This window comes from Streptosporangium sp. NPDC000509, assembly GCF_042898365.1.
Lineage (GTDB): Bacteria > Actinomycetota > Actinomycetes > Streptosporangiales > Streptosporangiaceae > Streptosporangium.
Genome location: NZ_JBIAYX010000004.1, coordinates 229,165 through 459,850, shown reverse-complemented (window position 1 = coordinate 459,850; position 230,686 = coordinate 229,165). Strand labels below are relative to the sequence as shown.

The 230,686-nt window shown below is 70.1% G+C and carries 187 protein-coding genes, 1 other RNA gene, 1 pseudogene and 1 riboswitch (2 of these 190 running past the window's edge); of the genes and pseudogenes, 89 read left to right on the top strand and 100 right to left on the bottom strand.

Features of this window, described 5'->3' with window-relative positions:
* On the bottom strand, positions 1-736 hold the 5' end (the start) of the coding sequence (locus tag ACFY3D_RS10690) for a BTAD domain-containing putative transcriptional regulator (protein ID WP_389977502.1). The gene continues 1,469 nt to the left of window position 1, outside the view; the window shows 736 of its 2,205 coding nt (coding positions 1-736); the start codon lies at positions 734-736; the stop codon falls past the left edge of the window.
* Positions 737-1,425: 689 nt separating this feature from the next.
* Between ACFY3D_RS10690 and ACFY3D_RS10685 the strand changes: the two genes are divergently transcribed.
* From ACFY3D_RS10685 to ACFY3D_RS10665, 5 genes are all read left to right on the top strand, one after another.
* On the top strand, positions 1,426-2,700 hold the full coding sequence (locus ACFY3D_RS10685) for a beta-ketoacyl-[acyl-carrier-protein] synthase family protein (protein ID WP_389977500.1): 1,275 nt from the start codon (positions 1,426-1,428) through the stop codon (positions 2,698-2,700).
* Positions 2,701-2,764: 64 nt separating this feature from the next.
* Positions 2,765-3,019 carry an acyl carrier protein gene (locus tag ACFY3D_RS10680; RefSeq protein WP_350949577.1) on the top strand — a complete coding sequence of 85 codons (255 nt, stop codon included), beginning with the start codon at positions 2,765-2,767 and terminating at the stop codon, positions 3,017-3,019.
* Entirely contained in the window at positions 3,016-4,287 is a 1,272-nt protein-coding gene (locus tag ACFY3D_RS10675) for a long-chain fatty acid--CoA ligase (protein ID WP_389977497.1), read from the top strand. The genes ACFY3D_RS10680 and ACFY3D_RS10675 overlap by 4 nt, the downstream gene beginning before the upstream one ends.
* Positions 4,284-5,792 carry an aromatic amino acid ammonia-lyase gene (locus tag ACFY3D_RS10670; protein WP_350949575.1) on the top strand — a complete coding sequence of 503 codons (1,509 nt, stop codon included), beginning with the start codon at positions 4,284-4,286 and terminating at the stop codon, positions 5,790-5,792. Before ACFY3D_RS10675 ends, ACFY3D_RS10670 begins: the two co-directional genes overlap by 4 nt.
* A gap of 162 nt (positions 5,793-5,954) precedes the next feature.
* Positions 5,955-7,721 (top strand): FAD-binding oxidoreductase, encoded by a 1,767-nt coding sequence (locus tag ACFY3D_RS10665; protein WP_389977494.1) that lies wholly within the window; start codon positions 5,955-5,957, stop codon positions 7,719-7,721.
* Positions 7,722-7,774: 53 nt separating this feature from the next.
* On the opposite strand, the gene ACFY3D_RS10660 is transcribed toward ACFY3D_RS10665, so the two are convergent.
* Positions 7,775-8,182 (bottom strand): nitroreductase/quinone reductase family protein, encoded by a 408-nt coding sequence (locus ACFY3D_RS10660; RefSeq protein WP_350949593.1) that lies wholly within the window; start codon positions 8,180-8,182, stop codon positions 7,775-7,777.
* Positions 8,183-8,410: 228 nt separating this feature from the next.
* On the bottom strand, positions 8,411-9,484 hold the full coding sequence (locus tag ACFY3D_RS10655; RefSeq protein WP_389977491.1) for a hypothetical protein: 1,074 nt from the start codon (positions 9,482-9,484) through the stop codon (positions 8,411-8,413).
* Between the two features lie 141 nt (positions 9,485-9,625).
* On the opposite strand from ACFY3D_RS10655, the gene ACFY3D_RS10650 reads away from it, so the two are divergent.
* Complete coding sequence (locus ACFY3D_RS10650) at positions 9,626-11,725, top strand: M6 family metalloprotease domain-containing protein (protein WP_389977488.1); 2,100 nt, start codon at positions 9,626-9,628, stop codon at positions 11,723-11,725.
* A 140-nt stretch (positions 11,726-11,865) separates the two neighbouring features.
* Here ACFY3D_RS10650 and ACFY3D_RS10645 read toward each other — a convergent pair whose 3' ends face one another.
* Positions 11,866-12,738 (bottom strand): hypothetical protein, encoded by an 873-nt coding sequence (locus ACFY3D_RS10645; RefSeq protein ID WP_389977486.1) that lies wholly within the window; start codon positions 12,736-12,738, stop codon positions 11,866-11,868.
* Between the two features lie 163 nt (positions 12,739-12,901).
* Between ACFY3D_RS10645 and ACFY3D_RS10640 the strand changes: the two genes are divergently transcribed.
* Positions 12,902-13,702 carry a tyrosine-protein phosphatase gene (locus ACFY3D_RS10640; RefSeq protein WP_389977483.1) on the top strand — a complete coding sequence of 267 codons (801 nt, stop codon included), beginning with the start codon at positions 12,902-12,904 and terminating at the stop codon, positions 13,700-13,702.
* A gap of 3 nt (positions 13,703-13,705) precedes the next feature.
* Here the strand turns inward: ACFY3D_RS10640 and ACFY3D_RS10635 are convergent, their stop codons facing one another.
* Complete coding sequence (locus ACFY3D_RS10635; RefSeq protein ID WP_389977480.1) at positions 13,706-14,773, bottom strand: Gfo/Idh/MocA family oxidoreductase; 1,068 nt, start codon at positions 14,771-14,773, stop codon at positions 13,706-13,708.
* Positions 14,774-14,842: 69 nt separating this feature from the next.
* The gene (locus ACFY3D_RS10630) at positions 14,843-15,751 is read right to left on the bottom strand and encodes a proteasome assembly chaperone family protein (RefSeq protein WP_389977477.1); all 909 of its coding nucleotides are present in this window, start codon (positions 15,749-15,751) and stop codon (positions 14,843-14,845) included.
* Positions 15,752-16,081: 330 nt separating this feature from the next.
* Between ACFY3D_RS10630 and ACFY3D_RS10625 the strand changes: the two genes are divergently transcribed.
* A complete protein-coding gene (locus tag ACFY3D_RS10625; protein ID WP_350949567.1) occupies positions 16,082-17,077 on the top strand; it encodes a 4-epi-cubebol synthase in 996 nt (331 codons plus the stop codon).
* A gap of 1 nt (position 17,078) precedes the next feature.
* Here the strand turns inward: ACFY3D_RS10625 and ACFY3D_RS10620 are convergent, their stop codons facing one another.
* The gene (locus ACFY3D_RS10620; RefSeq protein WP_389774324.1) at positions 17,079-19,193 is read right to left on the bottom strand and encodes an ATP-binding protein; all 2,115 of its coding nucleotides are present in this window, start codon (positions 19,191-19,193) and stop codon (positions 17,079-17,081) included.
* A gap of 160 nt (positions 19,194-19,353) precedes the next feature.
* On the opposite strand from ACFY3D_RS10620, the gene ACFY3D_RS10615 reads away from it, so the two are divergent.
* Positions 19,354-19,518, top strand: coding sequence for a hypothetical protein (locus ACFY3D_RS10615; protein ID WP_350949594.1), 165 nt, complete (start codon positions 19,354-19,356; stop codon positions 19,516-19,518).
* 100 nt (positions 19,519-19,618) lie between these two features.
* Here the strand turns inward: ACFY3D_RS10615 and ACFY3D_RS10610 are convergent, their stop codons facing one another.
* Together ACFY3D_RS10610 and ACFY3D_RS10605 are read right to left on the bottom strand one after the other, a co-directional pair.
* Positions 19,619-20,557, bottom strand: a complete 939-nt coding sequence (locus ACFY3D_RS10610; RefSeq protein ID WP_350949565.1) for an ABC transporter permease subunit — start codon at positions 20,555-20,557, stop codon at positions 19,619-19,621.
* Positions 20,554-23,253, bottom strand: a complete 2,700-nt coding sequence (locus ACFY3D_RS10605; RefSeq protein ID WP_389977473.1) for an alpha/beta fold hydrolase — start codon at positions 23,251-23,253, stop codon at positions 20,554-20,556. Before ACFY3D_RS10605 ends, ACFY3D_RS10610 begins: the two co-directional genes overlap by 4 nt.
* Positions 23,254-23,499: 246 nt before the next feature.
* On the opposite strand from ACFY3D_RS10605, the gene ACFY3D_RS10600 reads away from it, so the two are divergent.
* Positions 23,500-24,621 carry a hypothetical protein gene (locus tag ACFY3D_RS10600; protein WP_389977470.1) on the top strand — a complete coding sequence of 374 codons (1,122 nt, stop codon included), beginning with the start codon at positions 23,500-23,502 and terminating at the stop codon, positions 24,619-24,621.
* Here ACFY3D_RS10600 and ACFY3D_RS10595 read toward each other — a convergent pair.
* Together ACFY3D_RS10595 and ACFY3D_RS10590 are read right to left on the bottom strand one after the other, a co-directional pair.
* Positions 24,579-25,610 carry a CopD family protein gene (locus ACFY3D_RS10595; RefSeq protein WP_350949562.1) on the bottom strand — a complete coding sequence of 344 codons (1,032 nt, stop codon included), beginning with the start codon at positions 25,608-25,610 and terminating at the stop codon, positions 24,579-24,581. The genes ACFY3D_RS10600 and ACFY3D_RS10595 overlap by 43 nt on opposite strands.
* On the bottom strand, positions 25,607-26,203 hold the full coding sequence (locus tag ACFY3D_RS10590; RefSeq protein WP_350949561.1) for a copper resistance CopC family protein: 597 nt from the start codon (positions 26,201-26,203) through the stop codon (positions 25,607-25,609). The genes ACFY3D_RS10595 and ACFY3D_RS10590 overlap by 4 nt, the downstream gene beginning before the upstream one ends.
* Before the next feature lie 1,064 nt (positions 26,204-27,267).
* On the opposite strand from ACFY3D_RS10590, the gene ACFY3D_RS10585 reads away from it, so the two are divergent.
* The 6 genes from ACFY3D_RS10585 to ACFY3D_RS10560 all read left to right on the top strand — a co-directional run bounded on the left by ACFY3D_RS10585 (position 27,268) and on the right by ACFY3D_RS10560 (position 37,977).
* A complete protein-coding gene (locus ACFY3D_RS10585) occupies positions 27,268-28,788 on the top strand; it encodes a condensation domain-containing protein (protein WP_389977466.1) in 1,521 nt (506 codons plus the stop codon).
* Complete coding sequence (locus ACFY3D_RS10580; protein WP_389977463.1) at positions 28,775-30,214, top strand: condensation domain-containing protein; 1,440 nt, start codon at positions 28,775-28,777, stop codon at positions 30,212-30,214. Before ACFY3D_RS10585 ends, ACFY3D_RS10580 begins: the two co-directional genes overlap by 14 nt.
* Entirely contained in the window at positions 30,208-32,238 is a 2,031-nt protein-coding gene (locus ACFY3D_RS10575; RefSeq protein WP_389977460.1) for a non-ribosomal peptide synthetase, read from the top strand. The genes ACFY3D_RS10580 and ACFY3D_RS10575 overlap by 7 nt, the downstream gene beginning before the upstream one ends.
* The gene (locus ACFY3D_RS10570; protein WP_389977457.1) at positions 32,235-35,435 is read left to right on the top strand and encodes an amino acid adenylation domain-containing protein; all 3,201 of its coding nucleotides are present in this window, start codon (positions 32,235-32,237) and stop codon (positions 35,433-35,435) included. Before ACFY3D_RS10575 ends, ACFY3D_RS10570 begins: the two co-directional genes overlap by 4 nt.
* Before the next feature lie 134 nt (positions 35,436-35,569).
* Entirely contained in the window at positions 35,570-36,841 is a 1,272-nt protein-coding gene (locus tag ACFY3D_RS10565; RefSeq protein ID WP_389977454.1) for an MFS transporter, read from the top strand.
* 206 nt (positions 36,842-37,047) lie between these two features.
* Positions 37,048-37,977 carry a DMT family transporter gene (locus tag ACFY3D_RS10560; RefSeq protein ID WP_389977452.1) on the top strand — a complete coding sequence of 310 codons (930 nt, stop codon included), beginning with the start codon at positions 37,048-37,050 and terminating at the stop codon, positions 37,975-37,977.
* Here the strand turns inward: ACFY3D_RS10560 and ACFY3D_RS10555 are convergent.
* From ACFY3D_RS10555 to ACFY3D_RS10545, 3 genes are all read right to left on the bottom strand, one after another.
* Positions 37,922-38,524 (bottom strand): TetR/AcrR family transcriptional regulator, encoded by a 603-nt coding sequence (locus ACFY3D_RS10555; protein WP_350949553.1) that lies wholly within the window; start codon positions 38,522-38,524, stop codon positions 37,922-37,924. The two genes, ACFY3D_RS10560 and ACFY3D_RS10555, sit on opposite strands and share 56 nt — an antisense overlap.
* Before the next feature lie 193 nt (positions 38,525-38,717).
* Positions 38,718-39,749, bottom strand: coding sequence for a dipeptidase (locus ACFY3D_RS10550; protein ID WP_389977449.1), 1,032 nt, complete (start codon positions 39,747-39,749; stop codon positions 38,718-38,720).
* A 209-nt stretch (positions 39,750-39,958) separates the two neighbouring features.
* Positions 39,959-41,398, bottom strand: a complete 1,440-nt coding sequence (locus tag ACFY3D_RS10545; protein WP_389977446.1) for a flavin-containing monooxygenase — start codon at positions 41,396-41,398, stop codon at positions 39,959-39,961.
* A gap of 354 nt (positions 41,399-41,752) precedes the next feature.
* Between ACFY3D_RS10545 and ACFY3D_RS10540 the strand changes: the two genes are divergently transcribed.
* The 4 genes from ACFY3D_RS10540 to rnpB all read left to right on the top strand — a co-directional run bounded on the left by ACFY3D_RS10540 (position 41,753) and on the right by rnpB (position 45,447).
* Positions 41,753-42,589 carry a Nif3-like dinuclear metal center hexameric protein gene (locus ACFY3D_RS10540; protein ID WP_389977443.1) on the top strand — a complete coding sequence of 279 codons (837 nt, stop codon included), beginning with the start codon at positions 41,753-41,755 and terminating at the stop codon, positions 42,587-42,589.
* Positions 42,586-43,326 (top strand): C4-type zinc ribbon domain-containing protein, encoded by a 741-nt coding sequence (locus tag ACFY3D_RS10535; RefSeq protein ID WP_350949549.1) that lies wholly within the window; start codon positions 42,586-42,588, stop codon positions 43,324-43,326. The genes ACFY3D_RS10540 and ACFY3D_RS10535 overlap by 4 nt, the downstream gene beginning before the upstream one ends.
* 5 nt (positions 43,327-43,331) lie before the next feature.
* Complete coding sequence (locus ACFY3D_RS10530) at positions 43,332-44,684, top strand: bifunctional RNase H/acid phosphatase (protein ID WP_389977567.1); 1,353 nt, start codon at positions 43,332-43,334, stop codon at positions 44,682-44,684.
* A 368-nt stretch (positions 44,685-45,052) separates the two neighbouring features.
* Positions 45,053-45,447, top strand: an RNA gene (gene rnpB, locus ACFY3D_RS10525) — RNase P RNA component class A.
* Between the two features lie 196 nt (positions 45,448-45,643).
* Here the strand turns inward: rnpB and ACFY3D_RS10520 are convergent.
* From ACFY3D_RS10520 to ACFY3D_RS10505, 4 genes are all read right to left on the bottom strand, one after another.
* On the bottom strand, positions 45,644-46,675 hold the full coding sequence (locus tag ACFY3D_RS10520) for a tyrosine-type recombinase/integrase (RefSeq protein WP_389977440.1): 1,032 nt from the start codon (positions 46,673-46,675) through the stop codon (positions 45,644-45,646).
* On the bottom strand, positions 46,672-46,848 hold the full coding sequence (locus ACFY3D_RS10515) for a helix-turn-helix transcriptional regulator (RefSeq protein ID WP_389977437.1): 177 nt from the start codon (positions 46,846-46,848) through the stop codon (positions 46,672-46,674). Before ACFY3D_RS10515 ends, ACFY3D_RS10520 begins: the two co-directional genes overlap by 4 nt.
* Positions 46,835-48,184 (bottom strand): replication initiator, encoded by a 1,350-nt coding sequence (locus ACFY3D_RS10510; protein WP_389977564.1) that lies wholly within the window; start codon positions 48,182-48,184, stop codon positions 46,835-46,837. The genes ACFY3D_RS10515 and ACFY3D_RS10510 overlap by 14 nt, the downstream gene beginning before the upstream one ends.
* A gap of 268 nt (positions 48,185-48,452) precedes the next feature.
* Positions 48,453-48,773, bottom strand: coding sequence for a hypothetical protein (locus tag ACFY3D_RS10505; RefSeq protein ID WP_389977434.1), 321 nt, complete (start codon positions 48,771-48,773; stop codon positions 48,453-48,455).
* Between the two features lie 240 nt (positions 48,774-49,013).
* On the opposite strand from ACFY3D_RS10505, the gene ACFY3D_RS10500 reads away from it, so the two are divergent.
* Both ACFY3D_RS10500 and ACFY3D_RS10495 read left to right on the top strand, forming a co-directional pair.
* Positions 49,014-50,552, top strand: a complete 1,539-nt coding sequence (locus ACFY3D_RS10500; protein ID WP_389977431.1) for an ISL3 family transposase — start codon at positions 49,014-49,016, stop codon at positions 50,550-50,552.
* Between the two features lie 389 nt (positions 50,553-50,941).
* A complete protein-coding gene (locus ACFY3D_RS10495) occupies positions 50,942-51,103 on the top strand; it encodes a hypothetical protein (protein ID WP_389977428.1) in 162 nt (53 codons plus the stop codon).
* A 111-nt stretch (positions 51,104-51,214) separates the two neighbouring features.
* On the opposite strand, the pseudogene ACFY3D_RS10490 reads toward ACFY3D_RS10495, so the two are convergent.
* Positions 51,215-52,058, bottom strand: a pseudogene (locus ACFY3D_RS10490) (IS5 family transposase).
* 211 nt (positions 52,059-52,269) lie between these two features.
* Between ACFY3D_RS10490 and ACFY3D_RS10485 the strand changes: the two are divergent.
* Positions 52,270-53,057 (top strand): IS5 family transposase gene (locus tag ACFY3D_RS10485; protein WP_389977561.1). Its coding sequence is split into 2 segments (ribosomal slippage): positions 52,270-52,603 and positions 52,603-53,057, totalling 789 coding nucleotides; the frame shifts between segments, so codons are not numbered across the junction.
* Positions 53,058-53,620: 563 nt separating this feature from the next.
* Here ACFY3D_RS10485 and ACFY3D_RS10480 read toward each other — a convergent pair.
* The 6 genes from ACFY3D_RS10480 to ACFY3D_RS10455 all read right to left on the bottom strand — a co-directional run bounded on the left by ACFY3D_RS10480 (position 53,621) and on the right by ACFY3D_RS10455 (position 61,193).
* The gene (locus tag ACFY3D_RS10480) at positions 53,621-54,229 is read right to left on the bottom strand and encodes a hypothetical protein (protein ID WP_389977425.1); all 609 of its coding nucleotides are present in this window, start codon (positions 54,227-54,229) and stop codon (positions 53,621-53,623) included.
* Positions 54,226-55,278, bottom strand: coding sequence for a PASTA domain-containing protein (locus tag ACFY3D_RS10475; RefSeq protein ID WP_389977423.1), 1,053 nt, complete (start codon positions 55,276-55,278; stop codon positions 54,226-54,228). The genes ACFY3D_RS10480 and ACFY3D_RS10475 overlap by 4 nt, the downstream gene beginning before the upstream one ends.
* Before the next feature lie 207 nt (positions 55,279-55,485).
* A complete protein-coding gene (locus ACFY3D_RS10470) occupies positions 55,486-56,589 on the bottom strand; it encodes a hypothetical protein (RefSeq protein ID WP_389977420.1) in 1,104 nt (367 codons plus the stop codon).
* Entirely contained in the window at positions 56,586-58,463 is a 1,878-nt protein-coding gene (locus tag ACFY3D_RS10465; protein WP_389977417.1) for a protein phosphatase 2C domain-containing protein, read from the bottom strand. Before ACFY3D_RS10465 ends, ACFY3D_RS10470 begins: the two co-directional genes overlap by 4 nt.
* Positions 58,463-59,128, bottom strand: a complete 666-nt coding sequence (locus ACFY3D_RS10460; protein ID WP_389977414.1) for a VWA domain-containing protein — start codon at positions 59,126-59,128, stop codon at positions 58,463-58,465. Before ACFY3D_RS10460 ends, ACFY3D_RS10465 begins: the two co-directional genes overlap by 1 nt.
* A 1,066-nt stretch (positions 59,129-60,194) precedes the next feature.
* Complete coding sequence (locus ACFY3D_RS10455; protein WP_362900421.1) at positions 60,195-61,193, bottom strand: SDR family NAD(P)-dependent oxidoreductase; 999 nt, start codon at positions 61,191-61,193, stop codon at positions 60,195-60,197.
* A gap of 82 nt (positions 61,194-61,275) precedes the next feature.
* Here ACFY3D_RS10455 and ACFY3D_RS10450 point away from each other — a divergent pair, with 82 nt between their 5' ends.
* Positions 61,276-61,878: a TetR/AcrR family transcriptional regulator gene (locus ACFY3D_RS10450; protein ID WP_389977411.1), complete on the top strand. Its 603-nt coding sequence runs from the start codon at positions 61,276-61,278 to the stop codon at positions 61,876-61,878.
* A gap of 189 nt (positions 61,879-62,067) precedes the next feature.
* Here the strand turns inward: ACFY3D_RS10450 and ACFY3D_RS10445 are convergent, their stop codons facing one another.
* The gene (locus ACFY3D_RS10445; RefSeq protein ID WP_389977408.1) at positions 62,068-63,675 is read right to left on the bottom strand and encodes an alpha/beta fold hydrolase; all 1,608 of its coding nucleotides are present in this window, start codon (positions 63,673-63,675) and stop codon (positions 62,068-62,070) included.
* A 68-nt stretch (positions 63,676-63,743) separates the two neighbouring features.
* On the bottom strand, positions 63,744-65,120 hold the full coding sequence (locus ACFY3D_RS10440) for a hypothetical protein (protein ID WP_389977405.1): 1,377 nt from the start codon (positions 65,118-65,120) through the stop codon (positions 63,744-63,746).
* A gap of 497 nt (positions 65,121-65,617) precedes the next feature.
* Between ACFY3D_RS10440 and ACFY3D_RS10435 the strand changes: the two genes are divergently transcribed.
* The 6 genes from ACFY3D_RS10435 (at position 65,618) to ACFY3D_RS10410 (ending at position 72,912) form a co-directional block, all read left to right on the top strand.
* Positions 65,618-66,169 carry a hypothetical protein gene (locus ACFY3D_RS10435; protein ID WP_389977402.1) on the top strand — a complete coding sequence of 184 codons (552 nt, stop codon included), beginning with the start codon at positions 65,618-65,620 and terminating at the stop codon, positions 66,167-66,169.
* Between the two features lie 240 nt (positions 66,170-66,409).
* Positions 66,410-67,177 (top strand): DeoR/GlpR family DNA-binding transcription regulator, encoded by a 768-nt coding sequence (locus tag ACFY3D_RS10430; RefSeq protein WP_362900411.1) that lies wholly within the window; start codon positions 66,410-66,412, stop codon positions 67,175-67,177.
* 182 nt (positions 67,178-67,359) lie between these two features.
* Positions 67,360-68,829 (top strand): amino acid permease, encoded by a 1,470-nt coding sequence (locus ACFY3D_RS10425; RefSeq protein WP_389977399.1) that lies wholly within the window; start codon positions 67,360-67,362, stop codon positions 68,827-68,829.
* Positions 68,826-70,259 carry an FGGY family carbohydrate kinase gene (locus ACFY3D_RS10420; protein ID WP_389977396.1) on the top strand — a complete coding sequence of 478 codons (1,434 nt, stop codon included), beginning with the start codon at positions 68,826-68,828 and terminating at the stop codon, positions 70,257-70,259. Before ACFY3D_RS10425 ends, ACFY3D_RS10420 begins: the two co-directional genes overlap by 4 nt.
* Positions 70,256-71,629, top strand: coding sequence for an NAD(P)/FAD-dependent oxidoreductase (locus tag ACFY3D_RS10415; protein WP_389977394.1), 1,374 nt, complete (start codon positions 70,256-70,258; stop codon positions 71,627-71,629). Before ACFY3D_RS10420 ends, ACFY3D_RS10415 begins: the two co-directional genes overlap by 4 nt.
* A complete protein-coding gene (locus ACFY3D_RS10410; protein ID WP_389977391.1) occupies positions 71,626-72,912 on the top strand; it encodes an NAD(P)/FAD-dependent oxidoreductase in 1,287 nt (428 codons plus the stop codon). Before ACFY3D_RS10415 ends, ACFY3D_RS10410 begins: the two co-directional genes overlap by 4 nt.
* 72 nt (positions 72,913-72,984) lie before the next feature.
* On the opposite strand, the gene ACFY3D_RS10405 is transcribed toward ACFY3D_RS10410, so the two are convergent.
* Complete coding sequence (locus tag ACFY3D_RS10405) at positions 72,985-73,656, bottom strand: class I SAM-dependent methyltransferase (RefSeq protein WP_389977387.1); 672 nt, start codon at positions 73,654-73,656, stop codon at positions 72,985-72,987.
* Between the two features lie 109 nt (positions 73,657-73,765).
* Between ACFY3D_RS10405 and ACFY3D_RS10400 the strand changes: the two genes are divergently transcribed.
* Together ACFY3D_RS10400 and ACFY3D_RS10395 are read left to right on the top strand one after the other, a co-directional pair.
* Positions 73,766-74,557: a TSUP family transporter gene (locus ACFY3D_RS10400; protein ID WP_389977383.1), complete on the top strand. Its 792-nt coding sequence runs from the start codon at positions 73,766-73,768 to the stop codon at positions 74,555-74,557.
* 223 nt (positions 74,558-74,780) lie between these two features.
* A complete protein-coding gene (locus ACFY3D_RS10395; protein WP_389977380.1) occupies positions 74,781-75,239 on the top strand; it encodes a hypothetical protein in 459 nt (152 codons plus the stop codon).
* A gap of 126 nt (positions 75,240-75,365) precedes the next feature.
* On the opposite strand, the gene ACFY3D_RS10390 is transcribed toward ACFY3D_RS10395, so the two are convergent.
* A complete protein-coding gene (locus ACFY3D_RS10390) occupies positions 75,366-76,244 on the bottom strand; it encodes a hypothetical protein (RefSeq protein WP_389977377.1) in 879 nt (292 codons plus the stop codon).
* A 167-nt stretch (positions 76,245-76,411) separates the two neighbouring features.
* Between ACFY3D_RS10390 and ACFY3D_RS10385 the strand changes: the two genes are divergently transcribed.
* A complete protein-coding gene (locus tag ACFY3D_RS10385; RefSeq protein ID WP_389977374.1) occupies positions 76,412-77,323 on the top strand; it encodes an aminoglycoside phosphotransferase family protein in 912 nt (303 codons plus the stop codon).
* A gap of 302 nt (positions 77,324-77,625) precedes the next feature.
* Here the strand turns inward: ACFY3D_RS10385 and ACFY3D_RS10380 are convergent, their stop codons facing one another.
* The 6 genes from ACFY3D_RS10380 to ACFY3D_RS10355 form a co-directional block, all read right to left on the bottom strand.
* A complete protein-coding gene (locus ACFY3D_RS10380; RefSeq protein ID WP_362922929.1) occupies positions 77,626-79,293 on the bottom strand; it encodes a lectin in 1,668 nt (555 codons plus the stop codon).
* Positions 79,294-79,384: 91 nt separating this feature from the next.
* Entirely contained in the window at positions 79,385-81,220 is a 1,836-nt protein-coding gene (locus ACFY3D_RS10375) for a family 43 glycosylhydrolase (protein ID WP_389977371.1), read from the bottom strand.
* 219 nt (positions 81,221-81,439) lie between these two features.
* Positions 81,440-82,891, bottom strand: coding sequence for a non-reducing end alpha-L-arabinofuranosidase family hydrolase (locus ACFY3D_RS10370; protein WP_389977558.1), 1,452 nt, complete (start codon positions 82,889-82,891; stop codon positions 81,440-81,442).
* An 80-nt stretch (positions 82,892-82,971) separates the two neighbouring features.
* Complete coding sequence (locus tag ACFY3D_RS10365) at positions 82,972-85,068, bottom strand: family 43 glycosylhydrolase (RefSeq protein ID WP_389977368.1); 2,097 nt, start codon at positions 85,066-85,068, stop codon at positions 82,972-82,974.
* A 41-nt stretch (positions 85,069-85,109) separates the two neighbouring features.
* Entirely contained in the window at positions 85,110-86,495 is a 1,386-nt protein-coding gene (locus ACFY3D_RS10360; protein ID WP_389977365.1) for a glycoside hydrolase family 43 protein, read from the bottom strand.
* A gap of 237 nt (positions 86,496-86,732) precedes the next feature.
* Complete coding sequence (locus ACFY3D_RS10355) at positions 86,733-88,139, bottom strand: endo-1,4-beta-xylanase (protein ID WP_389977362.1); 1,407 nt, start codon at positions 88,137-88,139, stop codon at positions 86,733-86,735.
* Positions 88,140-89,684: 1,545 nt separating this feature from the next.
* Here ACFY3D_RS10355 and ACFY3D_RS10350 point away from each other — a divergent pair.
* Positions 89,685-91,691: a glycosyl hydrolase family 28-related protein gene (locus ACFY3D_RS10350; RefSeq protein ID WP_389977359.1), complete on the top strand. Its 2,007-nt coding sequence runs from the start codon at positions 89,685-89,687 to the stop codon at positions 91,689-91,691.
* A 210-nt stretch (positions 91,692-91,901) separates the two neighbouring features.
* On the opposite strand, the gene ACFY3D_RS10345 is transcribed toward ACFY3D_RS10350, so the two are convergent.
* The 3 genes from ACFY3D_RS10345 to fxlM form a co-directional block, all read right to left on the bottom strand.
* Positions 91,902-92,660 carry an ABC transporter permease gene (locus tag ACFY3D_RS10345; RefSeq protein WP_362900339.1) on the bottom strand — a complete coding sequence of 253 codons (759 nt, stop codon included), beginning with the start codon at positions 92,658-92,660 and terminating at the stop codon, positions 91,902-91,904.
* A gap of 164 nt (positions 92,661-92,824) precedes the next feature.
* Positions 92,825-93,817: an ATP-binding cassette domain-containing protein gene (locus ACFY3D_RS10340; protein ID WP_389977356.1), complete on the bottom strand. Its 993-nt coding sequence runs from the start codon at positions 93,815-93,817 to the stop codon at positions 92,825-92,827.
* Positions 93,818-94,231: 414 nt separating this feature from the next.
* Positions 94,232-95,404, bottom strand: a complete 1,173-nt coding sequence (gene fxlM / locus ACFY3D_RS10335; protein ID WP_389977353.1) for a methyltransferase, FxLD system — start codon at positions 95,402-95,404, stop codon at positions 94,232-94,234.
* 211 nt (positions 95,405-95,615) lie between these two features.
* Between fxlM and ACFY3D_RS10330 the strand changes: the two genes are divergently transcribed.
* Positions 95,616-96,071, top strand: coding sequence for a hypothetical protein (locus ACFY3D_RS10330; protein WP_389977350.1), 456 nt, complete (start codon positions 95,616-95,618; stop codon positions 96,069-96,071).
* A 154-nt stretch (positions 96,072-96,225) separates the two neighbouring features.
* Here ACFY3D_RS10330 and ACFY3D_RS10325 read toward each other — a convergent pair whose 3' ends face one another.
* The 9 genes from ACFY3D_RS10325 to ACFY3D_RS10285 all read right to left on the bottom strand — a co-directional run bounded on the left by ACFY3D_RS10325 (position 96,226) and on the right by ACFY3D_RS10285 (position 107,971).
* Positions 96,226-96,672 carry a VOC family protein gene (locus ACFY3D_RS10325; protein ID WP_389977347.1) on the bottom strand — a complete coding sequence of 149 codons (447 nt, stop codon included), beginning with the start codon at positions 96,670-96,672 and terminating at the stop codon, positions 96,226-96,228.
* Positions 96,663-97,655, bottom strand: coding sequence for an NAD-dependent epimerase/dehydratase family protein (locus tag ACFY3D_RS10320; RefSeq protein ID WP_389977344.1), 993 nt, complete (start codon positions 97,653-97,655; stop codon positions 96,663-96,665). The genes ACFY3D_RS10325 and ACFY3D_RS10320 overlap by 10 nt, the downstream gene beginning before the upstream one ends.
* 67 nt (positions 97,656-97,722) lie before the next feature.
* On the bottom strand, positions 97,723-99,972 hold the full coding sequence (locus ACFY3D_RS10315) for a SulP family inorganic anion transporter (protein ID WP_389977341.1): 2,250 nt from the start codon (positions 99,970-99,972) through the stop codon (positions 97,723-97,725).
* A gap of 72 nt (positions 99,973-100,044) precedes the next feature.
* Complete coding sequence (locus ACFY3D_RS10310; protein ID WP_389977338.1) at positions 100,045-101,658, bottom strand: hypothetical protein; 1,614 nt, start codon at positions 101,656-101,658, stop codon at positions 100,045-100,047.
* Between the two features lie 183 nt (positions 101,659-101,841).
* Complete coding sequence (locus ACFY3D_RS10305; RefSeq protein WP_389977336.1) at positions 101,842-102,396, bottom strand: YbhB/YbcL family Raf kinase inhibitor-like protein; 555 nt, start codon at positions 102,394-102,396, stop codon at positions 101,842-101,844.
* Between the two features lie 210 nt (positions 102,397-102,606).
* A complete protein-coding gene (locus ACFY3D_RS10300) occupies positions 102,607-102,840 on the bottom strand; it encodes a hypothetical protein (RefSeq protein WP_362900328.1) in 234 nt (77 codons plus the stop codon).
* A gap of 1 nt (position 102,841) precedes the next feature.
* Positions 102,842-106,096, bottom strand: coding sequence for a DEAD/DEAH box helicase (locus tag ACFY3D_RS10295; protein ID WP_389977333.1), 3,255 nt, complete (start codon positions 106,094-106,096; stop codon positions 102,842-102,844).
* A gap of 85 nt (positions 106,097-106,181) precedes the next feature.
* Entirely contained in the window at positions 106,182-106,988 is an 807-nt protein-coding gene (locus ACFY3D_RS10290) for an ABC transporter permease (RefSeq protein ID WP_389977330.1), read from the bottom strand.
* Positions 106,985-107,971, bottom strand: a complete 987-nt coding sequence (locus ACFY3D_RS10285) for an ATP-binding cassette domain-containing protein (RefSeq protein WP_389977327.1) — start codon at positions 107,969-107,971, stop codon at positions 106,985-106,987. The genes ACFY3D_RS10290 and ACFY3D_RS10285 overlap by 4 nt, the downstream gene beginning before the upstream one ends.
* A 178-nt stretch (positions 107,972-108,149) precedes the next feature.
* Between ACFY3D_RS10285 and ACFY3D_RS10280 the strand changes: the two genes are divergently transcribed.
* Together ACFY3D_RS10280 and ACFY3D_RS10275 are read left to right on the top strand one after the other, a co-directional pair.
* A complete protein-coding gene (locus ACFY3D_RS10280; RefSeq protein WP_350946633.1) occupies positions 108,150-108,749 on the top strand; it encodes a PH domain-containing protein in 600 nt (199 codons plus the stop codon).
* 365 nt (positions 108,750-109,114) lie between these two features.
* Positions 109,115-110,803 carry a PH domain-containing protein gene (locus ACFY3D_RS10275; RefSeq protein ID WP_389977323.1) on the top strand — a complete coding sequence of 563 codons (1,689 nt, stop codon included), beginning with the start codon at positions 109,115-109,117 and terminating at the stop codon, positions 110,801-110,803.
* Between the two features lie 251 nt (positions 110,804-111,054).
* On the opposite strand, the gene sepH is transcribed toward ACFY3D_RS10275, so the two are convergent.
* The 3 genes from sepH to ACFY3D_RS10260 all read right to left on the bottom strand — a co-directional run bounded on the left by sepH (position 111,055) and on the right by ACFY3D_RS10260 (position 116,174).
* Positions 111,055-112,938 carry a septation protein SepH gene (gene sepH, locus ACFY3D_RS10270; RefSeq protein ID WP_389977321.1) on the bottom strand — a complete coding sequence of 628 codons (1,884 nt, stop codon included), beginning with the start codon at positions 112,936-112,938 and terminating at the stop codon, positions 111,055-111,057.
* Between the two features lie 593 nt (positions 112,939-113,531).
* Positions 113,532-114,845: a D-arabinono-1,4-lactone oxidase gene (locus ACFY3D_RS10265; protein ID WP_389977318.1), complete on the bottom strand. Its 1,314-nt coding sequence runs from the start codon at positions 114,843-114,845 to the stop codon at positions 113,532-113,534.
* A gap of 132 nt (positions 114,846-114,977) precedes the next feature.
* Positions 114,978-116,174 carry an MFS transporter gene (locus tag ACFY3D_RS10260; RefSeq protein WP_389977315.1) on the bottom strand — a complete coding sequence of 399 codons (1,197 nt, stop codon included), beginning with the start codon at positions 116,172-116,174 and terminating at the stop codon, positions 114,978-114,980.
* 126 nt (positions 116,175-116,300) lie between these two features.
* On the opposite strand from ACFY3D_RS10260, the gene ACFY3D_RS10255 reads away from it, so the two are divergent.
* Positions 116,301-117,623 carry a lytic murein transglycosylase gene (locus tag ACFY3D_RS10255; protein WP_389977312.1) on the top strand — a complete coding sequence of 441 codons (1,323 nt, stop codon included), beginning with the start codon at positions 116,301-116,303 and terminating at the stop codon, positions 117,621-117,623.
* 137 nt (positions 117,624-117,760) lie between these two features.
* Here ACFY3D_RS10255 and ACFY3D_RS10250 read toward each other — a convergent pair whose 3' ends face one another.
* Positions 117,761-118,723, bottom strand: coding sequence for a ferrochelatase (locus tag ACFY3D_RS10250; RefSeq protein ID WP_389977309.1), 963 nt, complete (start codon positions 118,721-118,723; stop codon positions 117,761-117,763).
* 81 nt (positions 118,724-118,804) lie between these two features.
* Here ACFY3D_RS10250 and ACFY3D_RS10245 point away from each other — a divergent pair, with 81 nt between their 5' ends.
* Both ACFY3D_RS10245 and ACFY3D_RS10240 read left to right on the top strand, forming a co-directional pair.
* Positions 118,805-120,838 (top strand): S9 family peptidase, encoded by a 2,034-nt coding sequence (locus ACFY3D_RS10245; RefSeq protein ID WP_389977306.1) that lies wholly within the window; start codon positions 118,805-118,807, stop codon positions 120,836-120,838.
* Between the two features lie 170 nt (positions 120,839-121,008).
* Positions 121,009-121,827, top strand: a complete 819-nt coding sequence (locus tag ACFY3D_RS10240) for an inositol monophosphatase family protein (RefSeq protein WP_389977303.1) — start codon at positions 121,009-121,011, stop codon at positions 121,825-121,827.
* 89 nt (positions 121,828-121,916) lie between these two features.
* Here ACFY3D_RS10240 and ACFY3D_RS10235 read toward each other — a convergent pair whose 3' ends face one another.
* Positions 121,917-122,099, bottom strand: coding sequence for a hypothetical protein (locus ACFY3D_RS10235; RefSeq protein ID WP_350946858.1), 183 nt, complete (start codon positions 122,097-122,099; stop codon positions 121,917-121,919).
* A gap of 207 nt (positions 122,100-122,306) precedes the next feature.
* On the opposite strand from ACFY3D_RS10235, the gene ACFY3D_RS10230 reads away from it, so the two are divergent.
* The 5 genes from ACFY3D_RS10230 to ACFY3D_RS10210 all read left to right on the top strand — a co-directional run bounded on the left by ACFY3D_RS10230 (position 122,307) and on the right by ACFY3D_RS10210 (position 127,423).
* Positions 122,307-122,960 (top strand): response regulator transcription factor, encoded by a 654-nt coding sequence (locus ACFY3D_RS10230; RefSeq protein ID WP_389977300.1) that lies wholly within the window; start codon positions 122,307-122,309, stop codon positions 122,958-122,960.
* An 80-nt stretch (positions 122,961-123,040) separates the two neighbouring features.
* On the top strand, positions 123,041-124,357 hold the full coding sequence (locus ACFY3D_RS10225) for a sensor histidine kinase (RefSeq protein ID WP_389977555.1): 1,317 nt from the start codon (positions 123,041-123,043) through the stop codon (positions 124,355-124,357).
* A gap of 272 nt (positions 124,358-124,629) precedes the next feature.
* Positions 124,630-124,929 carry a DUF4193 domain-containing protein gene (locus ACFY3D_RS10220; protein ID WP_030914836.1) on the top strand — a complete coding sequence of 100 codons (300 nt, stop codon included), beginning with the start codon at positions 124,630-124,632 and terminating at the stop codon, positions 124,927-124,929.
* Positions 124,930-125,010: 81 nt separating this feature from the next.
* On the top strand, positions 125,011-125,946 hold the full coding sequence (locus ACFY3D_RS10215) for a hypothetical protein (protein WP_389977297.1): 936 nt from the start codon (positions 125,011-125,013) through the stop codon (positions 125,944-125,946).
* Between the two features lie 55 nt (positions 125,947-126,001).
* A complete protein-coding gene (locus tag ACFY3D_RS10210; protein WP_389977294.1) occupies positions 126,002-127,423 on the top strand; it encodes a trehalose-6-phosphate synthase in 1,422 nt (473 codons plus the stop codon).
* Positions 127,424-127,558: 135 nt separating this feature from the next.
* Here the strand turns inward: ACFY3D_RS10210 and ACFY3D_RS10205 are convergent, their stop codons facing one another.
* Complete coding sequence (locus tag ACFY3D_RS10205; RefSeq protein WP_362508873.1) at positions 127,559-127,855, bottom strand: DUF4235 domain-containing protein; 297 nt, start codon at positions 127,853-127,855, stop codon at positions 127,559-127,561.
* Positions 127,856-127,938: 83 nt separating this feature from the next.
* Here ACFY3D_RS10205 and valS point away from each other — a divergent pair, with 83 nt between their 5' ends.
* From valS to ACFY3D_RS10170, 7 genes are all read left to right on the top strand, one after another.
* Complete coding sequence (gene valS, locus ACFY3D_RS10200) at positions 127,939-130,521, top strand: valine--tRNA ligase (protein WP_389977290.1); 2,583 nt, start codon at positions 127,939-127,941, stop codon at positions 130,519-130,521.
* A 539-nt stretch (positions 130,522-131,060) separates the two neighbouring features.
* Positions 131,061-132,326, top strand: a complete 1,266-nt coding sequence (locus ACFY3D_RS10195; RefSeq protein WP_389977287.1) for an AI-2E family transporter — start codon at positions 131,061-131,063, stop codon at positions 132,324-132,326.
* An 11-nt stretch (positions 132,327-132,337) separates the two neighbouring features.
* Positions 132,338-132,892, top strand: a complete 555-nt coding sequence (locus tag ACFY3D_RS10190; protein ID WP_389977284.1) for a PaaI family thioesterase — start codon at positions 132,338-132,340, stop codon at positions 132,890-132,892.
* On the top strand, positions 132,889-133,332 hold the full coding sequence (dut, locus tag ACFY3D_RS10185; RefSeq protein ID WP_350946650.1) for a dUTP diphosphatase: 444 nt from the start codon (positions 132,889-132,891) through the stop codon (positions 133,330-133,332). The genes ACFY3D_RS10190 and dut overlap by 4 nt, the downstream gene beginning before the upstream one ends.
* 120 nt (positions 133,333-133,452) lie before the next feature.
* On the top strand, positions 133,453-134,136 hold the full coding sequence (locus tag ACFY3D_RS10180) for a DUF3710 domain-containing protein (protein ID WP_389977281.1): 684 nt from the start codon (positions 133,453-133,455) through the stop codon (positions 134,134-134,136).
* A 49-nt stretch (positions 134,137-134,185) separates the two neighbouring features.
* Positions 134,186-134,578, top strand: coding sequence for an OB-fold nucleic acid binding domain-containing protein (locus ACFY3D_RS10175; RefSeq protein WP_350946652.1), 393 nt, complete (start codon positions 134,186-134,188; stop codon positions 134,576-134,578).
* Between the two features lie 33 nt (positions 134,579-134,611).
* Complete coding sequence (locus tag ACFY3D_RS10170; protein WP_389977552.1) at positions 134,612-135,274, top strand: DUF3159 domain-containing protein; 663 nt, start codon at positions 134,612-134,614, stop codon at positions 135,272-135,274.
* A gap of 159 nt (positions 135,275-135,433) precedes the next feature.
* Here ACFY3D_RS10170 and ACFY3D_RS10165 read toward each other — a convergent pair whose 3' ends face one another.
* Positions 135,434-136,105 carry a TrkA family potassium uptake protein gene (locus tag ACFY3D_RS10165; protein ID WP_350946653.1) on the bottom strand — a complete coding sequence of 224 codons (672 nt, stop codon included), beginning with the start codon at positions 136,103-136,105 and terminating at the stop codon, positions 135,434-135,436.
* The gene (locus ACFY3D_RS10160) at positions 136,105-136,770 is read right to left on the bottom strand and encodes a potassium channel family protein (RefSeq protein WP_389977278.1); all 666 of its coding nucleotides are present in this window, start codon (positions 136,768-136,770) and stop codon (positions 136,105-136,107) included. Before ACFY3D_RS10160 ends, ACFY3D_RS10165 begins: the two co-directional genes overlap by 1 nt.
* Positions 136,771-136,886: 116 nt before the next feature.
* Between ACFY3D_RS10160 and ACFY3D_RS10155 the strand changes: the two genes are divergently transcribed.
* Both ACFY3D_RS10155 and ACFY3D_RS10150 read left to right on the top strand, forming a co-directional pair.
* Positions 136,887-138,929: an APC family permease gene (locus ACFY3D_RS10155; protein ID WP_389977275.1), complete on the top strand. Its 2,043-nt coding sequence runs from the start codon at positions 136,887-136,889 to the stop codon at positions 138,927-138,929.
* 67 nt (positions 138,930-138,996) lie between these two features.
* Positions 138,997-140,244, top strand: coding sequence for a class I SAM-dependent RNA methyltransferase (locus ACFY3D_RS10150; RefSeq protein ID WP_389977272.1), 1,248 nt, complete (start codon positions 138,997-138,999; stop codon positions 140,242-140,244).
* 378 nt (positions 140,245-140,622) lie between these two features.
* Here ACFY3D_RS10150 and ACFY3D_RS10145 read toward each other — a convergent pair whose 3' ends face one another.
* The 3 genes from ACFY3D_RS10145 to ACFY3D_RS10135 form a co-directional block, all read right to left on the bottom strand.
* A complete protein-coding gene (locus ACFY3D_RS10145) occupies positions 140,623-143,832 on the bottom strand; it encodes an FG-GAP-like repeat-containing protein (protein ID WP_389977269.1) in 3,210 nt (1,069 codons plus the stop codon).
* Between the two features lie 792 nt (positions 143,833-144,624).
* A complete protein-coding gene (locus ACFY3D_RS10140; RefSeq protein WP_389977266.1) occupies positions 144,625-145,287 on the bottom strand; it encodes a response regulator in 663 nt (220 codons plus the stop codon).
* Position 145,288: 1 nt separating this feature from the next.
* Complete coding sequence (locus ACFY3D_RS10135) at positions 145,289-146,524, bottom strand: sensor histidine kinase (RefSeq protein ID WP_389977263.1); 1,236 nt, start codon at positions 146,522-146,524, stop codon at positions 145,289-145,291.
* Between the two features lie 160 nt (positions 146,525-146,684).
* Between ACFY3D_RS10135 and ACFY3D_RS10130 the strand changes: the two genes are divergently transcribed.
* The 3 genes from ACFY3D_RS10130 to ACFY3D_RS10120 all read left to right on the top strand — a co-directional run bounded on the left by ACFY3D_RS10130 (position 146,685) and on the right by ACFY3D_RS10120 (position 149,801).
* A complete protein-coding gene (locus ACFY3D_RS10130; RefSeq protein WP_389977261.1) occupies positions 146,685-146,927 on the top strand; it encodes a hypothetical protein in 243 nt (80 codons plus the stop codon).
* A 282-nt stretch (positions 146,928-147,209) separates the two neighbouring features.
* Complete coding sequence (locus ACFY3D_RS10125) at positions 147,210-148,247, top strand: TerC family protein (protein ID WP_389977258.1); 1,038 nt, start codon at positions 147,210-147,212, stop codon at positions 148,245-148,247.
* A 204-nt stretch (positions 148,248-148,451) separates the two neighbouring features.
* Complete coding sequence (locus tag ACFY3D_RS10120) at positions 148,452-149,801, top strand: sensor histidine kinase (RefSeq protein WP_389977549.1); 1,350 nt, start codon at positions 148,452-148,454, stop codon at positions 149,799-149,801.
* A gap of 145 nt (positions 149,802-149,946) precedes the next feature.
* On the opposite strand, the gene ACFY3D_RS10115 is transcribed toward ACFY3D_RS10120, so the two are convergent.
* The 3 genes from ACFY3D_RS10115 to ACFY3D_RS10105 all read right to left on the bottom strand — a co-directional run bounded on the left by ACFY3D_RS10115 (position 149,947) and on the right by ACFY3D_RS10105 (position 152,134).
* Positions 149,947-150,171, bottom strand: a complete 225-nt coding sequence (locus ACFY3D_RS10115) for a hypothetical protein (protein WP_389977255.1) — start codon at positions 150,169-150,171, stop codon at positions 149,947-149,949.
* Between the two features lie 38 nt (positions 150,172-150,209).
* Positions 150,210-151,007, bottom strand: coding sequence for a Clp protease N-terminal domain-containing protein (locus ACFY3D_RS10110; RefSeq protein WP_389977252.1), 798 nt, complete (start codon positions 151,005-151,007; stop codon positions 150,210-150,212).
* 65 nt (positions 151,008-151,072) lie between these two features.
* Positions 151,073-152,134: a hypothetical protein gene (locus tag ACFY3D_RS10105; RefSeq protein WP_389977249.1), complete on the bottom strand. Its 1,062-nt coding sequence runs from the start codon at positions 152,132-152,134 to the stop codon at positions 151,073-151,075.
* Between the two features lie 149 nt (positions 152,135-152,283).
* Between ACFY3D_RS10105 and ACFY3D_RS10100 the strand changes: the two genes are divergently transcribed.
* The 4 genes from ACFY3D_RS10100 (at position 152,284) to mug (ending at position 158,462) form a co-directional block, all read left to right on the top strand.
* Positions 152,284-153,207 (top strand): LLM class F420-dependent oxidoreductase, encoded by a 924-nt coding sequence (locus tag ACFY3D_RS10100; protein ID WP_389977246.1) that lies wholly within the window; start codon positions 152,284-152,286, stop codon positions 153,205-153,207.
* Between the two features lie 230 nt (positions 153,208-153,437).
* Positions 153,438-155,171 carry a 3' terminal RNA ribose 2'-O-methyltransferase Hen1 gene (locus tag ACFY3D_RS10095; protein WP_389977243.1) on the top strand — a complete coding sequence of 578 codons (1,734 nt, stop codon included), beginning with the start codon at positions 153,438-153,440 and terminating at the stop codon, positions 155,169-155,171.
* Positions 155,164-157,662: a polynucleotide kinase-phosphatase gene (locus ACFY3D_RS10090; protein ID WP_389977240.1), complete on the top strand. Its 2,499-nt coding sequence runs from the start codon at positions 155,164-155,166 to the stop codon at positions 157,660-157,662. Before ACFY3D_RS10095 ends, ACFY3D_RS10090 begins: the two co-directional genes overlap by 8 nt.
* A gap of 305 nt (positions 157,663-157,967) precedes the next feature.
* Positions 157,968-158,462: a G/U mismatch-specific DNA glycosylase gene (gene mug / locus ACFY3D_RS10085; protein ID WP_350946852.1), complete on the top strand. Its 495-nt coding sequence runs from the start codon at positions 157,968-157,970 to the stop codon at positions 158,460-158,462.
* Positions 158,463-158,636: 174 nt separating this feature from the next.
* On the opposite strand, the gene ACFY3D_RS10080 is transcribed toward mug, so the two are convergent.
* The gene (locus tag ACFY3D_RS10080; RefSeq protein WP_389977237.1) at positions 158,637-159,221 is read right to left on the bottom strand and encodes a DUF1707 domain-containing protein; all 585 of its coding nucleotides are present in this window, start codon (positions 159,219-159,221) and stop codon (positions 158,637-158,639) included.
* Between the two features lie 7 nt (positions 159,222-159,228).
* Positions 159,229-160,011: a PadR family transcriptional regulator gene (locus ACFY3D_RS10075; protein WP_362900264.1), complete on the bottom strand. Its 783-nt coding sequence runs from the start codon at positions 160,009-160,011 to the stop codon at positions 159,229-159,231.
* 691 nt (positions 160,012-160,702) lie between these two features.
* Here ACFY3D_RS10075 and ACFY3D_RS10070 point away from each other — a divergent pair.
* Positions 160,703-161,428: a metal-dependent hydrolase gene (locus ACFY3D_RS10070; protein WP_362900262.1), complete on the top strand. Its 726-nt coding sequence runs from the start codon at positions 160,703-160,705 to the stop codon at positions 161,426-161,428.
* A gap of 189 nt (positions 161,429-161,617) precedes the next feature.
* Positions 161,618-164,413: an aconitate hydratase AcnA gene (gene acnA, locus ACFY3D_RS10065; RefSeq protein WP_389977234.1), complete on the top strand. Its 2,796-nt coding sequence runs from the start codon at positions 161,618-161,620 to the stop codon at positions 164,411-164,413.
* A gap of 129 nt (positions 164,414-164,542) precedes the next feature.
* On the opposite strand, the gene ACFY3D_RS10060 is transcribed toward acnA, so the two are convergent.
* The 3 genes from ACFY3D_RS10060 to ACFY3D_RS10050 are packed head-to-tail and all read right to left on the bottom strand — an operon-like array spanning position 164,543 to position 167,609.
* Positions 164,543-166,333, bottom strand: a complete 1,791-nt coding sequence (locus ACFY3D_RS10060) for an FtsX-like permease family protein (RefSeq protein WP_389977231.1) — start codon at positions 166,331-166,333, stop codon at positions 164,543-164,545.
* A 5-nt stretch (positions 166,334-166,338) separates the two neighbouring features.
* Positions 166,339-167,079, bottom strand: a complete 741-nt coding sequence (locus ACFY3D_RS10055) for an ABC transporter ATP-binding protein (protein ID WP_389977228.1) — start codon at positions 167,077-167,079, stop codon at positions 166,339-166,341.
* Positions 167,076-167,609, bottom strand: coding sequence for a PadR family transcriptional regulator (locus ACFY3D_RS10050; RefSeq protein ID WP_389977225.1), 534 nt, complete (start codon positions 167,607-167,609; stop codon positions 167,076-167,078). The genes ACFY3D_RS10055 and ACFY3D_RS10050 overlap by 4 nt, the downstream gene beginning before the upstream one ends.
* Before the next feature lie 507 nt (positions 167,610-168,116).
* Between ACFY3D_RS10050 and ACFY3D_RS10045 the strand changes: the two genes are divergently transcribed.
* The 4 genes from ACFY3D_RS10045 to ACFY3D_RS10030 all read left to right on the top strand — a co-directional run bounded on the left by ACFY3D_RS10045 (position 168,117) and on the right by ACFY3D_RS10030 (position 172,687).
* Positions 168,117-169,226 carry a substrate-binding domain-containing protein gene (locus ACFY3D_RS10045; protein ID WP_362508801.1) on the top strand — a complete coding sequence of 370 codons (1,110 nt, stop codon included), beginning with the start codon at positions 168,117-168,119 and terminating at the stop codon, positions 169,224-169,226.
* Between the two features lie 208 nt (positions 169,227-169,434).
* Positions 169,435-170,199, top strand: a complete 765-nt coding sequence (locus tag ACFY3D_RS10040) for an ATP-binding cassette domain-containing protein (RefSeq protein WP_350946676.1) — start codon at positions 169,435-169,437, stop codon at positions 170,197-170,199.
* Positions 170,196-171,443: an ABC transporter permease gene (locus tag ACFY3D_RS10035; RefSeq protein WP_362900252.1), complete on the top strand. Its 1,248-nt coding sequence runs from the start codon at positions 170,196-170,198 to the stop codon at positions 171,441-171,443. Before ACFY3D_RS10040 ends, ACFY3D_RS10035 begins: the two co-directional genes overlap by 4 nt.
* A 35-nt stretch (positions 171,444-171,478) precedes the next feature.
* Entirely contained in the window at positions 171,479-172,687 is a 1,209-nt protein-coding gene (locus ACFY3D_RS10030) for an ROK family transcriptional regulator (RefSeq protein WP_362900250.1), read from the top strand.
* Positions 172,688-172,753: 66 nt separating this feature from the next.
* Here ACFY3D_RS10030 and ACFY3D_RS10025 read toward each other — a convergent pair whose 3' ends face one another.
* A complete protein-coding gene (locus ACFY3D_RS10025; RefSeq protein ID WP_389977221.1) occupies positions 172,754-174,790 on the bottom strand; it encodes a glycoside hydrolase family 44 protein in 2,037 nt (678 codons plus the stop codon).
* A 532-nt stretch (positions 174,791-175,322) separates the two neighbouring features.
* Between ACFY3D_RS10025 and ACFY3D_RS10020 the strand changes: the two genes are divergently transcribed.
* Positions 175,323-175,970 carry a class I SAM-dependent methyltransferase gene (locus tag ACFY3D_RS10020; RefSeq protein WP_389977218.1) on the top strand — a complete coding sequence of 216 codons (648 nt, stop codon included), beginning with the start codon at positions 175,323-175,325 and terminating at the stop codon, positions 175,968-175,970.
* A gap of 94 nt (positions 175,971-176,064) precedes the next feature.
* Here the strand turns inward: ACFY3D_RS10020 and ACFY3D_RS10015 are convergent, their stop codons facing one another.
* The 3 genes from ACFY3D_RS10015 to ACFY3D_RS10005 all read right to left on the bottom strand — a co-directional run bounded on the left by ACFY3D_RS10015 (position 176,065) and on the right by ACFY3D_RS10005 (position 178,581).
* Positions 176,065-176,538 carry a hypothetical protein gene (locus ACFY3D_RS10015; protein WP_389977215.1) on the bottom strand — a complete coding sequence of 158 codons (474 nt, stop codon included), beginning with the start codon at positions 176,536-176,538 and terminating at the stop codon, positions 176,065-176,067.
* A gap of 285 nt (positions 176,539-176,823) precedes the next feature.
* Positions 176,824-177,606 carry a neutral zinc metallopeptidase gene (locus tag ACFY3D_RS10010; RefSeq protein WP_350946682.1) on the bottom strand — a complete coding sequence of 261 codons (783 nt, stop codon included), beginning with the start codon at positions 177,604-177,606 and terminating at the stop codon, positions 176,824-176,826.
* A 147-nt stretch (positions 177,607-177,753) separates the two neighbouring features.
* Positions 177,754-178,581, bottom strand: coding sequence for a neutral zinc metallopeptidase (locus tag ACFY3D_RS10005; protein WP_389977212.1), 828 nt, complete (start codon positions 178,579-178,581; stop codon positions 177,754-177,756).
* 185 nt (positions 178,582-178,766) lie between these two features.
* On the opposite strand from ACFY3D_RS10005, the gene dxs reads away from it, so the two are divergent.
* Complete coding sequence (gene dxs, locus ACFY3D_RS10000) at positions 178,767-180,686, top strand: 1-deoxy-D-xylulose-5-phosphate synthase (protein ID WP_389977210.1); 1,920 nt, start codon at positions 178,767-178,769, stop codon at positions 180,684-180,686.
* A gap of 67 nt (positions 180,687-180,753) precedes the next feature.
* Here the strand turns inward: dxs and ACFY3D_RS09995 are convergent, their stop codons facing one another.
* Positions 180,754-181,428 (bottom strand): DedA family protein, encoded by a 675-nt coding sequence (locus ACFY3D_RS09995; protein ID WP_389977207.1) that lies wholly within the window; start codon positions 181,426-181,428, stop codon positions 180,754-180,756.
* A 151-nt stretch (positions 181,429-181,579) separates the two neighbouring features.
* Here ACFY3D_RS09995 and ACFY3D_RS09990 point away from each other — a divergent pair, with 151 nt between their 5' ends.
* Positions 181,580-183,040, top strand: a complete 1,461-nt coding sequence (locus ACFY3D_RS09990; protein WP_389977204.1) for an amino acid permease — start codon at positions 181,580-181,582, stop codon at positions 183,038-183,040.
* A gap of 52 nt (positions 183,041-183,092) precedes the next feature.
* Here the strand turns inward: ACFY3D_RS09990 and ACFY3D_RS09985 are convergent, their stop codons facing one another.
* Together ACFY3D_RS09985 and ACFY3D_RS09980 are read right to left on the bottom strand one after the other, a co-directional pair.
* On the bottom strand, positions 183,093-185,189 hold the full coding sequence (locus tag ACFY3D_RS09985) for a 3-hydroxyacyl-CoA dehydrogenase NAD-binding domain-containing protein (RefSeq protein ID WP_389977201.1): 2,097 nt from the start codon (positions 185,187-185,189) through the stop codon (positions 183,093-183,095).
* Positions 185,186-186,385 carry a thiolase family protein gene (locus tag ACFY3D_RS09980; protein ID WP_389977197.1) on the bottom strand — a complete coding sequence of 400 codons (1,200 nt, stop codon included), beginning with the start codon at positions 186,383-186,385 and terminating at the stop codon, positions 185,186-185,188. The genes ACFY3D_RS09985 and ACFY3D_RS09980 overlap by 4 nt, the downstream gene beginning before the upstream one ends.
* A gap of 201 nt (positions 186,386-186,586) precedes the next feature.
* Here ACFY3D_RS09980 and ACFY3D_RS09975 point away from each other — a divergent pair, with 201 nt between their 5' ends.
* Positions 186,587-187,579 carry a LacI family DNA-binding transcriptional regulator gene (locus ACFY3D_RS09975; RefSeq protein ID WP_389977194.1) on the top strand — a complete coding sequence of 331 codons (993 nt, stop codon included), beginning with the start codon at positions 186,587-186,589 and terminating at the stop codon, positions 187,577-187,579.
* A 185-nt stretch (positions 187,580-187,764) separates the two neighbouring features.
* Here the strand turns inward: ACFY3D_RS09975 and ACFY3D_RS09970 are convergent, their stop codons facing one another.
* The 4 genes from ACFY3D_RS09970 to ACFY3D_RS09955 all read right to left on the bottom strand — a co-directional run bounded on the left by ACFY3D_RS09970 (position 187,765) and on the right by ACFY3D_RS09955 (position 191,761).
* Positions 187,765-188,511, bottom strand: a complete 747-nt coding sequence (locus ACFY3D_RS09970) for a hypothetical protein (RefSeq protein ID WP_389977191.1) — start codon at positions 188,509-188,511, stop codon at positions 187,765-187,767.
* Between the two features lie 126 nt (positions 188,512-188,637).
* The gene (locus ACFY3D_RS09965) at positions 188,638-189,483 is read right to left on the bottom strand and encodes a sugar phosphate isomerase/epimerase (protein WP_350946691.1); all 846 of its coding nucleotides are present in this window, start codon (positions 189,481-189,483) and stop codon (positions 188,638-188,640) included.
* Positions 189,480-190,619: a dihydrodipicolinate synthase family protein gene (locus tag ACFY3D_RS09960; RefSeq protein ID WP_389977188.1), complete on the bottom strand. Its 1,140-nt coding sequence runs from the start codon at positions 190,617-190,619 to the stop codon at positions 189,480-189,482. Before ACFY3D_RS09960 ends, ACFY3D_RS09965 begins: the two co-directional genes overlap by 4 nt.
* The gene (locus ACFY3D_RS09955; protein ID WP_362900224.1) at positions 190,619-191,761 is read right to left on the bottom strand and encodes a Gfo/Idh/MocA family oxidoreductase; all 1,143 of its coding nucleotides are present in this window, start codon (positions 191,759-191,761) and stop codon (positions 190,619-190,621) included. Before ACFY3D_RS09955 ends, ACFY3D_RS09960 begins: the two co-directional genes overlap by 1 nt.
* Before the next feature lie 472 nt (positions 191,762-192,233).
* Between ACFY3D_RS09955 and ACFY3D_RS09950 the strand changes: the two genes are divergently transcribed.
* Both ACFY3D_RS09950 and ACFY3D_RS09945 read left to right on the top strand, forming a co-directional pair.
* Entirely contained in the window at positions 192,234-192,878 is a 645-nt protein-coding gene (locus ACFY3D_RS09950) for an HNH endonuclease family protein (protein ID WP_389977185.1), read from the top strand.
* A 402-nt stretch (positions 192,879-193,280) separates the two neighbouring features.
* On the top strand, positions 193,281-193,754 hold the full coding sequence (locus ACFY3D_RS09945) for an ATP-binding protein (RefSeq protein ID WP_389977182.1): 474 nt from the start codon (positions 193,281-193,283) through the stop codon (positions 193,752-193,754).
* Between the two features lie 107 nt (positions 193,755-193,861).
* On the opposite strand, the gene ACFY3D_RS09940 is transcribed toward ACFY3D_RS09945, so the two are convergent.
* Positions 193,862-195,088 carry an HRDC domain-containing protein gene (locus tag ACFY3D_RS09940; RefSeq protein WP_389977179.1) on the bottom strand — a complete coding sequence of 409 codons (1,227 nt, stop codon included), beginning with the start codon at positions 195,086-195,088 and terminating at the stop codon, positions 193,862-193,864.
* Positions 195,085-195,681 carry a DUF3000 domain-containing protein gene (locus tag ACFY3D_RS09935; RefSeq protein ID WP_389977176.1) on the bottom strand — a complete coding sequence of 199 codons (597 nt, stop codon included), beginning with the start codon at positions 195,679-195,681 and terminating at the stop codon, positions 195,085-195,087. The genes ACFY3D_RS09940 and ACFY3D_RS09935 overlap by 4 nt, the downstream gene beginning before the upstream one ends.
* A gap of 699 nt (positions 195,682-196,380) precedes the next feature.
* Between ACFY3D_RS09935 and hemE the strand changes: the two genes are divergently transcribed.
* Positions 196,381-197,418: a uroporphyrinogen decarboxylase gene (hemE, locus tag ACFY3D_RS09930; protein ID WP_389977173.1), complete on the top strand. Its 1,038-nt coding sequence runs from the start codon at positions 196,381-196,383 to the stop codon at positions 197,416-197,418.
* Positions 197,419-197,551: 133 nt separating this feature from the next.
* On the opposite strand, the gene ACFY3D_RS09925 is transcribed toward hemE, so the two are convergent.
* The gene (locus ACFY3D_RS09925) at positions 197,552-198,610 is read right to left on the bottom strand and encodes a DUF4349 domain-containing protein (protein WP_389977170.1); all 1,059 of its coding nucleotides are present in this window, start codon (positions 198,608-198,610) and stop codon (positions 197,552-197,554) included.
* Positions 198,611-198,764: 154 nt separating this feature from the next.
* On the opposite strand from ACFY3D_RS09925, the gene hemG reads away from it, so the two are divergent.
* From hemG to ACFY3D_RS09910, 3 genes are all read left to right on the top strand, one after another.
* On the top strand, positions 198,765-200,207 hold the full coding sequence (gene hemG, locus ACFY3D_RS09920; protein WP_389977167.1) for a protoporphyrinogen oxidase: 1,443 nt from the start codon (positions 198,765-198,767) through the stop codon (positions 200,205-200,207).
* Between the two features lie 2 nt (positions 200,208-200,209).
* Positions 200,210-200,911: a hydrogen peroxide-dependent heme synthase gene (gene hemQ / locus ACFY3D_RS09915; RefSeq protein ID WP_350946701.1), complete on the top strand. Its 702-nt coding sequence runs from the start codon at positions 200,210-200,212 to the stop codon at positions 200,909-200,911.
* 315 nt (positions 200,912-201,226) lie between these two features.
* Positions 201,227-201,799, top strand: coding sequence for a hypothetical protein (locus ACFY3D_RS09910; RefSeq protein ID WP_389977163.1), 573 nt, complete (start codon positions 201,227-201,229; stop codon positions 201,797-201,799).
* Here ACFY3D_RS09910 and ACFY3D_RS09905 read toward each other — a convergent pair.
* Entirely contained in the window at positions 201,781-201,915 is a 135-nt protein-coding gene (locus ACFY3D_RS09905; RefSeq protein ID WP_350946703.1) for a hypothetical protein, read from the bottom strand. The two genes, ACFY3D_RS09910 and ACFY3D_RS09905, sit on opposite strands and share 19 nt — an antisense overlap.
* Positions 201,916-202,090: 175 nt before the next feature.
* Complete coding sequence (gene msrB / locus ACFY3D_RS09900; RefSeq protein WP_350946704.1) at positions 202,091-202,492, bottom strand: peptide-methionine (R)-S-oxide reductase MsrB; 402 nt, start codon at positions 202,490-202,492, stop codon at positions 202,091-202,093.
* Positions 202,493-203,011: 519 nt separating this feature from the next.
* Here msrB and ACFY3D_RS09895 point away from each other — a divergent pair.
* Together ACFY3D_RS09895 and ACFY3D_RS09890 are read left to right on the top strand one after the other, a co-directional pair.
* Positions 203,012-203,500 carry an NUDIX domain-containing protein gene (locus ACFY3D_RS09895; RefSeq protein ID WP_389977160.1) on the top strand — a complete coding sequence of 163 codons (489 nt, stop codon included), beginning with the start codon at positions 203,012-203,014 and terminating at the stop codon, positions 203,498-203,500.
* A gap of 153 nt (positions 203,501-203,653) precedes the next feature.
* Positions 203,654-204,106 carry a YbaB/EbfC family nucleoid-associated protein gene (locus tag ACFY3D_RS09890; protein ID WP_350946706.1) on the top strand — a complete coding sequence of 151 codons (453 nt, stop codon included), beginning with the start codon at positions 203,654-203,656 and terminating at the stop codon, positions 204,104-204,106.
* A gap of 166 nt (positions 204,107-204,272) precedes the next feature.
* On the opposite strand, the gene ACFY3D_RS09885 is transcribed toward ACFY3D_RS09890, so the two are convergent.
* From ACFY3D_RS09885 to ACFY3D_RS09870, 4 genes are all read right to left on the bottom strand, one after another.
* Positions 204,273-205,082: a hypothetical protein gene (locus tag ACFY3D_RS09885; RefSeq protein WP_389977157.1), complete on the bottom strand. Its 810-nt coding sequence runs from the start codon at positions 205,080-205,082 to the stop codon at positions 204,273-204,275.
* 16 nt (positions 205,083-205,098) lie between these two features.
* On the bottom strand, positions 205,099-205,488 hold the full coding sequence (locus ACFY3D_RS09880; protein ID WP_350946708.1) for a hypothetical protein: 390 nt from the start codon (positions 205,486-205,488) through the stop codon (positions 205,099-205,101).
* Between the two features lie 214 nt (positions 205,489-205,702).
* Entirely contained in the window at positions 205,703-206,071 is a 369-nt protein-coding gene (locus ACFY3D_RS09875; protein WP_362900199.1) for a hypothetical protein, read from the bottom strand.
* Between the two features lie 178 nt (positions 206,072-206,249).
* Positions 206,250-206,990: a pyrimidine reductase family protein gene (locus ACFY3D_RS09870; protein WP_389977154.1), complete on the bottom strand. Its 741-nt coding sequence runs from the start codon at positions 206,988-206,990 to the stop codon at positions 206,250-206,252.
* Between the two features lie 127 nt (positions 206,991-207,117).
* Here ACFY3D_RS09870 and ACFY3D_RS09865 point away from each other — a divergent pair, with 127 nt between their 5' ends.
* Complete coding sequence (locus ACFY3D_RS09865) at positions 207,118-207,522, top strand: hypothetical protein (RefSeq protein ID WP_389977152.1); 405 nt, start codon at positions 207,118-207,120, stop codon at positions 207,520-207,522.
* Between the two features lie 106 nt (positions 207,523-207,628).
* On the opposite strand, the gene glgX is transcribed toward ACFY3D_RS09865, so the two are convergent.
* From glgX to ACFY3D_RS09845, 4 genes are all read right to left on the bottom strand, one after another.
* Positions 207,629-209,749, bottom strand: a complete 2,121-nt coding sequence (glgX, locus tag ACFY3D_RS09860) for a glycogen debranching protein GlgX (protein ID WP_389977149.1) — start codon at positions 209,747-209,749, stop codon at positions 207,629-207,631.
* A 339-nt stretch (positions 209,750-210,088) separates the two neighbouring features.
* The gene (locus ACFY3D_RS09855) at positions 210,089-210,517 is read right to left on the bottom strand and encodes an OsmC family protein (protein ID WP_329083919.1); all 429 of its coding nucleotides are present in this window, start codon (positions 210,515-210,517) and stop codon (positions 210,089-210,091) included.
* Between the two features lie 106 nt (positions 210,518-210,623).
* Positions 210,624-212,243 carry an isovaleryl-CoA dehydrogenase gene (locus tag ACFY3D_RS09850; RefSeq protein ID WP_389977146.1) on the bottom strand — a complete coding sequence of 540 codons (1,620 nt, stop codon included), beginning with the start codon at positions 212,241-212,243 and terminating at the stop codon, positions 210,624-210,626.
* A 281-nt stretch (positions 212,244-212,524) separates the two neighbouring features.
* Positions 212,525-213,982 (bottom strand): ankyrin repeat domain-containing protein, encoded by a 1,458-nt coding sequence (locus tag ACFY3D_RS09845; RefSeq protein WP_389977143.1) that lies wholly within the window; start codon positions 213,980-213,982, stop codon positions 212,525-212,527.
* A 164-nt stretch (positions 213,983-214,146) separates the two neighbouring features.
* On the opposite strand from ACFY3D_RS09845, the gene ACFY3D_RS09840 reads away from it, so the two are divergent.
* The 3 genes from ACFY3D_RS09840 (at position 214,147) to ACFY3D_RS09830 (ending at position 216,260) form a co-directional block, all read left to right on the top strand.
* On the top strand, positions 214,147-214,887 hold the full coding sequence (locus ACFY3D_RS09840; protein ID WP_389977140.1) for a DUF1707 domain-containing protein: 741 nt from the start codon (positions 214,147-214,149) through the stop codon (positions 214,885-214,887).
* A 109-nt stretch (positions 214,888-214,996) separates the two neighbouring features.
* Positions 214,997-215,494: a SigE family RNA polymerase sigma factor gene (locus ACFY3D_RS09835; RefSeq protein WP_389977136.1), complete on the top strand. Its 498-nt coding sequence runs from the start codon at positions 214,997-214,999 to the stop codon at positions 215,492-215,494.
* Position 215,495: 1 nt separating this feature from the next.
* Entirely contained in the window at positions 215,496-216,260 is a 765-nt protein-coding gene (locus ACFY3D_RS09830) for a hypothetical protein (protein ID WP_389977133.1), read from the top strand.
* Between the two features lie 28 nt (positions 216,261-216,288).
* On the opposite strand, the gene ACFY3D_RS09825 is transcribed toward ACFY3D_RS09830, so the two are convergent.
* The 6 genes from ACFY3D_RS09825 to ACFY3D_RS09800 all read right to left on the bottom strand — a co-directional run bounded on the left by ACFY3D_RS09825 (position 216,289) and on the right by ACFY3D_RS09800 (position 220,052).
* The gene (locus tag ACFY3D_RS09825; RefSeq protein ID WP_389977130.1) at positions 216,289-217,050 is read right to left on the bottom strand and encodes a sirohydrochlorin chelatase; all 762 of its coding nucleotides are present in this window, start codon (positions 217,048-217,050) and stop codon (positions 216,289-216,291) included.
* On the bottom strand, positions 217,047-217,775 hold the full coding sequence (locus ACFY3D_RS09820) for a phosphoadenylyl-sulfate reductase (protein ID WP_350946719.1): 729 nt from the start codon (positions 217,773-217,775) through the stop codon (positions 217,047-217,049). The genes ACFY3D_RS09825 and ACFY3D_RS09820 overlap by 4 nt, the downstream gene beginning before the upstream one ends.
* Entirely contained in the window at positions 217,772-217,948 is a 177-nt protein-coding gene (locus ACFY3D_RS09815) for a hypothetical protein (RefSeq protein ID WP_362900185.1), read from the bottom strand. Before ACFY3D_RS09815 ends, ACFY3D_RS09820 begins: the two co-directional genes overlap by 4 nt.
* A complete protein-coding gene (locus ACFY3D_RS09810) occupies positions 217,945-218,088 on the bottom strand; it encodes a hypothetical protein (RefSeq protein WP_012893136.1) in 144 nt (47 codons plus the stop codon). The genes ACFY3D_RS09815 and ACFY3D_RS09810 overlap by 4 nt, the downstream gene beginning before the upstream one ends.
* A gap of 49 nt (positions 218,089-218,137) precedes the next feature.
* Positions 218,138-219,820, bottom strand: coding sequence for a nitrite/sulfite reductase (locus ACFY3D_RS09805; protein WP_350946721.1), 1,683 nt, complete (start codon positions 219,818-219,820; stop codon positions 218,138-218,140).
* Between the two features lie 148 nt (positions 219,821-219,968).
* A complete protein-coding gene (locus tag ACFY3D_RS09800) occupies positions 219,969-220,052 on the bottom strand; it encodes a putative leader peptide (RefSeq protein WP_350917820.1) in 84 nt (27 codons plus the stop codon).
* Between the two features lie 486 nt (positions 220,053-220,538).
* On the opposite strand from ACFY3D_RS09800, the gene ACFY3D_RS09795 reads away from it, so the two are divergent.
* The 4 genes from ACFY3D_RS09795 (at position 220,539) to rsgA (ending at position 224,905) form a co-directional block, all read left to right on the top strand.
* Positions 220,539-220,937, top strand: a complete 399-nt coding sequence (locus ACFY3D_RS09795; protein ID WP_350946724.1) for a YccF domain-containing protein — start codon at positions 220,539-220,541, stop codon at positions 220,935-220,937.
* Positions 220,938-221,030: 93 nt separating this feature from the next.
* On the top strand, positions 221,031-222,041 hold the full coding sequence (locus tag ACFY3D_RS09790) for a YihY/virulence factor BrkB family protein (protein ID WP_389977127.1): 1,011 nt from the start codon (positions 221,031-221,033) through the stop codon (positions 222,039-222,041).
* 13 nt (positions 222,042-222,054) lie between these two features.
* Positions 222,055-222,133: riboswitch (ZMP/ZTP riboswitch) on the top strand.
* Between the two features lie 32 nt (positions 222,134-222,165).
* Entirely contained in the window at positions 222,166-223,422 is a 1,257-nt protein-coding gene (glyA, locus tag ACFY3D_RS09785) for a serine hydroxymethyltransferase (protein WP_389977124.1), read from the top strand.
* Between the two features lie 364 nt (positions 223,423-223,786).
* Positions 223,787-224,905: a ribosome small subunit-dependent GTPase A gene (gene rsgA, locus ACFY3D_RS09780; RefSeq protein WP_389977121.1), complete on the top strand. Its 1,119-nt coding sequence runs from the start codon at positions 223,787-223,789 to the stop codon at positions 224,903-224,905.
* Between the two features lie 182 nt (positions 224,906-225,087).
* Here rsgA and ACFY3D_RS09775 read toward each other — a convergent pair whose 3' ends face one another.
* The 4 genes from ACFY3D_RS09775 to ACFY3D_RS09760 all read right to left on the bottom strand — a co-directional run bounded on the left by ACFY3D_RS09775 (position 225,088) and on the right by ACFY3D_RS09760 (position 228,758).
* On the bottom strand, positions 225,088-225,402 hold the full coding sequence (locus ACFY3D_RS09775) for a WhiB family transcriptional regulator (RefSeq protein WP_012893126.1): 315 nt from the start codon (positions 225,400-225,402) through the stop codon (positions 225,088-225,090).
* A gap of 105 nt (positions 225,403-225,507) precedes the next feature.
* Positions 225,508-226,464 (bottom strand): sucrase ferredoxin, encoded by a 957-nt coding sequence (locus ACFY3D_RS09770; protein WP_389977118.1) that lies wholly within the window; start codon positions 226,462-226,464, stop codon positions 225,508-225,510.
* Positions 226,465-226,590: 126 nt separating this feature from the next.
* On the bottom strand, positions 226,591-228,123 hold the full coding sequence (locus ACFY3D_RS09765) for a glycerol-3-phosphate dehydrogenase/oxidase (protein WP_389977115.1): 1,533 nt from the start codon (positions 228,121-228,123) through the stop codon (positions 226,591-226,593).
* On the bottom strand, positions 228,120-228,758 hold the full coding sequence (locus tag ACFY3D_RS09760; RefSeq protein WP_389977112.1) for a TetR/AcrR family transcriptional regulator: 639 nt from the start codon (positions 228,756-228,758) through the stop codon (positions 228,120-228,122). The genes ACFY3D_RS09765 and ACFY3D_RS09760 overlap by 4 nt, the downstream gene beginning before the upstream one ends.
* A 46-nt stretch (positions 228,759-228,804) precedes the next feature.
* Between ACFY3D_RS09760 and ACFY3D_RS09755 the strand changes: the two genes are divergently transcribed.
* Positions 228,805-230,379 (top strand): FAD-binding oxidoreductase, encoded by a 1,575-nt coding sequence (locus ACFY3D_RS09755; RefSeq protein WP_389977545.1) that lies wholly within the window; start codon positions 228,805-228,807, stop codon positions 230,377-230,379.
* Positions 230,380-230,623: 244 nt separating this feature from the next.
* Positions 230,624-230,686, top strand: the 5' end (the start) of a protein-coding gene (locus ACFY3D_RS09750; RefSeq protein ID WP_389977109.1) for a metallophosphoesterase family protein. 1,446 nt of this gene lie beyond the right edge of the window; the window shows 63 of its 1,509 coding nt (coding positions 1-63); the start codon lies at positions 230,624-230,626; its stop codon lies beyond the right edge, outside the window.

Below are 230,686 nucleotides of genomic sequence, written 5' to 3'. Positions count from 1 at the left end.
GGCACCTGCGCAGGTCCTCGCCGGGCTCGATGCCCAGCTCCCTGATGAGCAGGCGCCGCACGCTGTGGAACTGCTTCAGCGCGTCCGCCCGGCGCCCGCAGCGGTAGTGGGCCACCATGAGCAGGTGGTGGAGCCGCTCCCGCATGGGATGGGTCCTGACGAGGCTGGAGAGGTCACTGATGATCTCGGTGGCGCGGTCGGCCTCCAGCAGGAGCTGCGCGCGGTCCTCGATGGCGGTGACGCGCAGCTCGTCCAGGCGGATCCGCTCGGTGTCGGCGAGAGGGCCGACCGCGCCGCCGAACGCCGGCCCGCGCCACAGGGCGAGCGCCGCCTCCAGCCTCTTCACCGCCTCGGGCCAGGGGCCGGATCGTTGAAGCTCTCGTACGTCCTCCAGGTGCTTCTCGAAGACCTGGACGTCTATCTTGCGCGCGTCGAGCTGGAGCAGGTAGCCGTTGGCGTCGGCGACCAGGAGTCCGGAGGGCGCCCTTCGTGGCCTTTTCGGCTCAAAAGTACGTCGAAGGCGAGCTACGTAGGTATAAATGCTGCTTTCGACAGTTGTGGGAGGATTTGGGCCCCATACCGCATTGATTAACTCCTGTCGGCTGAGAGTGGTTCCGGGGCGCGTGGCCAGTGCCGCGAACAGCGCTCGCTGGGTCGGAGACCCCAGGTCAAGTTCGTGATCGCCCCGTGTTGCACGCACCGGCCCGAGCAGGTGCACCTGTACCAGGTCGTTCAACAACGCTCTCCCAGTCTCAGCCCGCCTAGAGACGCGATGAAAGGCCCTCCTGAGTGTGCGCTCAGGATCAAACGGTTGGACCTACGCATATAGCCATATCTGTGGAAACGAAGGGTCGGCAAGGGCGGTTCCTCGGGTGACACTATTGTTACCTGCGTCACAGGAGTTTCTGGACGAACTCAGGTCAATCCCGTAAGCAGGTGTCTCGCTGGCGGGACATCGTGTCATGCCAGGCGAAGGACCGCGGGACGGGCGCGCCGCCCGGGAGCGATCTCGCTCATCCCGGGGTCGCGGGACGGGTGTGGACGAGGAGTGTCCGGGGACGGCCGCGCGGCCGGGGCGCCGGGCGCGAAAGGGCGGCCGAGGGAGCACGGGGGAACCAGCGAGAAGGCGTCGAGAGGACGCCGAGAGTGCGGGCCGAGGGGCGTCGAGGGTGCGGGCCGAGAACGTGCGGGAAGCGGCGGAAATCAGCCGGGAAAACAAGACGGGAAGTGGCCGGGAAACCGCCGGCGGCCCCGCCCTCACCGGCGGGTAAAATCCGGCCGGGTCTTGTGAGACGGCACCTCCGTGTAATAGGAGTTTTTTCACCGCTCGCACCTGAAAAGCGTATCCGAGGCGGTGACGAATCCACTGGTCTCGGTTACCGTCGAGCCCGGCATCGGATTCCCGAACTTCCCGGTGAGGCGCTGGTGGTCATCGACGACATTCGTTCTCCGCGAGGTGCGCCGCTCAAGAGGGTGGTCGTCACCGGTTACGGAGTCATTTCCCCGTTCGGGGTGGGCTGGGAAACCGCGTGGTCGAATCTGATCCAGGGCGGAAGCGGTATTCGCGAGCTTTCTGGAATTGACACCTCGGGGCTCCCGGTGGGCATCGGCGGCCAGGTCCTGGACTTCGACCCCGGGGTGTGGCTCCCGGCCTCGCTGGTGCGCCGCACCACGAGACCGGCGCACCTTGCCCTGGTCGCCGCCACCCTCGCGCTGAGGGACGCCAAGCTCGACGTCGACGCCGGGCTCGCGCCGAGGCTCGGGGTGACGGTGGGCACGGCCTGCGGCGCGAGCGCCGCCGTCGTGGACGCCGGCGCCGCGTTCGCCGAGCGCGGGTTCATGGCGCTGAGCCCGTACACCTTCACCTCCACGGGCGTCGTCACGGTCGCCTCCGAGGTGGCCCTGCACGTCGGCGCGCAGGGGCCCGCCGCCTGCACGGCGACCGCCTGCGCGACCGGGGCGACCTGCGTCGGCGAGGCGATGCGGCTGATCCGGCTCGGTGAGGCGGACGTCGTCCTGGCGGGGGGCGCCGACGACACCATCACCCCCTTCGACATCGCCGCCGCGGCCAGGGCGAGGGCGCTGTCGCGCCGCTCCGGAGACCCGCGCGCCGCCAGCAGGCCGTTCGACGCCGGTCGCGACGGGTTCGTGATGAGCGCGGGCGCCGGGATCCTGGTGCTGGAGAGCGAAGAACACGCCCTCGCGCGCCAGGCCCGCGTGTACGGGGAGGTGGCGGGATACGCGGCCACCACGGACGCCCACAACCTGACCAGCCCGCATCCGGAGGGGGTGGCCGTCGAGAGGGCGGTGCGTCTCGCGCTCCGGGACGCGGGCGTCACCCCCGCCGAGGTCGGCTACGTCAACGCGCACGGCACCGGGACCCGGATGAACGACACCGCCGAGATCAAGGTGATCCGCCGGGTGTTCGCCGAGCGGGCCACGTCCGTGCCGGTGAGTTCGACGAAGAGCATGACGGGTCACATGCTGGGGGCGGCCGGCGCCGTCGAGGCGATGATCGCGATGGAGGCCGTACGCACCGGGATCGTCCCGCCCACCGTCAACTGCGACGACCCGGAGGACCCGGAGATGAACTTCGTCGCGCACCGGGCCCAGGAGCACGCGGCCGACGTGGCCGTCAGCAACTCCTTCGGATTCGGCGGCCACAACGCGGTTCTGGTCCTGCGCCGCTGGCGGGACTGATCACTCTGACCGGCGTGAAAAGTCGGAAAAGCCGTCCGGTGGGACCGTGAAGGGATTTCAGAAAATGTCTACCAAGCAGCAGGAAATGCTTTCGAATTTGGCCGACATCGTGGAGAGGGTCGCGGGCGTGCCCGCGGAGCGGGTATTGCCCGACAAGTCGTTCACCGACGACCTCGCACTCGATTCCCTGGCCGTCGTCGAGGTCGCCTTCTCCATGCAGGAGCAGACCGGGGTGGAGATTCCGGAAGAGGACCTGGCGCGCATAAGGACGGTCCAGGACTTTCTTGACTTCGTCGAACTCTCCGCGGGGTCGAATTGACCGCGCAACGAGTTCCCGAACACGGCGGCGTCGTGTCCGCCGACGCCGTGCCCGATGTCGTGCCCGATGTCGCGCCCCATGACGTTCCCCGTGACGTGACCTACGAAGAGCTGACCCCCGCCGAGTTGCTCGGCTCCGGCTTCGCGGCGCCGCGGATCAACGAGAGTCCCTGGCTGGTCCGCTGGGACCTGCTCGGCGACGGCCCCGATGTCGAGAGGTTCGTCCTGGAGGCCCTCGCGGAGACCGTGGACCTGGAGACCTCGGGCAGCACAGGGCCGAGCCGGTGCTGGCGGCGGACCCGCGAGCAGATGTGGTCGGAGGCGGGACTGCTGGCCGGCCTGATCGAGCGTGACCGCCCGAGCGCCCTGCTCTCCTTCGCGCCGCCCAGGCACGTGTACGGCGCGCTCGCGAGCGTGCTCGTACCGGCCAGGTTGCGCCTGCCCGCGTGGTACCGCCCGCAGTACTTCGGCGCGATGCCTCCCCCCGCGTCCCGGCGCTGGGCCGTGGTGGCCGTTCCCTGGACCTTCTCCATCCTGCGCAGGCAGGTGGCCTGGGTGCGGGGGACGGAGCACCTGAGCGTGCTGCACAGCACGGCGACGCTTCCCGCGACGGCGGAGTCCGTCGTCAAGGAGGCGGGGACGAGGCGGATGCGCATCGTGGAGGTCTTCGGCTCGACGGAGGCGGGCGGGATCGCCGCGCGGACCTGGACCCCGGACGGGCCGCCGTGGGAACTCTTCGACGACGTCGCGTTCGCCGTCCCCGGCGACCCCGCCGACGGTCCGGCCGGCCTCCCGCCCGAAGGACGGCCCGGCGACCCGTACGAGGAGGAGGCGCCGCTGGTGGTCCGGAGCCCCCGGCTGGCCTTCCGGCCGGGCGAGGCGCCCACGGACGTCTGGCGGACCGACGACTACGTGCGGCGGCTCGACGAGCGCAGGTTCCGCTTCGACGGCAGGCGCGACCGGCTCGTGAAGATCAACGGCCGCAGGATCGACCTCGACAGGCTGGAGGAGTCGGTGAGATCGGTGCTCCACTGCGCGGATCTGGCCTTTCTCCCGGTGGAGGACGCCTTCAGCGGCGAGAACTTCGACCTGCTCGTGGTGCAGCAGGACGGCACACCGCTGTCCGTCACGGAGGTGCGCGCGGCGGTGGGGCGGTTCGACGCCCGGCCGCGCCAGGTGCGCCTGGTCGATCGGATCGACCGCTCCGACACGGGCAAGCTCCGGCGACTACAGCGACCTTCCCTTTCCGACGCGGGAGCAGACACGTGACAGCATTGATCGACGGACGTTCCACCGAGAGCCTGGCCTCGATCGTCAGGAGCGCGCACTGGGACGCCCGGGTGGAGCCGTGCGAACACGAGGACGCCCACCGCATGCGGGCCAGCGTCGACCTGCTCGCCGAACGGCTCTCCGGCTCGGACTCCGTCTACGGGGTCACCCACGGGTTCGGCCCCCTGGTGGCGTTCTCCGCCGCCGACTCCCCCATGGAGCAGGGCGCGGGCCTCATCGCCCACCTGGGCTCGGCCCAGGGCAGGCCGCTGGACCCCGAGGTGTGCCGTCTGATCGTCTGGCTCCGCCTCAGCAGCATGCGCAAGGGCCACTCGGCCGTCTCGCCCGACTTCTGGCAGTCCCTGGCCGACCTGTGGAACGCGGGCTTCACTCCGTCGATCCCGCGTGACGGCACGGTGAGCGCGAGCGGGGACCTGCAGCCGCTCGCCCACGCGGCGATGGCCCACGCGGGCACCGGTGAGGCGTGGGTGCGCGGCGGCGACGGCGGCTGGTCGGTCGTGCCCGCCGCGCGGGCCCTCGCCGACATGGACGCCAAACCGGTCGAGTGGTCGGCCCGTGAGGCGCTGGCCTTCGTCAACGGGACCAGCGTGAGCCTGGCGGTGTGCATACTCAACCACCAGGCGGTGCTGCGGCTGGTCAGGGCGGTGGGGATGCTGACGGCGAGGATCGCCGACATCCTCGGCTCCAACCCGGAGGCCTACCACGCGGGCATCGGCCGGGCCAGGGGGCAGACGGGGCAGCTGACCGTGGCCCGGTGGATCCGCGAGGACCTTCCCGTCGGCATGAAACGCGACCCGCTCCGGCCGCTGCAGGAGCCCTACAGCCTCCGGTGCGCCCCCCAGGTCCTCGGCGCGGTGCTCGACCAGCTGTACGGGGCCGAGGAGATCCTCGTCCGCGAGGCGATGGGCTGCACGGACAACCCGATCTTCTACGAGGGTGAGCTGCTGCACGGCGGCAACTTCCACGCCATGCCGGTCGGCCTGTGCTCGGACCAGATCGGCCTCTGCGTGCAGCAGGTGGCCTTCCTCGCCGAGCGGCAGCTCGCCCTGCTGTGCGATCCGACGTACAACGGCGGGGTGCCGCCGATGCTCACCCCCCGCCCGGGGGCGGGCAGCGGGCTGGCCGGGGTGCAGCTGAGCGCCACCTCCTTCGTCTCCAGGATCAGGCAGCTCGCCTATCCCGCCTCCCTCACCGCGCTGCCGACGAACGGCGGCAACCAGGACCACGTGCCGATGGCGCTCAACGGGGCCAACTCGGTGGCCGAGGCCGTGGAGCTGGCGTGGCTCGTCGTCGGCTCCCTCGCGGTCGGCGTGGCCCAGCGGGGCGCGCTCGCCGGGCGGAACGAGACGGCTTCCGGCCTCTGGGCCGACCTGGCCAGAGTGTCCCCGCCGCTGCGGGCGGACCGGCCGCTCGCGGCCGAGGTGCGTGCCGCGAGCGGCCTGCTGCAGGAGGCCGCCGAGGAACTGCTCTCCCGCGAGGGCTGAGGCCTTTTCCCGAGGTTCGCGAATTCACGGGACCGCGCGCCGGCAGGAACCGTGAATCCCGCCGTAAAAGGAACGCCGAGGGCACCTCGGCGAAGGAAAATCATTCCTCCCCGGGGAGGAACGCTCATGAGAACGTGAAATGCGAAAGGTCTGGTAACGACGGTGGCCAAAGCAACACGCCGTGGATTTCTGGGAGCGATGGCCGTCGCGGGAGGGGCGGCCGCGGGGCTGGCCACCGGTGAATCGGCGGCGAATGCGACGACCGCGGGCCGGTCGTCGCACGGGCGTTCCGAATGCGCACCCCCTCCGAACGCGGCGACGATAAAGCCGGACGACCCGAGATACGCGGAACTCATCACCAGGGGCTACAACTCCCGGTTTCTCGCGCAGCCGGAGTCGGTCCGTGTCGTCCACTCCGCGGAGCAGGTCGTGCAGGTGGTGAACGAGGCCGTGCGCGCGGGCAAGAAGATCGTCGTACGCAGCGGCGGTCACTGCTTCGAGAACTTCGTGGACGACCCCGCCACGTCGATCATCATCGACGTCTCGGAGATGAACGACGTCTACTTCGACCCCGCCCACAAGGCGTTCGCGATCGAGGCCGGTGCCACGCTCGGGCAGGCCTACCGTTCGCTCTACCTCGGCTGGGGCGTCACGATCCCGGCCGGTGGCTGCCCGAGCGTGGGGGCGGGGGGTCACATCGCCGGCGGCGGGTACGGTCCCCAGTCGCGCAGGCACGGGCTCGTGATCGATCACCTCCACGGTGTGGAGGTCGTCGTCGTCGACCGCTCGGGCCGGGCGCGGATCGTCGTCGCCACCCGCGAGGCCCGCGACCCCAACCGGGACCTGTGGTGGGCGCACGCCGGTGGCGGTGGCGGGAACTTCGGGATCGTCACCCGCTACCTGATGCGCTCCCCGAACGCCCGAGGCAACGACCCCGCGACCCTGCTGCCCAGGCCCCCCGCGCAGCAGCTCGTGGTCTCGGCCAGCTGGAGCTGGGAGAACATGACCGAGGAGGCGCTCTCCCGGCTGGCGGACAACTACGCCCGCTGGCAACAGCAGAACCACGCCGACCCCGCCTTCGAGAGCATCGACAGCTCGCTGACCATGTACCACCGCTCCAGCGGCAGGATCGAGCTGTTCACCGCGATGGACGGCGACGTGCCCGGCGCGGACGGCATCCTGTGGACCCTGGTGCAGACCGTCGGCGAGGGTGTCGGCATCGAGCCCACCTTCGACTACTTCAGCGTGGCGCCGTGGCTGCGGGTCACCCTCTCCTACGACTCGGGAGCCGGTGCCTACGCGCTCAGGTTCAAGTCGAAGGCCGGTTACCTGAGAAAGCCCTGGACGCCGGCGCAGCTCAAGGTCGTCTACAGGTATCTCACGGAGGGCGAGGGGGACGTCGGGGCCTCGGTCTACCTGATGTCGCTCGGCGGGAAGATCAACGCCGTGGATCCCGCGGCCACGGCGAACCCGCACAGGACCGCGCCGCTCATCGGCTTCTTCGACGTCGGCTGGTGGGACCCGGCGGAGGACGACAAGTGGCTGGCGTCGATCCGCGACGCCTATCGGGAGATGCACGCCGACACGGGCGGCGTTCCCGTCCCCGGCGAGGCCTATGACGGCGCGTACATCAACTACCCCGACAACGACCTCGCCGATCCCGCGCTGAACACCTCGGGAGTGCCCTGGCACAAGCTGTACTACAAGGACAACTATCCGAAGTTGCAGCAGGTCAAGGCGAAATGGGATCCCCGCAACGTCTTCAACCACGCGTTGTCGGTCCGGTTGCCCGGAGCCTCGGACACCCTGCCCTCGCCGCCCCCGCAGACCCGTCCCAAGAACCCCCGCAAGGCCGAGACCAAGAAATACCCCCGCAGGGTTTCTCCGAGGCACGCGAACAACCTGCGTTCGCTCGGCCGCCCGGACTGAGCGAAGGGTCCCCCGCCGGGACTTTCCTCCCGGTGGGGGCCCTGCCCCGTTCCCTAGCGCGGTGTCAGGTAGACGACCCCGAGGTCGCGCCGCCGGATCGCCTCGGCGAGCTCCTCGCGGGTCGGCGTGCGGTCGACGTTGACGACGATGCCGAGCCGTTGCCGTGCCTCCTTGAGCCCGATCTTCTCGATCAGGGACTCCATCTCGGCGGCCATGGTGTCGGGATCGTCCATCAGTTCGGCGCGCATGGGGGTGCGCACCCCCATCTCGGTCACCTCGATATCGGCGCCACCGCGCAGGTTCGCCTTCCATCGGGCCTCGGTGTAGACACACGACCTGCCGCTCTCGTCCTGCTTCATGACAGGAATCTCGTATTTTTTCCCGGTCTTTCTTCCGGTGATATGAAGCAGTATGACGCCGGCGACGGAGCTCGATTTACCCTTGCGTATCTGCTTGCGCATCATAGGGTTGAAGAGGCGCATCATGAATTTCATCACGACGGGCGTTTCCTTGATGGTGACCGCGTGGGACGTGTTTTCCGACATGGCTCATTGTTTCATCTTCGCGGGGATTTAAAGAGGGGGTGCGGCCGATTCCTCGGACGGCGGACCGCGCGGTCCGCGCACCGCACGGCGAGCGGGGCGGGGTGCGGGCGGGATCAGGCGGGACGCCGGGGTGCGGGGGCGGGGTCAGGCCGGACGTCTGCTCTTCGCGTCACCGCTGTTCACGGTGCCGGGGGCGTTCGCGCTCTCGTCGAGGCGCCAGTGTGCCCGGCCGCCCACGAAGGTGGCCACGCACCGGCCGGGCCCCTCGTGGAGCAGGGCGGTGTAGGCGTCCCGCTCGCCGGCCTCCACGGCGAAGACGGCGAAGTCGGCCCGGCCGCCCCGTCCCAGGGAGCCCAGGCGGCCGGGTCCCTCGTCCATGCCCAGCGCCCGCGCGCCGCCCAGCGTCACCGCCTCGACCAGGAGGCGGTCGTGGTCCGGGGCGTGCGAGAGCGCGCGGGCGACCGAGAGCGGGTCGCCGCCGGTACGGGTGCCGACGGCGATCGCGCTCTCGCCGTCGAGGAGACCTTCCGCGGCGAACGGCGACGAGATGGCGATCACCGTGCCGCGGACCTTGAGGAGTTTGCGGTCGGCCTCGTCGAGCGGACCGGAGATCGCGATGTGACAGCCCGCGGTGAGCACCCCCACCTCGTCGAGGAAGGCGATCGGGCGGCGGCCGGGTTCGGCGTGCAGCCGGAGCCCGAACGTCCGTGACAGGACGGCGAGGTCCTCCATGACGAGGGGGTCGGGGGAGTGGGCGGCGATGCCGATGACGCCGGGGTGGTCGACCTCGCGGATCGCGGTGATCAGGCGGTCGCGTCCCTCGTCCTCCCACCGCTCCTCGTCCTCGCAGCGGGTCTCCAGGTAGGTAACGCCGTCCAGCCCGGCCTCGCCGAGGGTGGAGGCGGCGTCGAGATCCGCGGCGATGCCTCCCACCGCGGTGACGCCGTGCACGGAGGCCGGGGGCGAGGTCCTCTCAAGCCGGAGATGCGCGTCGATCAGCCCCGGAACGATCATGCCGGGCCAGTGCACCGGGGAGAGCAGGGGGTGGGCGGCCTCGATCTCGGCGCGCGGCCCGACCCGCACGATCCGGTCGCCCCTGACGACGATCGCGCCGTCCCTGACGGGAGGGCTCGCGACGGGCAGGACGAGGGGCGCGCAGTGGATGGAGACGACCGCCCGGGCACGCGTGCCGATGGTCCGACCGGCCCGCGTCGACATAGGCACTCCTGTATGTTCGTCCCCTTTGGAGAGGTTAAGGGGATGAACCGAAGATCTCAAATGCATCTCGGGTAAACGTCTCGCGGACCTCCTTGACAGCGGGTTGTTGATCTATTTGAAAGCTGTCTATACCGTTTTAGCGTGATACGACCCCCCAGGTTGCTGAAGGTACTGCTTGCCGCGATCGTACTGATCCCCATCGGTCTCACCTCCGTGCCCGCCTCCGCCGAGCCCGCTCCCGACCCGGAAAACCCCTGGCGCGTGGACCACTGGCCCCGGACACAGCCCTGGCAGCAGGACGCCCCCGAGACAGGGGCCGCGCGGCGGGCCGACCCCGCCGCCCCGGCACCGATCGACCCGCAGAACTGGAAGAACCCGGACCACATGACGTGGGCGGACTACCGCAAACCACCCGGCACCAACTGGGCCGACCCCTCGGCGAAAGGGTCCAAGCGGACCTTCCGTGGCGCGCTCGTCCTCGTCGACTATCCCAACCAGCCGTTCGTGGTCACCCAGCCCAAGGGCTCGACCGTGTTCAAGAACCCCAGCGCCGAGGCCCACGACATCCCCCGCGAGAAGGTCGCCCGGTTCTACCAGGACTTCCTCAACACCCCCAACGAGCTCAACCGGGGGCACACCATCCACGAATACTGGATGGAGGACTCCGGAGGCCGCTACGGCGTGGAACTCGCCTCCTTCGGCCCGTACCTGATGCCGGGCAAGTCACACGAGTACGCGATGGAGTTCCAGGGAGGCACGGCCTGTCCGTCCGGGGACACCTGCACCAGGAACATCAGGACCGACGCGCGGGCCGCGTGGGTCGGCTCCGTCGGCCAGGAGGTCCCCGCGGGCTTCGACTTCGTCTTCTACCTGAGCGCGGGGCAGGACGAGTCGGCGACCTGGCAGGAGTTCGGCCCGATCAAGTTCCCGACCAAGGAGGCGGTGACCGACGACTTCGGCCCGCCCGACCCGGCCCTGCCCAACTGGGCCAGGACCCGCTACGTGGAGTGGACGTCCTGGGCCTCGGCCGCGTCCATCTGGCCCAACGCCGGAGGCGGCTCCTCCACCCAGGCCGAGAGTTCGGGGCAGGGCGTCTACGCCCACGAGCTCAGCCACATCCTCGGCATCGGCGACAACTACAACAACCCGTTCGGGGTGCCACCGCGCCGGGCGTACACCGGAGTCTGGGAGATGCTCAGCCGGGGAAGCTTCAACGGCCCCGGCGGCCCGCACAGCCGCTGGCTGATCCCGCCCACCTCGGGCGGCTCGATGGGCGCCCAGCACATGCTCCGCAACAAGATCAAGCTGGAGATGGTGGACGAGGCGAACGTGCTGCGCCTGTCCAGGGAGGCGCTGGCCGACTCCGGCCTGGTGGTGGCCAAGGTGACCGCCCGGGTGGCGCAGCCGGGACCCGGCGGCCTGTCGGGCGTCAACATCGCCTTCGGGAACGGCGACCGCAGCCCGGCCTGCGACGTGAACACCGACCCGTTCTGCGACGGCGGCGGCTACGACAACTACACCGTCGAGGTCGTGGACAGGATGGGCGCCGACTCCTTCACCCCCGACTCCGGCGTGCTGCTGGCCAAGACCAAGAACGAGGACCGCGCGCCCTTCGAGTGGGTGGTCGACGCCAACCCGCAGGACATCGGCATGACCGACTACGTGCTGCCGGACGGCACCGCCGTGCCCATCACGATCGGCGACTACCGTCAGCTGTCGGACGCGCTGTTCCACGCGGGCACCGGCTCGGGCTCGGAGTTCGAGTACGTGGACCAGGCCAACCGGCTCCACTTCTACGTCCTGGACCTCAAGCGCGACCGCGAGGGCGTCCTGTCGTACACGGTGGCGATCCGCTCCCTGGACGGCGCCGGCCCGAACGGGCGCGGAGTGAGGCTGCTGCCGTCCGTCGGCGTCCCGAAGGGGAAGGAGCTGACGTCCTGTCGCTTCCCGCTGTTCAACACCGGCAGGGTCGCCCCGGCACGGGGGCAGCACCCCGAGGACGTGAGCGCCTACCTCAAGGGTGACGTCTACCGGCTGTCGGCGAGCGTCGAGGGCCGCGGCTGGACGGTCTCGCTGCCCAACGAGCTCGCGACCGCCGACTCCGGCGGGAACACCCTGGTCACCGTGAACGCGCTGCGCGCGGCGAAGGGCGGCCATCTCGCGAAGGTGACCCTCACCGCCACCTCGGAGAGCGACCCGTCCAAGAAGGCGAAGGCGACCTGCCTCGTGCTGGGACGTTAGCGCCGGGCCCGCGTCCCACCCGTCCCGTGCGGGGACCGGGGCGCGGGTCAACGCGTCGTACCTCTACCCGTGCCCGTGCGTGCCGTGCCCGTGCCTGTGAGTGCCGCGTGCCGTGCTCACGCCGGGGGTGGGGCCGCGTGTCAGGACTCGGAGGCCGTCAACAGGTGCCGGGCGGCGTCGCGCGCCTCGTCGATGCTCTCGTGGAACAGCTTCTCGACCTGCCGGGCCTGTTCGCTCAGGCGTTCAAGGCCGGGGAGGTCCAGCGTGTCCGCCGCGGTCTCGGCGACCAGCGCCTCGTAGCGCGGGGTCCGTTCCGCGAGTGTCCGCAGCTGCTGGTAGGCGCGGTAGACGCCGTCGGCCTTGCGCACCTGCCTGGCGTACTCCTCCAGCGCGCGGACCCGCCTGGTCAGCGAGATCTCGGCGGTCTCCAGGGCCTTCACATAGGGGGCGAAGGACTCGGCCACCTCGGGCGGGGGATCGCCGGGTACGAGCCGGTTGTGCTCGGCCCTCATGTCCGACAGGAGCACCAGTTTCCTCGCGATCTGCCAGGTCTGCTCGGGCAGGGTCACCGCGTTGTCGACGGTGTCGAGCAGGTTCGCCCTGTTGATCTCGGAGGTGAGGATCGACTCCTCGGCGTCCTGCGCGCGGCGGAGCAGGTCTCCGCAGTCGCGGTCGAGGTCTTCCGGCAGGATGAACCGGTCCTTGTGCTCCATGGCCACCCGGACGCGCCGCCGCTCCCGCCGGCCCTCGGGGTCGTCGCTCACACCGCGCAGCGTGGAGAAGACGACGAGGACGAGGACGGCGACGAAGCCTCCCGTAGGACTCAGGCTCGCCATGAGCAGCAGGAGGCCGGCGATCGCGACCAGCTTGACGGGGTCGGGTCCCCTGCGCCGGGGAACCTGCCCCAGCCGGGCCGCGCGCAGCGCCTGCGGACTGGCGCGTAAGACCGAGGAGATCGGGGCCGGCAGGGCCGGATCGACCAGAAAATGCGGGGGACGTCTCCTCTGATCCACGCGACCTCCTTGTGGCGGGGAGTACAGGACCGGTCCTTCCACTGTCACCCATAAAGGGAGAAAAGGCGCACTTACCAATGCCGAACGAGGACATCGACGATTACGGATGCCGACGTCGACAGTTAACGGTCCGGACGTAAGGCGATGTATAGACTCGAAGGCGATGAACGACTTCACGCGTTGGATCGATCTTGAAGGTGCCGTCAACGTCCGCGACCTCGGCGGGCTCGCCACGGTGGACGGCGGGACCACACGCTTCGGCCGGATCTACCGGTCCGACAACCTGCAGGGGCTGACCGGAAGAGACGTCCGGCAACTCGTCACCGCTCTGAAGCTCCGCAACGTCGTCGACCTGCGCTCGGGTCCCGAGGTGCGTCTGGAGGGGCCGGGGCCGCTCACCAAGGTGCCGGAGGTGAACATCCACCACCACACCCTGTTCGCCGAGGGCGGCGTGTACACCGACGTCGAGGCCGACACCATCGAGGCCGACAAGGTGCTGCCCTGGACGGAGGAGCGGCTGGAGGAGGATCTCGCCGAGCTCCGGGTGACCGGGTTCTACTACGGCTACCTTCGCGACCGTCCCGACTCGGTCCTGGCCGCCCTGCGCGCCCTCGCCCTCGACGAGGGGGCCGCCATCGTCCACTGCGCGGCGGGCAAGGACCGCACGGGCGTCGTCTGCGCCCTCGCGCTGGAGGTCGCCGGCGCCACCCGCGAGGCGATCGTCGCCGACTACGTCGCCACGGGCGACCGCCTTGAGGACATCCTGGCGCGGCTGCGCTCCAGCACCACCTACCGCGCCGACCTCGACACCCGCCCGGCAGACGACCACCGGCCGAGGTCGGAGTACATCGAGCGGTTCCTGAGCGTCCTCGACGACCGTTTCGGCGGACCGCTGGAGTGGCTCGCCTCCCACGGCTGGAGCGAGGGCGACTCGCGTCTCCTGCGCGCCCGCCTGCGCGACTGACGGTCAGGAACCGGAGGTTTCCAGAGTGACGACCCGGCGCTCGGCGGCCGAGCGCCGGGCGGCCTCCAGCACGGTGAGCGCCTCGACGACCTCTTCTGGGGCGACCGGTGGCGGGGTGCCCCGGGTGAGGCACGCCACCACGTCCCGGTAGAAGCGGGCGTAGGCGCCGGGCTCGGTGGGGACGGCACGGGCCTCCTCGCCGGGACCTCCGCCCTCCGCGCCGAGGGTGCCCCACCGCTCGGACGGCTCTTCGCCGAAGCCGGGGGAGGCGGGGGTCAGCCCGGCGCGCAACTGCTCCTCCTGCACGTCCAGGCCGTACTTCAGGTAGCCGGCCCGCGAGCCCAGCACCCGGAAACGAGGGCCCAGCCGGGGAGTGACCGCGCTCACCCACAGGTGGGAGCGGGCCCCGCTCGCGTGGGAGACGGCGATGAAGGTGTCGTCGTCGGAGTTCACCCCGCGGCGGCGCACGTCGGACTCGGCGTAGACCTCGACGGCCGGACCGAGCAGCCGCAGGGCCTGGTCGACGAGGTGGCTGCCGAGGTCGTACAGCAGTCCCGCGACCTCCTCGGTCCCGCCCGTCTCGCGCCAGCCGCCCTTCGGCACCGGCCGCCAGCGTTCGAAACGCGACTCGAATCGGCGCACCTCGCCCAGCGCGCCCTCGGCGACGAGGCGCTCGACGGTGCGGAAGTCGCCGTCCCAGCGCCGGTTCTGGAACACGGTCAGCATCAGGCCGAGATCGCCCGCCAGCTCCGCCAGGCCGCGCGCCTGCGCGGCGGTCGCGGCCAGCGGCTTGTCCACCACCACGGGCAGGCCCGCCCTCAGCGCGGCCTGCGCGAGCGGGACGTGCGTACGGTTGGGGGAGGCGATCACGACCAGGTCGACGGAGTCCCACAGCTCGGCGGCGTCCCCGGTCGCCCGTGCGCCGTACTTCTCCGACACCTCGGCGGCCCGCCCGGGATCGCCGGTGACCACCGCGGACAGTCTCAGACCCGGCGTCGTGGAGATCAGCGGGGCATGGAAGAACGCCCCGGCCACGCCGTAGCCGACAAGGCCGACGCGCAGGTCGGTCATGGCGCGGCCGGCGGGTCGGCGGCCGGGGACGGGTGCCCGCTTTCGCGCCCGGCGAGGCCGGCGCGCGGGTCAGTCACCGCGCCGCTCGTCACGCTCGGCCAGGAACGCCTCGAACTGGGCGGCGAGCTCGTCGCCGGTCGGCATCTCCGAGGACTCGGCCATCAGGCTGTCGCGCTCGGAGCCCGCCGCGAACGCGTCGTACTGCTGCTCCAGGCCGGTGATGGCGGTGGACAGCTCCTGGGAGGCCTGGATCTGTTCGGCGATCTCGGCGTCGGTCTTCTCCGCGGCCTCGCGCAGGCTCTCCAGCGGGAACACCAGCCCGGTGCCCTTGGTGACCGCCTCCAGCGCGGTCACCGCGGCCGACGGGTATTCGGCCTGGGCGAGATAGTGCGGGACGTGCACGGCGTACCCGAGGGCGTCGTGCCCCTTGGCGCCGAGCCGGAACTCGATCAGCGAGGCCACGCTGCCGGGCACCTGGACCTTGCCGAAGGCGCTGGTCTGGCCGGTGACCAGCTCGGGACGGCTGGCGTGGCCGGTGACGCCCAGCGGGCGGGTGTGCGGGACGGCCATCGGGATGCCGTGGGTGGTCACCAGCTTGCCGACCTTCAGCCGGGTGACCAGCGTGTCGACGGCCGCGGTGAACAGCTCCCACTCGCGGTCGGGCTCGGGGCCGCTGAGCAGCAGGAACGGGGTCCCCGTGGTGTCGTGGACCAGGTGGAGCACGAGCTCGGGGCTCTCCAGGGCGACCCAGCGGTCGGTGTCGAAGGTCATGGTGGGCCTGCGGGAGCGGTAGTCCAGCAGACGGTCCACGTCAAAGGTGGCCACGACCTGGTGCTCCAGCTCGTCGAGCAGGTGGGTGATGGCGAGTTTTCCGGCGCCGCCCGCGTCCACGAACCCGTCGAAGTGGTAGAGCAGCACCGGATCGGTCAGCTCAGGGACGTCTCCGCTGAGCCGGTAGAGATCCGTCGGGTCGAACACCGTTTCCAGCCTTTCGTCGGTCGTCTTTTCAGCTCAACCCGCTGGGGGGCCGCTGAATTCCGCCTGCTCTCGGCGATCACACGGCACCCTACCGGGGCGCGGTGGGTCACATGCAGCCTGACCCTGGGCATGAGGGGTTCGCAACCCGTCCGTCCGCCCCGGCGAGCCGGGGCGGCTCCGAGCCCGCGTAGGAGCCGAGGTCGTGGCAGGCCGCACCGACGACGGGGGACGAACACCTGAAAATGATTCACGTGGTGAATCAGAAGTCCACGATATCCAGGTGTTTCCTGATGTATAGGAAAACAGGCGTCCTTCGGCCATCCTTGGGGAGTGGGAACTACTACTACGCGTAGGTCAGACCTGTCTCTCCGCATCCCTCCGCTGCCCTGTCCCTTCCCCAGCGAGGTCAACCCCCATGTCGAGCGGGTCAACACCGAGACCCTCGACTGGCTGGTGGAAACGGGCATTCTGGAGGATCCCGAGACCGTCCAGCGCTACCGCCAGGCCAAGTACGGCTGGCTGGGAGCCCGCACGTATCCCTATGCCGAACACCACACGCTCCGCCTGGCGACCGACTGGTGCGTGTGGCTGTTCGCCTTCGATGACGCCTTCTGCGAGTCGGGCCGCGGCGCCGGTGAGATAAGCCGAGCCCTGCCCCGGCTGTTCACCGTCCTCGACGACCTTGAGGCCGGGCAGGAGGTCGACGACGTCTTCGCCAGGACGCTCCTGGAGATCAAGACCAGGATCTCCAGGTACGGCGACGACGACCAGCTCGACCGCTGGCGCGCCGTTACCAAGGACTACCTCTTCGCCCAGGTGTGGGAGGCCGCCAACCGCGAGGCCGACGTCGTGCCGCAGGTGGACGACTACATCTTCATGCGACGGCGCACCGGCGCCATGCTCACCGTCTTCGCCCTCATCGACATCGCCAGCGGATGCAGCCTCACCCCCGAGGAGTGGCGCCACCCCGATGTCAAGGCGATCACCGAGAGCGCCAACGACGTCGTCGTCTGGGACAACGACCTCATCTCGTACGCCAAGGAGAGCGACGGCGCCAACTCGCGCAACAACCTCGTGAGCGTGCTCGCCAGGCACCGGGGCTACTCGCGGCAGCAGGCGATGGAGGCGATCGGCGCCATGCGCAACCGGGCGATCGCCGACATGGTGGCACTGCGCCCCTCGCTGGAGGCGCTCGGCTCCGAGGCGGTGCTCGCCTACGTGCGCGGTCTGGAGTTCTGGATCAGCGGCAGCGTCGACTACTCGCTGACCAGCTCCCGATACACGTCCGCCTGGCAGGCCGAGGCGCCCAAGCCCTCCGCCCGATGACTCACCCCCGAACGATCTGACCGTCCTCGTGGTCTCCGAGCGCGAGGACGATCAGCTCCTCCAGGTTCAGCTTCCTGCCCTGGGCGAAGGCCTTCTCGTGAGCCTCCTCGCCGAGGATGCGCCTGCACTCCTTGACACAGCGGTCGTGCTCGGAGTTGAAGAACGGGGAGCCCAGCTGCGGCATCCCGAAGGTCCGCCAGTTGGCCTGGCCGCCGCCCATCAGCCGGGCCGCGAGCTCCGCCTGCCCGTCTTCCAGCGCCTGCTTGGCCACCACCTCGATCGCGAGGCCGATCCCGAGCACGTCGTGGAAGTAACGCTTGAGTCGCAGCGCCTCGCGCGCGTTCGACATGGCCTCGGGGGAGCGGCCCATCACCTGGTACACGCTGGCGAGCGCGTAGATGGCGTACGAGCGCAGCCACAGCTCGCCGCGCTGGGTGCAGACCGCGATGCAGTCGCGCAGCAGCACCTCGGCCTCGGCCGGCTCGTTCTGGATGAGCAGCACCATGGACAGCTCGACGATCGAGGGCAGCAGGCCCGGGTTGAGCTCGCGGCCGCTCTTGTGGAACTCGATCGCCACGCCCAGCAGCGCGCTCGCCTTCTGCAGGTCGTTCTGCAGGAACGCGGCCGTGCCGAGCATCTTGGTGGCGAGGATGACCGCGCCGGAGTCCCCGACCCTGACGGCGTCGGAGCTGCACTGCTCCGCGGCCTCGATGGCACCGGTGATGTTTCCCTGCGCGCTGTTGATGTAGGACAGCACCCACAGCGCCTTGCACCGGTCGGGGCTCGGCTGGCGCGCCAGCTCCAGGGTCTTCTCCAGATAAAGCCTGCCCTCGCGGGCCAGCCCGCAGGCCACCCACATGAACCACAGCGAGGACAGAAGCTTCAGTCCCGCCTGCACCTCGCCGGGAGTGCGCAGGCAGTGGTCGAGCGCGACGCGGATGTTGTCGTGCTCGTGGCGCATCCTGACGTACCAGTAGACCTGACGGGCGCCCGACCAGGCGTCCTCACTCCGCTTGGCCAGCTGCAGGTAGTAGTCGCGGTGCCTCTCCCTGATCACGGCGCTCTCGCCGAGCTTGTCCAGCCACTCCTCGCCGTACTGCCGCAGGGTGTCGATCAGCCGGTAGCGGTGCCCGGAGGGCGTGCCGTCGCTCAGCAGGATCGACTTCTCCACCAGGCTGGAGATGAGCTCCATGATGTCCTCGGAGGGGAGGTTGTCGCCCGAGCAGACATAGCGGGCGGCGTCGAGCTCGAAGTCCCCCGCGAAGACCGAGAGCCGCGCCCACAGCAGCCGTTCGGCCGGCTCGCACAGTTCGTGGCTCCAGCCGATCGCGGCCCGCAGCGTCTGGTGCCTGGGCAGCGCGGTGCGGCTCGCCCCCGCGAGCAGGCTGAACCGGTCGGCGAGCAGACCGAGGATCTGCTCCACCGACAGGGCGCGCATCCGGACCGCGGCGAGCTCGATGGCGAGCGGTATGCCGTCGAGCCGGCGGCAGAGCTCGGCCACCGGGCCGATGTTGCCCTCGTCCAGCATGAAGTTGGGCACCACCGCGCTCGCCCGCGTGACGAAGAGCTGCACCGCCTCGTTGGTGAAGACGTCCTCGCCCGAGGAGTCGCCGGGAACGGTGAGCGGCGGGATGGTGACCGTGTGCTCACCCCTGCAGTTCAGCGACTGACGGCTGGTCGCCAGGATGGTGAGCCCGCGGGCGCTGCCGAGCAGGTCCTCGAAGAGGGTGCCGCACGCGTCGACCAGGTGCTCGCACGTGTCGATGATCAGAAGGATCTCGCGGTCGCCCAGCCACTCGACCAGCGTCTCGTCCGCCGAGCGGGCGGACTGGTCGGCGATCCCGAGGGCCGAGGTGATCGTGTGACGGACCATCCCCGGGTCCTGGAGGCGGGCCAGGTCGGCGAACCAGACGCCGTCCTTGAAGTCACCCCGCATCTGGTGGGCGATCCGCAGGGCGGTGCGGGACTTGCCGACGCCTCCGATGCCGGTCACCGTGACCAGGCGGTGCTCGCCCAGCCGCTGCCTGAGTGTGGTGAGCAACCTGGTGCGCCCCACGAAGCTGGTCAGCTCGTTGGGCAGATTGCCGTCTCGCCGCCATCCTGCTGGCGTTGTCATGGCGCCTCACGGGGGGATAGCCGGAACCTGCCACCGCATCGTACCGTCTGGGCCTTGGCCTGTCCCCGTACAGCGCGAGGCGCTGGCCCTCTCCGGACGCGGGGCGCGGGCTTTCCCGAGAAGGGGAGCGCGGGCCGCGAGGGTGGCTAGCATGGGGCTCGTGACAGTGCCCGAGCCCGATGACCTGCGCCCCGTCGACCTCGCCGACGACGGGCTGCCGATCCTGCCCGACCAGACCGTCGACGACACCGATCTCGGCTGGAACGAGTGGCGTGAGGCCGACGACGACGCCCGTCTGATCGAGGACCGTCCTCCCCACTGGTGACCTCTCCCGCGAGCCGGTCCCCGCGGCCGAGCCCCTTCGCGGGGCTCTCGTCGCGGGGACCGGCCGGAAGGTCCCGGGGAAGACGCCCCCGCGCGTTCCGCTAGGAGACGACGTCCTTGGCGCGGAAACGGCGGAAGGCGAACGCGATCAGGATGGCCGAGTAGGTGACGGAGACGGCCACCCCCTTGAGCATGCCGTCATACTCCGGCTGGGGGGCGAGGGCGTCCAGCCACGCGGTGTTCCAGAACGTCGGCAGAAACTCCCTGAGCCCGCCGAGCGCCTCGACCGCCTGCAGGATGTTGCTCACGATCACCAGACCGACCGCTCCGCCGACCGCTCCCAGCGGGGAGTCGGTGCTGACGGAGAGCAGGAAGGCCAGCGCCGCGACCACGAACTGGCTGACCAGGGCATAGCCGATCACCACCGCGAACCTGGGCAGCACGTCCAGGGCGGCGATCGTCTCACCGGTCCCCGGCACCCGGACGTCGTTCCACCCGAAGGCGAGGGTCCCGGCGAGCAGGGCCATCACCGGCAGGCAGATCACCGCCGCCGCCGAGTAGCCCATCGCGACGATCAGCTTCTGGCGCAGCAGGCGGTCGCGCGGGATCGGTGCGGCGAGCAGATAGCGCAGTGACGACCAGCCGGCCTCGCTCGCCACGGTGTCACCGCAGAACAGCGCGACCGCGACGACCAGCAGGAAGCTCGCCGACACCGACAGGGCGAACGCCGCGAAGTTCAGCCCGCCCTCGGTGGCCAGGTCGGAGATGCGCAGCGTGGTGGTGGGCTGCCCGGATCCGGCGCCGAGCTTGAAGGCGATCACCAGGATCCACGGCAGCGCGAGCAACAGGCCGAACATCACCAGCGTGCGGCGCCGCTTGAACTGCCTGACGATCTCCACGGAGAGCGGCAGGGTGCGCCCCGGCGCGTACCCGCGCGCCGAACCGTTCTCCGCGACGCCGTTCCGCGGGGTCCCCGCCCGCGCGGGGCCGTCGCCCGCCGGGCCGGTCATGGTGCCACGGGCACCGTCGGTGTCGCTCACGCCTTCTCTCCGATCAGGTCCAGGAAGACGTCTTCCAGCCGGGTGCCGGAGCCGTTGACCGGGGTGCGGCTGCTCAGCAGTTCGGCCACGGTCCCGGCCGTGACGAGACGCCCGCGGTGCATGACCACCACGTGGCTGCAGGTCTGCTCCACCTCCGAGAGCAGGTGGCTGGAGACGATGACCGTACGGCCCCCTCCGGCGTAGCGGATCAGGACCTCGCGCATCTCGCGGATCTGGGGCGGGTCGAGACCGTTGGTGGGTTCGTCCAGGACGAGCAGGTCGGGCAGGCCGAGCATGGCCTGTGCGATGGCCAGACGCTGGCGCATGCCCTGGGAGTAGGTGCGGACGGCGCGGTCCAGGGCGTTGCCGAGCCCGGCGATCTCCAGGGCCTCGGCGAACCCGGCGTCCTCGACGGGGCGGCCGGTCGCCTTCCAGTACAGCTCCAGGTTGTCGCGGCCGTTGAGGTGCGGCAGGAAACCCGGCCCCTCGACGAACGAGCCGAGCCTGGACAGGACCGGGGCGCCGGGCACCACCCGGTGGCCGAAGATCCGGATCTCGCCGCCGTCGGGCTTGATCAGGCCCATCAGCATGCGCAGAGTGGTGGTCTTGCCCGCCCCGTTGGGGCCGAGCAGGCCGAGCACCTGGCCGTGCTCGACGGTGAACGACAGGTCGTTCACCGCGAGCTCGCCGTTCCGGTACGCCTTGGTCAGGCCGTGGATCCGCAGCGGCACGGAGTCGAGCTCGGGGTCGTGCTCGTCGGCGGCGCGGCGGCGTCCGGCGAGCAGCAGGACGGCCGCGACGACGAGGGAGAGCAGCGGCAGTGCCCAGATCCACCAGGCGGGGCCGGTCGAGGGGGTGCGCAGGGTGGCGTGGGTGGGGACGGTCACCTCCGGCGAGGCGAGGGCGACCGTGTGGACGGCCGGAGCCGCGGGGGTGCTGTAACCCAGGTCGGTGGTGGTGAACGCGACGCGCAGCCGGTGCCCGACGTCGAACCTGTGGTCGATGGCCGGCAGGGTCACCGTGGCCTCCCCCGAGCCGCCCTCGGGGATCGCGATCCTGATCGGGGCGACGAGCCCTTCCGGCAGGAGCGGTGCCTGGGTCGCGCCCGCGACGTCGTAGAGCTTGGCGAACAGCGTCACCTCGTCCGCCGCCCGCGCCTCACCGCTCTCAGTGCTGCTCTCCGGGCCGCTCCGAGTGCCGCCCTCCGCGACGTCACCGGCCGCGGGGGACCCGGAACGTTCGGGTGTCACCCGCACCCGTACGGTCGAGCTGCCGGTGACCTGGAGCGGGGTGGTGAGCGGGGCGGAGTCGAAGACGGCGCTCTGGCCCGCCATGTCGATCGACAGGTTCGCGGTGGCGGCGCCGCCGAGACCGCCGAAGCCGGGGACCGCGGAGATCGAGGAGGGGGAACCGCCCGGCGGGTTCGCGACCTGCTGCTCGGGGCCGCTGAGCGGCACGGAGGTCTGGCCGGTGCCGCTCAGCCCGGGGTAGCCGTCGGCGACGGCGTGCAGCTGGACCGGGCGACGGGTGCCCGGGTCGCGCCCGCCGTCGCGGGTGACGGTGAAGGCGCCCTCCTGCCCGGCCGCCTCGCTCTCCTTCAGGTGGCGGTCGAACCAGCCGAGCGTCTTCTCGTGCAGCCAGTCGATCTCGCCGTTGCCGCCGTCGTGGCCGCCGTCGAACCAGGCGACCTCCACCGGGGCGCCGGTGGCGGCGATCGCCCTGGCGTTGGCGTCGGCCTGCCCCAGGGTGAACAGCGAGTCGCGCTGTCCCTGGAGCAGCAGCGTGGGGACCTTGATCCTGCCGGGTACCGAGATCGGGCTCGACCTGCGCAGTGTCTCCACCGCGTCCGCCGTCGCCCGTCCGCTCTCTGCCACCTTCTGGTACATGTCGCAGATCTCCGGCAGGAACCGGCCGCACCGGACCTCCTCCGCGGTGAGCGGCCTGGGCTGGGCGGGCGGCGACCCGTTCCCGGCTTCCGCGTCCTCCTCGCCTCCCCCGGCTCCCGCGCCGGTCTGGCCGAGGGCGGCCAGACCGGCCGCGCCCGGGGTGGGACCGCCCCGGCTGAAGAACAGCCCGGCCCACATGCGCTTGAACACCCCGCTCTCCGGACCCTGCCCGGTGGCGTTCGGGAACAGCGCGTCGGCCAGGTCGTACCAGGTGATCTGCGGGACGATCGCGTCGATCCTGGGGTCGTGGGCGGCGGCCATCAGGGAGATCGCCCCGCCGTAGGAGCCGCCCGCGATGCCCACCCGAGGGTCGCCCGCCGCGTCGAGCCGGACCTCGGGCCGCTTGGCGACCCAGTCGACCAGCTGGCGCACGTCCTTGACCTCGTAGTCGGGGGAGTTCAGCGCGATCTGTCCCGAGGAGCGGCCGAAGCCGCGCGCCGACCAGGTCAGCACGGCGTAACCCTCCTGCGCCAGCCGTACGGCGGCGTCCCGCACGCTCAGCTTGCTGCCGCCGAACCCGTGCGCGAGCAGCACCGCAGGGGCCCTGCCGCCGCCGGCGGGAGGGAAGAAGCTCGTGTCCAGCGTGACCCGCTGGTCGTCCTCCGGCCCGTCGAGCACTGTGATCATCTGGTCCTGGGCCCGTACGCCGGGAGCGGACGGCCACACCAGCCAGGCCGCGGCGCCGACGACCAGCACGACGATCGCAGCGACCCCCGAGATGCGGATGGTCCGTTTTCCCCCACGTTGCATGACGAGAGCCTACTGATTGCAGCTGAAAGGCTCCTGAGACCGTTCTCAGGAGCGTTCCAGCGGTCAGTCGCCGACCGGTTCGGTCGCCGGTCGTCGCGGCGGGGACGAACACGGATGATCCACCCACGTGGAGCAGGGGAGGCGTCCCGATCCTCAGGGTTGTCCCCGATTGCGGACCGAGGTGAAGGAGCGGCATCATTTCGACGCGTGAAGCCAGTAGAGAGCCTTCGAAGAAGAGCCACCCCCGTGATCGAGTGGGCTCTGCCGTATTGGACGCGCGGGGAGGCCGGCAGGGAGACCCCGGAGGATCTGTTCAGGGTCCTCTACCTCGGGTGGCTGGTGGCTTTCTCGTTCAAGGTGCTCGGAGCGTCCTGGGACGTCTCCTGGCACTTCAAGTGGCTTCGCGACGACCTGGCGCCGCCGCACCTGCTCAACAGCGTCGGCACCGCTCTCGCCCTCGCTCTCACGATCATCCACATCTACACCGGCTACGGCGTGGACAAACTCGCGCAGCGTCTCATCGCCTGGGGCACGGGCATCTTCCTGGTCGCCGTCCCGCTGGACCTGATCAACCACCGGATCAACGGGCTCGACATCACCTCGTGGAGCCCGTCCCACCTCATGCTCTACATCGGCACGCTTTTCATGATCTGCGGCGTCATCCGGGGCTGGTTCGTGCGGGCGCTCCCGGGACGGACGCGCACGCTGGTCCTCGGCGGGCTCTTCGTGTTCCTTTTCGAGAACGTCTGGTTCCCGGCCCAGCACCAGGAGTACGGCGTGTACGCCATCTCGGCCTGGGACCGGGGGGCGCCCGAGGCCGAGCCGATCCTGATCAAGTTCGCCGCCGACCAGATCGGCCTGCCGGTGACCGACAGGGCCGTGGCGCTCCACTTCGCGCTGCCTGTGCCCGACCAGCTCTACCCGCTCTACGCGGCGATCGCCGCCGTCCTGGTGGCCGTCTACGCCCGCGCGATGATCGGCCGGATGTTCTCGGCCACCGTCGTGATCGGCGCCTACGTCGTCTTCCGCACGCTGATCTGGCCGCTCCTCGCCGCGGCCGACTTCCCGCGCTCGGCGATCCCGGTCTTCCTCATCGCCGGGGCGCTCGCCGTCGACCTGGCGTTCCTGATCAGGAATCCCGTGGTCAGGGCGCTGGCCGGATCCCTCGGCGCCACCCTCCTGATCGACCAGGCACTGCGCTTCCAGCACGCGATGTTCATGGCGCCGCCGCTGGTGCCCCCCACGACCATGGTGATCGGGGGGGCGGGACTCGCGGTCCTGTGGCTGGCCGCGGAATGGTCCTTCGGCCGCCACACGCTGCGGGCTCAGGACAGGGAGGCAGTGGTCAGCGCGACCGCGACCCCGTAGGCGAGCCCCATCACGGCGATCTCGGCGGCCGCCCACGCGACGACCGCCGTCGCCCGCCTCTCGGCGATGTGCGGCAGCAGGCGGAAGCGGATGTGGGCGGCGAACGGGATCAGCAGTGCCACGCACGCGACCTTGGCCAGCACCAGCAGGCCGTACTCACTGGTCAGGAGAGCCCCGGGGAGTTCCACCCCGGGGGTGAGGGCCATCGTGGCCAGGCCGTTCACCAGGCCGGAGGCGCTGACCACGACGAGTGCGAGGGTCGCGAGCCTGGAGAACGCGGGCAGCACCCGCGCCAACAGCTCCCGGTCCCCGGTGACCAGCAGGATGATCGTGAGCAGGCCGCCGGTCCACGCCGCCGAGCCCATCACGTGCAGCTCCATCGAGATCATGATGGGGTCGTGCCAGAGCGAGTCGACCGCGTGGCCGGTGACCGGGATCGGCAGCAGCCCGAAGAAGGCGATCACGATCCGCAGCTCGGCGGGGACCTTCTCGCCGTACCGCACGGCCAGCAGCCCGATCCCGGCGTAGGACAGCGCGCAGGCGGCGCTGAAGAGCATGCCCTGCCCGGCGCCGACGCTGTCGACGTACTCGGCGATCATGCCGGGGGTGGGGACCAGGCCGGGGTTCAGCTCGGCCGTCTGGAAGACGATCACGACCAGCGCCAGCAGTGCCCAGGCCCAGGCGAAGGTCACGGCCGCCGGCCGGGCCCGGCGCATCACCGGCTCCGTGCGGTCGGGGTCGTCGAACCCGAGCAGCTTCGGCAGCAGGCTGAGCCCGACCACCGCCACCGCGGCGAGGTCCAGCAGCACCCGCAGCACCGGCAGCCCGTACTCCACCAGCGGTCCGGGAATGGCGATCCCCGGCACCGCCTCCTGGCGGGAGAGCGCCGTCGCGGTCAGCACGGCCACCAGGGCCCCGGAGACGAGCCCGCCGACGACCAGCCTCCTGGCGGTGCCGGCCTCGGCGGCAGGCTCGGCGGTCAGGGTCATCCCGCGCCCCCCTGCTCCTTCGTACGGCGCATCGCCACGACGGTGGCCCCGCCCAGCAGGACGATGGAGCCCGCGATCCACAGCACGGCCATCCCGGCACCGCCGTTCTGCGCGGCCTCGGCGGCCTGGGCGCCCAGATCGGGTTCCTGCGGCGCGGCGGCGGAGGCGACGGGGGCGGCCGGGGTGGCGGCGGCCGGATCGGCGGAGGACTGGGCGGACGCGCCGGGGCCGGGGGCGGTGAGGGTGAAGGTGATCTTGCTGGAGACCGGGTGGCCGTCGGAGGAGAGGATCCGGTAGCCCACCGCGTACTCCCCGGCGGAGCCGAGGGGTTTCACACCGACGCTCACCTTCGCCCTGTCGACGGTCGTCTTGCCCTCCTCCCAGCGCGTGCCGTCCGGGCCGATCACGCTGATCTGCGCGAAGCCCTGCCGGACGGGCTGGTCGAAGGTGAGTGTGATCTTCTCGGGACCGGTGGCCAGCTCGGTACCGTCCTTGGGGTCGCTGCTGATCAGCACGTTGTGGGCCTGTGCCGGGACGCCCGCGCCGAGCAGCGCGGCGGACGCGAGCAGCAGGACCGTGAGTAGCCGCCTCACCGGTCGTGGCCTTCCTTTGGGGTCGTCATGACGAATGACATGCTCCCACCCCGGCCTCCCGCCCGGGAATCGCGCTCGCGCGTCTCATCTCGTCCGTCCATCCGTGCCCGCGCCCCGGTGAGGGGGCACGTGCGCCGGCGGACGGGCCGATTCCGGCGCTCCGGCCACCGAGGGGGAACGACAGGGGCGATGGGGGCCGGCGAGGGCTGACGGGAACCGCTGGAGGCGGACGGGACCGACAGGGACCGACGGGGGCCGACAGGGGCCGACAGGGACAGGGAAGGCCCGGGAACATCCCGGCGGAGAGTAGGAGCCCGGCGGGGCGGAGTCAATGACTAAGAGGATGACAAATTTTCAAAGAATGAAGAATAGGTCGATTTATCTGGTAAAAGCCCTGGAGAGATATTTTGTTTAGTTTTATCGGACTGTAAAACAACCGCGAAACCTTGACGAATTCGGCGCGTGATCCTTAGCCTCGCTCCAAGCGACGCCACCGATTCGCCGCGCCCGTGCACGGCGAAGAAGTCGCCGTGCCCTCGCACGGTGTGAAGGCGTGACATGTGGTCGGGACACGTCACGCCGGGCGTTCGCGCATCTCGGTGTCGGAGCCGTATTCCGTGCCGCGCAAGTCCTCAACGCCATCGGATCCGCGCGTCCCCTCGGGGCCGGGCCGATCCGGTCGGTCGTCATGGGATCCCCCATTCGGGAGATGCCATTTTCCGCCGTAAGGGAACGCGCCCGGGTTCCCCTCCCGACAGTACGGAGGCGTCGTGACGCGCACCGGCCTCTCGCCGGACAAGAAGGCGGTATCCGCCCGCGCCGGTGTCGAATCAGGGCCTTTCCGATGGAACGCCCCGGCCGGGCGCGAGACACCCGAGCGCATACCCGTCGTCGGCACCCCGCCGGCGAAACGGCGGGGGAGAAGTCATCACAGGGAGCCGCGGGGGTCGTTCGAGGCCGCCGCGACAGGCCGGACGGAAGGCGCCTGAAATGTCGATGTCGCTGGTAAAAGGATGGAACAGGGCGTCCCACGAGGGCGTCGGCGAAGAGAACGGCCGGACCCGATGACGGCCGGTCTCGCGCGGCTGAGCGCGACGTCCGTGGAGTTCACCGGTGTACGGGGCGGTGAGGCGCCGTTCAGCTGGGGCCAGCTCGCCATCTGGCGGCTCACCCGGTGGCTGGACGACGACGACCCCTACTTCAACATGCCCTGGGTGCTGCCCGTCTACGGCAGACGCGACCTCGACACCGTCCTGCGGGCGCTGCGCCTGCTCGTCGAGCGGCACGAGACGCTGAGGACGACCTACGAGGAGACGCCCGGCGGGCTGGTCCAGCGCGTGGCACGCGAGGGCCGCTTCACCGTCGAGGTGTACGACGCGGAAGGCGCCAAACCGACCACCGCGGCGCGGGAGATCTCCGCCAGGCTGGCGGCCACCGCGTTCGACTACGCGAGCGAGCTGCCGTTCCGATGCGCCGTCGTGACCGTCGACGGCCGTCCGAGGGCGATGGCCCTCACCCTGTCCCACCTGGCCGTGGACGGCGGGGCACTGGACGTGCTGGCGCGCGACTGGCGGGACCTGCTCGCCGGTGGCGAGCCGCCCGCGCCCGCCTGGCAGCCGATGGACCAGGCCGCCTTCGAGCGCGAAGGTCCTGGCGCCGCCCGAGGTGAGCGGACGTTGCGTCACTGGCGCGCGGTCCTGGAGAGGGCGCCGCTGAGCATGTTCGACTTCCCCCGTACGACGCCGGAGGAACCGAGGTTCGTCAAGGTCGGCATGGAGTCGGCCGCCACCGCGGCGGCGGCCGAGGTGCTGGCGGCGCGCTGGTCGATCAGCACGGCCAGCGTGCTGACCACGGCGAGCGCCGTGCTGCTGGGCACGCTCACCGGCCACGACGAGGTGGTCATGCAGCTCGTCGTGGCCAACCGGCACGATCCCCGGGTCGCGGCGATGGCGGGCAGCGCCGTGCAGGACGGGATCTTCGTCCTGGACCTGCCGGGGGGCACGTTCGCCGACGCCGCCCGTGCCGGGCACCGGCAGGCGCTGACCGCCTACCGGAACGCGCAGTACCACCCGTACCGGATGATGGCGCTGCGCGAGGAGGTCGGCCGCGAGCGCGGCGGACCCGTCGACCTGTCGGCCTACTTCAACGACACGCGGACCGTCGGCCACTGGCCCCACCTGCCCGCGGTGGAGCCACCGGGCGACCCCGCCGCGATCGCCGCGCTCACCGAGCGGACCAGGACCTTCCACGTCGGATCCTGGCCCGAGGTGGACGCCACGGCCCTGTTCGCCACCGGCACCGCCACCAACACCTGCGAGCTGTACCTGACGGCCGACACCGCCTACCTGCCGCGTCCCACGGCCTACGCGCTGCTGCGCGGGGTGGAGAGTCTGCTGGTCGCCTCGGTGGCCGGGGACGTCCCGCTCGGCGAGGTCGCCGGACTGTGCGGCATCGTCCCGGTCGAGCGACCCTCCGTCCACGGCCGGAACGGTTCCTCCGCCGGTTCACCGGGCGGCGGCGGGGCGCGGGTCGCCCAGGATCTCGGCGCGCAGGGTGTGCGGGAGGTGGCCGGTGGTCACGTCTGACCACCGGGCGGGGCCCGACGGCCGCGCCGCGCTGCTCGAACGACTGGCGCGCCTCCCCGAGGCGCAGCGCGCCGCGCTGCTGAGCAGGATGCGGGAACGGGACGGGGAAGGCGGCGGGCAGTGGCCGCTGTCGTTCGGGCAGGAGCGTCTGTGGTTCCTCGGCAGGTTCGACCCCGGCGACACCACCTACCACACCCCCTGGTGCGTGCGCCTGCGCGGTCCCGTCGACGCGGAGGCGATCGCCGCCGCCTTCACCCGGGTGGCCGAGCGGCACCACGTGCTGCGCACCCGGTTCCGGCTGGCCGGTGACCGTCCCGTCCAGGTCGTCGTACCGGCCCGGCCGGTACCGGTGGAGCGGGTGGACGTCACCGGCGATCCGGCTCCGGTCGTGGTGGATCTCATCAACAGGCCCTTCGACCTCGAACACGGCCCGCCGCTGCGCGTGGCGCTGCTGCGACTGGGCGAGCAGGACTTCCTGCTCTGCATCGTCCTGCACCACATCGTCGTCGACGGCTGGTCGCTCGACGTCCTGATGCGGGAGGTGGCCGAGTGCTACGCCGCGCACCGCGAGGGCAGGCCGCCAGGGCTGCCGGAGCTCCCGGCGCAGTACCCGCAGGTCGCCGAGGAGGAGAGGCGCCGCGCCGAGTCGGACGAGGACGCCTCAAGCCTCGGCCACTGGACGAGGACGCTCGCCGGGGCGCCCGCCCTCGACCTTCCCGCCGACCACCCCCGCCCGGCCCGCTGGAGCGGACGCGGAGGTCAGGAGAGCCTGCTCGTTCCCGAAGAGGCGATCGCCCGGCTGGAGAACGTCGCCAGGGGGATGCGCTGCACGCTCTTCATGGCGCTGCTCGCCGCCTACCAGGCGACCCTCGGGCTGGCCTCCGGGCGAGAGGACCTGTGCGTCGGGGTGCCGGTCGCGGGAAGGGACCGGCCGGAGATCGAGCCGCTGATCGGCTACTTCGCCACCACGCTCGTGCTCCGCGCCGACCTGTCCGGCGATCCCACCTTCCGCGAGCTGCTCAAACGCACCCGCACCGCGCTCTTCGGGGGACTGCGGCACGCCGGCACACCGTTCGAACGGATCCTCGGCGCGCTGCGCCTGCCCCGCGACCTGAGCAGGCCGCCGCTCTTCCAGGCCATGTTCAACCTGCACAATCTGCCCAAGGGGGACCTGCTGCGGAGCACGATGGGTGATTTGTCGGTCGAGGTCTATCCCGCCCCCGCGGCGGGGCGCACCAAGGCCGAGGTGTCCGTGGACACCTGGCGGGGCCCCGAAGGGCTCGGCGGCGTCCTCGACTACAGCAGCGACCTGTTCTCCGCCGGAACCGCTCGGCGCCTCATCCGGATCTTCACCGACGTGGTGGAGCGCGCCGGAGCCGACCCGGACCTCCGGCTGTCCGACCTGAGAGGTGTACAACCGTGGTGACGACCCTGGAACCGGCGCGTGAACCGCTGGAGACGACGCCCGACGCGGTGGCGGTGAGCGGACCCGGAGGCACGCTGACCTACCGGGAGCTGTACCGGCGGGTCGACGACCTCGCCGCGACACTCCGCGGGCAGGGGGTGGGCCCCGAGGTTCCGGTCGGACTGTGCATGGAACGCACCACGGGGATGGTCGTCGCGGTCCTGGCGGTCTGGGCCGCCGGCGGCGCGTACGTCCCGCTCGATCCCGCCTTCCCCGAGGAGAGGCTGCGGCTCATGCGCGAGGACGCCGGGATCGAGCTGGTGCTGACCCAGTCCGGGGTGGACCGGCGCCTGCTCGCGGACGTCCCCAGGACGCTTCTCCTCACCCCCGACGGTGCCCCCGACGGTGCCGTTTCCCCGCCGTCCCGGTTCACTCCCGACGATGCTGTCTCCTCGGCGTCCCGGCGCGCCCTCGATGGCACGGTCCCACCGCTCCCCGCGCTCGTTCCCGACGGTGCCGCACTCCCCGGGCCGGGCGGGAGCGACTCGCAGCCGCTCCCGACCGCCCTCGGAGACGACACCGCCCGGGCCCGCCGCCGCGACATTCCAGGAAGGCCGGGAAGCGGTCTGGCGTACGTGATCTACACCTCGGGCTCCACCGGGCGGCCCAAGGGCGTGGAGGTGCCGCGCCGCGCGGTGGAGAACCTCCTCGGGGCGTTCTCCGGCAGGCTGGGACTCACCCCGGAAGACCGCTGGCTCGCCGTGACCACCCTGTCGTTCGACATCTCCGTGCTGGAACTGCTGCTGCCCCTGGCGTGCGGGGCGCGGATCGTCGTGGCCTCGGCGCGGGAGGCCGCCGACGGCGCGGCGCTGCGGGCGCTGGCGGTCGCGGAGGGGATCACGGTCCTGCAGGCCACCCCGGCGACCTGGCGCATCCTGCTGGAGGCGGGCGGCGTACCGGAGACGATCCGCACCCGGCTCTGCGGGGGAGAGGCGCTGCCGCGCGACCTCGCCGACGCGCTCCTCGCCCCGGGGACGAGCCTGTGGAACGTGTACGGGCCGACCGAGACGACCGTGTGGTCCACCGCCGGGACCGTCGCGCCCTCCCCCACGGGGATCGGCCTGGGAGAGCCGATCTCCGAGACGTCCCTGTACGTCCTCGACGACGGCGGCCTTCCGGTCGCGGACGGTGCGGCGGGGGAACTGCACATCGGCGGGGACGGGGTGGCCCGCGGCTACCGGGGCATGCCCGCGCTGACCGCCACCCGCTTCCTGCCCGACCCCTTCACGAGCCGTCCAGGAGCGCGCATGTACGCGACCGGCGACCTCGTCAGGCGCGCCCCGGACGGCCGCCTCGAATACCTGGGCCGCGCCGACAGACAGGTCAAGATCCGCGGGTTCCGCATCGAGCTGGACGAGATCGAGACCGTCCTGCGCTCGGCCGACCAGGTTCGCCAGGCCGCCGTCGGCGCCTGCGAGGGACCCGACGGCCTGCCCGCTCTGGTGGCGTACGTGGTCCCCGCGGCGGGGTCGGCGACGGCGGGGCTGTGGGAGGCGCTGCGCGAAAGGCTCAGGTCGAGCCTGCCCGACTACATGGTTCCGGCGCAGCTCGTCACGCTCGACGCCCTGCCGCTCACCCCCAACGGCAAACTCGACCGCGCGGCCCTGCCGGTACCCGTCGGCGCGCCGGTGAGGACGGTCCCCTACCGGCCGCCGTCGACGGCGGCGGAGGACGAGCTCGCCGCCATCTGGGCGGAGGTGCTGGGAATCGACGAGCCGATCGGGGTCGACGACGACTTCTTCGAGCTGGGCGGCCACTCGCTGATGGCCGCCCAGATCGTCGCGAGGGTCCAGGCGCGCTTCGGCGCCGCCGTGCCGCTCCCGGCCCTCTTCGAGGACCCGACCGTCGCGGGGCTCGCCAGGCGGCTGGACCGTCTGGACGACGACCTGGACCTCGCCGAGGTCGCCGCGCTGCGCGAGCGGCTCGACGGCCTCGACGCCGAGGAACTCGCGGCGATCTTCGACGAACTGGCGCCGGGCGCATGAGGGCGCCCCTGTCCCCGGCGCAGGAGCGGCTCTGGCTCCTGCAGCGCCTCGACCCGGGCAACGCCTCCTACAACGTGTATCTCGTCCGCCTGCTCGGCGGCACCCTCGTCCCGGCCGCGCTGACCCGGGCGCTCACCGACCTGCTGGCCCGCCACGAGAGCCTGCGCACCAGGTTCGCCGAGGAGGAGGGCGTGCCCTGGGCCGTGGTGGAGGAGGCGTCGGCACCCCGGATCGAATGGCTGGACTCCGGCGGCCGCGAGGAGGCGGAACGCCTGGTCACCGAGCGGGCCAACACGCCGTTCGACCTGGAGGCAGCACCGCCGCTGCGCGTCGCGGTGATCCGGGTCGCCGAGGACGAGCACGTGCTCTGCCTCACCATGCACCACATCATCGCGGACGGCTGGTCACTCAACGTCATCCTCGACGACCTGGCCGACTGCTACGCCGCCCGCCTGTCGGGGGAGGAGCCCCGGCTGCGCCCGCTGCCCGTCCAGGCGGGCGACTACGCGCGATGGCACCGGCGCAGGGCCGAGCGGGCCGTGCCGTACTGGCGGGAGAAACTCGCGGAACCGCCACCGGCCGAGCTGCCGTTCCGCCGCCCGGGGAAGGCGAGCGGGCAGGGGGAGGTCCAGCGCATCCTGCTGCCCCCCGCCACCGCGCGGAGGCTGGAGCGGCTCGCCGCCGAGCACCGCACCACCCTGTTCACGGTGCTCGTCGCCGCCTACCAGACGATGCTGCTGCGGCACATCGGGCAGAGCGACCTCCTGGTCGGCACCGTCGTCGCCGGCCGCGACCGCGTCGAGCTGGAGCCGATGGTCGGCTACGTCTCCCAGACGGTGATCCTCCGCGGTGACCTGTCGGGCGACCCGCCGTTCACCGGACTGATCGGCCGTACCCGCGGCGAGGTCTTCGGCGCGCTGGGCAACCCCGCGGTCCCCTTCGAGCAGCTCAGCCATCCCGCCGAGTCGCTGCTGCCCTCCATGCTCATCCTGCACACCCAGGACGCCAACCCGCGCAGGACGTTCGGCGACCTGAAGGTGGCCGACCTCGACGCCGGATTCCACCAGGCCAAGGTGGACCTCCTCGTCGAGGCGTGGTCCGGTGAGGACGGGCTCGACCTGTCCTTCTGCCACGACACGGGCCTGTTCGAGACCGGAGAGGTCGGCCGGCTGGCCGCGAGGTTCGCCCTCCTCCTCGAATCCGTCGCGGCCGCTCCCGGCACCCCGCTCTCCGCCCTGCCGATCTGGACCGACGCCGACCACGCCGAGATCCGCGCTCTGTCCGCCGGGCCGGTCCCGGACATCGACCGTGCGGCGAACACCGGTTCCGTCTCGGACCCCGTCTCGGGTCCCGTCTCGACCGTCTCGGACCCTGTCTCGGGTCCCGTCTCGACCGTCTCGGGTTCCGCCTCGGAGGCCGGCCTGGTTCCCGGGATGATCCTGGAGGCCGCGCGGCGGACGCCGGACGCCGTCGCCGTGGTCTGCGGGAAACAGAGCGTCACCTACGGCGAGCTGCTCGCCCGCGCGGGCGCGCTCGCCGAGGTCCTGCGCGAGGGCGGCGTGCGGCGGGGGGACGTCGTCGGGGTCTGCCTGCCCCGCTCGATCGACGCGATCACCGCGCTGCTCGCCGTCTGGTGGGCCGGGGCCGCCTACCTGCCGTTCGACCCGGAGGTCCCCGACGAGCGGCTGGCCTTCTCGATGGCGGACAGCTCGGCCACCCACCTGATCACCCTGCGCGAACCGCCACCGGGCCGCGTCGCCGTCGCCCCCACGACCTCTCCGAGCCATGGAGGCCTCGGGGAGGTCGGCGACCCCGTCGGCCTCCCCGCGCCGCGGGACGCCGCGTACGTCATCACCACCTCCGGATCCACCGGCGTACCCAAGGGGGTGCTGGTGGAGCACGGCGCGGTGGCCGCGCGGGTGCGCTGGATGCGCGAGGACTACGGCCTCACCCCGGCCGACCGGGTGGTCCAGTTCGCCTCGCTCGGCTTCGACGCCCACGTCGAGGAGGTCTTCCCCACGCTGGCGGCGGGAGCCACGCTGGTGCTCCTGCCGGAAGGCGCGGTGTCGCTGCCCGCCCTGCTCGCCTCCCCCGAGGGAGCGGCGGTCACCGTACTCGACCTGCCGACCGCCTACTGGCACTCGCTGACCGAGGACCCGAGGGAGACCGCGTGGCCGTCCTCGCTCCGCCTGGTGATCCTCGGTGGCGAGCAGGTCTCGGCGGCGGCGGTGGAGCGCTGGCGGGGTCTGCTCGGCGACCGTGTCCGGCTGGTCAACACCTACGGCCCGACCGAGGCGACGGTGATCGCCACCGCCGCCGACCTGGGGGCGGGGGACGTCGCGGGACGCCCTCCGATCGGCCGCCCGATCGGCGCGACCGTCGTCCACGTGCTCGACGGCAGGGGAGACCCCCTTCCGCCCGGCGCGACCGGGGAACTGGTCATCGGCGGAGCCGGAGTGGCCCGGGGCTACCTCGGCAGGCCGGCGCTCACCGCCGCCGCCTTCGTCCCCGACCCGTACGGCGCCCCGGGAGCGCGCCGCTACCGAAGCGGCGACCGGGCGCGCTGGCGCTCCGACGGGCGGCTGGAGTTCCTCGGGCGGCTGGACGCCCAGCTGAAGATCAGGGGGTTCCGGATCGAGCCGGGCGAGGTGGAGAGTCACCTGCTCGCCCACCCCGGGGTGCGGCAGGCCTTCGTCACCGGCAGGGGGGAGGAACTCGTCGCGTACGTCACGGGCACCGCGGGCCCGGCCGCCCTCAGGGAGCACCTGGAGCGGTCGCTCCCGCGGCAGTTCGTTCCCACGGCATGGGTGACGCTGGACGCGCTTCCCCTCACCTCGGGCGGTAAGGTCGACGCCGCCGCGCTCCCCGAACCGGCCGCCGCCCCCGCCACGCGCCGCGTCGCGCCGCGTACGGACGCGGAGAGGCTGGTCGCCGAGATCTGGGAGGAACTGCTCGGCACGGGGCCGGTCGGCGTCCTCGACGACTTCTTCGCGCTGGGCGGGCACTCCCTGCTGGCGACCCGGGTGGGGGCGCGGATCAGGCGGGACACCGGGGTCGAGGTCCCGATCCGGACGATCTTCGCCAAGAGTACCGTCGCCTCCCTCGCCGAGGCGCTGGAGGAACTGCTGATCGAGGAACTGGACGCCCTGACCGAGGAGGAGGCGCTGGAGTTGCTCGCGGGCACCGACCATTCCTGAAGGGAAACACTGGACCGCGCGGGCACCGAGCCGTGAAGATGTCGAGCCACGAGGATGCCGAGGCCCACGAAGATGCCGAGTCGTGGAGATGCCGAGGCCCACGAAGATGCCGAGCCGCGGAGATGCGAGGTTCCATGAGCGTCGCCCAGCCTGTCCCCGACCCGCGGGCGGCGCTCGCCGAGCCGACCCGCAGGGTGGGGCCCTGGTGGGTGGCCGGCATCTCGCTCGCCAACCTCGCGCTCTGGATGGCCTACTTCGGGCCGCTCCAGGTGCTGCTGCCCTCGCAGGTGGCGGCGATCGACCCGGCGGGCAAGGAAGGGTCGCTGGCACTGGTGACCGGGGTGGGGGCCGCCGTCGCGATGCTGTTCAACCCCGTCGCCGGAGCGCTGTCGGACCGTACGGCGGGGCGTTTCGGGCGCAGGCATCCGTGGTCGCTGGGCGGGGCGCTGGCCGGTGCGGGGGCGCTGGTCCTGCTGGCGGGCCAGGGCTCGATCCTCGGTGTGACGGCCGGCTGGTGTCTCGCGCAGGCCGGGCTCAACGCGATGCAGGCCGCGCTCGGCGCCGGGGTGCCCGACCACGTACCGGTCGGTCAGCGAGGTGAGGTCTCCGGCTGGATCGGGATTCCCCAGTCGCTCGGGGTGGTGTTCGCCGTGGTCCTGGTCACCATGGTCGCCACCACCACCGAATCCGGATATTTCTTGATAGCGGCGCTGATCCCGCTCTGCGTGCTCCCCTTCGTCCTCACCACCCCCGACCCCCGCCTGACGGACAGGCCGCCCTTCGACCTCGGAGCCTTCCTGAAGGGGTTCTGGATCAGCCCTCGCACCCACCCCGACTTCTTCTGGGCCTGGCTGACCCGCTTCCTGATGCAGCTGGGCAACGCCGTCGCCACGCTCTACCTGCTGTACTTCCTCGCCGACGCGGTCGGCTACGAGAGGCTCTTCCCCGGTGAGAAGGCCGAGGACGGTCTGCTCGTGCTGATCCTGATCTACACCGTGGCCGTCGTGCTCACCACCGTCGTCGCGGGCGTCGTCTCCGACAGGCTCGGCCGCCGCAGGGCGCTCGTCACGATCTCCGGCCTGATCAGCGTCATCCCCGCGGTGATGCTCGCCTTCTGGCCGCACTGGCAGGTCGCGACGGTCGGCGCCGCGATCATGGGGGTCGGCTTCGGCATCTACCTCTCGGTCGACAACGCCCTCGTCACCCAGGTCCTGCCCGCCGCCGAGGGACGTGCCAAGGACCTCGGCGTCATCAACATCGCCAACTCCGGCCCCCAGGTGCTCGGCCCCGCCATCGCCGGTCCGATCGTGGCAGGTCTCGGCGGTTATCCCGTCCTCTACATGACCTCGGCGGCCCTCGTCCTCCTCGGCGCCGTCCTCGTCTGGAAGATCCGCTCGGTCCGCTGAGCGCCGGGCCCCCGTCGGCCCCCTGTCGGAAGGGCACCCACTGAGCGCTGTGCCCCCGTCGGCTCCCGTCGGCCCCGGCGGAAAGACAAGTGGAGGTATGAGGCCCCTCGTGCCGGTGTTGCGTCTTTCACTCAGCGTTGTATCCGTGTCACCCCCGACCCTTTCGGTGACCATTCGGTCGCCGAGGGTGATGCGACCCTTCGGGTATGGCAGTGGTAACCCCCCGGCCCGTTCTGGGAATCGTGCTTCTGATCTTCGTCAGCGCCGCATGGGGGTCGGCTTTCCCGCTGATGAAGGATCTCATCGTCCGCGTGCCGGTGGCGGACCTTCTCGCCGAGCGGTACGGCATCGCCACCCTCGTGCTGCTCGCGCTGCGCCCGAGAAGCCTGCGAGGGCTCTCGGAGAACACCTGGCTCACCGGCATCCTGCTCGGCCTGCTGTTCGGCGTGGCCCAGACGGCCCAGGCGGTCTCACTGCACGATCTGCCCTCGTCGGTCTCGGGGTTCACGGTCGGCTCGTACGTGGTGATCACCCCTGTTCTCGGACTGTTCCTGCTCGGAGCCAGGACGTCGGCCCGCGTCTGGGCCTCGGTGGCGCTGGCCACGGCCGCGATGACCGCGTTCGCCCTGATGAGGGAGGCGGAGGGGGACATCGCCCTGCCCGCGCTGGTCGCCACTCTGTTGGCGGCGGTCCTGTACGCGGTCCACACGCTGCTGCTCGGCAACTCCGCCGAGGCGCGGCAGAACGCCTACGCGGTCACGGTCATCCAGCTCGGCACCATCGCCGCCATGACGGGCGCCCTCGCCACGCCGGACGGTCTCACCCTGCCCTCGACGCCGGGCGACTGGGTGATCCTCGGCCACCTGTCGATCGTGGCCTGCGCCCTGGGTTTCCTGGCCCGCTCCTGGGGCCAGGTCCACGTCTCGCCGGTGTCCGCCGCGGTGATCCTGTCGACCCAGCCGCTCTGGGTGACCGCCCTCGCCGTGGCACTGCACGGGGAACCGCTCACCGTGGGCGTCTACCTCGGCGGCGGGCTGATCGTCCTCGCCATGCTCCTGGTCGTGTCGCCCGGGGGACTGTTCAACTCAGCTCGGCGGGGGAGAGGCCCAGTTCCGCCGCCGTGGCCGTCCGGATGAACTCGGTCATCCGCGCCCGCGAGAGCACCCGCCGGTGCACCGTCACCTGCGTGGAGAGGCCGTCGATGAGAGACATGACCCGCCAGGTCGTGCCCTCGGGGTCCGCACAGGTGAAGACCTCCGCCGCGACGCCGTCGTCGATGATCGCGCGGAGCGCCTCCTTCCAGCGCATGTCGATCCTGCGGGACGTCTCCTCAAGCTCGGTGTTGCGTATCGACTCGGCCCAGGCGTCGATCCACAGGGCCCACGACTTGGATTTCCCGCTGGGCGGATAGAACCTGAGCAGAGCCCGCAGCCGGTCGAGGGGAGAGCCGCCGGACTCCTCCACCTTGGTGAGCGCGTCCAGGTCGAGCTGGGCGGCGTAGGAGAAGGCCTGGGCGAAGAGCTTCTCCTTGGTCTCGAAATGGTAGAAGAGCAGCGCCTGGCTGACGCCGGCCGCCTGGGCGATGTCGGCGGTGCGCGTGTGACCGAAGCCCCGGGCCGCGATCACATCGCAGGCGGTCCGGAGCAGATCTTCGCGACGTAATCGCCCAAATCCCCTTGCCACAAGGGAACACTAGCGCGTCAGGGAGCGCCGTCCGGGCCGGGGTGCGGTCGGGCTACAGAGGTATGCACAGGACGAATCGGGCACCCCACGCGCTGTCACCTACCCGTGGGTAGGAACGCCACGGACGGTGAGGAACCGAAACTCGGAGGGGGATCCCGCCGCGCCACGTCGTCCGGGCACCGGCCGGGCTCGCTCAGGCGGGCCTGCCCAGTTCGGCGCGGAACAGGCGGTGTACGTTGCCGCCGATGATCTTCGTGATCTCCTCGTCGGCGAAGCCGTGCTTGAGCAGGGCGTCGGTGACCAGGGGCAGCCCGCTCGGCCCCGACAGCCCCGGCAGGGCCGCGAAGGGATCGACGTCGTAGTCCATCTCACAGCACGGGGGAGTCACATCCTGCAGCACCTCACGCACGAAGTCAGGTCCCAGGCCGACGTGGTCGATACCACCGACACCCGCGACGTGCGCGAGGTGGTCCACCAGCCGATCCACGGTGTACTCGGCCGGATCCTCGGACAAGAAGGCGGCCACGAAGTTCACGCACACCACCCCGCCGGTCGCGGCGACGGCCCGGATCTGCTCGTCGGTGAGGTTGCGGTGATGCTCGCGCAGCGCGCGGGCCGAGGAGTGGGTGGCCATCACCGGCCTGCTCGCCAGCTCCAGCACATGCTCCACCCCCGAGGCGCTCAGGTGCGAGATGTCGAAGATCACCCCGAGGCGTTCCATCTCCCGCAGCGCCTGGATCCCGGCGCCGGTGAGCCTGCCGCCGGTGGCGTCCTCGCCGCTGCCGTCGGCCAGCGCGGTGCGACCCCAGTGCGCGATCGAGGCGATCCGCACACCCAGCCGGTGCACGGTGGGCAACAGCTCGACCGAGGCGTCCAGACCCGGCATGCTCTCCATCGCCAGGACCAGAGCGATCTTGCCCTCGGCGAGGGCCTGGTCGATCTGCGCACCGTCCAGGCACAGCCGGACGGACTCGGCGTTGCCCTCGGCCAGCACGTGCGCACACTCGATCATGCGCAACGTCTGGCGCAACGCCCCCTCGGGACGGTACTGCTCGTCGACGAACACCGGCAGCACCTGGAGGTTCACCCCTCCCTCCCGCAACTGCGGCAGCCAACGCTCCCGGAAGAACGACGCCCAGCGGCGAGGCGGACGAGCGACGACCGCCATCAACAGATCGTTGTGGGTATCGGCGACCACGGAGTCGCGGTGGAGGTCGGCGGACACGGGCGGGCCCTTCTGCGCGGACGGCTCTGGTTCGCCACGACGCTATCGGCCCGCCGGGCCTTCGCGTACTCGCCTGCGCGGAGTGGGTGTCCCGCTGGACGAGGAGGGCGCCCGCAAGGTCTTCGCGTACTCGCGTGCGCGGAATGGGTGCTGACCGCGAGAGCGACGACGATCTGGGTGGCTTCGCGTACTCGCGTGCGCGGAGTGGGTCAGCGCGCGAACTGGAAGGCCTCGGGGCGCGGGGTCCTGGTGAGACGGCGGTAGGCGGTCGCGCTGCCCGGCCAGTTGCCGGTGACCCTGCCCGAGGCGTTCTTGTACCAGCTCGTGCAGCCCGCCTGCCAGACCATGCCCTCCATGTCCCGGTCGAGGTTCTGCCGCCAGGTGTCCATCGCCTCCGGCCTCACCTCCATCGGCCCGCGCGAGGCCAGCTGCGGCAGGCAGCCCATGACGTACCGGACCTGGCATTCGAGCATGAAGACGATCGAGGTGTGACCGAGGTTGGTGTTGGGGCCGTACAGCAGGAACAGGTTGGGGAAGTGCGGCACGGCGATGCCCAGGTACGCCTCGGCGCCGTCCTTCCACTCCTCGGCCAGTCGCCGCCCGCCGCGTCCGGTGACCTCGATCGTGCTCAGAAACTCCGAGGTCTCGAAGCCGGTCGCGTAGACGATCGCGTCGGCCTCGCGGACTCCGGCGACGGTCTCCACGCCGCCGGGGACGATCCGGGTGATCCGGTCGGTGACGACGTCCACGTCGGGGCGGGTCAGTGCGGGATAGAAGTCGCTGTCGATGACGACCCGCTTGCAGCCGAGCGGGTAGGAGGGGGTCAGCTTGGCCCGTAGCACCGGGTCGGAGACCTGCTCGTGCAGGTGCCCGAGGGCGTACTTGCGCACCAGGTCCGTGCTCCAGCCTCCGGCCAGGGCGGGGTAGAGGATGTGCTCCGCGTACCGGTAGACCCACTCACGGTAGGCGCGCTGCAGGAACGGCACGAGGCGGAAGGCTGTCCGCACGCGCGGGCTGAAGTCGATGCCCTGCTTGGGAATCACCCAGTTGGGGGTTCGCTGGAAGAGGTCCAGGTGCCCGGCCACCTCGGCCACCTTCGGGACGAGTTGCGCCGCCGACGACCCGTTCCCGATCACGGCGACTCGTTTGCCCGCAAGGTCGACGGAGTGGTCCCAGCGCGCGGAGTGGAAGGCCGCTCCACTGAATGTCGATATTCCCGGAATGTCGGGCAATTGGGGCCGGTTCAGCTGACCTATCGCCGACACCACCACGTCGAACAACTCTTCTCCGGCCGACGTACGGACCCGCCATTTGCCCAGCGACTCGTCGAAGGCGGCGGAGACGACCGCGGTGTTCAGCCGGATACGGGAACGCAGGCCGTACTTGTCGGCACACCCCTGCAGGTAATGCAGGATCTCCGGCTGCCCGGCATAGCGACGCGTCCGACTGGAGTATCTCTCGAAGGAGAAGGAGTACAGATGCGAGTGGGTGTCGCAGCCCGCCCCCGGATAGGTGTTGTCACGCCAGGTCCCCCCGACGTCGGACCCCTTCTCGAAGATCGTGTACGAACGGATGCCGGCCTTCTCCAACTGGATGGCCATGCACAGGCCGCCGAATCCAGCACCGATGATCGCGACATTAGGCCCCATGCGCACGCCCTCCGGGTGTCAGTGTTCACTGACGCTAGGCGATGCCCCCACGCCGTGGAAGCCGCCGGGGCAATCACTGGGGAAATCCCGAGCAGGCCGTTGGCAGACCGACAGGAGCTGTTGGCGAGCCTGCTGGGAGGCCGGGATGACGAGCCGTCCGGGGTTTGCCCGGTCGCCGGGGGGCCGGTCGCGCGTCGTCAACGGCGTCCGACGAACGCGCGGGCCGTCACCCGGCCGCCCGCCGAGGGACGGCCGGTCGTCAGGGAGCCTGTCCCATCGGGATCGGCCGGTCGTCCGGGAGCCTGGCGCTCCAGGATCGGCCCGACCGTTGGAGAGGGCCGATATTCTGCGCACGTGCCTACGCTTGCCGACATCGTCACAGAGCTGGAGTCCCGCTACGACCCGAGATGGGCCGAGTCGTGGGACGCGGTCGGGCTCGTCTGCGGGGATCCCGCCGCCGAGGTGCGCAAGATCCTGTTCGCGGTCGACCCGGTCGCCGTCGTCGCCGAGGAGGCCCTCGATTGGGGCGCCGACCTCGTCGTCACCCACCATCCGCTCTACCTGCGCGGTACCACGAGCGTCGCGGCGACCACCTCCAAGGGCCGCCTGATCCACACTCTGATCAAGAACGACATCGGGCTCTTCACCGCTCACACCAACGCCGACGTCGCCGACCCCGGAGTCTCCGACGCGCTCGCCCGCGCCGTCGGCCTGACCGGCCCGCTCGTCCCCCTCAGCCCCGCCGTCGACGACCCGAGGCGCGGACTGGGCCGCGTCGGCTCGCTGCCCGAGCCCGTCACCCTCGCCGAGTTCGCCGGGCAGGCCGCCCGCGGGCTCCCCGCCACGGCGGGCGGCCTGCGGGTCGCCGGAGATCCTGGCCGCGCCGTCCAGCGGATCGCGGTCAGCGGTGGATCCGGAGACTCCCTGCTCGGGACGGCGCGTGCCGCCGGGGTGGACGTCTTCCTCACCGCCGACCTGCGCCACCACCCGGCCAGCGAGTTCATGGAGAACTCCGGCGGCCCCGCGCTGATCGACGCGGCCCACTGGGCCACCGAATGGCCCTGGCTCGCCGACGCGGCACACCAGCTCGCGTCCGCGTCGGCCGCCAGGGGGATTACTGTTGAGACGCGCGTATCCGAGACGGTCACGGACGCCTGGAACACAACAGCAAAGTGCGAGGATTTAACGTGAAAGCAGCCCCTGCGGCCCAGAAGCGTCTGCTTGACCTGGCCGAACTCGACTCCGCCCTCGACCGGCTGGCCCATCGCCGCCGCACCCTTCCCGAGCTGGCCCAGATCGACGAGCTCTCCGGGCGCATCGCCCGCATCGCGACCCAGGTGATCGCCGCCGAGACCGAGTCCGGCGACCTCGCCCGCGAGCAGAGCAAGGCCGAGGCCGACGTCGACTCGGTCCGCACCCGCGCCGAGCGCGACCAGAAGCGCCTCGACTCCGGCCAGGTCACCTCGCCCAAGGACCTGTCCAGCCTCCAGTCCGAGATCGTCTCCCTGAAGCGCAGGCAGGACGATCTGGAGGAGGTCGTGCTGGAGATCATGGAGCGCCGCGAGGCGGCCGACGAGCGGGTCACCAAGCTCGTGGCCGAGCGCGACGAACTCGCCGGCACCCGCGGCTCCGCCGAGGACCGCAGGGACGCCGCCTTCGCCGAGATCGACAAGGAGAAGGACGAGGTCCAGGGCAAGCGCACCGAGGTCGCCGGCGACATCCCGGCCGACCTGCTCGCCCTCTACGAGAAGCTCAGGGAGCAGTTCGGGGTGGGCGCCGCGATGCTCCAGGGAGCCCGCTGCCTCGGCTGCCGTACGAGCCTGTCCATCGCCGAGATCAACCGCATCAAGGCCGCCTCCCACGAAGAGGTCATCCGCTGCGAGGAGTGCCGCCGGATCCTCGTCCGTACCGCCGAGTCCGGTCTGTGAGCCCTGTGACCTCGTACGTCATCGAGGCGGACGGCGGCTCGCGCGGCAACCCGGGCCCGGCCGGTTACGGTGCCGTCGTCAAGGACGCCGCCGACGGCCAGGTGCTGGTCGAGACCGCCGAGTCGATCGGCACCCAGACCAACAACGTCGCCGAGTACCGCGGGCTCATCGCGGGCCTGACCTCGCTCCTCGCCCTCGCCGGCGACGGCGCGCAGGTCGAGGTCCGGATGGACTCCAAGCTGGTCATCGAGCAGATGGCCGGCCGGTGGAAGATCAAGAACGAGGGCCTGCGTCCTCTCGCCCTGGAGGCCGCGGCCCTCGCCAGACGTCTCAGGGTGACCTGGCGCTGGATCCCCCGCGAGAAGAACAAGGACGCCGACCGCCTCGCCAACGAGGCGATGGACGCCGCGGCCAAGGGCCGCCCCTGGCGCCTCTCTGACTCCTCGGCATCCTCCGGCTCTTCCGGCGCGGGAGCGCCCGGAGGCCGGTCCGCTGTCGGTGAAGCGCCCGGCGGCAGGGGAGTCTCCGGCAGGGGAGTCTCCGGCGCGGAGGGGCCCGGAAGCCGGGCCTCCGCCCCGGAGGCATCCGGTGGCAGGATCTCCGGCACGCGGGACCGGTCGGCGCAGGCGCCGGAGACATCGGCACGGGCGGGCCGGACGGGAGAGCCTGCCGAGGGTACGGCCCAGGCGACTCCGACGATCGCTCCCCCCGGTTCGAGCACCGGCTGGCGTCCACCCACCTCCACCGCGACCTCGCTGTACCTTCTCCGGCACGGTGAGACGCCGCTCTCCATCGAACGGAGGTTCTCCGGGCTCGGAGACCCCGAACTCACGCCCAACGGTGTCGCCCAGGCCGAGGCCGCCGCGGTCAAGCTGGCCGGGAAGCCGTACGACATCCAGGTGATCGTCAGTTCGCCGCTCAAGCGCGCCCGCGCCACCGCGGAGATCGTCGCGGCGAGGACGGGACTTGAGGTCGTCGTCGAGGAGGGGCTGCGGGAGGCCGACTTCGGAGCCTGGGAAGGCTACACGTTCACCGAGATCCAGCGCCGCTGGCCCGACGAACTCGCCGCGTGGCTGGCGGACCCGTCCGCCGCGCCGCCGGGTGGGGAGAGTTTCGGGGTGGCGGCGCGGCGGGTCCAGGCGATCGGGGACCTGCTGATAGAGCGCTACGAGGGAAGGACGGTCCTCGCCGTCTCCCACGTCACGCCGATCAAGATGCTGCTGCAGTCCGCGCTGCTCGCTCCCCTCGGCGCGCTGTACCGCATGCATCTCGACCTGTCAGCTCTGTCCCTGATCGAGTATTACGCCGACGGCCCGGCGGTGGTGAAGGCGTTCAACGACACCTCGCACCTCCACTGAACCGTCGATCTCACCTCGACAGACCGTGAAGGCGATGAGACCTCCGCTTCGGCGGTCTCACGTCCACGAAAGGCCGCAGGGGCGGTGAAGCCCTGCGCCAGAAAGGCCGCGGGGATGCTGAGATCCCCGCGCGGACGGTCTCTCACGTCCATGACAGACCCCGGCCGCGGAGACGGTGAAACACCCGCCCTCCGCGGCGGCCGAAATCCTCATGGCGTGCGAAACCGGCCGCCTCGCCGGTCGTCGGTGCTCTCATCGGTTCCCCCGCTGCTCGTCCGTCCCGTCTCGCTTGATCCGTATTCCAGCGCACGCGACTTGCCGCTCGGTTGGAGTCCACTTGGGAGCCGTTAGGCTTGGATCACGGCGGACGAGCCGGCCGGGCGGCCGCGTCGGGTCTCTCGCGAGACCCGCCGAGGAAGGTCCGGGCTCCACAGAGCAGGGTGGTCGGTAACGCCGACCCGGGGTGACCCGCGGGAAAGTGCCACAGAGAACAGACCGCCTCGTCGCAGGACGGGGTAAGGGTGAAACGGTGGTGTAAGAGACCACCAGCGCCCACGGTGACGTGGGCGGCTCGGTAAACCCCACCTGGAGCAAGGTCAAGAAGGGGCGCTCTCCGGAGCGTCCCGCGCGCGACGCCTGAGGGCTGCTCGCCCGAGTCGCGCGGGTAGACCGCTTGAGGCCGACGGCAACGTCGGTCCTAGATGGATGGTCGCCCCTTCACACACGTGAAGGACAAAACCCGGCCTACAGGCCGACTCGTCCGCCTTTCCCGCCCCTGACCTGTGGCGGAACCCTCATTCAGGAAGATCGAATCCTTGAGGGGGCACATCGGGGGCACATTACGCGGGCCCGAGGGCCGAGGCGAAGGCATTGTCCAGCGCCGTCCGCGCCCGCTCAGATGCCTCCGGGACGAGATGCCCGTAGAGATCCACGGTCGTGGTGATGGACTCGTGCCCGAGTCACCGGGACCCCTCGGAGATGACGCCCTCGGCGAGCGCCGTACTGGCGAAGGTGTGCCGAAGATCGTGGAACGTCATGTCCGCCGGTACTCCCGCTGAGAAGATCGCAGGCTTCAGGACTTCGGCGTTGAAGTAGTCGCGACGGATCAGATTCCCGCGCGTCGTTCGGAAGAGCACGTCCTCGGGTTCGTGCCTGTCGATGTACTCGGCCAGAGCATGGGCGAGAACGGCCGGTATCGGAACGTCGCGGACAGAGGCTTTGGTCTTCGGCGGAGCCAGCGTCGGACGCCGATCGATCACCACGACCTGCTGGTCCACCGTCAACATGCCCTCGGCGAAGTCGATCCGGTCGACGGCCAGACCGAGAGCCTCTCCCTGTCGGAGACCGGCCGCGGCGCCCAGGAGGATCAGTGGCGCGTAGTCGGGCGGCCGCATGGCCCGGTAGAGCGCGAGCACCTCGGCGGGGGAGAGGAGTCGGATCGTGGTCTTGTCCGGCTCCGGCAAGCGGATGTCGACGCATGGTGAGCGGCGGATCATGCCGTCCCGTACAGCTCCGCGCATGATACTGGAGAAGATCACATAAATGGTCTCGACCGTACGCGGAGCAAGGCCTTTCGCGTGTAGGTCCTTCACCCACTTCTGTACCGAAGTAGGCCGTATGGAGATCAGAGGAACCAGACCGAACACCGGGTTGATGTGGTTCTTCAGGTGCCCTTCGTAGGTCATCGAGGTTCCGGGCTTGTGCAGCCGAGAGGCCAGCCACGTCCCCGCGTACACCTGGAACCTGGTCTGGCCGAGTTTGGGGTCGATCCACTCGCCACGCGGTTCGTCGGCACGACGCGTCACGTCGAAACGGTCGGCGTCGGCCTTCTTCTCGAAGTTGCGCTTGCGCTGCTCGCCCTTCTCATCCCGGTAGCGGACCTGCCAGCGCACTCCCTGTCCGTGCTTGGCAGTCGGTACACGCTTGTGCTCGGAGCACTTCGTCTCTCCGGGGTCGGGGTGGGACTTGTGCCATCGGTCGTAGACGGTCATGTCTGCTCCCGGACCCAGGCGCGTACGTCTTCGGGGAGGTAGCGCAGGTGCTTGCCGATCCGGTGGCCGGGCGGTCCGGTCCTTCTGCAGCGCCACTGATAGAGGGTCGCCACTGGTACTCCCAGGTAGGCGGCAACCTCGTCCACCGTCCAGAGACGATCAAGCGTCTTCATTGATACCCCCGGGGGCGGCCGGAGGTACTCCGGTCAGCGCGGCGGCGAGGAGCGCGTCACCGAGTGAGTAGCCCTTTCCGGCGTACTCCCATTCGGCGATGACGAGGACGGTGTCCTCGTCGAAGAGGGGCAGTCGGCCGGTGGTGATCGCCTCGTCGCGAGCGTAGGCGGTGCGGTCGGCTCGGATGTCGCCGAGGGTGGTGGAGTAGTGGCGGGAGCGGGTGGAAAAGTGGCCGCGGAACCCGAGCATGTGTGCCCATTGGATCAGCCGTAGGTCGGCCAGTTCGTCGAGGGCGCCGAGGCGTAGGCACTCGGTAATGAGGCGGCGGGGGTGTTCGCGGAGGTTGAAGGCGGTCAGGTCATCGAGAGGGTTGATGCGCTGGTCGAGGGTGCCGACGCATTCGGCGGCTTTGGTGGCGTACTTGGCGATGTAGCCGGCGACGGCCTGGTCGGAGAGTTCGCCGTTCATGGTGATCGGCCGGGTGTCGATCTGGGTGCCCCAACGCAGCACGCGGGAAGGTTCGTCGGCGACGGCAGGGACGGTCACGGACACGGCCGAGGCGGCATGCCGTACGGCGTCGGCCAGCAGGTCGGTCGTCGCCCAGGCCGGAGGTGGCGAGGTGGGTCCGTCTGGGCCGTCGAGGCGGATGACGGCGTGGAAGTGGACGACGCCGCGGCGCTGGTACTCGGCGACCTTGGCGAAGGAGATCGTGAGCTGTTGGCGTAGTTCCCGCAAGGTCAGGCCAGAGGATTTGGCGACGCGGCGGCGCAGGGCATCGGTGAAGTAGCGCCACAGTTGCGGGGCGAGGGCGTTGAACAGCACGCTTCCGGCATGGTCGTAGCAGTCCAGGCAGAGCGGTTCGCCCAGGCACGCCTCTTCGGAGCCGTGCCGGGTGGTGCAGGACATGACGTGCCCGTGCGGGCAGGTGGCCGCATCGCGCCGGGCGTGACAGGGCAGGGTCTTACCGTTCTTCTCCCGACAGGCGTGGACGGCGCCGAAGGAGGGGGCAGTGAGGGTGACGAACAGGCAGGGGTGGCCGGTGACAGTGTTGGGGACGCCCTTGCCTCCGGCCAAGCCCGCGCGGATCAGTTGGTAGGTGTCGGCCCGGTAGACCTCGGCGCAGGCCGGGCAGCGGGACGCGCGCCGGGTCTTGCAGGGGACGCGCAGGATGCCGTCGGGTTCGGTGCGGGTGCTGTAACGGTGCAGCAGTTCGCCGGTGCTCCGGTCGAGGTGGTCGACGCGGCCCCTCAGGTGGATCGGCTGGCGGCAGCCGCCCGTGGCGCGGATCTGGGCGGCCCATAGGGAGTAGTTCGGGTCATGCAGGCGGGCGATCATGCCCGTGATCGCGTGCTTGTTGGTTGTGGATGCGGGCAAGATGGAGACCTCTTTTCACTCGTTGGGTGAGAGGGGATGGCCCCCGACCTGGCAGGCGTCTTGGCGGATGTACGGCCAGGCCGGGGGCGCCGACGACTCTCAGCAGAAGCCGAGGCCGTCGCAGGATTCGCAGGTGATGCCGAGGCTGTCGAGTCCGGTGCCGCCGCAGTGGCAGCACCGCCACCGCTTGGGCGGGATCTCAGCCGCAGTCACCCGCTCGTTGGGCGGATCAGAACCCATGGGGCGGTTCACCGGTGGCACCGTCTCGGGCGGCTTCGAGGATCGCCGTTACCTCGAAGTGGATCGGTCCAAAGCAGCGGGCGACCGTGTAGAGGCCGTGCGGCAGCAGGCGCGGGTCGACCTTCGTGCCGCACAGTGCGGCGATCCGGTCGACCTCGGCGCGCAGGCCGGTGTCGGTGTTCTGCTCGGGGTAGTAGGTGATGATCGTCGGGTCGGTCGGGATGGGGATGGCGGGGTTGGTCTCCATGAAGGTGGCCAGGTCCCGCAGTCCGCAGATGAAGGCGGTACGGCGTTCGGTGTCGGTGGACATGGATGGTTGGCTCAGGCGCAAAGTGTGTGAAGCGGTCACGGATCGCGACAGAGGGCTATGTCCGGGGCTGATCGCGATCGAGTAACGGTACGCGCATGAATGCGACCGCTCGGTGATGATCGGGTTCGACCAAGAACGTGATCGTCAACAAGCGGCCGCGGAGTTCATTGTGCAGCATGCCGAACCCCTGGCAGGCGAAGCCTCCTGCAGGTCTTCTTCCCCCACCTGACCGAGCTGGTCGTGGAAGAGCTCGTCGATCGCAGCGGCTATGTGCTGATCCAGGCACGGACCGGCGGAGCGCCCGCCCTCTGTCCAGGATGCCGGGCGCCGTCGACCCGGCTGCACGGACATTACCGGCGACTGCTGCAGGACCTGCCGACCGGCGGCCGCCAGATCCTCATCAACCTGACCGTACGCCGCTTAAAGTGCGGCAACCCGACCTGCCAGATACGAACCTTCGCCGAGCCGATCAGCAGCCTGGCCAGGCGACATGCCCGCAACACCTCCCTGCTGCGGCGCATGCTGGAGCGGTTCGCCCTCGCGCTGGCCGGGCGAGCCGCCACCCGATTGCTGGGCCTGCTCGGCGTCACGGTGTCGAGGGACACACTGATCCGATTGATCCGCGCCCTGCCCGATCCCGAGATCGGCCAGGTCACCGTGCTGGGGGTCGACGACTGGGCGAAACGGCGCGGGCACTCCTACGCCACCTTGCTGGTCAACATGGAGACCGGCCGCCCTATCGACGTCCTGGACGACCGCCAGGCCGACACCTTCGCCGCCTGGCTGCGCGAGCATCCCGGCATCGAGGTGATCTGCCGGGACCGGGCCGGCGCCTACGCCGAGGGCTCCAGAACCGGGGCACCGGACGCGATCGAAGTGGCCGATCGCTGGCATCTGTGGAACAACTTATGCAAAGCAACCGAGGCCGCCGTCCGAACGCACCGCAGTGACCTGCCAGAACCCGAGCCCGAGCCGGTGCCAAGGCCCGCCGCGCCAGCGGTGATCGAGCCCAAGGCGCGGCCCGAGTCACACACGGCGGCCCGAACCCGGGAACGTCACGCCATCGTCCGTGAACTCGCCGAACGCGGCATGACGATCTCAGCGATCTCCCAGCGGCTGGGTCTGGACCGCAAAACCGTCCGCAAGTTCGTGAGCGCCGCCACCGCCGAGCACCTCATCAACGGACCGCGCTCCCGGACCCGTTCCTTCGAGGAATTCGTCCCCTATCTGCGGCAACGCGTCACCGAAGACGAGATCATCAATGCCGCTCAACTGTATGCCGAACTCCGCGAGCGCGGCTATCGCGGCAGCCGCCGCACCGTCCGCCGCTACTTAGAGCCTCTGCGAGCCGCGGTCACCACCCCCGATCTCCCACCGCCACCTCCCACGGTCCGTGAGACCACCCGCTGGATCACCAGCCACCCCGACCACCTCACCAACGATGAGAACACCCGGCTCAAAGCCGTCCTGGCTCGCAGCCCGCATCTGAGCGCCCTGGCCAGGCACGTCACCGCGTTCGCCCAGATGATGAGCGAACGTAGTGGACAGACGGATCTCAAAGCCTGGTTGGCCGCCGTTGACGCCGACGACATCCCCCAGCTGCACTCCTTTGCCCGGGGCATCGAGCGTGACCTGGACGCCGTCACCAACGGCCTGTCCCTGCCCTACTCTTCTGGCGCGGTCGAGGGCAACGTGACCAGGGTGAAGGCCCTCAAACGCAGCCGATATGGCCGCGCCAACCTCGACCTCTTACGAAAGATCATCCTCTGTAGTCACTGACGGAATCACAGTCGGTCACGACGTCACACACTTTGCGCCTGAGCCACGCACTTGGCCATTGACATACGGCGTCTCGGCCGCCACAGGAAACGGTGGGGTTACGAGTAGATCTCAACCCTCGCGTGGAAGGCGCACCTGATGGGCTGATTGATAAAGATGGCGACGGCAAGTTGATCTGGTCCGCTGAACCCCCCACCGCACAGGAGTGTCCCGTGTCTCAGCGAGAAACGCCATGGGCACCCGGACCGAACTCTCCCGGGATGGGGATGGGGATTTGCATCCTCAATCCTCAGGGGGATAGGCACATCATCCTCAACACTGAGCAGGGGGTCTGGTACCGGCTTTGGGAGGATCAGCCACCCACGGCTATGCGGCACATAGGTGAGGCGATGATGCTGCGCCCCAGCGACGTCGACCAGATCATTACCCATTCTCTCGTGTGGGTGATCCGGCATCCCGATCACCCCCGTTCCTACGACATCTGCGATGAGATTGCGAGGGCGTCCAAAACCATGATCTTGCAATTCATGCAGGAGGCCGGGCGCCTCTGACAGGCCGGATCGAGACCCGGTGAGCAGAGGACCGTCAAGCCGCGATCAGTTCCTGGACCTCGTGCTCCTGAGTGAGTGTTTGATCCTGTGGGTTCTGTCTGGCTCGGATATTTAGGTTCCGCGCCAGTTTGGGGTGTTTTCGCCGGTGAGGCGTCGGGTCATGGTGTCGATCATGGCGAGGTGGATCATGGCTTCGGATCTGGTGGGCAGGGTTTCGTAGTCACGGGCCAGGCGGCGATGCTGCATGAGCCGGCCCAGGGTGCGCTCGGCGACCCATCGGCGCGGCAGGACGGTGAACCCCCGAGCAGCGGGGTCTCGGGGCACGACGTGGGCGTCGATGCCGAGGGTGGCGGCATGGTCGATGAAGTGTGCGCGTTGGTAGCCGCCGTCGACCCAGGCTTTGCTGACGGTGGGATGGCCGGTGGCGAGCCGGTCGAGCAGAGAGATGCCGGCGGCTGAGTCCTGCACTCCGGCGGCGGTGACCACGACGGCGAGCAGCAGCCCGAGCGTGTCGGTGGCGATGCTGCGTTTGCGGCCGATGATCTTCTTGGCCGCGTCCGTGTCCTGGCCGGCGACGGGGACGTTGGCGGAGGTCTTGACGCTTTGTGCGTCGATCACGCACGCCGACGCCTCGAAGTTGCGGCCTTCGGCCTGGCGCACCAGGCGGCGCGGCAGCCCGTTCAGCTCGGTGAACACCTCTTCGTCGCGCCAGGCGGCGAAGTACCTCCTGCACCGTGGCCCAGGGCGGGTGGTCATGCGGCAGGTAGCGCCAGGGGATGCCGGTGCGATCCATGTACAAGATCGCGTTCATGATGGTGCGCAGATCATGCTCGGCAGGCCGTCCGAAGCCTGGGGCGCCGGCCTGACGGCGGGCGCGCCAGGCGATCAGGAGGGGTTCGATCAGCTGCCGGCGGGCATCGGACAGATCGCTGGGATAGGGGGAAGGTCCAGCCATGGAATGGCCTACCGCCTACCAGGCCGTCGAGCCCAGAGGCTTGCAGGTCACGACAGCGAACTACAGCGCCATCGCCGGCCACAAAGAACTCACCATGGATCATCGTGGAACCAGACAGGATTAAGAACTCCTAACAGAATGAGGCTGGCCGAGTCCGCGAACATGATCGGTCGTTGAACTGGATGTGAGGTAGGGCGAGCAGCCACCGTGGATCGTGCCCGATGGGCTCTGGCAACGCATCGAGCCGTTGCTTCCGACGATCGAACGCCGCTACCGCAACCCCGGGCGCAAACGGATCGACGACCGCAAAGCACTATGCGGGATCTTGTTCGTGCTCTACACCGCGATCCCGTGGGAGTTCTTGCCCCAGGAGCTGGGGTTCGGCTCGGGGATGACCTGCTGGAGACGACTGCGCGATTGGCGCCAGGCCGGCGTCTGGAACCAGCTCCATGAGTTGCTGCGGGTCGAGTTGCATGCCGCTGACCGGCTGGATTGGTCCAAGGCGGTGGTCGACAGCTCCCATGTACGAGCACTCAAGGGCGGCCCAAAACCGGCCCGAGCCCGGTCGATCGAGGCAGGACCGGCTCGAAACACCATGTGATCACCGACGGGAACGGCATCCCGCTGGCGGTCAGTCTCGGCGGCGGCAACCGCAACGACATTCTGCAGCTCATGCCTCTCATCGAGGCGATCCCGCCGGTCCGCGGCAAGGTCGGCAAGTCCCGCCGACGTCCCACGGCGCTGTATGCCGACCGCGCCTACGGTCACGATCGCTATCGTCGTCAGCTGCGGGAGAAGAGAATCGAGCCGATCATTGCCCGCCGAGGAACTCCGCACGGCTCTGGCCTGGGTGTGCATCGGTGGGTGGTGGAGCAGACGCTCGCCCTGCTGCACTGGTTTCGTCGGTTACGCATCCGCTGGGAGATCCGCGACGACATCCATGAAGCCTTCATGATCCTGGCCTCCGCCATCATCTGCTGGCGCCGCCTCAACCACTGATCGCATTCTGTTAGGAGTTCTAAAGCCATAGATCGCCGGCACATCCACCCCACGCACCACCACAGATACCGGCTTCCCAGACGTTCCATTCTCCGCGCCCTTCACTGCTCGCAGAAACAAGCACAAAACCCTTCATTTATGAGCCAAACGCTCACTGAGTGCTGGGTGCACCCCGCGCCGGTGCACTCCCGTACGGGGCGAGCGGTCAAGTGTCAGAGGGATCGCCCCAGGGTTCATGGACGCCGATGCCGTCCACCTCCTTCAGGCACTGTTACTCGTCCCTCAAGAGGCCCGGCTGAGGGCACATCGGGGGCACATCGCATCTACGGACGGTGGCAGACAATGTCAAGCAATGAGAGCGTTCTTGCAGCTCAAGGCCTTGATCGTGGGTTCCGCCGCAGATCAGGGGCAGGCCGAATCAGAACCCGGCCTACAGGCCGACTCGTCCGCCCTCTCCCCTTCCGAGCTGCGGTGAAGCCTCAATTGCACGGTTGCCCAGGTTAAGCACTAGGTTCCGGGCCTGCTGGACCACCCGAACGGCGGTCGGATCGGCGGTGACGCAGTCATGGTTGCGATGCGTCCGTTCCAACGAGGCGGATCCCGTCACCGAGCCTGAGCTGGAGTGGCATGGTGAGTCTCGCCGTGTTCTGGGCCACCGGAAAGCCCTCCACGCTCCACGTTATGCTCGCCGTGCAGTCGCCCGCGCGCAGGCTCATCAGGCGACCGTTGCGAATGCTCGCCTGGAGCAGGCCGACGCCGAACTCCAGGTCGATGCCGAAGCCGATGCGGGCCACGTACTGACCCTCGATGTATACGTCGACGTAGGGGGCGTGCTTTGACGTGATCGTGTGTCCGTCCAGGCGCACTATTTCGGTGCTTCCGGGTTGTTCGACGCTCCTGCGTGCGGCGAGCCCCAGCTCCCGGTACTGCAGCCAGCCGCCGAGCAGGACCGTGCCCAGTTCGATGCCGCGCAGCAGTTCGCCGCCCGCGTCGGCGACCCTGCCGTTGAGCGCGCCGCGGAAGGCCGAACCCGCTCGCTGAGGGCCGTCCTCGACCCGCTCAAGCGTGCGGTGCGTGTCGAGGGCCCGCGACAGCTCCGCCGTCGCGTTTCCCGGGTCCGGGAAGAGCAGGAGATCGGCAGTGCCCGGCTCGGTTTCGATGTGGACTGTCACGATACGACCTCTCTTAGTTCCTGGCGGCCGGGGTCCGCGAACAGTTCCACCCGGATGTCCGGCACCGGGGCGGACGGGGCCGCGCCAGGCGGCGGAGAGCCGGTCAGGTGAATCTCCAGGCGCGGGGTGGGATCGGGGTGCGGATCGCAGTGGATCGATGGCACCCGCTGGGGCTGGGTTTGGGTCGGGACCTGGGGATACGGCTTGGTTTGGGACGGTGGCCGGGGCTGGACCTGGTGTGGATCGCTTGTTCGCACGGTAGGGCGGGCCCGCAGGGTTCGGGCGACGAGGACGAGGATGAGGACGATTGCCAGTCCTGGGAGCACGATCCCTACGAGCGCTACGGGGATCAGCGGTGAAGAGGAGCCGTTGTCGGTCCCAGAGGGCTCTCCAGGGACCGTCTCACCCGGGTTCGGCCCCGGGTTCGGCGGCTCCGTCACCGCCTTCTGCAGCGACACCGTCACGGTCGCGCCCTCGGAGACCTGGCTGCCGGCCACGGGATCCTGGCTGCGGATCGTCCCCGTCTCGGGCGAATCGGGATCCACGCGGAGCACCAGGCCGACCTCCGAGAGCTGCAGCCTGGCCACTGCCGGGCCGAGTCCGATCAGCGACGGCACGGTCACCTGGGTCTCCGGTCTCACTGGCGGTGGTGCAGGAGTGGTGATCTCGGGCGGGGGTGGATTCGGGGAGACCAGGTCTATTCGCACGGTCGTGCCGAAGCTCACCAGTTGGTCCGCGGGCGGATCCTGGCCGGCGACCTTCCAGTCGGCGCTCGCGCTCGCCGGCTGCGGGTTCTTGCCCAGGCCGGCGGCGTCGAGGACGGTTTCGGCGTCGGCGCGGGAAAGATTTCGCACATCTGGGACCTTCGGGCCGACCTCGAGGATGACCGTGTAGACGACGTTGTCCCGGGCGGCGATGCCACGGTCCGCCGAGCAGTTTTCCACCACGTAGTCGATGACGTAGGACGTCGAGGTCGGCAGGAGGGTCTGGGGAATCACCTGAATGTCGATGTCCGCGCCCGGCACGTTCAGCAGCGTGTCTCTCGCCACCTGGAGCTCCTGACGCCGTACGTCGGGTGGCTTACAGCCGTCGGGCACGGTCGGCGTGGGGGACGGTAGCACCGGGCTTGTGAACACGGCCAATGACACGGCGAGCATCGAGAGGTGGCGAAGCATCGGTTACTCCGCGGGGGGTGCGGTCATGACGCCCGGAACACGGCTGGTGCTTGACATTCGATTCACTCCCCTTGAACGAGGTCACTTACCCAGAGCGATGACGAGGAAGAAGAGCACGATCAGCACGGCCACCGCCACGACCGCCCACTTCACTTCTCCTCCCGAACCTGCCGAGGTGGCCGGCACCGGAGGCGTGGCAGTGATCGGGGCCGGTGTCACGGCCGACTCGCCCGTCGGCCAGGGCTTCTTGATGAAGCCGTCCACGTTGACGTAGAGCCGCTCCCCGATGACCATCCTCGGCCACACCGCGGCCGCCTCTCGGAGCCGTTCCCGCACACCGGGCGGCGGCAGGGTACGGCTGCACTCGATGAGCGTGTCGGCGAGGGCCGACGGCATGACCCTTCGGAGGACCACCGGATCCGGCTGCCAGGTTTCGACCGTCTCCTGGACGCAGCGCACCACCGCCCAGGCGAACTTGTAGTGATCCGAGGTCACGTCGAAGGCCACCCCACGCCGCTCCACCGGAAGCTTCCACTGTTCCGGGTCGACAGGAGGCATCGCGCCCTCACCCATGAGCGGCACGCAGGAGTCGCAGTCGAGGAGGTACACCTTGGGGCGCGGATCGATCGTGAAGACGGCGTTGCGCAATTGCAGATCCCCGACCGCGTACCCGTGCTGGTGCAGCCAGGTGACGGTGTCCAGCAGCTCACCGAGCACGGCCAGCTTGTACGGCGGCTCGTAGTAGGCCTTCTTCACCTCGTACCGTTGCGCGATCCGCCTCGCACGGTCCGGGCTCCGGGTGAGCTCGTCGAGGTGACGCGGGGTCTCGGTCGCCTCACCCGAGCCGGAGGTCCGCTGTTCGAACATCGACCTTTCGGCGAGCCTGATCAGGATGCCCTCGGCCCTGGCGGGCGTGCCGACGACGGCGATCGGCCAGGCGCACCTCTCGTCCAGCACCGCACGCTCCTCGTCCGGGAGCTCCCTGCGCCAGCGGATCATGGAATGCAGCGCGGGGACGCGCACCTCGTCGGCGGTCTCGGACCTGTACCTCTTGAACAGGTAGGTGCGCCGGTCGGGGGCGATGCAGAGCCGCAGTCCGTCCGTCTGCCCTCCGTCGCGGAGCGCCGGCCCCTCCCCGGTGAATGTCAGCTCGCCGACGTGGACGATCATCGGAAGATCCGTCACGGCACGGCCGTATCGTGGCGTCCGGCCCAGATCGCGACCACCGTCCGGTCGTCGTCGAAGGTGGAGAGGCGGAAGTCGACCTCCCGGACGAAGTCGACCAGGCTCGGGGGGGTTCGCCAGGTCTGGGACAGCCGCTGGGCCAGCGGGGTCCGGCCGCCCGCGACGCCCGCGGCGAAGCCGTCGCTGCTGAGCACCAGCAGGTCACCCGCGCGCCACGAGAACATCTGGACCTGGATGTCGGCGAGGTCGCCCGGGATCGCCGCCGTCACGTTGTCGCCTCCTCCTCCCTCGCCCGCCAACGCCTGCCACCGGCCGCCGGTGACGAGGATGGCCGGGGAGTCGCCGACGGCGGCGCACACGGCTTGCCCCTCTCCCTCCGAAGGGAGGACGGCCACGGTCAGAGTGGTCCCGGGTCGTGCGGAAGGGGTGCGTTCGGTATTGGTGCCCGGCCGCGGCACGCCCAGGGACTCGGTGGTCCGCCGGACCGTGTCGGACACGTGGGCGAGCACGGATTTCCAGTCCCAGCTCTGCGGGCGTTCACCGGACCGCAACGCGGAGTCGATCCCGTCCAGCGCGGCCCTGACGGCGGCCGTGGACGCGATCTCCGCGTGGCGCGCGCTGCCCAGGCCGTCGGCCACGACCGCGATAACCCAGCGCTCGTCGCCGCTGAGCCGCACGCCGTACGCGTCCTGCCGGGTCTCGCCGCGGAAGCTGTGCGTGCGGCCCCGTACCGTGGCGGCGCGCACCGTCGTGCCCTTGACCAGGCCTCCGTCGAGTGCGAGCCCGGCATCGGCCGAGGTGGTGCTCCAGGGCAGGTGCACGGCGATCCGCCTGGGCTCGGGACCGACGACCACGCGGGTGTCCTGCGTGACAACGGACTGCGGCGCGTCGGGGGGCGCCACGTGCGGCCGCCTCCCGCCACGCGCGGCGGTCGTCGCGGGACGCCAGCCGAGGAGGTAGAGCGCGGTGAACGCTGCCGCCCCGCCCAGCAACAGGGCCAGGATCGTCTGTTCCAGAGGGAACCCGGACGACGTCGACACGTTGTCGCCCGCCCAGTCCCTCGCCACGTCGGCCGGTTTCTTCCCGTTGTTCCTCACCTCGGTGAGCAGACGGTCGACGACCTGCGGGGTGAGTACGTCCGTCACCTCCTGGAGCACCCGCTCGGCCTCAGGAGCCCTCTCGGTGACCTGGTCGCCGGCGAACACGCTCAGCGTCCGGGGAGGCAGGATGTTGTCCGGGTCTTCGAGCGGGACGAGGTCCCCCTTCTTCGAGCCGGCCGGGACGATCGCGCCTCCCGTGAAACCGGACTGTGTCAGGGCGGTGGCGTCGAAGTCCGCCTGACCGCTGACGGCGAGTCCCCGGTCGGTCAGTGCCCGGTCGAACACGCTGAACTCCGGCGGGACCAGGACAGTGACGCGGGTCGTATCGTTCTGGTACTTCTGCGCGAATTCGGCAACCGTCCGGACGTCCCGCTGCAGCGAGGGGGACACGGCAAGCACCGCGCGGCTCTGGATCGCCGTCCTGCCCACGAGCGTGTGCCCGGGGAGGGCTGTGGGGAGTCGCTGGTCGTCCGGCGTCGACGGGGCCGGCGACGCGGCCATGAGCACGTCGAGGTCGTAGTCGATGGCGACCCGTGCGTCGCCCGGCTGCTTCGTGTAGTCCGCGACCCTGGCCACCTTCTTGGCGACGCCGTCGACGCCGGCCCGGTCGAGCGCGGCGGCGTAGATCTCGGCCACGAGCTGTTCACGCTCTCCCGCTCGCGCGTTGACGATGATCTGCCGTCCCGAGTCGCCGGACCCGCCGCAGCCGGCGACGGCGAACCCGATGACGAGGGTGGCGACCGCGCTGGTACGGATCCGGCCCGGTGGGCCCATCAGGAGCCTCCGCACGGGAGCCGGCGCATGCCGGCCGGAATCGGGATCACGAAGTCGGAATTCCTGATCGAGCTGCCGATGCTGTCCTGGACCGCCTGGGCTATCGCCGCCACCACCTTGACCGCCTGGATCGACTCGTCCGCGACGTACGCCAACGGGTTGTTCCGGAAGGATGTCGCCACCTGGCAGAGGGTCTGCTCGGTGACCTGGCCGAAGCCCATCGCCGTGATGTGCGGGCGGTGCGGGAACGTGGGGTCGGTCAGCCTGGCACGGGCGGGCAACCAGACCTCGGCAGGCTGGCGGCCTTTTCCGACGAAGGGCTCGCCGTCGGTGATGAAGAAGACCACCGGGGCCTTGAGCTGGTACTGCCCGGCCAGGCGGGCGCAGTCGGCCTGGATGAGCTGCCGCAGGGTCAGGAACACCTGCTCGTAATTGGTCTGACCACCCTTGGGCAGCGCGGGGATGTTGCTCGCGTCACAGGGCCGGGTGAGCGGGAGCACCACGTCGGCCCTGTCATGGAAGGCCACGATGGACACGTGCGCGGCCTCGCTCACCCCCGGATCACCGGCCTCGAGCTGAAAGAGCAGCTCCCCGACACAGTTGGAAAGGATGTCGAACGGAGTCTGCCTGCCGTCCTCGCGGGGGGCGTGCATCGAGTGGGACACGTCGCACGTGATGTAGAAGGGAAATGCCCTTGGAAGGGCATAATTGTAGGTGGGCTCCGGAGAATGCGACACGGCGACTACTCTCCTCAAGATCGCTGACGCGGACGGCCCGAGGTACGCGATACGGGCCCCCTCATCCCATTAGATACGCCGTGAAGGCCTCAGCATTACTCATTTTTGGGAATTAATGGCTGCGGCACGGTGACAGACTCCGACAACGCCGGTCTGCAGGGTCGGGAGCCGGTGAGGTTCGTCGTTTTTCTTCGATGATCCATTCCAGGTCGAGCGCATGGTGTTTCCTCGGTGCTCCCGCGCCGGGTCAGACTCCAAGAGCGTCAATACCTGTGAAGACGACTCCCGTACCGCCTGCTCCGAGACGCCTCACCAGGCGATACGGGCCAATCTGCGGCGGATCTTCGGCGGTGAGCGGTCGGAGAGCGGCGGTTGCCGGCATGTGCTGGTTCACCGGGCTCCGTTCAGGAGGGAAAGCGCGGCGAGTGCCGGCCACTCCTGGGAAAGTTCAGAGGTGTTTTATCCCATCCGGCTCTCTCGTGTCGAGCGAGAATCATGCAACTTGCGAAAATTTGCTAGATTTGCACTATAAGTCCGAAATTAGCCTATTTCGTGTGTGTCTTCATGGGGCTCCACAATCCATCGGTCAAAGGGGGGAGATCTTTATGTGTCCCTCTGTGCCTGCTGTCTCCCGTTGGTGAGCATCCCTGCGAACTGTTGAGGTTGTTGTAAACCAATGAGCCGAGGCGGCTGTCTTCTTGTTGCATGTGTCGTGCGGCGCACGTGGTAAAGGAGGGCGCGACGATGGAGTACCGGGACACTCCCGAGGCCCTGGAGTGGCACCAGCCGATTCACGCGAGGGCGGCAGCGGGCTGAGCCGGATCGCGCATCTGGCCGGCACCGTCACACGATCAAGCCCCCCGTGCCGCAGTTGTTCCGACGTCGCGCCCGATGCGGCACCCGGTACGAACTCCCTCTGCACGCGTCCAAGGCGACCTGTCGCGGAAAGCGGACCGCGTGACTGAGCACGCGGTCCGGGATGTGGCTCATCGCGTCATGCGGAGGCCGCGTCGGAGTGGACTCCCCGGTCAAGCAGGGCGTTGATCATCTCCTGGAGTTGGTCGCGTCCGACGGTGCCGAGTGCGCCGGTCAGGGCCTGGGCGAGCTTGTCGAACGGGTCGTCCATCGGCAACTCCTTCACTTTCTCGGCCAGTTCCTCCACGCTCCACAGCCCGTCTTTGTGGATGTGGCCGCCGAGGGACCAGCCGTGGTTGACCGTGACCGTTCCGCCTCGTACTGACAGCACCTGGCCGGTGAACGGGCAGGCTGTGCTGGCCAGGTAGGCGGCGACAGACGCGCCGGCGGCTGGGTGCAGTGGGTCGAACCGGCCCGGCGGTGGTTCCTGGCTCATACCGGGAACGGCGACGGTGAGACGGGTGCGGGCCATCGAGGGGGAGATGCAGTTGACCCGCACGCCGTATCGGCCGAGTTCGAGGGCGGCCACGGTGGTCACCGCCGCGACTCCGGCGTTGCCCGCCGCATAGGAGACCTGCGCGGGCAGCGGGTTGAGCAGCCCGGAGCCGGAGGAGGTGTTGACCACGGCGCGGTCGGTGTGGACCCCTGCCTGATACCGGTCGCGCCAGTGGCGGGCCGCCCAGTGTGTTACCGCGAAGGTGCCCTTCAGCTTGACGGCCACGACGTCGTCGAAGTCCTCCTCCGACAGGTCGGTCAGGCCCATGTTCCGTTCGATGGTCGCGTTGTTGACCACGACGTGCAGGTCGCCGAAGGACTCCAGGGCCGTCTGCACCATGTGGCGGGCGCCGTCCCAGTCGGCGACGCTGTCGGTGTTGGCCACGGCCTGTCCGCCGCGGGCAGTTATCTCTTCGACGACCTTCGCGGCCACGCCGGCGTCGCCGCCCGTGCCGTCGATGGCGACGCCGGGGTCGTTGACGACGACCTTGGCGCCTTCGGCGGCGAAGAACAGCGCCTCTTCCCGCCCGATGCCTCGCCCTGCCCCGGTGATGAGGACGACGCGTCCGTCCAGACTTCCCATGAACGATCTCCATCCACTCACTACAGTCTATGTATCAATGCACAGTATGCATCAATGCGGAAGATGAACTAAACTGCCCCGCGTGGTGGAAAAACACGGACTGCGAGAGCGCAAGAAGCAGCGCACCCGGCAGGCATTGATCGAGGCGGCGGTGCTCCTGTTCGAGGACAGGGGCTACGACCACGTGACCGTGGCCGAGATCGCCGATGCCGCGGAGGTGTCCCCCCGCACCTTCTTCCTCCACTTCCAGGCCAAGGAGGATGTGCTCCTGGCCAATGCCGACGTGCGCGTCGATCTGGCGCTGCAGGCGATCGCCGAGCGCCGCGCCGGGGAACGGCTGCCCGAGGTGCTGGTGCGGGCGATGGACCAGATGATCGCCAACACCTGGGACAGCGACCTTCCCAGCGGGCTCGCCGCACTTCGCGCGCGGCTGGCGGCCTCGGTGCCGGTGTTACAGGCCCGGCTGCTGCAGCGTTACCTCTCCGCGCAGACCGAACTGGCCCAGGCGCTGCGGCGGGCGTTTCCCGACAGACTCGACACGATCACCGCCTCCGCCCTGGTCGGCGCGATGGTGGGCGCGATCAGCGCATCCGCACTGACCGCGCTGCAGCGCGGCGACGGTCCCGACGAGGTACGGAACGCCATGCGGCAGGCCATGGCCCTGGTGGCGCGATCCGTCACCTGACCCTGTCCACCCCAGCCGTGATTCGTTCAGAACCGCGCGATCGCCGGTGTCCGACTGCTGGGGGAGGCTCACTTCGTTGCTCCGCGTCAGGGCTCCCTCAACGGACTTGTGTGACCTGCGGAAACGTTAACCGCCCGGCCTTGGGGGAAGCTCAGGACGGACAAGAGGAGGGCGCGCTGGGCGGCGGGGTCAGCAGGCGGTGTCAGTGGCCGGCAGTTCACCGGTGGTGAGGTAGCGGGTGACCGTGGCGTTGAGGCAGACGTTCCCGTAGTGCGGGAACGGGGCGTGGGTGTGGGCGTCGATCGTGACCAGGCGTGACCCGCGGATGCGCGCGGCCACGGCCCTGCTCACAGACGGCGGCACCGCCACGTCCCGCAGGGCCGCGACGACCAGGGCGGCCGGCGCGCGGTTGCCGTCGAGCCGCACCGGTTCGTCCTTGGCGGGCGGCCAGAACGCGCATGGGTTGATGTTGGCGTTGGCCGGGCCGAACAGCGGGTGGCGGTCCCGCTGGGAGGCGATGTCGCGCAGGTAGACACGCGGGTCACGCGGCCAGGGGGCATCGGCGCAGCGGTAGGCGATGTTGGTGGCGGTGTAGTGGTCGGCGGGCACGCCGGGCACGCCTTCGGGCCGCGGAGGGCGGATGGGGAACGGCAGGAACGGCTCCCGTCCGGCCGCGACGGCGGCGAAGACCGCGGCGACGACGCCGAAGGCGCGCTCGTCGTAGATCCCGGCCACCAGCAGGGCACCCAGCTCGCCGACGGTCCAGGCGTGACCCCCGATGACGATGGGCGCTCGGGTGGCCCGGTCGAGGATCCCGGTGAGCGTGGCGTGCACCTGTGCGGTGGTCTCCCCCAGACCGTATTCGGAGTGCCGCCGGGCGACCCAGGCGGCGAGGGCCACCGTTCCCTTCTCGAACGCAGGGGTGCGGCCCATCTCGTAGGGCCGCCAGATCGTGTCGGCGTTCACCGGGCTGTCCAGTACGAACCGGTCCACGCGACGGGGGAACAGCGTGCCGTAGACGGTGCCGAGCAGCCCCGCGTACGAGCCGCCCAGGTAGGAGATCTTCTCCTCGCCGAGGGCCGCGCGGATGAGGTCCATGTCGCGGGCGGCGTTCGCGGTGGTGGCGTGCGGCAGGGCCCAGCCGGAGGCCCGTACGCAGTCTTCGGCGTACCGCCGGGCCTCGGCGGCTTCGGCGGGGAGGCGTCCGGGGGGCGCGGGGCGTACCCAGAACCCGCCGGGCTCCTCCTCGGGCTGCCCGCAGCCGATGGGTGTGCTGCGCTCGACGAATCTCATGTCAAACCCGACCAGGTCATACCGGGCACGGATCTCGGGGGACAGCGCCGGGGCGAGGCTGACGGGCAGCGGGACGCCCGGCCCGCCGGGGCCGCCGCCGGTGGTGAGCAAAACGCCCCGGCGCCGCGCCGGGTCGGTGGCGGGCAGCCGGGAGATGACGACGGAGATGGTGCGACCGTGCGGGCGGCGGTGGTCGAGGGGGACGGTGACCCGTGCGCATCGCAGGTCCGGCGTGCTCACCCCGGCGCACGCCTCCCACCGCAGTCCCTTGCCCCCGGTGGCGGTACCGGGTGCGGCGACCGCGGGGGAGGTCAGGGCCGCGGCGGCGACCGGTGCGAGCGCGGCGGCCGTCACGGCACGGACGAGGCGTCCGACCCGGCCCCGCCCGCGTGCCGGGTCGGCCGGGACCGCGCTCGTGCCGCCCCCTCCCGCGGCGCGCGGCTCGGCCGGAGCGCGGCCCTTTGTGCGTGCACGTTCGCCGGTCGGGGCTTTCCTTACGAGCATGGGTCTCCCTGCCGTGAAGGGCGGTTCGCGAGCGCTGCCGCGTGGTCGAGGGCGATGCGTGAAGGGGATTACGTGGGGAGCAGGGCCAGCAGGTTGGCGGGGAAGTTCGCGAAGTCGTCGGGGCGGATGGCCCGCAGGACGGTCGCGGCGAGCACCGGGTCGTGCTGGATCATGAGGATGGCGGTGTTCGGCTGGCTGAAGAATTGCACGGTCATGGACAGCAGCTCGGTGTCACCCGAGGAGTAGACCTTGGCGGGATAGTACTTTCCGCTTCTCGACTGGTTCAGCGGCGTGTAGTACGCCTCGAACGCCGGCATGGCACTGATGTCGAAGGCGGGTTCCGGCTTGTCCGCGTTGGGATAGATGTTAATGAGTCGAGGACCCACCATGCGCATCCTGAGGATCTGCTGCAGGCGCACCCATTCGACGACGGGAAGGTAGAATTCGACCTGGTGCCCGATCTCGTGCACCACCGTCGAGATCTCGTCCATCACCGAAAGCCGCACCTTGTTGCCCACCCGTGCGGCGTTCGCCCGGTACTGCCTCACCCGGGTGCCGATCCAGAACCTGCCGGGTTCAACGGTGTCCTCGGTGACCTCGATGTTCGACACGTGCTTCTCGGGGGGCCTGCGCGACGGCTGCACGAGGGCGGCGTAGATGAGCATGCCGGTCGGCGTGTCCTTGTAGAACCGCTCGACGTGCTTGTTGAAGTGCTTCTGGGTCTTGCACGCGTCGGTGACCCTGATGTTGGGCAGGGTGCCGCCCTGGGCGCCGGAGCCGACGGCGAGCTTGTTGGCGTACATGGCCTGGACCACCGCGAGGTTCTCCAGGGCCTGGATCAGCGCGGCCTTCTCGGTCGAGGTGGGATCGTTGGGCGTGTTCACCGCGTGGAGGACCTGCTCGGCGGCCTCCACCAGGGGGTCCTTGAGCGAGCCCGGCGCGTGGTTCTGGATGAGGGCTTTCAGGTCGGCGGGGACGTCCGCGTGGTTCAGGTAGAGCCGCCGCTCGCACACGACGACGTACGAGTCGAAGCGCGCGCGCACCGCCGCGCTCACGCGCGTATTCTCGTCCTCGTCGGCGACGATGTTGTTGGCCCTCGCGTAGGAGGTGGTCGCTCTGATGGCGACCATGGACACGTAGGACAAGACCGAGCACCCGCCGACCAGGGGCGAGCATGCGTGCATCGCCGCGTCGACGTGGTTGTTCAGAACCGTCAGCGCGGGCCCGGCGAGCGTGTCGAGCTGGGGGTCCGCGACCGCCGCGCAGAAATCCGTGACCGCGGCGGTGCACACCGCGTTCTGCGTGATCCCGGCCTCCTTGACGTGGTCTTCCAGGCGCGTCAGCAGCAGCTGGAAGACGGTTGGCGCGATCGCGTCCGGGGCGCAGTTCGTGTTGGAACGGTCCCCGCGCATGCCGCTGTCGGGGGAAGGTTGGGCGGGAAACATGGTGGACCCTTTCGGGAGGGGGCGGTGGTGAGCCGGGGATCAGATCATCGCCAAAAACGAAAATGATATTTCAGCGGAAAGGGTGACTTGTGAAGCTTAAGCCGATCGTGTCGGCTCGACAATCGGTCCTCGCGGTTTGTCCGTATTCTGGCTTTTAATCAGAAAATTGCATTTAATGCCACCTTGAAGCTTTTGGGGGATGAGGTTCTTCCGCGTCACGCCCGGCTCTCAAGCATGTCCTCGAAAAGCGGGTGGCATCTCCACATCGCCCTCGCCGAAGGAGGGGGCACAGAGAAAGGTCCGTTCGCCGCGAAGAGCGCGGGACGAGGCCGCGCGGGTGATGTCGCGTGCGGCTTCCGCCTGTGGTGCGGATCTGACTGAAAGTTTCAGCCTTGACGTGCGCGGATGCCTGCCCGCGCTCCGGGCGCTGGTCGGCTCGCTCTGCCCGGTTTTATGGTGACGATCCCGAATCTCCGGCCTTTCGCGAGAGGGACACCATGGAACTCAGCGTTCGTCGTCCTGCCCAGGTTCTGCGCCTCGCCCTCGTCGTCGCCCTGGCGTTGACCGTCGGCGCGGTGCTGTTCGCTCCCACCGCGCTCGCCGCCACCTTTCGCTCGGCCACCTCCTCGGGCTGGGGCCCCAGCCCGGCTGCGGGGAAAAGCGCCGCGGAGAACAACGCCCGCGCCGAGTTGAACCAGCAGGCCGCCGCGGCGGGCGAGGTCTGCTCGGGCGTGTCCGTCACCACCAGACACCTCTACACCGCGCCCGACGGTTCGGCGTGGATCTACGAGGCGACCGCGTCGGGCAACTGCGAGGTCCCCTCGTCCACGCCGCCGTCGTACACCGTGCCGCGCACCGAGACCCAGCAGGCCGGTGGCGCGAGCCCGTCCGTCGCCGTCGCGAACGGCTCGCAGGCCGCCCGCGCGGCACTCCTGGCGGCGGGCCAGGCGTGCACGGGCTACAGCACGACGTCGTCGCTGGTCTACTCCGCGCCCGGCGGCGCGTGGTGGATCTACAACGTCACCGTCTCGGCCACCTGCACCCACTGACCGGCGGTTCGCGCCACGGCTCGGCCTTCGCCCGGTGGTGGATGGCCGGGCCGTGGTGGATGGAGGGACGGTGGCCCCAGTCCCACGCGCGCGCGCTTCGCGCCGCCACGCCCGCCCGCTGCCTGATCCCTACCGCCGGTAAAGGTTTCCCTCTCCGATAGCGCTGTGTATTGACCGGATAACCACATATAAGCATAATCTCCGTCATGCAAGCACAAACTTCCACAGAAGTGGGCAGGCATGCTGCCCGCTGAGCGGCATGCGCGGATCGGGGAGGCGCTGCGTACCTCCCGTGTCGTCAGCACCGACGACCTCGCGCAGGAGCTCGGCGTGTCGGCGGAGACGATCCGCCGCGACTTCGTGGTGCTTGAGCGCCAGGGCAGGCTGTCCCGCGTCCACGGGGGCGCGACGATCGCGCTCGGGCAGGTCGGCGGCGAGGAGGCCCCGTTCGCCGAGCGCACCGGGACCGCCGCGGACGCGAAGGCCCGCATCGGACGTGCCGCCGCCGCCCTGGTGCGTCCCGGCCAGACCGTGGTGATCGACGTGGGGACCACCGCCGTCCAGGTGGCGCGGGCCCTGTCACTGGACTTCACCGGGATCGTGGCCACCTGTTCCCTGCTGGTCGCCGCCGAGCTCTCCGAGCGGCCCGGCATCGAGGTTCTCGTCTGCGGAGGCCGGTTGCGGACCGGAGACCTCGCGCTCTCCGGTCCGGTGGCCCAGACGTTCTTCACGGACCTGAACCCGGACATCGCGTTCCTCGGGTCGGGGGGCGTCGACGCCGCGGCCGGTCTGACCGACTACCACCTGGATGAGATCGCGGTGCGAAAGATCATCCTCAGGAACGCGGCGCGCTCGTACGTGCTGGCCGACTCCGGGAAGTTCGGCCTGGTCGCCCGGCACCGGGTCGCCGAGGTGGGCGAGTTCACCGGCCTCGTCACCGAGGCGGAACCACCGTCCGCCATCCAGGACACGTTCACCCGCAAAGGCGGGGTGATCGTGCTTTCTTGAACGTTCCCGACCGTTGAAAGAGCCGGGCGGCGCGGCAACGCCACCCGGCTTCGGACGACCGCACCGATGCACCCTCTGACAGGAAACACAGGAGTTGGGAATCCATGACCCATTATTCACCACCTGCGGCTGAGAGCCGGGGATCTTCCTCCGATGTCGCGGAATTCGGCTACAAGCAGGCGATGAAGCGAGGTACGGGGCGTTTCGCCTCGTTCGCCGTGGCGTTCGCCTTCGTCTCGATCGCCACCGGCATCTTCACCACGTACGGCTCGGTGCTGAACAGCTCGGGACCGGCGGGCATCTGGACCTGGCCGCTCGTGATCATCGGTCAGCTCGCCGTCGCGTTCATCTTCGGCTCGCTGGCCGCGCGCATCCCGGTGACCGGCTACTCCTACCAGTGGATGTCCCGGCTGGCCAACCCCGTACTCGGCTGGATCATCGGCTGGGTCTCGTTCTCGTTCCTCGGCGTCGTGGTCGTGGCGGTCGACTACACCATCGCCTCCACCGTGATGCCCGTGCTGCTCGGCTACGAGGGCAACGCGATGAACGCCTGGGCGATCACCGGCGTGGTCATCCTGAGCCAGGCACTGCTCGTCGGCCTCTCCACCAAGTGGACCGAGCGGGTCAACAACTTCGCGGTGACGGCCGAGTTGATCGGCATGATCGCGCTCGTCCTGCTGCTGCTGATCGTGGGGTTCGTCGCGAAGGAACTGAACTTCGCCAACCTGTTCAGCACCGGCGCCATCCCCTCCGAGGGCTACCTCAGCATGGGCACGCTCACCTCGGCCGGGCCGTGGATGCTGGGCTTCCTGCTCGGCGCGTTCACCATCGTCGGTTTCGAGTCGGCGGCCAACCTCGCCGAGGAGACCAAGGACCCGGCCCGTGTCGTCCCCCGCGCCATGTGGCAGGCGGTGCTGGCCTCCGGTGTGCTCGGCTTCCTGTTCCTGGTCGCGGTCACCCTGCTCGCCGGTGACCCGATCGAGCTGGCCAAGTCCGGCACCCCGGTCGCGGACGTGATCAGCCGGTCGCTCGGCCCCGTCGTGGGTACGGGGCTGCTCGTGCTGGTGGTCATCGCGATCTTCGCCTGCGGCATGGTGATCATGATGACCGGCGTCCGCCTCGTCTGGGCGATGTCCCGCGACCAGCGCTTCCCCGGCTGGCAGGGCCTGCACAAGGTCTCCCCCCGCTTCGGCACCCCGCTGAACGCCACCGTCTTCATGCTCGTCGTCGGCGAGCTGATCCTGGCGATCTTCTCCACCCGGACCGACGCCCTGTTCGGCCTGTTCGCCGCCGCCACCCTGCTGCCGGCGATCATCTACACCGGCACCGTCATCATGTACGTGGTCAAGCGCAGGTCGCTGCCGCCGAGCAAGGGCTTCGACCTGGGCCGCTGGGAGATCCCGGTGATCGTCGTCGCGCTGCTCTGGCTCGCCTTCGAACTGCTGCTCTTCCGTGACTCCTCGTTCGTGGAGTCGTGGGTCTACGTGCTCCTCATGCTCGCCATCGGCGCCGTGTACTTCGCCTACCTGCTGTTCACCAGGGGCGCCAAGGGCCTGGTGATGCCGAAGATGCAGTCCATCGACGCGGAGCTGACCGCCGACGCCTCGGGTACGGCCAAGGGCGGGCACACGGAGGGGGCGCACCGACGGTGACCACCGTACTGGCGATAGATCAGGGAACATCCGGCACCAAGGCGATCGTCGTCGACGCCCGCGGTCAGGTGCTCGGCCTCGCCGAGCTCCCGGTCCGCCCCACCTACCTGCCGGGAGGCGGGGTCGAGCAGAACCCCCGGGAACTGCTCGACTCGGTGCTCGACGCCGGCCGTCAGGCCGTCGCGCGGGCCGGGGTACGGATCGACGCCGTCACGCTGGCGAACCAGGGCGAGACCGTCCTGGCGTGGGATCCCGCCACGGGTGAACCGCTCTCGGCCGCCGTCGTGTGGCAGGATCGCCGCTCGGAGAGCATCTGCGCGGAGCTGGGGGAGTACGGGGAGCGGATCGCCGCGACCACCGGGCTGGTCCTGGACCCCTACTTCTCCGCCCCGAAGATGGCCTGGCTACGCCGGAACGTGACGGAGCAGGGGGTGGTCACCACCTCCGACTCCTGGATCATCCACCACCTGACCGGGGAGTTCGTCACCGACGTCGCCACGGCCGGCCGGTCACTGGTCACCCGGCTGGACGACGGCGAGTGGGATCGGGAACTGCTGGAGCTGTTCGGGCTCGGCGGCGAACGCCTGCCGCGCATCGTCGCCTGCGACGAGGTGGTCGGCCACACCTCCGCCTTCGGCGGGAACGTCCCCGTCGGCGGACTCGTGGTCGACCAGCAGGCCGCCCTGCTCGCCGAGAACTGTCTCAGCGCGGGCGAGGCGAAGTGCACCTTCGGCACCGGCGCGTTCCTGCTGGCCAACACCGGCACCTCCGCCGTACGCTCCACCGCCCGCCTGGCCGCCTCGGTCGCCTGGCGGGTCCGGGGAGAGACCTCGTACTGCTTCGACGGCCAGGTCTACACGGCCGCCTCCGCCGTACGGTGGATCCAGGATCTCGGCTTCATCCGCGGCGCCGCCGACCTGGACACGGTCGCGGCGGCGGACGCGGAAGGGGTGCTGTGCGTGCCCGCGCTGGCCGGGCTGGCGGCGCCCTGGTGGCGTCCCGACGCCAAGGCGTCGTTCTCCGGGCTGACCCTCTCCACCGGTGCGGGGCACCTCGTGCTCGCCGTACTGCAGGGGATCGCGGCGCAGGTCGCCGAGCTCGGCGATCTCGTCGCCGCCGACCTCGGGCAGCCGCTGACCCGGCTGCGGGTGGACGGCGGGCTCACCCGCAGCGCGGTCCTGATGCAGGCGGTCGCCGATCTCACGCGGATCCCGATCGACGTCTACCCCTCCCAGCACGCCACCCCGATGGGGGCGGTGGCGCTGGCCCGCGCCGCGCTGGACCCGTCGCTCTCCCTGGCGGACGCGGTGGACCCGTGGGAGCCGAGCACCACCTACGAACCCCGGTGGTCCGCCGACCGGACGGCCGACTTCCGCTCCCGCTGGAAAGAGGCGGTCGCCGCCACCCTGCCCGGAGAGGGAGCACGGTGAACAGCACGTTCGACGTGGCGGTGATCGGCGCCGGTATCGTCGGCTCGGCCATCGCCAGGAAGCTGGCCGGCTACGAGCTGAGCGTCGCGCTGCTGGACGCGCGTGACGACGTCGGTGACGGCACGAGCAAGGCGAACACCGCCATCCTGCACACCGGTTTCGACGCCAGACCCGGCACCCTCGAATCCCGGCTGGTCCGCGAGGGCTACCACCTGCTGTCGGAGTACGCCGAGCGGACCGGCATCCCGGTCGAGCGCACCGGGGCCCTGCTGGTGGCCTGGACCGTCGAGGAGCTCGACGCGTTGCCGGGCCTGCGCCGCAAGGCGGAGCAGAACGGCTACGACCGGACGGAGATCGTCGGTCCCGAGGAGGTGTACCGGCAGCTGCCCTACCTCGGGGAGGGTGCCCTGGGCGGCCTCACCGTGCCCGACGAGTCCATCATCTGCACCTGGACCACCAACCTCGCGCTGGCCACGGACGCGGTCGGCCGCGGCGTGACGTTGCTGCTGAACCGGGCCGTCTCCTCGGTCGAGGACCGCGAAGACCACACGGTGCTGCGTACCTCCGGCGGGGAGGTGCGGGCCCGCTGGGTGGTCAACGCGGCCGGGCTCGGCGCCGACGTCGTCGACCGGCTGTTCGGCCACGACCGGTTCACGGTCACGCCACGCCGTGGCGAGCTGCTGGTCTACGACAAGGCGGCCCGCCCGATGGTCGACCGGATCGTGCTGCCGGTGCCCAGCTCGCGCGGCAAGGGCGTGCTGATCAGCCCTACCGTCTACGGCAACGTGCTGCTCGGACCCACCGCAGAGGACCTCACGGACCGCACCGACACCGGGACCTCGGAGCAGGGACTGCGCTTCCTGCTGGACAAGGGCGAGAAGTTGATGCCCGACCTGCTGCGCGAGGAGGTCACCGCGACCTACGCCGGTCTGCGGGCCGCGAGCGACCACCCCGACTACCTCATCGAGGCCGACGCCGGGCGGCGCTACGTGCTGGTCGGCGGGATCCGCTCGACCGGTCTGACCGCAGGCATCGCCATCGCCGAGTACGTCGCCGAACTCGCCCGCGCCGCCGGCCTGGCGCTCGTGCCACGGGAGAACCTGCCGGAACCGCCCCGGATGCCCAACCTCGGGGAGGCGTCCACCCGCCCGTACCAGGACGCCGCCCGGATCGCCGCCGACCCCGCCTACGGCCGGGTGGTCTGCTTCTGCGAACGGGTGACCGCCGGCGAGATCCGCGACACCTTCGCGTCGCCGATCCCACCGGCCACCCTGGAGGGGTTGCGCCGCCGTACCCGGGCGATGAACGGACGCTGCCAGGGATTCTTCTGCGGCGCCGAGGTCAAGAAGCTGCTTGAGGAGCATCAATGACACCGCTGACACCCTCGGTGGGGGCCACGTCCGGCGACGTCACCGTCCTCACCCCGGCCGTCGTCGTCATCGGCGCCGGCCCCTCCGGGCTGAGCGCCGCCCGCGCGCTCGCGCCGAAGGTCGACGGCGACGTCCTCGTCCTGGAACGGGAGAGCGCGGCCGGAGGCATCCCCCGGCACAGTGATCATCCGGGCTACGGGATCAGGGACATGAGACGCTTCATGAGCGGTCCCGCCTACGCCAGGAGACTCGTCCGGCAGGCCGAGGCCGCCGGCGCGAAGATCCTGACGAACGCCACCGTGACGAACTGGGCCGGGGAACGCGTGATCGAGGCCACCACCCCCGAAGGGCGCGTCCGCGTCGAGGCGCGGGCCGTCATCCTGGCCACCGGTGCCCGGGAGCGCCCCCGCCCGGCCCGGCTCATCCCCGGGGACCGGGCCCACGGTGTCTACACCACCGGGCACCTGCAGAACCTCGTCCACCTGCGGCACGGGAAGGTCGGCAAGAAGGCCGTTGTGGTCGGCGCCGAGCTGGTCAGCTGGTCGGCCGCGTTGACCCTGCGCGAAGCCGGTTGCCGGACCGTCCTGATGACCACCGAGTATCCCCGGCCGGACTCCTACTCCCTGTTCAGCGTTCCCGGCAGGATGCTCTTCCGGACCAGGGTCGCCACCCGCACCCGGGTGACGAAGGTGATCGGCCGGCCACAGCTACGGGCCGTCGAGATCGAGGACCTCGACACCGGAAGGAGGCGGATCGTCGAGTGCGACACGCTCGTCCTCACCGGTGACTGGATTCCCGACCACGAGCTGGCACGCGCCGCGGGGATCACCCAGGACCCGGGCACGAACGGCCCGCTGGTCGACAGCGCGCTCCGTACCGAGCGGCCGGGGGTGTTCGCGGTGGGCAATCTGCTGCATCCGGTGGACACCGCCGACATCGCGGCGATCGACGGCGCCCATGTGGCACGCTCCGTCATCGACTGGCTGGCCGGACGGAGCGCCCCGGCCGAACAGGTCCGTCTCTTCGCCGACGCGCCCTTCCGCTGGGTGGCGCCGGAGATCTTCCGTCCCGGAGACCCGGCCCCGGCCCGACACCGCCTGCTGCTGTGGAGCGACCGTTACATCCCGTTCCCCCGGATCGTGCTCCGGCAGGGGGGACGGGTCATCGCTCGCCGACGACTGTGGTGGCCCGCGGCCCCGGGACGGGTGTTCCGCATCCCGAGCGGCATCCTGAGGGCGGTCTCCCCGGAGGCGGGCCCCGTGCACATCGGGGTGGAGGGCTGACATCACTCCCTACGGCATTCATCCGGCCGCGTCGCTGCCGTCTCTCAGGGGTCCGGCCTGAAGCGCGAACGACTACGCGAACGCGACAACGGCGTATCTCTCGTCCTGGATGGCTCGTCCCCACAGGACGGGATCGGGCAGTGGCTCGACGCGGGCGGTGTCGACCAGTGGCCGCAGCGTCGCCAGGAGACGCTCCGCCTCGACCCCGCCCGCCCACGGCATCGGCTCCGACTTCCCCTCGTAGAGCTGATCCTCACCCGGTTCGGCCGACGCCCAACGTCCCTCGACGAGGACCAAACGCCCGCCGGGCCGCAGCAGGCCGATCCACCGGCGCAACGCCTCCCGCGGATCGGGCAGGGTCCACAACAGGTGACGGGAGAGGGCCACGTCGAAAGACGTCCCGGCCCGCGCGGGCGGGTCACTCGCGTCACCCACCATCATCGCGGCGTCGAAACCGGCCGCCGTGAGCTTGCGCCGGGCCTGCTCGATCATCAGCGGGGCCAGATCCACCCCGACCGGCCGGTGACCCTGCTCGGCGAGCACCAGGGACAACGAGCCGGTGCCGCATCCCAGATCCAGGACGTCGGCGGGCGAGGCGGGCATCCAGGAGCGCAAACGTTCCGCCCAGGCGGTCTTGACGGCGGGGTCGCGAAGACCGTGGTCGGCCTCCTCGTCGAAGGAGGCGGCGAAGGCATCCCAGAAAGACGCGATCGAAGCACCCGGCCTGCTTTCGGCACTCGTCATAAAGCAGCCCTTCGATGTTGAGGGGGATTGACATCGCGTTGCCTGCCCCATCCCCATGCTCTCCGTAATCACGGTAGGTTTTAAGGGATGGGGTGCGAGTGGTGAAGTGTTGACCTGGTGGCAGGGATTGCTCGGCTTCGTCTCGGGGTTGCTGATCGCGGTGGTGACCGCCCCGGTCGGGGTGTCGGGAGCGGTATTCCTGCTTCCGGTCCAGCTCAGCGTGCTGAATGTGCCGAACCCGGCGGTGACACCCACCAACCTGTTGTTCAATGTCGTGGCAACCCCCGGCGCGCTGCTGCGCTACCGTAGGCGCGGCCAGCTTGGCGGCCCGCTGCTCCGCCTGCTGGTGCTCGGCACCCTGCCCGGCGTCATCATCGGCGCGCTCGTCCGGGTCTTCCTGTTGCCCGGTCCGCAGGTGTTCCGCCTCCTGGTCGCCTGCCTGCTCTTCCCGCTGGGCCTGTGGCTGTGCGTGCGTACGCTTCGCCCACCCCGCAGTCCCAGTCCCAGTCCGGTTGATACTCCCTCCCTCCGTTCCATCACCGCGCTCGCGGTGGCGGTGGGGATCGTCGGCGGGGTGTACGGCATCGGCGGCGGATCGCTTCTGGGGCCGATTCTGGCCGGGCGCGGCCTGCCGATGGCCAAGGTCGCACCTGCCGCACTGGCCTCGACGTTCGTCACCTCGATCGTTGGCGCGCTCACCTACGCGGTCCTGGCGCTGCTCACCCCCGGCGATATCGCACCGGTGTGGACGCTGGGCCTGCTGTGTGGTCTGGGCGGCTTGATCGGCGGCTACGTCGGAGCCCACCTCCAGCCTCGTCTGCCGGAGGCCGGTCTGCGGTTGCTGTTGGGGACCTTGGCCATCGCCCTGGCCGGCTTGTACGCGGCCCAAGCTCTGAACTGAAGGTAGGTGGCCGAAACAGCGGCACACCCGTGATCCCGTGATCAGGCGATCTCGGAACTCACCGAGCGCGGAGTGGCCCAAGCCCGCGTCGGTCGGTTCCAACCAGAGCGCGTACTTCCAATGGCTCCGCTGTGAACATCTCACCGGCAAAAAACTTGCATACTAAGTTCACGGAACTTACTCTCGACTCACTTGTCACAAAGAGAAGCGAGTGGGGCGGACTATGAGATCCCTGCGTGACGGACGGTCGATCCACCTTCTGGACATCGAGAACCTGACGGCGTCCTCCGCGCCGACGACGGCCGAGGTGAGGCAGACGATGAACGAGTATCGGGAGCGCGTCCCGATCGGCCTCATGGACCAGTTCATCGTCGCGGTGAACCCCCGCTCCATGGTGAATGCGGGGATCGCGATGCGCGGGGTGCAACTGCTGATCCGCCCGGGTGCCGACGGGGCCGACAGCGCTCTCGCGGAGGCGGCGGTGAGCGGCAGGATCGACCTGCGGTTCGAGCGGGTCGTCATCGGTTCGGGAGACGGGTACTTCGCCGACCTGGCCGTCTGGCTGGCGGGAGCGGGGCTGCGTGTGAGTGTGGTCAGCCGTCCCGCCTCGCTCAACTGGCGCCTTTACATCGCCGGAAGCGACATCACCTATCTGCCCCCGACGCTGGCTCTGGCCGCCTGACATCCGTCGTGCCGGCCCGCACCCAGCGCGGTAGTCGGCCCAGCCCGCGCACCGAACCGTCCGGACCGCGGGAAGAGCCGCAGAGCAGGGTCACGGGCGACCGCGCGATGTGATCGACGGAGTGTCTCAGGTGTTCCCGGAGTCCGTCGGAGCGGACGCGTTCTGTCTGCGGGCGTACTCCCGCAGGTCCTTCTCGGAGATGACCTCGTCGGCGGGCGGGGCGGTGATGACGAGACGGCATCCCCAGTCGGTGTAGCGCGTGTCGCTCCGCTTGACCAGCGGCTCTTTCCCCGCTCCCGCGCTGTCGGCGGTGACCAGGCGCTTGGGCAGGCCGTCACGGTCGGTCCAGAGTCGCCAGGAGACCTTTCCCTTGCTCTTCTCGCCGATGCGCTTGCCCGAGGTCCAGGCGATGGGGGGACTCTTGGAAATCCTGCGCAGTTCCTGGTAGCTCACGGTGCCCCGGTAGAGGAAACCGCCGGAGACGGCCTTGCTCGCCGAGCGCTTCAGTACGGCCCTCATCATGGACGGGTCGTAGATGTCGATCGGCTGCAGGCTGGCGCCCCGGGCCATGTCCCGGTTCATCCGTCCCCGGTGCTCGTCCGGGAACCGGACCCACTTCTTGCCGTCCGGAACGGGCCCGGGGTATCGGGTGGCGTCGTCGTAGGTCTTCTTACCGACGCGGATCACCCGGTAGGGGTTCGATTTCTTGGACGGGGTCCCCTTCTTCGGCCGGGAGAGGTCCCACCAGGTGAAATCCGCGGCCACCGGGCCTGACGGGGCCAACTGGAGACGACCGCTGATCAAGATCCCGTTCCCGGAGACCGTCGACTTCTTGCCGTAGAAGAAGCGGTTGGTCTCGGAGATCCGAACGCCGTGCTCGTTTCTGAACTGCTGCTTGAGCGCGCGTGCCGGATCGGGAGCGGCCGCCTGCGCGGCGGCGGGAGTCATGGTGCCCGACATGGACGCGATCAGTACGGCGACCCCGAGGGCAGCCCATCGTCTCATCGAGTGTTCGTCCTTTTTAGGCGTTTGGGGCACCGAGAAAAAGTGGAGATCGGCCTTTTCGTGCGGATTTTCTCACGGAGACCCCGCAGTTGCCAGAGGGCTGCGACGAACGCGTGGACACCGAAAACCTTTTGCGGGGTGGAGGGGAGGGCCGACACACTCTCGGGGTGGTGGAGAACAGGAACATCGACGGGCGCGCCGGCATCGACGCGGGGTTGGTGAGGCGGCTGGTCGCCGCCCAGTTCCCCCACTGGAGCTCCCTTCCCGTGACACCGGTCGAGGTCGACGGATGGGACAACCGCACCTACCGTCTCGGTGACGAGATGACGGCGCGCCTTCCCACCGCGGCCGGTTATGCCCCCGCGGTCGACAAGGAGGACCGGTGGTTGCCGGTGCTCGCCCCGTCGTTACCGGTCGACATTCCCGTTCCCCTCGCGAAGGGGGTTCCCGGCGAGGGATACCCGTTCAACTGGTCGATCCGCGGCTGGCTGGACGGCGAGACCGCGACCCCTGAACGCGTTGACGACCTGTCCGAGTTCGCGGCCTCGGTCGCCGAGTTCGTCCTCGCCCTGCGACGCGCCGACGCGACCGGCGGGCCGGTGGCGGGCGCGCACAGCTTCCACCGGGGTACGCCACCGGCCTACTACGACGAGGAGACACGCCGTACCCTCGCCGCCCTGGAGGGCCGCGTCGACACCGTCCGGGCGGCGGCCGTGTGGGACGCCGCGCTTGAGGCGACCTGGTCCGGGCCGCCGATGTGGTTCCACGGTGACATCGCGAGCGGGAACCTGCTGGTTCGGGATGGGAAGCTGAGGGCGGTCATCGACTTCGGGACCTCGGGCGTCGGGGATCCCGCCTGCGACCTGGTGATCGCGTGGACGATGTTCTCGGGAAAGAGCCGGGAGGTCTTCCGAGACATCGTCGCTCAGGACGACGCCATGTGGGCGCGTGCTCGTGGCTGGGCGCTGTGGAAGGCGCTGATCACCCTGGCCCAGAACATCGACGGGGACGAGCGGAAAGCCGCGGAGCACCGTCATGTCGTCGACGAGGTCCTGGCCGACCACGATCGGGCCGGCTGACTCATCGGGACCGGTACTCACCCGGCTGCGCCATCTCCGCCTCCAGCCCCGTACCGTCTCCGGGCCGTGCCGTCCCTTTCTCGGAGTTCGCGTCGCGCCCGAGGGGCCAGGTCGCCTCCGGTTCGTGCCGTTTCCGGCTCCGAATGCGTGTCGGCCGCCTTCACGTGACGTCCGCGCGGTCATCCCGCGCCCATCGTCATGAAGGCGGCCGTAGGGGGCACACTCGCCGCCGCTGGGCACACAGCGGCGGCGAGCGGGTTGTGGCGGCTCACCCGGTGACGAGGAGCCGGTGCGTGCTGTGATCAGGTGCGGTTCCACCGTTGGTTGGCGGCGCCGTTGCACGTCCAGATCTGGGTCTTGGCGCCGTTGGCCGTGGAGCTGCCGACGACGTCCAGGCACTTGTTCGCGCCGAGGGCGGTGATGGTTCCGTCGGCGTTGAAGCGCCACTTCTGGTTGTTCTGGCCGTTGCAGTCCCAGATGATGACGGTGGTGCCGTCGGCGGTGCCGTTGTTGTTGACGTCCAGGCACTTGTTGCCGTAGACCCGCAGCTCACCGGCGGCCGTGGCGGTCCACTGCTGGTTGGTCTGGCCGTTGCAGTCCCAGATCCCCACCTGGGTCCCGTTGGTCTGGGAGACGCCGGTCACGTCGAGGCACCGGCCCGAGCCCACCCCCTGGATTCGGGTCGTGGACGAGGGAGTCGGGGAGGGCGTGGGGTTGGGCGTGCCGCCGCTCACCCGGTACACGACGGTGCCGTGGGCGGGAACGCTCGCCGAGATGGCGCCGGTGGTCGAGGTGACGGCGTTCGTCCAGGCGTCGCGCAGGTTGAAGGAGTTGCCGGACAGGCCGATCGCGGAGGCGGTGGTGCTGATCGTGGTGGTGCTGCCGCCCTGGTTGAACAGGGCGACCGCGACGTCGCCGTTGCTCAGCCGCTTGGCCAGGATACGGCGGGTGCCGTCGTTGCTGATCTGGGCTGCCTGAAGGCCGAGCGTGTCCTGGTTGATGGCGATCAGGTTCTGGTTCTTCATGATCGTGGAGGTCGCGTTGTCCATGTTCCGGACGTCGTTACCGGCGATGAGGGGCGCGGCCATGATCGCCCACAGGGCGAAGTGGCTGCGCATCTCGGTGTCGTTCATGCCGCCCCGGCCGACCACCATCATGTCCGGGTCGTTGAACTGCCCCGGCGCGGCGTAGCCGGAGAGGGGGGCGTTGACGTTGACGATGTTCTGGATGCCCATCGGGTAGCCGTTGGTCTGATTCGTGTTCCAGGCGTTGGTGATGTCCTCGGTGGTGCGCCAGATGTTGGCGACGTCGCCCCAGTTGCGCTGCGGGCCGGTCTTGGAGTGAATGCTGTTGGGGTTGATGCTGTAGAGGATCGGCCGGCCGGTCGCGGCCAGGGCGTCGCGCATCTTGGCGAAGGTGCGCACCTGGTCGTCGATGCTGCCGGTGGGCGAGCACCAGTCGTACTTGAGATAGTCGACGCCCCAGGCGGCGAACTGCCGGGCGTCCTGGACCTCGTGGTTGAGGCTGCCGGTCGCGCCGGGGTAGGAGTTGAAGTACTGGGCGCAGGTCTTGTCGAGGGGGGCCTGGTAGAGGCCGAACTTCAGACCCCTGGCGTGCAGATAGTCGCCCAGGGCCTTCATCCCGCTCGGGAAGCGCGACAGGTTGGCCTGGAGGTTGCCCGCCGAGTCACGGTTGGGATCGAACCAGCAGTCGTCGACGACGACGTACTGGTAGCCCAGGTCGCGCATGCCGTTGTTGACGAGTGCGTCGGCCGTCTGCTTGATCAGTGTCTCGTTGATGTTGCAGCCGAAGGTGTTCCAGGTGTTCCACCCCATCGGCGGGGTGCGGCCCACGCCGTTGTTCAACGCCTGCGCGGGGGTGGCCGTGGAGAGCGCCACGGCTCCCATCGCGAGGGCCAGTGTCACGGTGACGACCGGGGCGATTAACGCCCGTAGCCGGTTCTTTCTCATTGAGATCGCTCCTCAGGGGTGGGGGGTGGGCGCGGCGCCAGGGGCCCGCCGGTCGGGGGATCGACGATCGGACCCCTGGCGCGGGGGCCGGTTACTGGAGGGAGGCGTCGTCGATGTAGAGGCCGTCGGTTCCGGCGGCTGTCTCGACGTAGAAGGAGGCGTTGGTCAGGGTGCCGGTCCACGACACGGTCGCGGTACCGGTCAGCTGGGTCCAGCCGTTCGCGTTCACCGTTTGCGCGGGGGTGAGCTGGAGGTAGTTCGTCGTGCCGTTGGCCGTGTACGTCAGGGTCGCCTTCGCGCTGGGGGTGCCGCTTTGCGAGCGCACCCAGACGCTCGTGGTGTAGCTCTTGCCGTTGGTGAGCAGCGAGGTCACGTTCTGGTGGGGGCCCTGCCAGGCCGAGGTGCGTCCGGAGTTGAGCAGGGAGCGGCTGCCGGCGTAGGCGACGTTCGTGGCCGACGACAGGGTGCCACCCGAGGTCGTCCACCCGGTCGTGCCGTTCTCCATGTTCCCGTTGGTGAGCAGGTTTCCCCCGGTGCCGCCACCGGCGGTGAACTGCCACCAGTTGAGGTTGAACAGGTTGCCGCTGCCGCCGGTGAAGCGGAGATACAGGTCGCGGGTTCCGGTGGCCCCGCTCACCGGGCAGGTGACGCTGGTCCAGTTCTGCCACCCGCCGGTCCCCGGGACGGAACAGGTGCCGACCAGGGTGCCGGTGGCGCTGCCCAGGCGGAGTTCGATGGTGCCGCCGCTCGCCGCCGAGGCCACCCGGGCGGTGAAGGACGAGGCCCCCGTGCCGAAGGCGACGCCCTTGACCTTGATGTTGTCGCCGTTGCTGATGAAGCCGACGTTCATGCCGCCTTCGCTGGCGGGCTCGGTCTCCACACCGTTCGCCCAGGCGATGGTCTCGGCCTCCTGGCGTACGAACGGGTTCAGCGTTCCCACCTGCGGGGGGCCGGCGGTGGTCATGTTGATGGTCGGGATGGTGCCGTCGGCGTTGTAGGTGAACTTCTCCACGGCGACCGAGCGGGTGTAGCCGCCGCCGCCCGGCAGCGCGCCGTTGTGGTAGAAGAAGTAGGATCCGCCGTTGAAGTCGATGATCCCGGGGTGGTTGGTGAAGCTGCTGCCCTGGCGGGGCATGATCGTTCCCCGGTAGGTCCACGGCCCGGTGGCGCTGGGCGCTGTGGAGTAGGCGATGAACTCCGAGCAGCATTCGGCGGCGAACACGTTGTAGTAGAGGTTGCCGCGCTTGAAGACCCAGGGCCCCTCCTCGTAGAGGGTGGGCCGGCTCGGGTTGCCGTTGCGCGTGCCGAAGCCCGCGGTGGTGAGCGGGATCTGGGTCGCGCTGCCGGAGAAGGAGATCATGTCGGTGTTGAGCCGGACGTACCAGAGACGGGGGTTGCCCCAGTACAGGTAGGCCTGGCCGTTGTCGTCGATGAACGCGTGCGGGTCGATCTCGCCGTTCTCGACGAGCGGGCGGCCCAGCGCGTCGCGGAAGGGCCCGGTGGGGCTGTCGCCGACCGCGACTCCGATCGCCATCCCGCCGGTCGCCCGGTTGCGCACCGGCACGTACCAGTAGAACTTCCCGTTGCGGGGGACGACGTGGCCGGCCCAGGCGTTGGCGTCGGCCCAGGCGAAGGTGGCCAGGCTCATGGGCGAGCCGTGGTCGGTCCAGTTGGCCATGTCGGTGGAGGAGAAGACCCGCCAGTCGCGCATGGTGAAGTAGGTCGAGCCGTCCTCGTCGTGGCCGGTGTAGAGGTAGACACGGCCGTTGTGGACGAGTGGCGCGGGGTCCGCGGTGTAGATGGTCTGGACGATCGGGTTGTCCGCCCTCGCGGAGAGCGGTGACAACGCGATCAACATCAGCAGGCTCAGTGTCCAGAGGACCAGGCGGCGAGCTCTTCTCCTCGCCGTGCGAAGTGCGGGTCTCACCGGTCGTCTCCCTCAGGTGGCGTTCGTTGGGGGGGTTGGTGGCCCCGGACGCGGCGGCTCGGCGTCTCCGACGCGTCCGGGGCGGTTCAGAGGGGATCGGTCTCGCGCCGTTCCGGCTCGAACCGGTCCTGATCGCGTGCCGTGACGGCGTTCACCCGATGGGGTGTGCGCCTTCGCGGTGAGCGTCGGAGCCGTTCGAGCCGGATCGGTGTCATGGTGTTATCGCTGCAGGGTGAGCAGGCCGGGGCGATAGGGCAGCAGGCCGTAGTCGACTCCGTTGGAGTTGGGGTTGCGGCCCTGGTAGAGCAGCTGCAGGTTGCAGGGGTCGATGGTCATGGTCTGGTCGGCGTTGGTGCGCAGCAGCTCGCCGTGGCTGATGTCGTTGGTCCAGGTGGCGCCGCTGTTGGCCTTGCCGGCGAAGGGGTTGCTCTCGGTCGCGGCCTGCGGGGTCCAGTTGCCGCCGAGGCTGGTGGCGGTGAAGGACCGGAAGTAGCGGCCCTGGGAACCGATCGCCTCGACGATCATGAGGTAGCGGTTCTCGTTCTGGATCTTGTAGACCTGGACGGCCTCGAACAGGTTGTTCGTGGTGTCGCTCATGATGGTCGTGTAGTTCGAGCCGAAGTTGCCGGGGAAGTTGCCGATGGGCATGCTGGCCCGGTAGATCTTGCCGTTGTCGCCGGCGAAGAACAGGTACATGTTCTGGCTGTCACCGATGAGTGCCTGGTCGATCGGGCCGGTGTTGGAGCCGGTGATGCTGCCGGTGAAGAGCGTCTGCGCCGACGACCAGCCGTTGGGGTTGGTGGGGTCGGTGGAGGTCTTGTAGGAGAAGGCGGCCCCGCCCCACTGGTAGGCGAGCACCCAGATGTTCTTCGGCGCGAAGTAGAACAGCGACGGCGCCACGGTGCCGGAGTTCATCGCGTTCTGGCTGGCCGAGGCCATCTCCGAGTAGTTGGTGAACAGGCTGAAGTTCATCGAACCCCAGCTGGTGCCGAAGTCGTGGGTGGTGGCGTAGACGAGCTGCTTGCCGTTGTAGGGGGCGACGGTGAAGTCCTTCAGCGAGACCCAGCCCGACCTCGGGTTCGCGAGCACGCCCGAGGAGGTCCAGCGGTACGTCGAGGGAAGGGTGCAGGTGCCCGGCGTCGGGGTCACGGTGGGGGTGGGGCTCGGGTTCGTTCCGCCGACCTGGACGAGCTGCCACTGCTGGTTGTTGCCGCCCCAGTCGTCGTACTGGACGATGTTGCCGCCGTCGGCGGTGGAGGCGCCTTGCACCTCCAGGGCCTTGTTGCTGTTGCGGCTGATGAAGCGCACGTAGCCACCCGCCGAGTCGGCGAGGCGCCACTGCTGGTTGGTGCCGTTGAGGTCGGCCCACTGGACGATCGCGCCGCCGTTGGCGGTGGAGAAGTTGTGGACGTCCAGCACCTTGCCGGAGTGGCGGGACTTGATGCGGTAGTAGCCGCCACCGGAGTCGACGAACTGCCACTGCTGCTGGTTGCCGTTGTTACGGGTCCACTGGGTGATGCGGGCGCCGTCGTTGGTGGCCAGGTTGTAGACGTCCAGGGCCTTGCCGCTGTTGCGGTTGACCAGCACGTACCAGGCGTTCGTGTCGACGGTCGCCGCGTTCGCGGTCTGGACGGCCACGAACAGGCTCATCAACAGCGTGGCCGCCGCCATAATGACGGCCAGGGGTCTGAATCTCAAGATCTACTCCGATTTCATCCGGTGAGGAGCGGAAGGGCTGCTCGGGTCGGTTCTTACGGGGTTGTGAGGTCGAAGCGGCGCACGGTCACCGAGCCGCCGAGGGCCTGGGTGGCGTGGTTGAAGATCCCGAAGCGGTTGCCCATGAAGAACTGCCAGGCGTTGTTCATCGTGAAGGCCGGTCCGAGCGTGGTGAAGTTGGTCCCGTCGGTGCTGTAGGAGAAGCGGGCCTGCCGTCCGGACCCGGGCCGGATGTCGGCGTTGACCCTCAGCCAGATCCGGCCGCCCGAGACGTTGGCGCTCGCCGCCTCGGTGCCGGTTCCCGTGGTCTGCCAGCTGCTGTTCATGGTCAGCCCGTTGGTCATCACGACGCGGGTCGCCCCGTTATCGCGTTTGATGCCGATCCAGGCCGACTGGTCACGCAGGATGGCGAGGCCGCTGCGGTCGCCGTTGGCCATCTGCGAGTAGTCGAGTTCGATCGTCGCGGTCGACGACGGTCCCTGGATACGGTGGGTCAGGGTGTTGCGGGCGTTGTACAGGTCGTTCGTCACGGTCGCGGTCTGCAGGCGCAGGCCGTTCCCGGTCGACCAGCGCGAGTTGTCGGGGTTGTGGTTCCACTCCCACCGGTGGCCGAGCGAGGGGGAGGTGAAGGTGTCGGGGCCGATCATCGACTGAACGGTTTTGCTGGTCTGGATGTTCGGCTTGGGGTAGTTGACGCCCCAGCCGCCGTTCACCGTCTGGATCGTGGGCCAGCCGTCGCCGGTCCAGGTGATCGGCGCGAGAGCGGGCACCCGGCCGCCGGGGTAGGCGTCCACGAACGACATGTAGTACCAGGCGCCGTTCTGGGTCTGCACCAGTCCGCCCTGGTGGGGCACACCACCGCCGGAGATCGGGCCGGGCATGTTCAGCAGGACCTGGCGCATCTCGTACGGGCCGAACGGGCTGGTCGAGCGCAGCACGTACTGGCCGTTCGCGGGCTTGGTCAGCCAGATGTAGTAGTAACCGTTCCGCTTGTAGAAGCGGGCGCCCTCCAAGGTGCCGACGCTGGAGGGGGTCTGGAACACCTGCTGGGCGCGCACCTGGCTGAGACCGTCGGCCGAGAGCTGGGCGACGCTGATCGTGCCGTTGCCGTAGGCGACGTACATCGTGTCGTTGTCGTCGACGAGCAGGCCGGCGTCGTAGTAGCAGTTGTTGATCTGGGAGCGCTTGGTCCAGGTGCCGTCGACCGCCGAGGCGGTGTAGACGTAGGTGCGGTTGAACTCGATGCAGCCCATCCAGTAGTAGGTGCTGTTGCTCGGCCGGTAGTTGAGGGTCGAGGCCCAGATGCCCTTCACGTACGCCCGGCCGCCGTTGAGGTCGTAGGCGTTGGAGTTGAAGTCGAGCCGGGGGACCGAGTGGCCCGCGTACTCCCAGTCGACCAGGTTGTAGGAACGCAGGATCGGCGCGCCCGGCGAGTAGTGCATCGTCGAGGCCGAGTAGTAGTAGGCGTCGCCGACCCGGATGATGTCGCCGTCGGCGAAGTCCTGCCACACGACCGGGTTGGTGTAGTTGCCGCCGGGACCCGGCGTCGGAGTCGGGGTGGGGGTGGGGTTCGGCGTCGGGTTCGTTCCGCCGACCTGGACGAGCTGCCACTGCTGGTTGTTGCCGCCCCAGTCGTCGTACTGGACGATGTTGGCGTTGTCGGCGGTGGAGGCGCTCTGCACCTCCAGGGCCTTGTTGCTGTTGCGGTTGACGAATCTCACGTAGCCGTCAGGGGAGTCGGCGAGGCGCCACTGCTGGTTGGTGCCGTTGAGGTCGGCCCACTGGACGATCGCGCCGCCGTTGGCGGTGGAGAAGCCGCTGACGTCCAGCACCTTGCCGGAGTGGCGTGACTTGATGCGGTAGTAGCCGCCGCCCGAGTCGACGAACTGCCACTGCTGGTTGTTGTTGTTGTTACGGGTCCACTGGGTGATGCGCCCGCCGTCGGCGGTGGAGAGGTTGTAGACGTCCAGGGCCTTGCCGCTGGTGCGGTTGACCAGCACGTACCAGGCGTTCGTGTCGACGGTCGCCGCGGTCGCCGCGGGGCTGGCGAGCGTGAGCAGGGCGCCGGTGAGCATGATCGAGGTGATGGCGGCCAGCAGCATGCGCAGGCGATTTCGCCTGATAAAAGGCATACGTCCTCCCCTGGAGGTCTTTGTTAGCGTTAACATGGCGATCATGACGTCACCCTGAACGTGGCGTCCTGCCGGTCGGAGGCACTCGACGACGCGTTGATCGGGTCGATGCGCAGCAGGTTGTTCTGGTGCCGCAGGTGGTGGGTCGGGAAGTTGTACGACCGGAACGACGACCAGCTTCCGTCGGCGAGCCCGGCCACGCGGTAGAAGGTCGCGTCGGCACGGAAGATCGTGGAGTTGTCGTTCGGGTCCAGCCGCATCGCGTAGTTGTTGTGGCGCAGGAAACTGCCGGGCACGCTCACCGCCTCGAACGACACCCCGGCCGAGTCGGCCAGGCCCGGCACCATCCGCCACAGCTGCTCTCGATACGGGTCGAACGGGTAGGAGTCGATCCGCCCGATCCGGTTGGCGTGCCGCACGAAATAGTCGGGAAGGTTCGACGACTTCAGCCGCACCCAGTTCGGCAGGCCCCACCGGGAGACGAGGGCGTTGTACTCGGCGTCGGTGATCCCGGCGATCGAACCGTGCTTGGAGTTCAGCGGCGGGGTGTAGTCGCGCTGGTTCACCGCCGACCACGCGTTCGCGCCGATGTTCGACGACGACCACAGGTAGTAGTCGTTGTTGACCGGGCTGAAGGAGTCACCCCACAGGCGCCAGCCGCCCTCGTTGGTCTTCTGCAGCAACGGCGCCTCGATGGCGTTGCCGATGCGGATCCCGCTCGTGTAGGTCGTGAAGCTGTTGGGCTGGCCCGTGGAGGAGCGGGAGCCGTACAGGTTTCCGTCGTTGAGGTTCTTGTAGTAGAGGTACGTTGTGGAGCCGTCGACCACGATGTCGCCGTCCAGCACGTTGAAGCTGGGGCTGAAGAAGGTCTGCTGCGCGCTGACCGACTGGAAGTCGGCGGTGTAGTTGACCGCCAGGATGTCCCTGCCGCCGGTGTTGAACGAGTAGACGATGCCGTACTGCCCGCGAGAGTTGTCGCGGAAGACCGTCGGGGCCCAGGTGTGGCCGCCGGTGGTGTGCATCCGCAGGCGGCGGTAGCCGGTGAAGTCGGTGAGGTTGACCGAGTCCCAGACATGCAGGTACTGGCTGGGCGTACCGAAGTTGAGGCCCTTCAGGTCGGTGGCGACGACGACGAAGGTGCCGTCGAGCTTCCGGAAGATCTGCGGGTCGCGCAGACCCAGCTGGCCGGCCGTGGGGGTGACCACGGGGTTGTTCTGGTTGAGGGGGGTCCAGTTCAGGCCGTCCCGGCTGACCGCCAGGTGCAGGCCGTAGTCGGCGGCCTGCTGGCTCGGGGACTCGGTGAAGTAGCCGAAGACGTACGCGGCGTTCGCCGCGTACGCCGCTCGGGGGAAGCCGACCACGCCGGTGGTGGCGAGGGCGGCCGACGTCAGGGCGGCCTTGCCAAACTGCCTACGGCTTAGTGACACGGCGTTCCTTTCTGTGGCGTTGCAGGGGGGGTGCCCGGTCCCGTCGTCCGGTGGACGACGGGACCGGGGGCGCGGGGTGAGGTCAGGTCACACCGCAGGTCCGGCCGTTGGGGGGAGAACGAGGTGGAGCTGCCGGATTGCCGTTGTGATCGGGCTGGAGGCCGAGGCCGCCGGGTCGCCGGTGGTATGGCCGTCCGCCCGCCGATCCCGGGCGGACGGCCTCTCCCCACCGGGAGGTCAGGCTCGGGAGCAGGTGTTTCCGTTGAGGGTGAAGGAGGAGGGCGCGGAGGTGTTGCCGGTGTGGTTGGCCTGGAAGCCGATGTCGACCGAGCCGCCGGCGGGGATCGAGCCGTTGTAGCTCACGTTGCGCGCCGTCACCTGGCCGCTGGAGGGTGAGTAGGTGGCGTTCCAGCCCGAGGTGATGGTCTGGCCGGACGGCAGGCCGAAGACCAGCGACCAGCCGTTGATCGCGGAGGAGCCGGTGTTGGTGATGGTGATCGACGAGGTGAGTCCGCTGTTCCAGGCGTTGAGGGTGTAGGCCACCCGGCACGGCCCGCCCGGGCCCGGCGTGGGAGTGACCGTGGGGGTGGGGGTCGGGGTGGGCGTGGGGGACGGGTTGGGGGTGACCGAGTTGAGGGTGTTCAGGACGGAGGTGTAGGCGGCCTTCTTGTTGCCCGAGGCGTCGAAGAGGAGGGGGTTCTGGCCGGTGCGCCAGGAGTCGCTGTCGCGGATGCCCCAGACGGTGATGCCGGTGCAGCGGGCGACGTTCAGGCAGGCGCGGGTGACGGCGGCGTAGGCGTTGGCCTGGTTGGAGCCGGAGATGTCGAGTTCGGTGATCTGGACGTCGACGCCGAGGTCCGCGAAGCGCTGGAGGTTGGCCTGGTAGTCGCTGGGGGCGGAGTTGGTCAGGTGACTCTGGAAACCGACGCAGTCGATGGGCACGCCGCGTGCCTTGAAGTCGCGGACCATGTTGTAGATGCCGGTGCTCTTGGCGTTGATGCCGTCGGTGTTGTAGTCGTTGTAGCAGAGTTTGGCACCGGGGTCGGCGGCGCGGGCCGCGCGGAAGGCGGCTTCGATCCAGTCGTTGCCGGTTCGCTGGAGGCTGGAGTCACGGCGCCCGCCGCCTCCGCCGTCGGCGAAGGCCTCGTTGACGACGTCCCAGGAGTGGATCTTGCCGCGGAAGTAGGTGGCGACCTGGGTGACGTGGTTGATGGCGGCGCTGCGCAGGGTGGAGCCGGACAGGCTCTGGGCCCAGCCGGGCATCTGCTGGTGCCACAGCAGGGCGTGCCCGCGAATCGACTTGCCCTGGCCGATCGCGTGGTTCACGATGCGGTTGGCGTTGTTGTAGTTGAAGCTGCCGCGCTGGGGTTCGGTGGCGTCCCACTTCATCTCGTTCTCGGCGGTGACCGAGTTGAACTCCCGGTTCAGGATGTTCACGTAGGTGGAGTCACCGAGCCTGCCCGCCGCGATGGCCGCGCCGAAGTAACGGCCCGACTGGGCGGCGGCGGCCCCGAGCGTCGCCTCCGCGGCGGAGGCGGTCTGCTGGACGGTCACCACGACGCCGGCCCCGAGGGCGGCGGCGATCGCGATGGTGATGGTTCGTCGTGCTTTCGAGGCGATGTCTGGGATCGCGGTGAAGAGCATGCCGGTTCCTTGGGGGGGTGATGAGGCGTCAGCGGATGGAGTCGGTCCGGAGGAGCAGGCCGGGCTTCGAGAGCGGGTAAGAGCCGATCAGAGCCGTCGTCGCGAGGTGGGCGGGCCGCCGCCGACACACCGGGAGACGGGCCAAAGGTCCGTCCTGGGCTCGCGTTCGAGGTGAGACGGGCATCCAACGCTCCTTGGCCAGGTCGAGGGGGCAGTGGCCATCGAGATTTGTTATCGCTAACATCTGGGCTTCCAGATCTCCATGGCCTGCTCCTGTAAGTGCGTTGTCGGGGAGTACATCCGACGGTCCGATCCACCGTCAACGAGTCACAACCCTCGCTGACCTGGGCATTGCTAACGAAACGTTTCCCGGCCTGGGCATTCGTCCAGAGGGAGATCGCGTCGCGTTGCCTGCGAATGTGAAAGTTTCACAGAAGTTACCGGTTGGCAACCATGGAATTCTGACCGAATACAGCTGACTTCCTCAAGACCCCTGGTTGACAAGTTGGGGAGGAGGGGCCGATCGGTGAAAATCTTCTCGCCCACTCCCGGTGTCCGCCGGATCGACGGTCGTTCCACGTGTCCGGCGGGGGAGGGGGTGCCTCGGCGGAGACGAGAGGCGCGGGCGCCGAGCTCCCGGCTCATGAGGGCGTGCCCCTCTTTTGGGAGGACCGAAAACCCCGGTGCAGTCCGGGCAGGTTTCTGTGATGTGAACGATTGACGCGGCCGTAACGCGGGCCTTACATTGCTCGCAGCAATGTTAGCGCAAACACCCATATCGCACCGATCGGCCCTCGATGCCCGGCTCGCCGCCGCCCGAGCGGCTCTCCGGCCGTAGGTGATTTCGAGGACGGTCCGGGACGTTCGCCGACGCCGTCCCGGCGCCAAGATCCTCGGCCTGCCCTGACATGTGCGGGCCGGTTGTCGGCGGCAGGCCGGCGCTCCGGTCTTGAGGTCGCGGCTGAAGGCCCGCGGGCCCCTCCATGGCGCGAGCGCGCGTTGCCCCCTTTCCGCTTTCTCCGCCTGGCCCGCCGCGCACCGGAGACCGGGACGACGCGAGGCTCGCTCCGGCGTTTCGCCCTCGTGTTCGCCGGGGCGCCGGCCGTCTGGACGGTATCGCTCCGCACGCACATCACCCGCGGAGTCTTCGCGGGCGGAGCGAACCGTCTTCCCCTGATCTTTTCCTGCATCGTGACCGCGGTGCTGCCGGCGGTGACCGCGGGCGCCCGGACGCGTGCCCGCGCGGCCATGGATCCCAGTCGCTCACGTCGCATCGGAGTGGGCCGTGCGTTACGGAACATCGCAATGATCCATGACACGTATTGCAAGAATCTGTGAGGTGTCCGCAGGTATAGAGCAAGATTACGAAACTATTTCACAAGGCTCTTGTGGGGTGAGGCGCCGGAGTCCTACTGTCGCCTCACCCTCGTGGCGTTCGCTCCGCCCCGAGCGTTTTCAGGTGTTCCCCCGAGAGAAACGAGCATCCGAATGTCACGGAGCATCACGGAAGCCGCGGCGAGACGGACAGACAGGCCACCGCGAAGGGTGCCGGCGGCGGTCGCGGCGGTGATCGTGGCCTTCGCCGGCCTCGGCGTCGTGCCCGGTTCCCCCGCCCTCGCGGGCACGGGCGGTGCCCCGGCCCCCGTGGTGACGCGCGCCGCCCTCGACCCGTCACTCGTCGCGGGGCGGGGCGCCGATGTCGCCTTCACCGAGCAGGAGGCCGAGAACGCCACGACGAACGGCACGACCATCGGCCCGGACCGCGACGCGTACACGCTCGCGGGGGAGGCGTCGGGCCGCAGGGCGGTCAGGCTGACGCCGGGGCGGCACGTCGAGTTCACGCTGCCGAAGGCGGCGAACGCGATCACCGTGCGTTACAGCATTCCGGACGCCCCCAACGGCGGTGGTATCACCGCGCCGCTACATGTCACGGTGAACGGCGGCGGCAGGAAGGTGATGACCCTCACCTCGCAGTACTCGTGGCTGTACAACCAGTATCCGTTCACGAACGATCCGAACGCCGACCTGCTGCACCTCGACTGGTGGATCACCGAGTGCGCCTGCGTCCCCAGTGCCACGACGCCCACTCCGACGATCACGAAGCCGTTCCGGCCGACCCACTTCTACGACGAACAGCGTCTCCTGCTCGGCAGGACGTACCGCGCGGGTGACAGAGTGCGGCTCACGGTCCCGGCCGGGAGCAACGCGGCGTGGACGGTGATCGACCTGCTCGGCTCGGAGTTCGTCGGCGCGCCGCACGTCAGGCTCGTCGCGGCGAACGTGCTGGCGTTCGGCGCCGACCCGCTCGGCAGGCGCGACTCCGCCGACGCGATCGACAGGGCGATCGCCTTCGCCAAGCGCGGCCGCCTCAAGGTCTACATCCCACCGGGCGTCTACCAGGTGAACCGTCACATCGTCGTCGACGACGTGACGATCGAGGGCGCCGGCAACTGGTACACGATCATCAAGGGCAGCCAGGTCGCCCTTCCCTCCCCGGCCCCCGACGGCTCGGTGCACACCGGCGTCGGCTTCTACGGCAAGGACGTGTCAAAGGGCGGCAGCAGGAACGTGCACCTGTCCGGCTTCGCGATCGAGGGCGACGTCCGCGAGCGCATCGACACCGACCAGGTGAACGGCATCGGCGGGGCGCTGAGCGACTCGACCGTCGACGGCCTCTACATCCACCGCACCAAGGTGGGTATGTGGTTCGACGGGCCGATGAGGAACCTGAGGATCACGAACAACATCATCGTCGACCAGATCGCCGACGCCCTCAACTTCCACGGCGGCGTCACGGACTCGGTCGTGTCGAACAACTTCATCCGCAACACCGGCGACGACGGCCTCGCCCTGTGGTCCGAGAAGATCGCCAACGCCCGCAACACCTTCGACCGCAACACCGTGCAGACGCCGACCCTCGCGAACGGCATCGCCGTCTACGGCGGCACGGACAACACCGTCTCGGGCAACCTCGTCGCCGACCCGATCCGCGAGGGCAGCGGCATCCACGTCGGCTCCCGCTTCGGCGCCGAGGCGTTCGCGGGGAAACTGGCGATCAAGGACAACACCACGGTCAGGGCCGGTACGTACGAGCTGAACTGGAACATCGGGCTGGGAGCCATCTGGCTCTACGCGCTCGACAAGAACATCGAGGCGGACATCCGGGTGGTCGGCAACCACTTCCTCGACAACACCTACAACGCGATCATGCTGGTCAGCGAGTGGGGGGTGAAGGACCTGTACTCGATCACGAACGTCCACTTCAAGGACATCAGGGTCGACGGCACCGGCACCTCCGTGGTGAGCGCCCGGGTGAAGGGATCGGCCTCCTTCGAGAACGTGGACGCCCGCAACGTCGGCGCGGTCGGCGTCAACAACTGCGGTTCGTTCAACTTCCCGCCCACCGGCTCGGAGTTCTCCCTGACCGACCTCGGCGGCAACGACGGGGGTGGCGCCACCGGGGCCTGGCTCGCCCCGTGGATGCTGCCCAACACCATCACCTGCGACGACCGCCCGCCGGTGGTCGCGCCGCCGGCGCCCTCCCCGTGGTGATCGTCCGCAGAGGCATGTTCCCGGCGTCATCGGTCTGACCGGTCGGCCACCGGGGGGATCCCCCCTGTGGCCGACCGTTTCCGCGCCCGGTGCGACACGCGTCTCCACGAAGGGCGGCAGGGGCGCGCCGTCACCCACGAACGCGCCCGCGTGCGAACGGGCGTGACCTCACGCACGGACGCGGTCGCCCTGTCACTGGCGTACGAAGCGTCAAATGCCGCGGCGCATCGACCTGGTGCCCATCGCGAGGCCGACCGCGGCGACGGCGCAGGCCCAGAGCGTTCCGTACAGCACCGAGGCGTCCGCGAAACGGCCGGAGAACAGCGCCCGCTCCGCGTCGACGATGTGGGTGACCGGGTTCAGCGTGGCGGCGACCTGGAGCCACGCCGGGCCGAAGTCCATCGGCAGCAGCACGCCTGAGAGCAGAATCAGCGGAAACAACACCAGCTGGGTGACCCCGTAGAACAGGTTGCCGCTCGGAGCGGAGGCGACCGCGAGGGTGAAGGAGAGCGCGCCCAGGCCGATCCCGAACACGGTCAGTATCACCAGCCCGGTCAGCACACCCGGCAGGTGCGGGCGGAAGCCCAGCGGCACCGCGAGAACGATGATCAGCACGGCCTGGGCGAGGAGGATCACGAACTCCTTCATCGTCCGGCCGACGAGCATCGCCGTGCGGTTCAGCGGGGTGACCAGCATGCGCTCCATCGAGCCGCCGATCAGCTCCACCAGCAGCGAGTATCCGGCCATCATCGGCCCGGACAGGCACATCATGATCAGGATGCCGGGCACGAACCACTGCCACGGCGAGCCCTCGAAGCTCCGCGTTCCCCCGAGCAGCGGGCCGAACAGGAACAGGAAGAGCAGCGGCTGGCCCATGGTGAACAGGAGGCCGAGGGGTTCGCGCGGCACGGGGGCGAACTCGCGGGAGAACACGGTCACGGTGTCGCGGAGGAAGGATCGTACGCGCACGGGGCGGCCTTTCTTGCCGGCGGGGAGAGGGCTGTGGGGGTGAGGGCCGCGTGGGTCGTGGTCGTCGGGCGCGGCCGGTCGGTGTGAGGGGTTGTGCGGGCAGGGATGTGCGGGTCACGGTCATTGGGCGTGGCCGGTCGGTGTGAGGGGCGCGGTGCCACGGGTCAGGCGTCGTGCGGGCCGGCCGAGTCCGAGCGAGGGCTCTCGTCGCTCTCGCGCAGGCTGCGGCCGGTCAGCGCGAGGAACACGTCGTCCAGGGTGGGCCGGGCGGTCTCGGCGGTGGCGACCTTCACCCCCGATGCCTCCAGGTGGCGCAGATACTCCGGCAGCGCCGCGCCCGCGTGGGGGACCCGCAGCCGCACCGTCCTGCCTGCGACGGTGACCGCGTCCGATCCCGCGATCCGCGCGGCGACCTCGGCGGCCCTCGCCGCCTGTGGCTCGTCGTGGACGGTGACCGTGACGCGGTCACCGGCCAGATCGCCCTTCAGCCGATCGGCGGTTCCGTCGGCGATGATCCGGCCGTGGTCGATGATCACCACCCGTTCGGCCATGGTGTCGGCCTCCTCCAGGTAGTGGGTGGTGAGGAAGAGGGTCGTGCCGTGCAGCTCACGCAGCCGCAGGATGTGCTCCCAGATGTGGGCGCGGCTCTGCGGGTCGAGGCCGGTCGAGGGCTCGTCCAGGAAGAGCAGGCCGGGCCGGTGGATGAGCCCCAGGGCGATGTCGAGGCGGCGGCGCTGGCCGCCCGAGAGGGTGCCGGGTTTGCGGGTGGCCAGGGACTCCAGGTTCAGCAGGCCGAGGACCTCGTCGGCCCGCCGATGCGCCTCGGACCGGCGAAGGCCGTAGCAGCGCGCCTGGGTCACCAGCTCGTCGCGGACCCGGAAGTTCTCCCCCGAGCCGTTCTTCTGGCCGACGTACCCGATGCGGGCGCGGACCCCCGCCGGATCCGACACGACGTCGCGGCCCGCGACGATCGCGGTTCCCGACGTCGGCGGGAGCAGGGAGGTCAGCATGCGCAGGCTGGTGGACTTGCCCGCGCCGTTCGGACCGAGGAAGGCCACCAACTGGCCCTCCTCCACATCGATGTCGAGGCCGCGTACGGCGTCGACGACTCCTTTCCCGACCTTGAATCGCCGGGTCAGCCCTCGGGCATGGATCATCGTCCCCTCCTCGGGGTGGGCGGTCGGTGGCATGCCGAAGAAACCCCTGGTCGGGGGCCCGGCTGGAAGATGACTCATCCTTACCCATGCGATCGGGGCGAGGCAAACGTGAAAGGTGCATTCACATTTGCTCTGACCTGCGGAAACGCGGGCTCACTCGACCGGTGGGAATCTTCTCTCCGAAACTCCTCGGAATATGGACCCATGGGCTGGCCTGGGCTTTTTCCCCATCGGGCCGGGGCGATGGGAAACGGTGTGATTTTTTTCTTTCCGCCGGAGAATCCGGGACCCGGTGCCGCCCTCCGGGCCGCTTGAACGCGAGAGAGCCCTGGGCGCCGGATCGGCGCCCAGGGCTCGGTGGTCAGGTCTCCGCGCGGTCGCGGGCCGTCGGCCGGGGTCCGCGGGAGGCGAAGGTCAGGAGTCCTGCCACGACAGGGCGAGGGTGGTGTGGCGCTTGCGCAGAACCAGTACGCCGGGCGGAGGGGCGCCCCGGTAGGCGTCGATGTGGAGCCCTGTCGTCATGGGCCGGTCCGCCATGTCCCACGCCTGGATGTGGGCGACCATCTCACGCGCCAGCCGCACCCTGTCGGGCCCGTGACCGCGCGCGATCAGGGTTCCGTCCGGTGACGGCTCCAGCAGACAGAGATTGTCGCCCTCGACGATGCCGACGGCCATCCTGAACCCCGTCGTGTCGAGCGGGGGCGAGGCCAGCCACCCGGGCCGAGCCTCCGAGATCGTGCACCAGCGGGGCTCGTGCACCGCGAGCCACAGGCTCAACCCGTCGAGGAGCTGGGGGAGGCTGACGCTGATCTCGGTGGACAGCTCGACCACCGGCCCGTCGAGCGCCCCCAGCACGTCACCGATCTCGCCCGCCTCGGGCAGTGAGATCATCAGGTCGGACTCCCGGTCCAATACCAGGGTCGTCTCGGGGCCCGCGAAGGGGCCGCGCATCCGCATGAACCCGCAGGGCAGCACCGAGCGGCTCGTCCAGTGTCCGTTGTCTCGTTCCATCGCCACCGAGCGTTGCACCCCGCGCAGGTCCAGCGGAACGACGAGGCGTCCGCCGGGCGCGAGCTGCTCCAGCCAGGCCGGGGCGAGGTCCCACACGCCCACGGTGGCGATCACCCGGTCGTAGGGCGCCCCCGGTGCGAACCCCTCGGATCCGTCGCCGCACACGAGTCTCACCTCGGGGTGTCCCGCGGCCGACAGGTGCTCCCCGGCGAGCGTCACCAGGTCGGGGTCGATGTCGACGCTCACCACCTCTCCCTCGGGCCCCACCAGGTGGGCGAGCAGGGCGGCGTTGTATCCCGTCCCGGTCCCGATCTCCAGCACCCGCTGTCCCGGCTCCACCCCGAGTTGGTCCAGCATCAGAGCCATGATCGCCGGCTGGGAGGAGGAGCTGATCGGAAGGCCGTCCGCGTCGCGCTTGGTCACGATCGCGTCGTCCTGGTAGACGGCCTGAGCGGGAAGCTCGGGCAGGAAAACGTGTCGTGGCACCGCCAGAAACGCGTCGGCCACGGCCTGGCTGATCCCGCGGGCGCGTACTCGCGAGACCATTTCCTCCCGTAACGCGTGCCACCCAGTCATCGTTGACCTCCGTGCCGTATGCGTATGTGGCGGCCTGAGCCGTATGCTCCGTCAGGCAAAAAACGTCCGTATTTTAGGTGTCGTATGAGAAAACGAAGCCTGAGGGCCGTGACGGTACCTCGCACAGGGGAGCCACGCAACGTCCACGCGGGCGGGAAATTCTGTTGCCCGACCGGCTGGGAATGTCGTGAAACGGCTTTAACATCTCAGCATGAACAGTGATTTCGACTTCCTGCACGGCACCTGGGACATAGACAACCGCAGGCTCCTCAAGCCGCTGAGCGGGGACGACGAGTGGGAGGAGTTCCCCAGCGTCGCCGTCTGCCACGGCTTTTTCGACGGCGCGGGCGTTTTCGACGAGATCACCTTCCCCACGAAGGGATTCAAAGGGGCGTCGATACGAACCTTTGACGTCGAACGCGAACTTTGGGCGATTTACTGGGTCAACAGCGAGACCGGCGTCCTCCACAATCCCGTCTTCGGCCGGTTCACCGACGGGAAGGGCGTGTTCTGCGGCGACGAAACCTACGAGGGCACACCCGTCCGGATGCGATACACCTGGTCGGAGATCACGCCGACCTCGGCCCTGTGGGAGCAGGCGTTCTCCGCGGACGGAGAGAAGACCTGGGAGACCAACTGGACGATGAGGCACACCCGCCGCGCATGACACGGCACGGGTGAAGGGGTGGTGGAGGGCGGAATCGGCCGCCCTCCACCTGTGGCCCTGGAAACGTGGACCGCCGTCCGGCATTCGGGGGACGGAGCCGGACAGCCATGAATCTATGCGTCCACCAGCATGATGTATGCGTAGAAATGCACGCTTATTGCAGGCAGAACTCGTTGCCCTCCGGATCGGTCATGACGCTCCAGTATTCGCCGTTCTCCTCCGCCGTGCGGACCTCGACGGCGCCCAGAGCGACGAGCCGTCCCGCCTCCGTCTTCACGCGCTCGCGGCGCTCCTCCAGCGACGTGCCGGGTGAGCCCCCCACGTTGACGTCCAGATGGACGCGGTTCTTGGCGGTCTTCCCCTCGGGCACGCGCTGGAAGTAGAAGCGAGGCCGTCCCTCGGCCGGGTCCACGATGGCCGACCAGTCGGAGCGCCGCTCCTCGGGGATGCCCTCGGCCTCCTCCCAGGCCTCCCAGCTGCCGAACCCCTCGGGGGGCGGCTGAAGACGGTAACCGAGGGCCTCGGCCCAGAAGGCGGCGAGCGACGGCGGGTCGTTGGCGTCGAAAGTGATCTGGATCTCCATGGGGATCCCTATGCCCATTCGGCGAGAATCCTGGCCTCCTTCTCGGGATCGATGCCGTGGTTGCGGAACGAGCGCTCCGCGGGAGGGACGTCGCGGAGCCACGCCCAGGTGTCGCGGACGGTCTCGGCGACGGGGCGGCAGGTCAACCCGGCCGCGATGGCCTTCGCCGACGACGGCAGCCAGACCGCGGCGAAGTCGACCCCGGCCGGCACCCAAACCGGGAACTCGCTCCACGGCGCCACCTCGCGGTCGAGCAGGAACCGGTCGTCGACCCAGACGAACTCGGCGTCCGAGCCGGTCGCCGCCCGGCACTCGGCCAGCCAGCCGCCGTAGGTGATGTTGCCCCGCACCCCGGAGGCGAGGAAGCGGTCGGCCTTGCCGGCCTCGGTGCGGTCGAGGACGAACGCGGCGAGGTCGCGGACGTCGATGAGCTGCATCGCGCGGTCCGGGTCGCCGGGCGCGAGCACCCGCCCGCCCCGGGAGATCCGGTCCAGCCACCAGGGCAGGCGGCCCACGTCCTCGTACGGGCCGACGATGAGACCCGGCTGGACGATGAGCGCCTCGCCCTCGAAACCCTCCTCCACGGCCCGCTCGCACCCCGCCTTGAGCGTGCCGTAGTCGCCGTCCTGCGGGCCGGCGTCCGGGGCGCACTCGTATCGGGGCGAGCTCTCGTCGCACTCCCGCACCGGGAAGTCGGCGATCGCCGAGATGCTGGAGATGAACGTGTAGACGCCCGCCCGGCCGTTGAGCCTGCGCACCGACTCACCGACCACCCTCGGGACCCTGCCCATGACGTCGACGACGGCGTCCCACACCCGGCCCTCCACCAGGCGGTCCAGGTCTTCCGGCACCTCGCGGTCGCCCCTCACCGCCTCCACGCCCGGCAGGTCCACCCCGCTGCGCCCCCGGTTGAACGTCGTGACCTCGTGCCCGCGCCGCAGCGCCTCTTGAGTGATGGCCCGGCCGAGGAAGACCGAGCCACCGATGATCAGGATTCTCATGCGCCCCATCCTGGGCGCCCGGCAGGTGCGCGGCTACCGGCGTTCACCCCTGGCGCAAGCCGTCCGCTCAGAGCAGACGGCTCGCGATCGGGGGGTGCTCCAGCAGGTGCACCCGGGCGGTGCCGATGTCGAAGTACAGGCCGACCAGTTCCAGGTGCCCGGCGCGGAACAGCCGGTCCACCTGCGGGTAGGTCCGCAGGTTCTCCAACTGCTGGATCACGTTGACCCGGCAGAGACGGTCCAGCGGTCCGTCGTCCTCACCGGCGCTCTCACCCGCGATGAACCGCGCCAGCGTGTGGTTGCCGTGGCGCAGCCAGCGGCCGAGCGCGGGCAGATCCGCCGCCTTCTCGCCGCCGCTGAGCAGCGTGGCCATCGCCCCGCAGCCCGAGTGCCCGCAGACCGTGATGGTGCGGACATTGAGCGCGTTCGTCGCGTACTCGATCGTCGCCGCCACCGAGTCGTCCGCCGGTACCGACCCCAGCCGGGGCACCAGATTGCCGATGTTGCGGACGGTGAACAGGTCGCCGGGGCCGCTGGCGGTGATCAGGTTCGGCACGATGCGGGAGTCGGCGCAGGTGATGAAGAGATGCGAGGGCTCCTGCCCGCGGGCCATGTCGTGCAGAAGGGGGCGGACCAGCGGTGCCGTACGCCGGTGGAACTCCCGCGCCCCGGCGAGCAGATTGGGCACGGCGGGACTGTCGCCGCGGGGCGCCTGCCGGGCGGCGGCCCGCGGCCCGCGGCCCGTCCCCTGCCCGTTACGCCGGTGCGACCAGGGCAACCACCACCGGTCGGGGGCGCGAGGCGGGGTCTTGGCCGGGAACACCCTGGCCCCGCTGGCCGCCATGGCGTACCACTCGTCATGGATCTCGTCGATGTCCACGGTCCCGCCGCCGCGCTCGTGCTCGTTCCGCCAGTTGTGAATGGCCTCGAAGGCCGCGTTGTCCATGAAGTCGATGTTCAGATCGAGGTCGACCGCGGTCCCCGCGGGGATGGCACGCAACTCCGAGGTGAGCGTGGGCACCCCCAGGAAGGTGAGGGAGCCGCCGATCACCACGTGCCAGCGGCCGTCCGGCTCGGCCGTCGCCCGCACGGTCACCCGGGTGAGGCGGCGCAACGCGAACAGCGCGGCGAGGCCGAAACCGACCAGCACGCCCTCGGCGAGGCCGAGCAACACCACCCCGGCCATCGTGACGACGTACACCGGAACCTCGCTGTGGCCGCGCAGGTTGCGCAGATGCCCCATGTTGACCATCTGCACACCGATGAAGACCAGCAGCGCGGCCAGCGCCTCCATCGGGATCAGCGCGATCATCCATCCCAGCCCGACCGCGAACAACAGGATCCAGAACCCGTGCATGATCGTGGACCAGCGGCTTCGGGCACCGGCACGGACGTTGGTGGTGCTGCGGACGATGACCCCGGCCACGGGCAGTCCGCCCAGCGCGCCGGTCACCATGTTGGCCACGCCCTGGCCGGTGAGCTCCCTGTCGAGGTCGGAGCGCCTGCCGTCGTGCAGTTTGTCGACCGCCACCGAGCAGAGCAGCGACTCCACCCCGGCCAGCAGGGCCACGAGCAGCACCGCCCCGATGATCCCGTGCCAGTCGCCCTTGGGCCAGACGGGTCCGGCCCAGGCGTCCAGGCCGGCCGACAGGTCGATCCTGGTGACCTCCCAGCCGAGCGCCCAGGCGGTCACCGAGGAGGCGAGCAGGGCCGCCAGCGGCGCGGGGATGGTCCGCAACTGCTGCGGCAGGCGCGTCCAGGCGATCAGGACCGCGATGGTGAGCAGGCCGACGAAGACGGCGTGCGTGTGGTTGTGGATGATCTGCTGGGGCAGCTCGATCAGGTTCTCGATCGCGGAGCGCTGCGGGCTCCCGCCGAGCACCACGTGCAGCTGGGCGAGGGCGATCACCACCCCCACCCCCGCCAGCATGCCGTGGACCACGGCGGGGGAGACCGCGAGCGCGGAACGGGCGACCCGGCAGAGACCCAGCAGTAGTTGCAGAACGCCCGCGAGTAAAGTGATCATGCAGGTGGCCCGCCAGCCGTACGTCACCACAAGATCGGCGACCACCAGGGAGAGCCCTGCCGCGGGCCCGCTCACCTGCACGACGGAACCGCCCAGGAAACCCGCCACCACGCCGCCCACCACGCCGGCGACGAGGCCCGCCGCCAGTGGCGCTCCCGAGGCGACCGCGATGCCCAGTGAGAGGGGCAGGGCCACCAGGAAGACCACCAGGGAGGCGGGCAGATCATGCCTCAGTACGGCGCCGAGGCCACTCTTTGTCAGAACACCGTCGCTCTTCGTGTCCGTCTCCATGGGGCAGACCTTACGGTGCTGCCCCGCGACACCTGGGCGTTTACCCGAGGCCTTTACGGAGGACGGAAAGAATCAGCGGTAATAGTCGGGGAAGTCGGGCTCCTGGACCCGGTGGTGGTTGCCGCGCGAGTTCGCCCGGCCTCGTGCGTCGGTGCCGGTGGCCGCGGCCTCGGGGGCCGGTGCCGTGCCGTAGAGCTCGCCGTAGCTCGGCCAGCTCGTCGCGTCGCTCCCGTTGGGGGTGCCGGGCTCGGGCCACGCGGCCGGGCGGGCCGGGGTGGCGGGCCGGGGCTCGTAGCCGTATCCGCCCGCCGCCCCGCCCCGCGCGTCGGCCGGACGCTCGGGGGTGGGGGAGAAGGTCTTGGAAGGACCGGTGGAGGTGGAGACCGCCGGGCTCGGACCGGTGACCGCGTCGTCCTCGAAGGTGGCCCAGCCCGAGCTGACCTCGTACGAGCCCGCGGGCGGAGCGCCGTACACCGGTGTCTGGTACGAGGAGTAGGACGGGGCGGGGTCGTCGAGGATGTCGGCGGTGTTGGCCGCCGGCCAGCCCCCCGACGAGGGGTTGGTGGCCTGCGCCCACGCGTTGTCCGTCACGTTGTCGGCGGGCTTGGGCGGCTGCGGCGGGTTGCGGTAGGAGACGGCGAGCGGGTCGGTCGCGGCGGGGAAGCCGCCGCTGGTCGTGGGGCCCATCGGGGGCATCGGGGGAGGCGTCGGGACGCCGCCACCGGCTGGACGGCCACCGGCGGGACCGGAGCGGGCGCCGGGGGTGCCGGTGCCGTTCGCCGGGGAAGCCGGGGAACCGGCGCCGCCGGGCCGGGAGGCCGCGTTCGCCGTGGAACCCGCGCCACGGCGGGAGTAGGGGCCGCCGAGAGGATCGTTCAGCGGGTCGGGCCGGGACGGGCCACCGGCCGGGGTGGACCGGGATGTGCCGCCGCCCGGGGTGGGCCGGGGCGAGCCGCCGCTCGGGGTCGGCTGGGAGGCCGCCCTGCTGCCGCCGCGACGGGAACCGGACCGGGAGGAGCGGGACTCGCCGGAGGCGCCGGGGGTGGGAGCCGCGAAGGTCACGGTCTTCTGCTCGGCGAGCGAGGCGGCCGTCGGAGCCGGGTTCGGCTGGACCGGGGCGACCAGGTCGGAGAGACCGGAGGGCAGGGAGGAGGAGGCGATGGCCGGCTCGGGGGTGGGCCTGGCCGGTGCGGCCGGGGGCCGCTGCGGGGTGTTGCGGGACGGCTGGGGCCTGGTCGGCAGCGGAGCCTGCACGGTCACCGCGTCGGCATCGACCTTCTGGTCTTCCTGCTCGACGGGACGGCTCGCGCCCATCCGGGCCGCCAGGGATCCTCCGAAACCACCCTCGTCGGCCTGGAGCCGCGTCCAGTAGTCGTCGTCATAGTCGTCCACCTGGCCGAACTCGTTCATCCCTCGCTTGCCCCGAGAGCTCGGCGGCCGCGGCTGGCGCGGTGGCTTCGGCTCGTCGAACGGGGTCAGATCGGGGGTGAAGTGGTTCATCTTCGGTTCTCTGGTGGCGAAGTCGTCGCTGGACATGGTCTGGGTCAGCGCCTCCTTCTCCGCCATCTCCCGCAGACGCTCCGGGGGAAGGGCGCTCTCTCTGCGGTTCATCGACCGCATTCCCAGTGCCACGACGACGAGCACGAGGAGCACGACGGCGACCAGGCTTACTACGACCGCGATCATTGCACCACCCTCAAGGCCATGGCCTTACAGCGGCGCCGGTGAGGTCGCGCGGCCATCGACGCGACCTTCCCCCATGCATCACCTGCGCTTGGACATTGGATCTGATTGTGTCGGACCACTATGAGCGTTGTCACACCCTAAGTGAAGAATTGGTAACCATTACTACCTCCGGTGTTTGGCCGGTCACTCGATGTGCGCCGCGGTGAGCCGTCCCCAGGCGATCGTCTTGTCCGCGATGCTCTTCAAGGTCTCCTCGAGGAGGGCTCCCTTACGAAGCTCGACCTTGCCGGTGAGCGCGTAGACAGTGAAACGATAGTTCTCCTGGGCGTCGCACGGAGGGCTATAGCCCACCTTGCCGTTCGTCGTGCTCCCTTCGACGGCGCCCACCGGAACGCTACCCTCTGGTAACTCGTTGGTGCGCGGATCGATGTCGAAAACGACCCAGTTCACCTCGCCACCCGTCCGGGAGTTGCTGTCCACCACGATCGCGACGGACTTCGTGCCCTCCGGCACACGCGACCAGCGCAGTGGCGGGTTGCCGACCGAACCCTTGCACGAGTAGTCGGACGGCAGGGGGCCACCGTCTCTGACCTGAGGACTGGAGACGCTGATCGGCTCCAGTTGCAACCGTTCGGCGGAGGCCATGCCGCAGCCCGAGGACATGACGACGAGCGCCGTGGCCACCGCCACTCTCGGGGTGTGCCACGGGCGGCGCGTAGACGTTTTCGGCTGCCCCATGCCCGATGATGCTACGCGTGTCTGGAAGATGCGCAGACCGGATCGCGAGGTTCGGCGGCGGGAAAAAAGCCGGAAATCAGGGTAAATCGAGGGATGGAAGGGGTTGGAGTGACTTCCAAAACGAGTTTCATCGGACCGCTCGAGGGCCACGGTGACTCGTCGGTGTCCCACCGGTGGCCCATCGCTGATCCGAGGTGAGCCCTGAGGGCCTCAGTCGCCGCCCAGCTCTCGGTAGGGCTTCCTGAGCAGGTCGACCAACGGGATGTGCCGCACCTTGACCGCGGGTGGTTCAAGGGCCCGCAGCAGCAGGTCGGCGGGGGCTCCGGTGCTGTCGGGCCGGGGGCGCAGGCGGTGCAGGGAGACGGCGGGGGAGTAGAAGTCCCCGATCCGCTCCTCGAAGGTCCGCTCGCCGAACGGCCTGTCGCCGGATCCGGAGTCGTTCACGTCAGCTCACCGCCCCGGGACCGAGCAGGAACAACTCGCGCAGCTGGTCGGTGGACAGGTCGGTGATCCAGTCCTCGCCGGTGCCGACCACGCTCTGGGCGAGGGCCTTCTTGCGTTCGATCATCTCGTCGATCCGTTCTTCCAGGGTACCGAGGCAGATGAACTTTCTGACCTGGACGTTTCTGGTCTGGCCGATCCGGAAGGCCCGGTCGGTGGCCTGGTCTTCGACGGCGGGGTTCCACCAGCGGTCGACGTGGACGACGTGGGTGGCGGCGGTGAGGTTCAGGCCGGTGCCGGCGGCCTTGAGCGAGAGCAGGAACAGCATCGGCTCGTCGTCGTTCTGGAAGCGCTCGACGAGCGCCTCGCGCCTGTTCTTGGGCAGTGCGCCGTGCAGCCACAGCACCGGCCGGTCCAGGTGGGCGGCGAGATAGGGCTGCAGCATGGCGCCGAACGCGGCGTACTGGGTGAAGACCAGGGCCTTGTCGCCCTCCTGGACGATCTCCTCGGCGAGCTCCTCCAGCCGGGCGAGCTTGCCCGACCGGCCCGCCAGCCGTGAGCCGTCCTTGAGCAGCTGGGCGGGATGGTTGCAGACCTGTTTGAGCTTCGTCATGGTCGCGAGCACGTTGCCCCGCCGCTCGATGCCCCTGGAGGCGTCGATCCTGTCCAGCATCTCGCCGGTCACCGCCCTGTACAGCTCGGCCTGCTCGGGGGTGAGCGTGCACCAGACCTTCATCTCCTGCTTGTCCGGCAGGTCGGAGATGATCGACCGGTCGGTCTTGAGACGCCGCAGCACGAACGGGCCTGTGGCCCGCTTCAGCGCCGCGGTGGCGTCGGGGTCACGCCGCGTCTCGATCGGCTCCTGGTAACGGGTCCTGAAGCGCCTGGCCGGGCCGAGCAGGCCCGGGTTGCAGAATTCCATGATCGACCAGAGCTCCGCCAGATGGTTCTCCACCGGCGTGCCGGTCAGCGCGAGCCGGGTGCGGGCCGGGATGGAGCGCACCGCCCTGGACTGCCGCGCCGAGCTGTTCTTGATCGCCTGCGCCTCGTCGCAGACCACCCGCTCCCAGCCCAGGCCCGCGAGCGCCCCCAGGTCCCGCAGCGCGGTGCCGTACGTGGTGACGACCAAATCGGCCTCCCGCACGGCGGCGGCGAGCTCCTCGTCGCGCCTGCGCGCGCCGCCGTGGTGGACGTGGACACGCAGCGAGGGGGCGAATCTGGACGCCTCCTTCTGCCAGTTGCCGAGCAGCGACATCGGGCAGATCAGCAGCGTCGGGGCGGGCGTACCGCTCTCGCGCTCGGAGAGCAGGAGCGAGAGGGTGGAGACGGTCTTGCCGAGCCCCATGTCGTCGGCGAGGATTCCCCCCAGGCCGAGTCCGGAGAGAAAGCTCAGCCAGGACAGGCCGCGCTCCTGGTAGGGGCGGAGAGACCCGCGCAGCGCCCGTGGCGTGGGCACCGGGGTGAGGCGGCGGTCGGCCTCGCCGGAGAGAAGATCGCCCAGAAGGCCGTCGGCGTCGACCGCGATCAGCGGCAGCCTCTCGTCGCCGCCCTCCACGACCTCGCGGATCACCTCGCCGACGGTCCTCTCGCCGCCGCCGTGCTCCCCGATCACCTTCAGAGCCGCCTTGACCTGCTGGTCGTCCAGCTCCACCCAGCGGTCCTCGACCCGCACCAGGGGGATGCGGAGCCCGGCCAGCTCGGCCAGCTCCTCCGCGCCGATCGTATGGTCGCCGACGGCGACGTCCAGCCGGACGCTCACCCGCCCGCCGAGCCCGGCCCCCTCGCCCTCGCCGCCGGTGAGCGCGCGGGTGGTCAGCTTCAGGCCCAGCCCCTGGCGCCCTGCCCAGGAGGGCAGCCGTACGCCGTATCCCGCGGCCCTGAGCATGGGCGCGCCGTTGCGGAGGAACGAGAACGCCCACGCCGTCTCGACCGTGAGGGTGACCGGCTCGGGTGCGCGCAGCGCGATGTGGAGGTCGGGATGGAGACGCACGGCCCGGCCGAGATCGGCGCGGATCAGCTCCTCGGGCCGCTCGGGCAGCCACGGCGCCCGCTCGCCGGCGCGGATCCGCTCGACCGGCAGGTAGGCGTCCGGGTCGTCCGCCGGTGCGAGGCCGAACTCGACCCTCCAGGAGTCGCCGTCGCCGGCGGGCTCGATCAGCCGGAAACAGACCCTGACCGGCCCGTCCAGCTCGTGTGCCGCGTCGAACCAGCCGGTCAGGGCCTTGCCGAGCGCCGCCACCTCGTCCGGCCTCGCACCGGGGAGTGAGGCGTCCTCGGCGGTCAGCGCGTACAGCCAGCGATCGGCCAGGGCGGTCTTGGGGCCGGGACGGTTGCCGAGGATGAGCCGGCCGGGCAGCGACAGCCGCGCCGCGCCGTCGACCAGGCCGTCCAGTGCCTCGGCCAGCACCTCCCTCGGAGGTCTCTCGTGGGCCACGGCCCTGCACACCGGTGGCATCGCGTCGGCGAGGCCGGGCAGTGCGGCCAGGTCGGCGCCGGTCAGCACCGGGCGCCAGCGGGCCGCGTGGACGTCCCCCTCGAAGGCGAGCTGAGGCAGAATCCGGCCGCGCCTGACCAGGCCGCGAGCGTGCTCGGCGACCACGGCGAGGTAGCGCAGGGAGAGGGCGGGCTCCCACACGGGCTCCCACGCGGGGTCCTCCGCGCCGCGTCCGCTCCCGGAGACGAGATCGGAAGGGGTGGGGCCCGGATCCGGCAGCGAGCCGAGCAGACGGAGCGCGTCGGCCGGATGGAAGAGCAGGGCGGGCACCCGCCAGGCGGAGATCCTGGGCCTCCGCGCCCGGCTCGCGAGGCCGGACTCGGGAGAGGGCAGAGGGCCCGAGGCCGAACCGGGAAGCAGGACGACGAGCTCCCCTTCGACGGCCGTGGTGTTGGTCAGGACCGTGACGGTCCCGGTGCCCGTGACGCCTGGGAGGTGTGCGGCGGCGGGGACGCCCGCGACGGCGGGGATGCCCGAGATGCCCGGGACGGCCCCCTGAGGCGCCGCCCCGCCCCCGCGGGCCCCGTCGGCACCTCGGGGAAGGGGGGCGTCCGGAACCTTGCTCAGAGTGGCATTTAGCGCCTCTCCGTAATGATCACTTGGAATCCCGCCGATTCCGCTCAGGGCCGCGGCCAGCGCGGCCGTGGACGCCGCGAAGGGATGCGGGCGAAGAGCGGCGCGGGAAACGGACGTCGAGGTCTGGGCGGTGTCCTCGGCCCAGACACCGACGAGCCCGTTCACCCACGCGCCATGGACCACGAGCACCTGACCACACCCCTGGTTCTGCTGATTCCGGTTCGTCACCATGTGGCGGACGCGAACACCCCCGCGAGCCCGGCCTGCCGACAGATTAGACGTGGCTGCGGAACGCGCGGATCGCCAGAGGCGCGAAGACCAGGGCGAAACCCGCGGCCCAGAGCAGCGAGAAGAGGGTGGCCTGGCCGATGTCGCCACCGATGAGAAGACCGCGGATGGCGTCCGCCAGGTGCGTGACGGGATTGATGTCCGACCAGGTCTTCAGCCAGGACGGGAAGGTGGCGGAGGGCACCAGCGCGCTGCTGGTGAAGGTGAGCGGCATCATCGTGGAGAAGGCGATCATCTGCACCTTCTCGGGACTGGAGGCCTTCAGGCCGATCAGCACCGACATCCAGGACATGGCCAGGGCGACCACGACCAGCAGGGCGAGGGCACCCAGCAGGCCGAAGACGCTGGTGGTCACCCGGAAACCCAGCACCATGCCGAAACCGATCAGCAGGGCGAACGCCCACATCTGCTTGACGGTGTCGGCGATGATGCGCCCCGACAGCGGCGCGGTGCGGGCGATGGGCAGGCTGCGCAGCCGGTCGAAGACACCCTTGGTGATGTCGGTGTTGAGGCCGATGGCGGTGGACAGCGTGTAGAACAGGGCGTTCTGCACGAGCAGGCCCGGCAGGGCGAACTGCAGGTAGTCGCCGGTGGACCCGGAGATGGCGCCGCCGAAGACGTAGGTGAACAGCAGCAGGAACATGATGGGTTGGATGCTCAGGTCCAGCAGCTCCCACGGGTTGTGCTTGATCTGGACCAGACTGCGCCAGGCGAGTGTCATGGTCTGCTGCAGCGTGGCCAGGGGAGTGACGCGTTTGGCGGCCACCTGCGGGATGGTCGTCAGCGTGGTCATGCGAAGGCCTCTTCCTTGCGCGGGGTGTCCTCGCCGCCGGGGGCACCGTCTTCGTCCGGCAGGTGGCCGGTGAGGGACAGGAACACCTCGTCCAGGCTGGACTTGCGCAGCGAGAGCTCCGAGGCGGTGACGCCCTGGTCGTCGAGGAGACGCACGATCGCGGGGACGACGGCGGGGTCGTGAACGGAGGCGGTGGCCTTGCCCCCGCCGAGGTCGGGTGTCTCACCGAGCACGTCGGCCATGATCGTGCCGACGAGCTGGAGATGCTCGGTGAGCATGGGGCGCACCTCCAGGACCTGGGCGCCGGTGGTCGCCTTGAGCTCGTCGGAGGTGCCGGAGGCGATGACCTTGCCGTGGTCGAAGACGACGATGTCGTCGGCGAGCTGGTCGGCCTCCTCCAAATACTGGGTGGTGAGCAACACGGTGACGCCGTCGGCCATCAGGCCGCGCACCACGCTCCACAGATCGGTGCGACTGCGCGGGTCGAGCCCGGTGGTGGGCTCGTCGAGGAAGAGCACCTGAGGACGGCCGACCAGGCTGGCGGCGAGGTCAAGACGGCGGCGCATGCCGCCGGAGTAGGTCTTGGTGGCACGTCCTCCCGCGTCCGACAGGTCGAAGCGCTTCAACAACTCGCCGGCGCGCGCCCGGGACTCGGCACGCGTCAGGCCCAGCAGGCGGCCGATCATCATCAGGTTCTCGACGCCGGTGAGCATCTCGTCGACGGCGGCGTACTGCCCCGTCAGGCCGATCAGCGAGCGCACCTGGTGGGCCTGGCGCGTCACGTCGTAGCCTCCGACGCTGGCGGTGCCCGCGTCGGGACGCAGCAACGTCGCCAGGACGCGCACCGCGGTGGTCTTGCCGGCCCCGTTGGGGCCCAGGACGCCCAGCAGGCGCCCCTGCGGCACGACGAGATCCACCCCGTCGAGCGCGCGGGTCTTCCCGTAATGCTTCACCAGGCCCTCGGCCTGGATCGCGTAGGTCATCGTTCACGCCTTTCCGTAGTCACGGGTCTCCAGCATGCCCTGCGCCACCGACACTTCTTCGACCTCCGGCCGGGGCGAAGGGGGTGAATCGCCCCGCCTTCGGCACGGTGTCCGCGGGAGCCCCCTTCCGTGACACGACCGGAACGCCCTTCGGGACAGGAGCGTTTAGGCTGACAGCGTGAGCGACCGAGTCGATGAGCACAGCGCGGCCCTCGGGGGAAGCGAGAGGGCCGAGGCGGGCGATCCGCCGGGTGGGCGCCGCATGGGTGTTCCCCTGCGCGCCCCCGCCAACCCGGTCTCCCGCAAGGCCATCGTCCTGTGGCTGCTGGACGGGCTGTTCTGGTCCGTGCTTCTGGTCGTGGGCTCCTTCACCCTGGCCGGGTGGATCGCCGACGACCGGTGGCCCTGGCTACCCGGCTGGGTGCTCGAGAACATCGGGTGGCTGCCGTGGCTGATGGTGTTGCTGCTGATCCCCGGCACGCTCGTCGAGCCGTTCTGGCGGTACGCCGTGCACCGCTGGGAGCTCAGCGGGGACGTCGTCTACGCCCGTTCCGGGTGGCTCAGCAGGGAGTGGGTGTTCGTCCCCGTCAGCAGGATCCAGACGGTCGACAAGGCACAGGGCTGGTTCGAGCGCATGCTGGGGCTGGCCACGGTCGAGATCCGCACCGCCTCGCACGCGGGCTCGTCCACGATCAAGGGTCTTGAGTACGGGGTCGCCGCCGAGCTGGCCGAGGGCCTCGCCCGGCGCGCCGAGGAGCTCAGGGACGACGCGACGTGACCGACTCCTTCCCCGATTCCCCCGATCGTCCACCGGCAGGGCGTGCGCCCGGCGAGCGCCCACCGGCCGGATCCGGTCCGCGGACCGGGCCGGACGGTCCAGAGGCGGGCGCGTGGGTCGCGCCCGACGGAGGCGGGCCGGACGCGCCGCATTCGCCGCCCGTCCGAGCCGGTGCGGGACCGGAGCATCCACATGTGCCCGACGGTGACATGGGCGGTGGCATGGACGGTGGCGCGGCAGGCGTCCCACCTGGCCGAGACGGTGCCGGGCCGGGGGGCCCACACCTCCAGGGTGGTGCCGGGCCCGGTGTCCCGCACGGCCGGGCCGGCGGCGGCCCGGGTTTCCCGCGTGGGCCGGGCGGTGACATGGCCGGACCGGGAGCAGGACCGGGAGTCCCGCCGACGGAGAGACCTCTGAGGCTCAGCCCGAAGGTCCTGCTGACCGATCCGATCCGGATGCTGCCCTCGCTGCTCCTGCCGCTCGCCGGTCTGCTGTTCCTCGGCGGCTTCTCCCCGGGATCCTTCGGGTGGGCCGGGACGGCGGTCGTCGGCTCCGTCGTGTTCGCGGCCGCGCGCTGGCTCACCTTCACCTACCAGATCGTCGGTGACCGGCTGGAGCTCACCCGGTCACTGATCAGCAGGTCGGTGCGGACGATCCCTCTGGAGCGGATCCGCGGTGTCGACGTCAGTGCCCCGCCGCTGCACCGCCTGCTAGGCATCGCCGTTCTCAGGATCGACACCGGCGCGAGCGGCGACGAGAAGCAGGAGGGCGAGCTCGACGGGGTCACCGTCGAGGAGGGGGAGCGGCTCAAGGCCGTGCTGCTCTGGCACGCCCGTGCCCGGACGGCGAGACGCGTTCAGGCGCGTGGAGCGGCGTCGGTGCCCGGTGACGCCACCGGCGCCGACGAGCTCGCGGCAGGTGCGCCCGATCCGTCCGGTACGCCCGCCGGGGTGCGGGAGGGGGCGGCCGGATCCTCCGCCCGCCACGAGGTGGGCGACACGACCCCCGAGCGGGTGTTCTTCGTGATGCCGAGGAAGTGGCTCGTGTACGGCCCTCTCTCCGGCGCCTACCTGCTCACCCCCTTCGCGCTGGTGGCCGGTGCCGTGGGCGCGGCGTTCCAGTGGGGCAGCGAGCTCAGAGTCGACAGGCGGGTCGTGCTGGACTTCGGGGAGTGGCTCTGGGGGCATCCGCTCCTGCTCGTCGCGGCCCTGATCCTGCTGTTCCTGGCGATGCCGGTGATCGCCGCGATCATGTACGCGGTGTTCAACTGGAACTTCACCCTCCGCGCCGCCGAGGGATACCTGATCGCCGGTCGCGGTCTGGTCACGCACAGGAACGTCTCTCTGGAGCGGCGCAGGGTGCGGGGGTTCGAGTTCGTCGAGGGGCCTGCCGAGCGCTGGGCGGGGCTGGGCCGCGCGTGGGCGATCGTGACCGGTCTCGGCGACTCGGAGACCAGGGGCCAGCTGATGCCCGTCGCCCCGAGGGACACCGTGCTCGAGGTGGTGGGCGAGGCGATCGGCCCGATCGCCTCGGGGCTGCGGCCACACCCGCCGGCGGCGCGCAGGCGCAGGCTGTTCAGGGCGATCTTCCCGTGGCTGGTGATCGCCGCGTGTGCGGTGACGGCCGCCTGGACGTGGTCCGGGTTCTGGTGGGCGCTCGCGGTGCCGGCCCTGCTTCTCGCGCTGCTGGGCGTCCCGCTCGGTCTCGATCGCTACCGCTCCCTCGGGCACACGTACGACGGGAGCCGTCTGTCGGTCCGGTCGGGGTCGCTGCGGCGTTCCCAGGCGGTGGTGGAGCAGCGGGCCGTGGTCGGCTGGACCCTGAGGCAGACCTGGTTCCAGCGTCGCGCCGGTCTGCTGACCGTGATCGCGGGCGTGGGGGCGGGCACCGGTGGCTACCCGGCCGTCGACGTCGGCGAGACGGAGGGACCGGCCTTCGCCGCCGAGGTCACCCCCGCCTGGCTCGCCCCGTTCCTCGTCCCGCACCCGCCCGCGACTCCGGGGACCTCCGGCAGCCCGGAGCCCTCCCCGTCCGGCGGGCGGCTCTCGCCCTGAGGGGGCCTTTCCGAGGCCTTCTCGTTCTTGCGGCAGGCCGGGGTCTCGCGGCGCCGAAACCCGGAAGGCCCGCCTCTCGGGGACCCCTCACCCCTCGTGTCCACGATCGTCGCCGAGGTCGTGGGGGCGGCCGCACGCATCCGGCCTCCCAGGTCGTCGCCGAGGTGGACGGCCCCTCGGGTCCAGGGCCTGCGACGACGAGGCGGGGGTGACCGGGAACCCCGGTCACCCCCGCCTCGGCGCGGTGCGGTTCAGTCCTGGCGGCGGGCGCCGAACATGATCTCGTCCCAGGTGGGCACGGACGCGCGCCGCCCCCTGGACTTCTTGGCGGGCCGGGCCGGAGCCGGTGCGGGCTTCGGCGGCTCCGCGGGCTTCTCCGCGGCGGGCTTGTCGGCCTTGGTCTCCTGCATCGCCCCCGTGTCCCCCTGTGTCTCCTGCTTGCCAGGCGCGGTCTTGGCCCGCTTGTCCACGCTGACGCGCGCCGCGGGTACGGCTATCGAACCCTCCTGGGCCGTTCCGGTCTCGGGAACGGGTTCGGAGGCGGGGGTCTCCTTCTCCGCTTCCGAGGGGACCTGCTCGGTGGCCCTGCCGGTCGCGGGGGAACGCTGGTCGGCGGGGTCGGACAGGGCGGCGGCCGGAGCGGTCACGGCCGGTTCCGGCGCGGCGGAGGGCGAGGGGTTCGCGCTCTCGGTGCTCTTGGGGGCCTCCGGAGCCTTCGCGACCTCCTCGGGCTCTTCGGCCTTCGTGGCCTCCGGAGCCTTCGCCGCCTCGGGAGGCGGCGTGACCTGCGACTCCTTCGTCGTCTCGGGAGCACGCTCGGTCTCGGCGGCCCTCATCGCGGCGGGCTCGGCCGTACCGTCCTGCCCCGGGATCGCCTCCTCGGGCCCCTGGGGAAGGAGGTCTCCCCGCGCGGCGGCGGATCCGCGTGCGGCGGTCGCCTGCTCCGGCGTGGTCGCCGTGGACGGCTCGGACGCCGTCACGGAGGGCTGCGAGGTGACGGCGGGTGCCGAGGGCTCCGGCTCCGGAGCGGACAGCGGCTCGTACGAAGCCGGCGCGACCGGCTCGTACGGAGCCGGGTACGCGGCGGGAGGTTCGGGCAGCACGGGCTCGGGAGGCTTGACCCGCGTGACGGGACCGGAGTCCTGGGCCGCGGGCTCCGGCGCTCTTTCCTGCTGGTATCCGGCGGGGTCGGGGGCGCGTAGCGGCGGCACCGTCACCCTTGGAGCCTCGTATCCCGCGGGGAGCGGGGGCATGGGCGGCTGCTGGTAGGCGGCCGGGGACGCCGGAGACGCCGGAGACGCAGAGGGCAGGGCAGGGGCCGCGGGCGAGGGGGATGCCTGAGGCGCCTGAGGTGTCGGGGACGCCGAAGACGCCGGAGACGCTGCGGGGTCGGCCTGCGCGTAGGCGGGCCGGGGCTGGGCCGGGGTCTCGTGCCGCAGAACCGAGGGGAAGGCCACCGGAGGCTGGTTCAGCGGCTCCGGCGCCAGCGACGGCACCGGAGCGAGCTTGGCCACGCGCGGGACGAACGGTGTGACCGTGGTGTCCTCGAACGGCTCGACGTCCTCGCCGCTGGACAGCCGCAGCGCCTCGTCGTCGTGGGGCGTTATGTGACGCCGGCGCGGGTCGAAGAGCCACTCGGCGTTGCGCGTGTGACCGTTCCACACGAATCCGAGCTTGATGCGCCACATGTTGTCGTCCCGCTTGGCCGAATCCCACTCGATCTCGTCGGCGGGAACGCCTCGGCGGGTCAGCCGCTCGGCGACCAGGTCGCCGAGGGTGGGACCTGGAGCGGAGTCGCCCGGCAGGCGTACGGCGCAGCGCTGCGCCTGCTGTGCCATGTACTCACGTTCCTGGAGCACGGGGCCCTCGAACCACCGCACGCGCTCGACCGGGATGCCCGCCGTGTTGGCGATCTCCTCCGCGGTCTCGCCGGCACGGATCCGGGCCTGGATCTCCTTGGGGCGCAACGGACTCTCCACTTCGATCTCGTACTGGCCGAGACGGGAGAAGTTGCCGCGGACGGCAGCACGGAGCCGGTCGTCGACGGGCAGCGTGAACCGGGTACCCCGGCCGGCTGTCGCCAGCACGAGATAGGTCCCGTCCTCACTCACCGCGACGAGTCGGAGCTCCTGCATGCGAGTCCCTTCGTCGTCGTGCTCAATCTTCCCCCGGACCCTTGAGTCTCTCGCGTGTGCCGGTTGCCTGCCAGCACCGTACCCGGCATGTCCGAACATCGCCTTCCTGGATGGGGCTCGCAGCGATGTGACGCCGGTCACATTTGCTCCATTCATCTATTACAGGGCGCCGGTCTGGAGCAGCGACTTCCGGGTCCTCAGGGGATTCTCACGGATAACTCCGGGAACCGCTGCGGACTTCCACCAAGAACCGGGAGATGGCGGTGAGGCCGGTCCGCCGGTTCGGGTGGGATATGCCGCGATCGCGGTGTTGTGCGGGAGCCGGTCGTCGCGCTCCGTGACGACGGGACGCGGCGGCGGCTGACATGGACGGCGGGAGAAGGTCATCTCCGGCGGACTCCCTCGGGGTCGAGCGGCGCGGGCGTCTGCGAATCTGCCCCTCGTACGCCTCGGGGGAACGACGGGACACGCGGACGCGTCACTCTTCGAGCGAGCCTTTGCGACATCCTTTACCGAAAGCCGGAGAGAAGCGGCCGATTGGGGGGAACGGTGCCCGGCCGACGGCCGTACGGTCACCAGAGGTCCGGGGAAGGTCACCCCAGCACGGTGTCGAGATGGTCGTTGGAAAAGACGCGCCCCGGGTCGAGGGCGTCGCGTACCGCGAGGAAGTCACCGAATCGGGGATAGACCCCGGCCAGGTAGGACGCGTCACGGGTGTGCAGCTTGCCCCAGTGCGGGCGGCCGCCGAGCCCGATCATGATCTCCTCGACGCCCTCGAAGTAGGCGGGGTTCGGCGTCGGCCGGTAGACGTGGCAGGCGATATAGGCCGAGTCCCTGCCGTAGGCGGTGGACAGCCAGGCGTCCGAGGCCGGGGTGACCCGCACCTCGACGGGAAAGCTGATCTTCCAGTCTCGCCGTTCCAGCAGGTCGCGAACCTCGTGGAGGGCCTGGCCGAGGTGCTCGCGCGCGACGGCGTACTCCATCTCCAGAAAGCGCACCTCCCGCACGCTCGTGAAGATCTTGTGTGAGGCGTCGACGCAGGACGAGGCCGAGAGCGTCGCGGCCGAGAGCGCGTTGAGCCGGGGGATGGCGCGCGGGTAGCGTCCGCCGACGCCGCACACCGCGCCGAACAGGGTGTTCTCCATGAGGTGGTTGTCGAGCCAGTACTTCAGCGCGCTCGGCGGCCTGGCCGGTCCGGGGCTGCGGTTGTTGCGCTTGGTCAGGCAGGTGTCGGTGTGCGGCAGCCAGAAGAAGTCGAGATGCTCGTTGCCGGTGACGAGCGTGTCCAGGGAGTCGAGGATCGAGGTCAGCGCCATCGGCTCCCGCACGCTGCGCAGCAGGAAGGCCGGCTCGACCCGGAAGGTCACCGCGGTCACCACGCCGAGCGCGCCCAGGCCCACCCTGGCGGCATCGAACAGGTCCCGCTCGGCCACCCCCCGGATCTTCCCCTCGCCGTCGCCGCGAACCGTGACGGTCTCGCCGTCGGCGAGCACCATCTCCAGCGCCAGCACCTGGTCGGCGAGCCCGCCGACGTCCCTGCCGGTGCCGTGGGTGCCGGTCTGGATCGCCCCGGCCACGGTCTGGGCGTCGATGTCGCCCATGTTGGCCAGGGCGAGACCCATCCGGTGCAACTCCCGGTTGAGTGCGCCGATCGTCGTCCCGGCCTCGGCCGTCACCCAGCCGTCCCCGGTCTCGCGGATCCCGGTCAGCGCGCCGGGCCGCAGCAGGAGGCCGTCGGTGAGCGCCACCGCGGTGAACGAGTGGCCACTGCCGGTCATGCGCACCCGGCGGCCCGCCGCGGCCGCCTCCCGCACGGCCCGCGAGACCTCCTCGGCGGAGGAGGGCACCCGGACCTCAGCGGGGGTGGCGGCCTGGTTGCGGGCCCAGTTGCGGAAGGTCTCGCCCATGTTCACTCCTGCCCGGCGGGCGGCACCCCGCCTGCCGGGGGCGCCGACGCCCCGTTCGCGGGGGAGTCCCCCCACGCTCAGGTGGGCCGCCGGTTCGTGTTCGCGTGCTTCTCCAGCGAATATGAACGATACTCACGATTGCTGCTGTGCGACAGGGGTTCGCAGCCAGGCGGAGCCGCCGACGCCGACCGCGACGGCGAGCAGGGCGCAGGCGAAGGAGAACCCGTAGGCGTTGGAGGCTCCGAACGCGTCGGTGAGCCTGCCCCCCGCCCAGGCGCCGATCGCCACGCCGAACCCGACCGACGTCGAGATCCACGCCATGCCCTCGGTGAGCAGGGCGGCCGGGACCAGCTGCTCGGTCAGGCTGTAGCCGGTGATGACGGTCGGGGAGATGGCCAGACCGGCCAGGAACAGCGCGCCCGCCATGACCCTGATGTCGCCGATGAGCATGACCGGGGTGATACCGGCCGCGAACGCCGCGAGCGAGCGGACGAACCTGCTGCTCAGCGGGATGCTCCACTGCCGCGCGCCGTACCAGAGGCCGGAGACGAGGCTCCCGCCGGCGAACGAGGCGAGCAGCAGTCCGGCCGCGGCCCGGGAACCCCGCTCCTCGGCGAACGCGACCGTGATCAGGTCGACCGAGCCGAACACCGCACCCATCGCCAGGAAGGCGCACGACATCAGGGCCACGCCGGGAATGGTGATCGGGGTGCCGGAGCGCGCCTCCCTGCGGCGAACGGGCGGCTCCGTGCCGCGCTGCAGGGCGAAGGCGATGGTGCCCACGACCGTGCAGGTCAGAGCCACGACCAGGCCCGCGTACGGGTTGATCATGGTGGCCAGGGCGGTGACCAGCGCCGGGCCCGCGACGAAGATGATCTCGTCGGCGACCGACTCGAAGGAGAACGCCGTGTGCAGCCTCCCCGACCCGGCCAGCAGGTGCGACCAGCGGGCGCGCACGAGCGAGCCGAGTGACAGCGCGGTCGCGCCGACCATGACACCGGTGGCGAAGAGCGTCCAGAGGGGAGCACCGTACTCGGCGCAGAGCATCATCGCGGTCAGCGTGGCGCCGTGCGCCAGCGTGAACGGGATGACTATCCTGGCCTGGCCGAACCTGTCCACCAGGCGTCCCGACAGCGGGGCCGCGACGGCGAAGGAGACGCTGACGGTGGCCGCGACCGCGCCCGCCGTCGCGTAGGAGCCGGTGAGTTCTTTGATGAGCAGCACGATGCCGATGCCGAGCATCGACATGGGCATCCGCCCGAAGAACCCGGCGACGACGAACCCCTTGGCGCCGGGCATGCTGAACAACCCTCTGTACGGCCCGACCACCGATAATCCCCTTGCTGATCTTCACGCGTGGAACATGCCGACGATTTCGCACGGAACCGCCGGTCGGCAAGTGATTTTTTCCGTCAACGGCTCACGGAGCGGTCCGTTGGAGCTAACGTGAGCGCGGTGTCACGTCTTCCCGGGTTGCGGCTGTTTGTCCCAGTAGTGGTCGCGATCACCGCCCTCCTCGCCCTCGGCGGCGTCGCCCTCGCGATGATCAACGCCGGTCGCCCCGCCGCTCCCGCCACCTCCGCGGGAGGCGCCGTGGTGGAGTCCCGCGTCCGCGACCTGGCGGCGATCGCGCCGGTGGCGAGCCCTCCCGCGGTCCCGGTGAGCCCGGCGGATCCCGACCCGGCGACCCCGGCCGTTCCCGTGGGGGACGACCAGGCCCCGCGCGACCCCGTCTCCCAGGGGACGGGAGGCGGACAGGTCTCCGCCCCCGAGCCGGGCGCGACGGGCGCCTCCGATCTCACCCTCACCCCGCCCCGGCTGCTGGTCATCTCCCCCTCGACGCTGACCGAGCAGACCAAGGAGGACATCTCCCGGCTCAAGCACGTCCAGAAGATCGACTCCTTCGACGGCGGGGCGGTCAAGGTGTCCGGGGTCGGGCTCAACCTCATCGCCGTCGACCCCGCCCGCTTCCGCACCTGGGCACCCAAAAACATCGCCGACCAGCAGAGGATCTGGGACGCCCTCGCCAAGGGGGAGCTCGTCGCCGACAACTCGGCGGCGCGCCGCCTCGGCCTGGTCCTCGGCTCGGAGTACCAGGTGGACGGCGGTCCCCGGCTGCGGGCCGCGGCCTCCGCCTCGTTCGGCCTGCCCGGCGTGGACGGCATCGTCGGGGAGGAGACCGGCCGCAGGCTGGGGCTGCTGCCCGGCGTGGCGCTGCTCGTGAACGGCCCCGAGAAGGCCTCCGCCGTCCTCAGGACACGGGTGGGCAGGCTGCTGAGCCCGGGTTCCCAGGTGGTCGCCGTCGGCGGTGCCAGGAAGAGCGCCCGCGAGCCCGACGCGAAGGCCGCCGGCGCCAAGACGGCGGGAACCGGCAAGGTGCGGCAGGTCACGGTCGGCAGGCCGGGTAGCTACCTGGAGCTCTACCGCAAGGCGGCCGAGGTCTGCCCGGGGCTCTCCTGGACGGTCCTGGCCGCGATCGGCCAGGTGGAGAGCTCACACGGGCGAAACAACGGCCCCTCCTCCGCGGGCGCGCTGGGACCGATGCAGTTCATGCCCGCCACCTGGAAGGCCTACGGCGTGGACGGAGACGGCGACAGCGTCGCCGACATCTGGAACCCGTACGACGCGGTCCCCGGCGCGGCCAACTACCTGTGCGCCAACGGGGCGGGCAAGGGCGGCAAGAAGCTGGAGAAGGCCATCTGGTTCTACAACCACTCCTGGTCGTACGTTGCCAAGGTCATGGGCATCTCCCGCGGCTACGCCGCCGCCTACCCCTGAGGCCCCGGCGAGGCGCCCGGGACCGGCCGCGACCCCGGGGACGTCCACGCCCGTGATCACCGGCCGTCCCGTGGACGCCCGCACCGGTGATCTTCGGGGTTTGGCGGCCGTTCCGTGATCGGCCCCCGCCCTCGTGGCTACCCGCGGCGGCGTGGCGGGGCCGGGCAGCAGGTGGCCGCGCACGCCACGGGCTCCGGCTCGGCGAGCAGCTCTCCGACCATCGAGACGAAGCGCGGGTGGGTCCCGGCCGTGGTGGCCCTGACCAGCGGCAGGCCGATCTTCTTCGCGGTCTCGGCGGCCTCCACGTCGAGGTCGTAGACGACCTCCATGTGGTCGGAGACGAAGCCGATCGGCACCAGCACGACCGCGGGGGCGTCGACCGCGAGCAGATGGTCGCAGACGTCGGGTTCCAGCCACGGGATGTGCGGGGCGCCGCTCCGGCTCTGCCAGACCAGGTCCCACTGCCTGCCGCCGCCCACCTCGGCGGTGACCAGCTCCGCGGCCCGGCGCAGCTGCGCCTCGTACGCGCCGCCGCCGGGACCGGCCGTCGCGGCCATCGAGGTCGGGATGCTGTGGGCGGTGAAGACCAGCCGCGCGCGATCCCTGAGCTCGGCGGGCAGCCGGTCCAGGGCCTCACGGGTGTGGTCGGCCATCGCCGCGACGAACCCGGGATGGTCGAAGTAGTGCCGGAGTTTGACGACCTCCGGGGCACCCTCGACCGCGGCCCTGGCGAGCGCGATGTCGTCGATGTACTGACGGCAGGCCGAGTACGAGCTGTAGGCGGCGGTGACGAAGGCCGCGGCCCTGCGCACCCCGTCCGAGGCCATCTGGCGAAGCGTGTCCTCCAGGTAGGGATGCCAGTTGCGGTTGCCCCAGTAGACCGGGAGGTCGATCGTCGGCTTCACGGCCGCGATCAGGTCACGGCACTGCCGGTTGATCGGGCTGGCGCCGCCGAAGCGCTGGTAGTGCGCCTCGACCTCCAGCAGCCGCTCGCGCGGGATCCCCCGGCCCCTGACCACGTTCTCCAGGAACGGCATGACGTCATCTGGTTTCTCCGGCCCCCCGAACGAGACGACGAGAAGCGCGTCGTAATTCCCCATGGCATTTATCAAACCGCATGCCGGGGTGTCCTCTTGCATGGTCACCTTGAGGACTTCGTTATCAACAAGGTTTGTGGATGCATGTTCGGAGGCGTGTTCGGAGACGATCCCCGAGGTAAGTTCGAAACCGTGACCCCATTTAACGACATCCGCGATTATGTCGGCGTGCCGCGGGTGACATCCCTGCGGCTATCCCCCGATGGAGCGCGCCTGGTCAGCGTGGTGCAGGCGCTTAATCCCGACGGAAGATCCTACGGAACCTCCCTGTGGGAGATTCCTCTCGACGGCCGCCGACCGTACCGGCTGACCAGATCCGTCAAGGGCGAGACCGGGGCCGAGTTCACGCCGGAGGGCGACCTGCTCTTCGCCTCGCGCCGTCCCGACCCGACCGTGAAGGAGGCGGACGAGGAGGTTCCCGCCCTCTGGCTGCTGCCCGCGACGGGAGGAGAGGCCCGCCAGATCGCCTCCAGGCCAGGAGGCGTCGCCGGGTTCGCGATCGGCGGCGGGACCGTGGTCTTCTGCTCCGACGTGCTCCCCGGTGACGAGGCGGGCGAGGCCGAGCGGCGCAAGACACGTAAGGACGCGGGAATCAGCGCGATCCTGCACGAGAGTTACCCGGTGCGCTACTGGGATCACGACCTCGGCCCCGGAGAGCCTCGGCTGTTCGCTGGCACCCTGGGCGACGGCGAGCGGCTGACCGGGGTGAGGGACCTCACCCCGCAGCCGGGCAAGGCACTGTCGAGCCACAGCGCCTGCGACGTGGCGCCGGACGGTTCCACGGTTGTGACGACCTGGGGCGTGTCGATGCCGCAGGGCGAGCTCCGCTTCGAACTGGTCGCCATCGACACCGCCGACGGCGGCGCCCGGCGGGTCCTGGCCGCCGCCGACGACCACGACTTCGACGGGCCGGTGAGGATCTCTCCGGACGGGCGTCTGGTCGCGTGCGTGCGGAACAACCACGCCGACACCGAGCGGATCCCCGAGAGCACCCTGTGGATCGTCGACCTGGCCACCGGGGAGGGCCACCCTGCGGGCGGCGGGCTCTGGCCGTCCGACATGGTCTGGGCGCCCGACTCCCGCTCGCTGTTCGTGGTCGCCGACGACCACGGCCGCCGTCCGATCTTCCGCGTCCCGGCCGACGGGAGCGCGCCGGAGCGGCTCACCCTCGACAACGCCGCCTACAGCTCGCTCAACGTCGCGCCCGACGGCGCCGTCTACGCGCTGCGCGGGGCCGTGGACGCGCCCGCGGCCCCGGTCAGGGTGGTGCGGGACGGGACCGTGGAGAAGCTGACCTCTCCCGTCCCCGACCTGGAGCTGCCGGGCACGCTCACCGAGGTCACCGCGACCGCCGACGACGGCGCGGAGATCAGGGCCTGGCTGGTGGTGCCCGAGGAGGCCTCCGCGAAGAACCCCGCACCGCTCCTGCTGTGGATCCACGGTGGCCCGCTGGGCAGCTGGAACGACTGGTCCTGGCGCTGGAACCCGTGGATCATGGCCCAGCACGGGTACGCCGTGCTGCTGCCCGATCCGTGCCTGTCCACCGGCTACGGGCCGGACATGATCCGGCGCGGCTGGGCCGACTGGGGTCCGCGCACCCACGCCGACCTGATGGCGATCACCGACGCCGCCCTGGAACTCCCCGAGCTCGATCCCACCAGGACCGCGGCGATGGGCGGCTCGTTCGGCGGCTACATGGCCAACTGGGTCGCCGGGCACACCGGCAGGTTCAGGGCGATCGTCACCCACGCCTCGCTGTGGAACCTCGACCAGTTCGCGGGGACCACCGACGCGTCCATGTACTGGCAGCGGGAGTTCGGCTCCCCGGGCACCGGCCTGTACGCGAAGCTCTCCCCGCACCGGTCACTGGAGAACATCTCCACCCCGATGCTGGTCATCCACGGCGACAAGGACTACCGGGTCCCCATCGGGGAGGCGCTGCGCCTGTGGTGGGACCTGCAGCGCTCGGAGGTGGAGTCGAAGTTCCTGTACTTCCCCGACGAGAACCACTGGGTGCTCAAACCGGGCAATGCGGTCGTCTGGTATGAAACGGTTCTGGCCTTTCTCGACCAGCATGTCCTCGGGCGCGAGTGGAAGCGCCCGGAGTCGCTGTCGTGAGCCCGTCTGAGCTCGTCGCGAACCCGTCGTGACCCCGGCACGGCGGGCGATCACCGCCCGCCGTGCCGAAAACGACGAGGATGGACCCGGATTTCGGCGGGGCGGCGAGGACTGCCGTACGTCCGGCCGGGCATTGGGAGGGCGGGTCCCGTCAAGGAGGACCCGCCCGAATGAGCGAGAGTGGTGAGGGGATCGTGGACAGCGCCGTGACCTTCGGGCGGCTGACGGAGGAGATCGCCAGAGAGGCCGGTGAGATGCTGCTGGCCAAGCGACCGGCCCGGCCCGAGGTGCTGGTCACCAAGTCCAGCCCCACCGACGTGGTGACCGCCCTCGACCGGGCCTCGGAGGAGCTCATCCGAGACAGGATCAAGACCGTCAGGCCCGACGACGCGATCCTCGGCGAGGAGGGCGGCGCCACCGGCGAGGGCAGGATCCGCTGGATCGTCGACCCGATCGACGGGACGGTCAACTTCCTGTACGGGGTGCCCGAGTGGGCGGTCAGCATCGCGGTCGAGGTGGACGGCGAGGTGATCGCGGGAGCGGTGAACGTCGTGCCCCGCGGCGAGGTGTTCACCGCCGTCAAGGGCGGGGGAGCCTGGCTGGCCGGAGAGCGGCTGAGCTGCAACACCGGGGTGCCGCTGGATCGGGCGCTGATCGCCACCGGGTTCGGCTACGAGAGCGGGCGGCGCGAGGTGCAGGCCGAGGTGCTCCGCCACGTGCTGCCGCGCGTGCGCGACATCCGCAGGGGCGGCTCGGCGGCCTCCGACCTGTGTTCGGTGGCGGCGGGGCGGGTGGACGGCTACTACGAGCGCGGTCCTCAGTACTGGGACTACGGGGCCGGCGGCCTCATCGCCGCGGAGGCCGGGGCGAGGGTCGGCGGGCTTGAGGGCAGGCCGGCCAATCCCGGTCTTCTGCTGTGCGCGGCCCCCGGCCTGTTCGAGGAGCTGCACGACCTGCTGCTCCCGCTCGACCCGGAACGCGACGCCTGACCTTCGCGAGGGCCGGTCCCCTCGGATGAGGTGGACCGGGCGAGGGCGTGAAAGAGCCCCCCGGCGGTCGGCCGGAGGGCTCCTTCCCATCAGCGCTGGACGGGGACGCCGTTATCTGTGGCCAGACGGCGGAGATCCTCGATCTCGGCGGTGAAGGTGTCGGCGAGGTAGTCGTCGCCGGAGGACCTGGCCTCCTGCAAGTTCTTGTATGCCTGGTCGAGGCGGTGTTCGATTGTGGCGGTGAACTCGCCCATCTTCACCTTCTTTCTCACGGGCTCATGGGGAACGGAGGATACCGTTATGGAGACTGGAACCGGCTGTACCCAGGGTGAACCAGGCGCTAAACCTGTGTGTTTCCGACATCACATGGAGTGCCCCCTCCTGTGAGGGGCTTACCGTGTGCTTACGGGGGGTGAGGGGAGAATGGGGAGGCCGTCCCAGCGGCTGCTCTGGGAATGTGACGGGAGGTGCCATAGGCCATGCGAGTGCTTGTGGTCGAGGATGAGCGGGTGCTCGCCGACGCGATCGCGACCGGGCTCCGGCGCGAGGCGATGGCCGTGGACGTGGCCTACGACGGTGCGGGGGCGCTGGAGCGGACGGGTTACATCGACTACGACGTGATCGTCCTGGACAGGGATCTGCCCAGGGTCCACGGCGACGAGGTCTGCCGTCGCCTGGTGGCCTCGCGCACCGCCTCCAGGATCCTCATGCTGACCGCCTCCGGCGACGTCGACGACAAGGTGGAGGGGCTGGGGCTGGGGGCCGACGACTATCTGGCCAAGCCCTTCGTGTTCGTCGAGCTGGTGGCGCGGGTGCGGGCGCTCGGCCGTCGTTCCGCCCCGGCGCTGCCGCCGGTGCTCGAGCGCTCCGGGGTGCGTCTGGATCCGGGCAAGCGGCTGGTGACCAGGGACGGCGCGGAGGTCGCGCTCACCAAGAAGGAGTTCGCGGTCCTGGAGGAGCTGATGCGCGCCGAGGGCGCGGTCGTCAGCCAGGAGGACCTGCTGGACAAGGCGTGGGACGAGAACATCGACCCGTTCACCAACGTCGTGCGCGTCACCATGATGACGCTGAGGAAGAAACTGGGCGAGCCCCAGGTGATCGAGACGGTGCCAGGGGTCGGGTACAAGCTGTGAACGCTCCGGCAGGTGGGGGAGAGGAACGCCCGACGTTCGTCCCGGTGGGAGAGAACCGCGACACGGTGCCGACCCATCCGATGATCAGTCCTCACTCCGAGCGGGGCGCCTGGAAGAGCGAGCGGCTGGAGTCCGGGCCCGCCGGAGAGCGGAAGCCGGACGGGCCCCCGCCGCCGACCGGCCCGCCGGCCTGGGACGGGCCGCCCCCGGCGGGCGCCGCCCCGATGGAGAGGACCCCGCTGGAGCGGCTGAGGTCGATCATCGACCGGATCAGCATCCGGTGGCGGCTCACCATCACCTACGCCGTGCTGTTCTTCACGGCCGGCGCCCTGCTGCTGGCCGTGATCTACCTCCTGGTGGGCTGGGCGCTCTACGGGGCGTGGCCGCCCTTCCCGTCCGACCTGGACGGGCTTGTGGGGCCGCAGTTGGCGACAGAGATCAAGCGGCAGTGGTACTGGCAGCAGCACGTCGCGATCACCGGGGCGCAGCGGGAGCTGCTGGCCCGCTCGCTGCTCGCCCTGCTGGGGGTCGGCATCCTCGCCGTCATCATCGGCTACATCGTCGCCGACCGGGCGCTCAAGCCCATCCAGCAGATGACCGCCACGGCACGCAAGCTGTCGGGCTCCACGCTCGCCCACGAGCGGATCGACCTCAAGGGTCCCGACGACGAGCTGAAGGAGCTGGCCGACACCTTCGACGCGATGCTCACCAGGTTGAATGTGGCCTTCGACACACAACGAAGATTCGTGGCCAACGCCTCGCACGAGCTGCGCACCCCCCTGACGATCAACCGGACGGTCCTGGAGATCGCCCTGGGCGATCCGGAGGCGTCGGGTGACCTGAAGGCGCTGGGCCGCACGCTCCTGGAGGTGAACGCCCGCAACGAGCGCCTGATCGAGGGCCTGTTGCTGCTCGCCCGCAGCGAGCGCGAGCTGAGCGTGCGCAAGCCGGTGGACATGAAGGACGTGGCCGAGACCGTCGTCGACCAGCTCGCCGCGCGGGCCGACAAGGCCGGGGTCACGGTGATCCCCGACCTTCGGGGCGCCGAGACCGTCGGGGATCCGGTGCTGCTCGAGCGGTGCGTGGCCAACCTGGTGGAGAACGCGATAAAGCACAATCTCCCTGATTCCGGACGCCTGTGGGTGAGGACGGGAATGGTGGAGGGGGCGTTGGTTGTTCAGGTGGCCAACACGGGGTCGCATGTGCCCGCGTACGAGGTGAACAGCCTTTTCGAGCCGTTCAGGCGGCTCAATGCCGACCGGGTCGACTCCGACAAGGGGGCGGGTCTGGGGCTCTCCATCGTGCGCGCGGTCGTGCGCGCCCACGGGGGCAACGTGACCGCCGTACCCAGGGACGGAGGGGGTCTCGTGGTCACCGTGCGACTTCAGTCACGTTGATCCGGCGGGGGGCGTCTCGTTCACGCCGTACATGTGGTTGGATGTGCCGTCGAACACGGTGGTGCATGCCGCCGATGCTGTGGTTTACGCCATATTTGGCTAACCGTGGCCATTGGCAGTACGTCCCTCACGTGTAGGGAGGTTCAGTGACCATTCCGGCGGGGTACCGAAGCAGGAATCTCTCTGGCGGATCGGGCACAAGTCGTGCCTCCCAAGCGTTACACACGCGCGAGTCAGCGCAGACAGATAGATGAGGGGGATGGATCAGACCGATGGCTACCGATTACGACAGCCCACGCAAGACCGACGACGACCTCAGTGAGGACAGTCTTCAGGAACTGCAGGCCCGCCGTACCGACAAGTCCTCGGGCAGTATCGACATCGACGAGACCGATCTGGCCGAGTCGCTCGAACTGCCGGGCGCGGACCTGTCGAACGAGGAACTCTCGCTCCGGGTGATTCCTCGTCAGGCCGACGAGTTCACCTGCGCGCGCTGCTTCCTGGTGCACCACCGCAGTCAACTCGCCGTTGAGAAGAACGGCCAGCAGATATGCCGGGAATGCGCGGCTTGAGATGATTCCGATGGCCTGTCCGAGGTGTGCTCTTCCAAGTACGGGTAGGGCTCCAGGACAGCCTTGAGGAGGTTCCGAGACATGACGTCAGAGAACAGGCAGAGCGGTGCCGCGCCGGACGACTCCACGGCCGAGGAGTCGGACGGCGCGCCTGATCACAAAGCGGCCCCCCGCGACGAGGCCGGGCGGGAGGCGACCCCGGAAGGCGGTCCCGATCGCAGGACGACCCCGGAAAGCCGTCCCGATCACGGAGCGGCCGCGGCCGACGGCACCGGCCAATCCGACCAAGAGGTGGCCGAGCTCGTCGGCAGGCTCGCCGAGCCGGGCGACATGGACGCGGCCGAGCGGCGAAAGTTGCTCGGCCGCCTCACGAGATCACTGTCGCGAGGGGCGAAGAGGGCCAAGGCGTCGGGAGAGAACCGGGGTCGCTGGCTGACCGACGTGTTCATGGCCGTGGCGCCCCGCATCCCCATCCGCGACCTGCAGACCCTTTCCGAGCATCACCGCGGCCTCACCTCCGAGGCGCTCGCCGACGACCTGGTACGCACCGCGATCAAGGGAACCACGACGGTCGGGGCGATCGGCGGGGCCGTCGCCGCCGCCGAGTTCGCAGCTCCCCCTCTCCTGCTCTCCGCCCCCGCCCAGCTCGTCGCCGAGACCCTTGTCGTGGCCGCGATCGAGGTCAAGCTCATCGCCGAACTCCACGAGGTGTACGGGATCCAGGTGCCGGGCACCGGCTCCCAGCGCGCCATGGCCTTCGCGATGGCCTGGTCCAAGCAGCGCGGCGTCGACCCCATGGCGCCGGGGACGATGACCGTCGCCCTGGGCACCGCGGCCAAGACGGCCCTGCGCAACAGGCTGATGCGCACCCTCGGACGCCACCTCACCACCTTCGGCCCGTTCCTCACGGGCGCCGTGGCCGGAGGATTCCTCAACCGCGCCGCCACGAAGAAGCTCGGCGAGGTCGTACGGGCCGATCTGAGGGTTCACCGACCCCTTCCACCAGGTAAGCCATAGAAACCTCGCAAACGGGTAGTTAGTTCAGTAAGCCCCCGACTACCTGGAGGAATTTGTGCTGGGCCGCAGCGCATTCGTGATCGTCGCCAACCGCCTGCCCGTCGACCGCGTCGGGGAGGACATGTGGAGGCGTAGCCCCGGCGGCCTCGTCACCGCGATCGCCCCCGTCCTGCAGCGCAGGGAGGGGGCCTGGGTCGGCTGGCACGGCGCTCCCGACGAGACCCTCGAACCCTTCGAGCACGACGGGATGCAGCTCGTCCCCGTCCCGCTGTCCAGGTCCGAGGTCGAGCTCTACTACGAGGGCTTCTCCAACGCCACCCTCTGGCCGCTCTACCACGACGTGGTCGCCACGCCCGTCTACTCCCGGGTCACCTGGGACGCCTACCGCACCGTCAACGAGCGCTTCGCCGAGGCCGCCGCGCAGGAGGCCGCGGAGAACGCCGTCGTGTGGATCCAGGACTACCAGCTCCAGCTGGTCCCGGCCATGCTGCGCAAGCTCCGCCCGGACCTGCGTATCGGCTTCTTCCTGCACATCCCCTTCCCGCCGGTCGAGCTGTTCTCCCAGATGCCGTGGCGGCGCGAGATCGTCGAAGGGCTGCTCGGCGCGGACATGGTGGGGTTCCAGCGTCCCGGCGGCGCGTCCAACTTCATCCGGCTCTGCCGCCGCCTGCTCGGCCTCCAGCACCACAAGCACGAGATCTACGTGGGGGACCGGGTGGTGCGCGCCGGGGCGTTCCCCATCTCCGTCGACTTCGGCGAGCTCGACTCCCTGGTCAGGGAGCCGCACATCATCTCCAGGGCGCGGGAGATCCGCGCGGAGCTGGGTGATCCCGAGTGCCTGCTGCTCGGCGTGGACAGGCTCGACTACACCAAGGGCATCGGCCAGCGCCTGAAGGCGTTCGGCGAGCTGCTCTCCGAGGGGGCGATCAAGCCGGGCGAGGCGGCGTTCGTACAGATCGCCACGCCGAGCAGGGAACGGGTCGAGGAGTACGTACGGCTGCGCGACTCGATCGAACTCCAGGTCGGCCGGATCAACGGTGAGCAGGGAGAACTCGGCCAGCAACCCGTGCAGTACATGCACCAGTCGTACGGCAGGGACGAGCTCGCCGCGCTCTATCTCGCGGCGGACGTGATGATGGTGACGCCGCTGCGCGACGGGATGAACCTGGTCGCCAAGGAGTACATCGCCTGCCGCAACGACCTGCGCGGCGCGCTGGTGCTCAGCGAGTTCGCCGGGGCGGCCGACGAGCTGCGCCAGGCGTTCATGGTCAACCCCTACGACGTCGACGGTCTCAAGCGGACGATGCTGACCGCGATGCGGGCCACCCCGCACGATCTGTCGCGCAGGATGCGATCGCTGCGCCGCAGGGTGGCCACCTACGACGTGGACCGCTGGGCCAAGGAGTTTCTCACCTCACTGGAATCATCCGGCTCCCAGGACTCACCGGAACCCTCCGAAGTCTCTGAGTCCTCCTGACGGCGACCTCGCCGCCCTCGGGCAGGGCGAGCGGCGCGGCGGGTCCTTGACGACGGCCGGGGGCGACGGGTCCTGAAACACCGGGGCAACGCCGGTGACCCCGGCCGGGGTCACCGGCGGGGCACGGTCTCGCCGTCAGGTGGTGACGTCCTTGGCCGCGTCCTTCATGGCCTTCCAGGCGTTGTAGCGCTTCTTGGCGGTGCGGGCGACCACGATCTGCGTCACCTGCATGCCCACCCCCATCACCACGGCGTAGCCGATCGCCTCACCGAGGCTGATCTCCAGGGACTCGTTGTCGACGGGAGGCTTCTTACCGGTGGTCTTCTCCCAGGCGAACCCGATGACCTTCTTCGCCCCCCACGCGGTGGCGAGGCCCAGGAGGCCGCCGATCGCCCTCCACGCCATGTCCTGCTTCTCGCTCTTGTCGGCCATAGGGTCCTCCCGTTTCGTGGCTCGCCCCAAGAACACTAGTCTCCCCGAGCGTCGTATCGCGTGAAGCCATACCATAGGGAGGCATGACACATCAGCGCCCGCGCCCTGCGACCATGCCCGAGAAACCGACTCTCGACGGCCTGGAAATCGTATGGTCGGGCCGTTGGGAGACCGAGGGGACCTACCGTTTCGACAGGTCGCGCACGCGCGAGGAGATCTACTCGATCGACACCCCGCCGCCGACCGTCTCCGGTTCCCTCCACGTCGGCCACGTCTTCTCCTACACCCACACCGACACCGTCGCCCGCTTCCAGCGCATGCGCGGGCGCGAAATCTTCTACCCCATGGGCTGGGACGACAACGGCCTGCCCACCGAGCGCCGGGTGCAGAACCACTTCGGCGTGCGCTGCGACCCCTCCATCGTCTACGACCCCTCGTTCGAGCCCCCGGCCAGACCCGATCCCAAACGGCAGATCCCGATCTCCCGCGGAAACTTCATCGAGCTGTGCGAGCGGCTCACCGTCGAGGACGAGAAGGTCTTCGAGGAGCTCTGGCGCCGCCTGGGCCTCTCGGTGGACTGGTCGCTGACGTACGCCACCATCGGCGACGCCGCGCGGGCCGCCTCCCAGCGCGCCTTCCTGCGCAACCTCGCCAGGGGTGAGGCGTACGTGGCGCAGGCGCCCACGCTGTGGGACGTCACCTTCCGCACCGCCGTCGCCCAGGCCGAGCTGGAGGACCGGGAGTGGCCCGGCGCCTTCCACCGGCTGGGCTTCGGCCTGTCGGAGGAGCAGCGGGCCAGGGGGTTCGGCGACCGGGTCTGGATCGAGACGACCCGCCCCGAGCTGCTTCCCGCGTGCGTCGCGCTCGTCGCCCACCCGGACGACGAGCGTTACCGGCCCCTGTTCGGCACCACGGTCAGGACACCGCTGTTCGGCGTCGAGGTGCCGGTGCTCGCCCACCACCTGGCCGAGCCGGACAAGGGTTCGGGCATCGCGATGATCTGCACCTTCGGCGACGTCACCGACGTCGTCTGGTGGCGCGAGCTCGACCTGCCCACCCGCGCCGTCATCGGCTGGGACGGCAGGCTGCTGCCGGACGCGCCCGAGGGCGTGCCGGAGGAGCCGTACGCGGAGCTGGCGGGCAGGACCGTGCACGGCGCCCGTGAGCGGATCGTGGAGCTGCTGCGCGCCTCGGGTGACATGGAGGGCGAGCCGCGGCCCACCAGGCGCGCGGTGAAGTTCTACGAGAAGGGCGACCGGCCGCTGGAGATCGTCACCACCCGCCAGTGGTACATCCGCAACGGAGGGCGCGACCTCGCCCTGCGCGACGCGCTCCTGGCACGCGGCGCGGAGCTGTCCTGGCACCCGCCGCACATGCGGGTCCGCTACGACAGCTGGGTGCAGGGCCTGGCGGGCGACTGGCTGATCTCCCGGCAGAGGTTCTTCGGCGTGCCCATCCCGGTCTGGTACCCGTTGGACGACGAGGGCGAGCCGGACCGCTCCGCGCCGATCATGCCGCCGGAGTCCGCGCTGCCGATCGACCCGTCCAGCGACGTTCCGCCCGGCTACACCGAGGACCAGCGCGGCAAGGCAGGTGGTTTCATCGGAGACCAGGACGTGATGGACACCTGGGCCACCTCCTCGCTGACGCCGCAGATCGCCGGGGGCTGGGAGCGCGACCAGGACCTGTTCGAGCGGGTCTTCCCGATGAACCTGCGCCCGCAGGCCCACGAGATCATCCGGACCTGGCTGTTCTCCACCATGGTCCGCGCGCACCTGGAGCAGGGCACCCTGCCCTGGAGCGATGTCGCGATCTCCGGGTGGATCCTCGATCCCGACCGCAAGAAGATGTCCAAGTCCCGGGGCAACGTGGTCACCCCGCTGGGCCTGCTGGAGCAGTACGGCTCCGACGCGGTCCGCTACTGGGCGGCGAGCGGCCGCCCCGGCACCGACACGGCGTTCGACACCGGTCAGATCAAGGTCGGCCGCCGCCTGGCCATCAAGATCCTGAACGCCTCCAGGTTCGTCCTCGGCCTGGGCGAGGAGGGCGGGGAGGTCACCGAGCCGATCGACCTGTCGATGCTGGCCCGGCTGTCGGAGGTGGTCCACGAGGCCACCGAGGCGTTCGAGGGCTACGACTACACCCGCGCGCTGGAGCGGACCGAGCGGTTCTTCTGGGAGTTCTGCGACGACTACCTGGAGCTGGTCAAGGCGAGGGCCTACGACGACGCGAACACCGGGACCGGAGGCGAAGGAAACGGCGGGAACGGCGAGAACACAGCGGCGCGTTCGGCGCACGCGGCGCTGCGCGAGGCGCTCGACGTCATGCTCCGGTTGTTCGCCCCCTTCCTGCCCTTCGTCACCGAGGAGGTCTGGTCCTGGTGGCGTGAGGGTTCGGTGCACCGGGCCGCCTGGCCCGAGGCGGGTGAGCGCGGAGGCGACCCCGAGTTGCTGCCCGTGGTGGCCGCGGTCCTCGGCCGGGTCCGCAAGGCCAAGTCCGACGCGCGCCTCTCCATGCGCGCGGAGGTCTCCCGGCTGACCGTCACCGGTGCGCGGGCCGCCCTCGTGCGCCAGGCGCAGGACGACCTGTGCGGCGCGGGCGTCATCGACGAGTTCGTGCTCCATGAGGGCGAGGGGGATCTGCTCGTGGAGGTCGCTCTCACCTGACAGTGGGCCCGAGGTGCGGAGGCACGCCTCCCGGTGAGGTCAGGCTCCTCGCCCGGCCGAGGGGTCCCGGGCGGGATCCGCGCTCCGGGCGCGCACGCGAATCTGTCCTTCCCGTCGGGGCGTCCTGCCGTACGGTCGAGGCAGGACAGGTGAGAGGAGGACAGGCATGCCGCCAGGATGTGGCAACTGCAGCTGCTACCTCGAAGACAGGGTGATCTCGCGCCCGCCGGATGAGCGCTGACCCCTGCCGGTGAGCGCTCATCCGGTGAGTGGTGACCGGGGGGCGTCGGCTCGGGATCGGTGAGCATCGGCCCGTGACCAGGGGCGTCGGCTCCCGGTCACGGGCGGAGGCCGATCCCGCCGGGGTGTGTCACCGACCAGGCAGGACGGGTGCCCACCCCGGCGGGCTGGGCACCCGCATGCCCGCCGGGTCGGCGCGGGACGGGCGCCGGCACTCGGCGCACGGACGAACCATCGCGTTTCGTGTTCCTGCGATAACCCCCGCGCATTCACCCTCCCGGCGTGACAGTCTTGAACATGTGATCTCCGACCGGGAACGCCTCACCAACCTGGTGCCTCGCACGCTGCTGCGCATCGCGATGTGGAGCCTCTGCCTGATCATCATCGGCTGGGCGGTCCTCTACTTCGCGCAGTTCATCGCGACGCTGCGCATCGTGGCGCTGCCGGTGGCCGTCGCGCTCCTGCTGACCGCGCTGCTGTTCCCGCTCACCCGGAGGTTCGGCGCGATGGGCATGCGGCCCATCTACGCCACCTGGCTCACGATGATCATCGCGCTCGCCGTGCTCGGCGGCACCGGATGGATCATCGGGGTGCGTGCCAACGACGAGTTCCCCGGTCTCCTCGACCAGTTGCGCGTGACGGTCAAGAGCGTCGAGAACTGGCTCTACACCGGCCCCCTGCACCTGCAGCCGACCCAGATCTCCAGCTGGGTCGACGAGATCGGGCGGCAGATCACCACCCAGCGCAACCAGATCACCCAGACGGTCCTCACCGGCGCCACGGTGGCACTGGAGGTGCTCGCCTCCATCGTGCTGCTGCTGTTCGTGACGTTCTTCCTGCTCAAGGACGGCGACCAGATCTGGTCATGGTTCCTGAAGGGCTTCGGTGACGTCGCGCCCCGCGTCGACAGGGCCGGCCGGGCCGCCTGGGTGACGCTCTCGCACTACGTGCAGGGTACGGTCGCGGTGGCCGCCGTGCACGGTGTGATCATGGGCATCGTGCTCGCGGGGATGGGCGTGCCGCTCTGGGCGCCGCTCGCGGTGCTGATCTTCCTGGCCAGCTTCATCCCCATCGTCGGAATCTTCTTCGCCGGTGCGGTGGCCACCCTGGTCACCCTCGGCGCCAAGGGCCCGATCTACGCTCTGATCTTCCTCGGCATCCTGGTCGTGGAGCAGCAGCTGGAGAACCACGTGCTCCAGCCGCTGATCGTCGGCAGGGTGCTGCACTTCCACCCGCTGGCGATCATTCTGGTGCTCGCGGTGGGCGGCATCCTGGCGGGCATCGCCGGGGCCGCCGTGGCGGTGCCGGTGGCCGCGGTGATCTACCGCGCGCTGCCGGAGCTCCTCGGGGGTGGTTCCCGGCCCGCCCTGCCACCTGCCCCGCCACGTCCCGATCCCGGGGAACCTCACGGTCCCGGCGGTCCCGAGGGCTCCGGCGGTCCCGAGAGTCCCGGTGGTCCCGGTGGTCCCGAGGGTCCCGAGAGGCCGGGCAGCGGTTCCGGCGGGCCGCGGGCCGGTGCGGAGGGAAAGCCGGCGAATGAGGAATCACCGCAGCCCAGGCGGTAACGTTCTGCCCCGTGACCCGTTCCGCCCTGACCACCCCCCCGCCGGACGCGACCCGCCCGGCGCCGAACCCCGGCGCCCCCGCTCCCGGCACCCCGCTCGGTTCCCACTACAGCCGCTGCTTCGGCTGCGGTGCCGACCACCCGAACGGCCTGCGCCTGACCGCTCTCACCCCAGACGGGATCACGGTGGTCGCCGAGTTCACCGTGGAGGAGACCCACCAGGGCGCGCCGGGCCTGGCGCACGGCGGCGTGCTCGCCGCGGCGATGGACGAGGTCATCGGTATGTCCGTGTGGCTCTTCCAGCGCCCCTACGTCACCGCCCGGCTGGAGACCGACTATCTCGCGCCGGTTCCGGTGGGCACCGCCCTGCATTTGCGCGCCTGGTGCAACGGCATGTCCGGCAGGAAGGCGTACCTTGAGGCTGAGGGCCGGATCGGTTCCCCGGACGGTCCGGTCGCCGTGCGGGCCGCGGCCCTCTTCGTCGAGGTGGGCATGGAGCATTTCGCCAAGCACGGTGACATTCAGAAGATCGCCGACGAGCACCACGAGTACGAGGTGAACCCGTGACCCACACCGTCGAGGTGTTGATCCACCGGCTCGATCCCGACCTGCCGCCGCCTTCGTACGCCCATCCGGGCGACGCGGGCGCCGACCTGCACGCCGCAGAGGACGTCGAGCTCCTCCCCGGAGAGCGAGCCGTGGTCGGCACCGGGCTGGCGATCGCCCTGCCAGACGGGTACGCCGCGTTCGTCCACCCGCGTTCGGGCCTGGCCTCCAGGTATGGGGTGACGCTCGTCAACGCGCCCGGCACCGTCGACGCGGGATACCGGGGGGAGATCAAGGTGACACTGATCAACACCGACACCAAGAGCGTCGTACGGCTGCGCAGGGGAGACCGGGTCGCGCAGCTGGTGATCCAGAAGGTGGAGAAGGCGGCGTTCCACGAGGTGGACCGGCTGCCGGGTTCGGTGCGAGGCGCCGGCGGGTTCGGGTCCACCGGCCACTGACAGGAAGTGATCCCGGCGAGGTGGACGGAACGGCCGGCGATCCGAGGGCGGGGCATCCTCCCGGCCCCGGAGAGCGACCGCCGCCGTGCCCGGCGGGTGACGAGTGAATCTTCAAGGAGCGTGAGAGAAGTGTTCGGACGCAGCCGTCGTGAGAAGTCCCCGGCCGCCAAGGCCGCGGTGGAAGAGGTCGAGCGGGTACCGTCGCGGGAGTCGGGGCCGTGGGACGCGGACGAGCCCCACCCCGAGCGCGAACGGGTCGATCTCGGAGGCATGCGCCTGCCGGTGGACGCCGGTTTCGAGGTGCAGCTCAACCTGGCCGGCGACCAGATCGTCGGTGCCGTGGTGCTGTTCGAGGGGAGTGCCCTGCAGGTGCACGCCTTCGCGGCGCCCAAGCGCAGCGGGATCTGGGACGAGGTCAGGGCCGAGCTGGCCGAGGGGGTCAAGGGTGCGGGAGGCACCGCCGAGGAGCGGGAGGGGCCGTTCGGTGTCGAGCTGGCCGCGAGGATCCCCGCGGAGGGCGGCGAGCAGCCGGTCCGCTACATCGGGGTGGACGGGCCGCGCTGGTTCCTGCGCGCGGTGATCAGCGGTAAGGCCGCCGACGACGCCGGGGCCGCCGAGACGCTGGAGGGTGTCGTCAGGGACATGGTCGTGGTACGCGGCGACGAGCCCATGGCTCCCAAGGAGGCGATCGAGCTCCGGCTGCCGCCCGAGGCCAAGCAGGCCGCGGAGCAGCAGGCCGCCGGGGGAGAGGTGCCCGATCTCAAGCCGTTCGAGCGGGGGCCGGAGATCGCCGAGATTCGCTGACGGGCCGGATCGCGTACGCTGGTTCGACTCGGGTGTGAAGGAGAGGTCCGTGGGTTCTCAGGAGCCGCACAAACAGGGCGGTCTGCGGGGATTCTTCCGTCGGTTGACCGCCGGTCAGGACGAACTGGAGGCCGACGAGCTCCAGCAGGACCTCGATCGTCACGGTGCCACGCCCATCGTCTCCTGCGGTATGCGCCGCCGCTCCTGCGTCACCGGCACCCTGCGGACGGTGACGCTGCGTCCTCGCGGAGGCGCTCCGGCACTGGAGGCCGAGCTTTACGATGGTTCCGATGTGATTGACCTGATATGGCTGGGCCGTAGGAAGATCGCCGGTATCGAGCCGGGGCGCCTGGTGCTGGCGGAAGGGCTCGTCAGCGTGCAGGATGGCCGCAAAGTCATGTTCAATCCGAGATACGAGCTGCGCCCAGCGGGCGGTGCGTGAGTGATTGACGATTCCAAGACGGTGAGCGAGAAGATGACCACCACCGGTGAGACCGCCGCGCACGACACGGTCGAGGCCGCGATCCGCAGCCAGCTTGCCAAGGCCTTCGGCGGAGTGCGAGGCGTGATCGAGGCCGCCGTGCCCACCATCGCCTTCACCGTCATGTGGATCATCACCTCGGAGCTGAGGCCGTCCCTGACCGTGAGCATCTCGGCCGCGGTGCTGCTGCTCGTGGTGCGGCTGGTGCAACGCTCGACGCCGCAGTTCGTGATCAACAGCTTGATCGGCATCGGCATCGGCGCCTTCTTCGCCTCCCGTACCGGCCAGGCGGAGGACGTCTTCCTGCCGGGCATCCTCTACAACGCCGGATACTCCGTGGTCATGCTGCTGTCGATCATCACCCGGTGGCCGGTCGTGGGCTTTCTCATCGGATCCGTCACCGGCGACCCGACCGCGTGGCGCGCGGATCCGGCCGTGGTGAAGTTGTGCATCAGGCTCACCTGGCTGCTGATGATCCCATGCGTGATCCGGGTGGCGGTGCAGCTCCCCGTCTATCTGATCGGCAGGGACGACGCGGTCGCCCAGCTGGGCATCCTCAAGATCGCGATGGGCTGGCCGCTCCAGGTCGCGGCGCTCGCGGCCATGGTGTGGCTCCTCGCCCGCGGCAGGACCCCGGTGCGGCCCGCGGCCTCCTGACCGCCGCGCCGGCCTTCGCCTTCGCCTTCGCGAAGAGCTTCTCGGTCCGCCGGGCGGCGACCCGTCCGGCCCTCAGGAGGTCACACACGGCTTCCCGGCGCCGATCCCCCGGCGTGCGGTGCGGGAGGACCGGCTCGCCCGGTGCGCGGGAGCGCGGGTTCAGCGGGGCGTGCGGTGCGGGGACAGGAGTTCGGCCAGCTCCTCCTCGACCTCCTGGCTGGCCACGAACATCAGCTCGTCGCCGGCCTCCAGCGGGTCGTCGGCGGTGGGCACCAGCACCCGGCCCTCGCGCAGGATCGCGACCAGGGCGGTGTCGTTGGGCCACGGAACCGAGCCGGCGCGCTGGCCGACGACCGGCGCGTCCTCGGGCAGGGTGAGCTCGACCAGGTTGGCCTGGCCCTGGCGGAAGGTCATCAGCCGCACCAGGTCGCCGACGCTCACCGCCTCCTCGACCAGCGCGCTCAGCAGGCGCGGGGTCGAGACGGCCACGTCGACGCCCCACGACTCGTTGAACAGCCACTCGTTCTTGGGGTGGTTGATCCTGGCGACCACGCGAGGCACGCCGTACTCCGTCTTGGCGAGCAGGGAAACCACCAGGTTGACCTTGTCGTCACCGCTGGCGGCGATGACCACGTGGCAGTCGGCGAGGCCCGCCTCGTCCAGCGAGGAGATCTCGCAGGCGTCGGCGAGCAGCCACTCCGCCCGCGGCACGGTATCGATCTTGATGGCCTTGGGGTCGATGTCGACGAGCAGGACCTCGTGGCCGTTCTCCAGGAGCTCGGCGGCGATCGACCGGCCGACCGCCCCCGCGCCGGCGATGGTGACGCGCATCAGTGCTCCTTCTCCGGCGCTCCGGACAACACCTTGTTGATGCGGTCCATGTCGGCCTCGACCGCCATGACGTGCAGTATGTCGCCCTCCTGCACCACCGAGTCGTTCCTGGGCAGCAGGGTGTCGCCGATCCGGTTGACGAACGCCAGGCGGGTGCCCGCCGCCGCCTCCAGCTCCCTCGTGAGGGTGCCGATCCAGCCGGGGTGGTAGGCCACCTCCGCCAGCACCACGCGCCCGCTGGGGTCGCGCCAGAGCGGCTCGGCGCCCTCGGGCAGGACACGGCGCAGGATCTGGTCGGCGGTCCAGCGGACCGTGGCCACGGTGGGGATGCCCAGCCGCTGGTAGACCTCGGCGCGCCGGGAGTCGTAGATCCTGGCCACGACGTTGTCCACGCCGAACGTCTCGCGGGCGACCCTGGCGGAGATGATGTTGGAGTTGTCTCCGCTGCTCACCGCCACGTAGGCTGCCGCGGCCTCGATGCCCGCCTCCTCCAGGACGTCCCTGTCGAAGCCGACCCCGGTCACCCGGCGACCCCTGAACCCCGCCCGCAGGCGGCGGAACGCCTGCGGGTCTTGGTCGATGATCGCGACCGAGTGGCCGCTGTCCTCAAGAATGTGCGCCAGGGTCGAACCGACCCGCCCACACCCCATGATCACGATATGCATGCTCCCCCGCCGGTCGCTGTGAGGCGGATCTTGTTCCCGATGTATTCAGCCAGTATGGACCGCCCCGGGAGTGCCGCGTGAGTGGGGCCGAGTAATAACGGCTAGCATCTGCAGACGTGTCGAAGGTGACGGACCTTGTCAAACGCCTTTTCATCGGGCGGGCGCTGCGCAGCACGCAGCTACACGAGCAACTGCTCCCCAAGCGCATCGCGCTACCCGTTTTCGCGAGTGACGCCCTCTCCTCCGTCGCGTACGCCCCGCAGGAGATCCTGGTCATCCTCTCCCTCGCGGGACTCTCCTTCTACCACTTCAGCCCCTGGGTGGCCGTCGCCGTCGTCGTGGTGATGCTCACCGTCGTGGCGTCGTACCGGCAGAACGTGTACGCCTACCCCAGCGGGGGTGGCGACTACGAGGTCGCCACCGTCAACCTCGGCCCGAACGCCGGTCTCACCGTCGCCAGCGCCCTGATGGTCGACTACGTGCTCACCGTCGCGGTCTCGGTCGCCAACGGCGTCGACTACGTGGGCGCCACCATCCCGTACGTCGCCGAGCACAAGACGCTGGTCGCGATCGTCATCGTCGTGCTGCTGACCGTGGTCAACCTGCGCGGTATCCGCGAGTCGGGCGCGGCCTTCGCGATCCCCACCTACACCTTCATGTTCGCGGTCCTCGGCCTGATCGCGTGGGGCGGATTCCGGGTGCTGATCCTCGGTGACGAGCTGCACGCGCCCACCTCCGGGTACGAGATCATCGCCGAGCAGACGAACCTCACCTCCTTCGCGGCCGCCTTCCTGATCCTGCGCGCGTTCTCCTCCGGCTGTGCCGCGCTCACCGGCGTCGAGGCGATCAGTAACGGCGTGCCCGCCTTCCGCAAGCCCAAGAGCAAGAACGCCGCGAGCACCCTGCTGATGATGGGCCTGATCTCGGTGACGATGTTCGTCGGCATCATCACCCTCGCGCTCGCCTCGGGCGTCAAGGTCGCGGACCCCGCCGTCGCCTACCGCGACATCCTCATCGACGGCCGGCCCGCCGGGCCCGGCTACTACCAGCAGCCGATCATCGCCCAGGTGGCGGACGCGGTCTTCGGGAACGGCTCGCTCCCCTTCTTCTTCATAGCCGCCGTCACCGCGCTGATCCTGTTCCTCGCCGCCAACACCGCCTTCAACGGTTTTCCGGTGCTCGGCTCGATCCTGGCCCAGGACCGTTACCTGCCCCGCCAGCTGCACACCAGGGGCGACCGGCTCGCCTTCTCCAACGGCATCGTGATCCTCGCCGCCGGGGCCTGCCTGCTGCTGTGGGGCTTCGACGCCGACGTCAGCCGCCTGCTCAACCTCTACATCGTGGGCGTCTTCGTGTCGTTCACGCTGAGCCAGATCGGCATGGTCAGGCACTGGAGCAGGCATCTGAGAACCGAGACCGACCCCAGGGTCCGCCACCAGATGCACCGCTCGCGGACGATCAACTTCTTCGGCGGCGTCATGACCGGCCTGGTGCTGGTGGTGGTGCTGGTCACCAAGTTCACCCACGGGGCCTGGATCGTCTGCGTGGCCATGCCGGTGCTCTTCCTGATGATGAAGGGCATCCACCGCCACTACGAGAACGTGGCGGCCGAACTCGCCGTCGCCGAGGACTCCCAGGTGGACGAGACGATGCTGCCCGCGCGCAACCACGTCATCGTCCTGGTCTCCAAGATCCACAAGCCGACCCTGCGTGCTCTCGCCTACGCCCGCGCCACCCGTCCCTCCACGCTGGAGGCGATCACCGTGGGCGTGGAGGGGCCGGAGGCCAGGGCGCTGCAGGAGGAGTGGGAGCGGCGCGGCATCCCGGTGCCGCTGAAAATGCTCGACTCGCCCTACCGCGAGATCACCAGGCCGATCCTGGAGTACGTCAAGTCGCTGCGCCGCCGTTCCCCCCGGGACGTGGTGAGCGTCTACATTCCCGAATACGTCGTCGGCCACTGGTGGGAGCACCTCCTGCACAACCAGAGCGCGCTGCGCCTGAAGGGCCGCCTGCTGTTCCAGCCAGGCGTGATGGTGATCAGCGTGCCCTGGCAGCTGCACTCCTCCGACCGGCTCAAGGGCCGCCCCGAGCCCCTCGCGCCGGGCGCCGTACGCCGTCCACCCCAGGAGGCGGCGCGAGACGAGGACGTCAAGGCATAACCTTTCGTAGGTGCTCCTGACGCGAGGAGGCTCGACCGACGACGATTTACTCTTGGGGGCGACGGCCATGGCGATCGAACTGACGGTTGGACCGGTTGCGCACGGTGGCTGGTGCGTCGCCCGCCATGACGGCCGGGTCGTCTTCGTGCGGCACGCGCTGCCCGGCGAGCGCGTCGTCGCCGAGATCACCGAGGAGACCTCCCGGTTCCTGCGGGCCGACGCGGTCGAGATCCTGGAGCCCTCCACCGACAGGGTGACCCCGCCGTGCCCGTTCGCGGGCCCCGGCCGCTGTGGCGGCTGCGACTGGCAGCACGCCTCCCTCGACGCCCAGCGCCGGCTGAAGGCCGATGTGGTGGCCGAGCAGCTCAAGCGGCTGGCCTCGATCGACTGGAAGGGCATCGTCGAGGAGGTCCCCGGAGCCCCCGACGGGCTCGGCTGGCGCACCCGCGTCCAGTTCGCCGTCGAGCGGGACGGGAGCCTGGGCCTGCGCCGCCACCGCTCCCACGACATCGAGCCGGTGGACGCCTGCCTGATCGCCCACCCCGAGGTGGAGAACGTCGGCGCCGAGGTGATGAACTGGCGCAACGCCTCATCGGTGGAGGTCATCGCCTCCAGCGCCGGTGACCAGGCGGTCGTGGTCGCCCCCAAGCCCAGGCGCACGGTGGCGATCCCCGACCTCGACACGAGCGTGGCCGTCTTCGTCGACGAGGGCAAGGGCCGCAGCCGCGTCGTCCACGGCCGCAATCATCTCGTCGAGCGGGTCGCCGGCCGAGACTTCCAGGTCACCGGCAGCGGTTTCTGGCAGGTGCACCCCGGTGCCGCGGCCACCCTCCTCGACGCCGTCATGGAGTTCGCCGCCCCGCGCCCCGGCGAGTGGGCCCTCGACCTCTACTGCGGCGTCGGCCTGTTCGCCGCGGGGCTGGCCGAGGCGGTCGGTCCCGAGGGAGCCGTGTTCGGCGTCGAGTCCGAGTCCGTGGCGGTCCGCGACGCGGAACGCAACCTCCGCGACCTGCCCCAGGCCCGTTTCGCCAGGGGACGCGTGGAGAACGCCCTCGACCGCTTCGGCATCGAGCGCGCGGACCTGGTCGTCGTCGACCCGCCCAGGGCGGGCCTGGGCCGCGACGTCGTCGAGAACGTGACCACCCTCCAGGCGACCCGGATCGTGTACGTCTCCTGCGACCCGGCCACCCTCGCCCGCGACCTGGCCTGGTTCGCCGAGCGAGGCTACCGCCTCGCCGACCTGCGGGCCTTCGACGCCTTCCCGATGACGCATCACGTGGAGTGCGTGGCGCTGCTGGTCAGCGAGACGATCTAGGCTCTGACCTGCGGTGATGCAACATGTCATGTGTCAGCGTGAGCCGGCGTTTTCCGAGATCTTCGCGCATGAGATGCGCACGATCACGGTCGCTGCAAATCCTCGCCTCGACTGGACCGATGCGTACCGAGGGGTAGACCCGTAACCCTCTGATCACATAGGGGCCCAGTACGTCGCGTAGGGGGAGTCGCCCTCGCCGCGCGACCGGGCGAAGGTCCCGCTTCCTCCTCCAGCGGTCAGGGCCCCTCCGCACTGGCCATCGCGACTGCCGGCCGTGCGTTACGGCCGGCAGTCGCAGGGCTTCGCCGGAACGGTTTCCGACGAAGCCCGTGATGCGAGTTCCGGTTCCGCCCTGATCGATCAGGGCGTCTCAGATCATCAGCATCGGTTGGCCACGCAGAGCGGCAGGCCCCCCGGCGGCGGTGGTTGGGGGTCGTTCGGCATGGGGCTGGTCGTGCCGGTCGTGCCGGCGCCGTTGTTGAACCAGGCCTTCACTCCGCCCCGGCTGTCGTGGACGAGGTAGTCGGCCCGGCGGTCACCGTTGATCTCGGCCAGGCCGATGTTCGCGCGGGTCACGCCGACGCCGGAGGCGACCTCGCCGGCCGACAGCCAGGTCGACCCGGATCCGCCCCGGTTGTTGATCCACGCGCGGATCTGGCCGTGGTCGCCGAGGACCAGGTAGTCGTCACGGCGGTCGCCGTTGACGTCGGCGAAGGTCACCGTGGGACCGGTCGCGCCGACGCCGGAGGCGGCCTCGCCCTGACTGACCCAGGAGACGGCATCGCGGGTGCCGGTGTTGCGCCAGATCCGGACCCTGCCCTGGTCGTCGACCACGAGGTAGTCGTCGCGGTTGTCGCCGTCGAGGTCGGCGAACCTGATCTGGTCGCGGGGGGCGGAGCCCGAGGCGAGCCGGCCCTTGCTCGTCCAGGCGACGGCATCACCGGTGCCGCTGTTGAACCAGGCGTCGACCTGGCCCTGGTCGCCGACCACGAGGTAGTCGTCGCGGTTGTCGCCGTTCAGGTCGGCGAAGCGGATGTGGTCGCGCGGACCCGATCCGGACGCGACCACGCCGCGGAAGTTCCAGCCGACGCGATCGGCCTCCCGGACGTTCAGCCAGGCCTCCACCCTGCCGTTGTCCTTCACCAGAAGGTAGTCGTCGCGGCCGTCGCCGTTCAGGTCGGCGAACCTGACCTCCTGGCGGGGCGCGTCGGTGGAGGCGATCTGGCCCTGGTAGTCCCACGGGTCGGCACGGCCCCAGCGTTCGTTCAGCCAGGCCGCGACCTCGCCTGCGGCGTTGACGGTCAGGTAGTCGTCGCGGCCGTTCCCGTCGATGTCCGCTATGACCACATCATCACGGGAGGCGCCCACGCCACCGACGACGGCGCCTTGGTAGATCCACGGCCGGTTACCGCCGACGTTGTTCAGCCAGGCCTTGGTATAGCCCGTGTCGTCGAACACCAGGTAGTCGTCGCGGCCGTCACCGTCGAAGTCGTGGAATCGTACCTGGTCACGGGTGGCGCCGACGCCCGAGGCGATCTCGCCCTGGTACGACCACGCCACGCCGCCGCCGGTGAACTGGTTCAGCCAGGCGCGCACCCGGCCCTGGTCGTCGACCACCAGGTAGTCGTCGCGGCCGTCGACGTCGACGTCGGCGAACCGCACCTGGTCACGCGTCGCGCCGACATCCGTGGCGACCACGCCCTGAGCCACCCAGCTGACGGCGTTTCCGGTGCCGGCGTTGCGCCACATCGAGACCTGGCCCCGGTCGCCGACCGAGAGGTAGTCGTCGCGGCCGTCGCCGTTCACGTCCGCGAATCGCACCTGCTGGCGGGGGGCCGCTCCGGTGGCGATCTCGCCGATGTAGTTCCAGCCGCCGCCCTGACCGGCGCGGTTGTTGAGCCAGGCCTTGACCTGGCCCTGCTCGCCGACCAGGAGGTAGTCGTCGCGGCCGTCGCCGTTCAGGTCGGCGAAGCGGACCTGCGCACGGCTCGCGTCGGGAACCGAGGCGATCTTGCCGACGTAGTTCCAGCCTGCGGGAGCGGGGCCAGTGGGGGGCGGTGGCGGCGGGTTGGCCGGTGCCGGGGTGCACGGCCGGTTGTCGCCGGGGAGCGCGGGCATGATCAGGCCCTCGTTCATCGCGGCCTTGATCGCGTTGTGGTAGGCGTTGGCCATCTTGCGGTAGCCGTCGTTGTTGGGGTGCAGCGAGTCGGTCAGGTCGGCCGTGGTGACCCCGAGAGCTCCGTTGTTGACCAGACGGACGCGTTTGCCCTCGGCGCGGAGGTTGTTGACGATGGTCGGCAGCCTGACGTTGTACCTCGCGATCAGCGTGTTGTCCCACTCGTCCTTCGCCGGCACGAGGCTGGAGACGATGACCGTGGTGAGCGGCGCGATGTCCGTGATCCTGTCGACCAGCCTGCTGAGGCGGATGTGGGCCGTTTCGGGCTCCTCGTCGTTCGCCAGGTCGTTGGTCCCGATGTGCAACACGACGACGTTGGGCCGGTAGCGGCTGATTACGCACTCGGACGCGAGGCTGTCGAGTCGGCTGATCCGCCAGCTGGGATGACCTTCGTGGTCGGTGTCGGGGATGTTGCCGTGCCCGGAGTCCACGGAGCCGACGAAGTCGATTGCGTTCGCGTCGTCCTGCAACAGGTCCCACAGTCGGCCTCGATAACCGACGCCGCCGGGGGTCCCGCCGACGCCGTGGGTGATGGAGTCACCGAGGGGCATCACCCGCAGGAGCCCGGGGGGCGCGCCGCGCCGCAGGGCGGCGCGCTCGATCGCATCCATGTAACGCGGGACGTTGTGTTGAATGGTTCCGCCCACGTTTTCCATGGCCAGGCCGAGGTTGCCCGCCCACCACCAGGACTTTATGTTCCTGCCGGCATCCCGCACATTTCGCGCCATGTTCGAGAACCACTGCGCTCCGGAGGTGTTGAGGGCGGGCGCGAAGTAGCCCTCCCATACAGCCGCGGCCGCGCCGAGGACGAAAGAGGTGATGAGGAGGTTCCACCAGGCGTCCGGATCGGGGTTGTCCTCGAAGGCGATCGTGAGCGCCCCTCTGGCGAAAACCGAAAGGAACGTCGCCATCCCTGAGCATGCCGCGCTGGCGAGAGGCGCCAGCGGACCCGATTCGGGAAGGAAGAACAACGTGCAGGTAATGAGGATGGAGAAGTAAACCGCCACACCGGCGATGGCGATGCCGAGGGCCCCCCACGGGGACACCTCGCTGAGCGCGATGTCACTCTCCAGCGTGAACGCGAGTTTGGAACCCCTCACCGCGATGGTTCCGTCGAAGTCGACCCAGTCGCCCAGTACCGTAACCGGCAAGGACCCCCTGTTGTTCAGCCATTCCTCTTTGATGGCGTCGCTGAGCAGGCCGTCGCGGTCGTTTATTGTGTCGACCCACTCGTAGATCTCGGTACGCTCGGCCCCCTGGGGGAGGTCGAATTCCATCGACACCGTGGTCGCGGCCTTCGCGGTGGGCTGGAAACCCACCTGGAGCAGCAGTGACAGGGTGACCAGCAGGGTCGTCAGGACCCTGCCTCTTCCTCTTGGTCGGGTGAACATCCTGCCGCGGGATGCGGGCACGGTCCCTCCACCTGTTCATCCGCCGACGGCTCGCCGAGCGGGTGGGGTGATCAAAGATGCTTGCCGGGATAGTGGGCGGTCAGGGCCCGCGCCTGGCGCAGGGCGTGTGAGGCTCCGCTTCCGGTCACGTTGGTCGCGGGTGCGGGACGAGGCGCATCGACGACCGCGGCCCCGTCGGCGGTGGACGGGCGGAGGCGACCTCCTTCCGTAGCCTCTCCATTTCTCTTGAACCCACAAACAACCGTGACAAAAATGCCATCTGATGTACACCGGGTGAACAATTTATTTTTTAGGGAGTGACAAAGAGCACCAATGGCTGTGATCTCGCGCTGAGTCGCTAATCAATCGCACTTGGTGATCATGTTTCCGGCGTGTTGAAAGAGTGTGTCCGGACCGTGTCGGTCGCCAGATGAAATGAATAACGAGATGGCGTGGAAATTCATGTCACGCGGTGAACGAGCCGCGCGTCCTTTAGGCGTGGCGACCATTGAACCGACGTCCCGTTATGCAATCCGTTCTCATCGCATGCGGGACATCGGAACCGGCTTTTCGGTGACTCGCCGGAGCCGTGCAGGTCGACCGGCCTTCGGTGCGGGCATTGTGTTCGTGCGAGGGCGAACTGTTAGACGGAGAATCGGCCCAGGCGAACGAACACGGCCGAGGCGGGGTTTCGCCCTTCGGGTGAGCCGGGGCGATGTGAATTCGATGTGGTCCCGATGATGCGGCGCCACCACGTGGAGTGTGTGGCGCTGCTGGTCGGCGAGTCGATCCAGGCTCTGACCGGCGGCGGTCTCACGGGTGTTCCGACGCGCCCGCGTCGTGGACCAGCAGGGCGATCTGGACCCGGTTGTTGAGATCCAGCCGGGTCAGGATCCGCGACACGTGCGTCTTCACCGTCGGCAGCGCCAGATGCAGCTCCCGCGCGATCTCGGCGTTGGAGCGGCCGCGTCCGACCGCGAGGGCCACCTGTCGCTCCCGTTCGGCCAGCAGCGCCAGCCGGGCACGGGCGGTGGCGGCCCGGTCGCCCTGCCCCGAGCCGTCCGCCACCTGCTCGATGAGCCGGCGGGTGACGGCGGGGGAGAGCACCGGATCTCCGGCGGACACCGTCCGGATGGCCGTCACGATGTCCTGCGGCGGGGTGTCCTTGAGGAGGAACCCGGCCGCGCCGGCGCGCAGCGCCCGCAGCACGTGCGCGTCGGTGTGGAAGGTGGTCAGGACCAGCACCTCCGGGGCGCCGGGCCCGGCCCGGAGCCTCTCGGTGGCGGCCAGCCCGTCGACGCCCGGCATCCGGATGTCCATCAGCACCAGGTCGGGACCGTGCGCGGCGACCAGGGCGGGCACCTCGGACCCGTCGGCGGCCTCCGCGACGATCTCGATGTCCGGGGCGCCGCCCAGCATCAGGCGCAGCCCGGCCCGTACGATCGCGTCGTCGTCGACGAGCAGGACGCGGATCACCTCATTCCCCCTTCCCGCCCGCGGAACTCCGGTACGCGGGGGACGCGATGCCCGTCGTGGACCAGGGCAGCCAGGCATGGACCAGGAACCCGCCGTCGGCGGGACCGGCGGTCAGCTCGCCGCCCGCCAGCCTGGCCCGTTCGGCGAGCCCGATCAACCCCTGCCCGCCCCCGTTGCTCCTCTTCCCGCCCGCGCTCCCGTCCCCGCCCTCACCCAGGCCACGGACCGAAGCCGATCCCGGTGGCGGTGCGTTGCGGACCTCCACCGTGAGCCGGCCGTCAGGGGACCCGCTCACCGCCACCGCCACCGCCGCGCCGGGCGCGTGCTTGCGCGCGTTGGTCAGCGCCTCCTGCACGATCCGGTACGCCGTGCGCCCCACCACGGGCGGCGGTATCCGCCCGTCCGGCGGCCCGGTCAGCTCGATCCGGCCGCCCGTCGCCCGTGCCTCCGCCACCAGCCGGGCCAGGTCCGCGAGTTCCGGCTGCGGTCGCTCGCCCTCGTCCGGCCCGGCCCGCAGTATCCCGATCACCTCGCGCAGGTCGCGCAGGGCGAGGTGGGCGCTCTCCCGGATCACCCCGGCGGCCCGCGCGATCTCCTCCCGGGGCGCGCCCGGGTTGAACTCCAGCGCTCCGGCGTGCACGCTCAGCAGTGACAGCCGATGGCCGAGCACGTCGTGCATCTCGCGGGCGATCTCCTCCCGCGTCTCCCGCCGTGCCCATTCGGCCCGCAACTCCGCGTCCGCCTCGGCCAGCTCCGCGCGCTCTCGCAGCGAGGCGATCAGCTGCTGCCGGGAGCGCCGGAACAGTCCCCACCCGATCGCCCCGGCGATCAGCGCGAAGTACGTCAGCGCCGATCCCGTACGTTCCCCGGACAGCTCCGCCACCTGCCACAGGAAGACGGGCAACGGTGCGAAGGCCAGCGCCGCCACCCACGCGGTGACCCGCCACGGACGGGTCGCGGCCACCGTGAACACCGCCACCATCGCCGGACCGGTCAGGTAGTGCGCCCAGGTGCCCGCCACCAGCAGCACCACCGCGAGCGGTACCGGCCATCTCCGCCGCAACAGCGTCGCGGCGCACCCCAGCCCTCCGACCACCTGGTCGACGTCCCGCCACACGGGGTCGAGGGTCTCGGGGACCGGTATGGACTGCGAGCTGACGGCGGCGAAACAGGCGGCGAAGAGGAACAGCGCCACGTCGGTGACCCAGTCGCGGCGGGTGCGGTGGATGCGGCGCATACTCCAGGAATTTACGCGGCCTTCGCCCGCGCCCTCGCGTTCGCGCCGCGACCGGATACTTAAGTACGACCGCAGGGCCCGCCGACGGCCATCCTTGGTCACCGCCCGGCCATCCTCGGCCCGATCCCGAGCCGGGCACCGCGCGCCTACCGTCGGGGTCATGACCTCCACCACCCCGCCGAAGTCCCCCCTGGCGGCACTGTCCGGCCTGATCTGCTTCGTCCTCGTCGTCGGCGGCGCGAGCGGCCTTCTGCACGAGTGGTTCGGCTGGATTCATCTCATGGGATTCGTTCGGTTCCTCGCCCCCGGCGGTTACGAGATCTACAGCTACGTCATCATGATCGTCCTCGGCTTCGCGGTGGGCGCGGCCGGTGACGCGGTCACCCGGCGGGGCCGCGGATGACCGCGCGGAGCGGGGAAACGACGGCCCCCGGCCCTCCGAGGCGGCTCGTCGCGCCCTCGGCGGGTGGGGTTTCCTGCCGGCCCGAAAATCCGGGTGGCTCAGAGGTCGCGCAAACCCCGGGTAGAGCACCGCTCGAGAAACGGTCTAACCTAGGACGACGAGGGGAGTACTTCCCAAGAGCCGACCCGGTCAATACGGACGTTTCATAACGGCCCCGGGCGGCCGCCTGCGAAAACAGGCGAAGGAGACCTCGAACAGCCGAGCGCGCGTTCGAGGAGGGTCATGTCCGCTGAGACAGTCCTGTCGGTAGCCAGTCTTGAAACCATCGGTTCGCCGCAGCTGTGGGCGATCACCGTAGCCGCCCTGATATTGCTGCTGGCCGTGGACTTCATGATCACCCGACGCCCGCACGAGGTGCGGATGCGCGAGGCGGTGGGCTGGTCGGTCTTCTACCTGGTGCTGCCTCTGATCTTCGGCTTCTACGTGTGGGGGGCCTTCGGGTCCGGGGTGGCGGTGGAGTTCTTCACCGGATACGTGGTGGAGAAGTCGCTGTCGGTGGACAACCTGTTCGTGTTCATGCTGCTGCTGTCCGCCTTCGCGGTCCCGCCCGCGCTGGCCCAGCGAGTCCTGCTGTACGGCATCGTCGGGGCGCTGGTGCTGCGCGCGATCTTCATCGCGCTGGGGGCGGCCGTCCTGCAGAGCGGCACGTGGGCGTTCCTGCTCTTCGGCGGGATCCTGCTCTTCACCGCATGGAAGATCTTCAAGGACGCGCTGAGCGGGGAGGAGCACAAGGTCGACGTCTCCTCCATGCGCTCGGTGCGGCTGCTGCGGCGCTTCATGCCGGTCACCAACGACTACCACGGCTCCCGCCTGGTTGTTCGCCAGGACGGTCGCCGGGCCCTGACTCCGCTGGCGTTGGCCATCGTGGCCGTCTTCGCCACCGACATCGTCTTCGCCGTCGACTCGGTGCCCGCCGTGTACGGCGTGACCGAGGACCCGTTCATCGTCTTCGCCACCAACGCCTTCGCCCTGATGGGCCTGCGGGCGCTCTACTTCGTGCTCCAGGGCGTCCTGGCGAAGCTGCGGCACCTGAACCACGGGCTCAGCATCATCCTGGCCTTCATCGGGATCAAGCTCGTCCTGCACTGGGCGCACGGTGTCTGGTCGTGGGTCCCGGAGATTCCCACCCCGCTCTCGCTGGGGGTCATCATCGGGGTCCTGGCCATCGTCACGATCACGAGCATGTACGCCAACCGCCGCGACCCGAAGCCCGTCCCCTCACCTGCCGAACGAGAACCCCAGCCGGGGCCGAAACCCTAGGCGTACCACCCGGTCCGTCTCCACGACGGCCACGCTCGAACCTCGGTTCGAGCGTGGCCGTCGTGGGTTTTTCGGGGACGGCGACCGTGTCTTCCCGTCCGCTCCGTTCTCTTGATTCACAGTTTGCGCCTCCTTGCCCGGTGGTCGCCGTTTCCTCGCGCGGCACGCGTTTAGCGTGATCGTCAGGGATGGAGGACGGTGAACATGCGGCGCGACTGGTCCGTGCGGGCCCGGATGACGGTGCTGGCCGCTGTCGTGATGGCACTGATGTGCGCGACCTTCTGCGCGTTGATCCTGGTGGGCGCCCACCAGGACGCGACGGAGGACCGTGCCGACCGAATCCTTCGGGTGAAGCTGCGCGTGCTTCCTCTCCTCCTGCGCGACCGGCTGCCCCCGGTGCTCCCCGACCTGGGCATCGTGGCCCTCCAGGTCGTGGGCCCGACTGGCCGGGTCGTGGCGGCGAACTCCCGGATGACCGGCAGGCCGCGGATGACCTCCTTCGTCCCCACGGAGGAGTTCTCGCCGAAGGGCGGGGTCGTCTGCGGCACGCCGAACCCCGACGCGTGCGTGATCGTCGTGGGCCTGCGGGTCCGCGCGCACGGAGGCCACTGGATCATCTACGGCGCCGAGCCCGTCGTCCCGCCGTACGTTCACCATTTCCTGCTGGCCGCGCTGCTGGGCGGATCCACGCTGCTGGTCGGAGTCACGGCGGTCGGCACCTACCGCACGGTCGGCAAGACCCTCGTCCCCATCGAGGCGATGCGCACCGAGCTGGCCGAGATCACCTCGACCGACCTGGGCCGCCGAGTGCCGGTGCCCGAGCACCACGACGAGATCCGGCAGCTGGCCGAGATCGTGAACCAGACCCTGGATCGGCTGGAGGCGGCGCTTCAGCGGGAACGGCGTTTCGCCTACGACGCCTCCCACGATCTGCGCAGTCCCATCACCGCGATGCGCGCCCAGGTGGAGGAGGCGCTGCTGCATCCGGAGGAGGCCGACTGGCCCGCCACGGCGGACGCCCTCCTGGACAGCCTTCACCGGCTGCAGGCGATCGTCACCAACCTGCTCGAACTCGCCCGGGTCGACGCCGGCGGCGTCGACTTGGGGGAACGGGTGGACCTGAGTGAACTGGCCGATTCCGAACTCGCTCGCCGTGTCCGCCGGGCGAGGGTCGTGACCGACCCCCAACCGGACGTGGTGGTCACCGCGGACCGGCTCCAGCTCGCCCGGCTGATCGCCAACCTCCTGGACAACGCCGAGCGGCACGCCACCTCCACGGTCACGGTCTCGGTCCGCCGGGAGGGGGACGACGCCGTGCTGGAGGTCGGCGACGACGGGCCCGGGATCTCTCCCGACCAGCGGGAGTACGTGTTCCAGCGCTTCGCGCGGCTGGAGGCCGCCCGCAGCAAGGACCAGGGGGGCACCGGACTCGGCCTCGCGATCGCCAGAGGGATCGCCGAGCGCCACGGCGGGACGCTGACCATCGAGGACTCCGAACGCGGCGCGCGCTTCGTGGCCAGGATCCCCATCCGTGACCCCGAGGAGAGCGGGTAGCGGTCCCGGGGCACCGGTGATCCTTCGCCGCGCTCCGGGCAACGGCCCTTCGACGGTGTCACTCCGTTGGCTCGTGGGAGGACGGGTGTGGAGTCGCGAGCATCCCGCCAGGTGTGAGCAGGTGTGAGCGATGCCGGTCGGCCGGTCATCGAAGGGATCTTCGGTGCCGTGCCCTCTCCGCGTACGGGAGGCGCACGAGCATACCCGCGATCATGCCCGCCGGCACCCCGGCGAGCACGCCGGAACCCATCCCCACGAGCACGCCGACGACCACCCCCGTGACCAGCCGTGCGATCACGCCCGCGGCCAGGTAGAGGACCGGGTGCACGGCACGGGGGGTGGCCGCGGACGGAGACACGGACGGAGACACGGACGGAGACACGGTCGCGTGAGTGGGCGTGTCCACGACTACGCCTCGTCCGCCGGGCCGAGGCGCTCCTCCAGTCGTTCGAGCCTGAGCAGGACGGGGCGCAGCTCCTCGCGTACGGCCGCCGACAGGGCGCTCGCCGCGTCGGCGGGCAGGACCGGGGGAGTGACCGGGGGAGCGGTGGTGGCCCGGGTCTGCGCTCTCAGGTGGACGTATCCGGCGAGTGCGGCCGAGACCGCGTGGCGGGTCAGCCGGTGCTCGGCGCCCAGTTCCCGCAGGATGCGCCCGGCCGCACCGTCCGGTTCCGCGACCAGCCCGAGGAGCAGGTGCTCGCAGCCGACGTAGTTGTGGCCGAGCGAGGTGGCCTCGGTGACGGTCATCTCCAGGGCCGCCGCCGCGGGCCCGCCGAAGGTGAGGGTCTCGGAGGAGCCGGAGGAGGTGGTCTCGGCGACAGGGGCCGGGGCGTCGAGGCCGAGCCGGTCCAGGCGCCGCCGCACCTCCTCGGGGTCGATCTCCAGGGCACCGAGAACCTGGAGCGCTAGATTGCCTCCTTCGGCGAGCATGCCGCCCAGCAGGTGCTCGGTGCCGACCTCCGTCGCGCCCAGTGCCCTCGCCTGCTCCACCGAGAGCTTCACCACCTCCCGGGCCCGCGGGGTGAAGTGGGTGAGGCGCGCCGTCAGGTCGTCGAGGCCGGAGGCGCCGAGCGCCGTCTCGCGGATGGCGGTCACCCGCCGTACCGCCTGTTCCAGAGCCCGCTGGCAGACGGCGGAGACCGGCACCCCCGCCTTCTTCACCGCCTCGGCCAGCTCGTCCGGCAGGTAGACATTGATCTTCGGCATCAGGTCGCCCCTTTGGGGGTAGAGAAGGGTTATAACCCATTCATAACCCCAAAGGAGGCGCCTGTCTAGCGCGTCGCGCCGATGAGGAACCTGGCGATGCCGGGGGAGAGGGCCGCGCCCCTGGCGGAGAGCCACGCCAGATGGTTGCGGCTGCTGAAGGCGGCGAGCCTGCGGGCCTCCAGCCGGGTGAGGTCGCCGGACCTGGCGAGCACGGGCGTGAGGGCGATCCGACGCCAGGCGGTGCTCTCGCCCAGGGAACGGGCTATCTGCGGATGCGCGGCACGGACGGCCGAGGCGATCGGGCGCAGACGGCTCTCGGTGACCGGGGCGGTGCCGAGGGGTGCCAGGAGGTTGACGGCGGCGATCTCGGCGCCCGCCGACCGGGTGGCCCGGAGCATCTCCTGGTCGCCCGGAGACAGGCCCGCTCTCGTGATCGGGAGGGTGAAGCTCACGGTGAGGGAACGGCCCTCGCGGGCGGCCTCGCGCTGCAGAGCCGCGATCGCCCTGGCCCGCCGCAGCACGACGGCGTCATCCCCGGGGGCGGAGACCTCGAAGTCGATGTAGGTGGCACCGAAGACGCCGATCGCCCGGCGGTAGGCGGCGGTGAGCCTGGCCGGATCGGAGCAGGCCGCGGCGAGCTCGCGCCCCTCGGGGCCGCCGAAGGCGATTCCCGCATTCCCGCCCGCGGCGCGCAGCGGGGCGAGCCGATCGGCGAGCGGGTCGCCGACCCGCGCCCCGAGCCCTCCCCACCTGGGTACGCAGCCTTTCTGTCCGGCGGTGAGGTGGCCCAGCGTGAACCAGCGCACGTGGCCCCTCCGCACCTCCCTCGACAGGTTGAAACGCGGCCCGCGGGCCGCGTCCACGAAGGCCACGAAGCCCGACGGGCGGACGACGGCAGGTGTGGGCGACGGCGTGGCCGTCGGCCGCGAGACCGGCCCCGAGGACGTCGCACTCGGCCCGGCCTGCCCGGCGACGGCCCACTCGCCGTGCGCCCTGGAGGGCAGCAGCCAGACCGCGGCCCCGGTGCCCGCGGCGAGCGCGATCGAGGCGAGCACCACGAGGGGCCGGGGTGGAGTGCCGGGCTCGCGGGTCCTGCGGGTGCCGGGGCGTTCGGTCGCCACAGACATGTGATCCCCTCCTCGACGGCCAGGGGGACGATCACTGTGAGTCGTCGGCCCGCTACCCGTTGCGTCAGAGGCCAGAACGTTAGCAAGCGTTCCCGCCACGGCGCGGGCTTTCAACGGATGCCGTCCGGAGTGCCCGGATAATGGCTCTCATGAAGTTGAGGATCTTCACTGAACCGCAGCAGGGTGCCACCTACGACGAGTTGCTGGCGGTAGCGCTGGCCGCGGAGCGGCTGGGGTTCGACGCCTTCTTCCGCTCCGACCACTACATGCGAATCGGCCCCGGCGAGGCGGGGGCCGGCTCCACCGACGCCTGGACGACCCTGGCGGGCCTGGCCAGGGACACCTCCACGATCCGTCTCGGCACCATGGTCACGCCGGTCACCTTCCGGCTGCCGGGCCCGCTCGCGATCAGTGTGGCTCAGGTCGACCAGATGAGCCGCGGGCGGGTCGAGCTGGGCCTGGGCACTGGCTGGTACGACGCCGAGCACATCGCGTACGGCATCCCGTTCCCGCCGGTCGGCGAGCGGTTCGGGCGGTTCGAGGAGCAGCTGGAGATACTGGTCGGGCTCTGGACCACGCCGGTGGGCGAGACCTTCTCCTTCGAGGGCGCCCACTACAGGCTGGCCGACTCGCCCGCGCTGCCCAAGCCCGCGCAGAGCCCGAAGCCGCCGATCATCATCGGCGGCACCGGCGCCAGGCGCACCCCACGTCTGGTCGCCCGGTTCGCCGACGAGTACAACGTGCCGTTCCGCACTCCCGAGGACACCTCGGAGGCCTTCGACCGGGTCAGGAAGGCGTGTGAGGTGGAGGGCAGGGAGCCGGTGCTCCTGTCCGTGGCGCAGACCGTCTGCGTCGGCTCCGACGACGCGGAGATCGAACGGCGGGCCGCGGCGACCGGGCAGGACCTCGCCGCGCTGCGGGCGGCGGGCCTGGCGGGCACCCCCGCCGAGGTCATCGAGAAGATCGGCCGGTTCGCCGAGCTGGGCGCCGAGCGGATCTACCTGCAGGTGCTGGACCTGGACGATCTCGATCACCTTGAACTCATCGCGGACGAGATCCTGTTCCGCGTGTAGGTCACCGGCCTTCGCGTCGTCCACATCCACGTCGCCGCCCGTGGACGGGGTTCCCCTTTCCCGTTCCTTCCTGTCGCCAGAGGTCACCGCGGCACCGGCGGACCGACCGGAGCGGGGCGGGGCACGGCTCACGGGAGATAAGGTGCGCGCCGTTCACGGGCGGGTCGGCCGCGGACCGGCCCGCCGTTAACCGATGGCCGTCCAGGAGGGCGTGCGGCACACTGGGCCGGGTGTTACTGACGATCTCCACCACCGTGCGGCCCGCCACGGACCTCGGCTTCCTGCTGCACAAGCATCCCGGCCGGGTCCAGGAGTTCGGGCAGTCGTACGGCGTGGCACGTGTCCTCTACCCCGAGGCGGGCGAGGAGCGTTGCACGGCCGCGCTGATGCTCGACGTCGACCCGATCCGCCTGGTGCGCTCGCGCGACCGCGCCACGCCCGACTACACGCTGGGCCAGTACGTCAACGACCGGCCCTACGCCGCCTCGTCGCTGCTCGCCGTGGCGCTGGCCGACGTGTTCCGCACGGCGCGCACCGGGCGCTGTGCGAGCCGTCCCGAGCTGGCCGCCGGGCCGATCCCACTGGAGATCACCTTGCCCGTGCTGCCGTGCAGGGGCGGTCCCGGGCTCGCGCACCGGTTGTTCGAGCCGCTGGGCTGGCGGGTCGAGGCGACCGCACTCCCGCTCGACGAGGAGTTTCCCGAGTGGGGCGACTCGCGCTACGTGCGGCTGGTGCTGCGCGGTGAGGTCCGCCTGGCCGACGCGCTCAACCAGCTCTACGTGCTGCTTCCCGTGCTCGACGACGCCAAGCACTACTGGGTGGCCCCCGACGAGGTGGACAAGCTGATCAGGGCGGGCGGGTCGTGGCTGGCCTCCCACCCCGACCGGGGTCTGATCACCCGCCGCTACCTCGGCCGCCGCTGGACCCTCACCCGTACGGCCTTCGCCCGCCTCGCCGAGATCGGCGACGACGTGGAGGAGGACCTCGAACCCCCGGTCGAGGAGGACCCCGCGGCCGAGCTCGCCACAGAGGATCACGCCGGGAAAGACGGGGAGGACGGGGAAGACACTGCCGCGGAGAGGGCCGCCGAGGAGGGCCCCGTCGCGGGGAGTTCCATCGGGGAGGACCCCGCCGCGAAGGAGTACGCCGGGCGGAGCGGTCCCGCGGGTGGGGCCTCACAGGAAGGTTCCACGCCCGCCGGTGCCGTCAGGCGCCCGTTGAACACCCTGCGTCTGGAGGCCGTGCTCGCCACCCTGGAAAGGCTGGACGCGAGCACCGTCATCGATCTCGGCTGCGGTTCCGGCCGGCTGGTCGGGGCGCTGCTCGAACGGCCCCGCTTCACCAGGGTGACCGGGGTGGACGTGTCCTCCCGGGCGCTGGCGTTCGCGGCCAGGCGGCTGAAACTCGACCGGATGCCGGAGCGACGGCGAGAGCGGCTGGAACTGTTCCAGGGAGCGCTCACCTACACCGACGCCCGGTTCGCCGGATACGACGCCGCGGTGCTGATGGAGGTCGTCGAGCACGTCGATCCACCGCGCCTGGACGCGCTGGAGCGGGTGGTCTTCGGAACGGCGCGGCCGGGGCACGTGATCGTCACGACCCCCAACGTCGAGCACAACGTCCGCTACGAGTCCCTGGACGGCATGCGCCACCCCGACCACCGCTTCGAATGGACTCGCGCCGAGTTCCGCGCGTGGGCGGCGAAGGTGTGCGGCGAGTACGGCTACCGCGTCGAGTTCCTGCCGATCGGCGACGACGACCCCGAGGTGGGCCCACCCACCCAGATGGCCCTGTTCGGCCTCGCGGGCGCGTCGGGCGGTTCCGGAGGCACCGAAGGTTCCGCGGGCACGGACGGGTTCGTGAGCGTCGGAGGCGCTGCGGGCCATACGAGCGTGAGAGGTCCCGTGAGCGCGGACACGGATGGGCGCGCGGGCACGGGAGACGCGGGAGGTGGAGATGACTGAGATCGCCGTACCGGAGATGTCGCTGGTCGTACTCGTGGGGGTGTCCGGCAGCGGCAAGTCGACCTTCGCCGCCAGGCACTTCGCGCCGACCCAGGTGATCTCCTCCGACTTCTGCCGGGGCCTGGTCGCCGACGACGAGAACGACCAGGCCGCCACCCCCGACGCCTTCGACGTGCTCCACTACATCGTCGGCACCCGGCTGCGGCGCGGGCTGCTGACGGTCGTGGACGCCACGAACGTCCAGTGGGAGGCGCGCAAGCAGCTGGTCGAGCTCGCGAAGTCGCACAACGTGCTGGTCGACGCGATCGTCCTGGACGTGCCGGAGGAGCTGGCGGTCGCGCGCAACGAGACCAGGCCCGACAGGGACTTCGGGGCGCGCGTGGTCGTCAGGCAGCGCAAGGAGCTGCGCCGGTCCATGAGCAGGATCTCGCGCGACGGTTTCCGCCGGGTCCACGTGCTGCGCGGGGCCGAGGAGATCGAGGCCGCCACGGTCGTCACCGAGAAGGCGTGGACCGACAGGCGTGAGCTGACCGGCCCGTTCGACATCATCGGCGACGTGCACGGCTGCCGCGCCGAATTGGAGGCGCTGCTGCGCGACCTCGGCTGGAAGATCGACCCCGGCGGCGCGGGGGCCGTGCACCCCGAGGGCAGGACGGCGGTGTTCGTCGGCGACCTGGTGGACCGGGGGCCCGACTCGCCGGGCGTGCTCCGGCTGGTCATGGGCATGGTCGCGGCCGGGACCGCGCTGTGCGTGTCGGGCAACCACGAGCAGAAGCTGGCCCGCGCGCTCAACGGCCGCAAGGTCAGGGTGGCCCACGGCCTTCAGGAGTCGCTGGACCAGCTGGCCGCCGAGCCGGAGGAGTTCAGGCGCGAGGCGCTCGCCTTCATGGACGGGCTGATCAGCCACTACCAGCTCGACGGGGGCAGGCTCGTCGTCGCCCACGCCGGGCTCAAGGAGGCCTACCACGGCCGAGCCTCGGGCAGGGTCCGCTCCTTCGCGCTGTACGGCGACACCACCGGTGAGACCGACGAGTACGGCCTGCCGGTGCGCTACCCCTGGGCACGCGAGTACCGGGGCCTGGCCATGGTCGTCTACGGTCACACGCCGGTTCCCGAGCCCGAGTGGATCAACAACACGCTCTGCCTGGACACCGGGGTGGTCTTCGGCGGGAGGCTGACCGCGCTGCGCTACCCGGAGCGGGAGATCGTCTCGGTACCCGCCGAGCGCGTCTGGTACGAGCCGGTCAAACCGCTCACCGCCCCCGGCCACCGCGACCCCGGCCTGCTCTCCGTCGACGACGTGCGGGGCACCCACCACATCGAGGTGCGCCACGGCGGTGGCCGTGTCAAGATCCGGGAGGAGAACTCGGCCGCGGCCCTGGAGATCATGAGCCGGTTCGCGGTCGACCCGCGCTGGCTGGTCTACCTGCCGCCGACGATGGCGCCCCCGGAGACCTCCCGCCTGGACGGCTACCTGGAGCACCCGGCCGAGGCGTTCGCCGAGTTCGCTGCGGCCGGGGTGACCCGGGTGGTGTGCGAGGAGAAGCACATGGGCTCGCGGGCGGTGGCCGTGCTGGCCGCCGACCCCGAGGTGGCGGCGGCGCGGTTCGGGATCACCGACGGCACCGCCGGAACGGTCTACACCCGTACGGGAAGGCCGTTCTTCGCCGACACCACCGAACTGGTCGACAGGCTCAGGCGGGTGTGCGCGCCGCTGATGGAGGAGCTGGGGTCGAACTGGCTCGCCCTCGACTGCGAGCTGCTGCCCTGGTCGGCCAAGGCCGAAGGGCTGATCCGCGGCCAGTACGCGTCGGTGGGTGCCGCGGCCCGTGCGGTGCTGCCCGAGGCGGTCACCGTGCTGGAAGCGGCGGCCGGGCGCGGTTTGGATGTGGGCGATCTGTTGGACCGCACCCGACGCCGTTCCAGCAACGCTGCCCGTTTCAGGCAGGCATATGCGCGTTACTGCTGGCCTGTCTCCGGGGTGGAGGACCTTCGCCTGGCACCGTTCCAGATCCTCGCCTGCGAGGGCCGGGCGACCGCGGTCCAGGAGCCGCACTCCTGGCACCTGGACCTGCTGTCCCGGCTCGACGACCCGCTGATCGCGCCCACCAGGCACGTGTTCGTGGATCTGACCTCGCCGGAGTCGATGGGGGCGGCCACGGCGTGGTGGTCGGCGCTGACCGCCGAGGGCGGCGAGGGGATGGTCGTCAAGCCGGTGGACCTATCGGACGGGCGCAGCCGGGTGCAACCCGGGATCAAGGTGCGCGGGCGGGAGTACCTGCGGATCATCTACGGTCCCGACTACACCGAGAGCCTGGACGTCCTGCGCCGCCGCTTCCTGGGCCGCAAGCGCTCGCTCGCCCTGCGCGAGCACGCGCTGGGGATCGAGGCGCTCTCCCGGCTGGTCGAGGGGGAGCCGCTGTGGAGGGTGCACGAGGCGGTCTTCGCCGTCCTGGCGCTGGAGTCCGAACCGGTCGACCCCCGTCTTTGATCTCCCTGTCCGGGGTGAAGGCAGGGGTTCTCCCGTCACGGGTGAGCGGGGCGGGGGTGACGCTTCACGGACCGGGTACCCCCGAGGTCTCCCCGCCCCTGCCCCCGCGTTCCGGTAGCCCTCCTCCTCCGGAGAAGGACGAAGCGCTCGGCTTTTCCGCCGGGGCGGGGGAGGAGATGGGTTAGGTTCGCATCGTGCCGTCCAGGAAACAGCGGAGTGCCCCGCCCGCGAGACGCCCGCCCTCCGAAGGGCGGGCCGTCGCGCGGCCGAGCCGTGCCGAGCTTGAGGCGGCGGGGGAGGCGACGATCGAGGACGTCCTCGGGCCTTCGCTGGAGGTGCTGTTCTGCGGGATCAATCCCGGCCTGTACTCCGCCGCCACCGGCCACCACTTCGCCCGGCCGGGCAATCGTTTCTGGCCCGCGCTGTACCGCTCGGGCTTCACCCCCAGGCTGCTGTCCCCGGCCGAGCAGGACCTGCTTCCCTCCTACGGGCTGGGCATCACCAACGTGGTGCGGCGGTCCTCCGCGCGGGCGGCGGAGCTGTCCGCCGAGGAGTTTCGCGCGGGCGGGGAGCGGCTGGCGAGGCTGGTCGCCGAGGTCCGGCCGAAGGTGCTGGCGGTGGCGGGGGTGACCGCCTACCGGCAGGCGTTCGGCGTTCCCAAGGCGGTGATCGGGCCGCAGGAGTCCCGGATCGGCGGCGCGGCGGTGTGGGTGCTGCCCAACCCGAGCGGTCTGAACGCGCACTGGACGCTGGACGGGATCGCGCAGGAGATGCGGCGGCTGCGGGAGTCTCTCACCTGACGGGCCGGGGCCCCTCGTACCGGTCGTTACGAGTCGAGACGTTTGGTCGGCTGCGCGGCGGCTTCTTCCTGTCGGGACCCCTCGTACCGACCGGTACGAGGGGCCCCGAGGAACGGCGGGCCGCCCGCTCGCCCGGAGCCGATCGGGGCAAGGGCGGAAGCGCCCGGGAGGAGGTCAGAACGAGGCAGGGGGGCCGATCCGGTCGTGGCGTCTCCCGGAGCGTCCCCGTCCGCGGCGGAGCATTCCCAGCACGGCGATCACCAGCCAGGCGAGGAAGACGAACTTGAGCACCCCGAATCCACCGATCAGCACTCCGGCCACCAGCACCAGGAACATGAGGGGAAAGAGCGGAGGCCCGCCACGACGGCCCAGGTGGTGGCCCATGCGGTGGTGGCTCCAGCCGGGGTGGTGACGGCGGCCCCCGTGCCGGGGAGGGCCCCAGGAGTGGGCATGCCCGCGGCGCCCGTCCGGCCCCCACGGCCCTCCGCCCGGCCCCCAGGGCGATCCGGGGCCCCAGGGGGCTCCCGCGCCCCAGGGACCCCGGGAGTCTTCGGGCTCCTCCTGCCGCCAGGCGTGCGGGCCGGGAAGGTCCGCGCTCACCCGGGCCAGCTCGCCGCCGGTCCGCGCGGCCAGGGTCAGTTCGAGGCGTTCGTCGAGCTCATCACGGGTCAGGCGGCCCTGCGCGTAGTGTTCGCGCAGGGCCTCCATCGCCACGTCGCGCTCGGCGTCTCCGATGCGGAGGTCGTCTCGGGGGATCATGGTCAGGTCACTCCTCGCCGGTGTCGCCGTCGGCCAAGATCTGGTAGAGCTTGCGGCGCGTCTCGATCAGGGTCTGCTTCGCCTGCCGGATCTGCGCGTCACTGCCGGTCTGCAGGATCTGGAGCATGGCGAACCCCGACTGGCGGGTGATGTCCATCAGCTCCCAGGTGCTGTCGTCGACCTCGGGCGTCATCTCCTCCCACGGGGCGCGCACCTCCTCGGAGTGCTCGGCCACGTAGGCGCGTCCGGCGTCGGTGAGACTGAAGGTCTTGCGGCCCTCGTTCTCCTCGGCCAGGACCAGGCCCTCGTCGGTGAGCTGCTGCAGGGCCGGGTAGACCGCTCCGGGGCTCGGCTTCCAGCCGCCCTCGCTGCGCCGTTCGATCTCCTGGATGATCTGGTAGCCGTTGCGGGGGGACTCGGTGAGCAGGGCGAGGATCGCGGCGCGGACGTCGCCGCGCTTCGCCTTGCGTCCGCGTCCGAACGGCGGCCCGCCGCCGAAGGGTCCCCCGCCGAACGGGCCTCTGCCCCCCCTGCCGCCCCGGCCGAGGTCCCAGGGGAACCCGGGGCCGAAGGGGAAGGGGCCGCCGCGGTGGCCGCGGTGCCGGTGCTCGCGCGGCCCGCCCTCGTGGTGTCCGTGGTGTGGCGTGCGGGGGCCGTGCTCCGGGCCGCCCTCGTGCCATCCGGCGGCCATCTGCCGCCATGCCTCCCTGGCCGCGCGCTTCATCTCGCGCCTGACCTCGTGGGATCCGAATCCGGCCCAGGGGCCGCCCATCGCGCTCGACGATGTCATGTCGTACCTCCATACCGCGATCGTCTTTTGATCGCTCTCGATGCTTCAAAGATATATCGCGAACATTCTGACGACAACCCCATGTCGCGAAATGGGGGATTTGTCCGATGGCTACACAGAGTAATTTTTGATTACTCTAAGTAGAAGTGAGGCAGATCACGTAATTCTTGCCGGATTCTGGAACAAGTCCTGAGACCTGCACGTTACAAAGGACGTGGACGGGATCCGTTCCGTACCGGAAGGGCTGGGGGGTGCTTTCGGTACGGAACGGTCCCGTCTGTCGTTTTCGCATGTCCGTACTTGATCGCGACCCTCCCGGGTGCGTGTTCCGGCCTCCGGTGAAGACTCCCCGGAGGGCTTCTCGCGCGAGACCCGCCTCATGGGAACGACCACTCCGCCGCGAGGCTTCCCGTGGTCGCCGTTCCAGGCACTGTTCGCCCGTTCCATCCGTTCCCCATTCGTAGGAAGATGCGGATGGCGGTCATCTTTCGTGGAGGGGCGGAGAGATCGAAACGGGCCATCGTCGCCTTCGGGCGACCCTGGAGTCGACGGAAAACGATCAGTGTTCGCGTGCCGGGGCCGTTCCGCCCCTGCGACACGCCGATGGTGTGCAATGGCACGGTCCTCCATCTGGGGGAGGCTTTGACGTACAGTCTCCCAAGGTGATCTTGATGGGGGTGTTTGACCGATGATGGGGCATACGCATGCGCTGACGGGTGCGATCGCCTGGCTGGGTGTGGCGCCCGCGCTGGCCGCGCTGCCCTTGCTGACCGAGACGTCCAGGTTCATCGAGACCGGCGTCATGGTGAACGCGCTCAATCCGGCCGAGTTCGTCGCCGGAGCCATCGTCTGCGCCGGTGCCGCGATGCTGCCGGACCTCGACCATCCGAGCGCGACGATCGCGCAGACGTTCGGGCCGGTCACCTGGGGGCTGAGCAAGGCGGTCTCGTGGCTCGCCGGTGGCCATCGCAACGCCACCCACTCGCTGGTCTTCGCGATCGCCGCGGGTTTCGGCGCCCACTACCTGGCCAACACCTATCCGATCGGCCGCGACATCCTGGTGGTGCTGCTCATCGGCCTCGCGCTGCGGGCGATCGGCATCGGCATCCCGGGCAAGAAGTTCGCCTCGGCGATGCTCAACATCGGTATGACGGCCGGGCTGTTCGTGGTGTTCCGCAGCGACAACGTGGGGTATGCCTGGTTGGGGCTGGCGGTCGCGATCGGATGTCTCACCCACGTCGTGGGGGACTGCTGTACGGAGAAGGGATGTCCGGTCCTCTGGCCGATGCGGCAGAAGTGGCTGCTGCCATGGAAGATCGGCATCAAGACGGGGCGCGCCTTCGAGCAGAAGTTTCTCGCCCCGGTGCTTTCCGTCGTCGTTCTCGGGCTGCTGTACCTCCGGCTCGCTCCGCAGTGATCATACTGGGGGTAATTTGATGTCGAGATACCCGGAGGGATATCTTGATGTCGAGACATTTGTCGCGGCCTGTCGGTGACCTGGAAGTTAGGCAGACCTAACAGTTCGGGGCACTCGGGCGGTGCGGCAGGATTCAAACGCGCCCTATGTGCCGGCGCGCCAGACATCAGGTGATGAGGGAGGCGAACCGTGTCCGCGAACAGCTTTGGCAGCCGTGACACGCTCCGCGTCGGTGACGCGGAATACGAGATCTACCGGCTGGACGCCGTGGAGGGCTCGGGGCGTCTCCCGTACAGCCTGAAGATCCTTCTGGAGAACCTTCTCCGCACGGAGGACGGCGCGAACATCACCGCCGACCACATCCGCGCGATCGGCCAGTGGGACCCGAAGGCGAACCCGAACGTGGAGATCCAGTTCACGCCGGCCCGCGTGATCATGCAGGACTTCACCGGCGTCCCGTGCGTCGTCGACCTGGCCACCATGCGCGAGGCCGTCCGCGACCTGGGCGGCGACCCGGCCAGGATCAACCCGCTCGCCCCGGCCGAGATGGTCATCGACCACTCGGTCATCGTCGACTTCTTCGGCGGGGCCGACTCCTTCCAGCGCAACGTCGAACGGGAGTACGAGCGCAACCGCGAGCGCTACCAGTTCCTGCGCTGGGGCCAGACCGCCTTCGACGAGTTCAAGGTCGTCCCGCCGGGCACCGGCATCGTGCACCAGGTCAACATCGAGCACCTCGCCCGGGTCGTGATGACGCGAAGCGTCGAGATCGACGGCAGGACCGTGCTGGCCGCGTACCCCGACACCTGCGTCGGCACCGACTCCCACACCACGATGGAGAACGGCATCGGCGTCCTGGGCTGGGGCGTCGGCGGCATCGAGGCCGAGGCCGCGATGCTCGGCCAGCCGATCTCCATGCTCATCCCGCGCGTGGTCGGTTTCAAGCTGACCGGCAGGCTCCCCGCCGGAGCCACCGCCACCGACCTGGTCCTCACGATCACCGAGATGCTCCGCAAGCACGGTGTCGTCGGCAAGTTCGTGGAGTTCTACGGCGACGGGGTCTCCAGCGTGCCGCTGGCCAACCGGGCGACGATCGGCAACATGAGCCCCGAGTTCGGCTCGACCTGCGCGATCTTCCCGATCGACGGTCAGACGACCGAGTACCTCACGCTGACCGGCCGCTCCGCCGAGCAGGTCGCCCTCGTCGAGGCATACGCCAAGGCCCAGGGCATGTGGCTCGACCCCGAGGCCGCCGAGCCGGTCTTCTCCGAGTACATCGAGCTCGACCTGTCCACGGTCGTCCCGTCGATCGCCGGCCCCAAGCGTCCCCAGGACCGCATCGCGCTGTCGGACGCCAAGAGCGCCTGGCGCGCGGCCGTCAAGGACTACGTCTCGAGCGTCCAGGGCCCGCTCGACGAGGCGACCGGCGAGTCGTTCCCCGCCTCCGACCCCCCGGCCGTCTCCCGCCAGAGCAACGGCGACAAGCCGAACCCGGCCGGCCACGACGGCGACCGGCCGCACAAGGTGGTGCGGGTCACCCTCGCCGACGGCACCGACTTCGAGATCGACCACGGCGTGGTGACGATCGCCGCGATCACCAGCTGCACCAACACCTCCAACCCGTACGTCATGATGGGCGCCGCGCTGCTCGCCAGGAACGCGGTCGAGAAGGGCCTGACCCGCAAGCCGTGGGTCAAGACCTCCCTCGCCCCCGGCTCGCAGGTCGTCACCGGCTACTTCGAGCGCTCCGGCCTGCAGCCGTACCTCGACAAGATCGGTTTCAACCTGGTCGGCTACGGCTGCACCACCTGCATCGGCAACTCGGGCCCGCTGCAGGAGGAGATCTCCGCCGCGATCCAGGACAACGACCTCGCGGTCACCGCCGTGCTGTCGGGCAACCGCAACTTCGAGGGCCGGATCAACCCCGACGTCAAGATGAACTACCTGGCCTCGCCGCCGCTGGTCGTCGCCTACGCCCTCGCGGGCACCATGGATCTTGACCTGAACAACGAGCCGCTGGGTGTGGGCTCGGACGGTGAGCCGGTGTTCCTCGCCGACATCTGGCCCGCGCCCGAGGAGATCGCGGCGGTCGTCGCCTCCTCGATCGACCAGGAGATGTTCCTGCACGACTACGCCGACGTGTTCAAGGGCGACGAGACCTGGCGCTCGCTGCCGATCCCGACCGGCAACACCTTCGAGTGGGACCCGGACTCGACCTACGTCCGCAAGGCCCCCTACTTCGAGGGCATGCCGCTCAAGCCGGAGCCGGTGACCGACATCTCCGCCGCCCGGGTGCTCGCGAAGCTGGGCGACTCGGTCACCACCGACCACATCTCCCCGGCGGGCGCGATCAAGGTCGGCACCCCCGCCGCCGACTACCTGAAGGAACACGGCGTCGAGGTCAAGGACTTCAACTCCTACGGCTCGCGCCGCGGCAACCACGAGGTCATGATCCGTGGCACCTTCGCGAACATCAGGCTGAAGAACCTGCTGCTCGACGGCGTGGAGGGCGGCTACACCCGTGACTTCACCGCCCCGGGCGGTCCGCAGTCCTTCATCTACGACGCCTCGGCCAACTACCAGGCCGCGGGCATCCCGCTCGTCGTCCTCGCGGGCAAGGAGTACGGCTCGGGCTCCTCGCGCGACTGGGCGGCGAAGGGCACCGCCCTGCTCGGCGTTCGCGCCGTCATCGCGGAGTCCTACGAGCGCATCCACCGCTCCAACCTGATCGGCATGGGCGTGCTGCCGCTGCAGTTCCCCGAAGGGGAGACGGCGAGCTCGCTGGGCCTGACCGGTGAGGAGACCTTCGACATCATCGGCGTCGAGGCACTCAACGAGGGTGGCGTCCCGCAGACCGTGACGGTGCGGGCCGACGACAAGGAGTTCCAGGCGATCGTGCGCATCGACACCCCCGGAGAGGCCGACTACTACCGGCACGGGGGCATCATGCAGTACGTCCTGCGCTCCCTGCTCGCCAAGAGCTGAGCAGGGGGGCGGGGCCGCACGCCGGCCTCGCCCACTCGGGGGCACACCCCGGACGAGAACCGCTCGGCGGGACACCATCCCGCCGGGCGGTTCCGTGCTTTCAGAGCTTCCACCGCTGAGCGGGGCCGGTCACGCCGTTTCCGCGCTGAGCGCCCGCGCCACGGGACGGCGGGCCGCCAGGCGTGCGGGCAGGGCGGTGAGTGCCGCCGTCGCCAGGAGAGTCGCGAGTGTGGCGCCGAGCAGCCAGGAGGAGGGAGGTTCCGCCGCATTCCTGGCAGCGAAGAGCGAGAGCAGGCCGATGCCCGCGGGGACGCCGATGACGGCGCCGGCCAGCGCGGGCAGGAGCTGTGCGATGGACAGCCCCGAGGTGATCTGCCCGGGGGTGGCGCCGAGTGTACGTGCGACGGCCATGTTCGCCCGAGCCTCCATGGCGGTGGACCAGGTGAACGTGATGGTGTTCACGACGGCGAGGGCGATCACCAGGATGGTGACGGTGAGCATCAGCCGGCGGTCGTGCTCGCCGCGCAGGTTGGGCAGGATGGAGGAGCCGTCCAGGCCGTAGCCTCTCTCCGGCTGGGCGTATAAGGTCAGCAGGGCCACGATCGCGATCACCGTGGTGGCGGTGGAGCACGCCTGCAGCACGGCGCGGCCCGGCCTGCGGACGGTCAGTCGCAGCCCGAGCAGCAGCGGCGTGGGCAGCAGCGCGGACAGAGCGGTGAGTCGGGGCCGGTGACGGGGCTGATGCGCGGTGGCGGACAGCGCGGTGACGGTCGCCGTACGACTGGCCCGCAACGTGGGACGCAGCGTGGACAACACCGCCACCGCCACGGCGAGGACGGTTGTCGCGACGACGGTGGCGCCGCCGGGCCCGGCCGCGTCGCCGATCCGGCTGGCGGTGGGACCGGCGATGGCGGGCACGGTCAGGCGGGCGATCACCAGCCCCAGCGCGTCGCCGACCAACGCCAGCGCCAGATACTCGGTGAGCAGGACGGTGGCGATCAGCCCCGGGGTGGCGCCGACGGCCTTGAGCAGCCCGGCCCGGCGCGTCTGCTCGACGGCGCGTCCCGCGGCCAGCGCAGTCATTCCGGTGACGGCCAGGAAACCGAGCAGCCAGCTGCCGACGACCAGGATCGGCCAGCTGTTCCTGAGGATGACCATGTCGTGCTCGGCGGTGAACTGCCAGGAGCGGATGTTCACTCTGAGGGGGGCGGCGCGGGAGGACTCCAGGAAGGCCCCGGTGGCGGCGGGGTCGCGCAGCTTGAGGTCCAGGGCCGTGGTCACCGGGAGATCTTGGGACGACGCCAGGGCCCGGGCATCCGATCGGGTCATCCAGGCCAGGCCGCTGTAGTCGACGGGACCGCCGTACGGGCCGATCTGCGCCGCCCAGGGATAGATGGAGGTGGCCGCGGTGACAGCGATCCCGACGACGGGGTACGACCGGCCGGCGATGACGACGCGGTCGCCGACGCCGACGCCCAGCGCGGTGGCGAAGCCGCGTTCGAGGACCGCGCCGCCGGAGCGTACCCACTGCCCCGAGGTCACCAGCGGCCGGTTGAGCGTGCCGGGCTTCTCGGCGAAGCCGTGCACCACCACGGGGGACGACGTGGCGGAGTGCGCGGTGAGGGTGGCGTAGACGATGCGGTAGGGGCCGTGGTGGGCGACCACTTCGGGATCGTTCGCCAGCGAGGTCAGAGCCGAGGTCACTGCGGGGCCCGTGTCACCGGAGAGCGCTACCACGTCCGGCCCTGCGGTGGCCGCCCGGGTCTGTTCGTACAGCGTGTCGCTCGCGCCGCGCAGGGACAGGCCCAGGGCCATCGTGGCAGTGGCCGCGGTGACCGCGAGCAGGAGCATCAGGGCCTGAGCCTTGTGCCGGCGCACGTCGGCCCGCACCAGGCGCGCGACGAGCATGATGTGGCCCATGACGCTCAGCCCTCCAGCCCGATCAGCCCGCCGAGCCCGCGCGGGTGGGAACCGGCCAGCCGGGTGTCGTCGACGAACATCCCGTCGCGCATCGAGATCAGCCGGTCCGCGGTGGCCGCGACCCGTTCGTCGTGCGTGACGACCACGAGGGTCTGCCCCCCGGCACGCAGATCTTCGAAGATTCTCAGCACATCGAGGGTCGCCGCGGTGTCGAGGTTGCCGGTCGGCTCGTCGGCCAAGACGACCAGCGGGTCGTTGACCAGCGCGCGGGCGACGGCGATCCGCTGGCGTTGACCGCCGGACAGTCGCGAGGGCAGGTGCCGGGCGCGGTCGGCGAGCCCGACCCGTTCCAGCAGCAGGCTCGCGCGCCGTCTGGCCTGGCGGCGCGAGCGCCCGGCCAGCAGCGCGGGCAGCTCCACGTTCTCGGCCGCCGACAGCTCCTCCACCAGATGGAAGGCCTGGAAGACGAACCCCACCGACCGGCGCCGCATGCGCGCCAGAGCTCGCTCGCTCAGCGTGTCGATGCGTCGCCCGGCCACCCACACCTCTCCATCGGTAGGCCGCTCCAGGCCACCCAGCAGGTGCAGCAGGGTCGACTTCCCGCAGCCGCTGGGCCCCATGACGGCCAGTGTCTGTCCCTGCGGCACCTCCAGGTCGACCTCGTCCACCGCGCGGACCCGGCTCTGCCCCCGACCATGCGTCTTCACCAGAGCGCAGGTCCGGACCGCGGCACTTGACACGTTCATCCACCCTCGATCTCGTCATCGGCCCTGGACCAGGCCCGCTCGCAGGCATCCAGCCAGCGCAGGTCCGCTTGCAACCGCAGCACGACCCCTTCCAGCAGCAGGCCGGCGCCCGACCCCGGCGGCTCGGCCAGCGACGCCTGCTGCGCCTCACGCAAGCGGCGCAGCAGCTCACGGCGTTGCGCCGCCACAAGTTCAAGCGGGTCGGCCAGCCGGGCAGCGGCGGCGGCGGCGAGCTTGAGATGAAACTCCGCCAGGTCTGGTTTCGGCCAGCCCACCTCGGCCAGCCAGGCGGCCACCCGTTGTTGCCCGTCCGGCGTCAGCGCGTAGACCTTGCGCTCCGGCCGCTCGGACAGGCCGTCCGCCCACTCGCAGACTACGAGCCCCGCTCGCTCCAACCGGGCCAACGTCACATAGATCTGGCCACGGTTCATCGACTCGCCCAACGGGCCAAGACTGCTCCGCAGTCGAGCGTGCAAGTGGTACCCGTGCGACGGCTCCTTGGCGAGCATCGCCAGCACTGCGTCCTGCATGTCACCCCTAACGGTTGGCTAATAGATAGCGGTTATCCATGTGGGGTGTCAAAACGGGGCATCTGGAGATCTCCTGAACCAGCTCGCCGTCAGCTTCAGCTGAGGGATGGCGGGAAAGGCCGATCGGACCAACGGGCGATCCGCGGCGACCTCGGACGATCAGGTGCCCTCGCGGCTGTCACGCGTGAACCGTGGGGGCGTCCTCCGTCGCGGCCCACGGCACGACCTGGCGCCGGTTTGACGGCAACGATCGTGGTCAGGTGACATCTGGCCTGGCGGGTCGCACACGGTCCCGAGACGGTTAAGGGTGCGTTTCTGGATTGTTACCGGCCACAACAAACTTTACCTCCGGAGGGTCTGGCGCTCCAGGCCAACGGCGGAATACGTTGCCGCAAACAACATTCAACGGAATGGTGAGCCGAGACCCGGCACAGCCGTACCCGCGAATTCGGCATGCCGCCCGTCCGTACCCCCCGTCTTTCTAAGAGAAGAAAGGACCCGTGCACCATGCGCAAGGGGATCCTCAGCCTTACCGCCGCCGCCGCGGCGATGACCCTCGGCCTCACCGCTTGCGGGAGCGACAGCCCCGACACCAGCGCCGCCCCTGCGGAGAGCACGGCACCCGCCGCCGAGGGGAAGGTCGGCGTCATCCTTCCTGACAGCAAGTCCTCGGCCCGCTGGGAGACCGCGGACCGCAAGTACCTGGAGGAGGCCTTCAAGGCCGCGGGTGTCGCCTACGACATCCAGAACGCCCAGGGCGACAAGAACCAGTTCCAGACCATCGCCGACCAGATGATCACCAACGGGGCCACGGTCCTGATGATCGTCAACCTTGACAGCGGCACCGGCAAGGCCGTGCTCGACAAGGCCAAGGCGCAGGGCGTGGCCACCATCGACTACGACCGCCTCACCCTCAACGGCGGCGCCCAGTACTACGTCAGCTTCGACAACACCAAGGTCGGCACCCTGCAGGGTGAGGGCCTGGTGAAGTGCCTGACCGACAAGAAGGCCGAGAAGCCGATCGTCGCCGAGCTCAACGGCTCGCCGACCGACAACAACGCCACGCTGTTCAAGAACGGCTACGACGGCGTGCTCAAGCCCAAGTACGACTCGGGCGACTACGTCAAGGGTCCCGACCAGTCGGTCCCCGACTGGGACAACGCCCAGGCGGGCACGATCTTCGAGCAGATGCTCACCGAGCAGCCGAAGATCGCCGGCGTCCTCGCCGCCAACGACGGTCTCGGCAACGCCGCCATCTCGGTACTCAAGAAGAACAACCTGAACGGCAAGGTCCCGGTCACCGGCCAGGACGCCACCGTGCAGGGCCTGCAGAACATCCTCGCCGGTGACCAGTGCATGACGGTCTACAAGGCGATCAAGAAGGAGGCCGACGCGGCGGCCGAGCTCGCCATCGGCCTGGCCAAGGGTGAGAAGCCCGCGGCGACCGGCTCGGTCAAGGACACCGAGAGCGGCGCCGACGTGCCCGCCGTCCTCCTCGACCCGCAGCCGATCTTCTTCGACAGTGTCAAGGACGTCGTCGCCGACGGCTTCGTGACCAAGGACGAGCTGTGCACCGGCGACTTCGCCGCCAAGTGCACCGAGGCCGGAATCCAGTAGGGCGTGGAGGGTGCGGCCGGTCGTTCTCCGGCCGGCCGCACCTTCGCGCTCGACCGCGGCATCCCCCACCCTGTGACACCGAGAAGACACCGAAAAGACGCGGCAGGCGAAGCGTCTCCCGGCGACGGCGACAGGGCGGGGCGCCGCTCGCAGGCGCCCGACCCGCGCGAACTTCGCCGCGCGAAATGAACACAGGGAGCACAACCCCATGACCCCCGCACTGGAACTCCGCGGGATCGACAAGAGTTTCGGTCCCGTACAGGTCCTGCACGACGTCTCCCTCTCCGCGTACGCCGGAGAGGTGACCGCGCTGGTCGGCGACAACGGCGCAGGAAAGTCCACTCTCGTCAAGTGCGTCGGCGGCATCCACCCGATCGACTCCGGTGAGTACTTCTTCGACGGCAAGCCGATCCAGATCGGCAGCCCGCGCGACGCGGCCGAACTGGGCATCGAGATCGTCTACCAGGACCTCGCGCTCTGCGACAACCTCGACATCGTCCAGAACATGTTCCTCGGCCGCGAGCACAAGCGCGGCATCGTCCTCGACGAGGACACGATGGAGGAGATGGCGGCCAAGACCCTGGAGAGCCTGTCGGTCAGGACCGTCAAGTCCATCCGCCAGCTCGTCGCCAGCCTGTCCGGCGGCCAGCGTCAGACGGTGGCGATCGCCAAGGCCGTGCTGTGGAACAGCAAGGTCGTCATCCTCGACGAGCCGACCGCCGCCCTCGGCGTCGCCCAGACGGCGCAGGTGCTGGAACTGGTCCGGCGCCTGGCCGACCAGGGCCTGGCCGTCGTGCTCATCTCCCACAACATGAACGACGTCTTCGCCGTGTCCGACCGGATCGCCACCCTCTACCTCGGCCGGATGGCGGCCCAGGTCAAGACCTCGGACGTGACTCACGCGCAGGTCGTCGAACTGATCACCTCTGGCCGCAGCGGGGACCTCGGCCTCACCAACGGAGTCACCGTATGACCGCCACGATCTCGCAGAAGACCGTACCCGAGGCACCCTCGATCAGAAGCAACGTCCGCGGCTACGCCGAAAGGGTACGCGGAGGCGACATGGGCGCGCTGCCCGCGGTGTTCGGCCTCGTGGTGCTCTGCACGGTCTTCGCCATCCTGCGCCCCGCCTTCCTGACCGCGGGAAACTTCGCCAACCTGTTCACCCAGGGCGCCGCGGTCACCGTGATCGCCATGGGCCTGGTGTTCGTGCTGCTCCTCGGTGAGATCGACCTGTCGGCGGGCTTCGCCAGCGGGGTCTGCGCCGCGGTGCTCGCGATCATGCTCAGTAGCCAGGGGCTGCCCTGGTACGTGGCGGTGGGCGCGGCGATCCTCACCGGTGTGGTGATCGGCACCACGATCGGCTCCATCGTCGCGAAACTCGGCATCCCGTCGTTCGTGGTGACGCTCGCGGCCTTCCTCGCCTTCCAGGGACTGGTCCTGCTGCTCGTCAAGGGCGGCACCATCATCGCCATCCGCGACGAGACCATCCTCTCGATCGCGAACAAGAACCTGCCGCCCACGCTGGGCTGGATCCTGCTGGCCGTGGGCGTCGCCGCCTACGCCGGACTCCAGCTGGTGCGCTCCCAGAAGCGTGCCGCCCGAGGGCTGACCTCCGATCCGATCTCGCTGATCGCGGTGCGGGTCGGCGCCCTCGCTCTGCTCGGCGGCCTCGCGGTCTACTTCCTCAACATCGAGCGCAGCCGCAACGTCGCCGTCGTCTCTCTGGCGGGCATGCCGCTCGTGGTCCCCATCATCGTGGTCCTGCTGCTGGTCCTGACGTTCGTGCTCCGCCGCACGGCGTACGGCCGGCATCTGTACGCGGTCGGCGGTAACGCCGAGGCCGCGCGCCGGGCGGGTATCAACGTCGACCGGATGAAGATCAGCGCCTTCATGATCTGCTCTTCCATGGCCGCGGTCGGCGGCGTCATCGCCGCCTCGCGGGCCAGTTCCGTCGACCCCAACACCGGCGGCAGCAACGTGCTGCTCTACGCTGTCGGCGCGGCCGTCATCGGCGGCACCAGCCTGTTCGGCGGCAAGGGCCGGGTGCTGGACGCCATCCTCGGCGGCGCCGTGGTCGCGGTCATCGAGAACGGTATGGGCCTGATGGGTTACAGCTCCGGTGTGAAGTTCATGGTGACCGGCTCTGTCCTGTTGCTCGCCGCCGTGGTGGACGCCCTGTCTCGCAAGCGGGCGGCCGCCACCGGCCTAAGGTGACCAGCGACTCCGATTCACCGAAGGAACACCACGCCATGCGGGCAGGTCCCTCCCAAGAGGAGATCAGGCGTCACAACCTTGGGGCCCTGCTCCGGCACGTCCATCTGAGCGGGCCCACCTCGCGTGCGGAACTCACCAACCGGATGGGCCTCAACCGCAGCACCATCATGGCCCTCACCGCCGATCTGACCGCCGCCGGGCTGGTCAGGGAGGAGCTCCCCAGGGAGACGGGCAGGGCGGGACGTCCGTCCCTGGTGGTCCGCCCCGAGTCGGCGCGGGTCTACGTGTTCGCCTTCGACGTGGGCGTCGACCGGCTGGTCGCCGCCCGCGTCGGTCTGGGCGGCACCATCCTCGACCGTCGCGAGACGGTACGGCGGCGCGGGGACTTCTCCCTTGAGGAGATCGTCGGTCCGCTCGCCGCCTTCGCCCGGCAGATGCACCGCAAAACACGGCCGGACACGGTGTGCGTCGGGGTGGCGGCGGCGTTCTCCGGGGGAGTGGGCCGCGGCGACGGGGTCGTCAGGTTCGGTCCCAACATGGTCACCGTGGAGGACGTGCCGTTCGCCGACGAGATGGCCCGCCGGCTCGCTCTCGGCCTGCCGGTCACCGTCGGCAACGACGCCAACCTCGCAGCCCTCGCCGAGCAGACCCGAGGCGTCGGTGTCGGCTGCCGCGACCTCGTCTACCTCCACGGTGACGTCGGCATCGGCGGGGGAGTGATCGTCAACGGTCAGCTGCTCGGCGGTCACCTGGGCTTCGGCGGCGAGGTCGGACACATGATCGTCAACCCCGACAAGGGCCGCCTCTGCGGGTGCGGCTCGCACGGGTGCCTGGAGGCGGAGGTCGGAGAGCGTGCCTTCCTGGAGGCCGCCGGCCGCTTCGGCTCCCAGGTCGGCAGGGACGCCGTCCGCGCCGCGGTCGACGCCGCCGACCGCGGAGACGTCGTCGCGCAGGCGGCGCTGAGCCGCGTCGGCGACTGGCTCGGCCTGGGCGTCTCCAACCTCGTCAACCTGTTCAACCCCGACATGGTCGTCTTCGGGGGCACGCTCAGGGAGATCTACCTCGGCTCCGCCGCGCAGGTCCGCAGCCGCCTCGCCCTCGACGCCCTGCCTCCGTGCCGTGAGCAGCTGCGCCTGCGCACCTCGGCCCTCGGCGATGACGCCACTCTCGTCGGCGCCGCCGAACTGGCCTTCTCCCAGGTCCTCGCCGACCCCCTCGAAGTCCTCGCCCGCGCCGGCTCCTGACCCCACGCGGGTTCCCCTCTCCGAGCGAGATCGGCCGACGGACCCGTTGTGCGGAAAACCGGCTGGTCAGGCGGTGGAGCAGGGGGTGCCGTTGAGGGTGAAGGCGGTGGGTCTGTCGTTGGCGGTTCCGGTCAGGCTCGCCAGGAAGCCGAACTCGGCGCTGCCGCCGCCCGCGGCGAGGGTGCCGTTCCAGGAGGCGTTGGTGACGGTGACGGCCGTGTTGTTCTGGGCGTGGGTGCCGTTCCAGGACTGGGTGACCCTCTGGCCTCCTGCGAAGGTCCAGCCGACCTTCCAGCCGCTGACCGGGGTGGTGCCCAGGTTAGTGATCTTCACACCGCCCTGGAAGCCGCCCTGCCACTGGTTGACGACGGTGTAGGTGACACTGCAGGAGGCCGAGGGGGTCGGGGTGGGCGTGGGGGTCGGCGTGGGCGTGGGGTCGGTGCCGCCCGGCGGGATGACGACGGTGGTGATGGAGTTGGCAGGGAAGGTACCGGTGAAACCGTCCGCGCCCACGGACTGGTCGGCGGCCCGCTGGATGGCCGTCAGGTCGGCGGCGCCGTAACGGTAGACCTGGGCGGTCGACGAGCCGGTGCGGCCGGCGATCGCGACGTCGCTGGTCAGCTCCTCGCCGGTCTTGTTGACCACGACGAGGGTGAGCGCCTCGTCGGAAGCGCGCTCGGCGGCGTAGACGGCCAGCCTGCCCTGGTCGGCGCTGGCCGCCCTGACCGAGGTCTCTCCGAACGCGCCGCCCTCGCCGTCGTAGTTGCGGTACATCCGGAAGGCGTGCGCCACCGGTTCGGTGGGTTCGGGCGCCGTCCACAGTGTGGCCAGGTCGAGACGCTCGCGGCCGAAGATGCCCAGGATGTCGGCCTGGGCCAGCGCGCCGTTGATGTGGCCGTAGGCGCCCCAGCTGTACTCGGTCATGGCGACCTTGGTGCCCGGGTAGTGCTGGTCGGCCAGCTCGCGCATCCGGGGGATCATCCGCACCGGCTGGTTGATCCAGCTCTCGTCGACGTAGGCCGGGTCCCACAGCTGCCGGGTGGAGCGCAGCCGACGCTCCTGGGTGGCGGCGTCACCGGCCTCCTTGTTGTGCACGCCGGCCTGCTGCGGGTAGATGTGGATGTCGAAGTAGTCGAGGATGCGCGTGCCGTGCTTCTGCTCGTAGGCCCTCATCTGCTGCAGGTACCACGGGCCCAGCTGGACGTCGCCGTGTGCCGCCCGGTCGGGTGGGTCGCCCCAGCAGCCCGTCCTGCTGCAGGTGTCCTGGTCGAGGCCGGAGTAGAAGATCGAGTTCAGGCCCCAGCCGACCGGGCCGAGGGTCTTGGCGCCCGGGTCGGCCTCCTTGATCGCGGCGGCGTACTCGTAGGTGCGGTCGCGCAGCTCGTCGTAGCCCAGTCCCGTGGAGCGCACGTCCCGGTGGGTGGAGTGCCACAGGTCGGGCTCGTTGTCGAGGTTGTAGTACTTCACCCCGCCGGCGGTGGCGGAGCCGTACCTGCCCTTGAGGTGGGCGATCCAGTCCTTGACGTACTGCGGGCCGACCTCGACGCTGGTGTCCTTCGGGTCGTTGCCGGTGATCGGCGTGCCGTCGGGCTTCTTGCCGTCGCCGCAGTCGGTGGCCCACGGGTCGACGGACTGCTGCTCGCCGTACTTGGTGACGCTGAACCCGCACGCCTTGGCCCGTTCCTTGGCCACCCAGCCCAGCAGCGGCACGGTGAGGATGCTCTGGGTGCCGGTCGCCCTGTTCCGTTCGACGAACCTGTCCGTCTCCGAGCCGTCCGGCAGGTCGCCGGGGCTGGGGTTGTCGTTGGGGATGTTCTCGAAGTACCAGTCCGAGGCCCGGTTGGTGGTGTCGTTGCGGAAGTTGTAGCGCGTTGTGTGGTTGCCGCCCCAGCGGTGGACCGGCAGCCGCAGGTCGCGGGCGAGCGACTCGTCGGCGAAGTTCATGCCGTAGATGTCGGGGCTGATCGCGTGCCGGTCGGCCAGGTCGACGCTCAAGGCCGGGCCCGTGACGGCGGCGCCGGCGAGGCCGGTGAGGTGGCCCAGGCCGAGGCCCGCGACCAGCACCCCGGCCGTGGCCGACAGCAGCGCTTTTCTGTGGCGCACGTTGGTTCCTTCCGATGCGTGTGGGAGCTCATGCGCGCCCCCACACGCCATGGGAGCGCTCCGCGCAGCTTTGGGTCCGGGGCCCGGGGTGTCAAGCAAGCGCTTTCCGAGGTGGGGAAACGCCAGGACGGCGCTGAAACTTTCGGACCCCATCCGAACTGCCGGGGAAACCGCCACCGGGCGCCGCGAGGACCTCGCCGCGCCCTCGCGGGGGAACCGCCGCCCGGTGTCGCGGGAGAAACCGGCCGCGCTCCGCGAAGGAACCGCCAGGGCGAAGAATCCGATGGAGCAAAGGGGCCGGCGGACGGGGGCAAGACTCCGGACGAACGGACACGGGTTGTCATTCCACTCGCCGCTTCAGGTGCGGATGTCCTTCTCCATGCCTGGACGCTTTCATGGGCCCCGCGCCTGATCGCGAGAAGTCCCCGTGGTCTGCGGGATTGTCACCCGGCCATCCGCGGCAAGAGCCTCGTACCAGCATGCGTCGTGATTCTTCCGACTTGCCTGGGTGCCAGGAACTACTGTCGCGGGCATGGTTGAACACGATGTCCTCGATGCCACCCGTGCGGCCTACGATGCCGCCGCCCCCCTGTACGCGCAGCTGTTCCGCGAAGAATTGCGTGACAGGCCCATGGACCGCGCGATCCTGGGCGCCTTCGCCGAGGTTGTGGGCGCGAGTGGCGACGGTCAGGTCGCGGACCTGGGGTGCGGACCCGGCCATATCACTGCTTATCTGGATGAGCTGGGGCTGGCGGTGTTCGGTGTCGACGCGTCTCCCGCGATGATCGAATTGGCTCGGCACGCCTATCCGGGCCTGCGGTTCGATGTGGGCTCGATGGCCGCGGTGGACATCGCCGACGGGGTGCTGGGCGGCGTACTCTCACGGTGGTCCGTCATCCACACGCCACCGCGAGAACTCCCCGTCATCTTGGCCGAGTTCCACCGCGTACTGGCACCCGGCGGTCACCTTCTGATCGGCTTTTCGGCGAGCGATGATCCGTCTCACCCGACACAGGTCTTCGACCACGCGGTCGCACCGGCCTACCGGTGGTGGCCGGATCACCTCGCCGCGACGCTGCGCGAGTCCGGGCTCGCCGAGGTGGGCCGGATGGTGCGTCAGCCTCAGCCCACCGACCGACGGCAATTCCAGGAGATCCACCTGCTCGCCCGCAAAGGGTAGAGCGCCGGTCGTGTAACCCGGGGTGGGGGCGGATGACTCACGGAAGCCGGGCCGCCGGCCCCCGGGGCCACGGGGGTCGGCGGCGGTGCGGGTGTTACTTCACGAGGTCCGCGACCAGGTGGCGCAGCTCGATGTGACCGGCCTTGAGCTCGGCGACGTCACCCTCGACGCGCTTCATGGAAAGCTCGAGGTTTCCGACGGAGCGCTTGACCACGGAGATCTCCTCGCGGAGCTCGGCGTGACCGGTGCGCATCTCGGCGCGCAGTTCGTCCTGGCCGGTGCGGAGTTCGTTCACCTCCGTACGGAGCCCGGTCATCTCTGCCCGGAGGCTGTCCTGTCCGGTACGGAGCTCGTCCAGCTCCGTGCGGAAACCCGTGAGTTCCGTACGGAAACCCGTCATCTCCGTACGGAAACCGGTCATCTCCGTCCAGAGTTCCGTCGTCACGGTTCGCAGGTCTTTCAGGACATCCAGGATCCCTGCGTTGATCACCTTGCTCTCCTGGCTCTGCGCGCGGAGCGCGGCGACGTCTGTTTCCAGGACGCGCAAGCGGATGTCGGTCGTGTCCAACTTGTCTTTCTCCTTGCCCTTGTACCAGCGGGGGGACCGGACCTGGCTCCGTGGCGTGGAGGGCGCTCACGGGGAGGGGTGTTCAGGCGGCGTCGCCAGACTACTGAATGTCATCGGTCCGTCGCCACTCGTGTTCGCGTTCTGCGGTTGTCTCGCGTCGGCCGGTGGCGGGGGTGGGTTTCGCACCCCCGGAGGATGTGGCTTACACCGGGTGGAAAAGAACGACCACCCGTCGCGTGTTCGCGGGAACGGCGGCGGGTGGTCGCGAGAAGAAGGGGGAGGGGGTCAGGCGACCTTGGACCTGGGGGCGGAGAAGGTGTTGCAGGAGCCGGGGGTCTCCTGGTCGAAACCGCGGGTCACCCAGTAGGCGACGTTCTTGGCGGTCCCGTGGGTGGCCGTGCTGTAGGCGGCGCTCAGGACGTACTTGAAGTCCGACTCCTCACGGTTCAGGGAGTGCCAGATGCTGCCGATGAAGGCGCCGCTCAGGCACTCGGCCTGGAGCTCGATCTTGCGCAGCTCGCGCAGCACCGCCTTCTCGTTCTTGTAGTCCCGTGAGGCGAAGGCCGTCATGATCCCGGAGAGCTGCTGGACGTGGTGGCCGTACTCGTGGGCCAGGGTCTGCAGCAGGAACAGCTCGGTCGCCTGGGAGAGGATGTCCTTGTTGAGGTAGAAGGTGATCTTCTTGTTCGCCGGGCAGTAGACCGCCTGGGCGTCCTTGGGGAACTTGCCGCAGCCGGTCGGGACGCCGATGCGCGAGGTGACCGCGAACCTGGGCTTGGAGAAGGGCAGCTTCACCTTGGCGAACTGGTACTCCCAGCCCTCGTTGAGGCAGTCCAGGGCGAAGTCGAGATAGATCTCCGCGCTCTCCCGGTCGTCGTTGTAGACCGGCTGCTCAGGGCAGGCGTCCGGTTCGAGCTTGCCCGTCTTGTAGATCGGGTTGGCGGTCAGGGCGGCCTGGCCCGTGGGCACGGGCGCGAGCCGCCCGCCGCTGATCTCCGCGCCCGCCGTACCGGCGAGCAGCGTGCTCACGAGCACGCCGGAGAGCAGTGCGATAAGGGGGATGCGCATGATGCCCAACCCTAGGGAAGGTTCAAGAGGGGGTAAAGCCGATATGCGGCCATGCTTGGAAAGCATGGCCGCATATCGCGGGGTTCGTGCCGAGGGTCAGGAGGTGCGGGAGGCGCTGAAGATCAGGTGGTGCGGGGTGTGCCGGGGTCAGGCGACGCGACCGGTCGGGGCCGACCAGGTGTTGCAGGCGGAAGGGGAGCCCGCGTTGAAGCCGCGCTCCATCCAGTAGGCCTGGCTGCGGCCCTTGCCGTGGTCGTTCTTGGGCCAGTTCTTGTGCCCGTTGTCGCGGACCCAGCTGACCATCGCGTCCCAGTGCGCCGGATCGACCGGGAGGTCGTCGGCGGCCTGACGCAGGAAGGCGGAGCCGAGGCAGTCGGCCTGCAGTTCGAGGCGGCGGGAGAAGGCGAGCTTGGTGGACGAGGAGGCCCGCCAGATGCTGCTGCTGTAGTAGTTGATGATCCCCGCGAGGTGTTGCACGTGGTGGCCGTACTCGTGGGCGATGAACTGCGCGTGGTTGGGCACGAAGGGGTTCTTCAGGACCTCACGCGTGACACCGATGTAAATGGTGCGGTTGCTGGAGCAGTACATCCCCCCGGCGCTGCTGGGCCACCGACCACAGGGGGTGGTCACCTTGGTGGTGGAGGAGAAGCGCAGGTTGGGGTGGGAGAACGACAGGTTCGTCTTCCTGAACTGGGTCTTCCAGGCCCGATTCAGGCAGCGAACCGTCTTGGTGACGAAGGTCCGGTAGGAGGCCGCGCTCCCCGCGCGGATCTGTCCGGCCTGGCAACGCATCGTGGGCAGGGTGCCGGTGCGGTAAAGAGGGCTCGCCGTCGCGGCGGCCCGGCCGCGCGGGGGCGCCTGCCTCCCCGCGGAGGTGGCCGTACCCTGTGCCGTCTCGACGGTCGGCGCGACCTGCTGCGAGGCCAAGGTCGCGGTGGCCGACGAGGCGGAGGCGCCGGCTGTTTCCAGGGTCATCACCAGGGCAAACGTCAACGAGACGGCAACAAGCGATGATAGTTGCCTAAAGGGGAGAGTTTTCATGGTGAGGCAAAGGTTATTGCAACTGTGGATAAAACGTGCAGAATCGCCGCTCCTGGGGGTTGCGTCCCCCATCGCAACTAGACTCGTCGTGACGTTGACTGGACAGAGGGGATGATTCCGTGAGCGAGCGGACCGGGCAGCCTGGAAATCTTCTGGAGTCGGTCAAGGGGCCAGAGGACCTCAAGCGCCTGGCGGCGGACGAGCTACCGGTCCTCGCCGCCGAGATCAGGGACCTCCTGATCGCCTCCACCGCCCGCAGCGGCGGCCACCTCGGTCCCAACCTCGGCGTCGTCGAGCTGACGATCGCGATGCACCGGGTCTTCGACTCGCCGCACGACCGCATCCTGTGGGACACCGGTCACCAGGCGTACGTCCACAAGATGCTCACCGGCCGGGCCGGGCAGTTCGACACGCTCCGCCAGGAGGGCGGCCTGTCGGGTTACCCCAGCCAGGCCGAGTCCGAGCACGACATCATCGAGAACTCCCACGCCTCGACCGCGCTGTCGTACGCCGACGGCCTGGCCAAGGCGTACCGGCTGCGCGGCGAGGTCGACCGCACGGTCGTCGCGGTGATCGGGGACGGGGCGCTCACCGGCGGTATGGCCTGGGAGGCGCTCAACAACATCGCGGCGCGCAAGGACCTGCCACTGATCATCGTGGTCAACGACAACGGCCGCTCCTACTCGCCGACCATCGGCGGACTCGCCTCGCACCTGGCCTCCCTGCGCACCGACCAGCGCTACGAGGACGTGCTCGAGTTCGTCAAGGGCAACCTGACGAGGGTCCCCGTGGTCGGCGCCCCCGTCTACGACGCCCTGCACGGCGTCAAGAAGGGCCTCAAGGACGTCCTCGCCCCGCAGGTCATGTTCGAGGACCTCGGCCTGAAGTACATCGGCCTCGTCGACGGCCACGACGAGCAGGCCGTGGAGTCCGCACTACGCAGGGCCCGCGACTTCCGCCGCCCGGTCATCGTGCACGTGCTCACCAAGAAGGGCTTCGGCTACTCCCCGGCGGAGAACCACGACGAGGACTGCTTCCACTCGCCGGGAGTCTTCGACCCGCTCACCGGTGAGGAGAAGCCGAAGCCGCACGGCTGGACCAACGTCTTCGGCCAGGAGATGGTGCGCCTGGGTGCCGAGCGGCGCGACATCGTGGCGATCACCGCCGCGATGCTCGGCCCCACCGGCCTCATCCCGTTCTCCGAGGCCTACCCCGATCGTCTCTACGACGTCGGCATCGCCGAGCAGCACGCCCTGACCAGCGCCGCCGGTTTGGCACTCGGCGGTCTGCACCCGGTGGTGGCCGTCTACGCCACCTTCCTCAACCGGGCCTTCGACCAGCTCCTGATGGACGTCGCCCTGCACCGGCTCCCGGTCACGGTCGTGCTCGACCGTGCGGGCGTCACCGGCGACGACGGCGCCAGCCACAACGGCATGTGGGACCTGTCGATCCTGCAGGTCGTCCCGGGCCTGTCGGTCGCCGTTCCCCGCGACGAGCCCCGCCTGCGCGAGCTGCTGGCCGAGGCCGTGGAGATCGACAACGGCCCGAGCGTCGTGCGCTACCCCAAGGGGGCGGTGGCCGCCGAGACCGAGGCGGTCGGACGCCTCGGCGAAATGGACGTGCTGCGCGCGGGTGATCCCGACGTGCTGCTCGTGTCCGTGGGGCCGATGGCCGAGCTGTGCCTGGAGGCCGCCGACCTGCTCGACGCCCAGGGCATCTCCGCCACGGTGGTCGACCCGCGCTGGGTCAAGCCGTTGGACGAGGCCCTGGTGCCGGCCGCCCGCGCTCACAAGCTGGTCGTGGTGGTCGAGGACAACGGCAGGGTCGGCGCGGTCGGCGACGCGGTCGCCCGCATGCTGCGTGACGCCGACGTGGACGTGCCGGTCCGCACGTACGGCATCCCGCAGCGCTTCCTCGACCACGCCAAGCGCCCGAAGATCCTCAGCGAGATCGGCCTGACCTCGCAGGACATCGCCCGTCAGATCACCGAGGCGATCGCGAAGCGCTCCGCGGACCTGGAGGAGCACCCGAGCCGCTGAACCGCATCCCCTCCGCCCGCGCGGTACCTCCACCGCGCGGATCCCCGGTAGCCCGCGCCGATCCGGGTCAACCGGGGATCCGCGCGCTCGCGTCGCCGGAGCCGGCCGTGTGGCCCGAGCCGTCGGCGTCACCCGTGCCCGCCGCCTCGCGCGCCGGGCGGGCACGGTGGTTGATCACGACGAGGCTCGCGACCACGACCGCCACGCACCCGAGGATCGGCACCAGCAGATGCCGGTTCTGCTGCAGGGCCTCACTCGCGAGGGAGCCCAGCCACAGGTAGACGGTCACCCAGGCCGCGCCGCCCGCGAGGGTCCAGCGGATGAAGCGCGCGTACGGCACGCTCAGGGCCCCGGCGACGATCGGGGTGAGCGAGCCGGTCACGGGCAGGAAAGGGGCGGCGGCCAGGGCCGGGCCGGTGCCGGCGCCGCTGTCAGCGCCGGTGCTCGTGGCCAGCCGCTCGGCCCGCGACCAGCGCCGTTCGCCGATCCTGCGTCCGAGGCCGCTCAGGCGCAGCCGCGATCCGTACCGGCGGCCGACGAGCCAGCCGCCGGTGGCGCACAGGGCGTACCCGGCGCACCCGGCGGCCGCCACCGCCGCGATCTCCCACGGACCCGTCAGCGCCGCCCCCGCCACGAGGATCGCCGCGACCCCGGGTATCAGCGAGCCCGCCACCGTCAGCACCGCGAGGAGTATCGAGCCGACCAGGTACGGAGACGACGACTGCAGCATGTCCAGGAGCATGTCCCCAGGATCGCGGCCGGGAGCGGCGGACGGCATCGGGGACCTTCCCCTAGACAACCCCGACTTTGAAACAGCCTTGAGTTTCGCCGTTCGTCCGCCGATCCAATGGGCATGTGACCTGCGACACAGAACCGGCGGTCGAGGAGGGGCCATGGGGGTCTTACGCGTCAAGTCGGTGGAGCAGTCGATCTCGGACACCGAGGCGCCGGAACACCGGTTGCGCAAGGATCTCAGCGCGCTGGACCTCACCGTCTTCGGGATCGGTGTCGTCATCGGCACCGGCATCTTCGTACTCACCGGCCGGGTCGCGAGGGAGATGGCAGGGCCCGCGGTGGCACTGTCCTTCGTGGTCGCGGGCATCGTCTGCGCGCTGGCGGCGCTCTGCTACGCCGAGTTCGCCTCCACCGTCCCGGTGGCGGGATCCGCCTACACCTTCGCGTTCGCCACCCTCGGTGAGTTTCCCGCCTGGATCATCGGCTGGGACCTCACGCTGGAGATGATGCTCGGCGCCGCGGTCGTCGCGGTCGGCTGGTCGGGATACCTCACCTCGCTGCTGGCGTCCCTGGGGATGACACTGCCGGAGACGATCGCGGGGGAGGGGGCGGCGTTCAACCTGCCCGCCGCGCTGATCGTGCTGGTTCTCACCGCGATCCTGGTCGTCGGGATCAAGCTGTCGTCCCGGTTCAACCTGATCATCGTCACGATCAAGCTCGCGGTGATCCTGCTGGTCGTCGTGGCCGGGCTGTTCTTCGTCAGGGGCGCCAACTACTCGCCGTTCGTCCCGCCGGCGGAGTCGACCCCGGCCGTGGGGGGGCTGTCCGCGCCGCTGATCCAGGTACTGTTCGGGATCAGCCCGGTGGCGTACGGAGTGCTGGGCATCTTCAGTGCCGCGGCCATCGTGTTCTTCGCCTACATCGGCTTCGACGTGGTCGCCACCGCGGCGGAGGAGACGCGCAACCCGCAGCGGGACCTGCCCATCGGCATCCTGTCCTCGCTCGCCATCTGCACGGCGCTGTACGTCGCGGTCTCCCTGGTCGTCGTCGGAATGCAGCCCTACGATCAGCTCAGCGAGGCGGCGCCGCTCGCCGACGCGTTCAAGGCGGTCGGCCAGACGTGGGCCGCGTCGCTGATCAGCGTCGGCGCGCTGGCCGGTCTCACGACGGTCGTGATGATCCTCATGATGGGCATGTCGCGGGTGATGTTCGCCATGTGCCGCGACCACCTGCTGCCGAGCGGGCTGGCCAAGGTGCACCCCAAATACCGGACCCCGTACGTCATCACCATCATGATGGGTGTCGTCGTCGCGGCCCTGGCCGGGTTGGTTCCGCTGTCCACCATCGCCGAGCTGGTCAACATCGGCACGCTCTTCGCGTTCGTGATGGTCTCGATCGCGGTGGTCATCCTCCGCCGCACCCGCCCCGACCTGCCGCGTTCCTTCCGCACCCCGCTGGTGCCGCTGGTTCCCGTCCTGTCGGTGCTCGCCTGCGTCTACCTGATGCTCAACCTCCCGGTGGAGACCTGGCTCAGGTTCGTGGTGTGGATGCTGCTCGGGATCCTGCTCTACTTCGGGTACGGCTACCGGCACAGCAGGCTCTCGGAGCGCTCGCGGTGATCTCCTTCTCGCGGCCCGTTCCGGCGAGGGAAGGGGCCGCGAGAAGGAGACGTCAGGCGGGGACCGAGGCCACGCCCGGCGGCAGGAATCGCGGCTCGGCGATGCCCGTCCGGTCCAGGTACGGGGTGACGCCGCCCAGGTGGAACGGCCAGCCCGCACCGAGGATCATGCACAGGTCGATGTCCTGGGGAGCGGAGACCACACCCTCCTGGAGCATGAGGCGGATCTCCTCCGCCAGCGCCCGCAGCGCCCGCAGCCGCACCTCCTCCGCCGTCGACGGGGAGGTGCCGCCGGCGAAGAGCGCGACCGCCTCGGGGTCCAGCGAGAAGTCCGGCGCGTAGACACCGGGCCTGCCCGCCGCGACGAGCCGGGCGAGGTTCTCCGACACCCCGTAGCGGGCGGGGAAGGCCTCGTGCATCGTCTCGGCGACGTGCAGCGCCACGGCGGGGCCGACGAGTTGCAGCAGCGCGAACGGGGTCATCGGCAGGCCCAGCCCGTCCAGCGCGTGGTCGGCGACCTCAAGCGGGGTGCCCTCGTCGACGGCGGCGATGACCTCGCCCATGAAGCGCGTCAGCAGGCGGTTGACCACGAACGCGGGCGCGTCCTTGACCAGCACGGACGACTTCTTCAGCGACCGTCCGACGGAGAAGGCCGTGGCGAGCGTCGCGTCGTCGGTCTTCGCTCCCCGCACGATCTCCAGCAGCGGCATCACCGCGACCGGGTTGAAGAAGTGGAAGCCCACGACGCGTTCCGGGTGGCGCAGCCCCGAGGCCATCTCGGTCAGCGACAGCGAGGAGGTGTTCGTGGCGAGCACGCACTCGGCGGAGACGACCTCCTCCACCTCGGCGAACACCTTCCGCTTGACCTTCATGTCCTCGAAGACCGCCTCGATGACGAAGTCGGCGTCGGCGAACGCGTCCTTGGTCAGCGAGCCGGTCACCAGGGCCTTGAGCCGGTTGGCCTGGTCGGCGGAGAGGCGCCCCTTGCCGAGCAGCTTGTCCACCTCGGCGTGGACGTATCCCACGCCCTTGTCGAGGCGGTCCTGGTCGAGGTCGGTCAGCACGACCGGGACCTCCAGGCGGCGCGCGAACAGCAGCGCCATCTGCGAGGCCATCAGGCCCGCGCCGACGACACCGACCTTGGTCACCTTGCGGGCCAGCGCCTTGTCCGGGGCGCCCGCGGGCTTCTTGGCCCGCCGCTGGACCAGGTCGAAGGAGTACAGGCCGGCGCGAAGCTCGTCGCCCATGAGGAGGTCGGCGAGGGCCTCGTCCTCGGCGGCGAACCCCTCGTCGCGCGACGCGGTGCGGGACAGCTCGACCAGCTCCAGCGCCCGGTAGGGGGCCGGGGAGGCGCCGTGCAGCCTCATGTCGAGCAGGAAGCGCGCGTCGGCGACCGTCTTGGCCCAGTCGTCCCCGGTGTGGTCGGTGCGGGAGACCGTCACCTCGCCGCGCAGCACCTGGGCGGCCCAGCGCAGCGACTCCTCCAGGAAGTCGGCGGGCTCGAACATCGCGTCGGCGACGCCGAGCGCGAACGCCTCCCCGCCCTTGATCATGCGGTTCTGCGCGAGCGGGTTCTCGACGATCAGCTTGACGGCCGCGGCCGGGCCGATCAGCCGGGGCAGCAGCTGGGTGCCGCCCCAGCCGGGGACCAGGCCGAGGAAACACTCGGGAAGCGCCACCGCGGCCACGCCCGAGGAGATGGTCCGGTAGGTGCAGTGCAGCGCGACCTCCAGGCCGCCGCCCATGGCCGCGCCGTTGACGAACGCGAACGAGGGCACGTCCAGCTCGCCGAGGCGGCGGAACACGTCGTGCCCCAGCCTGCCGATCAGCAGCGCCTGCTCGCGCTCGGAGACCAGCGCGGCGCCCTTGAGGTCGGCGCCGACGGCGAAGACGAACGGCTTGCCGACGACACCCACGGCCGCCAGGTCGCCGCGTGCGGCGACCGCGTCCAGGGCCTCGCCCAGCGAGGTCAGCCCGGCGGGGCCGAACGTCGAAGGCTTGGTGTGATCGAAGCCGTTGTCCAGCGTGATCAGGGCCATGGTGCCCGCCCCGTAGGGCAGTTCCACGTCGCGCACGGCCGCCCGGGTGACGACCTCGTCGGCGAAGAGCCGCGTGATGTCCGTCTCGCTGTTCGTCTTGTTGTCCGTCACTTCTCGCCCTCCCAGCCGAGGTTCTCCCAGATGACCGTTCCGCCCATGCCCAGGCCCACGCACATCGTGGTCACGCCGTAGCGGACGTCGGGGCGCTCCCCGAACTCGCGGGCGAGCTGCGTCATCAGACGCACCCCGGAGGAGGCGAGCGGGTGGCCGAAGGCGATGGCGCCGCCGTAGGGGTTCACCCGGGGGTCGTCGTCGGCGATGCCGAAGTGCTCGAGGAACGCCAGCACCTGCACGGCGAACGCCTCGTTGATCTCGAACAGTCCCATGTCGGAGACGGAGAGCCCGGCCAGCCGCAGGGCCCGCTCGGTGGACGGGATCGGCCCGACACCCATCACCTCCGGGTCCACGCCCGCGAAGGCGTACGAGACCAGGCGCATCTTCGGCGCGAGGCCGAGCTCTTCGGCGACGTCGGCGGCGGCCACGACGCAGCCGGTGGCGCCGTCGTTGATGCCGGAGGCGTTGCCCGCGGTGACCCGGCCGTGCGGGCGGAACGGGGTCTTCAGCCCGGCGAGGCCCTCCAGCGTGGTGCCGGGGCGGGGGGCCTCGTCGGCCGTGGCCAGCCCCCAGCCCTTCTCGGCGGACCTGGTCGCCATCGGGACCAGGTCCTGCTGGATCCTGCCGTCGGCGTACGCCTTGGCGACCTTCTCCTGGGAGGCGAGGGCGAAGGCGTCCGCGCGGTCCCTGGTGATGGAGGGGTAGCGGTCGTGGAGGTTCTCCGCGGTCATGCCCATGACGAGGGCGGATTCGTTCACGAGCCGTTCGGCCAGGAACCGGGGGTTGGGATCGACGCCCTCGCCCATGGGGTGGCGGCCCATGTGCTCGACGCCACCGGCGATCGCGACGTCGTAGGCGCCGAAGGCGATGCCGCCGGCGACCGAGGTCACCGCGGTCATCGCGCCCGCGCACATACGGTCGATCGAGTAGCCGGGCACGGTCTTGGGCAGCCCGGCCAGGATCGCGGCGGAGCGGCCGAGGGTGAGGCCCTGGTCGCCGATCTGCGTGGTGGCCGCGATGGCCACCTCGTCGACGCGCTCGGGAGGCAGATTCGGGTTTCGCCGGATCAGCTCGCGGATGACGCGGATCACCAGGTCGTCGGCGCGCGTCTCGGCGTACAGGCCCTTGGGGCCCGACCTGCCGAATGGTGTGCGCACACCGTCGACGAATACGACGTCACGAGACGAAGGCACGGGTTCGCTCCTCGTTGCTGGATGGCTTCCCCACCATGCTACTCGTCAGTAACAAGGTTTGGTGCGGCCGGGTGGACGGGAGGTGGGTAAGTTGTCCCCAGGAGTGTGCGGGCTCACGCCCCACCTCGCGGGCCCGTGTCCGGGGTGCGGGGCGAGGGTAACTCTGACAGACTTTGGAAAACGCTTTCCAGGAGGTTGTCGGTGGTCACGCTTGAGGATGTCGCCCGGCACGCGGGCGTCTCGCTCGCCACGGCGTCACGGGTGCTCAACGGCAGCACCCGGCAGGTGGGCGCACCCCTGCGGGCCAAGGTGGAGCTGGCCGCCGCCGAGCTGGGATACCGCACCAACGTGGCCGCGCAGACCCTCGCCAGGGGCGCGAGCAACGTGATCGGCCTGGTCGTCCACGACCTCACCGACCCCTACTTCGCCGCGATCGCCGACGGGGCGATGCGGGTCGCCGAGAGCCAGGGGCTCATGGTCATGATCGGCACCACCCACCGTGACCCCGAGCGGGAGATCGCCTACGTCTCGACGCTCAACGCGCAGCGGGTCCGTGCCGTGCTGCTCGTCGGCTCCCGGGTCACCGACCCGCGGACGACCCAGAGGCTCCGGGCGGAGCTCGACCGCTACCGGGAGTCCGGGGGCCGGGTCGCCTGCGTGGGCCAGGATCTGCTCGGCGTCGACACGGTGGTGCCGGACAACCGCCGGGGCGCCGCCGAACTGGCCCGCGCTCTCGCCGGGCTGGGGCACCGGAACTTCGCGATCCTCGCCGGGCCCGACTGGCTGATCGCGCCCAGGGACAGGGTGGAGGGCTTCGCCGGCGCGCTGGAGGAGCTCGGCCTGCCCGCGCCGCGCGTCCTGCACGGCACCTTCGACCGGGAGGGCGGCTACTCGGCGGCCACCCGGACCTCCGGGGTCACGTGCGTCTTCGCCGTCAACGACGTGATGGCGGTGGGCGCCCTCGCCTCCTTCAGAGACCGGGGCGTCCGGGTGCCCGAGGACGTGTCCGTGGCCGGGTTCGACGACATCTCCACCCTGCGCGACCTGGTTCCCTCGCTGTCCACGGTGCGGCTGCCGCTCGCCGACATGGGCGCCCGTGCGCTGGAGCTCGCCCTCGGCCCGTCCGAGGAGGTCCGGGCCGAGGCCGTGACCGGCGAGGTGATCCTCCGGGAGAGCAGCCGCGGCCTGGGATGACATGACAGGCGGTCGGGAGCCGGGATGACATGACAGGCGGCCACGGCCCGGAGAGGTACGGCAGAGGCCACGGCCCGGGGTGACACGACAGGTGGCCCGGACACCCCTGGGGCGGTCCGGGCCGATCGTGTGTCGCGGGAGAACGCGGCGAAACGTGGGGAGAAGGGAGACGCGGGGGAGCGAGGTCAGCGCATGCCGGGAACGGGGTTTCCCTGCTCGTTGACCGGCGGGATCATGATCTGCCCGCGCAGCCAGCGGATCGTCCTGATGACCCCGTCACCGTATCCGGGAGAGTGCTGGCGCCCCCGGCCGAGCTGCCGGGACACGTCCTCGGCCGCGCTCTCCTCCATGCCGAGGTTGAGGCCGGTCGGTCCGTGCATGGGGCGAGGCGTGTTGCGGACCGGGGACTTCCTGCGGGTGCCGAGCACCCATTCGCACACGGCGACGGTGCCCGCGCACCACTCCTTCTCCCACTCGCCCGCGGCGTTGGGCCGGCCCTGGCGGGCCAGCTCGGCGACGGCGGCGATCTCGTCCTCGGTGCGCAGGATCACGCCACGCCCGCCGACCAGGTGTCCCCAGCCTTCCGAGGAGCGGCGGCCGGGGATGGGCAGGCCGTCCTTGGCGCCGATCAACCAGTTCAGGGTGCTGATCACCCCGTCGGCCGGCAGGACCCGGCCCTCGCGCGGAACCCGCTCGGCGGCGTCGATCTCGGCGCGCGCCTCCGCGAGGGTGGGCGGGGAGCCCGAGGAGGGACGGCCGCTGATCGGCGCCTGCTCCCGCTTTCCCAGGGCCCAGAGAATCGCCTCTCCCTGGCCCGAGGGGGCGGAGTCGGGGTTGGCGGCCTCCCACTCCCTGATCGTCTCCAGCACGGCCATCACGTGTTCCGGCGGCCGCTGTATGGCGGGGCGGGCTTCGCTTTCTGCGGTCGTCATGTCCCTACCGTACGAGTACCTGACACGTCACTCCACCGTGAAGCGGTAATCCGGGCTCGGCGAATACGTTTTTCCTCCCGCTGGAACGGTCCTTCGCCCAGAAAAATCGTGGCGGGAGAGTGTCCGTCACCCCCCGACGAACTCGGCGAAGGCGGCCTTCACCCTGGACAGGATCTCGTCGGGGTCGGCCGCCCATACCTCGGCGTTGAAGATCTCGACCTCGACGTCCCCCGTGTAGCCCGCCTCGGCCACCGCCCGGGTCATCGGGGCGAAGTCGATGACGCCCTCACCCATGATCCCCCGGCCGAGCAGCACGTCGGCGGGGAGCGGCGACAGGAAGTCGCACACCTGGTAGCTCGCGATCCGGTCCGAGGCCCTCGCGATCTGCTCAAGCACCCGCGGGTCCCACCACACGTGGAAGGTGTCGACGACGACGCCCACCTGTTCGCAGGGATGCGCCTCGGCGAGGTCGAGTGCCTGGGCGAGGGTGGACAGCACGGCCCGGTCGGCGCAGTACATCGGGTGCAGCGGTTCGAGGGCGAGCCTCACCCCGCGTTCGCCCGCGTACGGCGCCAGCACGGCCAGTGCCTCGGCGACCCGCTCCCGCGCCGCGGGCAGGTCGCGGGAGATCGTGCCGGGCGGCTCGCCGGGCACCACGCCGGGCAGGCCGCCGACCACCATGACCAGGCAGGCGGCGTTCAGCGCCGCGGCCTCGTCGATCGCCCTGCGGTTGTCGTCCAGGGCGTTCTGTCCGCCCGAGGTGAGGAAACCGCCCCGGCACAGCGACGACACCCGCAGCCCGGCGTCCGCGACGAGCTTCACGGTCTCCTCCAGGCCCGCCGCGGCGACGTCCTGCCGCCACAGGCCGATGGCCTCGACGCCGTGCCGCACGCACCCGTCGACGGCTTCGGCAACCGACCACCGTTTCGTGGTCCACTGGTTCAGCGAGAGACGGCTCGTTCGCGCGATCACAGGCCGTTCACCGCCAGCAGGGAGCGCATCCGGGAGACCGCCAGCTCGGGATCGGCCAGCAGCCCGGCCCGGTCGGCCAGCCGGAACACCTCGGCCAGGTGGGGCAGGGATCTGGCCGCCTGAGCGCCGTTGACCATGCTGAAGGCGTCCTGGTGGCCGTTGAGCCACGCGAGGAGGACGATGCCCGTCTTGTAGTTGTACGTCGGCGCCTCGAAGATCTTCCGCGAGAGCGGGACCGTGGGCTCCATGATCTCGTCGTACCGTCGCAGGTCGCCCGCGTCGAGTGCCTCCAGGGCTGCGGCGGCGGCGGGGGCGATCGCGTCGAAGATCCCCAGCAGCGCGTGGCTGCCCGACGCGATCAGCGAGGGGTAGTTGAAGTCGTCGCCGGTGTAGAGCCGTACGCCCTCGGGCAGTGCCGCGCGCAACCCGATCTCGTGCTCGGCGTCCAGCAGCGAGACCTTGACCCCGTCCACCTTCGCCGCGTGGTCGCGGATCAGGGAGAGGAACGACGCGGTCGCCTCGGCCACGTCGCGCGAACCCCAGTAGCCCGCCAGGTTCGGGTCGAACATCTCGCCCAGCCAGTGCAGGATCACCGGGCGGTCGACCCCGGAGAGCAGCTCGCCGTAGACCCGGTGGTAGTCCTCCGGACCCCGCGCGATCGCGGCCAGCCGGCGGCTCGCCATCACGATGACCCCGGCGCCCGCGTCCCGCACGGTCTCGATCTGCTCGGTGTAGGCCGCCACGATCTCGTCCAGGGTCCGGGCGTGCGGGGCCTGGTCGGTGCCCGCGCCGCAGGCCACCAGTTCCGCCGGGTCGCCGAAGGCCTTCGCCTCGGCGGCGCTGCGCCGGATCAGCTCGCGGGTGGCCGTCCAGTCGAGCCCCATGTTGCGCTGGGCGGTGTCCATGGCGTCGGCGACGCGCAGCCCGTACGACCACAGATGGTGGCGAAAACGCAGGGTGGCGTCCCAGTCGACGGCGGCGGGGGAGCCCGGGGTGTTGTCGCCGAGGGGATCGGCGACCACGTGGGCGGCGGCGTAGACGACGCGGCTCACGGCGGGGCCCGCGGGCCTGCTCCAGGTGACCGGCTCGCGCAGGGTGTGCTCCCCGCCGGGCAGCGTGATCCTCGGTGCGGCCATCACGGCTCCACCGGCAGGCGGCGGCCCTCCGCGGAGGAGCGCAGGCCCAGCTCGGCGAGGCGGACGCCGCGCGCTCCCGAGGCGAAGTCGTAGGGGAAGGGCGCGTCCTCGGCCACGTGGCGGACGAACCGCTCCCACTGGATCTTGAAGCCGTTGTCGAACTCCGTGTTGTCCGGCACCTCCTGCCAGCCGTCCCTGAAGCGGGCGGTGGCGGGCAGATCGGGGTTCCACACCGGCTTGGGAGTGGCGGCGCGGTGCTGGATCCGGCAGTCGCGCAGACCGGCGACCGCGCTGCCGTGCGTGCCGTCGACCTGGAACTCCACCAGCTCGTCGCGGTTCACCCTCACGCTCCAGGAGGAGTTGATCTGCGCGATGATCCCGCCCTCCAGCTCGAACACCCCGTAGGCGGCGTCGTCGGCGGTGGCCCGATAGGTCTCACCCCGCTCGTCCACCCGCTCGGGGATGTGGGTGACGGCCTGGGCGTAGACCGAGGTGACCCGGCCGAACAGGTTCTCCAGCACGTAGGCCCAGTGCGGGAACATGTCGAGGACGATGCCGCCGCCGTCCTCGGAGCGGTAGTTCCACGACGGGCGCTGCGCCTCCTGCCAGTCGCCCTCGAACACCCAGTAGCCGAACTCGCCGCGTACCGACAGGATCCTGCCGAAGAAGCCGCCGTCGATCAGGCGCCTGAGCTTGAGCAGGCCGGGAAGGAAGAGCTTGTCCTGCACGACGCCGTTCTTCACCCCCCTGGCGGTCGCGGCCTCGGCGAGCGCCAGCGCGTCCTCGTACGTCTCGGCGGTCGGCTTCTCCGCGTAGACGTGCTTGCCCGCCTCGATCGCCGCGAGCACGGCCTTCACGCGGGCCTGGGTGACCTGGGCGTCGAAGTAGATCAGGTTGGCGTCGTCGGCGAGGGCGGTGTCGAGGTCGGTGGTCCAGGACTCGATGTCGTGGTGGTCGGCCAGCCTCTGCAACTTCTCGGCGTTGCGGCCCACCAGCACCGGTCTGAGCAGGACCCTCTCGCCGCCCGACAGGGGCACGCCGCCCTGCTCGTTGATCGCCAGGACAGAGCGGACCAGGTGCTGGCGGTAGCCCATGCGGCCCGTGACGCCGTTCATCACCACGCCGATGCTTTGCGGGGACATCTTTCTCCGACCTCTGAGGAAAGCGCTTTCCTTTCCACCGTACGACAGTCGTCCCACCTGCGGCAAGCGCCGGGAGATGTCCGGATGAGCGGGATGCCGGCCGGTGCCCCTCGGAGTCGCGGGGCGGGAGCGCCGGCCGGGGCCGGGGCGAGGTCGTCGAGGTGGTCCTGAGGGCCGGACCGGAGGATTCCCGGCGTTTCCCGGAGATATTCCGGCGTTCACGAGATCTTTACAACGCGTTCGCGAGAAAAGTGCGGGTGAAAGAGAGCCTCGCGTTTTCCGTGTCCCGCGTCATCGCAGCTGAAACGCGTCCGGGTGCGCATCAGGGCAGTATCCGACCAAGCATGTCCTGACTCGTCGTCAAAGCATGACATTTCCGTATTTGTCATGAGTTGAGACGTTCCGTCTGTCCTCCTCTCGCCGTGCCCAGACCCCTCGACTGGCCGAGGTGGAGCGACAGAAGGGGCCACTCGTGAAACGAGTCGTCACCGGGATTTCCGCTGCCCTCACGCCGATTCTCCTCACCGTCTCCCTGACCGTCTCCCTGACGACAGGGGCGGCGTCGGCGACCCCGCCCAACATTCCCTCCGCGGCCACCGCCGCGAGCAGGCTCGCGACGCTCACCGTCGCCGCGGAGACGAACCAGTCCTCCTACAGTCGGTCGTTGTTCAATCACTGGATCACCATCAGCGGCTCCTGCAACACCAGGGAGACGGTGCTCAAAAGGGACGGCACGGGAGTGGTCGTCGACTCCGGTTGCGCGGCCGTCTCCGGCCGGTGGTACTCCCCGTTCGACGGCGCCACCTGGACCGCCGCGAGTGACGTCGACATCGACCACATGGTGCCGCTGGCCGAGGCGTGGCGTTCGGGCGCCTACGCGTGGACCAGCGCGCAGCGCCAGGAGTACGCGAACGATCTGGGCGGGCCCGAGCTGTGGGCGGTGACCGACAACGTCAACCAGGCCAAGGGCGACCAGGACCCCTCGACGTGGCGGCCACCGCTGGCGAGCTTCAACTGCACCTACGCCAGGGCGTGGATCCAGGTGAAGTACTACTGGAAGCTGACCCTGCAGAGCTCGGAGAAGAGTGCCCTGCAGAGCATGCTCGCGAGCTGCTGAGCCTCCCGCCCCGCCGGCCCCCCGCCGTCCCCGCCCTGTCCGGCCGCCGTCCCCCGCAGTCCGGGGCCGGTGTCCCCGAGCCCTCCGGGGGCGGTGGCGGTGGGGGCCCGGCCTCCGGAGCCGTGACGTCGCGAAGAGGATGATCATCTTGGTTGCGTGATATTCCGTGGCACCGAATGTCCGCCGAACTCCATATCGGATCGCATTCCTCATGAAAGGCCGACATTGAGACCGGTGCGGGTGAATGCCCCGGGTTATTCGACGGCCACGCGGAAAATGCCGGGAAGCGCGGGGCTGTCATGTGTCGAGCCGGACACGAAGGGTAGTCGTTCTTCGAAGGGATTCCCCGCGAAGGTGGATGTGAAGACGGCGATTCGTGAAACCAGGTGGAGGGCTTCGGGCATGAAGACGGGAAAACTCGCGGAGGTATTTCTGGACAGCGCCTACGAATCGGTCGGACGGGCCCGCCATGAGACGCGTGAGGCCCTCGGTCCCGACCACGTCCTGCTGTCCGATGTCGTCCAGGTGGTCTCCGAGTTGCTGGCGAACGCCGTGGAGCACGCCGACCCCGGCCTGGTGGACGACCTGATCGGTCTCACCCTGACCGCCACCCACGACTCCGTCCACGTCGAGGTCTCCGACCCCGGCTCCGCCTCTCGCGCGCCGCACATCTCGTGGCACCGGCCTTTCGAGGCCAGACGCGGTCGGGGCCTGCTCATCGTCGACCGGCTCTCCGGTGGACGCTGGGGGACCCGCGAGCACGGCTGCGGGCTGGGCCGGACGGTGTGGTGCGCCATCCCCTATGTGCGGCCGGAGCCGGCCGGTGACGAGAGCGACGAGGCGGAACGCCCTCTTTCCGCGGCCTGCCGGAACTGAGCCGGCCTGGAGTGTCCCCGAGACCGGGATCCGGGCCGGTGTGGACGTGCTCGGCCCGGTCCCGGGAATGGAACAGGAAGTGATCTACTTTGTAAAGGGCGGGGGCCTCACGCCTGACCCTTGATCTCCAAACGGAGCAGGGCCTTGGCGATCGGATGGGCCGTCAGCCCGATCTGCCACTCCCTGGCCCCCAGCTCACGCAGCCGGGCGACCACGCTCTCGTCACTGATGACCGGGGGTGGCTCCCAGGTCAGGCGGCGTATCGCGTCGGGCTGGATCAGGTTCTCCGCGGGCATGTGATGCTCGTCGGCGAGCGCGGCCACCACGGCCCTGGCGGCGGCGAGCCGGCGGGCGGCCACCGGGTCGCGGTCCATCCACCGGTTGGCCGGTGGCGGCCCGTCGCCGGGGGCGCTGGGCTGCGGCAGCTCCGAGTCGGGCAGTGAGCGGGCGGTGCCGATCGCAGCCAGCCAGTCGCGCAGGTGCCGCCGGGCGCTGCGGCCGGTGAACGGGGGAATGTCGGTGAGCGCCTTGGTGGTGCGGGGCAGCTCAAGCGCGGCTGTCACGATCGCCGAGTCGGGCAGGACCCGGCCGGGGGCGACGTCGGACTGGCGGGCGAGCTCGTCGCGGAGCGTCCACAGCTCCCGCACCACCGCCAGCCCGCGCAGCGAGCGGACCTTGTGGATCCCCGAGGTGCGCCGCCACGGGTCGGAGCGCGGGGCCGGCGCCTTGTGCGCGAGCACGGCGGCGAACTCCTCCCGCGCCCACTCCAGCTTGCCGCTGGAGATCAGCTCCTCGTGCAGGACGTCGCGGAGCTCGATCAGGACCTCGACGTCGAGGGCGGCATAGCGCAGCCAGTCTTCCGGCAGAGGTCGGGTGGACCAGTCGGCGGCCGAGTGGCCCTTCTCCAGCCTGAATCCGAGGACGTTCTCGACCATCAGGCCGAGCCCGACCCGCTCGTAGCCGAGCAGTCGACCGGCCAGCTCGGTGTCGAACAGCTCTCGCGGATGGAAGCCCACCTCCGCCAGGCACGGCAGGTCCTGGGAGGCCGCGTGCAGCACCACCTCCGCGTCGGCGAGCGCCGCGTCGAGCTCCGACAGATCGGGACAGCGGATGGGGTCGATCAGGGCGCTTCCCGCGCCCGCGCGGCGCAGCTGGACGAGATAGGCGCGGCCGCTGTAGCGGTAGCCGGAGGCGCGCTCGGCGTCGACGGCGACGGGGCCTGTGCCCTCGGCGAAGGCGCGTACCACGCGCGCGAGAGCCACCGGATCCTCGACGACGGGTGGGATTCCCTCACGAGGTTCCAGCAGCGGGACTACGGTCGTCTCATCGGTCACGTTCTGAAGGGCTCCGGATCTTCGCGACGGCGCGGCGGCAGGGCCGCCACGTCGGGTGGCAGGGGTGGCATGCCCGCGGCAAGGCACATCAGGTCGCACCAGGCGGCGACATGGCCGGAGAGGTCCTCCTGCAGCGGCGACCAGGATGCGCGCAGCTCCAGCTCCGTGGTCACCGGGTCTTCGGCCTTGTTGCCGAAACCCTCGGAGACCGCCCGGGTGACGGTGCCTCCGGCGGCGGCGTAGTCGGCGCCGTGGGCGTCGAGCGACTCGGTGAGCCAGCTCCACGCGACGGGTCCGAGCAGCGGGTCTTCGGTGATCTCCGGCTCCATGTCGGCTCGCACGTAGGCGACGAGCCTGAACTGGCCGTCCCAGCCGCGTTGGCCGTCGGGGTCGAAGAGCACGATGAGGCGGCCGACCGCGAGCTCGTCGTCGTCGCGGTACACCGACGCGCCGATCGCGGCCGAATAGGGGGCCAGGCGCTGCGGGGCCGGGATGTCCTCCAGCTCGATCTCGGGCCTGACCTCCGCGGGGCGCATGCTCGCCACCGCGCGCCTGAAGGCGGCGGGAGCGGGCGGCGCGTCACCGACGGTCATATCGGAAGCGTAGGTCGAAACTGATCGCATGGGGACCACTGGGGTGCGTATAGGAGCCATTGGAACCGATCAAGCCGCTGCCGACGGCCTGCGAGGGGCGAGGGTGAGCCCGCCGACGGGAACTTCCGGGAGGAGCTCGTGACCGCGCCCGGCGCGGACCCGTTCCGTGTCGGCCCATTCGTGACGCTCGCCCCGGTCGTGGCCGTGTGGATGGGACCGTTGGTGGGGACCCCGCCCGCGGGCGCAGGAGGCACGGTGCTCACCGCGACGTTCGGGTGAACTCCACATGGTGGACATCGCACGGGCCTTTCGTCGGGTCGTGGTCCGACGTTGGCACGTCGCGCCGACATTTCCGCGCAGCGTGCTCGGCGTGTCCCCAAAGTGGTGCGGGAATCGATGCCGCGCGGTGACTTGGCGAACATTTGGACCAGCCGAGGGCCGGGCCAGGATCGCCGATGAGAGGAACTGTACCCGGAAACATGATCGCCTCGCTCCGCCTGTTGTCATCTGCCGCGTGCCAACATCGGATTTCAGTGGACGAAGCTCTCAAAACCGGTAAAGCGCGATCGTTGTCATCGCTTGACAGTGTCTGTGGGGTGTGACGTGCGATCTCATTGAATAGTCGGTGATTTCGTATTGAACTCATCGGTCGAGGGCCTTGGTGAGCCGAGCGGTCTGTTGGCATGGCACCCTGGTGGGGTGACTTCCGAGCTCGTCGACTCCGCTTTCCTGCGTGCCTGCCACCGCCGGCCCGTTCCTCACACGCCGGTGTGGTTCATGCGCCAGGCCGGTCGCTCGCTGCCCGAATACCGGGCGCTTCGCGAGGGAGTGCCGATGCTCACGGCCTGCGCCACCCCCGAGCTGGTCGTGGAGATCACGATGCAGCCGGTCCGCCGCTACGGCGTGGACGCGGCCATCCTCTTCAGCGACATCGTGGTCCCGCTCAAGGCGATCGGCGTCGACCTCGACATCAAGCCGGGCGTCGGACCGGTGGTGGCCGCGCCGATCAGGGACGCCGAGGCGGCCAAGGCGCTGCGGCCGATCGAGCCGGACGACGTCTCCTACGTCACCGAGGCCGTCCAGGCGCTGACGAAGGAGCTGGGCGCGACCCCCCTCATCGGGTTCGCGGGAGCGCCGTTCACGCTGGCCTCCTACCTCATCGAGGGCGGCCCCTCCAAGAACCACGACCACACCAAGGCCATGATGTACGGCGAGCCGGAGCTGTGGCACGCCCTCATGGACCGGCTGACCCAGATCACCCTGGGCTTCCTGCGCGTGCAGCTCGCCGCCGGGGCCTCCGCCGTCCAGCTCTTCGACTCCTGGGTCGGCGCGGTGTCACCCGACGACTACCGCGAGTTCGTCCTCCCCTACACCAGCCGGATCTTCGCGGGCCTGGCAGACCTGGACGTCCCGCGCATCCACTTCGGTGTCGGCACCGGCGAGCTGCTCGGCCTGCTCGGTCAGGCGGGGGCCGACGTCGTGGGCGTCGACTGGCGGGTCCCGCTCGACGAGGCCGCCTCGCGGGTCGGCCCCGGCAAGGCGCTGCAGGGCAATCTGGATCCGGCGATTCTGCTCGCCCCCTGGAAGGTCGTCGAGCGCCGCGCGGGCGAGATCCTCGCCCGCGCGGCCGAGACCGAGGGCCACGTGTTCAACCTGGGCCACGGAGTGCTGCCCGGCACCGACCCCGACCAGCTGGCCCGCCTCACCGACTTCGTCCACGAGACCTCGGCCCGCTGACCGGGCCCGGCTCCCCGGCCGGAGCCGCCCCATCGCGGGCGATCGGACGCCCGGCCCGCGCGCCCCGGGCGTTCACCCGGGGGCGCCTCGGAGGTGCTCCGCGCCGCACCCGGAGTGATCACGCCTCGGGCGTTCACCCGGGGGCGCCTCCCCGCCCCGGGCTCATGGGAACCGGTCCTCCGCCCCCGCTCTCCTTCGCGTCCTCGCCGTCCTCCGTCTCGTCCTCGTCGTAGCGGTCCGGCTCGGGGTCCGCGGGCGCGGGGCCGAGTGGCCCGTCGCCACGTCCTGAGCGCCGCCCGCGGCGCAGGAGGGCCACCGCGAGCCAGACCAGGCCGATGAGGACGAGCCAGGGGAGCAGTACGCCCAGGAGCGTCAGGCCGACCTTGACGGCGGTGACGAAGGCGCTCCACCCCGTCCGCAGGCCGCCGAGGAAACCGGACGGCTCGTCCTCCTCCTGCGGAACCACCGTCGCGGGGCCGACCAGGTTCAGCGTCAGCGTCGCCACGCTCGTCTGTGAGGCGAGGGTCTTCTGCCTCGCCTGCAGGGACTCCAGCTCGCTCTCGCGGTTGGAGACCTCCCGCTCCACCTCGAGCACCTCGCCGATGGTGTTGGCCCGCTTCAGCAGTGTGCGCAGCGAGTCGAGCGCGGCCTTCGCCGACTTCAGCCGGCTCTCCACGTCGGCCACCTGCTCGGTGACGTCCTCGGTGTTCTGCTGCAGTGACTCGCGGGTGCCCAGATCCTTGCCCAGCCGGTCGAGCGCGCCGGGATAGTTCCCCGGCGGGATCTTGAAGACCAGCGTCGCGGAGCCCTCGCCGCCGGAGTGGGCGTCCGACCTCTCCATGGCCAGGTAACCGCCCGCGGCGGTGACGATCTGCCGTGCCCGCTCGGCGGCGGCGGTGACGTCCTTGGCCCTGACCGTCATCTCCGCCGTGTAGATGATCGCCCTGTCCTGTGGGACCACCTTCACCTGGGCGGTCTTCTGTGCCTCGTTCTTCGGGGCGGTGTCCCTGCCCGAGGCGTCCTGCGGGGCCGCCTCGCCGACCTGGACGTCCCCCCGCGCACCGGAGCCGGCGGCGGGTGCCGCGGCGTCGGACGCGCTCTGCGACTCGCCCCCTCCTCCGCAGGCGGACACCAACAGCGCCAGGACCACCAGGGGAGCGGCCAGGCGCGGACCACACCGGATTCTGCTCACTGATCTCATGAACCTCCTGACGCCCGGCGCGGTGAGGCGGTTCGACGCGGGCAGTCACGATGGCGTCACGTTCTTCACGCCGCCGGGTCACGGAGGTACCGGGGGCGTGAGCGGGATACGCGGGCGCGGGGAGGGGGCGATACGGTCGGGAGTCATGGAAGGCAAGCGGAGGCATGTGGTGGTCGTCGGCGGCGGGATCGCCGGGCTGGCCGCCGCGTGGCACCTGCGAGGGCGCGGCGAGCACCTCAGGGTGACCGTTCTCGACGGCGCCTCGCGGATCGGCGGCAAGCTGCACGCCACCGAGGTGGCGGGAGTCATGATGGACGCGGGTGCCGAGGCGATGCTCGCCCGGCGGCCCGAGGGCAAGGAGCTGGCCAGGCTGGCCGGGCTGGGCGACGAGCTGATGTCTCCCGGCACCGTCAAGGCGGGCATCCTGACCAGGGGTTCGCTGCGGCCCATGCCGGAGGGACACGTCATGGGCGTTCCCTCCGACGTCCTTGCGCTGGCCAGGTCGGGCGTGCTGAGCCCGGCGGGCCTGGCCCGGGTGCCCCTGGACCACATCCTTCCGGCCACGCGCGTCACCACCGACGTGTCGGTGGCGGCCTACATCCGGGCCAGGATGGGCGAGGAGGTGGTCGACCGGCTCGTCGAACCGTTGCTCGGCGGCGTCTACGCGGGCAGGGCCGAGCGGCTGTCGCTGGATGCGACCATGCCGAGGATCGCGATCGCGGCCAGGTCGGAGCGGTCGCTGCTCGCCGCGACCAGGGAGATCGTCGCCGACACCCCCAAGGACGCCGGCCCCGTCTTCACCACCCTGAGGCGAGGAATGGGCAGCCTGCCCGAGGTCGTCGCCGCCGCCTCGGAGGCCGAGATCAGGACCGGCGTCACGGTCAGGGAGCTGCGTCGGACCGAGGACGGCTGGCTGCTGGTCACCGGACCCGTCCCCGCCCCGGAGACCGTCGAGGCCGACGCGGTGATCATCGCCGTTCCCGCCCCCGCGGCGAGCCGTCTGCTCGCCGGGGAGGTGCCCCGGGCCGCCGCGGAGCTGGCCAGGATCGAGTACGCCAGTATGGCCATCGTCACCCTCGCCTACCCGCGCGAGGCGTTCCCCGCCCCGCCGACCGGCAGCGGCTACCTGGTCCCGGCCGTCGACGGGCGGCCGATCAAGGCCGCCACGTTCAGCTCGGTCAAGTGGCCGCACCTGGCCGAGAACGACCCCGGCCTGGTCCTGCTGCGCTGCTCGATCGGCAGGATCGGCGAGGAGGGCGTGCTGCAGCGCGACGACGCGGAGCTGGTCGCATTGACGATCGCCGAGATGGTCGAGGTGATGGGCGTGCGCGGGCTGCCCCGCGACTCGCGGGTGACCCGGTGGGGAGGGTCTCTGCCGCAGTACGAGGTGGGCCACCTCGACCGGGTGGCCCGCATCCGGTCGGCCGCGGCCGACCAGCCCGGCCTGGCCCTGTGCGGTGCCGCCTACGACGGTCTCGGCATTCCCGCCTGCGTCGCCACCGCCCGTACCGCGGCGGCCCGGATTCTCGACCACCTCGATCCCGCGAGAGAATGGCGGGACAGTACCGATTCGTTGACAAAGGGGTGACGATGACGGACGCCAACCCGCGCCCCAAGGCGCGCGACCTGAACCAGGTGATCCGCTACACGATGTGGTCGGTCTTCAGGATGAAGGAGCGCTGTCCGGGCCACCGGGAGGGCATGGCCGCCGAGGTCGAGGAGCTCATGGCCCAGATGGGCCGCAAGGACGTGGTCACCCGCGGTCTGTACGACGTGTCGGGTTTCCGCGCCGACGCCGACTTCATGTTCTGGTGGCACGCCCCGACGGCGGAGGACCTGCAGGAGACCTACTCGCGCTTCCGCCGCACCGGCCTGGGACAGCTGGCCGAGCCGGTCTGGTCGGCCATGGCGCTGCACCGACCGGCCGAGTTCAACAAGTCACACATCCCGGCCTTCCTGGCCGAGGAGGAGCCGCGGGCGTACGTGAGCGTCTACCCGTTCGTGCGTTCCCTGGAGTGGTATCTCCTGGACGACGCCGACCGCCGCCGGATGCTCGCCGAGCACGGCAGGATGGCCCGCGACTACCCCGACGTGCGGGCCAACACCGTCGCCTGCTTCTCGCTGAACGACTACGAGTGGATGCTGGCCTTCGAGGCCGACGAGTTGCACCGCATCGTCGACCTGATGCGCGTCCTGCGGGGCGCCGAGGCCCGGCGGCACACCCGCGAGGAGACGCCCTTCTACACGGGGGTCCGCAAGCCGCCGAGCGAGCTGATCGCGGCGCTGCCGTAGCCTCCGCGCGTTCCTTCGCCGCGGGGCTTCGGCCCGGCGGCGAAGGGGAGGCGCGGCCGGGCACACTCCGTGAACCTCTCGAAACCCGTGAGGTTCGGGAGTTTCGTGAGGTGAAGGAAGTGTCTCCTGTGACGGCCCGGCGGAAAATAATCCGCTGAAGGTCTCTTTACCGTCCCTTGGCTTTGTCATACTCGGGGAAAATCACCCGTCTATGTGAGGCCGAAGGTGAAAAGGGGCGAAGATCTGGCACGATCCAGGCGACGTGCTCGGGGGCGCCGGAGAAAGAAGTCTCGCTCACCCGTTCTCGAAGTCTCGGTGGCCGTCACCGCCTTCGCCGTGGGGGCCCTCGCGGTGAGCGGGTGGTTTTCCGGTGATCAGGCCTCGGCGGGCGGGATGACCCCGGCGCCGGTGCCGAGCGCCGTTCCCCGCGCCGCCGCACCGCCGCAGTCCCCCGTGTCGGGCGCGGTGGTGGCCGCCGAGGTGGACGGGAAGGGGGCGAAGAGCGAGGAGGAGACCGCGAAACGGTCCAAGGCCGAGAAGAAGCGCCAGAAAGACAGGGAGACCGAGGCCTCGGGGCCGTCCAAGCACACCGACAAGAAGGCGGTGGCCTACTTCGAGAGCCGTAAGGCGACCAAGCGGGTCAAGGACATCCGCATGGTCGGAGGCTATCTGCGGATATACACGGACCTGCCGGAGAGCGCGAGTAACTCGAAGCAGGCGATCAAGCTCTGTGAGGCGGGGGTCGACTATCTCGTCGGAGAGCTTGGCGTGCCCAGCCCCGTGGTCTTCGTCCAGGCGGAATTCGGGGAGAACGGCAACCCGGTCCTGGCCAACGTCCTCGGCCCCGACGACCCCGACTGCCGCCTCACCTATCCGAGTCCGCGATAGTCGACGCGGCGCGCCACCGGGGCCACCCGGACCCGGGTTTTGCCGCAGATCGAGCAGCGCTGGGTGACCACCCGGCCGATGGTCTCGATGATCTCCCATTTGTGGCGGAGATGCACGAGGACTCCTTAGACGATCACAATAAGCGAAACCGTGAATACCGTGGGTCGTCTCGCTCTGCCCCTCCTGACGGCTCGTTAACCTTCCGGGCGGAGCGACATGACTGTCCGAACGCGTTGAAGGCCCCACCGGAGGTGCGCTCCGGCGAGGCCTTCACGGGTGTGAGCCGGTAGCTTACTCGACGGGCTCCAGCCTCAGCGAGACGGAGTTGATGCAGTATCGGTCGTCGGTGGGGGTGCCGTAACCCTCGCCGTGGAACACGTGGCCCAGATGCGAGTCGCAGGTCGCGCACCTGACCTCGACGCGGGTCATGCCCATCGAGCGGTCCTCGATCAGGGTCACCGCCTCGGACTTCGACGGCTCGTAGAAGCTCGGCCAGCCGCAGTGGCTGTCGAATTTGGTATCGGACCTGAACAGTTCGGCGCCGCAGGCGCGGCAGCTGTAGACACCCACCGTCTTGGTGTCGACGTACTCCCCGGTGAAGGCGCGCTCGGTCCCCGCCTGGCGGAGCACGCGGAACTCCTCGGGAGAGAGCTGGACGCGCCACTCGGCGTCGCTCTTTACCACCTTGTCCATTCCACCAGCCTATGCGGTCTCCGGGGTGGGCGGAGGGAGGAGATCCGGGGACGGGGGGCGATCGGAGGGGGGTGTGTCCGGGAGGCCGCCCGCGTGTTGTGCGCGCCCGGAAAAATCTTGAAGGGCGAAGCACCCTTTTATGGCCGTTTTGGCGTCTTTAGAGATGTGGAGGGTGTTTCACCTTCCCGCTGAGGGGGGAGATCATCTGCCGGCCGTTCCACGCTCTGCGGATCGGCCATGATGCCACCGTCCGGGCGGCGCGCCAGCGTCCGGACGTCGGTGGGTACGACAGATGATCATACTGGTCCGTCCCGTCGAGTGCCCGGTCCCGCCGCCGTGGCGGCTCCGGGGCGGACCACCCGTTTCGCCCGTCGTTCCCGGCTCGCTGCCTTTAGGTGCGCTTCCGAGGGGGACCCGGTGACTCCCGGTCTCGTGGTGTGCTCCGAGTGCCGGTTGACCTACGGTTGTCCCTGACCGGCGGGCGACCGCCCGTACCTCCCCTGCCCAGGACGGACTCCCTTGAGCGACCGCGACAACAGCACGGCACCCGTCGACCCCCGCCAGGCGGGCCGCTCCCACATCGGGGTCAGCTGCAGCTTCGTCTGCCACGACGGCGAGGGCCGCGTCCTTCTTCACCTGCGCGGCCCCAAGGCGAGAGACAGCCGCGAGCTGTGGGACTCCGGGGCGGGCGAACTCGGTTTCGGCGAGGACTTCGAGGAGTGTGTGCGGCGCGAGGTGGGGGAGGAGTTCGGCGCCACCGCCCTGGAGCTGGTCCAGGTGGGGGTGGCCAACGTGAGGCGGACCTCGCCAGACGTGCCGACCCACTGGGTGTCCGTCCAGTTCGCGGTTCTGGTCGACCCGCGCGAGGTCACGCCGTCGGAGCCGGACCGCATCGGGAACCTGACCTGGTTCGGCGAGGACGAACTGCCGACCGGCCTTCACCCCGCGCTGCCGGGACTGCTCGCCCGCGTGGCACCCCACATCGGCTGGTCGGCCGCGCGCGCCTGAACGGCGCCCCCTGGAGAGCGCCGAGCCTGTTCGGGCCCGTCGTCGGGTGACTTCCTTGAGGTGGATGGTGGCTGTTTACCCGCGTTATCGCCATATAGGGCATTAGAGTGCGTATGGCATTTTTGATCTTGACTCGTTTCCTGGAGGATTCGGATGACCACGGCTGACGGCCGCTTCGGGCGGACGGGTAATCCTGAGGTGGACCAGCTGGCGGAGGGGTTCGACAAGCTCTCGGCGCGCTACGAGCGGATGCGTGAGGAGCTGACCGAGATGCGGGCCCACGGCGAGGCGGCCGACGGGCTGGTGAAGGTGGAGGTCGCTCCCGGCGGGGCACTGCTGGGCGTCGACATCAATCCCAGGGCGATGAGACTTGGCTCGGAGGCGCTGGGAGAGGCGATCATGGAGGCCGTGGGGGAGGCCTCGAAGATGGCGGCCGCCCGGATGGACGAGGTGCTGGCGCCCCTGCTCGGCGGCATGACGGGGTTCAGTGAGGCGCTGCAGGGACGGATGCCCACCCTGGACCCGGAAGGGGGCCTCTCCGCGGACCCACGGGTCGCCGAGGCGCTGCGGAACCTCCGGGAGATGCGCGACAAGTACCAGGTCTGAGGCGGCTCCCGCACCGGGACCACGGTGACGCCGACGTGCACGCGATGCGCGACGAGGGCTCCGGCGCCGGGTCGCGTCCGTGTCGGCGCGCGCCGGGTACGAGATCCGACGCGGTCGCACACGACGCGGGGCGGGGACACGTCATACCCCCGCCCCGCGTGCGCGATCAGGTGTAGGACCAGCCTTCCCCCGGCGATCTGGTCGCGCTCTTGCGCACGATGTCGTCGAAGTCCGTCCTGCCGTCCGTGCCGTCACTGTCGAGGTTGGCCTGCGGCAGGGGGAACTGGTTGTCCGCGCCCATCAGTGCCGTCAGGTTGCCCAGGCTGAAGATGACGGCCGCCGTCGCGCCGACGACCGCGTTGACCGTCGTGCCCATCAGCAGGAGCCCGGACGACTCCTGAGTGGCCTTGGCTATCGCCACCAACGTGGCGCCCTGCGCGGCGACCGGCGGCACGGCCGAGGCCATCATCTGCTTGCCGATCAGCTCGACGATCTCCGAGGCGATGATGATGCCCAGGAGGCCGTCGACGATCGTTCCGGCGTTGTTGACGATCTTATGGATCTCCGACTGGGCGCCCTGCACCGCGGTGGCCATCTGCGACGCGGCCGTCTCCAGCTGCTGGACCTCCTGGAAGACGATCGACATGAACCTGTCGAAGGCCTTGCGGTCCTCGCCCTCGGGCCAGGCTGCCTGAACCGCCTTGACCTCGTTGTCCCACTCCCTCGTCCGCAGGTGCAGGAGTTTCAGGTTGACCGTACGCCAGTCGTTGAACGCCTCGGTGATCGCCTGGTCGTCCCCCGGCTGGGCGAGCAGCCATACGGCCGCCGCGCCCGCCGCGGGCTTGGCCAGTGTCCCGGCCAGCTGGATCTTCGCCAGGGTGGCGGCCCACGCGGGGCCGTAGGTGCCCAGGAGCTTCATCCCGCCGATGGTGGCGACCCCGGCCACGGCACCGGTGAAAGCCTCTTCGCCCGCCATGGAGCCTCCTTCCCGTTCAGTCGGTGGGCCCCAGGGCCTTGCCCTTCGTCGCCCTTTCGAGGTCGGCCACGTCCAGCGCGATCTTGCCCTGGAGGTCGGCCGTCTTCAGCGTGTCCTGTGCGCGAATGGCGGTCGCCAGTTCGGCCTCCCGGTAGTGGTGCACCACGCTGAGCAGTCCCGCGTTGATGCCGTCGAGGCATTTGACGAAGTCGGCGGCCTGCTTGGCCTGGTACTCACGGGACGGTGTGTAGTTGTTGGCCACCGTGACCGCGCCGATGGCGCCCCACTGGTAGGCGCTGAGCCGTGTGTTCTCGGCCAGGGTGCTGACCTGCTCCGCGATCGGCCGGAAGACCCTGATCAGGTTCTGGGTGGCGGCCTTGAGGGCCTCTGTGTTGACGTCGACCACTGTGCGTCGGCCTCCTGGATGTCACGCGTGCCGCACCCCCGTGGCGCGACTCCTGGTTTCCTGTCTATGAACGAGGAGTAAATCAGGAGAATCAACAACATCACAGGTATCTCTCGATCTTTGTGACAAAGATCAAAAAGCCCGGCGGGTCGAGCGGGCTCGACCCGCCGGGCGCGGGAAAGCGGCGGGAGTGCGGCCGGAACGGGGGCGAGGGTCAGCCTCGGCGTCGCCGGGCGGCGGCGAACGTCACGTTCACGCCGATGATCCCGACCCACATGAGCGCCAGGATGAACATGAGGACTGATTCGCTCAGGCCGGTGTAGGACACCGCGACCGTCCCCGGCACCCCGAGCCCGAGGGAGATGATCGCCAGGGCGAGCCGCTGCCCGGCGTCCAGGGACGGGCGGACCCCGGGGCTCTCCCTGCGCGCCTGGGCGAGCCGGTCGTCCACCCGTTTGTCGATCTCCTGGTCCATCTTCTCCAGGAAGCCCTCGACGAGGGAGTCTTCGTATTCCGGCCCCAGATGCCTGCGGGCCTCGAGCGAGGCGCGCAGGTCGTCGTCGGAGGAAGGGGTTCGTGGCATATTCGAGATATATCGTTTCTGTGCGGGGAAGTCCAGGCGAATGCCGGTCCGGCCTCGCGGAATCCTCGGCGAGGTCACGGGACCCCTTGAGTCCTCGATGCCCCCAGCGTGCTCGGCGTGCTCGGCGTCCTCTGTATCCTCGACGTCCCTGAGCCCTCGGCGCGGTGGGGGGCGGGCTTCAGACGGTCTCGGTCTCCTCGTCACGTCGCCGGACGTAGCGGGTGAAGAGGAACCCCTCGTCCTCCAGGACGTGGGCGAGGCGCAGGCGAGCGAGCGAGGACGGGCCGTCGAGGACCCTGGCGGCGTCTCCGCCGATCAGTATCGGGCTCACCGTGAGACAGAGTTCGTCGACCAGGTCCGCGGCGGCGAACTGGGCGTTCACCGTCGGGCCGCCTTCGCACAGCATCCGGCCCAGGCCGCGTTCGGCGAGTTCCCTCACCGCCAGCGCCGGATCCACCCGCTCGCCCCCGGCCACGATCACGTCGGCGTTCCTGGCGGCCTCCTCGCGGCGTTCCCTGGGAGCCGCCTCACAGGTGACGACGATCGTTCGCGCCTCGGGGTCCGCGTCGGTGAACAGCGGGCCCGACAGGTCGAGATCGAGCCCGCGGGTGATCACCGCCACCGGCGGGACGGCGGGGCGTCCCTCGCGCAGCCCGTGCCACGACGGCCTGGCCCGTACCGGGCCGTACCCCTCGGCCCGTACGGTCGCCGCCCCGGCCACGACGACGTCGGCCAGCCCGCGCAGCACCCAGAAGACCTGGCGGTCGCCCCTGCCGGACAGTTCGCCGGACAAACCCTTCAGCCAGGTCCCGCCGTCGGCGCTGGCGACCATGTTGATCCTGAGGCACGGGGCGTCCGGATAGGCGTAGACCCGCGCGAGATCGACCTCGGCGGAGGTCTCGGGATGGATGAGGCGCATGGCCCTACCTTCGCATGGAGGCGAGCTGTGAACTTTCCCGGAATGGTCGATAACGGTTGGGGTGGCTTGTAGTGACTTCGGATGACTCCCGATACATGATTCATCCTTGAAGAGACGGGAGGGTCGTGTGAGGCTTGTCACGATCGTGACATGGTTGATCACCGCGATGGCCGGGATCTACCTGCTGTACCTGTGGCTCTCCGGGGGAGGGCTACGTCAGCAGGCGACCAAGGTGACTCGCTTTCCGACGTTATTGATCTTCGCTCATCCGGTCCTGGCGATCTCCGCCCTGGCCTGCTGGGTCGTCCACGTGGTCACCTTGGACCCGCTCTTCGCCTGGCTGTCGTTCGGCGTGCTCTCGGCCTCCGCGCTGCTGGGCTTCACCATGTTCACCCGCTGGCTGGGCGCCGGCCGCCACGCCCGCGGCGCCGAGCAGCGCTTTCCCGTGGTCGCCGTCCTGCTGCACGGCGCCGTGGGAGTGGTGACGTTCGTGCTCGTCCTGCTCACCGCCGCGGTCGCGTCCGGTGCCTGAGAGTCCGGCGCTTGAGGGTTCAGGGGGTTGAGAGTCCGATGTCGGGGGGCGTCCGGCGTCTGAGAGCCGTCCCTCCTGTTCGTCGCCCGAGGGGCGTACGGGATCCCTACAGGCGCGCGCAGCGCAGGATCCGCACCGAGCGCCCGGTCACCTCCACCGAGGCCTCGGCCGGCCAGGACCCCTCGGAGAAGGGGAACGCCTCAGGACCGTCGTCCGCGGTGTCCAGCACGTGCTGCCATCGCTTGCCGTACTTCGCCTCGGGGAGGCTGAAGGCCATGTTCTCGTGGTGGGCGTTGATCAGGAGCAGGAACGAGTCGTCCACGATCCGCTCGCCTCGCGTGTCCGGTTCGGTGATGGCGTCGCCGTTCAGAAAGACGGTGAGCGACTTGGCGTAACCGGTGTGCCAGTCACCGGCCGACATCTCCACCCCGGCCGGAGTGAGCCAGACGATGTCGCGGGTCCCGTCGTCGGCCTTGTGGCCGTGGAAGAAACGCCGCCGCTGGAAGACGGGATGCTCTCGCCGCAGTTTGGACAGGCTCCTGACGAAGTCGAGGAGGTCTCCCTCGCTTCCGGCCAGCGACCAGTCGATCCAGGAGACCTCGTTGTCCTGGCAGTAGGCGTTGTTGTTGCCGTGCTGGGTCCTGCCGAACTCGTCGCCGGCCGGCAGCATCGGCACGCCCTGGGAGACGAACAGGGTGACCAGGAAGTTGCGGCGCTGGCGCCGGCGCAGGTTCACGATCTCCGGGTCCTCCACCGGGCCCTCGGCCCCGCAGTTCCACGACCGGTTGTCGTCGGTGCCGTCGCGGTTGTTCTCCAGGTTGGCCTCGTTGTGCTTGTGGTCGTAGGAGACCAGGTCGGTCAGGGTGAACCCGTCGTGGCAGGTGACGAAGTTGATGGAGGCCACCGGGCGGCGCCCCGAGATGGCGTAGAGGTCGGCGGACCCGGTCAGCCGGGAGGCGAACTCGGGCAGCGCGGACCCGCTCCCGCGCCAGAAGTCGCGCACGCTGTCGCGGTACTTGCCGTTCCACTCCATCCACAGCGGCGGGAAGTTGCCCACCTGGTAACCGCCCGGCCCCACGTCCCACGGTTCGGCGATCAGCTTCACCTGGGAGATCACCGGATCCTGCTGGATCAGGTCGAAGAAGGCGCTCAGCCGGTCGACGTCGTGCAGCTCGCGGGCGAGGGCGGAGGCCAGGTCGAACCGGAAGCCGTCCACGTGCATCTCCAGCACCCAGTAGCGCAGCGAGTCCATGATCAGCTGGAGGGCGTGCGGAGAGCGGACGTTGAGGGAGTTCCCACAGCCGGTGTAGTCGAGGTAGTAGCGCCGGTCGCCGTCGTGCAGGCGGTAGTACGACCGGTTGTCGATGCCGCGGAAACCCAGCGTGGGGCCCATGTGATCACCCTCGGCGGTGTGGTTGTAGACCACGTCGAGGATGACCTCGATGCCCGCCTCGTGCAGCGCCCGCACCATCGCCTTGAACTCCAGCACCTGCTCACCGCGCTGGCCCGAGCCGGAGTAGGCGGCGTGCGGGGCCAGGTAGGCGATCGTGTTGTAACCCCAGTAGTTGGTCAGCCCTCTGGCGACCATCGCGTGCTCGGGGACGTACTGGTGCACCGGCATCAGCTCCACCGCGGTGACGCCCAGGCTCAGCAGATGGTCGATGACCGCCGGGTGGGCCAGTCCCGCGTAGGTGCCGCGCTGCTCCTCGGGCACCGCGGGGTGGCGCATCGTGAGCCCGCGCACGTGCGCCTCGTAGATCACGGTCTGGTGGTACGGGGTCCGGGGCGACCTGTCGTTGCCCCACTCGAAGAACGGGTTGATCACCACGTTCTTCGGCATGAAGGGGGCGGTGTCCTCGTCGTTGCGGTTTCCCGGATCGGTGAACTGGTACGAGAACATCGCCTCGTTCCACTTCACGTCGCCCTCGACGGCCTTGGCGTAGGGATCGAGGAGCAGTTTGGAAGGGTTGCACCGGTGCCCCTGGTCGGGGTTGTAGGGGCCGTGGACCCGGTAGCCGTACCGTTGCCCCGGCATGATCCCCGGGACGTAGCCGTGCCAGACGAATCCGTCGACCTCGGTCAGCTCGACGCGCTCCTCGCGGTCGTCGTCTCCGAAAAGGCAGAGCTCGACACGCTCCGCTACCTCGGAGAACAGTGAGAAGTTGGCACCCACGCCATCCCAGGTGGCGCCGAGCGGATAAGACTCTCCCGGCCAGACTGCGCGCATGTGACCCTATTCTCCTCTGGTAAGGCTCCCCTGTGCAGGGTGTTCTCGCCTCTGTCACTTTAGGGTGGTATCGAGGAGTTTCGTATCCAGGGTTTGGCGTGCTTTCCGTACCTGCCGTTTCCGTGCATGCCCTGTGACCACGCGTGTCCGGCGAGGACACGCGTGGCCGCGAAGATGTCGTGCTCGGCCCGCCGTCGACCACCCAGGGTGACCGGTTCGAGGCGGTTGCCCGCTGAAGGAGGTCCGGCCGGGTGAGTGCCCGGCCGGAGCGGTTCGGTCCCCGGTCAGCCCGATCGCGCGCCTACGGCCCCGATCGGCGGCGTGCGTGTACGGCCGTGATCAGCTCAGCAGTTCGGCGTTGAGACTGATCGTCGTGCCCGAGAGGGCCTTGCTCACCGGGCAGTTGGCCTTGGCCGTCTCGGCCGCCTCCTGGAACTGCTCGGCCGTGAGGCCGGGAACCTGGGCGCGGACCGAGATGACGATCCCGGTGATGCCCTCACCCGGCTGGAAGGTCACGTCGGCCTTCGTCTCCACGGTCTGGGGCGGGGTGCCCGCCTGGGCCAGCCCGTGGGAGAGGGCCATCGAGAAGCACGAGGAGTGGGCGGCCGCGATGAGCTCCTCGGGAGAGGTCTTGCCATTGGCCTGCTCGGCGCGCGAGGGCCAGGACACGTCGAACGTGCCCACCCCGGAGGAGTCGAGGGAGACGCTGCCGGAACCGTCGAGCAGCGCGCCCTTCCACTGGGTCGTCGCGGTACGTGTCGTCGCCATGGCGATTATCCTTTCGATCATGAACCGTTGGCCATGACCGACCCTACTCGGCGCCGGTGCCCGGCTGTGTCCGGGGCGCGCCCTGGACACAGCCGGGCACCGAAGGTCAGAAGGAGGCGCGGTCGAGAAGGACGTCCAGATCCAGACCGGCGGGCAGGGTGCCGAAGGCGCGGCCGGTGTCCCCGGCCAGGCGGGAGACGCAGAAGGCGTCGGCGACGGCCGCGGGGGCGAGCCGCACGAGCAGGGAGCCCTGCAGCACCAGCGCCATGTCCTCGGCGACGCGCCGGGCGCGGACCTCGAAGTCGGTGGTGTCGTCCAAAGACTTGCGCAGGCGGTCGGCGGCGGCGTCCAGGTGCCGGTCGGCACCGGCGGCGAGCGCGACCTCGGCGAAGAACACCTCCCGCGCCTCGGGCTCGCGGCCCAGGGCGCGCAGCACGTCGAGCGCCGCGACGTTCCCCGATCCCTCCCAGATGCCGTTCAGCGGCGATTCACGAAACAGCCTGGGCATCTGCGACTCCTCGACGTAGCCGTTTCCTCCCAGGCACTCCAGCGCCTCCGCCGCGTGCGCCGGAGCGCGCTTGCAGATCCAGTACTTGCTCACGGCCAGCGCGGTGCGGCGCAACGCGGCCTCGGCCTGGTCGCCGGCGATGGCCCGGTCGGTGGCTCCGGCCAGCCGCGTCATCAGGACGGTCGCCGCCTCCGACTCCAGGGCGAGCTCGGCCAGGACGTTGCGCATCAGCGGCTGGTCGGCGAGCTTCCTGCCGAACGCCCCGCGGTGCCGGGTGTGGTGGACGGCCTGCGTGACGCCGTACCGCATGCCGGCCGCCGAGCCGATCACGCAGTCCAGCCGGGTCATGTTGACCATCTCCAGGATGGTCCGCACTCCGCGTCCCTCCTCGCCCACCAGATGGGCCGTCGCGCCGTGGTACTCCACCTCGGCGCTGGCGTTGGACCTGTTGCCCAGCTTGTCCTTCAGCCGCATCAGGTGGACGGCGTTGCGGGTGCCGTCGGGAAGGACGCGGGGGAGCAGGAAGCACGACAGTCCGCCGGGGGCCTGGGCGAGGACGAGGAACACGTCGCACATCGGGGCGGAGTTGAACCACTTGTGCCCGGTCAGGGCGTAGCTCCCGTCGCCCAGCGGTTCGGCGCGGGTGGTGCCCGCGCGAACGTCGGAGCCGCCCTGCTTCTCGGTCATCGCCATTCCCGCGAGCACGCCGCGCTTGCCGAGCGGCGGGCGCAGCCCGAAGTCGTAGCTCCGCGAGGCCAGCAGGGGCTCCCAGTCGGCGGCGAGCGCCGGGCTGTGCCGCAGCGCGGCGATCGAGGCGTAGGTCATCGAGATCGGGCAGCCGTGTCCGGCCTCGACCTGGCTCCAGACGTAGAACTTGGCGGCGCGGGCCACGTGCGCGCCCGGTCTGGCGCTCGCCCACGGGGTGGCGTGCATGCCGTTGTCGACGGCGACGGTCATCAGCTCGTGCCAGGCGGGATGGAACTCCACCTCGTCGATCCGCCTCCCGTAGCGGTCGTGGGTGCGCAGGACGGGCGGGTGCTCGTTCGCGAGCCTTCCCCACTCCTGGGCCTGTTCCGAACCGGCGAGAAGACCGAGCCGGTGCAGTTCCCCGGTGGCCCATCCCGCCCCCTCGCGTTCCACGCCGTCCATCAGGGCGGCGTCGGCGGACACGTCGTGTCCGGTGAGCGGGTGAGCCTGGTTGAAGACGTCATGGGTCACGTGCGGCCTCCGGTAACTCATTCGGCTCGTCGCCGGGTTCTGCGCCTATCTCAACATCCTGCCGAGGGAAAGTTGCCCTTTATTGGGCGCTATATCCGATTTACGTCCGCTGTTGGACACCGGCTTCCGGAAGTTCACCCCGCCGTACGCGTACGGCGCGGACCGCGCGGATACGCGTACGGACCACTGTCGGCCACGCGGGAGGATCCGCGCTCGTCCCGACGACGCCGGGACGAGGCGAGAGCGGGCGCGGACCGCCGGGTGAGGCCCCCGCCCGCGCGTCAGGGATTCTTGACCAGGTCGCGGACGTAGTCGTCGTCCTCGTCGCTCTCCGCGAGCACGCGCTCCGCGCCCCGCTGGGCTCGCGCGTCCCCCCGGGTGGCGAGGCCGCGCGTGGCCTCGGCGACCGTGTTCAGGTCCTCGTCGTCGAGCCTGGCGGCGAGCGCGTCGCGGATCCGCTCGGTGTCCTTGGGGTCCTCCGTCAGGCCCGCCAGGCCCATGGTGGCCCAGTCGCGCACCTCGGCGTCGGGGTCCTCGGTCATGGAGATGAGCAGCGCGAGCCCTTCGGCGTGACCCGGGGGCAGGACGGCGGCGAGCGCGGCGGGATCGGCCTGGGTGCGGGTCCAGCCGTCGGCGGTGACGATCTCCAGCACCTCGGGCAGGGCACGCGGGTCGGCGTGGTGACCGAGCGCGCCGAGCACCGAACGCAGCACCCGCTCGTCGCCCTCGGTGGCCGCCATCCGTCGCAGGATCGGCAGCGACTCCTCCAGGAACGGCTTCTCGTTCTCGGTGAAGCCGAGCTGGGCGAGCACGTCGACGGCGAACTCCCGCTTGCGCGGATCCTCGTTCGAGCACAGCCGCGCCGCCGCGTCGAAGGTCTCACCGTCGTCGCGCCTGCTCAGCGAGCTCGCCACGGTCCACCAGGTCTCGGCCTCCTCGTCGATGTCCCGGTAGGGCATCGCCCGCTCGACCAGCTCGTCGAACGGCAGCCGCTCGCCCGTGGCGTCCTCCAGCAGGGTGGCGACGGCCGCGTGCCCGCGCTGGCAGGTGAGTTCGGCGACGCGGGTCCCGTCGGGTCCCACCGCCGCGACGGTCACCAGGTCGGTGCCGTCCTTCGCCCTGCTGCGGCCCACGACGAACTGCGAGCCCTCGGGGGCCTGCTCGGTGAGCTGCTCGAGAAGCGCGCTCTCCAGCTGGGTGCCCAGCCAGTCGTAGGCGATGGACAGCGGTGTGTCGCCGTCGCCGTCGGGCCGGTCGGCCTCGGCGCCGGCCTGCAGCAGCGTCTGTACGACGCCCAGGGCGCCGCGCCGGGTGGCCAGGGTGAGCGGGGTGTCGCCGCCCTCGTTGGCGTCCTCGGGGTTCGCTCCTGCGGCGAGCAGCGCGCCGACCGCGTCCGCCCGCCCGTTGGCGGCCGCCCAGAGCAGAGCGGTCCATCCGCCGGCCTCCCGCCCGGACACGTCGGCACCGGCGGCGAGCAGCGCCCGCAGGACCTCGACATGGTCCCAGGAGGAGGCCACGCACAGGGGCAGTCCCTCGTCCTCGCCGCCACTGATCCGGTTGGGGTCGGCTCCGTGGGCCAGCAGCGCGCGCACGATGTCCACGCGGCCCTGGTTCGATGCCAGGTAAAGGGCGGTGGGCTCTTCCGTGCCGTCGGGGTCGGCGCTCGTGCCGTTCCGCAGCAGCCGCTCGGCCCGCTCGGCGTCGTTGGCCGCCACCGCGTCCAGGAGTTCTCGGTACATGCCTCCGGATCATATGGCGTGCCTCCCCGGCGCGGCCGTACGCCGGTCCCGCGCCCCTGGTGGGGAGGCGTCATCCGATCTGATTAGCGAGTTTCCTCCCTCGGGGGGATCCGCACGCCGGAGCAACTCGCGATATGTTGTGAGTTATGAATAATCCCGGGGAAATGCGGGTCTCGGACGCGGAGCGGGAAGCCGCCGTCGAGTGGTTGCGGGTCGCCTCCGTCGAGGGCCGTCTCACCCTCGGGGAGCTGACCGAGCGTACCGAGGCGGCCTACACCGCCGTCACCCAGGCCGAGCTGGCGGTGATCACCTCCGACCTGCCCGGCGGTCGCCCGGTGCCCGCTCCCGCCTATCCTCAGCCCTCGTCGGGGGAGGGCGGCTCGGTGCGGCGCTGGTTCGTGGCGGTGATGAGCAGCTCCAAGCGGCGCGGCACCTGGCGGATCGACAAGCCACTCGGCGCCGTCGCCGTGATGGGCGACGTGCTGCTCGACCTGCGCCAGGCGGAGGTGCGCACGGGGGTGGTCGACATCGCGGCCACCGCGATCATGGGTGACGTGAAGATCATCGTCCCGGACGGGGTGGACGTCGAGATCGACGGCATCGCCATCATGGGGGACAAGAAGGTCCAGGTCATCGAGGCACCCCCGGGCACGAACGCGCCGCTCGTCCGGGTCGTGGCCTACGCCTTCATGGGAAGCGTCAAGGTGGTCGGGGACTCCAAGGCCAAGCCACTCAAGAAGGCGATGGCGGCCTGGCGCAAGCAGTGGGAGGAGATGCGCGCCGAACTCACCGGCGAGTACGGCCACCACAGAGCAGGGCCCGGCCCCCACCAGATCCACCCCTCCAACGAGGAGCGTCCGAGGCCCCCCTGGCCCCCGGCGCCACCCCGGCTTCCCGACCTCTGAGGGGCCGCCTCACCTCTCGCTCCCTGGGGCGACTTCGGAGCACGTGCAACATCCCGGGATCCCCGGGGCGTAGTGATCGGTGACATACACCGACAGTGAGGATCCCCCGATGCGAGATCGGGCTGACTTCGAGCACTACGTGGAGCAGCGCTCGGCGCGCCTGTTACGGGCCGCCCACCTGTTGTGCCGCGACTGGGGCACGGCGGAGGACCTGGTACAGACGGCCCTGGCCAAGGCATGGCTCGCCTGGCGGAGGGTGGGTGACGATCCGGACCCGTACGTCTACCGCATCCTGGTCAACACCCACGCCACCTGGTGGCGCCGCAGATGGCGCGGAGAGCTGCCGAGCGCGGTCCTTCCCGAGATGCCGGACGGCGACACGATGGACGCGGTGGCCGGCCGGGAGGCGGTCCGGCAGGTTCTTGCCGGGCTTCCCGGCAGGCAGCGGGCCGTGATCGTCCTGCGTTACTTCGCGGACCTGCCCGACCAGCGGATCGCCGAGATCCTCGGTTGCTCGGTGGCGACCGTACGAAGCCAGGCCAGCAGAGCACTGCGCAAGCTGCGCGTCGATTCCGCGGCCGTCGCCGCGATCACCACGGGGGGCTGAGATGACGATCACCGAATCCGAGTTGCGCGAGATCCTGAACGAGGACGAGGACGAGGGGCACAACAGGGGCGTGACCGTCGCCGGTGTCCACCGGCGCGCCCGCGTGATCAGGCGCCGCCGTCGTTGGACGGCGGGCGGTGCGGTAGCGGCCGTCATCGTCGCCGTGGTGGCCCTCAGCACCCCTGCGGGCGGCGTCGCCGACGACCTCGGCATCTGGACCGGAGTCATGGCCCGGCCGTCCCCCACAGTCCCGACGACGTCACAGCCGCTGGGCGAACTGTACTCCGGGGACGAGGTCGCGAGCGGCGACTACAGGACCGGCGGGACACGCGAGGAACTCCGGGTCGGGTCCGGGAGCAGGCCATTGGGGGTGACCATCCGCTGCTCCGGGCCGATGCGACGAGTGATCGTCTGGATCGGCGACGGCCCTCCCCAGTTGCACCTGTGCGGAAGCGGCCCCGACGGATACACCACGGAGATCTTCAGGCAGGTCGCGGGCGTCAGTGTGATCCCGGGCGAGAATCGTCCGGCCGGGGGACAGGTCGTGTCCGCGGCCGTACTGCCCGGCGAGGCCAAGGGGGAGACCCCCTTCGAGGGCTGGGAGGAGGAACTCGCCGCGGCGCGCCCCTTCCCCTTCCGGTGGTCGCTCACGGTGCGGGAGATGATCCCCCCGGTCTGCCGGGACAACGTACGCCAGGTGGATCCGCGCACCGGGGAGATGGTCCGCCTGAGCTGCGATGGCAAGAACACGGCACCCCCCGGATAAGCCCCGGAGGTTCCTAGGGGGGCCGGGCTCAGGCGGTGGCGAGGGCGGGGTGCCGGTGGGTGGCGAGTTCGTAGCGTTCGAGCAGCACCGCGGCGACCTCGGGGGCGGCGCCCAGCACGTCGGCGACGGCGTCGGCGCCCGCCGCCAGGGTCTCGCGGCGGATCCTGTCGGCGAAGTGGCCGGGGGCGAGCAGGTAGGGGGCGACCACGATCCGCGAGGCGCCCGAGCGCCGCAGGCGCAGCACGGCCTCCTCGGGGGTGGGGCCGGCGGCCGAGGCGTAGGCGGCCGTCACCGACCGCCAGCCGCGTAGCCTCGCCCAGTCTCCGGCGATCCCGGCGACCGTCGCGTTGGCCCGCCGGTCGCTGGAACCGGCCGAGACCAGCACCACGGCGGTGCCGGACTCGCCCGGCTCCACGCCGGCCTCGGCCAGGCGCCGCTCCAGCGCGGAGACGAGCAGCGGGTGCGGGCCGAGCGTGGCGCCCGCGTGCACGCGCAGCAGGGGCCTGCGCGCCGTCGCCTCGGCCAGCGCGCCGGGGATGTCGACCCGGCTGTGGTAGGCCTCGGTGAGCAGCAGCGGCAGCACCGCCGCCTCGGTGAGCCCCGACAGCGCCATGGGAAGCGTCGGGGAGGCGTGGTCGAGGTAGGCGGTGCGTACGAGGAGCTCGGGCCGCGCGTCCCGTACCAGGTCGAGCAGGGCCTCCACCGTCGCGGCGGCGCGCGGGTCACGGGACCCGTGCGCCACCGCGACCAGCGGTGTCCCGAGAGCGGCGCCGGTGGCACGCCAGGTCATACGTGGAGCCCGCACTCGGTCTTGCCCATGCCCGCCCAGCGACCGCTGCGCGGGTCCTCTCCCGGGGCGACCTGGCGGGTGCAGGGGGCGCAGCCGATCGAGGGGTAGTCGTCGTAGTGCAGCGGGTTGATCAGCACCCCGTTGTCGGCCATGTAGTTGTCGACGTCGTCCTGCGTCCACCGGGCGATCGGGTTGATCTTGACCATCTGGCGCTTGGCGTCCCACTCGACGACCTTGACGCCGGCGCGGGTGACGGCCTCGTCGCGGCGGATGCCGGAGACCCAGGCGAGATACGGCTCCAGGGCGCGGTTCAGCGGCTCGACCTTGCGCAGGTAGCAGCACAGGTCGGGGTTGCGCCCGAACAGGCGCGGGCCCAGGTCGCGCTCCTGCTCCGCCACCGTACGGGACGGCTTCACGTCGATCACGTTCACGTCGTAGACCTGCCGGACGGCGTCACGGGTGCCGATCGTCTCGGCGAAGTGGTATCCGGTGTCGATGAACAGCACGTCCACGCCGGGCTTGACCCGGCTGACCAGGTCGATCAGCAGGGCGTCGCTCATGGAGGCGGTCAGGCAGAGCCGGTCGCCGAAGGTCGCCGCCGCCCAGCGGATGATCTCAAGGGCCGAGGCGTCCTCAAGGAACCGCGCGGCCGACTCGACGATCTCCTGCAGGTCGAGGGTCCCGCGCTGCTGACGTAACCCGACTTCGATGTCCACCAGTGTCATCGCTCGCTCATCCAATCCTCGTTCGCCGCGCGGGCAGGTCGTGCCTCGCGGGCCGTCGCGCTCGTCGTCGTGCCGGAACTCACCGTGCGGGCCGTGCCGGTCGCGGTGACCTCTCCGGTCGGAGAGGTCGGCGCGGCCGGCACGTTCGCCGCGTCGGATTCGCCGTGCGTCACGAGCGCACCCCGATTCCGAGAAACTTCAGCTTGAAGGCGCGCACGCACGACCGGCAGTACCAGCCGCCGTCGCCCTCGTAGGGCTCCAGGTCTTCCTCACCGCAGTACGGGCAGTGGAAGGGAACGGCTCGCTCGCTCATCCGCTCCTCCTCGTCCCGCCCGTTACCGAAAGGACGGCGTGTCGGCCGTTCACTTCAGGTCCGCGTCGTCGGCGCGCTGCACCCAGTCGGAGAAGGTCTCGTTCTCGTCCTTCTGCTTCTCGAAGTTGCGGAGCACGCGCTCCACGTAGTCGGGAAGCTCCTCGGAGGTGGCCTTCAGGCCGCGGACCTTGCGGCCGAAGCCGGGGTTGACGCCCAGCGAGCCGCCCAGGTGGATCTGGAAGCCCTCGACCTGCTCGCCCTTGTCGTTCACGACGAGCTGGCCCTTGAGGCCGATGTCGGCGACCTGGATGCGGGCGCAGGAGTTGGGGCAGCCGTTGACGTTGATGGTGAGCGGGCTCTTGAAGTCGGGCAGCCGCTGCTCCAGCTCGTCGATCAGGTTGGCCGCGGTGACCTTGGTCTCGACGATGGCGAGCTTGCAGAACTCGATCCCGGTGCACGCCATGGTCTGGCGGCGGAAGGTGGAGGGGTTGACCTGCAGGTCGCCCGCCTCCAGCTCGGCGACGAGGCTGTCGACCCTGTCGGGTGCCACGTCGAGGATGACCATCTTCTGCTCGACCGTGGTGTGCACCCGGTCGGAACCGTGCCGCTCGGCGATGTCGGCGATGAGGTTCAGCTTGTCGCCGTCGAGGCGGCCGACCTTCGGGGCGAAGCCGACGTAGAAGTTGCCGTCCTTCTGCGGGAAGACGCCCACGTGGTCCCGGCGGCCGCCGCGCGGCTGCTCGGGCGCGGGGCCGTCGGGCAGGACGTATCCCAGGTATTCCTTCTCCAGGACGTCGCGGAACTTCTCCGGGCCCCAGTCGTTGATCAGGAACTTGATCCTGGCCCGGTGGCGCAGGCGGCGGTAGCCGTAGTCGCGGAAGATGCCGATCACGCCACCGTAGGCGGGGGCGACCTGGTCCGGGGTGAGGAAGACGCCCAGCCGCTTGCCCAGCATCGGGTTGGTGGACAGGCCGCCGCCCACCCACAGGTCGAAGCCGCGCTCGCCGTTCTCGTTCACCACGCCCACGAACGCCACGTCGTTGATCTCGTGCACGGTGCAGTGCGCCGGGCACCCGCTCACCGCGGACTTGAACTTGCGCGGCAGGTTGGAGTAGGCGGGGTCGCCGATGTAGGTGTCGTGGATCTCCTGGATCTGCGCGGAACCGTCGATGACCTCGTCGGTGTCGATCCCGGCCAGCGGGCAGCCCAGGATGACGCGCGGGGTGTCGCCACAGGCCTCCGTGGTGGACAGGCCCACCGACTCCAGACGCTCCCAGATGTCGGGAACGGCCTCGATCTCGATCCAGTGCAGCTGGATGTTCTGCCGGTCGGTGACGTCGGCGGTGCCCCTGCCGTAGAGGTTGGAGATGTCGGCGATGACGCGCAGCTGGGCCAGGTTGAGCCGGCCGCCGTCGATCCTGACCCGGAGCATGAAGTAGCGGTCGTCGAGCTCCTCCGGCTCCAGGATCGCGGTCTTGCCGCCGTCGATCCCGGGCTTGCGCTGGGTGTAGAGCCCGAACCAGCGCATCCGGCCGCGCAGGTCGGAGGGGTCGATGGAGTCGAAGCCGCGCTTGGAGTAGACGTCGATGATCCGCTGACGGACGTTGAGCCCGTCGTCGTTCTTCTTGTTCTCCTCGTTCTTGTTCAGCGGCTCGCGGTAACCGAGAGCCCACTGACCTTCGCCGCGCGGGCGCTTGTGATGTCGGTTCGCCGACCGGGCTGGGGTCGTCATGCGCGCGTCCTTTTTGTGGCTCGATGGAATGATTTCCGGACGCGCACAGGCGGCACCTCCCGCCTCATCGTCGAGTGCGGGGGTCGATTACTCAGAAGAGGACGCCTGTTACGCGGCCGAGCTGGGTGAAATCAGCAGGGGGCGACTGTTAACGGACGTCACAACAGATGGCGCTGCGGACACGCAGGAGGTCGACGTGGCGTCGCACGACGAGCAAGGGGTCCGCTGGCATGCCTACGACGATACCTTGGGCGCGGTGGATGTCCAATGTGGGGTCCACCATCTGGACGCGAACGTGGTATCGGGAGTCGCGCGGGGAGCGGGGGCAGCCGCCCGTCGAGACCCTGCCACCCGCCGGGCGGCAGGATCTCGACGGGAGTGGCGGGGCCGGGGGTTCGGATCAGCCCTGGCGAAGCCAGTCGAGTGCCGACTCCCGAGGCTCGTGGGCAGGCTGGTGCTGGCAGTCGCACCACGAGCCTCCCCGGCACTCGTCGTGCCGCCGCTCTTTGCAGTCCTCGCAGATCATGGCTCCATTCTCCGCCCTTTCCGGCCGGGGCATCGCTCGGCTCCTCCCTCGGACCTGAGCCGCGATCGACAGGGACTTCACCGGAGCGTCGCGGTGAAACGGGCGCCCCACTCGGGTCGGGGTCCGGATCAGGGGTGTTCCAGGGAGACGCCGGATGGAGCAGGCGCCCTTTCACCTGACATGCTCGTAAATATGCGGACACTGTTGAACGTCATTTGGTTGGTCTTCGCGGGGATCTGGCTGGCGATCGGCTACGTACTCGCGGGAATCGTGTGCTGTGTCCTGATCATCACGATCCCGTTCGGCATCGCGTCGTTCCGGATCGCCGCCTACGCGCTGTGGCCCTTCGGCAGGACCGTGGTGCGCGACCCCGACGCGGGCGCGCTGTCGACCATCGGCAACGTGATCTGGTTCGTCGTGGCCGGCGTCTGGCTCGCGATCGGGCACCTGCTGACCTCGATCCCACTCTTCCTGTCGATCATCGGCATCCCGATGGGCCTGGCCAACCTGAAGCTGATCCCGGTCTCCCTGCTGCCGCTGGGCGCGCGCATCGTCGACGTCGACGACGCCGAGGCGTTCTACCGCAGGTAGGTTTCGCCGCGGGCACCGAGGGCGGGCGGGCGAGATTCGATCGTTGCCCGCCTGACTCGTGATCAAGAGCGGCTAGGAATACCGTTGTGTGGCATGACGTCCACTGATGCCCCGGCCCATCGGCCCGGGCCCGAGCGGCGCCCCCCGCGCGGGCCCGGGGTGCGGTTGCGCGCCGGCGTCGCGTGGCTCCGCAGGGACGTCTGGGGCAGGCTGCGGGCGCTGCTCTCGTGGATCCGCGGCACCGACGTGTGGACCCTGATCGTCGCGACCACGAACGCGGGCGTCACCTACCGCGTCACCGGCCTGGCGGGTGAGGCGGCCTTCTTCGCGCTGCTGTCACTCCCGCCGTTCATGCTCGGCCTGATCGGCATGCTCGGCCAGTTGACCCGCGTGTTCGGCCCCGAGACGGTCAAGAACGTCAGCGACTGGATCGACGAGCAGGCCCACCTGCTGTTCACCGACAACGCCGTGGACACCGTCGTCACCCCCCTCATCGAGGACGTGCTGAAACCCGAGAACCAGGTCTCGCTGATCTCCCTGGGCTTCCTGCTCGCGCTCTGGTCGGGCTCGCGGGCGCTGTTCGTCTACGTCGACCTGATCTCGGTCGCCTACGGCCTCGGCGAGGAGCGCGGCATCATCCGCACCCGCCTGATGTCCTTCGGGTTCTACCTGGCCGGTCTGCTGATCGGCCTCGTGGTGATGCCGGTGCTCGTCCTCGGCCCGGCCGCGCTGCGCGGGGCCCTGCCGGCCGACTACACCGTGCTGGTCGACATCCTCTACTGGCCGGTGGTGGTCATCGGCTCGGTGATCTTCCTCACCCTGCTCTACCACGTGAGCGTGCCCGTACGCACGCGCTGGTGGCGCGAGCTCCCGGGCGCGATGCTCGCCCTCGTCATCTGGATCGCCTGCGCCGCCGTGCTGCGCGCGGTCCTCGCCGCCTGGTTCTCGCCCGTCTCCATCTACGGCTCGCTCGCCGCCCCCATCGCCGTGCTCTTGTGGCTCTACATCACCGCGCTGGCCGTGCTCATCGGCGCCACGCTCAACGCCGAGGTCGACCGGCTCTGGCCTGTCGAGGGCGCAGGTCGCGCCGGGCGCGTGGCTTAGTCCGCTATCGTCTAAGCCGCGACTGGCGCATAAGGTGGGAGAGACCACCGGGGAGCGAAAGGGCGAGGAGGCCGAGCGCCTGGGTCTTCGCGCGATGTCGACGACGACAGGGGAGTGAAGGCGCATGAGCGCTCTTTCCAGCGTGGATCCGCAGATCGCCGAGCTCATCAAGGCCGAGGAGCGGCGGCAGTCCGACACCGTCAAGTTGATCGCCTCGGAGAACTACGTCTCCAAGGCCGTCCTCGAGGCCACCGGCACCGTCCTGACCAACAAGTACTCCGAGGGCTACGCCGGCAAGCGTTACTACGAGGGCCAGCAGGTCATCGACCAGATCGAGACCCTCGCCATCGACAGGGCCAAGGCCCTGTTCGGCGTGAACCACGCCAATGTGCAGCCCTACTCGGGCTCACCCGCCAACCTCGCCATCTACCTGGCCTTCCTGAAGCCGGGTGAGACCGTGATGGGCATGGGCCTGCCGTTCGGCGGCCACCTGACCCACGGCTGGTCGGTCTCGGCCACCGGCAAGTGGTTCAACCCGGTCCGCTACGGCGTGCGGCAGGACACCGGCCGCGTCGACATGGACGAGGTGCGCGAGATCGCCCTGCGCGAGCGCCCCAAGCTGATCTTCTGCGGTGGCACCGCGGTGCCGCGCACGATCGACTTCCCGGCCTTCGCCGAGATCGCCCGCGAGGTCGGGGCGGTGCTCGCCGCCGACATCGCGCACATCGCGGGCCTGGTGGCTGGCGGCGCACACCCGTCGCCCGTGGGCCACGCGGACGTCATCTCCACCACCACCCACAAGACCCTGCGCGGTCCCCGGGGCGCCATGCTCATGGCCACCTCCGACGAGCACGCCACCGCACTCAACAAGGCCGTCTTCCCCGGCCTGCAGGGCGGCCCGCACAACCACACCACCGCGGCCATCGCGGTGGCGCTCAAGGAGGCGTCGACCGACGAGTTCAGGGACTACGCCCGCCAGGTGGTCATGAACGCGCGGGCGCTGGCCGAGGAGCTCCTGGCCCGGGGCTTCGACCTGGTCTCCGGCGGCACCGACAACCACCTCATTCTCTTTGACCTCACTCCCAAGGGCATCGGCGGCAAGCCCGCCGCCCAGGCCCTCGACAAGGCCGGGCTGGAGACCAACTACAACAGCGTGCCCTTCGACACGCGCAAGCCGTTCGACCCCTCGGGCATCCGCATCGGCACCGCGGGCGTGACCAGCCGGGGCATGGGCGTCGCCGAGATGCGGCAGATCGGCGCCTGGATCGACCAGGTCGTCACCGCCCTGGCCAAGGACGAGGACGAGGCCAAGCACGTCATCACCCGGGTCCACGGAGAGGTCAGGGAGCTCACCTCCCACTTCCCCGCCCCCGGTCTGTGATCTCCTCCCCGGAGGGCGGGCCGCGATCGGGGTGATTCTCCACTCCGATCGGGGCCCCGCCCTCCGGGGGATCTCCACCGGTTCGCGGCGCACCGGGCGACGTCCGGGCCGGTTGGAGTCCTCCGGGCTCGGCCCGGGGGATCCCGGGGCACCCCGGGAAACACGGTAAAAATGTGTTTGCGCCGGACGGGAGGCACTGCGCTAAGGTTCTCCCGAAGAAGCCGTTCGAGAAACGCGCGGCCACGAGGCGACAGGAGGTGGGAAGCATGCGGGTTGTTCTGGTGAGCCTGCCGTCCATCAACCTCCGGGTGCCCGCCTAGCCGATTCGCGACGAGGCACCCGGCCTTCCACAAGGGTGCTTACGTTGTCTTCGCCAATCATCTCTTCTTCATCCGTTCTCACCTCGCTCGGCTGGAACGACTCTCTCGCCGCCGAGCTTCCCGCAGGCCTCATCCCCGCCCGGGTGTCCCGCGTCGATCGCGGTGCCGCCGAGGTGCTGACGGCCTCCGGTCATCTCCGGGCCCACTACGGCGCCAGGGTGCGGCGTGACGCCGCCGCCGACCCCGTGGCCCTGCCCTGCGTCGGTGACTGGGCCGGGCTCCGCCGCCTGGCCGAGGGCCGTTTCGAGCTGGAGGCGCTTCTGCCCCGGCGCACCGCGTTCGTGCGCGGCGGCGTCGCCAGGGTCTCCAGGGGCGGGCTCTCCGGCGACTCCCAGGGCCAGGTGCTCGCCGCCAACGTCGACGTCGTCTTCGTCGCGGAACCCGCCCTGCACGCCACCGACACCGCCGACCTGGGCAGGATCGAGCGGCTGCTCGCGCTCGCCTGGGAGAGCGGAGGGCGTCCCGTGGTGCTCGTCACCAAGTCCGACCTGATCGGCGAGGGCCTCGGCTTCCTGATGGAAGAGGTCGCCTCGGCGGCGCCGGGTGTGGACGTGCACCCGGTCTGCTCCGTCACGGGCGAGGGCGTCGACATCGTCCGCGGCTACCTCGAGGGCACGCGCACCGCGGTGGTGCTGGGCGCCTCGGGGGCGGGCAAGTCGACACTCGTCAACGCCCTGGCGGGGGAGGGGGTGATGGAGACCCAGCAGGTCAGGGCCGGTGACGGCCGGGGCCGTCACACCACCGTGCACCGCGAGCTGATCCCGCTCGCGGGGGGCGGGCTCATCATCGACACGCCGGGTATCCGCCGCATCGGCCTGTACGACATGGGCGAGGGCGTGGACATGGTCTTCTCGGACCTGGAGGAGCTCGCCGCGCGGTGCAGGTTCGGCGACTGCCGCCACGACAGCGAGCCGGGCTGCGCCGTGATCACCGCGATCGAGGACGGCACGCTCGCCGAGCGGCGGCTGGAAAGCTGGAACAAGCTTCAGCGGGAGGCCGCGTGGATGGCGTCCAGGACTGACGCGCGGCTCCGCAAGGAGCTCCAGGGCAGATGGAAGAGCATCACCAAGGAGATGCGGAAGGCGGGCCGCAACAGGCCCTGAAACGCGAAAAGGGCCCTGAAGGGAACCGATGGGCCCTGGTGAGAAGCGGAAGTGCGGGGGAAACCCGCCGTGCGGTCGCCCGTTCCGGGGGGCCGCACGCGCGGGGCCCGACGCGACAACGTGTGATCTCGCAGGGGGTTCGCGAGATCACACGTGCGGGGGAAGCCGGGTGGAGGTACTGCTCAGGCGACGGCACTGATGCCGGCGCTGGCGGCGCGGCGCATACGACGGCGACGCTCGGAGGCGCGCTCGTCCTCGTTCAGACCGCCCCAGGTGCCGTACTTCTCCGGACGGGAGAGCGCGTAGTCCAGGCACTCGGCGCGAACAGGGCACTGGGCACAGATCGCCTTGGCCTTACGCTCGCGGATGTCACGCTCGGGCTGACGCTCGCCGTCGGGACCGAAGAAGAGCACGAGGTCCTCGCCCCGGCACGCGGCGTCATCCTGCCAGCCCCAGCTGGGCCGAGGCCGGGCGGTCTGCCGACGTACCTGAGACATGAGAAAACCACCTTATAGTGAGAGGGTATTTCTGGTTGATGCCGCATTGGACGCTTGTGACGTCCCTGAGAACAACGCCTGGATTGGCCGTGATGTTCCCTCGGGTCAGGTCAGCGCGGACGTGGCATACCGCACAGGGGCTACCCTGTCCAGCGTGACCAGCCGGTAGGTAGTGATCGTATCGGCGCAAGCCGTACCGCATGGCGTTGTCAGCGTCATGGGTTCAACCACTACCCGAAAACGGGTGCCATTACCGCGCACAAATGCCTCGGTGACGGCGCCGTCCAACCTGGAGGATTCCACGGCCACTCCGCCAACCGAGAGATCACCCGTATGAACGCGGATGAAATGCTCAGCGGCCTGCAGTGGCTCAGGGATGCCTGCGCGTCCCCGGAAACGGTCGAGGATGACCTCGCCGGACCGGTACGCGTTGGCTGCCGCGATCGCAGCAGCCTGAGACATGCTGCCGTAGTAAAGCCCGTGTGGCAAGCACACGAGGTTGGCGGCGTATCGATCGCCGCCAACATGTGATGTTTCCCATACTGTGTCCGGCAATGTTTTTGCCAAGGACCGAGCGAGGGGTAGTCCAATGCGGGCGCAGCACGCGTTGCGCTTGGCATGCGTGCAGACCAGAAAAACCGGCTCACTCACAAGTATGCAGGACTCCGGGACCACTCCGGCCACCACGTTGTCAAGGTTAAGATCGTCCGGATCTGCGATGACGCCTTCGGCGATCCACGGTTCGGTCGATCCGGAGTCGGCGACCATGACGTGAATGCCGGTTTCCACGAGGTTTCTGCGTCCCGGGCGGCGGATCAGCTGGGGGCGGATGCCGAGTCGGGTGGCCCGTTTGATAAGAGTGTGAACTTCCTTGGGAAGATCGCAGTCTTCCAGGTGGGAGGCCCAGGGGCCGGGGTGCTCGATGAGAAGCCAGAAGCGGGCTCCAACGGTCGCGCTGGCGTGAAGTGGCAGCTCGCCGGTGTGACAGCCCGGAGGGTGGGTGCACCCCTTGGCGGCTCTGACCGCTCTGTCCGCCCTGCCCACGACGCCCCCCGTGCTCACGCTCTCTCCTCGCTCTGACTTAGGTAAGACTAACCTAATGGTGAGAGGGGGGTGGCGAGGAGCGAAACGATCACAGGTGGGTGAAGGCGTGTGCGTCGGCGGCCTTCCGGCTCCGGCGGGCAGGCGTCAGTAGGCCAGTGCGGCACGCGCCATGGGGAGGGCCGCGTCGCGGTCCCGCAGGACGAGGCCGACCCTGGTGCGCCGGTCCAGGAGGTCGTCCACGTCCAGGGCGCCCTCGTGCCTGACGCCCCAGACGAGCTCGGCCCCGGTGACCCCGGTCGGCCCGGGCTCGGCCAGCCAGGGGTCCTCCGCCATCAGGGACCGTACGGCGGCCGCCTCACTCCCGTACCGCTCAAGCAGCCGGTCCGCCTCCCGGCCCTCGCGCCCGTCGCCGTTCGCGTCCTTCCCCGGGCGCGCGCCGGCCCCGACGAGGGGAAGGTCCGCCGTGCGGCTCGGTCCCGCGTCGAGCCCGCCCAGCGACACGGCCCGGTCGATCGCGTCCTCGGCCATCCGCCGGTAGGTGGTGAGTTTGCCGCCCACGATCGTCATCAGCCCGTCCGGCGTGCTCAGCAGCGTGTGCCTTCTGGACAGGTCGGCGCTGCGGCCGCCGCCGGCGCCGGCGAGCAGTGGGCGCAGCCCCGCGTAGGTCCCGGCGACGTCCTCGCGCCGGATCGGCTCCTCCAGCACGGAGTTCAGGATGGACAGCAGGAAGGTCACGTCATCCTCCGGCACCTGCGGTACGTCGGGGACGGGGCCGTCCACCGCCTCGTCGGTGAGCCCGACGTAGACCCGCCCGTCGGGCTGGGGAAGAACGAGGACGAAACGGTTGCTCTCCCCGGGAACCGGTACGTGCAGCCCCACGGCCAGGCCGGGCAGCGTCTCCGGTCGCAGGACCAGGTGGGTGCCGCGCGAAGGGCTCAGCCGGATGCCCGGGTGCAGTCCGGCGGCCCAGACGCCGGTGGCGTTGACCACCGTCCTGGCCCGGATGGTGAAGATGTCCCCGTCGAGTTCGTCGCGGACCAGCGCGCCGTCGCCCGACAGCTCCAGCGCACGGCAGCGCGTCAGTATCCTCGCCCCGTGGGCCGCAGCGGTCCTGGCCACGGCGATCACCAGGCGGGCGTCGTCGGTCAGGCGCCCGTCCCATGACAGCAGGGCGCCGCGCAGCCCGCGCGAGTCCAGCGGCGAGGCAAGGGCGAGAGCCTGCGCGGCGGAGATCCGTGATGGGCCGGGCAGGAGGTGGCGGGGCGTGCGTGCCGCGACCCGCAGCCCTTCGCCGAGGCGGTATCCGGTCATCAGCAGCGCCGCGTGGCGGCGGGAGACCTCGGGGACGAGCGGCAGCAGGTAGGGATGGGCGCTGACCAGGTGCGGCGCGGTGCGCCCGAGCAGGTGGCCGCGCTCCACCGCGCTCTCGTACGCCACCCCGACCTGTCCTTTGGCCAGGTAGCGGAGCCCGCCGTGGATCATCTTGGAACTCCACCTGGAGGTCCCGAAGGCGATGTCGTGGGCGTCGATCGCGGCGACGGAGAGGCCGCGGGAGGCCGCGTCGAGCGCCGCCCCGGCACCGGTCGCGCCCAGCCCCACCACCAGTACGTCCACCACGAGGTCGCGCACCTCGGCCAGCTCGCGTGCGCGGCGGGCGGCGTTGAGAGAGGAGTTCACGGTCGCAGGTACCTTTCCAGGAGCGTGGCGAGCTCGGCGTCCAGGTCGTCCAGGCTGACCGGGGCTTCCGTGCCGCCTGGGCCACCTGGGCCGTTCAGGCCGACCGTGCCGTCCGGGGTGTCGGGGCCGGCCGGGTCGAGCATGGTCGGGCCGGAGAGAAGGAACGACTGGGCGGTGAGCAGCACCGCCCTGGCCATCCTCGCCGGGTCACCGCGCCGCACGGTGCCCCCCTCCTGACCTCGGACGATCGCCGCCTCGACGAGCGCGAGCATGGCCTCGTGGCTCGCCCCCCTGCGGTCCAGCAGGTAGGGCAGGAGCAGCTCCGGGTCCACCTCGACGATCTTTCGCCAGAGTGGATGGTCGCGCAGCGCCCGTACCGCCGCCACCGCGGAGGTGACCGGGTCCCCGGTCGCGAACCGGTCCGCGACGCTCACCCACTCGCGGGTCATCAGGTCGGCGACGAGGGTCCGCATGTCGGGCCAGCGGCGGTAGATCGTCATGCGGGAGAGCCCTGCCCTGCGTGCCACGTCGGTGAGCGTGGCGCGCCGCACCCCCACCGCGAGGACCACCTCGCGGGCGGCGTCCAGCACCTGGCCGCCGCTCTCCGCGTCCGCATTGTGACGAATAGACGTCATGTGTCACAGTGTAAGGGTGGAAAATCCGACGAGTGCCACCGAGCCCATGCTCTGGTCCGGCTGGGGTGATCCCGGCAAGGCCGCCGACCTGCCGGAACCGGTGAGAAAACTGCTCCACGACGTGCTGGGGGTGAGTCCGCGTCCAGAGCGGGCCGCCGAGCTCGGCGAGGTGCGGTTGCCCGCCGTGACCCTCTCGTCGCCCGTGCGGGCGGAACTGCGCGGCGTGGTCGGCGCCGATCACGTGCGCTCCGACGACGAGGCCCGCGTCCGGCACACCCGTGGCAAGTCCACCCCCGACCTGATGCGTATGCGCGCCGGAGACGGTTCCGACGCGCCCGACGCGGTGGTGCTGCCCGGTTCGCACCGCGAGGTGCTGGAGGTGCTCGCCGTCTGCGCCGCCCACCGGATCGCCGTGGTCCCCTTCGGGGGCGGAACCTCCGTGGTCGGCGGCCTGGTCGCGAGCAGGCAGGGCTTCGCCGGTGTCGTCGCACTGGACCTGGTCCGCCTGGACCGGCTGATCGCCGTCGACGCCGAGTCGATGGTCGCGGAGATGGAGCCAGGGCTCCGGGCCCCGAGGGCCGAGCGGCTTCTGGCCGGGCACGGGTTCACCCTAGGTCACTTTCCGCAGTCGTTCGAGTACGCCACACTGGGGGGTTTCGCCGCCGCCCGTTCCAGCGGGCAGGCCTCGGCCGGGTACGGGCGTTTCGACGACATGGTGGTCGGCATGACCGTGGCCACTCCGCGCGGGACCCTTGAGCTGGGCCGGGCACCCAAGTCGGCGGCCGGGCCCGACCTGCGCCAGGTGATCCTGGGCTCGGAGGGTGCCTTCGGCGTGATCACCTCCCTGAGACTCCGCGTCCGGCCCGCGCCCGAGGAACGGGTCTACGAGGGGTGGCGGTTCGCGTCGTTCACGGAGGGATCGGCCGCGCTGCGACACCTCGTCCAGCAGGGCGTCGTGCCCACCGTGCTGCGCCTGTCCGACGAGACCGAGACGATGGTGGGGCTGGCGCGCCCCGGCGAGATAGGCGCCTCGCCGACCGGTGCGGGCTGTCTGGCGATCGCCGGGTACGAGGGCTTCTCCGAGGTGCCCGCCCTGCGCGAGCGGGTCGCCGCCGTGCTGTCCGGGCTCGGAGGCGTTCCTCTCGGCACGGATCCGGGGGAGTCGTGGGCTCACGGACGCTACTCGGCGCCCTATCTGCGCGACTCGCTGCTCGCCGCCGGCGCGACCGTCGAGACCCTGGAGACGGCCGGGTTCTGGTCCAACCTGCCTCGCCTCTACGACGCCGTACGGCTCTCGCTGCACGCCTCGCTCGGCTCGCCGCTGGTCATGTGCCACATCTCCCATGTGTACGGCACCGGCGCCTCCCTGTACTTCACGGTCGTCACGGCGCAGGGCGACGACCCCGTCGGGCAGTGGCGAGAGGCCAAGCGGTCGGTCAACGAGGCGATCGTCGCGGCCGGGGGCACCGTCTCGCACCACCACGGGGTCGGTCGCGACCATCGGGAGGCCTACGCGACCGAGATCGGCGACCTGGGTGTGGAGATCCTGCGCGGGATCAAGGGCAGGCTCGACCCCGAGGGCATCCTCAACCCCGGCGTTCTCGTCCCGCCGGGCGGGTGACGGCGCGACGGGCACAGAGGGACACAGAGGGACACAGAGGGACACGGTAGGGCACGGAAAGGCGCGGAAGGGCAGGGCGGGCTCCGATCAGGCCCGCCCGTTGGGCGGCGCTCCGCCGCGCAGGCCGCGACCGGGCCTACCTCGGCGGCCCTCGACGGCCCGCAGTGGTCCTCGCCGGCTTCCGGGTCGGCCGCCTTTCCCGAGAGGTGTGCGGCTTTTTAAGATCATTGCCAAGATATAGGCCATGGTTGACATAAGACAGGCGGCGGAGCGCGGGCGTGAGGTCTCCTCCCGGGTGTCGAAGGAG

Coding starts and splice junctions, on each gene's coding strand:
- hemG (WP_389977167.1), top strand. CDS start 198,765: ATGGAAGGCAAGCGGAGGCATGTGGTGGTCGTCGGCGGCGGGATCGCC.
- ACFY3D_RS10515 (WP_389977437.1), bottom strand. CDS start 46,848: ATGAAGACGCTTGATCGTCTCTGGACGGTGGACGAGGTTGCCGCCTAC.
- ACFY3D_RS10660 (WP_350949593.1), bottom strand. CDS start 8,182: ATGCGCAAGCAGATACGCAAGGGTAAATCGAGCTCCGTCGCCGGCGTC.
- ACFY3D_RS10355 (WP_389977362.1), bottom strand. CDS start 88,139: ATGCTCTTCACCGCGATCCCAGACATCGCCTCGAAAGCACGACGAACC.
- ACFY3D_RS10245 (WP_389977306.1), top strand. CDS start 118,805: ATGTTCGGAGGCGTGTTCGGAGACGATCCCCGAGGTAAGTTCGAAACC.
- ACFY3D_RS10655 (WP_389977491.1), bottom strand. CDS start 9,484: ATGTCGACGCGGGCCGGTCGGACCATCGGCACGCGTGCCCGGGCGGTC.
- ACFY3D_RS10445 (WP_389977408.1), bottom strand. CDS start 63,675: ATGCTCGTAAGGAAAGCCCCGACCGGCGAACGTGCACGCACAAAGGGC.
- ACFY3D_RS10330 (WP_389977350.1), top strand. CDS start 95,616: ATGAACAGTGATTTCGACTTCCTGCACGGCACCTGGGACATAGACAAC.
- ACFY3D_RS10040 (WP_350946676.1), top strand. CDS start 169,435: ATGACCCCCGCACTGGAACTCCGCGGGATCGACAAGAGTTTCGGTCCC.
- ACFY3D_RS10080 (WP_389977237.1), bottom strand. CDS start 159,221: ATGATCCCCCGAGACGACCTCCGCATCGGAGACGCCGAGCGCGACGTG.
- ACFY3D_RS10570 (WP_389977457.1), top strand. CDS start 32,235: ATGAGGGCGCCCCTGTCCCCGGCGCAGGAGCGGCTCTGGCTCCTGCAG.
- ACFY3D_RS10060 (WP_389977231.1), bottom strand. CDS start 166,333: ATGGGCCACATCATGCTCGTCGCGCGCCTGGTGCGGGCCGACGTGCGC.
- ACFY3D_RS10240 (WP_389977303.1), top strand. CDS start 121,009: ATGAGCGAGAGTGGTGAGGGGATCGTGGACAGCGCCGTGACCTTCGGG.
- ACFY3D_RS10005 (WP_389977212.1), bottom strand. CDS start 178,581: ATGACCCTGGAAACAGCCGGCGCCTCCGCCTCGTCGGCCACCGCGACC.
- msrB (WP_350946704.1), bottom strand. CDS start 202,492: ATGGACAAGGTGGTAAAGAGCGACGCCGAGTGGCGCGTCCAGCTCTCT.
- ACFY3D_RS09810 (WP_012893136.1), bottom strand. CDS start 218,088: ATGAGCGAGCGAGCCGTTCCCTTCCACTGCCCGTACTGCGGTGAGGAA.
- ACFY3D_RS10605 (WP_389977473.1), bottom strand. CDS start 23,253: ATGCAACGTGGGGGAAAACGGACCATCCGCATCTCGGGGGTCGCTGCG.
- ACFY3D_RS10585 (WP_389977466.1), top strand. CDS start 27,268: ATGACGGCCGGTCTCGCGCGGCTGAGCGCGACGTCCGTGGAGTTCACC.
- ACFY3D_RS10465 (WP_389977417.1), bottom strand. CDS start 58,463: ATGGGCCCACCGGGCCGGATCCGTACCAGCGCGGTCGCCACCCTCGTC.
- ACFY3D_RS09885 (WP_389977157.1), bottom strand. CDS start 205,082: ATGGCGGGCGAAGAGGCTTTCACCGGTGCCGTGGCCGGGGTCGCCACC.
- ACFY3D_RS10285 (WP_389977327.1), bottom strand. CDS start 107,971: ATGACCTACGCGATCCAGGCCGAGGGCCTGGTGAAGCATTACGGGAAG.
- ACFY3D_RS10505 (WP_389977434.1), bottom strand. CDS start 48,773: ATGTCCACCGACACCGAACGCCGTACCGCCTTCATCTGCGGACTGCGG.
- ACFY3D_RS09775 (WP_012893126.1), bottom strand. CDS start 225,402: ATGTCTCAGGTACGTCGGCAGACCGCCCGGCCTCGGCCCAGCTGGGGC.
- ACFY3D_RS10380 (WP_362922929.1), bottom strand. CDS start 79,293: ATGAGAAAGAACCGGCTACGGGCGTTAATCGCCCCGGTCGTCACCGTG.
- valS (WP_389977290.1), top strand. CDS start 127,939: ATGACACATCAGCGCCCGCGCCCTGCGACCATGCCCGAGAAACCGACT.
- ACFY3D_RS10315 (WP_389977341.1), bottom strand. CDS start 99,972: ATGGAGACGGACACGAAGAGCGACGGTGTTCTGACAAAGAGTGGCCTC.
- ACFY3D_RS09990 (WP_389977204.1), top strand. CDS start 181,580: ATGGGGGTCTTACGCGTCAAGTCGGTGGAGCAGTCGATCTCGGACACC.
- ACFY3D_RS10225 (WP_389977555.1), top strand. CDS start 123,041: ATGATCAGTCCTCACTCCGAGCGGGGCGCCTGGAAGAGCGAGCGGCTG.
- ACFY3D_RS10105 (WP_389977249.1), bottom strand. CDS start 152,134: ATGTCTGTGGCGACCGAACGCCCCGGCACCCGCAGGACCCGCGAGCCC.
- ACFY3D_RS10365 (WP_389977368.1), bottom strand. CDS start 85,068: ATGCCTTTTATCAGGCGAAATCGCCTGCGCATGCTGCTGGCCGCCATC.
- ACFY3D_RS09840 (WP_389977140.1), top strand. CDS start 214,147: ATGCGGGTCTCGGACGCGGAGCGGGAAGCCGCCGTCGAGTGGTTGCGG.
- sepH (WP_389977321.1), bottom strand. CDS start 112,938: ATGCAGGAGCTCCGACTCGTCGCGGTGAGTGAGGACGGGACCTATCTC.
- ACFY3D_RS09875 (WP_362900199.1), bottom strand. CDS start 206,071: ATGCCACGAACCCCTTCCTCCGACGACGACCTGCGCGCCTCGCTCGAG.
- ACFY3D_RS10370 (WP_389977558.1), bottom strand. CDS start 82,891: ATGGCGGCGGCCACGCTGTTGATGAGCCTGTTCGTGGCCGTCCAGACC.
- ACFY3D_RS10325 (WP_389977347.1), bottom strand. CDS start 96,672: ATGGGCATAGGGATCCCCATGGAGATCCAGATCACTTTCGACGCCAAC.
- ACFY3D_RS10510 (WP_389977564.1), bottom strand. CDS start 48,184: ATGATCGCCCGCCTGCATGACCCGAACTACTCCCTATGGGCCGCCCAG.
- ACFY3D_RS09890 (WP_350946706.1), top strand. CDS start 203,654: ATGACCACGGCTGACGGCCGCTTCGGGCGGACGGGTAATCCTGAGGTG.
- ACFY3D_RS10425 (WP_389977399.1), top strand. CDS start 67,360: ATGAAGCGAGGTACGGGGCGTTTCGCCTCGTTCGCCGTGGCGTTCGCC.
- ACFY3D_RS10265 (WP_389977318.1), bottom strand. CDS start 114,845: ATGGGCGAGACCTTCCGCAACTGGGCCCGCAACCAGGCCGCCACCCCC.
- ACFY3D_RS10165 (WP_350946653.1), bottom strand. CDS start 136,105: ATGCGCGTCACCATCGCCGGCGCGGGGGCGGTCGGCCGGTCGATCGCC.
- ACFY3D_RS10125 (WP_389977258.1), top strand. CDS start 147,210: ATGTCCGCTGAGACAGTCCTGTCGGTAGCCAGTCTTGAAACCATCGGT.
- ACFY3D_RS10560 (WP_389977452.1), top strand. CDS start 37,048: ATGGCAGTGGTAACCCCCCGGCCCGTTCTGGGAATCGTGCTTCTGATC.
- ACFY3D_RS09870 (WP_389977154.1), bottom strand. CDS start 206,990: ATGCGCCTCATCCATCCCGAGACCTCCGCCGAGGTCGATCTCGCGCGG.
- ACFY3D_RS10075 (WP_362900264.1), bottom strand. CDS start 160,011: ATGACATCGTCGAGCGCGATGGGCGGCCCCTGGGCCGGATTCGGATCC.
- glgX (WP_389977149.1), bottom strand. CDS start 209,749: ATGCGCGCAGTCTGGCCGGGAGAGTCTTATCCGCTCGGCGCCACCTGG.
- ACFY3D_RS09755 (WP_389977545.1), top strand. CDS start 228,805: ATGCTCTGGTCCGGCTGGGGTGATCCCGGCAAGGCCGCCGACCTGCCG.
- ACFY3D_RS10130 (WP_389977261.1), top strand. CDS start 146,685: ATGACCTCCACCACCCCGCCGAAGTCCCCCCTGGCGGCACTGTCCGGC.
- ACFY3D_RS10220 (WP_030914836.1), top strand. CDS start 124,630: ATGGCTACCGATTACGACAGCCCACGCAAGACCGACGACGACCTCAGT.
- ACFY3D_RS09935 (WP_389977176.1), bottom strand. CDS start 195,681: ATGACCGTCGGTGACGCGCCGCCCGCTCCCGCCGCCTTCAGGCGCGCG.
- glyA (WP_389977124.1), top strand. CDS start 222,166: ATGAGCGCTCTTTCCAGCGTGGATCCGCAGATCGCCGAGCTCATCAAG.
- ACFY3D_RS10455 (WP_362900421.1), bottom strand. CDS start 61,193: ATGGGAAGTCTGGACGGACGCGTCGTCCTCATCACCGGGGCAGGGCGA.
- ACFY3D_RS10120 (WP_389977549.1), top strand. CDS start 148,452: ATGCGGCGCGACTGGTCCGTGCGGGCCCGGATGACGGTGCTGGCCGCT.
- ACFY3D_RS10215 (WP_389977297.1), top strand. CDS start 125,011: ATGACGTCAGAGAACAGGCAGAGCGGTGCCGCGCCGGACGACTCCACG.
- ACFY3D_RS10160 (WP_389977278.1), bottom strand. CDS start 136,770: ATGCATATCGTGATCATGGGGTGTGGGCGGGTCGGTTCGACCCTGGCG.
- ACFY3D_RS09825 (WP_389977130.1), bottom strand. CDS start 217,050: ATGACCTGGCGTGCCACCGGCGCCGCTCTCGGGACACCGCTGGTCGCG.
- ACFY3D_RS09800 (WP_350917820.1), bottom strand. CDS start 220,052: ATGCCAGCGGACCCCTTGCTCGTCGTGCGACGCCACGTCGACCTCCTG.
- ACFY3D_RS10030 (WP_362900250.1), top strand. CDS start 171,479: ATGCGGGCAGGTCCCTCCCAAGAGGAGATCAGGCGTCACAACCTTGGG.
- ACFY3D_RS10320 (WP_389977344.1), bottom strand. CDS start 97,655: ATGAGAATCCTGATCATCGGTGGCTCGGTCTTCCTCGGCCGGGCCATC.
- ACFY3D_RS09995 (WP_389977207.1), bottom strand. CDS start 181,428: ATGCTCCTGGACATGCTGCAGTCGTCGTCTCCGTACCTGGTCGGCTCG.
- ACFY3D_RS10310 (WP_389977338.1), bottom strand. CDS start 101,658: ATGATCGCGGTCGTAGTAAGCCTGGTCGCCGTCGTGCTCCTCGTGCTC.
- ACFY3D_RS09820 (WP_350946719.1), bottom strand. CDS start 217,775: ATGACACTGGTGGACATCGAAGTCGGGTTACGTCAGCAGCGCGGGACC.
- ACFY3D_RS09830 (WP_389977133.1), top strand. CDS start 215,496: ATGACGATCACCGAATCCGAGTTGCGCGAGATCCTGAACGAGGACGAG.
- ACFY3D_RS10070 (WP_362900262.1), top strand. CDS start 160,703: ATGGGGCATACGCATGCGCTGACGGGTGCGATCGCCTGGCTGGGTGTG.
- hemQ (WP_350946701.1), top strand. CDS start 200,210: ATGACGGACGCCAACCCGCGCCCCAAGGCGCGCGACCTGAACCAGGTG.
- ACFY3D_RS10565 (WP_389977454.1), top strand. CDS start 35,570: ATGAGCGTCGCCCAGCCTGTCCCCGACCCGCGGGCGGCGCTCGCCGAG.
- ACFY3D_RS10230 (WP_389977300.1), top strand. CDS start 122,307: ATGCGAGTGCTTGTGGTCGAGGATGAGCGGGTGCTCGCCGACGCGATC.
- ACFY3D_RS10430 (WP_362900411.1), top strand. CDS start 66,410: ATGCTGCCCGCTGAGCGGCATGCGCGGATCGGGGAGGCGCTGCGTACC.
- ACFY3D_RS10150 (WP_389977272.1), top strand. CDS start 138,997: ATGGCGATCGAACTGACGGTTGGACCGGTTGCGCACGGTGGCTGGTGC.
- ACFY3D_RS09795 (WP_350946724.1), top strand. CDS start 220,539: ATGCGGACACTGTTGAACGTCATTTGGTTGGTCTTCGCGGGGATCTGG.
- ACFY3D_RS10305 (WP_389977336.1), bottom strand. CDS start 102,396: ATGGGGCAGCCGAAAACGTCTACGCGCCGCCCGTGGCACACCCCGAGA.
- ACFY3D_RS10440 (WP_389977405.1), bottom strand. CDS start 65,120: ATGTTTCCCGCCCAACCTTCCCCCGACAGCGGCATGCGCGGGGACCGT.
- ACFY3D_RS09955 (WP_362900224.1), bottom strand. CDS start 191,761: ATGTCCCCGCAAAGCATCGGCGTGGTGATGAACGGCGTCACGGGCCGC.
- ACFY3D_RS10055 (WP_389977228.1), bottom strand. CDS start 167,079: ATGAACGTGTCAAGTGCCGCGGTCCGGACCTGCGCTCTGGTGAAGACG.
- ACFY3D_RS10205 (WP_362508873.1), bottom strand. CDS start 127,855: ATGGCCGACAAGAGCGAGAAGCAGGACATGGCGTGGAGGGCGATCGGC.
- ACFY3D_RS09845 (WP_389977143.1), bottom strand. CDS start 213,982: ATGTACCGAGAACTCCTGGACGCGGTGGCGGCCAACGACGCCGAGCGG.
- ACFY3D_RS10135 (WP_389977263.1), bottom strand. CDS start 146,524: ATGCGCCGCATCCACCGCACCCGCCGCGACTGGGTCACCGACGTGGCG.
- ACFY3D_RS10635 (WP_389977480.1), bottom strand. CDS start 14,773: ATGACCGACCTGCGCGTCGGCCTTGTCGGCTACGGCGTGGCCGGGGCG.
- ACFY3D_RS10290 (WP_389977330.1), bottom strand. CDS start 106,988: ATGACCACGCTGACGACCATCCCGCAGGTGGCCGCCAAACGCGTCACT.
- ACFY3D_RS10170 (WP_389977552.1), top strand. CDS start 134,612: ATGACCACCACCGGTGAGACCGCCGCGCACGACACGGTCGAGGCCGCG.
- ACFY3D_RS10495 (WP_389977428.1), top strand. CDS start 50,942: ATGATGCTGCGCCCCAGCGACGTCGACCAGATCATTACCCATTCTCTC.
- ACFY3D_RS10045 (WP_362508801.1), top strand. CDS start 168,117: ATGCGCAAGGGGATCCTCAGCCTTACCGCCGCCGCCGCGGCGATGACC.
- ACFY3D_RS10395 (WP_389977380.1), top strand. CDS start 74,781: ATGAGATCCCTGCGTGACGGACGGTCGATCCACCTTCTGGACATCGAG.
- ACFY3D_RS10010 (WP_350946682.1), bottom strand. CDS start 177,606: ATGCGCATCCCCCTTATCGCACTGCTCTCCGGCGTGCTCGTGAGCACG.
- ACFY3D_RS10250 (WP_389977309.1), bottom strand. CDS start 118,723: ATGGGGAATTACGACGCGCTTCTCGTCGTCTCGTTCGGGGGGCCGGAG.
- fxlM (WP_389977353.1), bottom strand. CDS start 95,404: ATGACTGGGTGGCACGCGTTACGGGAGGAAATGGTCTCGCGAGTACGC.
- ACFY3D_RS10275 (WP_389977323.1), top strand. CDS start 109,115: ATGGCCGGACCGGGAGCAGGACCGGGAGTCCCGCCGACGGAGAGACCT.
- ACFY3D_RS10110 (WP_389977252.1), bottom strand. CDS start 151,007: ATGCCGAAGATCAATGTCTACCTGCCGGACGAGCTGGCCGAGGCGGTG.
- ACFY3D_RS09855 (WP_329083919.1), bottom strand. CDS start 210,517: ATGGCGACGACACGTACCGCGACGACCCAGTGGAAGGGCGCGCTGCTC.
- ACFY3D_RS10545 (WP_389977446.1), bottom strand. CDS start 41,398: ATGGGGCCTAATGTCGCGATCATCGGTGCTGGATTCGGCGGCCTGTGC.
- ACFY3D_RS10090 (WP_389977240.1), top strand. CDS start 155,164: ATGACTGAGATCGCCGTACCGGAGATGTCGCTGGTCGTACTCGTGGGG.
- ACFY3D_RS09805 (WP_350946721.1), bottom strand. CDS start 219,820: ATGACGACCCCAGCCCGGTCGGCGAACCGACATCACAAGCGCCCGCGC.
- ACFY3D_RS09945 (WP_389977182.1), top strand. CDS start 193,281: ATGAAGACGGGAAAACTCGCGGAGGTATTTCTGGACAGCGCCTACGAA.
- ACFY3D_RS10100 (WP_389977246.1), top strand. CDS start 152,284: ATGAAGTTGAGGATCTTCACTGAACCGCAGCAGGGTGCCACCTACGAC.
- ACFY3D_RS09760 (WP_389977112.1), bottom strand. CDS start 228,758: ATGACGTCTATTCGTCACAATGCGGACGCGGAGAGCGGCGGCCAGGTG.
- ACFY3D_RS10680 (WP_350949577.1), top strand. CDS start 2,765: ATGTCTACCAAGCAGCAGGAAATGCTTTCGAATTTGGCCGACATCGTG.
- ACFY3D_RS10035 (WP_362900252.1), top strand. CDS start 170,196: ATGACCGCCACGATCTCGCAGAAGACCGTACCCGAGGCACCCTCGATC.
- ACFY3D_RS10405 (WP_389977387.1), bottom strand. CDS start 73,656: ATGACGAGTGCCGAAAGCAGGCCGGGTGCTTCGATCGCGTCTTTCTGG.
- ACFY3D_RS09960 (WP_389977188.1), bottom strand. CDS start 190,619: ATGGCCGCACCGAGGATCACGCTGCCCGGCGGGGAGCACACCCTGCGC.
- ACFY3D_RS10620 (WP_389774324.1), bottom strand. CDS start 19,193: ATGACAACGCCAGCAGGATGGCGGCGAGACGGCAATCTGCCCAACGAG.
- ACFY3D_RS10410 (WP_389977391.1), top strand. CDS start 71,626: ATGACACCGCTGACACCCTCGGTGGGGGCCACGTCCGGCGACGTCACC.
- ACFY3D_RS10520 (WP_389977440.1), bottom strand. CDS start 46,675: ATGACCGTCTACGACCGATGGCACAAGTCCCACCCCGACCCCGGAGAG.
- ACFY3D_RS09835 (WP_389977136.1), top strand. CDS start 214,997: ATGCGAGATCGGGCTGACTTCGAGCACTACGTGGAGCAGCGCTCGGCG.
- ACFY3D_RS10050 (WP_389977225.1), bottom strand. CDS start 167,609: ATGCAGGACGCAGTGCTGGCGATGCTCGCCAAGGAGCCGTCGCACGGG.
- ACFY3D_RS09970 (WP_389977191.1), bottom strand. CDS start 188,511: ATGACGACCGCAGAAAGCGAAGCCCGCCCCGCCATACAGCGGCCGCCG.
- ACFY3D_RS10435 (WP_389977402.1), top strand. CDS start 65,618: ATGGAACTCAGCGTTCGTCGTCCTGCCCAGGTTCTGCGCCTCGCCCTC.
- ACFY3D_RS10340 (WP_389977356.1), bottom strand. CDS start 93,817: ATGATCCATGCCCGAGGGCTGACCCGGCGATTCAAGGTCGGGAAAGGA.
- ACFY3D_RS10390 (WP_389977377.1), bottom strand. CDS start 76,244: ATGAGACGATGGGCTGCCCTCGGGGTCGCCGTACTGATCGCGTCCATG.
- ACFY3D_RS10020 (WP_389977218.1), top strand. CDS start 175,323: ATGGTTGAACACGATGTCCTCGATGCCACCCGTGCGGCCTACGATGCC.
- ACFY3D_RS10595 (WP_350949562.1), bottom strand. CDS start 25,610: ATGACCCTGACCGCCGAGCCTGCCGCCGAGGCCGGCACCGCCAGGAGG.
- ACFY3D_RS09790 (WP_389977127.1), top strand. CDS start 221,031: ATGACGTCCACTGATGCCCCGGCCCATCGGCCCGGGCCCGAGCGGCGC.
- ACFY3D_RS10640 (WP_389977483.1), top strand. CDS start 12,902: ATGAACGACTTCACGCGTTGGATCGATCTTGAAGGTGCCGTCAACGTC.